This window comes from Bradyrhizobium sp. I1.14.4, from assembly GCF_050435825.1.
GTDB lineage: Bacteria > Pseudomonadota > Alphaproteobacteria > Rhizobiales > Xanthobacteraceae > Bradyrhizobium.
In genome coordinates this window covers 228,822-453,581 of the sequence record NZ_JBNDLA010000004.1, presented here as the reverse complement: position 1 = coordinate 453,581, position 224,760 = coordinate 228,822, and the positions used below count along the sequence as shown (strand labels likewise).

223 protein-coding genes, 1 tRNA gene and 1 riboswitch (2 of these 225 running past the window's edge) are annotated in these 224,760 nt (G+C 64.3%); of the genes, 103 read left to right on the top strand and 121 right to left on the bottom strand.

Annotation, left to right across the window (positions count from 1 at the left end; genetic code table 11):
* The 4 genes from ABIB78_RS12000 to ABIB78_RS11985 all read left to right on the top strand — a co-directional run.
* Positions 1 to 937: the 3' portion of an AI-2E family transporter gene (locus ABIB78_RS12000; RefSeq protein WP_429024456.1), read on the top strand. It extends 176 nt beyond the left edge of the window; the window shows 937 of its 1,113 coding nt (coding positions 177–1,113); its start codon lies beyond the left edge, outside the window; the stop codon is at positions 935 to 937.
* A 136-nt stretch (positions 938 to 1,073) separates the two neighbouring features.
* Positions 1,074 to 1,445, top strand: coding sequence for a DUF883 family protein (locus tag ABIB78_RS11995; protein ID WP_429024454.1), 372 nt, complete (start codon positions 1,074 to 1,076; stop codon positions 1,443 to 1,445).
* A 32-nt stretch (positions 1,446 to 1,477) separates the two neighbouring features.
* A complete protein-coding gene (locus ABIB78_RS11990) occupies positions 1,478 to 1,609 on the top strand; it encodes a hypothetical protein (protein ID WP_429024453.1) in 132 nt (43 codons plus the stop codon).
* On the top strand, positions 1,587 to 2,024 hold the full coding sequence (locus ABIB78_RS11985; protein WP_429024451.1) for a hypothetical protein: 438 nt from the start codon (positions 1,587 to 1,589) through the stop codon (positions 2,022 to 2,024). The genes ABIB78_RS11990 and ABIB78_RS11985 overlap by 23 nt, the downstream gene beginning before the upstream one ends.
* A gap of 137 nt (positions 2,025 to 2,161) precedes the next feature.
* Here the strand turns inward: ABIB78_RS11985 and ABIB78_RS11980 are convergent, their stop codons facing one another.
* From ABIB78_RS11980 to ABIB78_RS11955, 6 genes are all read right to left on the bottom strand, one after another.
* Entirely contained in the window at positions 2,162 to 2,554 is a 393-nt protein-coding gene (locus tag ABIB78_RS11980; protein WP_429024450.1) for a hypothetical protein, read from the bottom strand.
* 336 nt (positions 2,555 to 2,890) lie between these two features.
* Complete coding sequence (locus tag ABIB78_RS11975) at positions 2,891 to 3,076, bottom strand: hypothetical protein (RefSeq protein ID WP_429024449.1); 186 nt, start codon at positions 3,074 to 3,076, stop codon at positions 2,891 to 2,893.
* A 139-nt stretch (positions 3,077 to 3,215) separates the two neighbouring features.
* Positions 3,216 to 3,401 carry a hypothetical protein gene (locus ABIB78_RS11970; RefSeq protein WP_429024447.1) on the bottom strand — a complete coding sequence of 62 codons (186 nt, stop codon included), beginning with the start codon at positions 3,399 to 3,401 and terminating at the stop codon, positions 3,216 to 3,218.
* A 130-nt stretch (positions 3,402 to 3,531) separates the two neighbouring features.
* A complete protein-coding gene (locus ABIB78_RS11965; RefSeq protein ID WP_429024445.1) occupies positions 3,532 to 4,458 on the bottom strand; it encodes a DMT family transporter in 927 nt (308 codons plus the stop codon).
* A gap of 70 nt (positions 4,459 to 4,528) precedes the next feature.
* Entirely contained in the window at positions 4,529 to 5,209 is a 681-nt protein-coding gene (locus ABIB78_RS11960) for a transglutaminase-like domain-containing protein (protein WP_429024443.1), read from the bottom strand.
* Positions 5,210 to 5,284: 75 nt separating this feature from the next.
* Positions 5,285 to 5,506 carry a hypothetical protein gene (locus ABIB78_RS11955; protein ID WP_076860857.1) on the bottom strand — a complete coding sequence of 74 codons (222 nt, stop codon included), beginning with the start codon at positions 5,504 to 5,506 and terminating at the stop codon, positions 5,285 to 5,287.
* A gap of 181 nt (positions 5,507 to 5,687) precedes the next feature.
* Between ABIB78_RS11955 and ABIB78_RS11950 the strand changes: the two genes are divergently transcribed.
* Positions 5,688 to 5,942, top strand: coding sequence for a hypothetical protein (locus ABIB78_RS11950; RefSeq protein ID WP_429024442.1), 255 nt, complete (start codon positions 5,688 to 5,690; stop codon positions 5,940 to 5,942).
* Between the two features lie 402 nt (positions 5,943 to 6,344).
* Here the strand turns inward: ABIB78_RS11950 and ABIB78_RS11945 are convergent, their stop codons facing one another.
* Both ABIB78_RS11945 and ABIB78_RS11940 read right to left on the bottom strand, forming a co-directional pair.
* Positions 6,345 to 6,539, bottom strand: a complete 195-nt coding sequence (locus ABIB78_RS11945; RefSeq protein ID WP_429024440.1) for a hypothetical protein — start codon at positions 6,537 to 6,539, stop codon at positions 6,345 to 6,347.
* Positions 6,505 to 6,681 (bottom strand): hypothetical protein, encoded by a 177-nt coding sequence (locus ABIB78_RS11940; RefSeq protein ID WP_429024439.1) that lies wholly within the window; start codon positions 6,679 to 6,681, stop codon positions 6,505 to 6,507. The genes ABIB78_RS11945 and ABIB78_RS11940 overlap by 35 nt, the downstream gene beginning before the upstream one ends.
* A gap of 178 nt (positions 6,682 to 6,859) precedes the next feature.
* Between ABIB78_RS11940 and ABIB78_RS11935 the strand changes: the two genes are divergently transcribed.
* Entirely contained in the window at positions 6,860 to 7,102 is a 243-nt protein-coding gene (locus ABIB78_RS11935) for a hypothetical protein (protein WP_429024437.1), read from the top strand.
* 26 nt (positions 7,103 to 7,128) lie between these two features.
* Here ABIB78_RS11935 and ABIB78_RS11930 read toward each other — a convergent pair whose 3' ends face one another.
* From ABIB78_RS11930 to ABIB78_RS11920, 3 genes are all read right to left on the bottom strand, one after another.
* The gene (locus ABIB78_RS11930; protein ID WP_429024435.1) at positions 7,129 to 7,269 is read right to left on the bottom strand and encodes a hypothetical protein; all 141 of its coding nucleotides are present in this window, start codon (positions 7,267 to 7,269) and stop codon (positions 7,129 to 7,131) included.
* Positions 7,270 to 7,326: 57 nt separating this feature from the next.
* Positions 7,327 to 7,689: a DMT family transporter gene (locus ABIB78_RS11925; protein WP_429024433.1), complete on the bottom strand. Its 363-nt coding sequence runs from the start codon at positions 7,687 to 7,689 to the stop codon at positions 7,327 to 7,329.
* Between the two features lie 287 nt (positions 7,690 to 7,976).
* The gene (locus ABIB78_RS11920) at positions 7,977 to 8,702 is read right to left on the bottom strand and encodes a TetR/AcrR family transcriptional regulator (protein WP_429024431.1); all 726 of its coding nucleotides are present in this window, start codon (positions 8,700 to 8,702) and stop codon (positions 7,977 to 7,979) included.
* Positions 8,703 to 8,812: 110 nt separating this feature from the next.
* Between ABIB78_RS11920 and ABIB78_RS11915 the strand changes: the two genes are divergently transcribed.
* Positions 8,813 to 10,024: a cytochrome P450 gene (locus ABIB78_RS11915; protein WP_429024430.1), complete on the top strand. Its 1,212-nt coding sequence runs from the start codon at positions 8,813 to 8,815 to the stop codon at positions 10,022 to 10,024.
* 81 nt (positions 10,025 to 10,105) lie between these two features.
* On the opposite strand, the gene ABIB78_RS11910 is transcribed toward ABIB78_RS11915, so the two are convergent.
* Entirely contained in the window at positions 10,106 to 10,918 is an 813-nt protein-coding gene (locus ABIB78_RS11910) for a response regulator (RefSeq protein WP_016847263.1), read from the bottom strand.
* 282 nt (positions 10,919 to 11,200) lie between these two features.
* On the opposite strand from ABIB78_RS11910, the gene ABIB78_RS11905 reads away from it, so the two are divergent.
* Positions 11,201 to 11,404 (top strand): NepR family anti-sigma factor, encoded by a 204-nt coding sequence (locus ABIB78_RS11905; RefSeq protein ID WP_018269610.1) that lies wholly within the window; start codon positions 11,201 to 11,203, stop codon positions 11,402 to 11,404.
* Positions 11,404 to 11,952, top strand: coding sequence for a sigma-70 family RNA polymerase sigma factor (locus ABIB78_RS11900; RefSeq protein WP_016847265.1), 549 nt, complete (start codon positions 11,404 to 11,406; stop codon positions 11,950 to 11,952). Before ABIB78_RS11905 ends, ABIB78_RS11900 begins: the two co-directional genes overlap by 1 nt.
* Positions 11,953 to 12,060: 108 nt before the next feature.
* Here ABIB78_RS11900 and ABIB78_RS11895 read toward each other — a convergent pair whose 3' ends face one another.
* Entirely contained in the window at positions 12,061 to 14,970 is a 2,910-nt protein-coding gene (locus ABIB78_RS11895; RefSeq protein WP_429024428.1) for an EAL domain-containing protein, read from the bottom strand.
* 218 nt (positions 14,971 to 15,188) lie between these two features.
* Here ABIB78_RS11895 and ABIB78_RS11890 point away from each other — a divergent pair, with 218 nt between their 5' ends.
* Entirely contained in the window at positions 15,189 to 15,554 is a 366-nt protein-coding gene (locus ABIB78_RS11890) for a methylamine utilization protein (protein ID WP_429024426.1), read from the top strand.
* 21 nt (positions 15,555 to 15,575) lie between these two features.
* Here the strand turns inward: ABIB78_RS11890 and ABIB78_RS11885 are convergent, their stop codons facing one another.
* Positions 15,576 to 16,559 carry a hypothetical protein gene (locus tag ABIB78_RS11885; protein ID WP_429024424.1) on the bottom strand — a complete coding sequence of 328 codons (984 nt, stop codon included), beginning with the start codon at positions 16,557 to 16,559 and terminating at the stop codon, positions 15,576 to 15,578.
* Positions 16,560 to 16,869: 310 nt separating this feature from the next.
* Here ABIB78_RS11885 and ABIB78_RS11880 point away from each other — a divergent pair, with 310 nt between their 5' ends.
* The gene (locus tag ABIB78_RS11880; RefSeq protein ID WP_429024423.1) at positions 16,870 to 17,031 is read left to right on the top strand and encodes a hypothetical protein; all 162 of its coding nucleotides are present in this window, start codon (positions 16,870 to 16,872) and stop codon (positions 17,029 to 17,031) included.
* Positions 17,032 to 17,063: 32 nt separating this feature from the next.
* On the opposite strand, the gene ABIB78_RS11875 is transcribed toward ABIB78_RS11880, so the two are convergent.
* The 18 genes from ABIB78_RS11875 to urtA all read right to left on the bottom strand — a co-directional run bounded on the left by ABIB78_RS11875 (position 17,064) and on the right by urtA (position 33,445).
* Positions 17,064 to 18,092: a cytochrome-c peroxidase gene (locus ABIB78_RS11875; protein ID WP_429024421.1), complete on the bottom strand. Its 1,029-nt coding sequence runs from the start codon at positions 18,090 to 18,092 to the stop codon at positions 17,064 to 17,066.
* A 201-nt stretch (positions 18,093 to 18,293) separates the two neighbouring features.
* A complete protein-coding gene (locus ABIB78_RS11870) occupies positions 18,294 to 19,955 on the bottom strand; it encodes a CHASE domain-containing protein (RefSeq protein ID WP_429024420.1) in 1,662 nt (553 codons plus the stop codon).
* A 319-nt stretch (positions 19,956 to 20,274) separates the two neighbouring features.
* A complete protein-coding gene (gene ureG, locus ABIB78_RS11865) occupies positions 20,275 to 20,922 on the bottom strand; it encodes an urease accessory protein UreG (protein ID WP_429024419.1) in 648 nt (215 codons plus the stop codon).
* A gap of 155 nt (positions 20,923 to 21,077) precedes the next feature.
* Positions 21,078 to 21,815: an urease accessory protein UreF gene (locus tag ABIB78_RS11860; RefSeq protein WP_429024520.1), complete on the bottom strand. Its 738-nt coding sequence runs from the start codon at positions 21,813 to 21,815 to the stop codon at positions 21,078 to 21,080.
* Positions 21,796 to 22,437, bottom strand: a complete 642-nt coding sequence (locus ABIB78_RS11855; protein ID WP_429024417.1) for an urease accessory protein UreE — start codon at positions 22,435 to 22,437, stop codon at positions 21,796 to 21,798. The genes ABIB78_RS11860 and ABIB78_RS11855 overlap by 20 nt, the downstream gene beginning before the upstream one ends.
* Before the next feature lie 21 nt (positions 22,438 to 22,458).
* On the bottom strand, positions 22,459 to 22,758 hold the full coding sequence (locus tag ABIB78_RS11850; RefSeq protein WP_429024416.1) for a putative quinol monooxygenase: 300 nt from the start codon (positions 22,756 to 22,758) through the stop codon (positions 22,459 to 22,461).
* A 24-nt stretch (positions 22,759 to 22,782) separates the two neighbouring features.
* Positions 22,783 to 23,082 carry a putative quinol monooxygenase gene (locus ABIB78_RS11845; RefSeq protein WP_024581875.1) on the bottom strand — a complete coding sequence of 100 codons (300 nt, stop codon included), beginning with the start codon at positions 23,080 to 23,082 and terminating at the stop codon, positions 22,783 to 22,785.
* A gap of 105 nt (positions 23,083 to 23,187) precedes the next feature.
* Entirely contained in the window at positions 23,188 to 24,903 is a 1,716-nt protein-coding gene (ureC, locus tag ABIB78_RS11840) for an urease subunit alpha (protein ID WP_429024415.1), read from the bottom strand.
* Position 24,904: 1 nt separating this feature from the next.
* Positions 24,905 to 25,459, bottom strand: a complete 555-nt coding sequence (locus ABIB78_RS11835) for an HD domain-containing protein (RefSeq protein ID WP_429024413.1) — start codon at positions 25,457 to 25,459, stop codon at positions 24,905 to 24,907.
* A 166-nt stretch (positions 25,460 to 25,625) separates the two neighbouring features.
* Positions 25,626 to 26,081 carry an endonuclease domain-containing protein gene (locus ABIB78_RS11830; protein ID WP_429024411.1) on the bottom strand — a complete coding sequence of 152 codons (456 nt, stop codon included), beginning with the start codon at positions 26,079 to 26,081 and terminating at the stop codon, positions 25,626 to 25,628.
* Between the two features lie 100 nt (positions 26,082 to 26,181).
* The gene (locus ABIB78_RS11825) at positions 26,182 to 26,487 is read right to left on the bottom strand and encodes an urease subunit beta (protein ID WP_016847280.1); all 306 of its coding nucleotides are present in this window, start codon (positions 26,485 to 26,487) and stop codon (positions 26,182 to 26,184) included.
* Positions 26,488 to 26,496: 9 nt separating this feature from the next.
* On the bottom strand, positions 26,497 to 26,799 hold the full coding sequence (locus ABIB78_RS11820; RefSeq protein ID WP_028334687.1) for an urease subunit gamma: 303 nt from the start codon (positions 26,797 to 26,799) through the stop codon (positions 26,497 to 26,499).
* A 27-nt stretch (positions 26,800 to 26,826) separates the two neighbouring features.
* Positions 26,827 to 27,663: an urease accessory protein UreD gene (locus ABIB78_RS11815; protein ID WP_429024409.1), complete on the bottom strand. Its 837-nt coding sequence runs from the start codon at positions 27,661 to 27,663 to the stop codon at positions 26,827 to 26,829.
* 49 nt (positions 27,664 to 27,712) lie between these two features.
* Complete coding sequence (gene urtE, locus ABIB78_RS11810; RefSeq protein WP_429024408.1) at positions 27,713 to 28,408, bottom strand: urea ABC transporter ATP-binding subunit UrtE; 696 nt, start codon at positions 28,406 to 28,408, stop codon at positions 27,713 to 27,715.
* Positions 28,409 to 28,412: 4 nt separating this feature from the next.
* Positions 28,413 to 29,174 carry an urea ABC transporter ATP-binding protein UrtD gene (gene urtD, locus ABIB78_RS11805; RefSeq protein ID WP_429024407.1) on the bottom strand — a complete coding sequence of 254 codons (762 nt, stop codon included), beginning with the start codon at positions 29,172 to 29,174 and terminating at the stop codon, positions 28,413 to 28,415.
* Between the two features lie 4 nt (positions 29,175 to 29,178).
* Entirely contained in the window at positions 29,179 to 30,348 is a 1,170-nt protein-coding gene (gene urtC, locus ABIB78_RS11800) for an urea ABC transporter permease subunit UrtC (protein ID WP_429024406.1), read from the bottom strand.
* Positions 30,345 to 31,943 (bottom strand): urea ABC transporter permease subunit UrtB, encoded by a 1,599-nt coding sequence (urtB, locus tag ABIB78_RS11795; protein WP_429024518.1) that lies wholly within the window; start codon positions 31,941 to 31,943, stop codon positions 30,345 to 30,347. Before urtB ends, urtC begins: the two co-directional genes overlap by 4 nt.
* A 173-nt stretch (positions 31,944 to 32,116) precedes the next feature.
* Positions 32,117 to 33,445 (bottom strand): urea ABC transporter substrate-binding protein, encoded by a 1,329-nt coding sequence (gene urtA, locus ABIB78_RS11790; protein ID WP_429024405.1) that lies wholly within the window; start codon positions 33,443 to 33,445, stop codon positions 32,117 to 32,119.
* Between the two features lie 531 nt (positions 33,446 to 33,976).
* Here urtA and ABIB78_RS11785 point away from each other — a divergent pair.
* The 3 genes from ABIB78_RS11785 to ABIB78_RS11775 all read left to right on the top strand — a co-directional run bounded on the left by ABIB78_RS11785 (position 33,977) and on the right by ABIB78_RS11775 (position 36,193).
* A complete protein-coding gene (locus ABIB78_RS11785) occupies positions 33,977 to 35,395 on the top strand; it encodes a DEAD/DEAH box helicase (protein WP_429024404.1) in 1,419 nt (472 codons plus the stop codon).
* 24 nt (positions 35,396 to 35,419) lie between these two features.
* Entirely contained in the window at positions 35,420 to 35,713 is a 294-nt protein-coding gene (gene infA, locus ABIB78_RS11780; RefSeq protein ID WP_016842649.1) for a translation initiation factor IF-1, read from the top strand.
* Positions 35,714 to 35,980: 267 nt separating this feature from the next.
* A complete protein-coding gene (locus ABIB78_RS11775) occupies positions 35,981 to 36,193 on the top strand; it encodes a cold-shock protein (protein WP_016842648.1) in 213 nt (70 codons plus the stop codon).
* A gap of 122 nt (positions 36,194 to 36,315) precedes the next feature.
* Here ABIB78_RS11775 and ABIB78_RS11770 read toward each other — a convergent pair whose 3' ends face one another.
* The 3 genes from ABIB78_RS11770 to ABIB78_RS11760 all read right to left on the bottom strand — a co-directional run bounded on the left by ABIB78_RS11770 (position 36,316) and on the right by ABIB78_RS11760 (position 38,180).
* A complete protein-coding gene (locus tag ABIB78_RS11770; RefSeq protein WP_429024403.1) occupies positions 36,316 to 36,945 on the bottom strand; it encodes a TadE/TadG family type IV pilus assembly protein in 630 nt (209 codons plus the stop codon).
* 8 nt (positions 36,946 to 36,953) lie between these two features.
* On the bottom strand, positions 36,954 to 37,502 hold the full coding sequence (locus tag ABIB78_RS11765) for a TadE/TadG family type IV pilus assembly protein (RefSeq protein WP_429024402.1): 549 nt from the start codon (positions 37,500 to 37,502) through the stop codon (positions 36,954 to 36,956).
* 171 nt (positions 37,503 to 37,673) lie between these two features.
* Positions 37,674 to 38,180, bottom strand: coding sequence for a pilus assembly protein N-terminal domain-containing protein (locus ABIB78_RS11760; protein WP_429024401.1), 507 nt, complete (start codon positions 38,178 to 38,180; stop codon positions 37,674 to 37,676).
* 16 nt (positions 38,181 to 38,196) lie between these two features.
* Between ABIB78_RS11760 and ABIB78_RS11755 the strand changes: the two genes are divergently transcribed.
* Entirely contained in the window at positions 38,197 to 39,522 is a 1,326-nt protein-coding gene (locus ABIB78_RS11755) for a phosphatase PAP2 family protein (RefSeq protein ID WP_429024400.1), read from the top strand.
* Positions 39,523 to 39,622: 100 nt separating this feature from the next.
* Here the strand turns inward: ABIB78_RS11755 and ABIB78_RS11750 are convergent, their stop codons facing one another.
* Entirely contained in the window at positions 39,623 to 41,068 is a 1,446-nt protein-coding gene (locus tag ABIB78_RS11750; RefSeq protein WP_429024399.1) for a hypothetical protein, read from the bottom strand.
* A gap of 24 nt (positions 41,069 to 41,092) precedes the next feature.
* A complete protein-coding gene (locus tag ABIB78_RS11745) occupies positions 41,093 to 41,920 on the bottom strand; it encodes a sterol desaturase family protein (protein WP_429024398.1) in 828 nt (275 codons plus the stop codon).
* A gap of 278 nt (positions 41,921 to 42,198) precedes the next feature.
* On the opposite strand from ABIB78_RS11745, the gene ABIB78_RS11740 reads away from it, so the two are divergent.
* The 9 genes from ABIB78_RS11740 (at position 42,199) to ABIB78_RS11700 (ending at position 50,953) form a co-directional block, all read left to right on the top strand.
* The gene (locus tag ABIB78_RS11740) at positions 42,199 to 42,363 is read left to right on the top strand and encodes a Flp family type IVb pilin (RefSeq protein WP_021076848.1); all 165 of its coding nucleotides are present in this window, start codon (positions 42,199 to 42,201) and stop codon (positions 42,361 to 42,363) included.
* Between the two features lie 170 nt (positions 42,364 to 42,533).
* Positions 42,534 to 43,058, top strand: a complete 525-nt coding sequence (locus ABIB78_RS11735) for an A24 family peptidase (protein ID WP_429024397.1) — start codon at positions 42,534 to 42,536, stop codon at positions 43,056 to 43,058.
* A gap of 127 nt (positions 43,059 to 43,185) precedes the next feature.
* Positions 43,186 to 43,980 (top strand): Flp pilus assembly protein CpaB, encoded by a 795-nt coding sequence (cpaB, locus tag ABIB78_RS11730; RefSeq protein ID WP_429024396.1) that lies wholly within the window; start codon positions 43,186 to 43,188, stop codon positions 43,978 to 43,980.
* Positions 43,981 to 43,982: 2 nt separating this feature from the next.
* The gene (locus ABIB78_RS11725; RefSeq protein ID WP_429024395.1) at positions 43,983 to 45,467 is read left to right on the top strand and encodes a type II and III secretion system protein family protein; all 1,485 of its coding nucleotides are present in this window, start codon (positions 43,983 to 43,985) and stop codon (positions 45,465 to 45,467) included.
* Between the two features lie 8 nt (positions 45,468 to 45,475).
* Positions 45,476 to 46,228, top strand: coding sequence for a CpaD family pilus assembly protein (locus tag ABIB78_RS11720; RefSeq protein WP_429024394.1), 753 nt, complete (start codon positions 45,476 to 45,478; stop codon positions 46,226 to 46,228).
* Positions 46,225 to 47,493 (top strand): AAA family ATPase, encoded by a 1,269-nt coding sequence (locus ABIB78_RS11715; protein WP_018269598.1) that lies wholly within the window; start codon positions 46,225 to 46,227, stop codon positions 47,491 to 47,493. The genes ABIB78_RS11720 and ABIB78_RS11715 overlap by 4 nt, the downstream gene beginning before the upstream one ends.
* 24 nt (positions 47,494 to 47,517) lie before the next feature.
* Entirely contained in the window at positions 47,518 to 48,981 is a 1,464-nt protein-coding gene (locus ABIB78_RS11710; protein ID WP_429024393.1) for a CpaF family protein, read from the top strand.
* A gap of 10 nt (positions 48,982 to 48,991) precedes the next feature.
* Positions 48,992 to 49,969 (top strand): type II secretion system F family protein, encoded by a 978-nt coding sequence (locus tag ABIB78_RS11705; RefSeq protein ID WP_429024392.1) that lies wholly within the window; start codon positions 48,992 to 48,994, stop codon positions 49,967 to 49,969.
* 9 nt (positions 49,970 to 49,978) lie between these two features.
* Positions 49,979 to 50,953, top strand: a complete 975-nt coding sequence (locus ABIB78_RS11700) for a type II secretion system F family protein (RefSeq protein WP_429024391.1) — start codon at positions 49,979 to 49,981, stop codon at positions 50,951 to 50,953.
* A gap of 181 nt (positions 50,954 to 51,134) precedes the next feature.
* On the opposite strand, the gene ABIB78_RS11695 is transcribed toward ABIB78_RS11700, so the two are convergent.
* On the bottom strand, positions 51,135 to 51,932 hold the full coding sequence (locus ABIB78_RS11695; protein ID WP_429024390.1) for a tetratricopeptide repeat protein: 798 nt from the start codon (positions 51,930 to 51,932) through the stop codon (positions 51,135 to 51,137).
* A gap of 207 nt (positions 51,933 to 52,139) precedes the next feature.
* On the opposite strand from ABIB78_RS11695, the gene ABIB78_RS11690 reads away from it, so the two are divergent.
* Positions 52,140 to 53,519, top strand: coding sequence for a leucyl aminopeptidase family protein (locus ABIB78_RS11690; RefSeq protein WP_429024389.1), 1,380 nt, complete (start codon positions 52,140 to 52,142; stop codon positions 53,517 to 53,519).
* On the top strand, positions 53,512 to 54,354 hold the full coding sequence (locus ABIB78_RS11685) for an NlpC/P60 family protein (RefSeq protein ID WP_429024388.1): 843 nt from the start codon (positions 53,512 to 53,514) through the stop codon (positions 54,352 to 54,354). Before ABIB78_RS11690 ends, ABIB78_RS11685 begins: the two co-directional genes overlap by 8 nt.
* Before the next feature lie 136 nt (positions 54,355 to 54,490).
* Here ABIB78_RS11685 and ABIB78_RS11680 read toward each other — a convergent pair whose 3' ends face one another.
* From ABIB78_RS11680 to ABIB78_RS11655, 6 genes are all read right to left on the bottom strand, one after another.
* Positions 54,491 to 56,116, bottom strand: a complete 1,626-nt coding sequence (locus ABIB78_RS11680; RefSeq protein WP_429024387.1) for an ABC transporter ATP-binding protein — start codon at positions 56,114 to 56,116, stop codon at positions 54,491 to 54,493.
* A 3-nt stretch (positions 56,117 to 56,119) separates the two neighbouring features.
* The gene (locus tag ABIB78_RS11675) at positions 56,120 to 57,304 is read right to left on the bottom strand and encodes an ABC transporter permease (protein ID WP_429024386.1); all 1,185 of its coding nucleotides are present in this window, start codon (positions 57,302 to 57,304) and stop codon (positions 56,120 to 56,122) included.
* Complete coding sequence (locus ABIB78_RS11670) at positions 57,304 to 58,413, bottom strand: microcin C ABC transporter permease YejB (RefSeq protein WP_429024385.1); 1,110 nt, start codon at positions 58,411 to 58,413, stop codon at positions 57,304 to 57,306. Before ABIB78_RS11670 ends, ABIB78_RS11675 begins: the two co-directional genes overlap by 1 nt.
* A gap of 3 nt (positions 58,414 to 58,416) precedes the next feature.
* Positions 58,417 to 60,285 carry an extracellular solute-binding protein gene (locus ABIB78_RS11665; protein WP_429024384.1) on the bottom strand — a complete coding sequence of 623 codons (1,869 nt, stop codon included), beginning with the start codon at positions 60,283 to 60,285 and terminating at the stop codon, positions 58,417 to 58,419.
* A 16-nt stretch (positions 60,286 to 60,301) separates the two neighbouring features.
* On the bottom strand, positions 60,302 to 62,203 hold the full coding sequence (locus ABIB78_RS11660) for an extracellular solute-binding protein (protein WP_429024383.1): 1,902 nt from the start codon (positions 62,201 to 62,203) through the stop codon (positions 60,302 to 60,304).
* A gap of 213 nt (positions 62,204 to 62,416) precedes the next feature.
* Complete coding sequence (locus tag ABIB78_RS11655) at positions 62,417 to 62,965, bottom strand: c-type cytochrome (RefSeq protein ID WP_429024382.1); 549 nt, start codon at positions 62,963 to 62,965, stop codon at positions 62,417 to 62,419.
* A gap of 199 nt (positions 62,966 to 63,164) precedes the next feature.
* Here ABIB78_RS11655 and ABIB78_RS11650 point away from each other — a divergent pair, with 199 nt between their 5' ends.
* Positions 63,165 to 63,905: a 3-deoxy-manno-octulosonate cytidylyltransferase gene (locus ABIB78_RS11650; protein ID WP_429024381.1), complete on the top strand. Its 741-nt coding sequence runs from the start codon at positions 63,165 to 63,167 to the stop codon at positions 63,903 to 63,905.
* Between the two features lie 21 nt (positions 63,906 to 63,926).
* The gene (locus ABIB78_RS11645; protein ID WP_429024380.1) at positions 63,927 to 64,787 is read left to right on the top strand and encodes a prephenate dehydratase; all 861 of its coding nucleotides are present in this window, start codon (positions 63,927 to 63,929) and stop codon (positions 64,785 to 64,787) included.
* An 86-nt stretch (positions 64,788 to 64,873) separates the two neighbouring features.
* Here ABIB78_RS11645 and ABIB78_RS11640 read toward each other — a convergent pair whose 3' ends face one another.
* On the bottom strand, positions 64,874 to 65,893 hold the full coding sequence (locus tag ABIB78_RS11640) for an LLM class flavin-dependent oxidoreductase (RefSeq protein ID WP_429024379.1): 1,020 nt from the start codon (positions 65,891 to 65,893) through the stop codon (positions 64,874 to 64,876).
* 388 nt (positions 65,894 to 66,281) lie between these two features.
* Here ABIB78_RS11640 and metF point away from each other — a divergent pair, with 388 nt between their 5' ends.
* From metF to maiA, 3 genes are all read left to right on the top strand, one after another.
* Positions 66,282 to 67,196 (top strand): methylenetetrahydrofolate reductase [NAD(P)H], encoded by a 915-nt coding sequence (gene metF, locus ABIB78_RS11635; RefSeq protein ID WP_429024378.1) that lies wholly within the window; start codon positions 66,282 to 66,284, stop codon positions 67,194 to 67,196.
* A 3-nt stretch (positions 67,197 to 67,199) separates the two neighbouring features.
* On the top strand, positions 67,200 to 71,054 hold the full coding sequence (gene metH / locus ABIB78_RS11630; RefSeq protein ID WP_429024377.1) for a methionine synthase: 3,855 nt from the start codon (positions 67,200 to 67,202) through the stop codon (positions 71,052 to 71,054).
* 114 nt (positions 71,055 to 71,168) lie between these two features.
* A complete protein-coding gene (maiA, locus tag ABIB78_RS11625; RefSeq protein WP_429024376.1) occupies positions 71,169 to 71,828 on the top strand; it encodes a maleylacetoacetate isomerase in 660 nt (219 codons plus the stop codon).
* Between the two features lie 160 nt (positions 71,829 to 71,988).
* On the opposite strand, the gene ABIB78_RS11620 is transcribed toward maiA, so the two are convergent.
* The 4 genes from ABIB78_RS11620 to ABIB78_RS11605 all read right to left on the bottom strand — a co-directional run bounded on the left by ABIB78_RS11620 (position 71,989) and on the right by ABIB78_RS11605 (position 75,155).
* The gene (locus ABIB78_RS11620; protein WP_429024375.1) at positions 71,989 to 73,062 is read right to left on the bottom strand and encodes a Cj0069 family protein; all 1,074 of its coding nucleotides are present in this window, start codon (positions 73,060 to 73,062) and stop codon (positions 71,989 to 71,991) included.
* A 168-nt stretch (positions 73,063 to 73,230) separates the two neighbouring features.
* The gene (locus ABIB78_RS11615) at positions 73,231 to 74,313 is read right to left on the bottom strand and encodes a nickel/cobalt efflux transporter (RefSeq protein WP_429024374.1); all 1,083 of its coding nucleotides are present in this window, start codon (positions 74,311 to 74,313) and stop codon (positions 73,231 to 73,233) included.
* Between the two features lie 5 nt (positions 74,314 to 74,318).
* Positions 74,319 to 74,597: a metal/formaldehyde-sensitive transcriptional repressor gene (locus tag ABIB78_RS11610; RefSeq protein ID WP_016847064.1), complete on the bottom strand. Its 279-nt coding sequence runs from the start codon at positions 74,595 to 74,597 to the stop codon at positions 74,319 to 74,321.
* A gap of 303 nt (positions 74,598 to 74,900) precedes the next feature.
* On the bottom strand, positions 74,901 to 75,155 hold the full coding sequence (locus tag ABIB78_RS11605; protein WP_429024373.1) for a hypothetical protein: 255 nt from the start codon (positions 75,153 to 75,155) through the stop codon (positions 74,901 to 74,903).
* A gap of 464 nt (positions 75,156 to 75,619) precedes the next feature.
* On the opposite strand from ABIB78_RS11605, the gene ABIB78_RS11600 reads away from it, so the two are divergent.
* The 7 genes from ABIB78_RS11600 to ABIB78_RS11570 all read left to right on the top strand — a co-directional run bounded on the left by ABIB78_RS11600 (position 75,620) and on the right by ABIB78_RS11570 (position 81,686).
* Positions 75,620 to 76,438, top strand: a complete 819-nt coding sequence (locus tag ABIB78_RS11600) for a chromate resistance protein ChrB domain-containing protein (protein WP_429024372.1) — start codon at positions 75,620 to 75,622, stop codon at positions 76,436 to 76,438.
* Positions 76,435 to 77,826, top strand: a complete 1,392-nt coding sequence (gene chrA, locus ABIB78_RS11595) for a chromate efflux transporter (RefSeq protein ID WP_429024371.1) — start codon at positions 76,435 to 76,437, stop codon at positions 77,824 to 77,826. The genes ABIB78_RS11600 and chrA overlap by 4 nt, the downstream gene beginning before the upstream one ends.
* 58 nt (positions 77,827 to 77,884) lie before the next feature.
* Positions 77,885 to 78,118 carry a hypothetical protein gene (locus ABIB78_RS11590; protein ID WP_429024370.1) on the top strand — a complete coding sequence of 78 codons (234 nt, stop codon included), beginning with the start codon at positions 77,885 to 77,887 and terminating at the stop codon, positions 78,116 to 78,118.
* 64 nt (positions 78,119 to 78,182) lie between these two features.
* Positions 78,183 to 78,500: a hypothetical protein gene (locus tag ABIB78_RS11585; protein ID WP_429024369.1), complete on the top strand. Its 318-nt coding sequence runs from the start codon at positions 78,183 to 78,185 to the stop codon at positions 78,498 to 78,500.
* A gap of 46 nt (positions 78,501 to 78,546) precedes the next feature.
* The gene (locus tag ABIB78_RS11580; RefSeq protein WP_429024368.1) at positions 78,547 to 79,491 is read left to right on the top strand and encodes a DUF1259 domain-containing protein; all 945 of its coding nucleotides are present in this window, start codon (positions 78,547 to 78,549) and stop codon (positions 79,489 to 79,491) included.
* A gap of 354 nt (positions 79,492 to 79,845) precedes the next feature.
* Entirely contained in the window at positions 79,846 to 80,847 is a 1,002-nt protein-coding gene (locus ABIB78_RS11575) for a YncE family protein (RefSeq protein WP_429024367.1), read from the top strand.
* Positions 80,848 to 80,870: 23 nt separating this feature from the next.
* The gene (locus ABIB78_RS11570; RefSeq protein WP_429024366.1) at positions 80,871 to 81,686 is read left to right on the top strand and encodes a hypothetical protein; all 816 of its coding nucleotides are present in this window, start codon (positions 80,871 to 80,873) and stop codon (positions 81,684 to 81,686) included.
* Here the strand turns inward: ABIB78_RS11570 and ABIB78_RS11565 are convergent, their stop codons facing one another.
* Positions 81,687 to 81,989, bottom strand: a complete 303-nt coding sequence (locus ABIB78_RS11565; RefSeq protein WP_429024365.1) for a hypothetical protein — start codon at positions 81,987 to 81,989, stop codon at positions 81,687 to 81,689.
* Positions 81,990 to 82,174: 185 nt separating this feature from the next.
* Between ABIB78_RS11565 and ABIB78_RS11560 the strand changes: the two genes are divergently transcribed.
* Positions 82,175 to 83,149 carry a magnesium transporter CorA family protein gene (locus ABIB78_RS11560; RefSeq protein ID WP_429024364.1) on the top strand — a complete coding sequence of 325 codons (975 nt, stop codon included), beginning with the start codon at positions 82,175 to 82,177 and terminating at the stop codon, positions 83,147 to 83,149.
* Positions 83,150 to 83,274: 125 nt separating this feature from the next.
* Complete coding sequence (locus tag ABIB78_RS11555) at positions 83,275 to 83,991, top strand: dihydrofolate reductase family protein (protein WP_429024363.1); 717 nt, start codon at positions 83,275 to 83,277, stop codon at positions 83,989 to 83,991.
* Positions 83,992 to 83,996: 5 nt separating this feature from the next.
* On the opposite strand, the gene ABIB78_RS11550 is transcribed toward ABIB78_RS11555, so the two are convergent.
* Positions 83,997 to 84,725, bottom strand: coding sequence for a TetR/AcrR family transcriptional regulator (locus tag ABIB78_RS11550; protein WP_429024362.1), 729 nt, complete (start codon positions 84,723 to 84,725; stop codon positions 83,997 to 83,999).
* A 205-nt stretch (positions 84,726 to 84,930) separates the two neighbouring features.
* Between ABIB78_RS11550 and ABIB78_RS11545 the strand changes: the two genes are divergently transcribed.
* Both ABIB78_RS11545 and ABIB78_RS11540 read left to right on the top strand, forming a co-directional pair.
* Positions 84,931 to 86,229, top strand: a complete 1,299-nt coding sequence (locus tag ABIB78_RS11545) for an HlyD family secretion protein (RefSeq protein ID WP_429024361.1) — start codon at positions 84,931 to 84,933, stop codon at positions 86,227 to 86,229.
* Positions 86,229 to 87,827: a DHA2 family efflux MFS transporter permease subunit gene (locus ABIB78_RS11540; protein WP_429024360.1), complete on the top strand. Its 1,599-nt coding sequence runs from the start codon at positions 86,229 to 86,231 to the stop codon at positions 87,825 to 87,827. Before ABIB78_RS11545 ends, ABIB78_RS11540 begins: the two co-directional genes overlap by 1 nt.
* Positions 87,828 to 87,907: 80 nt before the next feature.
* On the opposite strand, the gene ABIB78_RS11535 is transcribed toward ABIB78_RS11540, so the two are convergent.
* On the bottom strand, positions 87,908 to 88,807 hold the full coding sequence (locus tag ABIB78_RS11535) for a LysR family transcriptional regulator (protein WP_429024359.1): 900 nt from the start codon (positions 88,805 to 88,807) through the stop codon (positions 87,908 to 87,910).
* A gap of 80 nt (positions 88,808 to 88,887) precedes the next feature.
* Here ABIB78_RS11535 and ABIB78_RS11530 point away from each other — a divergent pair, with 80 nt between their 5' ends.
* The 3 genes from ABIB78_RS11530 to ABIB78_RS11520 are packed head-to-tail and all read left to right on the top strand — an operon-like array spanning position 88,888 to position 93,799.
* Complete coding sequence (locus ABIB78_RS11530; RefSeq protein ID WP_429024358.1) at positions 88,888 to 89,484, top strand: hypothetical protein; 597 nt, start codon at positions 88,888 to 88,890, stop codon at positions 89,482 to 89,484.
* Positions 89,481 to 90,680, top strand: coding sequence for an efflux RND transporter periplasmic adaptor subunit (locus tag ABIB78_RS11525; protein WP_429024357.1), 1,200 nt, complete (start codon positions 89,481 to 89,483; stop codon positions 90,678 to 90,680). The genes ABIB78_RS11530 and ABIB78_RS11525 overlap by 4 nt, the downstream gene beginning before the upstream one ends.
* Positions 90,677 to 93,799 (top strand): efflux RND transporter permease subunit, encoded by a 3,123-nt coding sequence (locus ABIB78_RS11520; protein ID WP_429024356.1) that lies wholly within the window; start codon positions 90,677 to 90,679, stop codon positions 93,797 to 93,799. The genes ABIB78_RS11525 and ABIB78_RS11520 overlap by 4 nt, the downstream gene beginning before the upstream one ends.
* Before the next feature lie 33 nt (positions 93,800 to 93,832).
* Here ABIB78_RS11520 and ABIB78_RS11515 read toward each other — a convergent pair whose 3' ends face one another.
* The 8 genes from ABIB78_RS11515 to coxB all read right to left on the bottom strand — a co-directional run bounded on the left by ABIB78_RS11515 (position 93,833) and on the right by coxB (position 100,467).
* Positions 93,833 to 94,690: an SURF1 family protein gene (locus ABIB78_RS11515; protein ID WP_429024355.1), complete on the bottom strand. Its 858-nt coding sequence runs from the start codon at positions 94,688 to 94,690 to the stop codon at positions 93,833 to 93,835.
* Positions 94,687 to 95,073: a DUF983 domain-containing protein gene (locus tag ABIB78_RS11510; protein ID WP_429024354.1), complete on the bottom strand. Its 387-nt coding sequence runs from the start codon at positions 95,071 to 95,073 to the stop codon at positions 94,687 to 94,689. Before ABIB78_RS11510 ends, ABIB78_RS11515 begins: the two co-directional genes overlap by 4 nt.
* 63 nt (positions 95,074 to 95,136) lie before the next feature.
* Positions 95,137 to 96,033: a cytochrome c oxidase subunit 3 gene (locus tag ABIB78_RS11505; RefSeq protein ID WP_429024353.1), complete on the bottom strand. Its 897-nt coding sequence runs from the start codon at positions 96,031 to 96,033 to the stop codon at positions 95,137 to 95,139.
* Positions 96,034 to 96,087: 54 nt separating this feature from the next.
* Positions 96,088 to 96,720 (bottom strand): cytochrome c oxidase assembly protein, encoded by a 633-nt coding sequence (locus tag ABIB78_RS11500; protein WP_429024516.1) that lies wholly within the window; start codon positions 96,718 to 96,720, stop codon positions 96,088 to 96,090.
* Positions 96,721 to 96,725: 5 nt separating this feature from the next.
* Positions 96,726 to 96,890 carry a CoxF protein gene (locus tag ABIB78_RS11495; RefSeq protein ID WP_076867057.1) on the bottom strand — a complete coding sequence of 55 codons (165 nt, stop codon included), beginning with the start codon at positions 96,888 to 96,890 and terminating at the stop codon, positions 96,726 to 96,728.
* Positions 96,891 to 96,928: 38 nt separating this feature from the next.
* Complete coding sequence (locus ABIB78_RS11490; RefSeq protein WP_429024352.1) at positions 96,929 to 97,867, bottom strand: heme o synthase; 939 nt, start codon at positions 97,865 to 97,867, stop codon at positions 96,929 to 96,931.
* Positions 97,868 to 97,929: 62 nt separating this feature from the next.
* On the bottom strand, positions 97,930 to 99,546 hold the full coding sequence (gene ctaD / locus ABIB78_RS11485; RefSeq protein ID WP_429024351.1) for a cytochrome c oxidase subunit I: 1,617 nt from the start codon (positions 99,544 to 99,546) through the stop codon (positions 97,930 to 97,932).
* 81 nt (positions 99,547 to 99,627) lie between these two features.
* Complete coding sequence (gene coxB, locus ABIB78_RS11480) at positions 99,628 to 100,467, bottom strand: cytochrome c oxidase subunit II (RefSeq protein WP_429024350.1); 840 nt, start codon at positions 100,465 to 100,467, stop codon at positions 99,628 to 99,630.
* A 581-nt stretch (positions 100,468 to 101,048) separates the two neighbouring features.
* On the opposite strand from coxB, the gene ABIB78_RS11475 reads away from it, so the two are divergent.
* Entirely contained in the window at positions 101,049 to 101,603 is a 555-nt protein-coding gene (locus ABIB78_RS11475; protein ID WP_429024349.1) for an invasion associated locus B family protein, read from the top strand.
* 18 nt (positions 101,604 to 101,621) lie between these two features.
* Here ABIB78_RS11475 and ABIB78_RS11470 read toward each other — a convergent pair whose 3' ends face one another.
* From ABIB78_RS11470 to ABIB78_RS11460, 3 genes are read right to left on the bottom strand one after another with little or no spacing between them, the layout of a single operon-like run.
* Positions 101,622 to 102,215, bottom strand: coding sequence for a TlpA family protein disulfide reductase (locus tag ABIB78_RS11470; RefSeq protein WP_429024348.1), 594 nt, complete (start codon positions 102,213 to 102,215; stop codon positions 101,622 to 101,624).
* Between the two features lie 35 nt (positions 102,216 to 102,250).
* The gene (locus ABIB78_RS11465) at positions 102,251 to 102,754 is read right to left on the bottom strand and encodes a hypothetical protein (RefSeq protein ID WP_429024347.1); all 504 of its coding nucleotides are present in this window, start codon (positions 102,752 to 102,754) and stop codon (positions 102,251 to 102,253) included.
* Between the two features lie 10 nt (positions 102,755 to 102,764).
* Positions 102,765 to 103,157, bottom strand: coding sequence for a DoxX family protein (locus tag ABIB78_RS11460; protein WP_429024346.1), 393 nt, complete (start codon positions 103,155 to 103,157; stop codon positions 102,765 to 102,767).
* A gap of 136 nt (positions 103,158 to 103,293) precedes the next feature.
* Here ABIB78_RS11460 and ABIB78_RS11455 point away from each other — a divergent pair, with 136 nt between their 5' ends.
* From ABIB78_RS11455 to ABIB78_RS11435, 5 genes are all read left to right on the top strand, one after another.
* Positions 103,294 to 103,770, top strand: coding sequence for a winged helix-turn-helix transcriptional regulator (locus ABIB78_RS11455; protein ID WP_429024345.1), 477 nt, complete (start codon positions 103,294 to 103,296; stop codon positions 103,768 to 103,770).
* Between the two features lie 272 nt (positions 103,771 to 104,042).
* Positions 104,043 to 105,467 (top strand): metalloprotease TldD, encoded by a 1,425-nt coding sequence (tldD, locus tag ABIB78_RS11450; RefSeq protein WP_429024344.1) that lies wholly within the window; start codon positions 104,043 to 104,045, stop codon positions 105,465 to 105,467.
* Positions 105,467 to 106,237: a signal peptidase I gene (lepB, locus tag ABIB78_RS11445; RefSeq protein ID WP_429024343.1), complete on the top strand. Its 771-nt coding sequence runs from the start codon at positions 105,467 to 105,469 to the stop codon at positions 106,235 to 106,237. Before tldD ends, lepB begins: the two co-directional genes overlap by 1 nt.
* Before the next feature lie 118 nt (positions 106,238 to 106,355).
* On the top strand, positions 106,356 to 106,703 hold the full coding sequence (locus ABIB78_RS11440; RefSeq protein ID WP_429024514.1) for an MmcQ/YjbR family DNA-binding protein: 348 nt from the start codon (positions 106,356 to 106,358) through the stop codon (positions 106,701 to 106,703).
* Complete coding sequence (locus ABIB78_RS11435; protein ID WP_429024342.1) at positions 106,700 to 107,266, top strand: nucleotidyltransferase family protein; 567 nt, start codon at positions 106,700 to 106,702, stop codon at positions 107,264 to 107,266. Before ABIB78_RS11440 ends, ABIB78_RS11435 begins: the two co-directional genes overlap by 4 nt.
* A 48-nt stretch (positions 107,267 to 107,314) precedes the next feature.
* On the opposite strand, the gene ABIB78_RS11430 is transcribed toward ABIB78_RS11435, so the two are convergent.
* The 3 genes from ABIB78_RS11430 to ABIB78_RS11420 form a co-directional block, all read right to left on the bottom strand.
* Positions 107,315 to 107,869 carry a PAN domain-containing protein gene (locus tag ABIB78_RS11430; RefSeq protein WP_429024341.1) on the bottom strand — a complete coding sequence of 185 codons (555 nt, stop codon included), beginning with the start codon at positions 107,867 to 107,869 and terminating at the stop codon, positions 107,315 to 107,317.
* A gap of 155 nt (positions 107,870 to 108,024) precedes the next feature.
* Positions 108,025 to 109,395, bottom strand: coding sequence for a glutamate--cysteine ligase (locus ABIB78_RS11425; protein WP_429024340.1), 1,371 nt, complete (start codon positions 109,393 to 109,395; stop codon positions 108,025 to 108,027).
* Between the two features lie 93 nt (positions 109,396 to 109,488).
* Positions 109,489 to 110,013, bottom strand: a complete 525-nt coding sequence (locus ABIB78_RS11420) for a MarR family winged helix-turn-helix transcriptional regulator (RefSeq protein ID WP_429024339.1) — start codon at positions 110,011 to 110,013, stop codon at positions 109,489 to 109,491.
* Positions 110,014 to 110,143: 130 nt separating this feature from the next.
* Between ABIB78_RS11420 and gstA the strand changes: the two genes are divergently transcribed.
* Entirely contained in the window at positions 110,144 to 110,761 is a 618-nt protein-coding gene (gstA, locus tag ABIB78_RS11415) for a glutathione transferase GstA (RefSeq protein WP_429024338.1), read from the top strand.
* A gap of 297 nt (positions 110,762 to 111,058) precedes the next feature.
* Positions 111,059 to 111,286, top strand: coding sequence for a hypothetical protein (locus ABIB78_RS11410; RefSeq protein WP_429024337.1), 228 nt, complete (start codon positions 111,059 to 111,061; stop codon positions 111,284 to 111,286).
* Between the two features lie 321 nt (positions 111,287 to 111,607).
* Here ABIB78_RS11410 and ABIB78_RS11405 read toward each other — a convergent pair whose 3' ends face one another.
* From ABIB78_RS11405 to ABIB78_RS11390, 4 genes are all read right to left on the bottom strand, one after another.
* Positions 111,608 to 113,821, bottom strand: coding sequence for a 3-hydroxyacyl-CoA dehydrogenase NAD-binding domain-containing protein (locus ABIB78_RS11405; RefSeq protein ID WP_429024336.1), 2,214 nt, complete (start codon positions 113,819 to 113,821; stop codon positions 111,608 to 111,610).
* A gap of 145 nt (positions 113,822 to 113,966) precedes the next feature.
* The gene (locus tag ABIB78_RS11400) at positions 113,967 to 115,175 is read right to left on the bottom strand and encodes an acetyl-CoA C-acetyltransferase (protein WP_429024335.1); all 1,209 of its coding nucleotides are present in this window, start codon (positions 115,173 to 115,175) and stop codon (positions 113,967 to 113,969) included.
* Positions 115,176 to 115,249: 74 nt separating this feature from the next.
* The gene (locus tag ABIB78_RS11395; protein WP_429024334.1) at positions 115,250 to 117,037 is read right to left on the bottom strand and encodes an acyl-CoA dehydrogenase C-terminal domain-containing protein; all 1,788 of its coding nucleotides are present in this window, start codon (positions 117,035 to 117,037) and stop codon (positions 115,250 to 115,252) included.
* Positions 117,038 to 117,222: 185 nt separating this feature from the next.
* Entirely contained in the window at positions 117,223 to 117,630 is a 408-nt protein-coding gene (locus ABIB78_RS11390) for a nuclear transport factor 2 family protein (RefSeq protein ID WP_429024333.1), read from the bottom strand.
* A 160-nt stretch (positions 117,631 to 117,790) separates the two neighbouring features.
* On the opposite strand from ABIB78_RS11390, the gene ABIB78_RS11385 reads away from it, so the two are divergent.
* The 5 genes from ABIB78_RS11385 to ABIB78_RS11365 all read left to right on the top strand — a co-directional run bounded on the left by ABIB78_RS11385 (position 117,791) and on the right by ABIB78_RS11365 (position 125,263).
* The gene (locus ABIB78_RS11385) at positions 117,791 to 118,378 is read left to right on the top strand and encodes a PadR family transcriptional regulator (RefSeq protein WP_429024332.1); all 588 of its coding nucleotides are present in this window, start codon (positions 117,791 to 117,793) and stop codon (positions 118,376 to 118,378) included.
* Between the two features lie 277 nt (positions 118,379 to 118,655).
* A complete protein-coding gene (locus ABIB78_RS11380) occupies positions 118,656 to 122,192 on the top strand; it encodes a hypothetical protein (RefSeq protein WP_429024331.1) in 3,537 nt (1,178 codons plus the stop codon).
* A gap of 258 nt (positions 122,193 to 122,450) precedes the next feature.
* The gene (locus tag ABIB78_RS11375) at positions 122,451 to 123,287 is read left to right on the top strand and encodes a hypothetical protein (protein WP_429024330.1); all 837 of its coding nucleotides are present in this window, start codon (positions 122,451 to 122,453) and stop codon (positions 123,285 to 123,287) included.
* Between the two features lie 267 nt (positions 123,288 to 123,554).
* Positions 123,555 to 124,484 carry a sulfite exporter TauE/SafE family protein gene (locus tag ABIB78_RS11370; protein ID WP_429024329.1) on the top strand — a complete coding sequence of 310 codons (930 nt, stop codon included), beginning with the start codon at positions 123,555 to 123,557 and terminating at the stop codon, positions 124,482 to 124,484.
* Complete coding sequence (locus ABIB78_RS11365; protein ID WP_429024328.1) at positions 124,481 to 125,263, top strand: TIGR02186 family protein; 783 nt, start codon at positions 124,481 to 124,483, stop codon at positions 125,261 to 125,263. The genes ABIB78_RS11370 and ABIB78_RS11365 overlap by 4 nt, the downstream gene beginning before the upstream one ends.
* A gap of 1 nt (position 125,264) precedes the next feature.
* Here ABIB78_RS11365 and ABIB78_RS11360 read toward each other — a convergent pair whose 3' ends face one another.
* Positions 125,265 to 126,563, bottom strand: a complete 1,299-nt coding sequence (locus ABIB78_RS11360; protein ID WP_429024327.1) for an aspartate aminotransferase family protein — start codon at positions 126,561 to 126,563, stop codon at positions 125,265 to 125,267.
* A gap of 159 nt (positions 126,564 to 126,722) precedes the next feature.
* On the opposite strand from ABIB78_RS11360, the gene ABIB78_RS11355 reads away from it, so the two are divergent.
* Complete coding sequence (locus tag ABIB78_RS11355) at positions 126,723 to 127,190, top strand: Lrp/AsnC family transcriptional regulator (protein ID WP_429024326.1); 468 nt, start codon at positions 126,723 to 126,725, stop codon at positions 127,188 to 127,190.
* Positions 127,191 to 127,221: 31 nt separating this feature from the next.
* Here ABIB78_RS11355 and ABIB78_RS11350 read toward each other — a convergent pair whose 3' ends face one another.
* The 3 genes from ABIB78_RS11350 to ABIB78_RS11340 all read right to left on the bottom strand — a co-directional run bounded on the left by ABIB78_RS11350 (position 127,222) and on the right by ABIB78_RS11340 (position 130,348).
* A complete protein-coding gene (locus tag ABIB78_RS11350; protein ID WP_429024325.1) occupies positions 127,222 to 128,562 on the bottom strand; it encodes an NRAMP family divalent metal transporter in 1,341 nt (446 codons plus the stop codon).
* An 86-nt stretch (positions 128,563 to 128,648) separates the two neighbouring features.
* Complete coding sequence (locus ABIB78_RS11345) at positions 128,649 to 129,425, bottom strand: MBL fold metallo-hydrolase (RefSeq protein ID WP_429024324.1); 777 nt, start codon at positions 129,423 to 129,425, stop codon at positions 128,649 to 128,651.
* Positions 129,422 to 130,348 carry a DMT family transporter gene (locus tag ABIB78_RS11340; RefSeq protein ID WP_429024323.1) on the bottom strand — a complete coding sequence of 309 codons (927 nt, stop codon included), beginning with the start codon at positions 130,346 to 130,348 and terminating at the stop codon, positions 129,422 to 129,424. The genes ABIB78_RS11345 and ABIB78_RS11340 overlap by 4 nt, the downstream gene beginning before the upstream one ends.
* 110 nt (positions 130,349 to 130,458) lie before the next feature.
* Here ABIB78_RS11340 and ABIB78_RS11335 point away from each other — a divergent pair, with 110 nt between their 5' ends.
* Positions 130,459 to 131,322, top strand: coding sequence for a LysR family transcriptional regulator (locus tag ABIB78_RS11335; protein WP_429024513.1), 864 nt, complete (start codon positions 130,459 to 130,461; stop codon positions 131,320 to 131,322).
* Positions 131,323 to 131,532: 210 nt separating this feature from the next.
* On the opposite strand, the gene pdeM is transcribed toward ABIB78_RS11335, so the two are convergent.
* The 4 genes from pdeM to ABIB78_RS11315 all read right to left on the bottom strand — a co-directional run bounded on the left by pdeM (position 131,533) and on the right by ABIB78_RS11315 (position 137,582).
* Positions 131,533 to 132,204 (bottom strand): ligase-associated DNA damage response endonuclease PdeM, encoded by a 672-nt coding sequence (pdeM, locus tag ABIB78_RS11330; RefSeq protein ID WP_429024322.1) that lies wholly within the window; start codon positions 132,202 to 132,204, stop codon positions 131,533 to 131,535.
* A 53-nt stretch (positions 132,205 to 132,257) separates the two neighbouring features.
* A complete protein-coding gene (locus tag ABIB78_RS11325) occupies positions 132,258 to 135,020 on the bottom strand; it encodes a ligase-associated DNA damage response DEXH box helicase (protein WP_429024321.1) in 2,763 nt (920 codons plus the stop codon).
* 266 nt (positions 135,021 to 135,286) lie between these two features.
* Entirely contained in the window at positions 135,287 to 136,513 is a 1,227-nt protein-coding gene (locus ABIB78_RS11320) for an ABC transporter substrate-binding protein (RefSeq protein WP_429024320.1), read from the bottom strand.
* A gap of 142 nt (positions 136,514 to 136,655) precedes the next feature.
* Complete coding sequence (locus ABIB78_RS11315; protein ID WP_429024319.1) at positions 136,656 to 137,582, bottom strand: methyltransferase domain-containing protein; 927 nt, start codon at positions 137,580 to 137,582, stop codon at positions 136,656 to 136,658.
* Between the two features lie 138 nt (positions 137,583 to 137,720).
* Between ABIB78_RS11315 and ABIB78_RS11310 the strand changes: the two genes are divergently transcribed.
* The 5 genes from ABIB78_RS11310 (at position 137,721) to ABIB78_RS11290 (ending at position 143,245) form a co-directional block, all read left to right on the top strand.
* The gene (locus ABIB78_RS11310) at positions 137,721 to 138,761 is read left to right on the top strand and encodes a ligase-associated DNA damage response exonuclease (protein ID WP_429024318.1); all 1,041 of its coding nucleotides are present in this window, start codon (positions 137,721 to 137,723) and stop codon (positions 138,759 to 138,761) included.
* The gene (locus ABIB78_RS11305; RefSeq protein ID WP_429024317.1) at positions 138,758 to 140,641 is read left to right on the top strand and encodes a cisplatin damage response ATP-dependent DNA ligase; all 1,884 of its coding nucleotides are present in this window, start codon (positions 138,758 to 138,760) and stop codon (positions 140,639 to 140,641) included. The genes ABIB78_RS11310 and ABIB78_RS11305 overlap by 4 nt, the downstream gene beginning before the upstream one ends.
* 97 nt (positions 140,642 to 140,738) lie before the next feature.
* A complete protein-coding gene (locus ABIB78_RS11300) occupies positions 140,739 to 141,047 on the top strand; it encodes a DUF6460 domain-containing protein (RefSeq protein ID WP_429024316.1) in 309 nt (102 codons plus the stop codon).
* Between the two features lie 22 nt (positions 141,048 to 141,069).
* Positions 141,070 to 141,804: an MBL fold metallo-hydrolase gene (locus ABIB78_RS11295; RefSeq protein ID WP_429024315.1), complete on the top strand. Its 735-nt coding sequence runs from the start codon at positions 141,070 to 141,072 to the stop codon at positions 141,802 to 141,804.
* A 115-nt stretch (positions 141,805 to 141,919) separates the two neighbouring features.
* On the top strand, positions 141,920 to 143,245 hold the full coding sequence (locus tag ABIB78_RS11290) for an MATE family efflux transporter (protein ID WP_429024314.1): 1,326 nt from the start codon (positions 141,920 to 141,922) through the stop codon (positions 143,243 to 143,245).
* 133 nt (positions 143,246 to 143,378) lie between these two features.
* Here the strand turns inward: ABIB78_RS11290 and ABIB78_RS11285 are convergent, their stop codons facing one another.
* Positions 143,379 to 144,476: a quinone-dependent dihydroorotate dehydrogenase gene (locus ABIB78_RS11285; protein WP_429024313.1), complete on the bottom strand. Its 1,098-nt coding sequence runs from the start codon at positions 144,474 to 144,476 to the stop codon at positions 143,379 to 143,381.
* On the bottom strand, positions 144,473 to 144,817 hold the full coding sequence (locus tag ABIB78_RS11280) for a DUF952 domain-containing protein (protein WP_429024312.1): 345 nt from the start codon (positions 144,815 to 144,817) through the stop codon (positions 144,473 to 144,475). Before ABIB78_RS11280 ends, ABIB78_RS11285 begins: the two co-directional genes overlap by 4 nt.
* Before the next feature lie 199 nt (positions 144,818 to 145,016).
* Here ABIB78_RS11280 and ABIB78_RS11275 point away from each other — a divergent pair, with 199 nt between their 5' ends.
* Positions 145,017 to 145,670: a S24 family peptidase gene (locus ABIB78_RS11275; RefSeq protein ID WP_429024311.1), complete on the top strand. Its 654-nt coding sequence runs from the start codon at positions 145,017 to 145,019 to the stop codon at positions 145,668 to 145,670.
* Positions 145,671 to 145,893: 223 nt separating this feature from the next.
* On the opposite strand, the gene ABIB78_RS11270 is transcribed toward ABIB78_RS11275, so the two are convergent.
* Positions 145,894 to 146,679, bottom strand: coding sequence for a class II aldolase/adducin family protein (locus tag ABIB78_RS11270; RefSeq protein ID WP_429024310.1), 786 nt, complete (start codon positions 146,677 to 146,679; stop codon positions 145,894 to 145,896).
* A gap of 230 nt (positions 146,680 to 146,909) precedes the next feature.
* Here ABIB78_RS11270 and ABIB78_RS11265 point away from each other — a divergent pair, with 230 nt between their 5' ends.
* Positions 146,910 to 147,842: a 2-dehydropantoate 2-reductase gene (locus tag ABIB78_RS11265; protein WP_429024309.1), complete on the top strand. Its 933-nt coding sequence runs from the start codon at positions 146,910 to 146,912 to the stop codon at positions 147,840 to 147,842.
* Between the two features lie 23 nt (positions 147,843 to 147,865).
* On the opposite strand, the gene ABIB78_RS11260 is transcribed toward ABIB78_RS11265, so the two are convergent.
* The 5 genes from ABIB78_RS11260 to ABIB78_RS11240 all read right to left on the bottom strand — a co-directional run bounded on the left by ABIB78_RS11260 (position 147,866) and on the right by ABIB78_RS11240 (position 152,279).
* Positions 147,866 to 149,506, bottom strand: a complete 1,641-nt coding sequence (locus ABIB78_RS11260; protein WP_429024308.1) for a lysine--tRNA ligase — start codon at positions 149,504 to 149,506, stop codon at positions 147,866 to 147,868.
* A gap of 224 nt (positions 149,507 to 149,730) precedes the next feature.
* Complete coding sequence (locus tag ABIB78_RS11255; RefSeq protein WP_429024307.1) at positions 149,731 to 150,747, bottom strand: transporter substrate-binding domain-containing protein; 1,017 nt, start codon at positions 150,745 to 150,747, stop codon at positions 149,731 to 149,733.
* Positions 150,748 to 150,838: 91 nt separating this feature from the next.
* Positions 150,839 to 151,429, bottom strand: a complete 591-nt coding sequence (locus ABIB78_RS11250) for an SCO family protein (RefSeq protein ID WP_429024306.1) — start codon at positions 151,427 to 151,429, stop codon at positions 150,839 to 150,841.
* Between the two features lie 17 nt (positions 151,430 to 151,446).
* Positions 151,447 to 151,581: a hypothetical protein gene (locus tag ABIB78_RS11245; RefSeq protein WP_263009965.1), complete on the bottom strand. Its 135-nt coding sequence runs from the start codon at positions 151,579 to 151,581 to the stop codon at positions 151,447 to 151,449.
* Positions 151,582 to 151,811: 230 nt separating this feature from the next.
* Entirely contained in the window at positions 151,812 to 152,279 is a 468-nt protein-coding gene (locus ABIB78_RS11240) for a hypothetical protein (protein ID WP_429024305.1), read from the bottom strand.
* A gap of 275 nt (positions 152,280 to 152,554) precedes the next feature.
* Here ABIB78_RS11240 and ABIB78_RS11235 point away from each other — a divergent pair, with 275 nt between their 5' ends.
* Entirely contained in the window at positions 152,555 to 154,213 is a 1,659-nt protein-coding gene (locus ABIB78_RS11235; protein ID WP_429024304.1) for an FAD-binding dehydrogenase, read from the top strand.
* A gap of 156 nt (positions 154,214 to 154,369) precedes the next feature.
* Here ABIB78_RS11235 and ABIB78_RS11230 read toward each other — a convergent pair whose 3' ends face one another.
* Both ABIB78_RS11230 and ABIB78_RS11225 read right to left on the bottom strand, forming a co-directional pair.
* Entirely contained in the window at positions 154,370 to 154,723 is a 354-nt protein-coding gene (locus ABIB78_RS11230) for a hypothetical protein (protein ID WP_429024303.1), read from the bottom strand.
* A gap of 356 nt (positions 154,724 to 155,079) precedes the next feature.
* Positions 155,080 to 155,427 (bottom strand): winged helix-turn-helix transcriptional regulator, encoded by a 348-nt coding sequence (locus tag ABIB78_RS11225; protein ID WP_429024302.1) that lies wholly within the window; start codon positions 155,425 to 155,427, stop codon positions 155,080 to 155,082.
* 105 nt (positions 155,428 to 155,532) lie between these two features.
* Here ABIB78_RS11225 and ABIB78_RS11220 point away from each other — a divergent pair, with 105 nt between their 5' ends.
* Both ABIB78_RS11220 and ABIB78_RS11215 read left to right on the top strand, forming a co-directional pair.
* Positions 155,533 to 156,984 (top strand): CDGSH iron-sulfur domain-containing protein, encoded by a 1,452-nt coding sequence (locus ABIB78_RS11220; RefSeq protein WP_429024301.1) that lies wholly within the window; start codon positions 155,533 to 155,535, stop codon positions 156,982 to 156,984.
* A gap of 310 nt (positions 156,985 to 157,294) precedes the next feature.
* Positions 157,295 to 157,645, top strand: a complete 351-nt coding sequence (locus tag ABIB78_RS11215; protein ID WP_429024300.1) for a RidA family protein — start codon at positions 157,295 to 157,297, stop codon at positions 157,643 to 157,645.
* Between the two features lie 78 nt (positions 157,646 to 157,723).
* Here the strand turns inward: ABIB78_RS11215 and ABIB78_RS11210 are convergent, their stop codons facing one another.
* Together ABIB78_RS11210 and ABIB78_RS11205 are read right to left on the bottom strand one after the other, a co-directional pair.
* Complete coding sequence (locus ABIB78_RS11210) at positions 157,724 to 158,725, bottom strand: alpha/beta fold hydrolase (RefSeq protein WP_429024512.1); 1,002 nt, start codon at positions 158,723 to 158,725, stop codon at positions 157,724 to 157,726.
* 349 nt (positions 158,726 to 159,074) lie between these two features.
* Entirely contained in the window at positions 159,075 to 160,154 is a 1,080-nt protein-coding gene (locus ABIB78_RS11205) for a Rieske 2Fe-2S domain-containing protein (protein WP_429024299.1), read from the bottom strand.
* Positions 160,155 to 160,260: 106 nt separating this feature from the next.
* On the opposite strand from ABIB78_RS11205, the gene ABIB78_RS11200 reads away from it, so the two are divergent.
* The 7 genes from ABIB78_RS11200 to ABIB78_RS11170 all read left to right on the top strand — a co-directional run bounded on the left by ABIB78_RS11200 (position 160,261) and on the right by ABIB78_RS11170 (position 165,594).
* The gene (locus tag ABIB78_RS11200) at positions 160,261 to 161,169 is read left to right on the top strand and encodes a LysR family transcriptional regulator (protein WP_429024298.1); all 909 of its coding nucleotides are present in this window, start codon (positions 160,261 to 160,263) and stop codon (positions 161,167 to 161,169) included.
* A gap of 103 nt (positions 161,170 to 161,272) precedes the next feature.
* Complete coding sequence (locus ABIB78_RS11195; RefSeq protein ID WP_429024297.1) at positions 161,273 to 161,962, top strand: RNA polymerase sigma factor; 690 nt, start codon at positions 161,273 to 161,275, stop codon at positions 161,960 to 161,962.
* A 94-nt stretch (positions 161,963 to 162,056) separates the two neighbouring features.
* Positions 162,057 to 162,578 carry a DUF4142 domain-containing protein gene (locus tag ABIB78_RS11190; RefSeq protein WP_429024296.1) on the top strand — a complete coding sequence of 174 codons (522 nt, stop codon included), beginning with the start codon at positions 162,057 to 162,059 and terminating at the stop codon, positions 162,576 to 162,578.
* A gap of 11 nt (positions 162,579 to 162,589) precedes the next feature.
* Entirely contained in the window at positions 162,590 to 162,910 is a 321-nt protein-coding gene (locus ABIB78_RS11185; protein WP_429024295.1) for a cupredoxin domain-containing protein, read from the top strand.
* 95 nt (positions 162,911 to 163,005) lie between these two features.
* Positions 163,006 to 163,368: a nuclear transport factor 2 family protein gene (locus tag ABIB78_RS11180; protein ID WP_429024294.1), complete on the top strand. Its 363-nt coding sequence runs from the start codon at positions 163,006 to 163,008 to the stop codon at positions 163,366 to 163,368.
* A 162-nt stretch (positions 163,369 to 163,530) separates the two neighbouring features.
* Positions 163,531 to 164,328 carry a helix-turn-helix transcriptional regulator gene (locus ABIB78_RS11175; RefSeq protein ID WP_429024293.1) on the top strand — a complete coding sequence of 266 codons (798 nt, stop codon included), beginning with the start codon at positions 163,531 to 163,533 and terminating at the stop codon, positions 164,326 to 164,328.
* Positions 164,329 to 164,424: 96 nt separating this feature from the next.
* Complete coding sequence (locus ABIB78_RS11170; protein ID WP_429024292.1) at positions 164,425 to 165,594, top strand: cytochrome P450; 1,170 nt, start codon at positions 164,425 to 164,427, stop codon at positions 165,592 to 165,594.
* A 6-nt stretch (positions 165,595 to 165,600) separates the two neighbouring features.
* Here the strand turns inward: ABIB78_RS11170 and ABIB78_RS11165 are convergent, their stop codons facing one another.
* Positions 165,601 to 166,530 carry a dihydrodipicolinate synthase family protein gene (locus tag ABIB78_RS11165; protein ID WP_429024291.1) on the bottom strand — a complete coding sequence of 310 codons (930 nt, stop codon included), beginning with the start codon at positions 166,528 to 166,530 and terminating at the stop codon, positions 165,601 to 165,603.
* Positions 166,531 to 166,564: 34 nt separating this feature from the next.
* Entirely contained in the window at positions 166,565 to 167,731 is a 1,167-nt protein-coding gene (locus tag ABIB78_RS11160) for an NADH:flavin oxidoreductase/NADH oxidase (RefSeq protein WP_429024290.1), read from the bottom strand.
* A gap of 247 nt (positions 167,732 to 167,978) precedes the next feature.
* On the opposite strand from ABIB78_RS11160, the gene ABIB78_RS11155 reads away from it, so the two are divergent.
* A complete protein-coding gene (locus ABIB78_RS11155; RefSeq protein ID WP_429024289.1) occupies positions 167,979 to 168,998 on the top strand; it encodes an LLM class flavin-dependent oxidoreductase in 1,020 nt (339 codons plus the stop codon).
* Between the two features lie 460 nt (positions 168,999 to 169,458).
* On the opposite strand, the gene ABIB78_RS11150 is transcribed toward ABIB78_RS11155, so the two are convergent.
* The 4 genes from ABIB78_RS11150 to ABIB78_RS11135 form a co-directional block, all read right to left on the bottom strand.
* On the bottom strand, positions 169,459 to 169,629 hold the full coding sequence (locus tag ABIB78_RS11150; protein ID WP_429024288.1) for a hypothetical protein: 171 nt from the start codon (positions 169,627 to 169,629) through the stop codon (positions 169,459 to 169,461).
* A 43-nt stretch (positions 169,630 to 169,672) separates the two neighbouring features.
* Entirely contained in the window at positions 169,673 to 169,924 is a 252-nt protein-coding gene (locus ABIB78_RS11145; protein WP_429024287.1) for a DUF3551 domain-containing protein, read from the bottom strand.
* A gap of 44 nt (positions 169,925 to 169,968) precedes the next feature.
* Positions 169,969 to 170,042, bottom strand: a tRNA-Gly gene (locus ABIB78_RS11140).
* A gap of 108 nt (positions 170,043 to 170,150) precedes the next feature.
* Positions 170,151 to 171,668, bottom strand: a complete 1,518-nt coding sequence (locus ABIB78_RS11135) for a 4-amino-4-deoxy-L-arabinose transferase (RefSeq protein WP_429024286.1) — start codon at positions 171,666 to 171,668, stop codon at positions 170,151 to 170,153.
* Between the two features lie 235 nt (positions 171,669 to 171,903).
* Between ABIB78_RS11135 and ABIB78_RS11130 the strand changes: the two genes are divergently transcribed.
* From ABIB78_RS11130 to ABIB78_RS11120, 3 genes are read left to right on the top strand one after another with little or no spacing between them, the layout of a single operon-like run.
* Positions 171,904 to 172,743, top strand: coding sequence for a helix-turn-helix transcriptional regulator (locus tag ABIB78_RS11130; RefSeq protein ID WP_429024285.1), 840 nt, complete (start codon positions 171,904 to 171,906; stop codon positions 172,741 to 172,743).
* 56 nt (positions 172,744 to 172,799) lie between these two features.
* Positions 172,800 to 173,159 carry a VOC family protein gene (locus ABIB78_RS11125; RefSeq protein WP_429024284.1) on the top strand — a complete coding sequence of 120 codons (360 nt, stop codon included), beginning with the start codon at positions 172,800 to 172,802 and terminating at the stop codon, positions 173,157 to 173,159.
* A 36-nt stretch (positions 173,160 to 173,195) separates the two neighbouring features.
* Positions 173,196 to 173,612 (top strand): SRPBCC family protein, encoded by a 417-nt coding sequence (locus tag ABIB78_RS11120; protein WP_429024283.1) that lies wholly within the window; start codon positions 173,196 to 173,198, stop codon positions 173,610 to 173,612.
* Positions 173,613 to 173,771: 159 nt separating this feature from the next.
* Here ABIB78_RS11120 and ABIB78_RS11115 read toward each other — a convergent pair whose 3' ends face one another.
* The 3 genes from ABIB78_RS11115 to ABIB78_RS11105 form a co-directional block, all read right to left on the bottom strand.
* Positions 173,772 to 175,214 carry an MATE family efflux transporter gene (locus tag ABIB78_RS11115; protein ID WP_429024282.1) on the bottom strand — a complete coding sequence of 481 codons (1,443 nt, stop codon included), beginning with the start codon at positions 175,212 to 175,214 and terminating at the stop codon, positions 173,772 to 173,774.
* Positions 175,215 to 175,342: 128 nt separating this feature from the next.
* Positions 175,343 to 176,398, bottom strand: a complete 1,056-nt coding sequence (locus ABIB78_RS11110; protein ID WP_429024281.1) for a hypothetical protein — start codon at positions 176,396 to 176,398, stop codon at positions 175,343 to 175,345.
* A gap of 296 nt (positions 176,399 to 176,694) precedes the next feature.
* The gene (locus ABIB78_RS11105; RefSeq protein ID WP_429024280.1) at positions 176,695 to 177,858 is read right to left on the bottom strand and encodes a 2'-deoxycytidine 5'-triphosphate deaminase; all 1,164 of its coding nucleotides are present in this window, start codon (positions 177,856 to 177,858) and stop codon (positions 176,695 to 176,697) included.
* Between the two features lie 76 nt (positions 177,859 to 177,934).
* Positions 177,935 to 178,014: riboswitch (SAM riboswitch) on the top strand.
* A gap of 74 nt (positions 178,015 to 178,088) precedes the next feature.
* Between ABIB78_RS11105 and ABIB78_RS11100 the strand changes: the two genes are divergently transcribed.
* Positions 178,089 to 179,297, top strand: a complete 1,209-nt coding sequence (locus ABIB78_RS11100) for an O-succinylhomoserine sulfhydrylase (RefSeq protein WP_429024279.1) — start codon at positions 178,089 to 178,091, stop codon at positions 179,295 to 179,297.
* Positions 179,298 to 179,465: 168 nt separating this feature from the next.
* Here the strand turns inward: ABIB78_RS11100 and ABIB78_RS11095 are convergent, their stop codons facing one another.
* The 5 genes from ABIB78_RS11095 to ABIB78_RS11075 all read right to left on the bottom strand — a co-directional run bounded on the left by ABIB78_RS11095 (position 179,466) and on the right by ABIB78_RS11075 (position 186,941).
* The gene (locus ABIB78_RS11095; protein ID WP_429024278.1) at positions 179,466 to 180,239 is read right to left on the bottom strand and encodes an SDR family NAD(P)-dependent oxidoreductase; all 774 of its coding nucleotides are present in this window, start codon (positions 180,237 to 180,239) and stop codon (positions 179,466 to 179,468) included.
* 152 nt (positions 180,240 to 180,391) lie between these two features.
* Positions 180,392 to 181,537 carry a pimeloyl-CoA dehydrogenase small subunit gene (gene pimD / locus ABIB78_RS11090; protein ID WP_429024277.1) on the bottom strand — a complete coding sequence of 382 codons (1,146 nt, stop codon included), beginning with the start codon at positions 181,535 to 181,537 and terminating at the stop codon, positions 180,392 to 180,394.
* Between the two features lie 161 nt (positions 181,538 to 181,698).
* Positions 181,699 to 182,889: a pimeloyl-CoA dehydrogenase large subunit gene (pimC, locus tag ABIB78_RS11085; RefSeq protein WP_429024276.1), complete on the bottom strand. Its 1,191-nt coding sequence runs from the start codon at positions 182,887 to 182,889 to the stop codon at positions 181,699 to 181,701.
* A gap of 91 nt (positions 182,890 to 182,980) precedes the next feature.
* Positions 182,981 to 184,669 (bottom strand): dicarboxylate--CoA ligase PimA, encoded by a 1,689-nt coding sequence (pimA, locus tag ABIB78_RS11080; RefSeq protein ID WP_429024275.1) that lies wholly within the window; start codon positions 184,667 to 184,669, stop codon positions 182,981 to 182,983.
* A gap of 175 nt (positions 184,670 to 184,844) precedes the next feature.
* The gene (locus ABIB78_RS11075) at positions 184,845 to 186,941 is read right to left on the bottom strand and encodes a 3-hydroxyacyl-CoA dehydrogenase NAD-binding domain-containing protein (RefSeq protein WP_429024274.1); all 2,097 of its coding nucleotides are present in this window, start codon (positions 186,939 to 186,941) and stop codon (positions 184,845 to 184,847) included.
* 163 nt (positions 186,942 to 187,104) lie between these two features.
* Between ABIB78_RS11075 and ABIB78_RS11070 the strand changes: the two genes are divergently transcribed.
* From ABIB78_RS11070 to ABIB78_RS11020, 11 genes are all read left to right on the top strand, one after another.
* Positions 187,105 to 187,971: an IclR family transcriptional regulator gene (locus tag ABIB78_RS11070; RefSeq protein ID WP_429024273.1), complete on the top strand. Its 867-nt coding sequence runs from the start codon at positions 187,105 to 187,107 to the stop codon at positions 187,969 to 187,971.
* 69 nt (positions 187,972 to 188,040) lie between these two features.
* Positions 188,041 to 188,838, top strand: a complete 798-nt coding sequence (locus ABIB78_RS11065) for an ABC transporter ATP-binding protein (protein WP_429024272.1) — start codon at positions 188,041 to 188,043, stop codon at positions 188,836 to 188,838.
* Positions 188,835 to 189,548, top strand: coding sequence for an ABC transporter ATP-binding protein (locus tag ABIB78_RS11060; protein ID WP_429024271.1), 714 nt, complete (start codon positions 188,835 to 188,837; stop codon positions 189,546 to 189,548). The genes ABIB78_RS11065 and ABIB78_RS11060 overlap by 4 nt, the downstream gene beginning before the upstream one ends.
* Before the next feature lie 12 nt (positions 189,549 to 189,560).
* Positions 189,561 to 190,439: a branched-chain amino acid ABC transporter permease gene (locus tag ABIB78_RS11055; RefSeq protein WP_429024270.1), complete on the top strand. Its 879-nt coding sequence runs from the start codon at positions 189,561 to 189,563 to the stop codon at positions 190,437 to 190,439.
* A 2-nt stretch (positions 190,440 to 190,441) separates the two neighbouring features.
* Positions 190,442 to 191,458 (top strand): branched-chain amino acid ABC transporter permease, encoded by a 1,017-nt coding sequence (locus ABIB78_RS11050; RefSeq protein WP_429024269.1) that lies wholly within the window; start codon positions 190,442 to 190,444, stop codon positions 191,456 to 191,458.
* A gap of 131 nt (positions 191,459 to 191,589) precedes the next feature.
* Positions 191,590 to 192,819, top strand: coding sequence for an ABC transporter substrate-binding protein (locus ABIB78_RS11045; protein ID WP_429024268.1), 1,230 nt, complete (start codon positions 191,590 to 191,592; stop codon positions 192,817 to 192,819).
* A gap of 118 nt (positions 192,820 to 192,937) precedes the next feature.
* Positions 192,938 to 194,164: an ABC transporter substrate-binding protein gene (locus ABIB78_RS11040; protein ID WP_429024267.1), complete on the top strand. Its 1,227-nt coding sequence runs from the start codon at positions 192,938 to 192,940 to the stop codon at positions 194,162 to 194,164.
* Between the two features lie 227 nt (positions 194,165 to 194,391).
* Complete coding sequence (locus ABIB78_RS11035; RefSeq protein ID WP_429024266.1) at positions 194,392 to 195,621, top strand: ABC transporter substrate-binding protein; 1,230 nt, start codon at positions 194,392 to 194,394, stop codon at positions 195,619 to 195,621.
* A gap of 160 nt (positions 195,622 to 195,781) precedes the next feature.
* Entirely contained in the window at positions 195,782 to 197,008 is a 1,227-nt protein-coding gene (locus ABIB78_RS11030) for an ABC transporter substrate-binding protein (protein WP_429024265.1), read from the top strand.
* Between the two features lie 200 nt (positions 197,009 to 197,208).
* Positions 197,209 to 198,441: an ABC transporter substrate-binding protein gene (locus ABIB78_RS11025; protein WP_429024264.1), complete on the top strand. Its 1,233-nt coding sequence runs from the start codon at positions 197,209 to 197,211 to the stop codon at positions 198,439 to 198,441.
* Positions 198,442 to 198,463: 22 nt separating this feature from the next.
* Positions 198,464 to 199,747, top strand: a complete 1,284-nt coding sequence (locus ABIB78_RS11020) for a glycerate kinase type-2 family protein (RefSeq protein WP_429024263.1) — start codon at positions 198,464 to 198,466, stop codon at positions 199,745 to 199,747.
* 129 nt (positions 199,748 to 199,876) lie between these two features.
* Here the strand turns inward: ABIB78_RS11020 and ABIB78_RS11015 are convergent, their stop codons facing one another.
* On the bottom strand, positions 199,877 to 200,395 hold the full coding sequence (locus tag ABIB78_RS11015; RefSeq protein WP_429024262.1) for a MarR family winged helix-turn-helix transcriptional regulator: 519 nt from the start codon (positions 200,393 to 200,395) through the stop codon (positions 199,877 to 199,879).
* Between the two features lie 178 nt (positions 200,396 to 200,573).
* Here ABIB78_RS11015 and ABIB78_RS11010 point away from each other — a divergent pair, with 178 nt between their 5' ends.
* From ABIB78_RS11010 to ABIB78_RS11000, 3 genes are read left to right on the top strand one after another with little or no spacing between them, the layout of a single operon-like run.
* Entirely contained in the window at positions 200,574 to 201,614 is a 1,041-nt protein-coding gene (locus ABIB78_RS11010) for a branched-chain amino acid ABC transporter permease (protein WP_429024261.1), read from the top strand.
* Positions 201,615 to 201,619: 5 nt separating this feature from the next.
* Positions 201,620 to 203,389, top strand: coding sequence for an ABC transporter permease subunit (locus ABIB78_RS11005; protein ID WP_429024260.1), 1,770 nt, complete (start codon positions 201,620 to 201,622; stop codon positions 203,387 to 203,389).
* Entirely contained in the window at positions 203,386 to 204,117 is a 732-nt protein-coding gene (locus ABIB78_RS11000) for an ABC transporter ATP-binding protein (protein ID WP_429024259.1), read from the top strand. The genes ABIB78_RS11005 and ABIB78_RS11000 overlap by 4 nt, the downstream gene beginning before the upstream one ends.
* Before the next feature lie 88 nt (positions 204,118 to 204,205).
* Here the strand turns inward: ABIB78_RS11000 and ABIB78_RS10995 are convergent, their stop codons facing one another.
* From ABIB78_RS10995 to ABIB78_RS10955, 9 genes are all read right to left on the bottom strand, one after another.
* Positions 204,206 to 205,357 (bottom strand): ABC transporter substrate-binding protein, encoded by a 1,152-nt coding sequence (locus tag ABIB78_RS10995; protein WP_429024258.1) that lies wholly within the window; start codon positions 205,355 to 205,357, stop codon positions 204,206 to 204,208.
* Positions 205,358 to 205,464: 107 nt separating this feature from the next.
* Positions 205,465 to 205,884, bottom strand: coding sequence for an acyl-CoA thioesterase (locus ABIB78_RS10990; RefSeq protein ID WP_429024257.1), 420 nt, complete (start codon positions 205,882 to 205,884; stop codon positions 205,465 to 205,467).
* 62 nt (positions 205,885 to 205,946) lie between these two features.
* Entirely contained in the window at positions 205,947 to 206,708 is a 762-nt protein-coding gene (locus ABIB78_RS10985; RefSeq protein ID WP_429024256.1) for an SDR family NAD(P)-dependent oxidoreductase, read from the bottom strand.
* A gap of 21 nt (positions 206,709 to 206,729) precedes the next feature.
* Positions 206,730 to 208,601 carry a feruloyl-CoA synthase gene (locus ABIB78_RS10980; RefSeq protein WP_429024255.1) on the bottom strand — a complete coding sequence of 624 codons (1,872 nt, stop codon included), beginning with the start codon at positions 208,599 to 208,601 and terminating at the stop codon, positions 206,730 to 206,732.
* Complete coding sequence (locus ABIB78_RS10975) at positions 208,598 to 209,392, bottom strand: crotonase/enoyl-CoA hydratase family protein (protein WP_429024254.1); 795 nt, start codon at positions 209,390 to 209,392, stop codon at positions 208,598 to 208,600. The genes ABIB78_RS10980 and ABIB78_RS10975 overlap by 4 nt, the downstream gene beginning before the upstream one ends.
* Before the next feature lie 571 nt (positions 209,393 to 209,963).
* On the bottom strand, positions 209,964 to 210,425 hold the full coding sequence (locus ABIB78_RS10970) for a DUF3237 domain-containing protein (protein WP_429024253.1): 462 nt from the start codon (positions 210,423 to 210,425) through the stop codon (positions 209,964 to 209,966).
* Positions 210,426 to 210,429: 4 nt separating this feature from the next.
* Complete coding sequence (locus ABIB78_RS10965; protein ID WP_429024510.1) at positions 210,430 to 211,734, bottom strand: TRAP transporter large permease; 1,305 nt, start codon at positions 211,732 to 211,734, stop codon at positions 210,430 to 210,432.
* An 18-nt stretch (positions 211,735 to 211,752) separates the two neighbouring features.
* Positions 211,753 to 212,262, bottom strand: a complete 510-nt coding sequence (locus tag ABIB78_RS10960; RefSeq protein ID WP_429024508.1) for a TRAP transporter small permease — start codon at positions 212,260 to 212,262, stop codon at positions 211,753 to 211,755.
* Positions 212,263 to 212,449: 187 nt separating this feature from the next.
* On the bottom strand, positions 212,450 to 213,475 hold the full coding sequence (locus ABIB78_RS10955) for a TRAP transporter substrate-binding protein (RefSeq protein ID WP_429024252.1): 1,026 nt from the start codon (positions 213,473 to 213,475) through the stop codon (positions 212,450 to 212,452).
* Positions 213,476 to 213,740: 265 nt separating this feature from the next.
* Between ABIB78_RS10955 and pobA the strand changes: the two genes are divergently transcribed.
* Together pobA and ABIB78_RS10945 are read left to right on the top strand one after the other, a co-directional pair.
* Complete coding sequence (gene pobA, locus ABIB78_RS10950; RefSeq protein ID WP_429024251.1) at positions 213,741 to 214,910, top strand: 4-hydroxybenzoate 3-monooxygenase; 1,170 nt, start codon at positions 213,741 to 213,743, stop codon at positions 214,908 to 214,910.
* A gap of 265 nt (positions 214,911 to 215,175) precedes the next feature.
* On the top strand, positions 215,176 to 215,634 hold the full coding sequence (locus tag ABIB78_RS10945; protein ID WP_429024250.1) for a PaaI family thioesterase: 459 nt from the start codon (positions 215,176 to 215,178) through the stop codon (positions 215,632 to 215,634).
* A gap of 1 nt (position 215,635) precedes the next feature.
* On the opposite strand, the gene ABIB78_RS10940 is transcribed toward ABIB78_RS10945, so the two are convergent.
* Positions 215,636 to 216,529, bottom strand: coding sequence for a LysR family transcriptional regulator (locus tag ABIB78_RS10940; protein ID WP_429024249.1), 894 nt, complete (start codon positions 216,527 to 216,529; stop codon positions 215,636 to 215,638).
* Between the two features lie 106 nt (positions 216,530 to 216,635).
* Between ABIB78_RS10940 and ABIB78_RS10935 the strand changes: the two genes are divergently transcribed.
* The gene (locus ABIB78_RS10935) at positions 216,636 to 217,271 is read left to right on the top strand and encodes a pyridoxamine 5'-phosphate oxidase family protein (RefSeq protein WP_429024506.1); all 636 of its coding nucleotides are present in this window, start codon (positions 216,636 to 216,638) and stop codon (positions 217,269 to 217,271) included.
* Between the two features lie 98 nt (positions 217,272 to 217,369).
* Here ABIB78_RS10935 and ABIB78_RS10930 read toward each other — a convergent pair whose 3' ends face one another.
* Both ABIB78_RS10930 and ABIB78_RS10925 read right to left on the bottom strand, forming a co-directional pair.
* On the bottom strand, positions 217,370 to 218,098 hold the full coding sequence (locus ABIB78_RS10930; RefSeq protein ID WP_429024248.1) for a glutathione S-transferase family protein: 729 nt from the start codon (positions 218,096 to 218,098) through the stop codon (positions 217,370 to 217,372).
* 64 nt (positions 218,099 to 218,162) lie between these two features.
* Positions 218,163 to 218,396 carry a hypothetical protein gene (locus ABIB78_RS10925; protein WP_429024247.1) on the bottom strand — a complete coding sequence of 78 codons (234 nt, stop codon included), beginning with the start codon at positions 218,394 to 218,396 and terminating at the stop codon, positions 218,163 to 218,165.
* A 204-nt stretch (positions 218,397 to 218,600) separates the two neighbouring features.
* Between ABIB78_RS10925 and ABIB78_RS10920 the strand changes: the two genes are divergently transcribed.
* Both ABIB78_RS10920 and ABIB78_RS10915 read left to right on the top strand, forming a co-directional pair.
* Positions 218,601 to 219,299, top strand: coding sequence for a helix-turn-helix transcriptional regulator (locus tag ABIB78_RS10920; protein ID WP_429024246.1), 699 nt, complete (start codon positions 218,601 to 218,603; stop codon positions 219,297 to 219,299).
* A gap of 9 nt (positions 219,300 to 219,308) precedes the next feature.
* Positions 219,309 to 219,644 (top strand): YkgJ family cysteine cluster protein, encoded by a 336-nt coding sequence (locus tag ABIB78_RS10915; protein WP_429024245.1) that lies wholly within the window; start codon positions 219,309 to 219,311, stop codon positions 219,642 to 219,644.
* A gap of 6 nt (positions 219,645 to 219,650) precedes the next feature.
* Here the strand turns inward: ABIB78_RS10915 and ABIB78_RS10910 are convergent, their stop codons facing one another.
* Both ABIB78_RS10910 and ABIB78_RS10905 read right to left on the bottom strand, forming a co-directional pair.
* Entirely contained in the window at positions 219,651 to 220,052 is a 402-nt protein-coding gene (locus ABIB78_RS10910) for a hypothetical protein (protein WP_429024244.1), read from the bottom strand.
* Positions 220,053 to 220,220: 168 nt separating this feature from the next.
* The gene (locus tag ABIB78_RS10905; protein WP_429024243.1) at positions 220,221 to 220,574 is read right to left on the bottom strand and encodes a DUF3307 domain-containing protein; all 354 of its coding nucleotides are present in this window, start codon (positions 220,572 to 220,574) and stop codon (positions 220,221 to 220,223) included.
* Positions 220,575 to 220,986: 412 nt separating this feature from the next.
* Here ABIB78_RS10905 and ABIB78_RS10900 point away from each other — a divergent pair, with 412 nt between their 5' ends.
* Positions 220,987 to 222,387 (top strand): TAXI family TRAP transporter solute-binding subunit, encoded by a 1,401-nt coding sequence (locus ABIB78_RS10900; RefSeq protein ID WP_429024242.1) that lies wholly within the window; start codon positions 220,987 to 220,989, stop codon positions 222,385 to 222,387.
* An 856-nt stretch (positions 222,388 to 223,243) separates the two neighbouring features.
* A complete protein-coding gene (locus ABIB78_RS10895; RefSeq protein WP_429024241.1) occupies positions 223,244 to 223,432 on the top strand; it encodes a hypothetical protein in 189 nt (62 codons plus the stop codon).
* 159 nt (positions 223,433 to 223,591) lie between these two features.
* Here the strand turns inward: ABIB78_RS10895 and ABIB78_RS10890 are convergent, their stop codons facing one another.
* Positions 223,592 to 224,353 (bottom strand): Crp/Fnr family transcriptional regulator, encoded by a 762-nt coding sequence (locus tag ABIB78_RS10890; protein ID WP_429024505.1) that lies wholly within the window; start codon positions 224,351 to 224,353, stop codon positions 223,592 to 223,594.
* A 199-nt stretch (positions 224,354 to 224,552) separates the two neighbouring features.
* Positions 224,553 to 224,760 carry the 3' portion of a PRC-barrel domain-containing protein gene (locus ABIB78_RS10885; RefSeq protein ID WP_429024240.1) on the bottom strand. The gene runs 155 nt beyond the window's last position, so the window shows 208 of its 363 coding nt (coding positions 156–363); the start codon falls outside the window, past its right edge; it ends in the stop codon at positions 224,553 to 224,555.

Below are 224,760 nucleotides of genomic sequence, written 5' to 3'. Positions count from 1 at the left end.
CCTGCCGATCACCATGGCCTTCATTGTCGGCACCATGCTGTCGCCGGCGGCGAGCCTGCTCGAGCGCTACCGGATCCCGCGCGCGCTCGGCGCCGTAGTGATCGTGATCGCGGTCGGCGCCGCCGTTACCTTCATGGTCGGACTGATTGCCTCGCCTGTGATGGAATGGAGCGCGCGGCTCCCCGAGCTTGGCGCGATCCTGAAGGAGAAGCTGCACGTGTTCGACCGGCTGCTTGCACTGTGGCAGGAGCTGCAGAGCATGGTCGGCGGCTCCGACCCGCTGGCCACTTTCCAGCTGCCGAAATTCGAATGGGTGCAGCCGACGCTGGAATTCCTGTCGCCGACCTTCGCCGAATTCCTGCTGTTCATCGTCACCCTGATCCTGTTCATTGCGAGCTGGAAGGATCTGCGCCGGGCGCTGGTGATGACCTTCAGCGAACGCGAGGCGCGGCTGCGCACGCTGCGCATCCTCAACGAGATCGAGATCCATCTCGGCAACTATCTGCTGACAGTGACCATCATCAACGTCGGCGTCGGTATCGTGACTGGCGCGATCTGCGCGGCGACAGGCATGCCCAACCCGGCCGGGCTCGGCGCGCTCGCCGCGACGCTGAACTTCATTCCGATCATCGGCCCGGTCGCGATGTTCGTGGTGCTGGTCGTGGTCGGCATCATCGCCTCGCCGACCATCGGCGCCGGGCTGATCGCGCCGGCCTGCTTTACCGTCGTGACCTTCATGGAAGGACATTTCGTGACGCCGACGATCGTCGGCCGCAGGCTGTCGCTGAATGCGCTTGCGGTCTTTCTCGCGCTCGCGTTCTGGACCTGGCTGTGGGGCCCGATGGGCGCGTTTCTGTCGTCGCCGCTGCTGATCGTTGGATTGATCGTCAAGGAGCATTTGATGCCGGTCAATTCGCCGCAGCTGCCGGAGGATTAGAAAGCGTTTTCAAGCGAAGTGGGCACCGGTTCGCGTGAAGAAAACGCGTCAAATAACAAGGCCCGGTTTCGCATCTGGAACTTTGCCTGATGCGAGGCGTTTTTCCCGCAACACGCGAATTATCCGGGGGCTTTCGATGTCGAGCACGGACAGCGCATTTGGGATCAAGCACATGACGGACAAAGCGACCTACGAACGCCTCGAGAAGGATGTCACCGCCGTGAAGAACGATATCGCAGCCCTTACCGAACAGATCACCGACGCGCTCAACTCGTTTGCGAACAACGCAAGCAAGCAGGCGCGCCGCCGCTACAAGGATGCGCGCGCCAACGCGGAATCGACCTTTGACGACATGTCGGAGCGCGGCAGCGCGATGATTGGCGCGGCGCAGGAGGCGGCGTCCTCGATCGAGGAATCGCTGGAAGAGGTGATCACGCAGCGGCCGCTGGCGACCGTCGGCCTTGCGCTCGGCCTCGGCTTTCTGATCGGCGTCACCTGGCGCCGCTAGGCGCCGTCCAACTCCGGCAGAGGAGGCCCGCGATGACGGTCATCCGTAAACCACTGTTCTGGACGAGATGGCAGCGCTGGCGTGCCACCGCCTCGTTTGTCGATACGCTCTTCAAGGCAAGGTTCAAGGCAAGGCCGGTCGATGCTTCAGCGGCTGATCGATGACGTCAAGGAATCCACCGGCAGCGCGCTGCGGCTGACGTCGCTTGCCGCTGCCGCCGCGGTCGCGCTGTTCATCACCATTGGCTTCCTGTGCGCGGCCGCCTTCGTCTACGTGCTGCAGAACTACGGGCCGGTGGCAGCGTGCCTCTCCGGCGCAGCATTGTTCCTCGTCGTCACGCTGATCGCCGCCGGCGTCTACACGGTGCGCAAGCGCGAGATGCGCCGGCGCGCCGAGAAAGCGGCCAAGGCCGCCGCGGCCAATGTGTTCGCCGATCCTGTGGTGGTGGCCACCGGTCTGCAGATCGTCCGGGCCATCGGCGTGAAGCGGCTGATCCCGATCCTGGCGGTCGGCGGCCTCGCGCTCGGCCTGATGGCAAGCCGCAGCACCGCCGGCAACAACGAGCCGGACGAGGAATGACGCCTTCGCTTGGGGTGTTGCGACGACCGGTTGAAGCCGCCCAGTATTCGAGAGACAGCTATTGTTGAGCGGAGGGGCCGCGGCGTACTGGATTGCCCGCTTTCGCGGACGATGACACCGGTGGATGAATGACCGGCTCAGGTCACGCAGCGACCGGGCTGCAGCAGCTTGGCCACTTCGGTCAGGACGCTGACCACCGGCTCGCAGGCGACCTTGCGGGTATCGCCAGGCCGGGCCCGTGCAGGTGCTGCAGGGTGATTGCGGGCCTCTTCCCGCGCCACGGGGACGCGGACCAAGAGCGACGTATCGGGAAGCCGATCGACCTTCAGCGCGACGGTCCGGCTCGGCAGGCCGGTCGCTGGAACCGTGGCACGGTCGGTCTTGGCGGCGCGATTGACGGCGCTCTCCGGCGCCACGGCGGTGGTGACCTGCTGACCGCCAATGAGATCGTGGCCGGATGCGAGCTGGACGGCGCCAAGCGTCAATCCGGCCGCCAACGCAGCGAAAATTCCTTTTTGAATCTTTGACATGATGATGTCCCTCGCCCCATGGAAATTCCCTTGGCGATCACGGACACAACGCGAACGAAACCTGTGGAGTTCTCACGTCAGGCCATCACTTAACCGTGTACGAAATTATTTTCAGGCGCACGGAACGAGTCAGGGGGGATGCGAGTCATTGGAAGAGCCGGTTATTCCCCCTGCCCCATTGACCGGCGACGTAGGGCGCGACCGTGGTGATGCCGGTCGCGCCCTGCTCTTTTTCGGGGCGCGCCGCGAACGATGCGTCAGCCGCCCTGTCACGCACCCGTTGCATTGGATGTCAGGCAGCGGAGCACCGGTCCTCTCGCCAGAGGCGCGTCTGTCTCACGCATCGTCGCTTGATTGCATGTCGGATTGCTTGTCCTGGGATCGGACAACCGTCGCTTCACGGCAGGACGGGCACCGACCGACGTTAAACTTGATTCCGATCGTCTGGTCGTCGACGAGCATCAGATCGCTCAAGGGCTCGCCGCATTTGCACGTCACCGTTTTCTTATCGGCAAAATACATCTGACGTTCTCCATAAGCCTGGAGATTGCTTCTCGTCATTGGGGCGAGCCCGATTGCGCCGTGCTCGCCGCCTCGCTTCCGCTCCTTCTCCGTCGGTCAGATCCGGGCAATCCGGACGGTGAGTGTGGTTCTCCGGCTATTACTTCGAGGCGGATTGCGGCTGCGTCCGATCCTGCGAGGCCTCGCGCGCCTGCCGCTCGGCCTTGAGGCGCTGGAAATTGTCGTAGAAGGCCTTCTCGTTGGCGCGATGCTCCTTCATCGCCTGCGACGCCTCTTGCTGACGCTGCTCGTCACGGACCTTGCGCTGCTGGGGAGTCAAGTTCATACGACACTCCGATTAAGCTATTGAATCGACGATGGATTCAACGCACATGCCGGCGAAAAGTTGCATCCGGGCGGAGGTTTCGGTCGGCGAGTGATCCCGCGCATGATCCTGGCAGGAAAGCGCGCCCGGCCTATTTGCGCAGGCTCGCCCAGACGCCGCCGAGGATCAGCAGGCCGCCAGCCAGGTGGATCAGCTTCGGTGGCTCGCCAAGGATGATCCAGGACAGCAGCGCGCTCGCGATCGGCGCGACATAGAGCACCAGCGACGTGCGCACAGAGCCGAACCTTGCGCCGAGCCAGGCGAAGCCGGCATAGGCGATCAGGCCGGGCACGAGGCCGGCGAAGACATAGGTCTCGAACGCCCGGGCGTTGAAGACCGCAGCCGGCGTGGCCCACATCTCCTGGAGCGCGGGCGGCAGCGAGCACAGCGCGCCGGCCGCCGAGAACAGGCTGACCCGCGCCAGCAGCGAGGCGCGCGGCGCGACGCGCGATTGCACCAGCGTGTAGCCGGACCAGCCGAGCATCGCGCACACCACCAGGAGATCGCCCCAGGCCGCGCTCGATTGCGTCAGCGTTTCCAGATGGCCGCCCGAGACGATCAGGAGTGCGCCGGCGAGCGCGAGCGCGGTCCCGAGCCATTGCAGCGGACCGATATGCTCGATGCCGAGCGCCGCCGAGATCAGCAGCACCATGATCGGCGACAGCGCGAAGATCAGCGCGATATGGATCGCCGTGGTGGTGATGCCCGCGATGTAGACCGGGCCGCCGCACAGGAACATGCCAAGGAAGCCCGCGGCGAGGATCGGCCAGAGATTCTGCGCCAGCGGGATCTTTCCGTCCCGGATCGCCGCGATCGCAAACGGCGCAAGGCCGATGGCGATGATGCTCCAGCGGAAGAAGGCCAGCGAGAACGGCGGCACCGAGCCGGCAAGGCCGCGCGCCAGGACCTGGTTGGAGGCCTGCCCGACCGCGACCAGGATGAAGCCGGTCAGCGCGACCGCGTCCTCCCAGCCTGTGGCCGGGCGGCTGACCTGCGCTTTCGGCAGCTCCGTATCCATGACACCGCCCCCTCAGCCGGTGCGCAATTGACCAGGACGGCTTCCGCCGGCGCTTCGCGGCACGCGCCCGCTACTGCGCCGCCGCCTCCTGCTCCATGTCGCGGCCGGACATGTCCTCGCCCTGCATGTTGGCGTATTCGCGCGCCATCTCGCGCATCAGGAATTTGGCGGGGACGTCGTGATAGGCTCCGTGGTCGTTGACATACTGCATGTAGGCGCGCCCTTCGCCGTCGAAGGGATGCAGCAGCGCATCTGAATGGCCGTCGAAGTCGAGCGGCTTGACGCCGAGCTTGGCGCACAGCGTGTCGTTGAAGGTCGGGGTCGCCTTGCGCCAGGCGCCGTCGACGAACACTTCGGTAAAGCCGTGCCAGGTGAACAGGTCCGACCCCATGCTCTGGCGCAGCTTTTCGGTGGTGAGATGGTTGCGGACATCGGCGAAGCCGACGCGGGCCGGGATGCCGTGGACCCGGCAGGCGGCGGCATAGAGCGCCGCCTTGCCGACGCAGTAGCCATTGCCGGCGGCGAGCACGCTTGAGGCCCGGTAGCTCTCGGGCGAGCGCATGCTGACATAGGGGTTGTAGCGGATGCCGTCACGCACTGCGGTGTAGAGCCGGCTCGCTCTGTCGCGCGCGCTGGCGTCGGCCGGGACGGCGGCACGGGCGAACGCCTCGACGGCGGGATGGTCGCTGTCGACATATTCGCCGGGATCGGTGTAGAGGCGGCTGATCGTATCGGGGAGATGCTCGGTCATGCCGCGAGCTTAGCAAGCCATGACCACAGTTCAATGGGCGCAGTTCGATGCGGCGCTATTCGCTGCCCTGCCCGCTCAATTCCTGAAGCGTTCGTCCCATTGCGGCGGCTGGTAGCTGCGCCGCTTCGCCTTGAAATATTCGCGTGCGAAATGGATGCCGATCCCGATCAGGAATGGCGGGGCAAGCGCGGCAGCGATCATCAGCGCGGTGATCGACTTCGGCGTCAGGATGTCCAGCACCATCGACGCCAGCAGCCACAGCGTGGCAGCAATCACCGCGACGTCGACGTGCTTCATTCCCAGGTCTTTCCCTTGGACCCCATCATCCGGGTTCCATCCTACCGGCTGGTCCCGCATGCGCCAAGGATTCCGGGCGGCAGACGATACCTCCGGCCCTTCACTTTTTTGGAACGCGCTTCCTTGGAACGACGCCCGCGCGGGCAACGTTGGTCCGGATCGACCGAACGTGGAGGCCGCGATGGGCAATTCCAGTGACATCCACAGCGGCGTCGACCGTCCCGCCAGCCAAAACGGCGTCAACGACCCGGTCGGCGGGGTCGATGTGAAGCGGACGTTCGACGATAACCAGACAGCCCACGAACGCGCGCAATGGGCCGCTGACGTGCGCGCCGACGCCTCGCCCAGACGCAGTGAGGCGTTCCTGCCCGAGGCGCTGCGACGGCCGCCGACCGCGCCGTTGAACCCGCGCACCGGCCGCCATCCCACTGATTAGCGCCCTAGCAAGGCGACGACACCGACGAGCCAGATCGACCCGACCACGGCGCCAAGCGCCAATCAGTGCCGACGGTCCTTAGGCGCCAGTCAGTACCGGCGCCGGACCACGCCTGTATCGTCAAAGTTGGCGTATCGCTTGATCGCACGGGTGAACTCGTGTCGAGCTGGCTTGCCGAGAGGAGCGCTTTCCTGAACTCGATGCGGAAGCACTGGCGATTGTCAAACGCGCCCAGCCGTTCCCACCGCCTCCTGTGGACACGGCAGGTCAGGACTTCCGGCTGATCTTGCCCATCACCTTTAATAATCCTGTCCCGCCATCGAACGATGCTGTCCTTAAGGCAAAGCTGAATTCAGTCTGCCGCGGATGCTGAGCGACCCGTACGCCGTGGCCGGTGTCGGCTTACTCGCTCATCGACAGCATCGCGTTCAGCTCGACGGCTGTGCGCAGCTGCTCGATGCGTGCGGCAATCTGTTCGCGTTCGGCGCCGCGCGGCAGCTGTGCGAGTCGGCTCTCGAGCCGTATCCGGTGCTCCTCCAGCCGCTGCTCAAACGTATGAGGTTCAGAACGCTTCCGCTTTCGAATCGTCTTCTGCATCGTTGACCTTTGGCGGTTGCAGGCCGGGACTGTTGGCCCAGCGGTCCAGTTGATCGATAACCCGCGCGTGGCTCGGGCGCCGTGGTTCCGGCGCTTTCGGCTCCTCGGATAGCTTGCGGGGAAGCTTGACATCGTCGGTCATGGCATCACTCCCGCAAAATAACGAAACAGCCGCCGGCCCGTTCCTTTATTTTCCACTCAAGACATTGATATTGTTGACAAATAATACTCAATCGACGTTTTTGTATGAGCTTGAGGAACCCGCCGCGATTTGGTTCGTTTAGCAGATCACTCAACGAGCTAAGTCTGGGTGTATTGCGATGAATGAGTTACGCGCCGAGCGACTCCAGGTCATGCTCACACCAGAGGAATTGGCTGCCCTCGACGATTTCCGGTTCAGACACCGCATGCCGACCCGCGCCGCCGCGGTGCGCGAGCTGCTCAAGCTCGGTCTGACCAGCAACGGCACCGATGCCGAGACTGGGGTGAAGTCCAGCGAATACGGGGTGCTCAACCGAGGGCCCGACGGGCACACTCAAGGAGACGGGGCAGGCGACAAGTGACGGCGCGTTGGCGCTGATGCGACGGTTCAGCCGGCAACGAACAGATCCACGATTGCCTTCAGTGTGGAGACCACGAGCGCCGACGTGAACATCGCCGTGCCGAGATCTGCGAGATAAAGCAGCTGCGCCTTCTGCTCCGCATCAAGCCGCGCGATCGCCTTACGCATGGCCAAGCTCCCTTTTCAAGAGAACGCGATGCGCCGACGTCCGTTCCAGCGCGGCCCTCAGGCCCGCTGCAGCGCCAGCGTCACGCCGCCCAGCGTCAGCGCCATGGCGCCGATCTCGCGCAGCCCCAGCGGCTCGCCGAGGATGATCGCGGCCGACACCACGCCGATTACCGGCACCAGCAGCATGCCCGTTGACGCGGACGTCGGCGGCAGGCGGCGCAACGTCTCGAACCAGGTAAGATAGCAGATGCCCATCGGCATCAGCGTCATGTAGGCGAAGCAGCCGAGGCCGAGCGGCGTGATCGCGGCATAGTTCGGGTGCTCGAAGAAAATGCCGAGCAGGAGCATCACAAGACAGCCGATGCCGACCTGCCAGGCGACCACCGCGAGCGGCGGCATCGGCAGCGGCTTGCGGTTCAATACATTGCCGAGCGCGAAGCGCCAGCGCGCCCAGGATCACCGCCGCGCACCCGGCAAGTCCGCGGGTGAACAGCGGCGGCCATTGCTGCAGCGACAGCTTGATCAGCGGCCAGTTCAGGGCCAGCCGAACGCCGTCGCCACCAGGCAGAGAAAGCCGACCGTTCTGTCGCGTTGAGTCGTATCCATGGCCGCGCTTAGCAGGCGGAGGCGTGCTATTCACAGCGCATCGCGCATGCAGGGGCGCGTGGCGCGCGCATGATCCGGGATGTAGCTTCGGCTACCGCCCGTCAGGCAAAAGTGCCGATCGATATCCGCGGCCAGCCCTCGCTTTTCCGCGCGGCGGCAAGCCTGGTCGTCCAGGCATCGATCAGGCTCGCGATCAGCAAGCGGCCGGTGCCGCGCATGTCCGGAAGTTTCATGGTCGGCGTGCCGAGCGTCAGCGCGACCACGCCGTGCGTTGCCGCAAGCAGCGCGGTCGCGAGCCGCTGCGGCAGGCCCGGCCCCGGCTCGGCGCCATGCGCCGCCAGAAATTCCCGCACCGACATCACGAACAGCTCGTAGCTGCGGAGCGCGATCTCGGTCTCGCCGAAGTAGACGCCGTCGGGAAATCGGCGGTCCTCGACCGTGCCGGACATCGAGAACAGCGAACGGAAGTGATCGGGATTGTCGGCCCAGTAATCGAGATAGGTTTCCATCACGCGCCGCAGCCGCAGATCGCTGTCGGCCGTCTGCGCGCGAACCCGCTCGAGCTGACCGGCAACCGCCTCGAGATTCTGCTGCTTCACCGCGAGCAGCAGCAGCAGCTTGGTCGGATAGTATTTGAGGACGGTGCCCTTGGAATAGCCGATCGCGTCGGCGATCTTCTGGATCGAAACGGTCTCGAGCGTGCCGGCGGCGAACTCCTTGCGCGCGGTCTCGAGGATCAGCGCCTTCAGCGCCTCCTTGTCGGCCTCCTGGCGCGCCCTGCGCTGAAACCGCCGCGCCCCCTTGCTGGATCGCTCCTTGATCGACATTGCCGTCTCCTGGAGCCTTTTCCGTTCCGATGGAATCGAAACGAGGCTCTCCCTTGCCATATCCTAGTTAATTGACTATGGTCAATTAACTAGGAAGCGGGAGGATCCGAATGAGCAGCCCTGTGAGCCCCCTTGCCGGTGCGGTCGTCCGCAGCGATTTCGATCCATTCAGCCCGGCGACGCGGGCCGATCCCTACGTCACCTATGCGGCGCTACGTGCCGCGGCACCTCTCATTCGCCTGACCAGATATGACATCTGGGCGGTGCCGCGCTTTGCCGAGGTCAAGACGATCTTCGGAGACCACGTCAATTTCAGCAACGCCGGCGGCGCGGGGCTTGCCAACCACTTCAAGGAAAAGCCATGGCGACCGCCGAGCATCGTGCTGGAAGCCGATCCGCCCCTACACACCCGGACTCGCGCGGTGCTGGCGCGAATTCTCTCGCCCGGTGCGATGCGACGGCTCGCGGATGATTTCAAGGCAATGGCGACCCGGCTGATCGACGGGCTGGTCGAGCGCGGATCGTTCGACGCGATCAAGGACATCGCGGAGGTGTTTCCGGTCAGCGTGTTTCCCGACGCGCTCGGCATCGACCAGGAGGGCCGCGAGAACTTCCTGACCTATGGCGCGATGGTGTTCGCCGGCTTCGGGCCCGAGAACGACTATTTTCGCGATCTGATGCAGCAGGCGCCACACGTGCTGCCCTGGGTCGCTGCGCGCTGTCAGCGGGAGGCGCTGCGCCCGGGCAGCTTTGGCGCGCAGGTCTACGAGGCGTCCGACGCCGGCGAGATCAGCACGGAGGAAGCTCCGCTGCTGGTGCGCTCACTGCTCTCGGCCGGGCTCGACACCACGATCAGCGCGATCGGCATGGCGCTGTACACGCTCGCGCGCCATCCCGAGCAATGGTCATTGCTTGCAGCCGATCCGTCGCTGTCGCGCGCGGCGTTCGACGAGACGCTGCGCTTCGATTCACCGGCACCGTTCGTGTTTCGCACCACGCCGCATGACACCGAGATCGCCGGCGTGAAGATCGGCAAGCACGAGAAAGTGCTTCTGCTGCTCGCTTCCGCCAATCGCGACGAGACGCGCTGGGAGCATGCCGACCAGTTCGATGTCAGGCGGCGGCTGTCCGGACACATGGGTTTCGGAGTCGGCATCCATGGCTGCGTCGGGCAGATGGTGGCGCGGCTGGAGGCGGAGGCCGTGATCGCAGCGCTCGCCAGCCGCGTGAGGCAGTTCGACATTGCAGGCCCCGTCGCCTTCCGCGACAGCTCGGGCCTGCGGGCGCTCAGCACGATGCCGGTCCGCGTCACACGCAGGTAACTTCGATATCGAAGCCGTCCGCAAGAAAAAGCCGGCGCACCTTTCGGTACGCCGGGATTTTGCCCGCTTATGTAGTTCAGGTCATGCCGATGCCGCGCGCGGCGTGCGGTTGCGCGAGTTGCGCTGGAAGAACAGCGCCTGGCTCGCCACCGCCGACACCATCGCCGGCTGGAACGGCTTTGAGATCAGGAACGCCGGCTCCGGCCGCTCGCCGGTCAGGAAGCGTTCGGGATAGGCCGTGATGAACACCACCGGCACCTCGAAGGTCCGCAGCAGTTCGTTCACCGCATCGAGGCCTGATGATCCGTCGGCGAGCTGGATGTCGGCGAGGATCAGGCCCGGCTTCTTGTTCTTGGCGAGCGCCACCGCATCGGAATGGGTGCGCGCAACACCGATGACGTTGTGGCCGAGATTCTTCACCAGGCTCTCGAGGTCCATGGCGATGAAGGTCTCGTCCTCGATGATCAAGACGTCGGTCGCGATCTCGGCGGCCATCTCGCGGCCGGCGGCATCCGTGAGCTTGCGCGTCTCGGCAATATCGGTGCCGAGAATGTAGCCGACCTCTTCCTCCGAAAAGCCTTCCAGCGAAAGCAGCAGGAACGCCTGGCGCGGCAGCGGCGTGATGTTGGAGAGCCGGCGCTCCGGCGGCAGCGACAGCGTCGCCACGTCGGCATTGTCGTTGTTGTTCACCGACACCGAATTCCAGATCTGGGTGAACAGTCGAAACAGGCCCGCGCGCGGCCCGTGTGTCTGATCCAGCAACGATCCGTCCTGCAACAGGGCCTCGAGCATGGCCCCGACATAGGCGTCCCCCGACGCCTGGTTTCCGGTCAGTGCGCGAGCGTAACGGCGCAACAGCGGAAGGTGTTCGGCAACGATCTGCGATCGGGACATTCCCACTCCATCCTTGTTCTTAGGCCTCGCGACCTGAAACCCGTGATCTGGGGGCGGCAGAATCCAGCGTACAGAATCCAGTTCTGGGGCGACCCCGGTTCCCCTGCAGCCCGATTACGCGCGAAAGCCGGAAAAGTTCCACGAAATAGTTCCAGCCTCTCGGAACTTTCTGCGCAACTTTGCATTAGCTCGTGACCGACGAGGCAACGCGGCCAGCCTCTTTTTTCGAGGAAACGACTTGAAAATCAGAGACTTAACTCCCGGGGAAGCGTGGATCACATCATGAAGGAAGTAAAGAAGCAGGGCGGTCTCAACGCCGAGATTCAATCCAGAATCGGCCACCAGCTTCGCGCCATGTACGATGACGTGGTGCGACAAGGTGTACCCGACCGCTTTGCGGAGCTGATCCGCAAACTCGACGGGCCGGAGGCTGCGGCGGCGGCCGTCGCCGGGGGCGATACCGACAAGAACAATGGAGGGGACTAATGCCTCTCACGAATGAACTTCGCGACGATATCCTTGCGTCGGTCCCGAGCCTGCGCGCGTTCGCGATCTCGCTGTCCGGCAATGGTGACCGCGCCGACGATCTGGTGCAGGAGACCCTGCTGCGCGCGATCGCCAACATCGATTCGTTCCAGCCCGGCTCGAACCTGCCCGCGTGGCTGTTCACCATCCTGCGCAACCTGTTTCGCTCCGATTACCGGAAGCGGCGGCGCGAGGTGGAGGACGCCGAGGGCAACTATGCCAAGACGCTGAAGAGCCAGCCGTCGCAGGCGGCGCATCTGGAGTTCGAGGAATTCCGCGCCGCCCTCGAAAAGCTGCCGCAGGACCAGCGCGAGGCGTTGATCCTGGTCGGTGCCTCCGGCTTCTCCTACGAGGATGCTGCGGCGATCTGCGGCTGTGCCGTCGGCACCATCAAGAGCCGCGTCAACCGCGCGCGATCGAAGCTCTCCGCGCTGCTTTATGTCGACAGCGCCGAGGATTTCGGTCCCGACAACACCGTGCGCGCCGTGATCGGCGGCAATGGCGGCTAGACAAGCGCAATGCCCAAATGAAAAGGCGGCCCGATCGGGCCGCCTTTTTTTATTGAAAGAACAGGTCAGGTTGACGCGAACTACGCTCCCGCCGCTTTGTGCTGGGGCTTAGCTGGCCATCGCCTTTTTGACAGCGGGCGGCTTGAAGCCGTTTCTCAATTCGAGAATCTTGGCCGCGATTTCGGTGACCGGGACCGGATGACTGAACAGGAAACCCTGGGCCTCGTTGCAGCCCTCGGCCCGCATGTGATTCAGCTGCTCAACGGTCTCGATGCCCTCTGCGATCGTGGTCATGCCAAGGCTTCTGCCGAGGCTGATGACGGCACGCACGATCGATTTCGATCCATGCGTCGCGGTCGCGTCGCGCACGAAGGACTTGTCGATCTTGAGCTTGTCGAACGGGAAGCTGCGCAGATAGCTCAGCGAGGAATAGCCGGTACCGAAATCGTCCAGTGCGATGTGCAGTCCCTGCGCTTTCAGTTTGTGCAGCGTTGCAAGCGTCTCGTTGCTGTTCGCCAGGAAGACGGACTCGGTGATTTCGAGTTCCAGCCGGTGCGGCGACAATTTTGACGCCACGAGCGCGCCGGCAACGACGTCGATGAAGTCTGGATCACGAAACTGGACCGCGGAAACGTTGACCGCGAGCTTCATCTCGCTGGGCCAGGTGACGGCTTGCTCGCAGGCACGATTGAGCACCCATTCTCCCAGCGGACAAATCAGACCGATCTCTTCGGCGATCGAGATGAACTGGTCCGGCGGCACCAGTCCGCGCTTGGGATGATGCCAGCGCAGCAGCGCCTCGAAGCCGCAGATGCGGTCGAGATGGAGATCGTAGAGCGGCTGGTAGAACAGCGAGAACTCGTCCTTGGCCATCGCCTCGCGAAGGTCGAGCTCGATTGCCCGGCGGCGCTGCAGGCTGGCGTCCATCGCAGGCTCGAAGAACCGCCAGGTGCCCCGGCCTTCCATCTTGGCGCGGTACAAGGCGACGTCGGCGTTCTTCAGGAGCTTCTCGCCCGTGGTGCCATCGCCCGGCGACATTGAGATGCCGACGCTGCATCCGACGACGACGCGATGCCCGTTCAGCTCGTATGGAGCGCCGACGCATTCCACGATGCGGCGAGCGAGGCGTTCGGCCTCGTCTGCGCTGTGGACGCCGCATTGGATGACCGCAAACTCATCGCCCCCCAAACGCGCGACGGTGTCGATCTCACGGACGCAGGCATTGAGCCGATCCGCAACCGCGCACAGCAGCTCGTCGCCCACCGGATGCCCGAGCGTGTCGTTGACCTGCTTGAAATTATCGAGGTCGAGGCAGAACACGGCGAAGCCAAGTCCGCGACCGACCTGTGCAACCGCCAGCTCGATCCGCTCGGCCAGCAACGTCCGGTTCGGCAGCTTGGTCAAGGCGTCGTGCCGAGCCATGAACGCGATCTGCGATTCGGCCCGCTGTTGTTCAGTGACATCCTCGCAGGTGACGAGCCAGCCGCCGTCGGAAGTCGGCCGTTGCGCGATGGCAATGATCCGTCCATCGCTGAGATGCTGCAGATAGTTGCCGTCGTGCTGGGCCATCGATCGCTCGCGTTCCGCCAGCAGATCGGCGACGGTCCGGTCGTCATGATTGCCGGCAGCGACGCTCAGGTCGAGCACGTCCTCCATGGTCATTCCGGGAACGACGAGCTCCGGCGAAATATCGAAGATCTCGCAGAACCGGCGGTTGGCGACCTGCAGCCGCGCCTCGCTGTTGTAGAGGCACAGCCCTTGCGACATGTGCGTGAGCGCCGCATCGAGCCGCAGATTGGTCTCATGCAGCTGCGCCTTCTGCTGCTTCAGCGCGGAGATGTCGCTGTAGACGAGGACGACGCCGCCCTCCTGCGTCTCGCTCCGGCTGACGCGCAGCCAGCGCCCGTCGGACAGCTGCGCCTCGCTCGCGAACCCATCGAAGTCACCTTCGGCGGGCGAGAGCCTGGCGGCATCGAGCCGATCCGACTGCAGCAGCTGCGGCGAGAGCCGGATGAATTCACTTGCGCGCGAGTTGGCCAGCGCGACCTGGCCGTCCGCATCGAGCAGCACGACGCCTTCACGCGACGTTTCAAGCGCATCTGAAAGCCGCGCCTGCGCGGAGCGACGTTGCGACACCTCCTGATTGACCATCCGCCTGATGTTGTCGCGCATGGTCTCCATGGCGGTCAGCAGCGTGCCAAGCTCGTCGGTGCCGCCCTTGGGGACGGTTGCGTCGAGGTCGCCGCCGGCGATACTGCGCGCGGCCCTCGACGCGATGGCGACCGGCCCGATAATCCGGCGCGCCAACAACCACGAAAACAGCGCCGACAGGAACAGCGCGATGGTCAGCCCGGCCACGTTGAGCTGCAGGTCCCGCTTGATCGTCGAGAGTGCCTTTTGGCGGAACAGAAAGCCGTCGCCGGCCGTATAGTTGACCAGCAGCTCAACCTGCTGGCTGACGATCCTGGAGTAGCGATCGACGTCGCCGACCGTGGTGCCCGATGCATGCGGATCGGCCGCCGAGTTTCCCTCGAGCGAAGATCCGATCGCACGGCGATGCAGCGTCATCCAGGCGTCGGCGGCTTCCTGAACCTTCGCGACAGCTTGCGCGGCCCGCGAGGACTGCGACCGATCGGCTGCGATCGCCAGATCTTCCGAGAGTGTCTTCGCAAGCTTTTCGATCTGGCTGTCGAGGCCGGCACGGATCTCCGGATCCGTGGTCAGCAGGCGCTGCGACGAGGCGACCCGCATCGAGGCAAAGTCTGCGCCGGCCGCACGGGCGTAATTGATCGACATCAGGGATTCGTCGAACGTCTTGGCCACCAGATCGCCGGCGTGGCGGATGCCAAGGATGGAGTATCCGCCGAGGGCGACGGCAACGGCGCTCATCGCAAGGCAAAAAATCAGTATCTGGGTGCGGATCGAGCCCGTCGTCAGGGCAAGACGCGACAGGCGGCCGGTTGCGAACCGAAAGGCCGCACCGCTTTTCACCTTGAGGTTGCCAAATAGGCTGTCCATGCCCGCGTTTCGCCGTAGTGCTCGATACTCAAGCTACGCACAAACGCGCAGCGCTGCGGTAAATTACTGTCTGCTCAAAATTGCATTAGTAGTGACTGGAACTCATGCTGAAATCGTTAAGATCAGCCGGCGATAATCACCGTTACAGGCAATCCGGGAGGCACCACTTGCCCCTGGGATAGCCGATGTTGGGTGTTCGAGGTTCAAGCGGGGTTCTCATGCAGTCAGGCTTGTTGCGCGCCTTGCGCCTGGGGCAGTTCGGCCATGTGCCATTTGCAGCGGCGATTGTCACGGGAGCATTTGCCGGGGCCGCTCTGGGTGCCAGTCCCTACGTCATTTCGCAGCAGGATCGTGAATTCAAACCCGCTGAAATCTCGATCAAGCGCGGCGAGGTTTTACGGTTCATTAACGATGATGGCGAGCTGCTGCATCACGCTTATTTGAGCACCGATACGTTCAGTTTCGATTCGGGTGACCAGCAGCCGGGCAGCAAGTTCGACGTCACCTTTTCCGTGCCCGGCGACTACACCGTGTTGTGCGGCATTCATCCGAAGATGAAGCTCGCCGTCCGCGTCGCCAAATAGCGCCGCGCAGGCGGCGACGATCTACAGGACCGACGTCTTGAAGATCGCAGCGTGACCGAAATAGTAGACGAACAACGTCAGCGACAGCGCGGCACAGAGCGCGACCGGGGCAAGCCATGCCGCGCGACGATCGCGCGGCAAGACCTTGTTGTCGGCGGCAATCGCAAGCAGGACGGCGATGATCGCCGAATGTCCGATCGTGTCGATCTTGCCGAATTCGAAACAGGCGCTGATGAACATCCCCGTCAGCACCGCAGCGGCGCAGCGCCGGATCAAAGGCGTCCAGATCAAGGCAAAGGCCAGCGTGAATTCGACCATGCCGGCGGCGCGCATGAAGAACTCACTGTCGAAGCCGAGCGTCATCGAGGCATGCTCGATCAGGAGCGGGAAGCTCCATTCCGGATAGGCCCATTTTTCAATCGAGGCCCACATCAACGTCACCGCAGCGGCATACCGCATCACATCGATCGGCCGGATTCCGAACAGATCCTTGTTCAGCCCGATGAGCGCAAAATAGGCGGCCACGCCGAGAAAAATCGGGTAGTCCGCGAGATGGAAGATGCCGTAGCCGCGGACACCGATCCCGAACAGGATCACCATCCCCGCGGCCGACAGCGGCAGCGTACGCCGCGACAGCATCCCGGCAGCGATGGCAAGTTGCAACGCGCCGACCAGCGGCGATGACGTCTTCAACTCCGGCGTCAGCAGGATCCCGCCGACGGCCCAGACCGAGATGAAGAAGAACGCGCAGACGGCGCGCATCATCAATTCGGTGCGCAGCCGCAGTCCCGCGGTAATGCGGTCCAGCACCCGGATCGTGGCATCGCCGAGCGACGTGGGCTCGATCAGGCAGCCCGCAAACAGCCAGAAGACGGCGACGCCGAGCAGCAGCTCAAAGTCGAGGCAAAGGACATTCCCGAGCCCGCGCGGCTGGCCGGCGACGTCGTAGGCGCAGAACCATTTGACATGCGCCTCGGCACTGCGCGCGGCTACGATGCAAAACAACACCGCTGCAAGGCACGTGGCAAAAAAGGAGCGCACAGCCGAGCCGGCATCTCGCGCCCGTCCAGTAAACATTGAACCAACCGCCCACACACACTTAAGGACTTGTTTAACTTATATCAAATTTTACGCTTTACGCCTGCCCGTGACATCTCTTGGTTGCATCGTGGTTAATCGTGGCAGGCGCGCCCCAGGCTGTCTCTTAGTGCAGTCTTTCCAGCTGGTTCCATCGAATTTTAGCTAATTCCGGCATCGGAGCTCAATTCAACTGTCGTAGTGAAACCCGGACAAATCGGATCGGGAGGCCGGTTAAATGTTCGGAGCGTTGAGCATCATAAGTATTGGGGTGGGGTCGGCCCTCGCCTACGTCACGAAATCATCTCCGTCGCGCACGGCGACCCTCGAGACTTGCGCCGGCGCGTTCCTGATCGTCGGGCTTGGCCTCCTGGGCGCCGCGCTGCCGCATCTCGCCTGACGAGCCTTGTCCGAAACAGCCTTCGGCCGTGCTCAGCGCGGCAGTTTGGGCACCCCCGCCACCGGCGGGGCCGTGGCGGTCAGGGTTTGCAGGAAGGCGATCAGGTCCTCCTTCTCGCCTGCCGTCAGAGACAACGGCTTGATGTCGGGCGACCGGCTCGGCCGTTCGATCCCGCCCCTGTTGTAGAGCTCGATGACATCTTCCAGCGTTGCAACCGATCCGTCGTGCATATAGGGCGCACGGCGGGCAACGTCGCGCAATGTCGGGGTCTTGAAGGCATATTTCAGCTTCGCCGAGGTCGGAAAGAAACGGCCGCGCCCCACGTCATGGCCCTTGGCGGTGCCGATATCCTGGAAGGATCCGTCGGAGAGGGACGGGCCACTGTGGCAGGACGAACAACGTCCCTTGCCGTTGAAAAGCTCAAAGCCGTGCCGGGCCGATGCGCTGATCGCGGTATCGTCGCCCTTGACCCAGCGGTCGAACGGCGCCTCGCCTGCAATGATGGAGCGCTCGAAGGTCGCCAGCGACGCCTCGATCCTCGGGCGCGTGATCGCGCCGTCTCCGAAGGCTTGAGCGAACGCATCGACATAGCCGGGGATCGCCGAGAGACGCGCGATCAATTCCGGCTCGGTCATGTTCAGGTTCGCCGGACTGAGGATCGGCCCGAACGCGACGGATTCGAGATCCCTGAACTTGCCGTCCCATCCCAGCGGCTCGAAGAAGGCCACATCGATCAGCGTCGGCGAGCGGATCGGCAGGCCTTTCGGATCCTCTCCGATGGCGCGCGGAAGCCCGTCGGCCCATGAAAGGCTTGGCCTGTGGCAGCTCGCGCAGGCGTGCGTCTTGGACCTCGACAGCAGCGGATCGAAGAACAGCATCTGCCCAAGCGTGGATTTTGCCTTCGAATAGGGATTGCTGCTCGGGAAGGGAACGACATCCGGCCGGCGGTAGCTGGCACGAATTGTCGCAGGGTCGCCGGGCGCCGTCGCCGGGGTCAAGGCAAGCGACAGCCCTACCGGCAAAACTGCCGCGAGCAAGGTCAGGCTGACCCAAAGCCTCATCGGGGTCCTCGAACGGTATCCTGCTCACGGTATGCCTAAGCATGATCAACGAAGTTTTAACGGTCGGTTGCGGGTTATTACGGATGCCGGGGTCGGTCACACATTCGGTCACACATAATGCCAGCATGCCAGCGCGCGTTCGCGCGAGCTTGATTTCGATCAATCCGCGCAGCAAGAGGGTCGCACAACCTGAGGCAGCCGCTATTTCTTCCCCGGGCGCACCGGCGCTGAGAACTGCTCGGTGCGGTCGCGCTCGCTCATGTCGACCACGGTGTCCATCGGCGCGGTCAGTTCGTAGACATAGGAGACATCGGTGAAGTAGCGCTTCGCGGTGCCACCGAGCGCCTCGGGCGCGACCCGGTCGAGCAGGATCAGGCCGAAATCACTGTCGGCCCGCCGCGTCGCCTGGCTGGTGTTGAACTCCTCCCAGCGGAAATGGAAAACCGTGTCCGCATTGTCGCCGACGACCTCCCAATTGGCGACGATGTGCGGATGCTTGCCGACCAGCGACAGCCCTTCGTCGGAGTGCGAGGCGAGCTCGAAGAACAGCAGCGACAGCGATTGCGCGGCGCGGGCGCTGACGGTGATATCGGGACCGTTCACCGCGATCCGGTCGGCATGCGGGATCGAACGGGACTCGAACAGGCCCTTCAATTTGACGCCCTGCCACTGGCTCTCGCTGAGCAACGTGACGACGTTCGACATCGCGTGGATGCGCCCGATCAAGAGCTCGCGTGCGACGTCGATGTCGGCGCCGTGCCGCAGCGTGCGGGTCACGATCGACTGGATCACCGCCAGGATGTTCTTGACCCGATGGTTGAGCTCGTCGATCACCGCGGTCAGCCGGCGCTCGAAGCCGATCCGGACCTCGATCTCGCGGCTGAGGCGCAGATTGTTGTACGCGACATAGCCGAACAGTCCGCAGACGATGCCGGTCAGCGCGAGGCCAATCGCCGCGACGATGGTCGCGGTCTGCTGCGCACGCACGGTGGCGTTGCTCTTGGCGTAATAGTCGAGCGACCAATCACGGCCACCGAAGGTCACCGTCCGGACCATCGACGGAAGCGGGCCGTCCTGGCGCACCGCGCGCGAGGTGACGATGCCCTGCTCGTTGGCGGTGAACTCGTCGTTGGAATCGCGCGGATCCTTCAATGCCACTGCGAACAGCGAGGAATCGTCGTTGGTCAGCATCAGCGACGACAGCTCGTAGGAGAACGTGATGAAGCCGGCCGGCTCGGACGCGCCCTCCTGGAACACCGGCGCGGCGAGCACGACCCCGACCGGACCGTTCTGCCGCAACAGCGGCACCGGGTCCGAGGCCACCGGCTTGGCGTTTGCCATCGCCCGCGCCAGCATCGGACCAACCACCGAGTGGCGGTCGAAGGCGCGGCCCGGGATGCTCAGGGTCTCCGGATTACGCGGCTCGACGTCCATCAGCACGTTGATCGGCTTGTCGAGCGCCTTGAGGTCGAGCGCCTGGTCGTCGAAATCCCGGATGGTCGGATTGGTGAAGCCGTTGGCCTTCAGCTCGGCCTCCGCCGCGGTGAGCTCGTTCGGCCTGAGCCGTGCGATCCAGGCGGCGACGACGAAGTCGGTCTTGAAGGCGTAGATCGCCGAGCGCAGCGGCTGCAGCATGTTGGCCTTCACCATCGACGGCGCCCGGAACAAGCCGGAGGCGACCCGTGCCAGCAGCTCGCGCTCGGTCAGGCGGTCCTGCACCAGACTGGCATGGACGTCGATCGCTCGCGCCAGCGCGATGCCGTCGATCGCGAGCTCCTGATCGTGCACCCGATAGGCGGCGAGACCGGAGAGCAGAACTCCGATCAGCGCAATCAACGCAACGATGAAGCCCAGTCGAACCACACGCTTACTCGGCAATCAGGGGGTGGCGAAAGGGGACGGTAGGCATCTGGCTTCTGCGGGGCGGCGACAAATCAGGATGCGATGAACGCCAGGCGCAAAGGAATATGGAATAGCGATCATCGGTACGCAACAGGAGCCGGTCGGCAACATTAACGACGACGCCACCCGGCGGTCTTTGGCGGCGCCAAAGGTTGCTAATCGTCAAAGTTGGAAATTGTTCCGGCGATTGCGCAGCTTTTTTGCGGCGGGGTGCCATGCGCACGTAAAGCTGGCGCGGCCTCCCCAACAGCGGAAGGCCGGGCGCCACAATGATTAACGGCTAGCCCGCTTTGGCCGTCTTGCTTGCGGCCTGCGACCGAAGACCGCCCTTGGTCTCGATGAAGCTGATGATGCGGTCGAGGCCGTCGCTCTTCTTCAGATTGGTCATCACAAAGGGCCGCTCGCCGCGCATCCGCCTGGCGTCGGTGTCCATCTTCTCGAGCGACGCACCGACATGAGGCGCGAGGTCGATCTTGTTGATCACCAGAAGGTCGGATCGCGTGATGCCGGGGCCGCCCTTGGAGGGGATCTTGTCGCCGGCGGCGACGTCGATGACGTAGATCGTCAGGTCGGCCAATTCCGGCGAGAAGGTCGCCGCCAGATTGTCGCCGCCGGATTCGATCAGGACCAGATCGAGATCAGGAAATTTCGCCCGCATGTCGGCGACGGCGGCGAGGTTCATCGAAGCATCCTCGCGGATCGCGGTGTGCGGGCAGCCGCCGGTCTCGACGCCGGCGATGCGGTCCGGCGTCAGCGAGCCGGAGCGCACCAGAAACTCGGCATCCCATTTGGTGTAGATGTCGTTGGTGATCGCGGCGATGTCGTAGCGTTCACGCATCGCCTTGCAGAGCAGGTCCATCAACGCGGTCTTGCCGGAGCCGACCGGACCGCCGACGCCGACCCGCAACGGGCCATGAGAAGTGGGCATGAGGCGATCTCTCCGTTATCGTCGTCCCGGCGCATGCCGGGACCCATTACCACCGAATTGAGTCGTTGCGCGAAGCTGGAGCCGCAGACTTGCATAACCACGAAGGCCGGTGGCCATGGGTCCCGGCTTTCGCCGGGACGACAGCGGAGAGTGCCTCATGACCGAAACAGCCTCGTGTACTGTGTCTCGTGACGCAGGCTTGCGAGATCGGCCCGAAAGGTCGCGCTGCCGAGATCGTCGAGCGAGGCCGCATTGGCCCGCGCTGCGATCGCGGCAACGACCGGCTCGAGATCGGCCAGCACGCGCTGGCTGTCGGTCTGCCCGAGCGGGATCAGCCGGCTGCCCGCGGAAATCCAGTTGGAGAGCACCGCATGCAGGAAGGCATGCAGCGATGGCGCAAGCCGAATGCCATGCGCAGCGCCGACCATGCCGACCGCGACCGGATAGACGATCGGGCCGTTGCAAGCCGTAACCATCGCGTCGAGACCGGGTGCACTCCAGGCGGCACGGGCAATCTCGATGAAGGCGCGCCCCTGCGTCGTGGTCTCGAGCTGCCGCTCGCGCGACGGCACGAAGGCCGCAGCAAGCTCGGCGATCTCCCTCAGCCCGGCGTGGTCGGGCTCCGACGCCGCGCGATGGGTCTGCGCGAGAAACACGGCGTCGCAGAATCCGCTGCCGTCGGTGAGCATCGCGCCGAGCCAGCTGCGCAGCGTCGCGGCGTCCGCGATGTCGCCGGCCTCGACCGCCCATTCGATGCCGCTGGAATAGGCGAACGCCCCGACCGGAAAGGACGGCGACAGCCACGTCATCAGCCGGTACAGCGCGGCCGCCTCGTCCTCCGCCATCCCGCCGCGCACCGCGGCGGGGTCAGGCTCATTTGGGGTCATGAGCATGGGAGTGGTCGTGGTGATGATGAGCATGCTCGCAATGTTCATCATGATGGTGGTGATCGTGGTCATGCCCGTGATCATGGTGATGACCATCACCGTGGTGATGACCATCACCGTGGTGACCATGATCGTGCGCACGGCTATGGGCATGATCGTGCCCGGTATGAGCATGCGCGTGCTCGTCGGCGTGCGCATGCTCAGCATAGGCACCGCCCTCGGGATCGAACGGGGCCTCGATCTCGATGACGCGGGCGCCGAGCCCCTTCACCATCGCCTCGATCACGTGATCGCGGCGGATGCGCAAACCCTTCGGCATGATCTGCGTCGGCAGGTGGCGATTGCCAAGATGCCAGGCTACCCGGATCAGATGATGCGGATCGCTGCCGCGGATCTCTGCGAGCGGCTCTGGAGCAGCGACCACCTCGACGAGGCGGCCGTCCGCCAGCACCAGCGCATCGCCGCCACGCAACGCGACGGCGTTTTCGAGATCAAGCAGGAATTCGAGCCCGCGCGTCCCTGATATCACCATCCGCCGCCGGTGCCGGTCGTCGAAATCGAGCACGACGGTGTCGGCGGCCGCTTCCTTCCAGCGGTGCTGTCCCAGAACGTTGGTTGCGCGGATCATCGAACCCTTCATGTTGACGCGTTAGAGCTTCTGGACCTTGGCGTCGCTGATGATCTCGATCACCGTCGGCCCCGTCTTCATCTCGGCGGAATATTCGCGCCACGCCTTCATGTGCGGCGCCTTGCTATGCGCGGTAAGGTCGTCGCGGGTTTCCCAGCGCTCGACGACCACATACAGATTGGGATCGTTGACACTGACATGGCCCTCGTAGGAGAGGCAGCCCTTCTCCTTGTGGGTCTCGGCGATACATGCCTTGTGCCCCTTGATGAAGTCGTCCTTGTTCTCCGGCTTCATCGGCGTGGTGGCAATGACATAGATCATGGAGTTCTCCCGTTCTTGTTCTTATTAGCGAACGTCGACCTTCTCGGGCGTGATCACCTCGATCTTTGGCGGCGCGGCCATGCACTTCACCGCGACCCGGCCGAACGTCTTCATGTGCTCGGCGGTGCGATGCGGCACCAATGCCTCGGCGTTCTCCCATTGCTCGACGAACACCATCTTGCTGTGGTCGGTGACGCTCTCATGGAGGTCGTAGGCGATGTTGCCGGGCTCCTTGCGGGTCTCCTTGATGCAGGCCGTCGCCGCAGCGATGAATTCGGCGCGGGTTTCGGGCTTGATGGTCAGCGTGGCAACGACGTAAATCACGGAAATTCCTCCCGGTTTTCTCTTTTGGCTTCAGATGCCTGGATGACCTTATAGAGAAGCGCGATCGGACGCAAAACCGGATTCCACTTTTGCTGATCGCGCTCGTTAGAACATAAAATAGCGCTGTGCCATGGGCAGCACCTCGGCCGGCGCGCAGGTCAGGAGTTCGCCGTCTGCGCGTACCTCATAGGTCTCGGGATCGACCTCGATCTCGGGCGTCGCGTCGTTGTGGATCATACTCTTCTTGGAGATTTTTCCACGGGTGTTCTGCACCGCGTAGAGTTTTTTGCTGATCCCGAGCTTGCGGGCGAGGCCGCCGGTGACCGCAGCCTTCGAGGTGAACACCACCGAGGACGCGGTGAGCGATTTGCCGAAGGCGGCAAACATCGGCTGGTAATGCACCGGCTGTGGCGTCGGGATCGAGGCGTTGGGATCGCCCATCGGCGCCGCCACGATCGAGCCGCCCTTGATGATGCAGTCGGGCTTGACGCCGAAGAATGCCGGCGACCACAGCACGAGATCGGCGAGTTTGCCCTTCTCGACCGAGCCGATCAGCTTCGACACGCCATGCGCGATCGCCGGGTTGATGGTGTATTTGGCGATATAGCGCTTGACGCGGAAATTGTCGTTGTCGTTGCCCTTGTCCTGCGGCAGGGCTCCGCGCTGCTTCTTCATCTTGTCGGCAGTCTGCCAGGTGCGAATGATCACCTCGCCGAGCCGGCCCATCGCCTGCGAATCCGACGACATCATCGAGAGTGCACCGAGGTCGTGCAGGATGTCCTCGGCGGCGATGGTCTCCTTGCGGATCCGGCTCTCGGCGAAAGCGAGGTCCTCGGCGATCGATGGATCGAGGTGATGGCATACCATCAGCATGTCGAGATGCTCGTCGATGGTGTTGCGGGTGAACGGACGGGTCGGATTGGTCGAGGACGGCAGCACGTTCTTCAGGCCGGCAATCTTGATGATATCGGGCGCGTGGCCGCCGCCGGCGCCCTCGGTGTGGAAGGCATGAATGGTGCGGCCCTTGAACGCCTTCACCGTATCCTCGACGAAGCCGGATTCGTTCAGCGTATCCGAATGCAACATCACCTGGACGTCGTAATCGTCAGCCACCGACAGACAGGTGTCGATCGCAGACGGCGTGGTGCCCCAATCCTCATGCAGCTTCAGCGCGCAGGCGCCGCCCTTGATCATCTCAACCAATGCCGCCGGGCGCGACGCATTGCCCTTGCCCGAAATGCCGAGATTGACCGGGAAGGCGTCGAACGACTGGATCATCCGCCCCATGTGCCACGGGCCGGGCGTGCAGGTGGTGGCGAATGTGCCGTGCGACGGACCGGTGCCGCCCCCTAACATCGAGGTGACGCCAGCCATCAGCGCGTGCTCGATCTGCTGCGGGCAGATGAAATGGATGTGGCTGTCGAATCCGCCCGCTGTGAGTATCTTGCCCTCGCCCGCGATCACGTCGGTGCCGGGGCCGATGATGATGGTGACGTTGGGCTGGATGTCCGGATTGCCTGCCTTGCCGATCGCGGCGATCATCCCCTCCTTGATCGCGACGTCGGCCTTTACGATGCCCCAATGATCGACGATCAGCGCGTTGGTGATGACGGTATCGGCGGCGCCTTGGGCGTTCGTCACCTGCGACTGCCCCATGCCGTCGCGGATCACCTTGCCGCCGCCGAACTTCACCTCCTCGCCATAGGTGGTGAGATCCTTCTCGACCTCGATGATCAGGTCGGTGTCCGCGAGCCGCACCTTGTCGCCGGTGGTCGGCCCGAACATGTCGGCATAGACGGATCGCTTGATCTTCACGGACATATCAGCCCCCAGTTTCAGCCAGCGCGGCCCTGGCGCGCGCAATGGTGTCGTCGAAAATGCGGTCGAGCCGCGGATTGATACCGCGGCAACCGGCAACGACCTTGTCGGCCCAGGCCGCATAGTCGGCGAGATCGTCGCGCTCGTCCTTGCCTGGATGCGGCACGATCCGGGCGCCGATATTGCTGACCTTGTCGGCGGTCTTGATCAGCTTTGCATCGGGCGATTTGTGCGGAGCGTCATCGATCTGCTTCTGCCGGCGTACGGGCTTCGAGAGGCTCATGTCGTCCGTGCATTCGACCACCAGCGAGGCAACGCGCTCGCTGAACTTTTGCGCGAGCTCTTCGCGCGTGGTCTCGGTGTCCTCGATGGTGTCGTGCAGCCAGCCGGCAGCTACCAGCTCCGCATCGGCGCCGTCAGTCACCTGCGCGAGCAGGTTCGCGACCTCGGCGAGATGGTTGATGTAGGGCTCACTCCCCCGCCCCTTGCGCGCCATCCCTTTGTGACGGCGCGCGGCAAGCTCGGCAGCTTCGGAGATCAGGCGGATCGCGGGAAGCATGGTTACGGCGCTCCCCTTTGATCGCGGTTGCAATTGGCGCGGGATCGCAAAATGACTTCGGTCAGCGCCCGAGGCTTACCCCTCTCCCCACCCCTCCCCCGCAAGGGGGGAGGGAGCCTGAGGAGCGTGCTCACCTCACGTCCCGTTGAAATTTCTCCATCTTGCGTCACGGCTTCTCCGCTCCATCGATGTCAGATGTGAGGGAGCCATTAGCGGAAGGGTTCCCTCCCCCCTTGCGGGGGAGGGTTAGGGAGAGGGGTGCCGCTTGCTCAGCCGCTTCCGCGATGCTGAGAACGACGCCCTCCAGATTTTTCATCACGTCATCATTAGTGAAACGAAGGACACGATAACCGCGGGACTTGAACCAACCATCCCGCCGTTTGTCGTGCCGGATGCGTTCCTCGAAATCATGGCTCTCGCCGTCGACTTCGACGATGAGCTTGCAAGAATGCGCGACGAAATCGGCGATGTAATTGCCAATCGGACTTTGTCGGCGAAAATTGAGGCCGGCGACGCGATCGGCCTTGAGATAACGCCACAGCAGTGTCTCCGCCCGCGTCATCGTGCGGCGGAGCTGCTTGGCGCGATCGCGCGCTACGTCGCTCACATGAGTATGCGGCATACCCCTCTCCCCACCCTCCCCCGCAAGGGGGGAGGGAGCCTGACGAAAGTGCTCACCTCACAATCGATCACAACCAAGGCCGCATCCGCGTCACGTAAGGTCACAGCTTCCCCTTCACCTCGGCACGGAAGCCGTGGATCACGCGCTTGCCGGCGAGTGCCACGAGCTGGACGTCGCGGGTCTGGCCGGGCTCGAAGCGAACGGCGGTGCCGGCGGCGATGTCGAGGCGCATGCCGCGGGCCTTCTTGCGGTCGAATTTCAGCGCCGGGTTGGTCTCGAAGAAGTGGTAGTGCGAGCCGACCTGGATCGGGCGGTCGCCGGTGTTGGCAACCGAGAGCGTCACGGTCTTGCGGCCGGCATTGAGCTCGATCTCGCCGTCCTTGATGAAGAGTTCGCCGGGGATCATGTCGCGCTCCTATCGGATCGGCTCGTGCACGGTGACGAGCTTGGTGCCGTCGGGGAATGTCGCCTCGACCTGGATGTCGTGGATCATCTCGGGAATGCCGTCCATCACCTGCGCGCGAGTCAGGACCTTCGCTCCCGCCTGCATCAGCTCGGCGACGGTGCGCCCGTCGCGTGCACCCTCGACGATGAAATCCGTGATCAACGCCACTGCTTCGGGATGGTTCAGCTTGACACCGCGCTCCAGCCTGCGGCGCGCCACCATGGCCGCCATCGAAACCAGCAGCTTGTCCTTTTCGCGGGGAGACAGATTCATGCGAGCACTCTGATCGTTTGGAAATGTCTAGTTGAGCCACAGCCGCGGCAGCGGGACAGCGGAGGCGCGGCGGAGCACAGTCGTCATGTCGGCGCGCAGCCGGGCGGCATCTTGGGCACAGAAGCGTGCCATTGCAAAGCCATTCCAGGCGGACAGGCCGACTTCGCCGCCGAAGCTATCGGACGCCTCGCGGATGCGTTCGACCAGCGCCTCATCGCCCGGCACGATCAGCGCAGTGCCGATCGCGCCTCCTCCATTAGCGATCGCAGGCCTGGCAAGCTTCTCGCCGATCTCGCCGTCGAGCCTGATCGTCTCGGCAAACACCAGCCGGCCGCCGCGCCGCATCCGCCAGCGATCGACGAATTCGCCGTGACGCATGGTCTCGCCCATCGCGGCGCGGCCGAACACCACGATCTCGCACAGCAAAAGCGAAGCGCCCTCGGCAAGGTCGATGTCGAAGCGGCGATGAATACGGGCACGGTCAAACAGGATGGTCTCCTGTGGCAGCCAGGAGAAATGCGCTCCGTCAGCGACCTTCAGCTCGATGTCGAGCCGCGCCGCGGCGCCGGGGGCACGATAGACCTTTTCCGCCGCCGCCGTGGTCAACGTCAGGCGGGCGCCCTCGCCGGCCGCGATCGCAATGTCGAAGCGATCCCCGCCGGCAATACCGCCGGCGGTGTTGACGAACATGGCCGACAGGCCGTTGTCCTCCGGCGACGGGAAACGGACGCGCAGCGAGCCTGACTCATGCAGGTCACCGCGGCGAGTGGCGCCATCCCTGAGATGCACGCCGAACCGAACCGAACCCTGGGCGCGGTTTGCCGCAAACGTCGCCGCTGCCGCGCCTGCGGTCCCGGTCCGCATTCCCCGACGCTCCCTTACGCACGCCGCGCGCAACGGCGTGGCATCCTGTTCACAGCGCCATCTGGCGGCTGATCTCGGCGGGATCGAGGCTTGCGCGGTCGCAAGCATATTTCACCGCACCCCGGTCCATCACGGCAAAACTGTCGCCGAGTTCGCAGGCAAAGTCGAGATATTGTTCGACCAGCACGATTGCGATGTTGCCGAGGTTGCGCAAATAGGAAATGGCGCGGCCGATATCCTTGATGATCGAGGGCTGGATGCCTTCGGTTGGCTCATCGAGCAGCAGGAGTTTTGGCCGCATCACCAGCGCGCGGCCGATCGCTAGCTGCTGCTGCTGGCCGCCGGAGAGGTCGCCGCCGCGGCGGCCCAGCATGGTCTGAAGCACCGGAAACAGCGAGAACACATCATCGGGGATGTTGCGGTCCTCGCGCTTCAGCGGGCCGAAGCCAGTCTTGAGGTTTTCCTCCACGGTCAGCAGCGGGAAAATCTCGCGGCCCTGCGGCACGAAGCCGATGCCGCACCGCGCCCGCTCATAGGGCCTCAGCGCGGTGATGTCCTTGCCGTCGAAATTGATCGCGCCAGACGCGATCGGATACTGGCCGACCATGGCGCGCAGCAGCGAGGTCTTGCCGACGCCGTTGCGGCCGAGCACGCAGGTGACTTTGCCCGGCTCGGCGGTCAGCGAGACGCCACGCAGCGCCTGCGCCGCACCGTAATAGAGATTGATGTTGTCGATCTTCAGCATCGCCCTAGCGCCCCAGATACACTTCGACCACCCGCTCGTTCGACGACACCTGATCGATCGAACCTTCGGCGAGCACCGAGCCCTCGTGCAGGCAGGTCACCTTGACGCCGAGCTCGCGCACGAAGGTCATGTCGTGCTCGACCACCATGATGGTGTGGTTCCGGTTGATCTCCTTCAGGAGCTCCGCAGTCAGATGGGTCTCGACGTCGGTCATGCCGGCGACCGGCTCGTCGACCAGCAGCACCTTCGGGTCCTGCGCCAGCAGCATGCCGATCTCGAGCCACTGCTTCTGGCCGTGCGACAGACTGCCGGCAAGGCGGTTGCGCGCATCGGTCAGGCGGATGGTCTCCAGCACCTTGTCGATGCCCTCGGACTCGGCCTTGCTGCCGCGCCAGAACAGCGTGCCGCGCACGGAATGATCGACATTGAGCGCGAGCAGCAGGTTGTCGTGCACGGTCTGGCTCTCGAACACCGTCGGCTTCTGGAATTTGCGGCCGATGCCGAGTTCGGCGATGCGGGTCTCGTCGAGCCGGGTCAGGTCGACGGTGCCGTCGAACAGCACGGTGCCCTCGTCCGGCTTGGTCTTGCCGGTGATGATGTCCATCATCGTGGTCTTGCCGGCGCCGTTCGGGCCGATGATGGCGCGCATCTCGCCGGGCTCGAGCGCCAGCGACAGGTTGTTGATGGCGTGGAAGCCATCGAACGAGACGTGCACGCCGTCGAGATAGAGCATGGCCGAAGTGGCGCGGGTATCCATGACGTTCATCTGCCTACTCCGCCGGATTCGGTGCGCCAACGCCGTCTTCGCGCGCGGCGCTTGCCCTGTCGACCGCAAGGGCCGCGTTACGCCGCGTCTCCCACCAGCTGTTGAAGGTGCCGACGATGCCCTTGGGCAACAGCAGCGTGACCAGGATGAACATCGCGCCCAGCATGAACAGCCAGTACGGCGCGAGCGGCCCCGAGGTGAAGAACGTCTTGGCGTAGTTGACGACGACGGCACCGAGCGCGGCACCGATCAGCGTGCCGCGACCACCGACCGCGACCCAGATCACCGCCTCGATCGAGTTGGCGGGCGCGAACTCGCTCGGATTGATGATGCCGACCTGCGGCACATAGAGCGCGCCGGCGACGCCGGCCATGCAGGCCGACAGCGTGAACACGAACAGCTTGTAGGATTCGACGCGATAGCCGAGGAAGCGGGTGCGGCTTTCGGCATCGCGCACTGCGATCAGGACCTTGCCGAGCTTCGAGGTCACGATCGCGCGGCAGATCAGGAAAGCGATGATCAGCGCGAGGCAACTCAGCAGGAACAGCGCGGCGCGGGTTCCTTCGGCCTGCACGTTGAAGCCAAGGATGTCCTTGAAGTCGGTCAGGCCGTTGTTGCCGCCGAAGCCGAAATCGTTGCGGAAGAACGCCAGCAGCAGCGCATAGGTCATGGCCTGCGTGATGATCGACAGATACACGCCGGTGACACGCGAGCGGAAGGCGAGCCAGCCGAAACAGAAGGCGAGCAGGCCCGGCACCAGCAGCACCATCAATGCGGCGAAGGCGAACTTGTCGAAGCCGTACCAGTACCAGGGCAGCTTGTCCCAGTTCAGGAACACCATGAAGTCGGGCAGGATCGAGTTGCCATAGACGCCGCGGCTGCCGATCTGCCGCATCAGGTACATGCCCATCGCGTAGCCGCCGAGCGCGAAGAATGCGCCATGGCCAAGCGAGAGGATGCCGCAATAGCCCCAGATCAGGTCGATCGAGAGCGCGAGGATGGCGTAGCAGACATACTTGCCCCACAGCGCCACCAGATAGGTCGGCACCTGGAACATCGAGCCCTGCGGCAACAGCAGGTTCGACAACGGGATCAGCACGCCGACCGCGGCGACGATCAGCACGAACGCGGTCGCGGCGCGGTCGAGCGAACGGGTGAGGAGGTGCGGCGTCATGCTTCCACCGCCCGACCCTTGAGCGCGAACAGACCGCGCGGCCGCTTCTGGATGAACAGGATGATCAGGACCAGGATCGCGATCTTGCCGAGCACCGCGCCCGCCATCGGCTCGAGGAACTTGTTGGCGATGCCGAGCGTGAAGGCGCCGACCAGCGTGCCCCAGAGATTGCCGACGCCGCCGAACACCACGACCATGAAAGAGTCGATGATGTAGCTCTGGCCGAGGTTCGGGCTGACATTGTCGATCTGTGATAACGCCACTCCGGCAATGCCGGCGATCCCCGAGCCGAGGCCGAAGGTCAGCGCATCGACGCGCGAGGTGGCGATCCCCATCGAGGCCGCCATGCGGCGGTTCTGCGTCACCGCACGCATCTCGAGCCCGAGTGCTGTGTAGCGTAGCATCGCGAGCAGGATGGCGAACACCGCGAGCGTAAAGCAGAGGATCCAGAGCCGGTTATAGGTGATTGTGATCTGGCCGAGCTCGAAAGCGCCGCTCATCCAGGAGGGGTTGCCGACCTCGCGGTTAGTCGGGCCGAACGCGGTGCGCACCGCCTGCTGCAACACCAGCGACAGGCCCCAGGTCGCGAGCAGCGTCTCCAGCGGACGGCCGTAGAGGAAGCGGATGATGGTGCGCTCGATCACGACGCCGATCAGGCCCGCGACCAGGAAGGCGAGCGGCACCGCAATCAGCAGCGAATAGTCGAACAGCGCGGGATAGCGCGTGCGGATCACCTCCTGCACCACGAAGGTGGTGTAGGCGCCTAGCATCACCATCTCGCCATGCGCCATGTTGATGACGCCCATCACGCCGAAGGTGATGGCAAGCCCGATCGCGGCGAGCAGCAGCACCGAGCCGAGCGACAGGCCGTACCAGGCATTCTGCACCATCGACCACATCGCAAGATTGCTCTGGATCGAGGTGACCGCGGTTGCCGCCGCTTTGGCAACCAGCGGCGGCTGGTCGCCGAGCCCGGTGAGCAGCGCCAGCGCCTCTTGGTCGCCGCGGGCCTTGAGCACGGCGACGGCGTCGAGCTTGTCGCTGTCAGATGCATCCGGCTTGAACAGGATGATGGCGGCGCGTCCCTCGGCGAAAGCCTGCTTGATCGATTTGACACTCTCCTTGGCGAGCGCGCCCTCCACGGTCGGCAGCAGATTCTCCTCGTGGCTCTTGAACACCGATTGCGCAGCCGCGAGCCGCTTGGCCGGGTCCGGCGACAGCAGCGTGAGGCCGCCGAGCGCGGCGTCCACGGTGCGGCGCAGGCGATTGTTGAGGCGAACGGCGGCGGCATTGTCGGGCAGCTTGTCGACGGCAGCGCCGGTCGTGGCGTCGATGATCTTGCCGTCGGCCTGCGTGATGAAGACCTTCTTGCTGTCCGGATCCGCCGACAGCCGGCCATCCTGCAGCGCGGCGATGATGGGCGAGGCGAGCGCATTGCCCGATGTGGCAACCTCGCCGATCGCAGCCTCGGTGTCGGAGAACTCGTCATTGGCGAATTTGGCGACCGAATCCTCGAACGGGCCGGCCAGCGCCGGCACAGCAAGGCAGCTCAGCAGCAGGATCGAGAGAAGAAACAGAGTGCGAAAGCGATCAATACAATTGGCGAACACGTGAATAACCCCGGCAGGAGTGTGGGGAGAAGGCGGCGAACGGTGCCGCCTTCTCCGGTTTTGGAAGGTTGTGTTGTGTCGTTGTTGAAGTCAGGTGTCTTGTTTGAGCGTGATCTTTTCGGAAAACCGCTTCGCACTTTTCCGGATCAAGCTCAGTATCAGGAGCCCTGGCCGCCGCACTTGTTGGTCTTGGTGTTGTAGTTGCCGCATTTCTTGCCGACCCAATCGCCGATCAGGTCCTTGGAGCCCTCGAGCTCCTTCGACCAGGCGTCGCCGGCCACCAGGCCCGGGGTCTTCCAGACCACGTCGAACTGGCCGTTGCCCTTGATCTCGCCGATGAACACCGGCTTGGTGATGTGGTGGTTCGGCAGCATCTTCGACACGCCGCCGGTCAGGTTCGGCGCCTCGGTGCCGGGAAGCGCGTCGATCACCTTGTCCGGATCGGTCGACTTCACCTTCTCGACCGCCTTCACCCACATGTTGAAGCCAATGTAGTGCGCTTCCATCGGATCGTTGGTCACGCGCTTCGGATTCTTGGTGTAGGCCTGCCACTCCTTGATGAACTTCTCGTTCGCCGGGGTCTTGATCGACTCGAAGTAGTTCCAGGCGGCGAGATGGCCGAGCAGCGGCTTGGTGTCGATGCCGGCGAGCTCTTCTTCACCGACCGAGAACGCGACCACCGGAATGTCGGTCGCCTTGATGCCCTGGTTACCCAGCTCCTTGTAGAACGGGACGTTGGCGTCGCCGTTGATGGTGGAGACCACGGCGGTCTTCTTGCCGGCCGAGCCGAACTTCTTGATGTCGGCCACGATCGTCTGCCAGTCGGAATGACCGAACGGCGTGTAGTTGATCATGATGTCTTCCGGGGCAACGCCCTTCGACTTCAGATACGCCTCCAGGATCTTGTTGGTGGTGCGCGGATAGACGTAGTCGGTGCCGGCCAGCACCCAGCGCTTCACCTTCTCGTCCTTCATCAGATAGTCGACGGCGGGGATCGCCTGCTGGTTCGGCGCAGCACCCGTGTAGAACACGTTGCGCTCGGATTCCTCGCCCTCATACTGCACCGGATAGAACAGGATGTTGTTCAGCTCCTTGAACACCGGCAGCACGGACTTGCGCGACACCGAGGTCCAGCAGCCGAACACGACCGCAACCTTGTCCTTGGTGATCAGCTCGCGGGCCTTTTCGGCAAACAGCGGCCAGTTCGATGCGGGGTCGACCACGACGGCCTCGAGCTTCTTGCCGAGTACGCCGCCCTTCTTGTTCTGCTCGTCGATCAGGAAAAGGATCGTGTCCTTCAGCGTGGTTTCGCTGATGGCCATGGTGCCCGACAGCGAGTGAAGAATACCAATCTTGATGGTGTCGTCGGCCGCTTGGGCGGGCGCGAACGGCGAGGACGCAGCCAGACCCAAAACCAGGCCGGCGGTCGCCGCGAGCGCGCGGCGGCGGGTCATCGTCGTTATTTTGTGAGTAAGCTGAGTAAGCATGAAATGTCGTCTCCCTGACGCAGGCGTGGAACGCTTGCGAACGGCCGCTTGGCCGCCTGCGGTTAAGGGAATCGCAAGAACTGTGCCACGGTGCATTGGCACCGTAAGCTGATGAACCAGCTGGATAATTTCGCGAGTTCCGGGCAAATACGGAGAGCGACTGCCCAATCATTGAGCCGTCAATTTGACTGCCGAAAGAGCAATCAGGTTATTTTGTAGGCAAAATCGCCGTCTTGGCTAAATTTCCGGCACCGATTTGTGACAATTTGCGCGAGCGTTCGGCGAAGTTCGGGCGCCGATCCAGCAATCTTACCTTGAAACCGCCCTGTTCCTGGTCCATATCCTCGCCATGCCCGCGACATCGCGGTGCCTTCGCGAGCTGCGTGTTCAAGCTGCCCCAAGCGGCTTCTGGCTCGCCTTTCAGCTAACCCAGCTTGACGCCCCAGACACGCGGGTGTCCCCGAATGCCTCCATGCGATTCCGGCCGATACTGGCCGGGACGATGACGGCTTTTATGGAAAGAACCACCTTTTGACCTCCTTTCAGGATTTCGGCCTCGCCGATCCCATCGCCCGCGCGCTTCGAGAAGAAAACTATCTCACGCCGACCCCCATTCAAGCCCAGACCATCCCGCTCGCACTTGCCGGCCGCGACGTCGTCGGCATCGCCCAGACCGGAACCGGCAAGACCGCGTCCTTCGCGCTGCCGATCCTGCACCGGCTGCTCGAGAACCGCATCCGCCCGCAGCCCAAGAGCTGCCGCGTGCTGGTGCTCTCGCCGACCCGCGAACTGTCCGGACAGATCCTCGACAGCTTCAACACCTATGGCCGCCACGTCCGGCTGTCCTCGACGCTCGCCATCGGCGGCGTGCCGATGGGCCGCCAGGTCCGTTCCCTGATGCAGGGCGTCGAGGTGCTGGTCGCCACCCCCGGCCGCCTGCTCGATCTCGTGCAGAGCAACGGGCTGAAGCTCAACCAGGTCGAGTTCCTGGTGCTCGATGAAGCCGACCGCATGCTCGACATGGGCTTCATCAACGACATCCGCAAAATCGTCGCCAAGCTGCCGATCCGGCGGCAGACGCTGTTCTTCTCGGCCACCATGCCCAAGGACATCGCCGAGCTCGCCGAGGCGATGCTGCGCGACCCCGCCCGCGTGGCGGTGACGCCGGTGGCCTCTACGGTGGATCGCATCGCACAGCGCGCGATCCAGGTCGATTTCGCGGCCAAGCCGGCGGTTCTCGCCCAGCTTCTGAAGCAGGAGGCGGTCAATCGTGCCCTGGTGTTTACCCGCACCAAGCACGGCGCCGACAAGGTGGTGAAGAGCCTTGCCAAGGCCGGCATCGAGGCCAATGCGATCCACGGCAACAAGTCGCAGAACCACCGCGAGCGCACGCTGGCGGCGTTCCGTACCGGCGAGATCCGTACGCTGGTGGCGACCGACATCGCCGCCCGCGGCATCGACGTCGACGGCATCAGCCACGTCGTGAACTTCGACCTGCCCAACATTCCGGAAACCTACGTCCACCGCATCGGCCGCACGGCGCGCGCCGGCGCCGATGGGGTCGCGATCTCGCTGATCGCCGGCGCCGAGGAGATGGGCTATTTGCGCGATATCGAGCGGCTGATCCGCATTACCGTGCCGCGGGAAGACCGCCGCACGCAGGGTAGCCGCGAAGCTGCAGCGCCCGCGCAGGCCCCCCATCCGCACCGAGGCGGCCGCTCTGCGCCGCGCGCGCATAATGTCCGTGGGAATGAGGCCGCTCCGAGTGCAAAAGGGCCTCGCCGCCGCCGCCGTCCAGGTGGTAATAATGGCGCGCCGCAGACGAGCCGGGGCGAGTCGCCACGTCCGTCGCAGGCCGGCAACAGCGAAGGCATCCAGGGCGTCGCCTTCTTGCATCGCGAGAGCCGGCCGAATCCGCAACACAACCGCAACAACCGACCGAAGCACTAGCCGTCGCTCGATCTGGAGAAACATATGGCTAAGGAAGAGCTGATCCAGTTCGAAGGACTGGTGACCGAAATCCTCCCCGACGCTCGCTACCGGGTGCAACTCGACGCCGGACACGAGATCGTCGCCTACACCGCCGGCAAGATGAAGAAAAACCGCATCAAGACGCTGGCCGGCGACCGCGTGACGATCGAAATGTCGCCCTACGATCTCGAAAAGGGCCGCCTGATCTTCCGTCACAAGGACGAACGTCCGAGCGGCGCTCCCGGCGGCCCGCCGCGGGGCGGAGCGCAGCGCGGCGGCCAGTTCCGCCGGCGATAGCGCGGCATTGCAACTGTTGCGCGCACGACGTCCTGATGTCCTGCGCAGCACTTGGCCGGCGGCTGCGCCGGCCAAAAAATCGCGCACGTCAGGATTGTTTTGAGCCCTTCTATCGAATAATATCCTACCCATCGATTTTCGGCCGGACGACATTAGCCAATACCGGTACAGCCGGTTCAGACGCTGACGACCCTTCCAAAAATTCGATCTCACCACCCCGCCGATCAGCGGGTCTTGAACTTGTATATCTGAGAAGGGACTACCCACGTGAGCATGGGAACCGTGAAGTGGTTTAACGCGACCAAGGGCTACGGCTTCATCCAGCCGGATGAAGGCGGGAACGACGTGTTCGTGCACATCAGTGCAGTCGAGCGCGCCGGCCTTGGCACTCTGCGTGAAGGCCAGAAGATCTCCTACGAGATCGTGGCTGACCGCCGTTCCGGCAAATCCTCGGCCGACAATCTGCGCGCCGCCGGATAAGCCGATTTCCCGGGAGCGCAGCTCCAGGAAATTGTCGTTAAAGCATCAAGGGCCGCACCTTCGGGTGCGGCCCTTTTTGTCTGGATCGCGAGTTGTCAGGATCCCGAGTTCTGCGCAATGGCCTAGTAGGTCGAGCAACTCGTAGGCATGGTGGCCGTCGTCGGGGCGTAGTACACACAAAGCGACTGCCGCGGCCTCGTAAACGCGACATCGCCGAGATTAATGCCGCCCTTGGCCATCACATAGCCGACCGTCGGAACGTATTTGTAGCTGACTTCGCTGAAGATCAGATAGGTGCCCGCAACCAGCAGCGCCGGCGGAACGACGCTTGTCACGATGTCGCCCTGACTACGGGTCGACGCCGTCAGCGTCGCCTGCGTGGCGCCCGAGGCGATCACCCCCGCCTTGCTCCACTGTATCTTGGCGATGTTCGAGGCATTGACGTAGATCTCCGACAACGTGACTTTGGTCGGTGTAGGATCGTAGGGCGTCATGATGCCGACGCTGGCACTGAAGAAGTTCTGGAGGTCGGCGTCCACCACCTGGGTCGCCTGCGAGGTCAGATCTGATGCGGCGCGCGCCATCAGCGTGACCTTGCGGTCGACCGCGACGCCGGATGAAAACTCGACGGTGCCGAAGAACATCACCAGCATCAGCGGCAGGATGAAAGCGAACTCGACGGCGGCAAGGCCCCGACGGTCCTGCCCGAGGGTCGCAACGGATCGCAGCAAAAACGCGGGCATGGTTTTCATGACTTTGCTCATGAGCATGTTGTGCCGGCGGTTCCGGAGGGCTCGTTCTTGAACGTCGCGGTCGCGATCAGGAGCCGCTTGCCGTTGGTGAGGTAGGTGGAGCTGAAAAGCTTGGTGACAAACAGCGGCCACTGATAGAACAGCCGCACCACCACAACGTCGCTGTCCTTGCCGGGACACCATTTCACCTGGCTGGGATCAGTTATCGGCAGGAGGTTAACGTTGGCAAAACCCGTCGCGGGATAGCTGCGGACGTCGACGTATATGCCGTTGGTGCAATCAAACAGCGCGTTGACCCGGCCGCAGACGTATTTCTTGAAGTCGTCCTGGGTATAACTTGCCCCCTGGGCCTGACCGGTCATGACCATGCGCGAGGAATCCTGCGTCACCGTCTCGAGCACCTGGCTGGCAAAGAAGATCATTGCCACCTCAATGATCGCAAACAGCAGTCCGAAAAACAGCGGCGCGACCATCGCGAATTCGACCGCGGTCGCGCCACGGCGGTTTCGGTGAAAGCGACGGAGGAGACTCGCGAAAGAATGAGCGGGCAGCGGCATCAACGACCCCGGATCAACATGGCGGCAACAACTACCCAAGACTCATTGTCGAAGTATTTCGCCGGATCGAGACAGAGCGACCCGATCCGTTAGGTCCTTCTTAACCATGTCGGGTGAACGGCCCGCGGTCAGCGGCGGCCCCGGCGTGCGAAATGCCGGAGCGGACACGCGTTAGTTCTGCGGCTTCCCGGCCGCGCCCGAGCCGGAAGCCTGGCTGTTGAGCGAACCGGCCTGGCCCATCGTCGCGTTGAAGTAGCTCTCGCCGTCACCGAGAGTGACACGGCGCTGACAGACCGGCATGCAGCTGTAGGTCTCGCGATCGATGCCGCGATAGACGGTGACAAGCTGGTCGGTCGGACCTTCAACCTGGATTTGGCGATCCACCAGCACCTGGCCGGTGCGGTCGAGCGCAATGAAGTTGGTCGCGCCATAGCCCTTGCCGGTCACGACGACAACCCCGCCGTTCTGCAGGGTGACGTCGGCGATCAGGGGATTGCCGACCACGATCGTGGCGATGCCGCCGGGCAGCTTGACGAGCTTGGCCTGATCGACATTGACCGCGATCCTGTCGGGATCCGGCGCAGCCGTTGCGAGCGCGGGCCCCAGCAGCATGGCTGCGGCCAGCGAGATGATTCCAATGCGCGTAACGGCGCGAACACGTTGGGACTGAAATGACATACTCTACCCCGGGACGTTGACGAGCCGGCAAAGGCGATACGCAGCGGACCGGCGCCCGACGCAGGCAAATCTGACGGCAATTCATTTAAGAAGAGCAAAAATCGACGGCCGAATTGCGCGGATGTCTCGACTTCCCGATCGGACAAGCCAGACGGTCCTGACGGCCGAGCACATCGGCGGCGTTCCATCGCGCCGCCCAATCCGCGATTATAGCAATCTTAAGAGTCTCCAAGCAGTTTCTGCGCCAGCCACAACCGCGGGGCAGCACGTGTCGTCGATATCAAGAATCGAGAGGCGCGCCGTCAATTCCGGCGTGCGCGACCTGATTGTCGACCCGATTCGGATCCGTGACGCTGCGGCGCGCTGGTTGATGTTCAGCGACTTTGGTGACGCCGCGCAGCGTCACATGGCGATCGTCTGGTCCTGCATCTTCGCATGCACCCTTGCCGACATGATCTGGCTGCCGAACTCCGGCCTTTCGTTCGCGCCCTCGAACTGGATCACCATCCTACAGTGCGTCGCATATTACGGTCTTGCGGTAGCATTCATCGCCATTGCCTCCAATCGGCTTGGGGCCGACCTGCGACGCCCGGCCGTCATGTTGCGGCGGGGCCTGTTTGCGACCGAGTTGTTCTGGCGCGCGTTCCTGCCGATCAGCGCGCTTCTGACCGCGGGCAGCACCCTCAGCTACCTGATCGCAGCATCGAAGCTGCCGCTCAGAGACGACGTTCTGGCGGGCGTCGATCATCTGATCGGCTTCGACTGGCCGAGCTTCCTGGCTGCGACAAATTCGAACTCGCTCGTCGCGACGCTGCTGACGACGGCCTACCAAAGCACCGGTCTGCTGTCCCAGGTGGTCCTGGTGTGGCTCATCCTGCAACGCCGTGGCGACAGGCTCGCGGAATTCATCGCGGTGCTCAGCCTGAGCGCGGTCGCGCTGTGCATCGGCATGTGGTTGATCCTGGCCGCGGGGGCGTTCGCCTATTTCAATCCCGCCCGGCACAGCTACGAGAACTTTGCAGCGTTCGGCGAAATGTGGACGTTTGGTCGAACCTTCTCGATGTTGCGAGACGGATCGCTCTCGGTGGTCGACCTGTCAGCAGTCGATGGCATCGTCAGCTTTCCCTCGTTTCACACGATGCTCGGCGTCATGACGACCTATGCAGCGCGTGACACGCGCTGGCTCGTCATTCCGGCGTTCGTCGTGAATGCGACGATGATCGTGGCGACGATGCCCGTGGGAGGTCATCACCTCGCCGACGTGCTGGCCGGCGGCGGTCTGACCATTGCAGCCATCCTGGTGGTTCGTCGCTCTGCCAGGCCCTCCGTCCGTACGACCTAGGGCCACAATCGCGGTATCCCGTCCCGGCTGACGGCACGGACGGCCCGCCGCCGAACCAGGCGCTCGCCGCGGCGATCGGCGTTACGTGGCCGCAACGACTTCAGCTGTCGGCGCGGACGTGAACCACCACGCGCTCGTCGGCATAGAGACGCTGCCATCCTCCGATGTGATCCAGCAATTTGGAGGCCGGCGTGGTCGGATCAAGCATCACCGCATCGATGTCGTTGGTCTTGAGAAGATTGAGAAAGCCGTTGACGTCCTTGAGCTGAAGCGCGCGGGAAAAGGTCACCCCGAACGTCTCACCGTAGAGCTCGGCGCGCCCGTCGATGAACACCGGCATCTGGCGCCAGATCAGATAGCCGCCGAACTGCAGGTCGTTGAGCACGCGCTTGACGTTATGCGCCTTCATCGCGTCAACGGCGGAAGCCGGTGAATAGATCGGCGGAGGCGATATGACCTGGCGCGCCGCAACGACCGAGGTCCACGCGCAAAGCCCGGCGATAAGGATCGCTGCCGGAGCGACCTTCAAGCGGATGGCGCCAGTGGCCTGCAACCCGAACTGGGTTGCGACCGGCGTGAGCACCGCTAAAGGCAACAGCAGGGCGAAGAGCTCGACATTTCTGGCATGGGACAGCGCCATGTGCAGCAAACCGAGCACCAGGACGATCCGCGGCAGTGGCAGTTTCACCCTGTAATGGAGCGTTGCACCAATCAGGCCGAGGATGGATAGCCCGAACGCATCGACCTGACCGAAATTCGCCGGCATCCACTCCGAGATGAGATGCAGCAATTCACCGAGGCCGAGAATCCTGAGCGAGGCCAGGATCGAGCCCCATCCATAGGGGGTCACGCAGCACGCTGCCAACGCGCCGATACCGAACGCCACCCAGTGCAGCGCCAGCGACAGCCTCTGGGCCGGCAGAGCATTCCACATCGCATCGAGCGCAAATGCGCCAACCAGCACCAGGCCGAATAGGAAGCCACCGTGTAGATTGGCCCACAGCGCGATCAGCGGCAGCAGCCAGAACGAGGGTGCCTCGCGTCGTTCACTGGCGGTCATCAGGCCGTTCGCCCAAATGATCATGACGGGCATCACCAGCACATGCGGGCGGGCCAGAAGGTGTCCGCAGGTCAGAACCAGCGCCGCAAGGGCGATCAGGCTCGCGTAGATCGCCGGCAGCGCGCGGCTGAGGATGGCGGTGAGCAGCGCGAAGGTCGCCGCGCTGCAGGCCGCGGCCAGCGCCGCAGGCCCGGTCCATCCGGCAAGATCATAGGCCTTCGCGAACAGGACCTGCGCCAGCCAGGACGACGACACCCACGGCTCGCCAGCCTTGGTGAACGAATAGATGTCGGCCGACGGCAGCGCATAGTGGTCGAGGATCCAGCGGCCGACGGCAATCTGCCAGTAGGTGTCGGGATCGGCGAGCAGCCTGCCGCCGACAGTCAGCAGCAGCGCATAGACGCCGCACGCCATCCAGAACCAGGCCGGGATCTCGGCGAAGGCAAAGGCTTTCGCCCGCGGGAAGGTCGCGGTCTCAGTACTCATGATTGCACCGGCCGGCCAACGGGGTCATTGCCGGAACGGATAGGCCAACTGTCCGCCGATCTCGGTCGGCACGCCCTGCTCGGCGTCGACACCGTAATCTTCCGGAAGCTTGCCTTCGGGCATGCGGAACGTCCCGAACAGGATGTCCCAGAGCGGAAAGGTGCCCGCGAAATTGGTGTCGCCACCCTCCTCGAGCCCGGTGTGATGCCAGCGGTGAAACACCGGCGTCGCGATCACGTATTTGAACGGACCGAGCGTCCAGTTCAGGTTGGCGTGCACGAAGGCCGAGTGGAATGTGGTGAACGGCCCGACCCACAGCATGATGTTCGGCGAGATGCCCGCCATCAGCAGGATGACATCGACAGAGATCGTGCCGACCAGAAGATTGACCGGATGGAAACGCGCCGCCGAGATCCACTCGAGATCCTCGGACGAGTGATGAATGGCGTGATACTTCCAGAAGCCGCCGCCGTGGAACATCCGATGCAGCCAGTACAGCATGAAATCGGAGCCGACCAGGAAGATGATCGACTGCAGCCAGAGCGGAAGCTGCGCCAGAGGGCCATGTCCGTTCTCGTAGAACGCGATCAGATCGTCGGCGCCGTGAACGTTGAACACCACGCCTGCGCCCACCACCAGCAGCCCGATGCGCAGCACGCGGGCGAACACCGGCACGAAGAACCAGTAGCAGATGTCGGTGACCAACTCACGCTTCTGCCACCACGGCTTGGCGGGATTGCAGGCCCAGAAGTGGGTGAGCACCGCGAAGAACAGCGCCAGCGCGATCGTGATCGGCAGCACCTTCATCATCGTCTGGCCGATCATCTCGATGACTTCAATGGAAAGGGACATGACGGCCTCACTTGACGGAAGCCCATGGGTACAGATGTGCGCTTAAGGAGCCATGAACAGGCGTTGATTGCGGGCCGCGGCAACAATCTGCAATTTTGGTAAGCCGCTTAATGCCAAATTTACTGTGCGCAACAACTGCGGGTTCCCGCTGTGTTTATACGATCAAATTAACTGCGCCGAAATTGTCGCACCTTAGGGTGCCGCAATGGTCACGGTGCTGAGAACGCCGGCAAGACCAAATCAAGTTCGACCAGCCACGTGTACACAGGAGTGATTTTATGAAGAACCTCGTTTCGCGCTTCGTGAAGGACGAATCGGGCGCGACCGCCATCGAATACGGCCTGATCGCCACCGGCATCGCCATCGCGATCATCGCTGCGGTCAACGGCGTCGGCAAGAACCTCTCTGGCACCTTCAGCACGATCGCCGGTTCGCTGAAGTAAGCCGCTCCGACGAATTCGCATCAAAGGTCCCGGCAACCCCGGGACCTTTGCTATTTGGCGGACAGGCCATCGGCGCTTCGATTGCGGCCATGGCGGCCCTTTCCCGATTGTTCACCATTGGCCGCTAGCGTCGGGTCTCGACCGCAGTTCCAGCTTGACGGCATGAATCCATGATCCTCGATATCGCGCGCTTGATGCTGTTTCCGGCCCTGATGGCCTTCGCGGCGGCGAGCGATCTGCTGACCATGACGATCCCGAACCGGATCTCACTGGCGCTGGCGGCCGGCTTCTTCATCCTCGCGCCGCTGACCGGGATGGGCGTCCACGAGATCCTCAGCCATTCCGGCGCAGGCGCGCTGGTTCTGGTGGTGGCGTTCGGCATGTTTGCGATGGGCTGGGTTGGTGGCGGAGACGCCAAGGTCGCGGCCGCAGCCGGTCTGTGGTTCGGGTTCGAGCATCTGCTTCCCTATCTGGTGTTCGCATCGCTGTTCGGCGGCGCGCTGACCGTGCTGCTGCTGCAGCTCCGGCAGTGGCCCCTGCCCTACCCGCTTGCGTCCCAGGCCTGGTTGAGCCGCCTGCACGACAAGCAGACCGGAATCCCCTACGGCATCGCACTCGCCCTCGGCGCCCTCTTGATCTATCCCGAGACGGACTGGATCAAGACGATCGATCTCGCGCACTTCACTATGCGCTGAGAAAGCAGCGGTAACCGCGCGTTAAGGCGATTTAGATACGCCTCATTAACCATGCTTTGACGAATAGCTGGTCAACTCCCATCACGGCGGCGTCAGCGTCGCGGCGTCATGTGGAAAGTGAAGCGTAATGGATAAGGCCCGCATTCTGGTCCTGGCTATCGCAGGCTGCGCCGGCCTTGCCGCGCTCTATTTGGCGAGCGGAAGCGACGACAAGCCGGCGCCTGCTCCGCCCGTCGCACAGCTGCCCACCGTCGACATCCTGGTCGCACGCACCGACATCGGCCTCGGCCAGGCCGTGAAGCCCGACGACGTGCAATGGCAGACATGGCCGGCGGCAACCGCCAGTGCCAGCTTCATGCGCAAGGACAGCAGCGCCGACGCCATCAGGGACGTCACCGGCTCGATCGCGCGGGCCCCGTTCATCCAGGGCGAGCCGATTCGCGAGCAGAAGCTCGTCAAGGCTGACGGAAGCGGCTTCATGGCTGCGATCCTGCCGACCGGCATGCGGGCGGTATCGACCGAAATCTCGCCCGAGACCGGCGCCGGCGGCTTCATCCTGCCGAATGACCGGGTCGATGTCCTGCTGTCAAAGCGGGACAAGAATCCGGAACGCAACGGCGCCGACATCGTCAACTCCGAAGTCATCCTGACCAATGTCCGCGTGCTCGCGATCGACCAGGCGCCGAAGGAGAAGGACGGCACCAACGCACTGATCGGCAAGACGGTGACGTTGGAGTTGAAGCCCGAACAGACCGAGACGCTGGCGCGCGCACGCCAGAGCGGCGTCCTGTCACTGGCGCTGCGCAGCATCGCCGACAACAACGCGCCCGAGGGCAGGACCGACGACAACCACCAGAAGCGCGGTGAGACGATCAACGTCATCCGGTTTGGCGTTGCCAACCAGGCAACGATGCAGAAGTGACCATGAGGACACACGTGATGAAGGGCGGGGCAACTCAACGGACGATGCGAGCCTTCACGGTCCGCGCATTGTCGTTCTCGGCCGTCGCGGCGCTCACGCTCAACCCGGCGCTGACGCCGGTGATGGCGAGCGACTACCGTGCCGCGCCGGCTCCTGCCTCGGCCGACGGCCAGCTGAACGCTCGTTTTCTCGCACTCGGCGTCGGTAAGTCGGTCGTGATCGATCTGCCCCGGGATATCAAGGACGTGCTGGTCGCCGATCCCAAGATCGCCAACGCCGTGGTTCGGTCGGCGCAACGCGCCTACATCATCGGCGCGACGGTCGGCCAGACCAACATCGTGTTCTTCGATGCCGCCGGCCAGCAGATCGCGGCCTATGACATCGCCGTCAAGCGCGACCTCAACGGCGTGCGGGCCGCGCTGCGCGCGGCGATGCCGAATTCCGATATCCAGATCGAGGGCGTCGGCGATGGCGTCGTGCTGACCGGAAGTGCGGCGACCCCGGTCGAGGCGCAGCAGGCCGGCGAGATCGCCACGCGGCTGGTCGGCGGCCCCGACAAGGTCGTGAACTCCATCGCGGTTCGCGGCCGCGACCAGGTGATGCTGAAGGTCACGGTTGCCGAAGTCTCCCGCAGCCTGGTCAAGCAGCTCGGCATCGACCTTACCGCAAACCTCAATTACGGCACGGCCGTGGTGAAGTTCACCAACACCAACCCGTTCACGGCGAACAGCGCGGCGTTGGTGCCCACCAACGCCCTCACGACATCGTTCGGTGCGGCTCCATCGGTGTCGGCGACGCTACGCGCCATGGAAAGCGCCGGCGTCGTGCGGACGCTCGCCGAACCGAACCTGACCGCGATCTCCGGCGAATCGGCGACCTTCATCTCGGGCGGCGAGTTTCCAATTCCGACCGGCGTAACCTGTCAGACCTCGACGTCGGGCGCGATCGGAAATTGCGTCCAGACCGTTAGCTTCAAGAAATTCGGCATTTCGCTCAATTTCACGCCGGTGGTGCTGACCGAGGGACGGATCAGCCTGCGGGTGATGACGGAAGTGTCGGAAGTCTCGACCGAGAACGCGCTGACAGGCGGCGCAGGTGGGACGACGATCCCTTCGATCAAGACCCGCCGCGCTGAGACCACGCTGGAAATTCCCTCGGGCGGCTCGATGGCCATGGCCGGCCTGATCCAGGACCAGACCAAGCAGGCGATCAATGGCCTTCCAGGGCTGGCGTCGCTGCCGGTGCTCGGCACCCTGTTCCGCAGCCGCGACTTCGTCAACAACCAGACGGAAATGATGGTGCTGGTTACGCCCTATGTCGTTCGCGCGGTGGCGCAGAAGGACCTGTCGCGTCCGGATGACGGTTTCGCCAACGCGTCCGATCCGCAGGCCGACCTGCTGGGCAGCATCAATCGCGTCTACGGCGTGCCTGGCCGCATCGAGCCGGCGCGGAATTACCGCGGCACTTACGGCTTCATTACCGACTGAGGCGGACGATGACACAGACCACATCCAGGACACCCGCCGAATACAAGCGCGCCTTCGGTCTTGCCGGAGCGCTCGTCGGCCTTGCCGTGACGCTGGGCGCCTGCCAGCACGCCGCCGACAACAGTTTCGCGATGGTGAACGCGCCGGCCGACTATCGCCAGCGCCATCCGATCGCGGTCACCGAGGCTGATCGTTCGATCGTGGTCTTCGTCGGCCGCAGCCGCGGCGGCCTGACTGCGGAGCAGCGCGCCGAGGTGATAGGCATGGCGCAGGACTGGATGCGCGAGGGAACCGGCGCCGTCACCATCGACGTCCCTGCCGACACGCCGAACGCACGGCCCGCGCAGGAATCGTTGCGCGAGATCCAGGCGACCTTCACCGCCGCCGGCGTGCCGCCGCGCGGGATTCTTGTTCGTAAATACCACCCCGAGGATCCGCGGCAGATGGCTGCGATCCGCGTGAACTATCCAAAGATGAAAGCGGTCGCCGGGCCGTGCGGCCTCTGGCCGGAAGATCTCGGCCCGTCGATCCACAACGAGTCCTACATCGAGAACAAGCAGTATTACAATTTCGGCTGCGCCAATCAGCGCAACCTCGCCGCCATGGTTGAAGACCCGACCGACCTCGTGCAGCCGCGCGCGGAAACCCCTGCCTACACGTCGCGTCGTAATATCGCCTTCGAGAAGTATCGCAAGGGCACGACCACCGCCACGACTTATCCCGAGTCCGACAGGGCCAAGCTAAGCGACACAGGAAAATGATCACCTACGCGCAGCAAAACTCCGAAGAGCAGACGGACGCCCCGCCGCAGGCCGTGGACGACCATATTGCTCCGGCGCCGCGGGTTTCGGTCCAGGCGTTCTGCGAAACGGTCGAGACCGCCGCCGCCGTGCAGTCGGCCGGCGAGGATCGCCGGCTGGCCAAGGCACACCTCAAGATCCAGATGGGCGGCATGGCAGCGGCCATCGAGGCCTATCGCTCGGCGCCGACGCCCAACGTCATCATCCTCGAAACCGAAGGTCGCGGCGACATCCTGGCCGGCCTCGATCAGCTTGCCACGGTGTGCGACGCCGGCACCCGGGTGGTCGTGATCGGCCGGGTCAACGACGTCACGCTGTATCGCGAGCTGGTGCGGCGCGGCGTCAGCGACTACGTGATTGCGCCGGCGCATGCGATCGACGTGGTGCGCGCGGTCTGCAATCTGTTCTCGGCGCCGGAAGCCAAGGCGGTCGGCCGCATCGTCGCCGTCGTCGGCGCGAAGGGCGGCGTCGGCGCCTCGACGATCGCCCACAATGTCGCCTGGGCGATCGCCCGCGATCTGGCGCTTGATTCCGTGGTCGCCGACCTCGACCTCGCGTTCGGTACCGCCGGCCTCAACTACAACCAGGATCCGGCGCAAGGCATCGCGGATGCCGTGTTCTCGCCGGACCGCGTCGATACCGCCTTCGTCGACCGCCTGCTGTCGAAATGCACCGACCATCTGAGCCTGCTGGCGGCGCCGGCGACGCTCGACAAGGTCTACGATTTCGGCGCCGAAGCGTTCGATGCGATCTTCGATACGCTGCGCACCACGATGCCCTGCATCGTGCTCGACGTGCCGCACCAATGGTCCGGCTGGACCAAGCGCGCGTTGATCGCGGCCGACGACATCCTGATCGTGGCGGCACCCGACCTCGCCAATCTGCGCAACGCCAAGAACATGTTCGACCTCCTGAAGGCGTCCCGGCCCAACGACCGCGCGCCCTTGTATTGCCTGAACCAGGTCGGCGTGCCGAAGCGACCGGAGATCGCGGCGGGCGAATTCGCCAAGGCGATCGAAAGCCAGCCGATCGCCGCGATCCCGTTCGATCCGCAGATATTCGGTTCGGCCGCCAACAACGGCCAGATGATCGCGGAAATTTCCGCCAATCATCGCGCGGTCGAGATGTTCCTGCAGATGGCGCAGCGGCTGACAGGCCGCGGCGAGACCAAGAAGCCGAGGGGGTCCTTCCTGTCGCCCCTGCTCGAAAAGCTGCGGTCCAAATAGTGGTCCGCGTGGAGTCAAGACGTCGTGTTTGGTAAGCGTAGCGGAAACGATGCGGACGTGCGGGCACCCAAGCCCGCTTTTCAGACGCCGGAGCCTGCCGGCTCGTCGACCATGTCGCGCGAGTCCGTCGCCCCGACGATCTCGTCGCCGCCGCTGGCACCGGCCAAGCCACCGCCTGCTCCCGCCGTCGAAGCCCGCCGCTCGGACAATTACTACCAGGTCAAGGCGACGATCTTCGGCGCCCTGATCGAGGCGATCGACCTCGCCCAGCTCGCCAAGCTGGACAGCGAGTCGGCGCGTGAGGAAATCCGCGACATCGTCAACGAGATCATCGCGATCAAGAACATCGTGATGTCGATCGCCGAGCAGGAAGAGCTGCTCGACGACATCTGCAACGACGTGCTCGGCTACGGTCCGCTCGAGCCCTTGCTGTCGCGCGACGACATCGCCGACATCATGGTCAACGGCGCCGGCACCGTGTTCATCGAAGTCGCCGGCAAGATCCAGCGCACCGGCATCCGCTTTCGCGACAACCAGCAGCTGCTCAACATCTGCCAGCGCATCGTCAGCCAGGTCGGCCGGCGCGTCGACGAATCCTCGCCGATCTGCGACGCCCGCCTCGCCGACGGCTCGCGCGTCAACGCCATCGTGCCGCCGCTGGCGATCGACGGGCCCGCACTCACCATCCGCAAATTCAAGAAGGACAAGCTGACGCTGGATCAGCTCGTCAAGTTCGGCGCGATCACACCCGAAGGAGCGACCATCCTGCAGATCATCGGCCGCGTCCGCTGCAACGTGATCATCTCGGGCGGTACCGGCTCGGGCAAGACCACGCTGCTGAACTGCCTGACCAACTATATCGAGCACGACGAACGCATCATCACCTGCGAAGACGCCGCCGAACTTCAGCTGCAGCAGCCGCATGTGGTGCGGCTGGAAACCCGGCCGCCGAACATCGAGGGCGAGGGCCAGGTCACGATGCGCGAACTGGTCCGTAACTGCCTGCGTATGCGCCCTGAACGAATCATCGTCGGCGAAGTCCGCGGACCCGAAGCCTTCGACCTGTTGCAGGCAATGAACACCGGCCATGACGGCTCTATGGGCACACTGCACGCCAACAATCCGCGCGAAGCGCTGTCGCGCTGCGAATCCATGATCACCATGGGTGGATTTTCCCTTCCGTCCCGGACCATCCGCGAGATGATCTGCGCCTCGGTCGACATCATCGTGCAGGCCGCGCGCCTGCGCGACGGTTCGCGCCGCATCACGCACATCACCGAGGTGATGGGCATGGAAGGCGACACCATCATCACCCAGGATGTCTTCCTGTACGACGTGGTCGGGGAAGACGCCAACGGCAAGATCGTCGGCAAGCACCGCTCGACCGGCATCGGCCGGCCGCGCTTCTGGGAGCGTGCGCGCTACTACAATGAAGAGAAGCGGCTTGCGGCGGCGCTGGACGCCTCCGACGCGCCGGCGCCGGTCTAGGGGACGCAGGATGCAGACGCAAACCCTGGCTCTGGCCTTCCTCGCCGCCACAACCGTGGGCGGCATCGCATGGGTCTTTCTGTATCCCTATCTGTCGGGGGAGAAGAAGGCCGAGTCCCGTCGCGCATCCGTGGCGCGCAGCGAACCTACGCCGACACGAGGTGCCGACCGCACGCAACGCTCCCGCCGCGAACAGGTCGAAGGATCGCTGAAGGAGCTCGAGGCGCGGCGGCAGAAGGACAAGAAAGTCCCCCTCGGCATGCGCATCTCGCAGGCGGGACTGGAGTGGTCCGAGCAGAAATTCTGGATGATCTCCGGCGCCCTCGGCCTGTTCGGGTTCGGCGCGGCATTCCTGGCAGGCGGAGGCCTGCTCGGCGCGGCCGGCATCGGCTTCGCCATGGGGCTCGGCGCACCACGCTGGCTCCTCAACTTCCTGAAGAAGCGACGGGAAAAGGCCTTTCTGAAGGCGCTGCCCGACGCCGTCGACGTCATCGTGCGCGGCATCAAGGCCGGCCTGCCGCTGTTCGAATCGCTCAAGGCGGTCGTCAACGACGCGCCGGAGCCCCTGCGCAGCGAGTTCCTTGCGATCATCGAGACCCAGGCGATCGGCATGCCGCTCGGCGAGGCCTGTTCCCGGCTCTTCGAACGCATGCCGCTGCCGGAAGCGAACTTCTTCGGCATCGTGATCGCGATCCAGCAGAAGTCCGGCGGCAACCTGTCGGAAGCGCTCGGCAACCTGTCGCGGGTGCTGCGTGATCGCAAGAAGATGGCCGAGAAGATCCAGGCGATGTCGATGGAAGCGAAGGCCTCCGCCGCCATCATCGGCTCGCTGCCGCCGATCGTGATGATCCTCGTGTTCCTCACGACGCCGGACTACATCGCCCTGCTGTGGACCAACTCGATGGGCCAGCTCATGCTTGTTGGCTGCGCCCTCTGGATGACATGCGGCATCCTGGTGATGAAGAAGATGATCAACTTCGATTTCTGACGGTGAAGCATGATTGATATTCTGATCGCCAAGCTCCACGACGTCAGGTTCATGACGATGCTGCTTGCCTTCTTCGCGGCAAGCGCGACGGTGTACACGCTGGTGATGCCGCTGCTCGCCGGCGGCGATCTCAACAAGCGCATGAAGGCCGTCGCCAGCGAGCGCGAACGCCTCCGGCAGCGCGAACGCGAGCGTCTCTCCAAGACGGAGAAGGTGGCGCTGCGGCAGACGCCGAAGCAAGTCGTCTCAAGGGTGGTGGACGATCTCAACCTGACGAAATGGCTCGCCCAGGAGGCGGCGATCGAGAAGCTCGTGATGGCAGGCTATCGCGGCCACGCCCCCTACGTCACCTTCCTGTTCGCCCGCGCGGTGACGCCGATCGTGATGCTGATCGGCGCAATCCTCTACACCTTCGTGATCGCGGGCGCGAACTGGTCGCTCACGCTCAAGATCGGCATTTGCGTCGGCGCGGCCTATGCCGGCCTCCAGGCGCCGATGCTGTTCCTGAAGAATGCGATCTCCAAGCGCCAGCTCCAGATCAAGCGCGCCTTCCCTGATTCGCTGGACCTGCTGCTGATCTGCATCGAGTCGGGCATGTCGGTCGAAGTCGCGTTCCGGAAGGTGGCCAACGAGATCGTCGGACAGTCGATCGCGCTGTCGGAGGAGTTCGCGCTGACGACCGCGGAATTGTCCTACCTGCAGGACCGCAAGTCCGCCTACGAGAACCTGGCACGCCGCACCGGGCTCGAAGGCGTGAGGTCGGTATGCATGGCCTTGCAGCAATCCGAACGCTACGGCACGCCGCTCGGCCAGAGCCTGCGCGTGATGGCGCAGGAAAACCGTGACATGCGCATGAACGAGGCCGAGAAGAAGGCCGCGGCGCTGCCGCCCAAGCTGACCGTGCCGATGATCCTGTTCTTCCTGCCCTGCCTGTTCATCGTGATCCTCGGGCCGTCCTACATCAAGATCGCCGCGATGCATTGAGCTGCGCCGCCACGCACTGCGCCGACCGCTTTCTCCTTCTCCCTGAAAGGGGGAAGGCCGGGATGGGGGTCAGCCGCAAACGCAGCTGCTCGTGGAGAGAGATGATCCACGCCCGCCTTGCTCTGGCGAGCAAAGCGGCCTCCCCTTTTGAAGGGGAGGTTTGGATCTGCCGTGTTTTGGCTTAGTCGTCCTTGGCGACGACAGGTGCGGCGCGCGATGAAATGCGCGGACCGTCCTTGCGGTTCAGCATCTCGCGGAGGTAAGCGACATTGGCCGCGGCCTCGTCCGGCGGCAGGTCGGCCTTGACGATCGTTTCGGCCTCCGCGAAGCGGCCCTGCAGGCCGACGACGAGCGCAAGGTTCTGCCGGATCCGGGTGTCGGCACGGGCGCTGGCATAGGCCTGGCGCAGCGTCTCTTCCGCTTTCGGCAACTCCTTGGTCAGCATGTAGGACAGGCCGAGATTGGACAGCACCGACGGCTCGTCGGGCGCCAGTCGCAACGCGCTGGCGTAATAGCGCCGCGCCTCCTCGTGCCGGTTCATCTTGTCGAGCGTGGTTCCCTGCACCGACAAGATCCGCCAGTCCGGATTGTCCGGGCTGTGCGCGCGGCTCAGCACGTCGAACGCGGTCTGCGAATTGCCGTTGTCGGCCAGCGCGCGGCCATAGGCGGCGAGTAGCGCCTTGTTGCCGGGGTTGGCGATCGTGGCCTGCTCCAGCACGGCGCAGGCCTGCGAACGCTGCCCGGACACGCGCAGGGCCTGGCCATAGGCGATCGCCGCCTCTGTATCTTTGGGGTTCTTGCGATAGCGCTCGCCATAGACCTCGGCGGCACGGCGCGGATCGTCGAGCGCCGGATCGGACCGGGACGCAATTGATCCCGTCACGTCGGACATGGTCTGGCAACCGCCAAGCCCTGCGGCCAGAACCGTCACGAGGGCTGCGGAAGCGAGATGCCGGGTCAGATTGGACAGTCGACGCATGGCACTGTGACTCATGAAATCGGGCGAATGGTTCCAGCCGAGCGTGACAGCAATAGACCGTTAACCCTAACGTCCGGTTAACTGGCGCAGCCAGCAACCGGCGCGCCGGTTCCAATCCCGCAAGGTCGCGTGAACCGCGGGCCCGCTACCATCCGCCACGAAAGGCGTGTAGTAGCCATCCACGACGCCAGAACAGCCGAGAGCCGCATGCCATCCGTGTTCGAGACCGCCCCCACGACCGCTGTTACCCCGATCACCTTCGTGACCAAGGCGACATGGGATGCAATCCGCGGCGAGCTGCCGGGGCCGGCGCGCCAGTTCGCGGAGGCCAATGGCTTCGAGGCCAAGCCCGGCAAATTGCTCGTTCTGCCGGCGGCTGATGGTGGCATCGCGCAAGTGCTGTTCGGCCTCGAGGACGCCGACCACAAGGCGCGCGATCCGTTCCGGCCCGGCGCCCTGCCGGGCCTGCTGCCGCCGGGCGTCTACCGCTTTGCCAATGCGCCGCATGACACAAGGCTCGCCGCGCTCGCCTTCACGCTCGGCTGCTACCGTTTCGGCCGCTATCGCAAGAACAAGGCCCCCGAGGTCCGCCTGGTGCCACCCGACGGCGTCGACACCGCCGAGATCATCCGGATGGCGGATGCGGCGGCGCTGGCGCGCGACCTCATCAACACGCCATCCAACGACATGGGTCCGGCCGAGCTCGCCGAGGTGGCACGCGATCTCGCAACGCGGTTCGGCGCCGCCTTCAATTGCATCAGCGGCGACGAGCTCGCGCAAAACTTCCCGCTGATCCACGCCGTCGGCATGGCGTCGACGCGCTCGCCGGTTCTGATCGATCTGAGCTGGGGCGATCCGGCCCATCCCAAGGTGACGCTGGTCGGCAAGGGCGTCTGCTTCGACACCGGCGGGCTCGACCTCAAGCCGTCGAGCGGCATGCTGTTGATGAAGAAGGATATGGGCGGCGCCGCCAACGCGCTGGCGCTGGCGCAGATGGTGATGGACGCCAAGCTGAAAGTGCGGCTGCGCGTGCTGATTCCTGCGGTCGAGAACGCGGTTGCCGGCAATGCGTTTCGCCCGCTCGACATCATCAAGTCGCGCAAGGGCATCACCGTGGAGATCGGCAACACCGACGCCGAGGGGCGGCTGGTGCTCGCCGACGCGCTGGCGCTGGCCGACGAGGAGACGCCGGATCTCTTGGTCGATCTGGGCACGCTGACCGGCGCGGCGCGCGTGGCGCTGGGCCCGGATTTGCCGCCGTTCTACACCAATGACGAGGCGCTCGCCGGCGACGTCGCAGCTCAAGCGAAGAGCGAGAACGACCCGTTGTGGCGGCTGCCGCTGTGGCCGGCCTACGATGCCTGGCTCGACTCCAAGACCGCCGACATCACCAACGCGCCGTCAGGTGGTTTTGCGGGCTCGATCACCTGCGCGCTGTTCCTGCAGCGCTTCGTCGAGCACGCCAGGAGTTGGCTGCATGTCGACATCTATGGCTGGACGCCATCAGCGAAGCCCGGCCGCCCCGAAGGCGGCGAGTGTCAGGCTGCGCGCGCGATCTACAAATTGTTGAGCCAGCGCTATGCATGATGTCAGACTGACGCCGGCCCGCGGCGATATCGCCGCGAAATATCTCGAGGGCAAGATCAAGGCCGCGCGCTTCGTCGACGGCGAGGCCTTCGAGGTCCGCGACGCCATTGCCCCGCTGCGCCAGGCGCCGGCCGCCGACGCCGAACAGATGACGCAGGTGCTCAGGGGCGAGCGTGTCACGGTGTACGATCGCAACGGCGAAGGCTGGGCCTGGGGCCAGCTCGTCGACGATGGTTATGTCGGCTGGATCCCCGAGGCCGCGCTGACGACGCTTGGCGCCGCACCGACGCACAAGGTGACGACGCTGCACACGCTGGCATTTCCGGGACCGTCGATCAAGCTGCCGCCGGTCGAGGCGCTGGCGATGGGGACGAAGCTTGCGATCCTCCGCGAGGACGGTCCCTTCGCCGTGACCCGAGAGGGTTGGCATCTGCCACGCCAGCATCTCGCGCCTCTCGACGCGATGGCGCAGGATTTCGTCGCGGTCGCCGAGCAATTCGTCGGCACGCCCTATCTCTGGGGCGGAAAGTCGAGCCTCGGTATCGATTGCTCCGGCCTGGTCCAGATTGCATTGACCGCTGCCGGCACCGGCTGCCCGCGCGACAGCGACATGCAGCAGGACGGGCTCGGCCGCGAATTGACGGCCGCCGAATCGAAGTATCTGCAGCGCGGCGATCTGATCTTCTGGAAGGGCCATGTCGCTCTTGTGCGCGATGCGACGACAATCGTGCACGCCAATGCGCATCATATGGCAACAGTCGTGGAGAATACGCACGCCGCGATCGCGAGGATCAAGGCCGCCGGCAGCGACGTGACGGCGATCAAGCGGCTTTAGCCCTGCCCCGTCATTCCGGGGCATGCGCGAAGCGCGTGAACCTCAGATGCGCAATTGCGCATCGGGAAATCTCGAGATTTTGCGGAAGGAGATTCCGGGTTCTCGCTTCGCGAGCTCCGGAATGACAAGGCGGCTGTTACGTCGCCACTGTCCCCTCGCCCGCCGCTTCGATGCGGAACGCGGCGGCGAACAGCGCGCGGGTGTAGTCGCTCTTCGGGTTCTTGAAGAGCTCGGAGGCTGGCCCCTCCTCCTCGATCTTACCGGATTTCATCACGATCAAATGGCTCGCGAGGGAGGCGACCACACGCAGATCGTGCGAGATGAACATGTAGGTGAGGTCGCGCTTGCGTTGCAGGTCGCGCAACAGATCGACCATCTGGGCCTGCAACAGCATGTCGAGCGCACTGGTCGGCTCGTCCAGCACGACGAAGTTCGGCTCCAGCACGACCGCCCGCGCGATCGAGATGCGCTGGCGCTGGCCGCCGGAGAATTCGTGCGGATAGCGGAAGCGCCAGTCGGGATCGAGGCCGACATCCCCGAGTGCCTTGATCACCCGCACCTCGCGTTCCTCGCGCGACAGCTGCTTCTGGTGCACCTCGAGCCCCTCGGCGATGATGTCGGCCACCGACATGCGCGGGCTGAGCGAGCCGAACGGGTCCTGGAATACGATCTGCATGTCGCGGCGGAACGGCAGCATTTGCTTGAAGCGCAGGCCCTGGATGTCCTTGCCGAGGAACACGATCGGGCCATCGGAGGAAATCAGCCTGAGCAGCGCGAGCCCGAGCGTGGTCTTGCCGGAGCCGGACTCGCCGACCACGCCGAGCGTCTCGCCCTTGCGCACCGCGAGGCTGACGCCATCGACCGCCTTGATGTGGCCGACGGTCGAACGCAACAGCCCGCGCTTGATCGGAAACCAGACCTTGAGATTGTCCGCCGACATCACGACCGGCGCGCCCGGCTGCGGCGGCGCCGGATCGGGCTTCGGCTCGGCCGCCAGCAGCGCCCGGGTATAAGCGTGCTTCGGTGCGGTGAAGACCTGCTCGACCGGGCCCTGCTCGACGATCTTGCCGTTGTTCATCACACAGACGGTGTCGGCGATACGGCGCACGATGCCGAGGTCGTGGGTGATGAACAACATGCTCATGCTGAGCCGCGCGCGGATCTCGGCAAGCAAGGCGAGAATCTGCGCCTGCACGGTGACGTCGAGCGCGGTGGTCGGCTCGTCCGCAATCAACAGGTCGGGCTCGTTGGCAAGCGCCATCGCGATCATCACGCGCTGGCGCTGGCCGCCGGACAGTTGATGCGGATAGCTCTTGAGCCTCGTCTCGGGCTCGGGGATGCCGACCTGGCCCAGCAACTCCAGCGTCCGCCCCCGCGCCGCCGCACCGCTAATGCCGCTGTGCAGCGACAGGATCTCGCCGATCTGGGATTCGATGGTGTGGAGCGGATTGAGCGAGGTCATCGGCTCCTGGAAGATGATCGAGATGTCGTTGCCACGAATCCCGCGCATCTCGCGTTCCGACGATCCCAGCAGATCGCGGCCCTTGAAACGGATCGCCCCGGAGGGATGTGACGCCGCCGGATAGGGCAGCAGCCTCAATACCGACAGCGCGCTGACCGATTTTCCCGAGCCGGACTCGCCGACCAGCGCCGTGCATTCGCCGCGCTTGATCGAGAACGAGACGCGATCGACCGCAAGCGAGTGGCCGAAGGCAACCGAGAGGTCGCTGACGTCGAGCAGAGGCTGGTTGGTCGCGTCCATGCGTCAGCCCCTCGAGAACGTCTTGCGCGGATCAAAGGCGTCGCGCGCGGCTTCGCCGATGAAGATCAGCAGCGACAGCATGATCGCGACCGAAAAGAAGCCGGTGAGGCCGAGCCACGGCGCCTGCACATTGGCCTTGCCCTGCGACAGCAATTCACCGAGCGAGGGCGAACCGGGCGGCAGGCCGAAGCCGAGGAAGTCCAGCGCCGTCAGTGTCATCACCGAGGACGAGACGATGAAGGGCAGGAAGGTCATGGTCGCGACCATCGCGTTCGGCAGCAGATGGCGGAACATGATCACGCCGTTGGAGACGCCGAGCGCGCGCGCCGCCTGGATGTATTCGAAGTTGCGGCCGCGCAGGAACTCGGCGCGCACCAGGCCGACCAGCGAAACCCATGAGAACAACAGGAGGATGCCGAGCAGGATGAAGAAGCCCGGCGGCAGCACCGCCGAGATGATCAGCAGCAGATAGAGCGAAGGGATCGCAGTCCATATCTCGATGAATCGCTGGAAGCCGAGATCGATCCAGCCGCCGAAATAGCCCTGCACGCCGCCGGCGGCGATGCCGATGATCGACGACAGGATGGTCAGCGTCAGGCCAAACAAAACCGAGATGCGGAAGCCGTAGATCAGCCGCGCGACGACGTCGCGGCCCTGATCGTCGGTGCCGAGCCAGTTGTATTCGAGGTCGCGGCAGCCGGTCAGTCCCTTGCGCTTCACCACGTCCTTGCACTGCGCTTCGGTCAGGAGCCAGGTCGGTTTCGACGGCACCGCCGTCGGCGGGTCGAGGTTGCGGCTGTCGTATGAGTAACGGATCGGCGGCCATATCATGCTGCCGCCCTTGTCCGCGATCTGTTTCTGCAGGTAGGGATCGCGATAGTCGGCCGCGGTCTCGAAGTCACCGCCGAAGGTGGTCTCGGCATAGGTGAACACCACCGGCCAATAGAGACGGCCGTCATATTTGACGACCAGCGGCTTGTCGTTGGCGATGAAATTGGCGAACAGCGACGCCACGAACAGGACGAGGAAGATCCAGAACGACCAGTAGCCGCGCCGGTTCGCCTTGAAGTTCTGCCAGCGCCGCTTGTTCAGCGGCGACGGTGCAAAGCCGTGACTCGTGGCGGGCACCGCCTCGCCGAGCGGCGATTGCGTCGAGGTTTCGACCGGCTGGGGCGCGAGCATCGTCATCAGACCTCCCGCGCCTCGAAGTCGATCCGCGGATCGATCCACATATAGGCAAGGTCGGAGAGAAGATTGACCACCAGTCCGACCAGCGAGAAGATGAACAGTGTCCCGAACACCACCGGATAGTCGCGGTTCAACACGCTCTCGAACCCGAGCAGGCCGAGCCCGTCGAGCGAGAAGATGGTTTCGATCAAAAGCGAGCCCGAGAAGAACGCGTGGATGAACGCGCCCGGAAAGCCCGCGATCACGATCAGCATGGCGTTGCGGAAGATGTGACCGTACAGCACCTGACGCTCGCTGCAGCCCTTGGCACGCGCGGTCATCACATATTGCTTGCGGATCTCATCGAGGAACGAGTTCTTGGTGAGCAGCGTCATGGTGGCGAAGGCGCCGAGCGCCATCGACACCAGCGGCAGCGTCAGGTGCCAGAAATAGTCGATGATCTTCCAGTACCAGGGGAATTGCGACCAGCCGTCCGAGGTAAGACCGCGCAGCGGGAAGATGTTGAGGAACGAGCCGCCGGCGAACAGCACGATCAACAGGATCGCGAACAGGAAGCCCGGTATCGCAAAGCCGACGATGATCGCGGCCGAGGTCCAGGTGTCGAACCTGGAACCGTCCTTCACCGCCTTGCGGATGCCGAGCGGGATCGAGATCAGATAGGTCAAGAGCGTCATCCAGATGCCGAGCGACATCGAGACCGGCAGCTTCTCCTTGATCAGTTGCAGCACGCTGACACTGCGGAAATAACTGTTGCCGAAGTCGAACCGCGCGAAATTCCACACCATCAGCGCGAACCGCTCCGGCGCCGGCTTGTCGAAGCCGAACTGCACCTCGAGTTTTTTGATGAAATCCGGATCGAGTCCCTGCGCGCCACGGTACTTCGAATTGACGGCGCCAGCTGCGCCTGCGCCCTGGCCGCGCTGCGCCCCGAAATCGCCGCCGCCACCCGACACGCGCGAGGTGCCGCCGGTGTCGGCACCGTTGATCTGCGCGATGACGCGCTCGACCGGACCGCCGGGCGCAAACTGCACGACCACGAAGGAGACGAACAGGATGCCGAGCAGCGTCGGCAGCATCAGAAAGATACGTCGGGCGATATAGGCGCTCATTGGCTACTTCGCCTGCTCGAGCTTCGCGGCCTTGGCCGCATCATACCACCAGTTCTCCGGCGCACCGACGCCTGCATATTTCGCCGGCCTTTCCGGATGCGCGAACTGATCCCAATAAGCGACGCGATGCTTGCTCGAATACCATTGCGGCACCCAGTAGCGAGCGGCGCGGAACACGCGATCGAGCGCGCGGCAGGCAAAGGTCAAGTCCGCCCGCGTTTCGGCCGCAATCGCCTTTTCAACCAGCGCGTCGATCGCCGGATTGCTCACACCCGCCAGATTGTAAGAGCCTTTCGTAGCTGCGGCTTGAGACGAGAAGTAAGGCCGCAGGCTGTCGCCCGGCGTCGCCGACATGGATATGCGCTGGGTCGTCACCTCGAAATCGAAAGCCTCGACGCGCGCGCGATACTGCACAGCGTCGATCTGGCGGATGTCGGCATCGATGCCAAGCGGTTTGAGATTCTTGATAAAGCTGGCATGATGCGGCTGGAACGTCGGTTCATCGAGCAGAAACTCGATCGTAAGCGGCTCGCCGTTGGGCGATCGCCGCTTGCCGTCCTTGATGACGCATCCCGCCTCGTTGAGCAACTGCGTGGCCTTGCGCAGGAGCGCACGGTCCTGTCCCGATCCATCGGACACCGGCGGCACGAAGGGCTGGCCGAATACCTCATCCGGCACTTGGCCGCGGAACGGTTCGAGCAGCTTCAGTTCCTCTGGCGAAGGCAGCCCGTTCGCCACCATGTCCGAGTTCTGGAACGGCGAGACGCTCCGCGCATAGGCGTCATACATGATGGTCTTGTTGGTCCATTCGAAGTCGAAGGCATAGATCAACGCCTCGCGGACACGCGGGTCCTTGAACTTGTCGAGACGGGTGTTGATAAACCAGCCCTGCCCACCGGACGGCGTTTCGTCCGGCAACGTTTCGCGCTTGACCCGTCCGTCCTTGATAGCGGGGAAATCATACCGCGTCGCCCACACGCGAGCCGTGAACTCCTCGCGAAACAGATAATTCTTGCCGGTGAAGCCTTCGAACGCGACATCGCGATCGCGATAGAATTCGTAGCGCACGGTGTCGAAATTGTAGCTACCGCGATTGACCGGCAGGTCGGCGGCCCACCAATTCTTGACACGGTCGTATTCGACGTAACGATTAACCTCGAACTTGCCGACTGTGTACGGCCCGGAGCCCAGCGGTATTTCGAGCGTAGACTCTTCGAATTGCCGAGTCGCATAGAAGGCTTTCGAGAAGATCGGCAAGCCTGCAACATAAAGCGGCACATCGCGCGCGCGGTTGGGCGCGAAGGTCACGATCACGGTGGCGTCGTCAGGTGCATCGGCCTTCACGAAATCGCGCAATTGCACCATGATTAACGGATGGCCCTTCTCCTTCAGCGTGTTGAGCGAGAAGGCGACGTCCTGCGCAGTCAGCTTGGTGCCGTCATGAAAACGCGCCTCGGGCCGCATCGTGAACCGGTAGGTAAGCTTGTCGGGTGAAATCGAAACCGATTTTGCCGCCAGGCCATACATCGCGTCAGGCTCGTCGGCCGCGCGCGCCATGAGCGAATCGAAGGTCATCTCCATGCCCTTCGCGCCCTCGCCCTTGAGGATGAAGGCGTTGAACGAACTGAATGTAAAGAAGGACTGATTGTAGGCACGGGTCGAAGGGATCATCGAGAACACCCCGCCCTTAGGCGCTTTCGGATTGACGTAGTCGAAGATCTGAAAATCCGCCGGGTATTTCAGATCGCCGAACACCGACATGCCGTGCATCTCGGTTCCGTTGTCGGCTGCCGCCGGTGCAACACGCAGGCCTGCAGCACTCAACGCACCGATGCCGAGACCCAGTGCGTGCCGACGGGAGAATAGCGCCATGCGCGGATCCTTGAGCTTATGAACGCTTGAGCTTGGCCGCCTTGTCGGCGTCGTACCACCAGATCGCCGGGAATCCCGATTGGCCATATTTGGGCAATTCTGCCGGACGACCGAGGCGATCCCAGCGCGCCGTACGCACCTTCGGATAATTCCACTGCGGAACCACGTAATGGTTCCATAATAACACGCGATCGAGCGCCTTCGTCGCCGCAACGAGATCTTCGCGATCCATCGCAAAGATCACCCGCTCGATCAGCTTGTCGATCACTGGGCTCTTGATGCCGGCGATGTTGCGCGATCCGGTGTTGTCTGCAGCTTTCGACCCCCAGTATTCCCGCTGCTCGTTCCCGGGTGACAGGGATTCCCCCCAAGACGCGACGACGATGTCGAAATCCCAACTGCGAAGCCGGTTCTCGTATTGGATTGGATCAATCGTGCGCACGGTGATCGAAAACCCGAGCCGCTCGAGTGCCGGCTTATATGCCAGCATGATCCTTTCGAAATTCGGATCCTCACTCAACAGTTCGATGGAGAACGGCTCTCCACTCTTGGAATCCACAAGCTTCCGGTCTCGTATGTCGTAGCCGGCCTCCTTGAGCAGGCGTGATGCTTCGCGCAGATTTTCGCGGACGGCTTCGGGATTGCCACCGACCGGGTTCGCATAGACTGTTGTGAATACTTCGGCTGGCACCTGATCACGGATAGATTCAAGGATGGCAAGCTCCTTGCCTTGCGGCAGCCCGGTCGCCATCAACTCCTCGGCGCCATCAAAGTAGCTAACGATGCGCTTGTACTGGCCGAAGAACAGCAGCTTGTTGACCTCCTCGAAGTCGAACGCGTAGTTTAGAGCGCGGCGAACCCGCGGATCCTTGAATTTTGCACGCCGTTGATTCGGGACAAAGGCCTGCATGATGCCCGAACTGCGGTTTGGAAACTCTTCCAGCACCACACGCTTGTCAGTGACTGCCGGAAAATTGTAGGCGGTCGCCCACGCCTTCGCGCTGTTTTCCGTACGCCAATCGATCTGATCGCCCTTGAAGGCCTCGATCGCCACCGTGGGATCCCTGAAATACTCGTAACGAAGTTCGTCGAAGTTGTTGCGTCCGACGTTTATCGCGAGGTCGCGCGCCCAATGGTCCTTGACGCGCTCCAGAGTCACGGTCCGTCCTGCGACGAACTCCTTGATCCGATACGGTCCCGACCCAAGCGGCTGCTCCAGCGTTGTCGCGGAGATATCGCGCTTGCGGCCTTGGCCATCGGTGCCTTCCCACCAGTGCTTGGGTAAGACCGTAAGTTGTCCCACGATCTGCGGTAATTCGCGGTTGCCAGGCATGTCGAAGACGAACTTCACTTCGCGATCGCCAAGCTTCTCCGCTCTCACCACATGGCTGTAATAAGCGGAAAACATCGGGTGATGCGTCTTGAAGGCGTCGAGCGAGAAGATCACGTCTTCCGGAGTAACCGATGCTCCGTCATGCCACTTTGCCTGAGGGCGCAGACGGTAAACGACATAGGAGAAGTCGTCGGGGTAACTCGCCGCCTCCGCCAGCGATCCGTACTCCGTTGAGACTTCGTCCAGTGAAGGTGTCGTCAGTGATTCATAAATGAGGGCGACACCGCCCGCGATGGACCCTTTCACGCCCGAGACGACAAGGTTGAAATTATCGAAAGTGCCGATTGCGATTTGCCGGACAAGGCCCCCCTTCGGTGCATCCGGATTGACGTAATCAAACAGCTTGAAGTCGGCCGGGTATTTGACGTTGCCGAAAAGCGACAAGGCGTGCCGCCATTTCAGCCCGTTGGAGGCGTCGTCGGCGAATGCCGGCGTGATCGCCGATAGGCCGGAGTTGAGTCCGAGCGCCGGAGCGATCGCCGCCAGTGCGCTGCCTTGAAGGAGGTGTCGTCGGGTAATCGCCAAATTCGGTTTCCTGCTTGCGGCCCCGGTTACATGGGACCCAATATAAGGCAACGGTTCGACAAATTACGTTGCTTTTTCCTCATGATAATCGCCCGGGAACAATACCGGTGCGGCGAAACGTCCCGATAACAACCCCGCGACAGCGGATTCCCCATGCGAAAACGGCCAGGCATTGCCTGGCCGTTTCATCCGCGTGCTCGAGCGAAGCAATTTCTACTTCGAAGCGGTCGGAAGCGGAGCGGGATGCTCCGAGTTCGAATTCAGATAGGCGATGATATCGGCGCGCTCGCTGTCCTTCGGCACGCCGGCGAAGCCCATCGCGGTGCCGGGGATGAAGGCCTTCGGGTTGGTCAGGAACTTGTTGAGATCGTCGAAGGACCAATCGCCGCCCTTGCCCTTCATCGCAGCCGAGAAATTGAAACCACGGCCCTCGCCCTTCTTCTCGCCGACGACACCGAACAGGTTCGGACCGACGCGGTTGGGGCCACCCTTTTCGAAGGTGTGGCAGGCCTGGCACTTCTTGGCAGCTGCCGCGCCCTTCTCGGCGGAAGCGGACTGCAGCAATTTCTCGATTGGCTCGGACTTGGCGGCGGCAGCCTCACCGCCGCCACCATGGGACTCTTCCTTCACCGCGATCTCAAAACCCGGCTTCTCCGGCAGCTTGGCGGAGAACACCGATCCGGCGGCAAAGCTCATCACCAGGACGACGATGCAGGTGCCGAGAACCGCACCGAGGATTTTGTTGAGTTCGAAGGAGTCCATTTGGCTCAGGCTCCGGGCCTTGAATGTCGACTTCAGGCCGGGAATACGGCCGCGGGGAAAGACCCGGGAATCGGCCTTATCGCACCGCCCCAAGCAGGGTTGAGATATCGGTTTGCCCGCGCTCTGGCAACCCGTATAAACGCGCCGAATTCAACCTCCTCCCCGGCAATTTCCGCAGGCCGGACGGGCCCCGATACGAATGACCGATCCCCGAACCTTGGTGCTGATTCCGGCCCGCATGGCCGCCACCCGACTGCCCGGAAAACCGCTGCTCGAGATCGCAGGCTTGCCCATGATCGTTCATGTGCTCCGGCGGGCCGAGGCGGCCGGAATCGGCCGGGTTGCGGTCGCCACCGACGCGGCGGAGATCGCGGATGCGGTGAAGGCTGCAGGCGGCGAGGTCGTGATGACCCGCCCCGACCATCCGTCCGGCTCGGACCGGATCTATGAAGCGATGACGACCCTCGACCCGGGCGGCCGTGCCGAGATCGTGGTCAATCTGCAGGGCGATTTCCCCACCATTACGCCCGAGACCATCCGCAGAGTGATGCCGGCGCTCGATGATCCCGCCGTCGACATTTCGACCCTGGCTTCGCGCATCGATAGCGAGGAGGAGGATCAGGCCCCCAGCGTCGTCAAGGCGGTCGGGTCCCCGATCGGCCCGAATCGGTTGCGCGCACTCTATTTCACCCGCGCCACGGCGCCCCATGGCGACGGACCGCGCTACCACCATATCGGCCTCTACGCCTACCGCCGCGGCGCGCTGGAGCGGTTCGTGCGGCTTCCGCCCTCGCCGCTGGAGCAGCAGGAAAAGCTCGAGCAGCTGCGCGCCCTGGAGGCCGGAATGCGGATCGACATCACCATCGTCGACACCGTTCCCCGCGGCGTCGACACCCCGGCCGACCTCGAAACCGCCCGTCGGATACTGGCAAAAGCCTGAGCCGCTGGTAAAAGGCCACGCATGACCAAGAAGCTGAAAATCGCGTTCCAGGGCGAGCCCGGCGCCAATTCCCACATCGCGATCGCCGAGGCCTATCCCGACGCCGAGCCGATGCCGTGCCCGACCTTCGAGGACGCGCTGGCCGCGATCGCCTCGGGCGAGGCCGATCTAGGCATGATCCCGATCGAGAATTCGGTCGCCGGCCGCGTCGCCGACATCCATCATCTGCTGCCCGCCTCGGGCCTGTTCATCGTCGGTGAATGGTTTTTGCCGATCCGCCACCAGCTGATGGCGGTCAAGGGCACCAAGCTCGCCGACATCAAGAGCGTGGAAAGCCACGTCCATGCGCTCGGCCAGTGCCGGCGCGTCATCCGCAAGCTCGGCATCAAGCCGATCGTCGCCGCCGACACCGCCGGCAGCGCCCGCGATATCTCCGAACGCGGCGACAAGAGCGTGGCGGCGATCGCCTCCCGCCTAGCCGCCGATATCTATGGCCTCGACATTCTCGCCGAGGACATCGAGGACGAGGCCCACAACACCACCCGCTTCGTGGTGCTGGCGCGTGAGGCCAAATGGGCCGAGCAGGGCTCGGGGCCGCTGGTCACCACTTTTGTGTTCCGGGTGCGCAACCTACCCGCCGCGCTCTACAAGGCACTCGGCGGCTTTGCCACCAACGGCGTCAACATGACCAAGCTCGAAAGCTACATGGTCGACGGCAATTTCTTCGCCACGCAGTTCTATGCCGATGTCGACGGTCATCCTGACGACCGTGGACTCGCCTTCGCGCTCGAGGAACTGAAATTCTTCTCGCGCGAATTCCGCATCGTCGGCGTCTATCCCGGTCATCCGTTCCGCGCGACCTTCAGCGAGACGCAGGATTGATCCCGTCATTCCGGGGCGATGCGCAGCATCGAACCCGGAATCTCGAGGTTCCGGGTTCACGCTTCGCGTGCCCCGGAACGACAACGTTATGCCGCCCGCCTCTTGCCTAGTCCGAATGCCTCGGCAAGCAGGCTGTAGGACTTCTTCCGCGCCTCGTGGTCGTAGACCGCGGTGATCATCATCAGCTCATCCGCCTGGCTTGCCGCGATCAGCGGCTGCAACTTCGTCATCACGGTTGCGGGGCTGCCGACGAAGAGCCGGGCGCGGTTGCGTGCGATCGAGGCACGCTCGGCGTCGGTGTACGGATAGGCCTGGGCCTCCTCCACGCTTGGTAGCGGCAGATACTGGCCGCGGTCGCGGCGCAGCCGGTTCAGGTCCATCGACAGCGCAAGCTGCTCGGCTTCCGCATCGGTCTCCGCCGCGACGACGGCGACCGCGAGGATCGATTGCGGCGTCGCGCGCCAGCCCGACGGCTTGAAATGCGCGCGATAATTCGTCATCGCCGCGATCGCGTCATGGGTCGCGAAATGGTGCGCGAACGCAAAGCCCATCCCGACCTGCGCCGCAAGCTCGGCAGAATAGTCGCTCGAGCCGAGCAGCCAGATCGGCGGCAGCGGCGAATCGTCCGGCATCGCCACCACATTGTTGTAGGGATGGCCGGACGGGAAATCGCGCGTCTCCCACAAGGTCAGCTCATGCAGCCGCTCGAGGAAGTCGTCGCCCTCGCGGCGATCGAGCCTGCTGCGCAACGCGTAAGCCGTCGCGCCGTCGGTGCCGGGCGCACGGCCGAGGCCAAGGTCGATGCGGCCGGGAAACAGCGCCTCCAGCATCTTGAAGCGCTCGGCCACCACGAGCGGCGCGTGGTTGGGCAGCATCACGCCGCCGGAGCCGACGCGGATATGCTGCGTCACCGCCGCGATCTGCCCGATCATCAGATCCGGCGCCGGGCTCGCGACGGAGGCGAGGTTATGGTGCTCGGCGAGCCAGTAGCGGACATAGCCGAGACCATCGACATGGCGCGCCAGGTCGATGCTGTTGCGAAGCGCAGCCGCTGGCTTGGTGCCTGTGGTGACGACGGACAGGTCGAGGACGGAGAGCGGGATCATGGCCGTCAACCTAGTGTGGCCCCACGAAGTGACAAAGGCGCCGGCCGCGCAGACCAGTCCCGCACCGGAAGACCCGTGCAGGCAGCAGCGGGTTTTGGGATGAAACAGGGCGATTCATTGACACGTCACTCTGCCCACATTTGTTTTGAATACCTATCCACCGATAATCGTACAATTATTATATACAAATCAATACATTATGGACTATTACGACGAACCAAGCATCACCCATCGGGTGTGCCCCGCGGTCAATTTTTATCAATTATTGGCTGGCAGTGGGCCATTTCCCATATCCGATGGGCTGTTTGATCCGCCCCGTTTCGCCTATCTTAGGGGCTTCATATCCAGGCCGGACGTCTACCCTCCAGTTGCGGAGCCCTTGCGTATCATGACCCAGACCATTTCCTCCGTGCCAAACGGCCAGCGTGCGCCAAAGACGCCGAAAATCTCGTTCGAGTTCTTCCCGCCGAAGACCGAGGAGATGGAACGCAATCTCTGGGAGACCATCAATCGCCTGGCGCCGCTGACGCCGAATTTCGTCTCGGTCACCTACGGCGCAGGAGGCTCGACCCGCGAGCGCACCCACTCCACCATTACCCGCATTCTCCGCGAGACCGATCTGCTGCCGGCCGCGCATTTGACCTGCGTCAGCGCCTCGCGCGGCGAGATCGACGACATCGTCGACCGCTACCACGAGGTCGGCGTCCGCCACATCGTGGCGCTGCGCGGCGATCCGCCCGGCGGCATCGGCACGCCCTACTTCACCCATCCCGACGGCTACCAGAGCTCGGCCGAGCTCGTCGCCGGGATCAAGAAGCGCCACGCCGACATCGAGATCTCGGTGTCCGCCTATCCCGAGAAGCATCCGGAGGCCGCCGATTTCGATGCCGACATCGACACGCTGAAGGCCAAGGTCGACGCCGGCGCGACGCGCGCGATCACCCAGGTGTTCTTCGACAACGACCTCTACCACCGCTATGTCGACAAGGTGCGGACGCGCGGCATCGAGATTCCGATCGTGCCGGGCATCATGCCGATGCACAATTTCAAGCAGGCCCGCAATTTCGTGACGCGCGCCGGCACCAGCGTGCCGGACTGGCTCGCCGAGAAATTCGACGGCCTCGACAACGACGCCGAGACCCGCAAGCTGGTCGCCGCCACCGTCGCCGCCGGCCAGGTGCAGAAGCTGTTCAAGCACGGCGTCGACACCTTCCACTTCTACACCATGAACCGCGCGGACCTCGTGTTCGCGATCAGCCATCTGCTCGGCATCCGGCCGAACGGTGCCCAGAAAGCTGCCTGACACATGTCCGTTCCCGTTTCTCCCAAGCGTAACGCTTTGCTCGCGGCTGCCCGCGAGCGCATCCTGGTGCTCGACGGCGCCATGGGCACGATGATCCAGGGCCTGCAGTTCGACGAAGCGGCCTTCCGCGGCGCGCGCTTTGCGGACTTCCATCGCGACATCAAGGGCAACAACGATCTCCTGATCCTCACCCAAGCTGATGCGATCACGGACATCCACGCCGCTTACCTGCGTGCCGGCGCCGACATCGTCGCGACCAACACCTTCTCCTCGACCTCGATCGCGCAGGCCGACTACGACATGTCGGACCTCGCCTATGAGCTGAACCTGCAAGGCGCGCGGCTGGCGCGCACTGCGGCCGAGCGGGTGAGCGCCGAAGACGGCAAGCAGCGCTTTGTCGCCGGTGCGCTCGGCCCGACCAACCGCACCGCCTCGATCTCGCCCGACGTCTCCAATCCCGGCTATCGCGCGGTGACCTTCGACGATCTGCGCAAGGCCTATGGCGAACAGGCCAAGGGCCTGCTCGACGGCGGCGCCGACCTGCTGCTGGTCGAGACCATCTTCGACACGCTGAACGCAAAGGCGGCGCTGTATGCGATCGCCGAGATCATCGAGGAGCGCCGCATCGACGTGCCCGTGATGATTTCCGGCACCATCACCGACAAGTCCGGCCGCCTGCTCTCCGGGCAATTGCCGGAGGCGTTCTGGCATTCGGTGCGGCACGCCAAGCCGATCACGATCGGCTTCAACTGCGCGCTCGGCGCCGAGGATCTGCGCGCGCACATCGCCGATATCGGCCGCGTCGCCGACACGCTTGTGTGTGCATACCCGAATGCCGGCCTGCCCAATGAATTCGGTCAGTATGACGAGACGCCGGAATACATGGCGCGGCTGATCGGCGAGTTCGCCGCCGCCGGCCTCGTCAACATCGTCGGCGGCTGCTGCGGTACCACGCCCGACCATATCGCGGCGATCGCCAAGGCCGTCGCTCCGCACAAGCCGCGCGTGGTGCCTGAAATCGAGCAGCGGCTGAAGCTCTCGGGTCTCGAGCCGTTCACGCTGACCGACGCCATTCCGTTCGTGAACGTCGGCGAGCGCACCAACGTCACCGGCTCCGCACGCTTCCGCAAGCTGATCACGGCTGGCGACTACACCGCGGCACTTCAGGTCGCACGCGACCAGGTCGAGAACGGCGCCCAGGTCATCGACGTCAACATGGACGAGGGCCTCCTCGACTCCGAGGCGGCGATGGTGACGTTCCTCAACCTCGTCGCCGCCGAGCCCGACATCGCGCGCGTGCCCGTGATGGTCGACTCCTCGAAATTCCACGTCATCGAGGCCGGCCTGAAATGCATCCAGGGCAAGCCGATCGTGAACTCGATCTCGATGAAAGAGGGCGAGGAGAAATTCCTGCACGAGGCGACGATCGCGAAGCGCCACGGCGCCGCCGTGGTGGTGATGGCATTCGACGAGACCGGTCAGGCCGACACGTTCGCGCGCAAGACCGAGATCTGCAAGCGCGCCTACGACATCCTGGTCAACCGGCTCGACTTCCCGCCCGAGGACATCATCTTCGATCCGAACATCTTCGCAATCGCGACCGGCCTCGAGGAGCACAACAATTACGGCGTCGACTTCATCGAGGCGACGCGCTGGATCCGCCAGAACCTGCCCGGCGCCCACATCTCCGGCGGCGTCTCCAACCTGTCGTTCTCGTTCCGCGGCAACGAGCCGGTGCGCGAGGCGATGCACTCGGTGTTCCTGTATCACGCGATCCATGCCGGCATGGACATGGGTATCGTCAATGCCGGACAGATGATCGTCTATGACGACATCGACCCCGGGCTGCGCCAGACCTGCGAGGACGTTATCCTCAACCGCGATCCGGGCGCGTCCGAGCGGCTGCTGGCGCTTGCCGAGAAATTCCGCGGCAAAGAGAAGCAGACCAGGGAGCAAGATCTCGCCTGGCGCGAATGGCCGGTCGAGAAGCGGCTGTCCCACGCCTTGGTGCACGGCATCACCGAGTTCATCGAGCAGGACACCGAGGCCGCCCGCCAGAACGCATCCCGTCCGCTCGACGTCATCGAGGGGCCGCTGATGGCCGGCATGAACGTGGTCGGCGACCTCTTCGGCGACGGCAAGATGTTCCTGCCGCAGGTCGTGAAGTCGGCGCGCGTGATGAAGCAGGCGGTCGCCTATCTGATGCCGTTCATGGAGGAGGAGAAGGCGCGCAACCTCGCCAACGGCATCACCGGCGGCCGCAACGCCGCGGGCAAGATCGTGCTCGCGACCGTGAAGGGCGACGTCCACGATATCGGCAAGAACATCGTCGGCATCGTGCTCCAGTGCAACAATTTCGAGGTGATCGACCTCGGCGTCATGGTGCCCGCCAACAAGATCATCGAGACCGCCAAGGCCGAGGGCGCCGACATCATCGGCCTGTCCGGCCTGATCACGCCCTCGCTCGACGAGATGAGCTTCCTCGCCGGCGAATTGGAACGGCAGGGCATGAACGTGCCGCTGCTGATCGGCGGCGCCACCACGAGCCGCGTGCATACCGCCGTGAAGATCGACCCGAACTATCCGGGCGGCCCGGTCGTGCATGTCAACGACGCGAGCCGCGCCGTCGGCGTCGCCTCCTCGCTGCTGTCGGCCGAGAAAAAGCAGGCCTATGCCGCCGAGGTGCGCGCCGAATACGCCAAGATCTCGACCGCGCATTTCCGCGCCCAGGCCGACAAGAAGCGGCTGAAGCTCGCGGTCGCCCGCGCCAACAAGGTCGCGATCGACTTCGCGGCGGTGCCGCCGAAAAAGCCGGCGTTCTTCGGGCTGAAGAGCTTCGACGCCTACGATCTCGCGGAGCTCGCGGACTACATCGACTGGACGCCGTTCTTCCAGACCTGGGAATTGACCGGCCGCTTCCCGGCGATCCTCGACGATCCCAAGGTCGGCGAAGTCGCGCGCTCGCTCTATGCCGACGCGCGCAAGATGCTCGACACGATCATCAAGGAGAAGTGGTTCACCGCCCGCGCCACCATCGGCTTCTGGCCGGCGAATGCCGTCGGCGACGACATCGAAGTCTATGCCGACGAGAGCCGAGCCAAGAAGATCGCGACCTTCCATACGCTGCGCCAGCAGCTCGAGAAGCGCGAGGGCCGCTTCAACGCCGCGCTGTCCGACTTCGTCGCGCCGAAGGAAGCGGGAGTGCCCGACTATATCGGCGGCTTCGTCGTCACGGCCGGGATCGGCGAGGATGCGGTCGCCGACCGCTTCAAGAACGCCAATGACGACTACTCCTCGATCCTGTGCAAGGCGCTGGCCGATCGTCTGGCCGAGGCCTTTGCCGAGCGCATGCACCAGCGCGTGCGCAAGGAGTTCTGGGGCTATGCGCCCGACGAGGCGTGGTCGGCGGACGAATTGATCCTCGAGAAATATGACGGCATCCGCCCCGCGCCCGGCTATCCGGCGCAGCCCGACCACACCGAGAAGCGCACGCTGTTCGCACTGCTCGACGCCGAGAACACCGCCGGCGTGAAGCTGACGGAGAGCTTTGCGATGTGGCCGGGCTCGTCGGTCTCCGGGCTGTATTTCTCGCATCCCGAAAGCTTCTATTTCGGCGTCGGCAAGATCGAGCGCGACCAGGTCGAGGACTATGCCGCGCGCAAAGCCATGACGGTCGCCGAGATCGAGCGCTGGCTCGCGCCGGTGCTGAACTACATTCCGTCGCAGGACGGCGCCAAGGACCAGGCGATCGCGCCTGCCGCGACGCCGGCCAACGATGCGGAGCTGGCCTCGCATCCGCAAGGCTGCACCTGCGCGGTGCATTTGGCCTGGCGGAAGAAGAAGGTGGGTGCGGGGTAAACCTCGCCAAGACGTGTCATCGCCGGGCTTGACCCGGCGATCCATCTTCAGGGACATTTCTCAAGTCGATGGATGCCCGGGTCGAGCCCGGGCATGACGTGAGGAGTTCGCCTGATGCAATTCTTCTCCTTCTGGCGGTCGCTGGCAAGCTTTCGGGTGCGGATCGCGCTCAACCTCAAGGGCGTTCCGGCCGACATCGTGTTCGTCGACATCGATGCGGACGCGCATCGCGCCGACGCCTATCGCAAGATCAATCCGCAGATGGCGCTGCCGGCGCTGGTGACCGACGACGGCACGGTGCTGTTCCAGTCGCTCGCGATCATCGACTACCTCGACGAGACTTTTCCGACCCCGCCGCTGCTGCCATCAGATACGCTCGGCCGCGCCCGGGTGCGCGGGCTGGCGCTGATCGTCGCCTGCGAGGGCCATCCGCTGCTGACGCCGCGGGTGCGCCGCTATCTCGATCGCGAACTCGATCTGCGCGACAGCCAGCAGAACGCCTGGCGGCGGCACTGGACGGTCGAGACGCTGGCGGCGCTCGAAGGTCATCTCGCCGGCCACAAGGCCACAGGCCCGTTCTGCCACGGCGATACGCCCACCCTCGCCGACATCTGCCTGGTCGGCCACGTCACGGCGGCGATCAACCAGCAGATCAGCCTGTCGCCGTGGCCGACCGTGAAGCGCATCCACGAGACCGCGATGGCGCTGCCGGCGTTCGCCACGGCGCATCCGTCTGCGCAACCGGATACGCCGGAAGCGATGCGGGCGAAGTAGTCGGATTCGAATGTCAAACGGCGTACTCGGTGTCATCACCCGCATGCGCGGGCGATGACAGGTGTGGGTGAGGACGCAGCTTCGCGTTCTCGCGACATGAATTGTCCGAGCTGTTTGCCGGCCAACTCGCCGTCCGGCGCTTTCGCGTGCCTCCTCTGCGCTATCGGCCTGCATCGGCCCTCCGGCGAATGCGATCGCTGACCGTCCGCGCGATCGCCGCCGGCGCCTCCTCGGGGATCGCGAAGCACGAGCTCGCATTGATCTCGCAGAGCACATATGTGTCGGCGCCGGCCGCATCGCGCGGACCATAGAGGAAATCCGCATCCCAGATCACGGGCAGCGACGCTGCATCGATTGTCAGCGCCGCCATCAATTGCGGAATCCATTCGTCCTCCATCAAGCTTCGCAGCGTCTGGAATTGCGGGGCATCGGGGCCGTGCATGATGCGAGGGCCGGGTTGAGCCTCCGGTGAATCCGGGCCTTCCGGAGGCGGCGGGATCAACGCCTTGATCAGCTGGTGCCCGAAGCCCGCGACCTTCGATCCGCTCACATAGCAACGGATCATGCCCTCGGGCAGGCGAGGCTGGAAAACCTGATCGATGATGCAGCCGCCCCATCCGAAATAGGGCTCGCAACGCGCCATGAAAACTTCCAGTGGCAGCTCCTCGGGCTGGCTGCCGCGCAACGCGTGGAGCACGCATACGGTCGCGTCTGCATTCGGCACGGCTTCCACCTTCCAGACGCCCTGCCCCCCATTGCCGCGGTTCTGCTTGAGGACGCGCGGACCGGCGGCGCGGAGGCGCGACGGGAATTCGGCGCGGAATGCATCGGCGGTGGCGTATTGATGCGTGTCGGCGCCCCAGCCCAGATGACGCGTGCGGCAGAGCACCTCCTTGACGCCCATCTTGAGGATGACATCGGGATGTGCGCTGACCCACGGCCCCTTTGTCGCGACCTCGCGCAGCAGCGGATCGAGAGCCGCCCGCGTCTTGCCTTGATGGATCGGATCGACCCAGACGAGAATACCGTCCACTGTCAGCAATTGGTCGCGGACGGTATCGGCGAATGTCTCATCATAGACGACGGGAAATGCCTCGATGCCCGAAGCGGCGAGCGCTTCGAAGACGCGGACGAAACGATTGTTCTGCGGAGTCGCCTCCCGACGCGACGCGGTATCTCCACGCCACAGGATAGCGATTTTGGAACGGCGAGTTGTGTGCTGTTCGGTGTCCATATGAAGCTCCACGACGGGGTTGAGTGTCGCGCAGAGCTTGGACCGAAGTCTCACGGGGAGTCTGCCGATCCCCGTGGGAACGACTCTAGTCAACCTCGCGCAGGTTTCAAGATGGAAGTGGGATGAAGTCGATCAGGCCATGATCCCGGATCACGCCATGATCCCGGATCACGCGGTGATCCCGTGCCACCCCAACCAGCCCGTGTAGAGACCGACGAGCACGATCAGCGCGGCCGACACGTAGGGGGCGCGATGGGCGAAGCGGCTGAAGCCGCCCCAATGACGCTCGACATGGCGAAGACTGAGCGCTGCCGCGACGCCGGCGGAGACCATGGTGATCGCAAGCCCGATGCCGAAGCAGAGCACCAGCGCGAAGCCGAGCCTGAACTGCTTGAGCTGGAGACAGAGCAGAAGCACGGTGATCGCGGCCGGACACGGAATGAGCCCGCCGGTCAGGCCGAACAGAATGATTTGCCACGTCGTAACGGCTCGTCCGGAAAAACGCTTGCGGATGTCGGCCGCATGCTCGCGCGCATGTGCATCGTCCGCGTCGCCGAGGTCCATATGTGCGTGGTCATGCTCCTCGAACAGGACTTCTGCCGTCTCCGCCCGCACCGACACCCGCGCCTTGAATGCATGCGGCTCGGGGATTTCATCGATGCTTTCCAGATAGCCGCTCCGTTCGGCGAAGCGAAAATGTTGCTCACTGCCGTCCGGCCGGATCGTCACGACGTCCACCTCGCCGGCCGCCGGAAGCGCCCCGGCTTCGCTTCGCAACCGCCAGCGCGGCGGCACGCCGTCCTCGAAGACCTCGAGCGACAGCGCATGCCCGGCCAAAGCCAATTGGCGGGTTTCGTCGTGATGATGGTGATCATGGCGATGATCGTGATGGTCGTATTCGAAATTCTGCTCGCGCCAGGTGCGCCAGGCCATCCAGGCTGCGACCGCGACGATGATCGCCGCCGACACCAGTTGCAGATAGGCTTCACTGCGTTCGCCGGACCATTGCTGGCCGAAATGAAGCCCCGCCAGCGCGACGATCCAGACGATGGCCGTATGCGAGATCGTGGCCGACAGACCGAGCAGCGCCGCCTGCAGCACCGTGCCGCGGATCGCGATGATGAAGGCCGCCATCATCGTCTTGGAGTGGCCGGGCTCGAGACCATGCAGTGCGCCGAGCAGGATCGCGCTGGGGATGAACAGCCATGCATGCGCGCTGCTCTGCTGGAGCAGTTGAGACAGATCGGTCATAGCTTTCACTTCAAGTAGGTACGAACCACGTCGATCAAGTCCGCCGCGCCCTGCGCTTTCTCGGGATCCTTTTCCCGGGCAGGATCCACGACATGATGGCGGATGTGATCCTCGAGCAGTTCCGCGGTCAGTCCGTTGATGGCACCGCGAACCGAGGCCACCAGCATTAGCACGTCGGCACAGCCGATCTCGGACTCCAGCGCGCGCTCGACGGCCTCCAACTGACCCTTGATGCGCCGAACCCGGCCGACGAGCTTGGACTTGTGCTTGATCGTGTGCGACATGCGCGTAATATAGGGGGGTACCCTATATTGGTCAACGGTGCTGTCGACCCGTCTTGGGCGGCACCCGGATATGGCGGGATTGAGATGTCAGCGTCGGGCGTTAGTTTTACTGCGTCACAGGCGCTTTTTTCCGCTGATCCTGAGAGGCTGTGAACGAGTCCACCGTCGTTGCGAGCGAAGCCATCCATCTGCCCGCAAACGCGGTTGGATGGATTGCTTCGTCGCTTCAGCGCAAAATTGCTCTGCAATTTTGTCGCGAGCTTCTTGCAATGACGATGAAAGCACAATCGTGACGCAGTAAGATCAGCCCATGCTTCCGGGCATGAAGCAGCGCGCCTTCGGATGACCATCTATGTAGTAGGGCCACACCATAGATCGGCCGGACAGGTTCGGACCGGACACGACGGCTTCGTTCGGAACATCGACCCACTCTCCATCGATGCGCACGCGATAATGGCCGTTCCTGGTTTCCCAATCGACGTCATCGACGTGCTGCGCCTCTGTGCCGTCGCAGCAGGGGCCCTTGGCGCTGTGCAAGCCCTCATACCAACCGTTCAATTCGGGGTGCTGATGATCGTGGGCGAGAGCGCCGCCGGTTGTTGTGGTGAATAGTGCAACAAGAGCAACAAGCGTTGCATGCCAACAATGACTATCCATCGATCGGCACAGCTCCCGTAGGATGCAGGCGGGAACGCGACACGTTTTCAGTATCGGCGTCTACCTGGGTTGATCCCTGTCACCGCGCAACTCGGGAACGAATTGTATGTTCCTATTCGCAAGTTCCCCGACGTGGAGAGGCGACCTATCGGCTTCGGCCAACTTGGGTTGGCGATTGAAGGGGCCAGCCCTGTTCCACGCTGCGCGATGAAGTTTTCGTGACTGTCGATCGGTGATTGCTGCGGGATTTGGCAAAGTTCGGTTGACAGCCGCGAGATCAGGGCTTTTGATGTGGCTACGGGGATGTGCGATCTCCCCGCGAGGCGACATGCCCAAGAATCGCGTCCTGTCACCAAGGGCGCATCATGTCATCATACACCTCGATCTCATCCGAAAAACTGTCTCGTCTCATCGGCACGGCCAAGGCGCCGACCCTCGTCGACGTTCGCCTCGATGAGGATTTCGCCGCCGATCCGCGCCTGATCCCGGGCGCTATCAGGCACTCCCATCTCGACATTCAGGACTGGGCTTCCCGCCTCACCGGCCAGTCCGTGGTCGTGATCTGCCAAAAGGGGCAGAAGCTCGCTGAAGGCACTGCTGCCTGGCTCCGCTGCGGCAACATTGCAGCCGAAGTTCTCGAAGGTGGGCACCTCGGTTGGAGGGAAGCGGAGCTTCCGACTGTTCCCGCCGACAGAATCCCGAAACGTGACGGGCGCGGCCGCACCGTCTGGGTGACGCGATCACGGCCGAAGATCGACCGTATCGCCTGTCCATGGCTGATCCGCCGCTTTGTCGATCCCGCGGCCGTCTTCCTGTTCGTCACCCCCGCGGAAGTCGAGGCCGTCGCCGAACGGTTCGATGCCACGGCGTTCGACATCGAGAACATATTCTGGAGCCATCGCGGCGAGCTCTGCACCTTCGACGTGATGGTCGAGGAATTTGGCCTCTCGACGCCGGCGCTGGAGCGACTCGCGACAATGGTGCGGGCCGCCGATACCGCGCGGCTCGAGCTTTCGCCGGAGGCGCCCGGTCTGCTCGCCGCCTCGCTCGGCCTGTCGCGCATGTTCGACGATGACCTCGAACAGTTGAGCGCCGGGCTTCTACTCTACGATGCCTTCTATCGATGGTGCCGCGATGCGACCAAGGAGACGCACAACTGGCCCACCAGCAAGGTGAAGCCATGACCGATGTCGCAACGACAGCAAAGGCGCGCGGACTGGAGCACGCGCACGGCATCTCGTTCAACGAGGCGCTGCTCGTCTGGATGCGCGTCGCAATCCTGAGCTTTGGCGGACCGGCCGGCCAGATCGCGGTGATGCACCGCATTCTGGTCGAGGAGAAGAACTGGATATCGGAGGGGCGTTTCCTCCACGCCCTCAACTACTGCATGCTGCTGCCGGGGCCGGAAGCGCAGCAGCTGGCGACCTATATCGGCTGGCTGCTGCATCGGACGCTCGGGGGCATCGTGGCGGGTGGGCTGTTCATCCTGCCCGGCATCTTCGCCATCATGGGCCTCAGCTACATCTACGCTTCCTATGGCAATGTCGGATTTTTCGAGGCGCTGTTCTTCGGCCTGAAGGCTGCGGTGCTGGCCATCGTCATCCAGGCTGTGGTGCGGGTCGGCAAGCGTGCGCTGCGCAACCGGGTGATGATCGCGCTCGCGGCCATTGCCTTTGTCGCGATCTTCTTCTTCGCCGTGCCGTTTCCGCTGATCATCGGAGCCGCCGCAATCGTCGGTTTCGTCGGCGCGCGCCTGGGCCGGCCGGAATTTGCGGCCATCGAGCATGGCGGGAAGAACTCCGCCGCGATCGACAGCATGCTCGGCGACGGGGTTCCGGATCACATCCGTCCCAACGCATCGCGCACCTTGCGGGTCGGCGCCCTCTGGCTCGCGCTTTGGCTGATTCCGGTGTTTGGACTTCTTGTCACCCTCGGCAGCAACGACGTGTTCAGCCAGATTGCGATCTTCTTCAGCAAGATGGCGATGGTGACGTTCGGCGGGGCCTACGCCGTGCTCGCCTATGTGGCGCAGCAGGCTGCGGAGTACTATCACTGGGTCAGTCCGCGCGAGATGCTGGACGGGCTCGGCATGGCCGAGACCACGCCCGGACCGCTCATCATGGTGGTTCAGTTCGTGGGCTTCATGGCTGCGTTCCGCGAGGCCAGTGGCCTGCCGCCGATGCTCGCTGCCGCGCTTGGCGGGCTGCTCGCGACGTGGGTGACCTTCACGCCGTGCTTCCTGTGGATCTTCGTCGGCGCGCCCTACATCGAAGCGCTGCGGGGCAACAAGGCGCTCGCCGGCGCGCTGTCGGCGATCACGGCCGCCGTGGTCGGCGTGATTCTCAATCTGTCGATCTGGTTCGCGCTGCACACGCTGTTCCGGCAAACCTTCCCGGTGCACGGGTTTGGCCTGTCGTTCGACGCACCGGTGCCGGCCAGCATCGATTGGCCGGCGCTTGCGCTGTCCATAGCCGCGGCTACCGCGATCTTCCGCTTCCATGCGGGGATGCTCGGCGTCCTCGCCGCGTCCTGCATCACGGGCGTGCTGCTGCGCCTGGCGGGCATCATCTGAGCGGAGCGGCGCGCGTCACGAGAACCTGGGGCAGCACAACACGACCAGGAGAACAACCATGCAGAAACGACGTCTCTCTCACCTGATGCTTGCGTTCGCAATCGCGGGCAGCGCGATGCCCGCTTATGCCCTGACGCAGGACGAGCTTGTCGCGAAACTTCAGGCCGCCGGCTACGCTGGCATCAGCGACGTCAAGTCGACGGCCGAAGGCATCACGGCAAAGGCCATGAAGAACGGCAAGCCTGTGAGACTCGTGATCGACAGCAGCGGTCAAGTCAAGGAGCGGGACTGAGGCCCCGTTTCCCGCCAGGCGGCCAAACCGAAGCAATGGAGTGACAATCATGATGAGAGCAACCGTGGCGCTGTGGATGGCCATATTGTGGCCAGGCGCAAGTCTCGCGGCACCAACCGGCCTCGTTGAGGAGCAGGAAACGGCTGTCGCAGTGCAGGCGGCGATCGTCCATGCGCCGGCGACCGAGACGCTGCGCGGCGTCGTCGACAGCGTCGATGAAGGCAGCGACACGCTTCTGATACGCCTGTCCCCGGGCGGGACCGAACCGTTCAAGGTTCAGGACGGCTTGATATTCAATGCCGTCCGCTTCGGCGATCCCGTTGAAATCTCGGTGCAGAACATCTCGGGATTCCGAACCATCGTCGGGCTCACGAAGGAATAGAGCCAAGGTTCTGACGTATCCAAATCAGCTACAAGGGAGCAATCCAATGCGAAACACGATTTCGGCGCTGATCGGCATCGGCGCCTGCCTCTTCGCGACCGGCGGACGCGCGCAAAGGATCGACTGGCAGGTGTTCACCGAGCCGTTCGTCTCGTCGGCTCATGCGCAGAGCGTCGACTGGCAAAAGGTCGATGACACGCTGGGCAGAAAGGCGGCCGTGTCAGGCGACGTACACCGCTACGGCTTTCCGCGGAGCGATCTCACGGTGACGCTTGACGGCGTCACCATCAAGCCGGCGCTGGCGCTCGGCGGATGGGTGGCCTTCAAGCCCATGCACGACGGCGTCATGGCGATGGGCGACCTGGTGCTGCTTGAATCCGAGATCAACCCGGTCATGCTCAAGATGATCGGAAATGGTCTGCAGATCACGGCAGTGCACAACCATCTGCTCGGCGCGAGCCCGGCCACCTTCTACATGCACGTCGCCGGGCACGGCGACCCGGTCAAGATCGCCACCGCGATCCGGGATGGGCTTGCCGAAAGCAAGACCCCACTCAAGGCCGCAGCGTCGACAACGCCGCCGCCGGCAATCGATCTCGATACCGCCCAGCTTGACCAGATCATCGGCGTCAAGGGCCAGGCCAATGGCGGTGTCTATCAGTTCAACGTGCCCCGGCGCGATCCGATCACCGAAGCGGGAATGGCGTTGAGCCCGGTCGGCCCGATGGGCGTCGCCATCGGCATCAATTTCCAGCCGACCGGCGGCGGCAAGGCAGCCATTACCGGCGATTTCGTGCTCACCAATGACGAGGTTAACCCGGTGATCATGGCGCTGCGAACGCACGGCATCGACGTCACCGCTCTCCACAGCCACATGCTGGACGAGCAGCCGCGGCTGTTCTTCATGCATTTCTGGGCCAATGACGATGCCATCAAGCTGGCCAAGGGTTTGCGCGCCGCGCTTGATAAGACTGCGAGCACAAAAAGCTGACGTGCAAGGAACGGGGCACAAGATGACGCGAATCTTCGCAATTGTACTTGTTGCGCTGATTGGGCTCTGTGGCTCCTACGTTGCGCTACATGCGGAGCAGCCAAATTGCAAGGTGTGTGCCGAGCAACGAGTTGCCTGCATGAAGAACTATGCGGGACCAGCGTGCAGGACCGAATACCAGATGTGCGTTAAATCCTGCAAAAAGTAGGGAGCGCCAATTGAGCGATCTACGCATGAAGCGCCTGATCGCGGCACTCGCCGTCGGCATCGGGGGCGCGGGGAAACAATTCTCGACTGTTCGGAATATCTCGTAGCGCGCGGCAATATGGCGAGTCGACCGGAAAGGAGACGGACATGCCACGTCAGCTTCGGATAGCAGCGGTATTGACGAGCCTCCTGATCCTGGCCGACACCGCGGCTCTCGCGCAATCGGCCGAGAATCGTCCCCTGCAACTCGAAGCCAAGATCTTGCTTGGCGACGTGCGGGGCCGCATCGATCACATGGCGATCGACTTGAAGCGGCAACGCCTGTTCGTTGCCGAGCTTGGTAACGATAGTTTAGGCGTTGTTGATCTCGCCAGTCGCAGCCTGATTCGCACAATCACCGGTCTCAATGAGCCGCAGGGCGTCGGCTACGAGCCGTCGACCGACACGCTCTATGTTGCCAATGCCCGCGATGGTTCGGTCAAGCTGTTCGACGGAAACGCTTACAAGGCAACGGGGACAATCGACCTTGGCAGTGATGCCGACAACGTCCGGGTTGATGCAGTGGCCGGCCGCGTCGTCATCGGCTATGGGGAAGGTGGACTGGCAATGGTCGATCCTTCAAGCCGCAACAGAACCCAGAATGTGGCGCTGAAAGCGCATCCGGAAAGTTTCCAGATCGACGCGAACACGGGTCGAATCTTTGTCAACCTGCCTGATGCTCATGCGGTGGCGATCGTTGACGAGAGATCGGGAAACGCTATTGCGAGTTGGCCGATGGACAAGAGCGGCAATTTTGCGATGGCACTGGATCACGACCGAGGTCGAGTGCTCGTCGCGTTCCGCAACCCGCCCGAGCTAGCCATTTTTTCCATGGCGGACGGAAAATCTCTCTGGAAGGCTGAAACGTGCGGCGACGTCGACGACATCTTTGTCGACCCCAAGCGTGCGCGAGCGTACGTCAGTTGTGGAGCGGGCTTCATCGACGTGTTCGAGGCAGCCGGAACGGATTATCGCCACTTGGCGCGCGTCCCGACGTCAGCAGGCGCGCGCACCTCGTTCTACGTGCCGGAATTGGATCGTCTACTGGTGGCCGTCCGGGCTGGCCTCGCCAGGCCTGCGGCCATCTGGGTGTTCAAGCCGACGCCTTGAGGATCGATTGTCGGGAGGTGCACATGCGTGCAAAATGCCGACGTTTGCGAAATCCGCCACAGCTGCTCGTTATGATCCCAGCAATCGCGGCAAATCTGCTCACGTGGATTGACCCCGCGCAAGCTTATCGTCCCTTCGACGGCACCGATGCCGCCGTCGCAAAAAAGGGCGAAATGGAGATCGAATTGCAACCAGCTGGACGTTTGCACGACGCGAGCGGAACAAGTCTTGTCGCGCCAGCCACTGTCATCAACTACGGCCTGACTGACGATTGGGAGGCCGTGCTCGAAGGTCAAGGGCAGACGCCGCTTTCGCCGCCAGGCCCTACGAGCCTGACGGCAGCGGGAGCGTTTCTGAAGCATGTGCTTGTACCCGGCAGCCTGCAGGACAAAACCGGCCCAAGCATCGCAACCGAATTTGGCGTCCTTGTTCCGGATAGCACTGGCAATTCCGGTGTCGGTGCGAGCCTGGCTGGCATCGTCTCACAGCGCTGGGATTGGGGTACGATTCACCTCAACGCGGAGACTGCTCTCACGCGAGACCATCATGGCGATCTCTTCCTCAGCGCCATCGTCGAAGGACCGTCAAAATGGACCGTTCGCCCGGTCGCCGAGATTTTCTACGAAAACGAGTTCGGAAAGCAGGAGACGTTCTCGGGCCTGGTAGGGCTGATTTACCGCGTGAGCGACGATATCAGCTTCGATGTTGCGGTTCGTCACGCACTCACGGGCGGGCACCCGGTCAACGAAATTCGCGCGGGCGTAACCTTCGGATTTCCGCTTTCTCTTTTCGAAGATCACGCTACGCAACACCAGGCCTCGCAAATTTTGCCTCGATAGCTAGTGATCCGGATTGGCGGGGTGCGCGCGCCAGTCCTGGCCGACAGTTTCGTGATCCTTGTTCACTTCGGCGCGGCCGGGTTTATTGTCCTCACCTCCCTGAGCCTTCCAATCGCGCCCGATCTTCACGTCTTCTGCGCGGCTGCGATCCCGTCCACGGGCCTGGTCGGCTTGCTGCGGCGTTTGTGCCTGTTCGATGGGAGCGGATTGCGCCTGCGCGGCGCTCACGATTCCGTCTGTCGCGAACGCGAGAACCAGTACCGAGATAGTCAACAATAATGACGGAGAGACAAAGCTTCTCATAGGTTCCTCCTTCGCTCTCGAACTAAGTGCCAACTCTTGGTTAGGACCTTTGTTCGGAAAACAAGCCTGCTTCTGTATCCGCAAAGCTGTTGGAACCAAGAAGTCGCATGGAACAGCATTCCCGCGCCGCGCTTGTCGTCTGGCGTTGTCCTGGGCCGCAAGCCCCCATGCATGGAGTCCAATAGGTGCTGAAGCTGTACAGGTCGACGACCTCTGATTGGCGGAGCATCGGCGCCGAATTGCCGTCCGACATCATCTGGATCGATCTGCTCGATCCCGCCGAAGACGAAAAGCGGTTCGTCGAGCGTGTGCTCGACATCCGCGTCCCCACTGAACGATCTCTGGGCGAGATCGAGGCGTCCAGCCGGCTGATCACCGATCATGACCGGCTCTATCTGAGCTCGCCGGCGGTGCGGCTCGACGACAACAACGAAGCCGAGATCACCAATATCGGCTTCGTGATCGGCCCAAAGGTGCTGGTGACGGTGCGGTTTGCGCAGCTGACCACGTTCGACGACGTCATGAAGCGGATCGACACCGACAAGAGCCTGCAGAACGGCACGTGCGTGTTCACCGCACTGCTCGAGGCCATGGTCGATCGCGGCGCCGACGTGCTGGAGCACCTTGGCGCCAAGACCGACCAGCTGTCGCGGAGCGTCTTCAAGGGCGGCCTGGTGCGGAGCAAGCGTCCGGTGCGTTCCAGCCGCAGGCTTCGTGAAGCGCTCGAGAATGTCGGCGAGCTGGCCGATCGCCTGGCGAAAGCGCGCGACGTCCTGCTCGGCGTCGGCCGGGTCGCGAGCTTCGCCGACGATGTCGGAAATGAATGGATCACGTCGGCATCGAAGCGGCGGCTCGAGGCGGTGTCCAAGGATGTCGCCTCGCTCGGCGATTACGAGACCCGGCTGTCGGACAAGATCCAGCTGCTGCTCGACGCCGTGCTCGGCTTCATCAACATTCAGCAGAACGACCTGTTCAAGATCCTGACCATCGTATCGGTCGTCGGCGTTCCCCCGACCATCCTGGTCGGGGTCTGGGGCATGAATTTCAAGGTGATGCCGGAGCTCGGCTGGACGTTTGGGTATCCTTTGGCCTGGGCCGCGATCATCGCCAGCGGCATCCTGCCGGTGCTCTGGTTCAAGCGGCACGGCTGGTTCGATTAGGTGGACAGGCGAAGTTGAAACACCGCCGCGTGATCGGCGTTGAGAGCTTGCCTGCGGCTCTCTAAATCAGGACCTGCTCCACCCGCCCTGCGGCGCTGTCATTCCCCCACCGAAGAGTTCAGCCTATGCGACCCCACATCATCTGCCACATGGGCACGTCGATCGACGGCCGGCTTCATCCCAGCCGCTTCACCAAGGCCGCCGCCGGCATCCCGGCCGACGTGCTGCGCTCCCACTATGAAAGGATCCATGACGCCTTTGATGCTGATGGATGGATTATCGGCCGGGTGACCATGAACGAGATGGCGAAGGGATCGGAGCGGCATATCGCCAATGCGCCGAGGCTGCCGCGCGAGGCGCATCTCGGCAACCGTAACGGCCGCAAGCTCGCTGTCGGCATCGATCCGTCGGGCCGCGTGCATTTCGGCAAGGACAATGTCGGCGGCGATCACGCCGTCGCAGTGCTCGGCGAACAGGTCTCCGATAGCCATCTCGCCGAACTGCGCGAGGACGACGCATCCTATATCTTTGCCGGCGCGAAGGGCGACGATCTGGCGGGTGCGATGGCACAGCTTGCGTCGCTGTTCGGCGCCAGGACGCTGCTGCTCGAAGGCGGCGGCGGAATCAACGGCGCCTTCCTCAAGCATGGGCTGATCGACGAATTCAGCACATTGATCTTTCCTGCGGTCGACGGCATCGCGGGATCGCAAAGCATCGTCGACTACCACGGCCCGGAGGGCGACCGCCCCGGCGCCGGACAATCGCTGCGGCTCACGCATTGCGAGACCCTGGAAGGCGGTATGGTCTGGCTGCGTCACGCGGTCGAGCGCGCGCCGGATTGAGTCGCCTACGGCTGGGGACTCTCGACCCAGCCGCTCCTGCACGCGGCGACGAAGAACGCGACGCCGCGGGCCACATGCGCATCGATCTCGGGGTCGAGCGCCTTCAGGTCGACCTCGAACAATGCCCGGAACAGCATCGGCACGGCGATGATGTCGAGGAACAGGCGCGCCGTGGTCGCAAGATGCTCCGGTGCAAAGGCCGGCAGCTTGCCGAGCTCGTCGGATTGCGTCAGGTCGCGCAGCAGGTGAATCCCGAGCTCGGTGCTGAGCGCACGCGCCCTGCGGTTGACGGTGGCGGCGAGATCCGGGAAGCGGTGCGCCTCCGCGATGGCGAGCCGCATCAGGCCGATCCGGTCGGCGTCAAAACCCCAATGCAGCAGGGTCGAAGCAACGCTGGTGAGGCGCTCCTCCACCGTCGCGCCCACCGGCGCGTCCGCCTTGAACTCCGCGATCCGTGACAGGATGTCCCGCGTCACCACCTCGGTGAACAGCGCCCGCTTGTCGCGGAAGCGCGCATAGATCGTGCGCTTGCCGGAGCGCGCTACTTCGGCGATCTCGTCGATGCTCGCACCCTCGAACCCGCGCTGCAGGAAGATCCTGCGCGCCGCATCGAGAATGCGCGCATCGACCTCACCGGCCAATTCCTTCGGCGGCCGGCCGGCGCGCACCTCGACCGGCCTGGTCGCAGGCTTGGTCCTGGGCGCCCGCGGCGTCTTCAGGGTACTAGTGGTCATCGCCTTGACCCGGGTTCCATGGGCCGGTCGGGCCGGCAACATCAGGCAATATAGCCCTATCACATCTAGTTGTAAATAGAACGATACAGTTCCGTTCCTATTGACGCGGCGCGCAGCCGGGACTATTTGCCGCACAGAACGGAACGGTATCGTTCCCTTTTGCGACGGCCATGCAGACCTCGCTCAACTGCAGGAGCAGCTATCAATGTTCGAAGACACTGTTTTGGAGCGCGACCAGCCAGGGCACGAGCGCATCGAGGACTCGCCCGCAGATCCGGCCTCCCATGAGCCCACCATCAAGTCCGACAAACCTGAGGTCACCGCAAAGGGTCCTGCGCCGGAGCGTCCCGTCGGCAAGGAGCCCGCCCCGCCGCAACTCGTCCCGCCGGAGGTCGCCGGCAAGGCACAAAGGCACGGCTTCCTGCGCCGCCGTCCGGTCGTCTCCGCGATCGGCGCCGTGCTGCTCGCCGCCGCGATCGGTGGCGGCTACCTCTATATGGACTACGCGGAGCACTTCGAATCCACCGACGACGCCTTCATCGCGGCGCGGCAGTCCGCGCTGGCACCCAAGATCTCCGGCTACATCACCGCGGTTCCGGTCACCGACAACCAGCATGTCTCCACCGGCGACGTGATCGCCCGTCTCGACGACCGCGACTATCGCGTCGCGCTGGCGCAGGCCGAGGCGCAGGTCGCGGCGGCGCGCGCCAGCATCGAGAACGTCGATGCACAGCTCGACGTGCAGCAGGCGCAGATTGCCGCCAACCAGGCCCAGGTGGATCAGGCGCAGGCGGCGCTGACGTTCGCCCAGCAGCAAGCGACGCGCTACCAGCATCTGGAGCAAACCGGCTACGGCACGGTGCAGAATTCCGAGCAGTACACCTCGCAACTGCATCAGCAGCAGGCGTCTCTCCTGAGCGCGCAGGCGACGCTGAACCTCGCGCAGCGCCAGATCGAGTCGCTGAAGGCGCAGCGCAAGAGCGCGGTCGCGAACCTCGCCCAGGCCGAGGCGCAGCGCGACCAGGCGCAACTCAATCTGTCCTACACAACGGTCACCGCCGCCCAACCGGGCCGCGTCGTCAACCTGTCGGCCGCGGTCGGCCAGTTCGCGCAAGCCGGCACCAATCTGACGATGTTCGTGCCTGACCAGATCTGGGTCACCGCGAACTTCAAGGAGATCCAGCTCGACCGGATGCGGCCGGGCGAGGAGGTGACGCTGAAGATCGACGCCTATCCCGGCCGCACGATCCAGGGCCATGTCGAGAGCGTGCAGCCCGGCTCCGGCACCGCGTTCTCTCTGTTGCCGGCGCAGAACGCCACCGGCAACTACGTCAAGATCGTGCAGCGCGTGCCGGTGAAGATCGTGATGGACAACCCGCCGGCCGACGTCGCGCTCGGACCGGGCATGTCCGTGGTGCCGACGGTGCGGATCAATGCCGCACCCTCGCTGCTCGAGCGCCTTGAGAAGCTGAGTGTTGGAAAGCTGGATCTCGGGAGGCTGTGATGAGTGCGGCAGCGACCGACGCCAAAGGTATCCCGGCTCCGAGCATCACCGTCAATCCCTGGCTGATCGCCATCGTGGTTGCGCTCGCAAGCTTCATGGAGGTGCTCGACACCACCATCGCCAACGTGGCACTGCCCTATATCGCCGGTGGCATGGGGGTGAGCGAGGATGAGGCCTCCTGGGTGGTCACCAGCTATCTGGTGTCCAACGCCATTATCCTGACCGCCTCCAGCTTTCTCGCCAGAATGCTGGGGCGCAAGCGGTTCTTCCTGATCTGCCTCGGCATCTTCACCGTCAGCTCGATCCTGTGCGGCTTCGCCCCTAATCTGAACGCGCTGCTGCTGTTTCGAATCCTGCAGGGTCTCGGCGGCGGTGGCATGGTCCCGGTCGCACAGTCGATCCTCGCGGACGCATTCCCGCCGGCCAAGCGCGGCCAGGCCTTTGCGGTGTTCGGCATCGCCGTGGTGGTGGCGCCGGTGGTCGGGCCGACGCTCGGCGGCTGGCTGTCCGACAATCTCTCCTGGCACTGGTGCTTCCTGATCAACGCCCCGGTCGGCGCGTTTGCGACCGCCTTGATCGCCGCGGTGCTGAAGGAGCCTGCGACCACGCAAGCCAAGAGCGAGCCGCAGCAGCCCAACGGGTTCGACTTCATCGGCTTCGCGCTGGTGGCGACCTTCCTCGGCGCGCTCGAGGTGATGCTTGACCGCGGCCTGGAAGACGACTGGTTCGCCTCGCCCTTCATCGTCACCTTTGCGGTGATCTGCGGTGCGGCATTTGTGCTGATGATCCCGTGGGAGATGACCCGCCGCAATCCCATGATCGACCTGCGCATGGTGGCGACGCGGCAATTCGGCGCCTGCTTCCTGGTGATGCTTGCGACCGGCGCGATCTTGCTCGCGACCACCCAATTCCTGCCGCAGCTGGTGCAGCAGGATTTCGGCTACACCGCGACCTGGGCCGGCCTCGTGCTCTCGCCCGGCGGCGTGGTCACCATGCTGATGATGTTCGTGGTCGGCCGCCTCGCCGCCAAGGTGCAGCCCAAATACCTGATCGTCGCCGGCGCGCTGGTGATTGCCGCCTCGATGTACAGCATGACCAACGTGTATGGCGATCTCGGCTTCTGGTTCATGGCGCGCTCGCGCATGCTGATCGGCGTCGGCCTGCCCTTGATCTTTGTGCCGATCATGGCGGCGTCCTATGATGGCATTCCGCCTGACAGGACCGACCAGGCCTCCGCGCTGATCAACGCGGCGCGCAACACCGGCGGCTCGATCGGGGTCTCGATCGTCTCCAACGTGCTGACGCATCGCCAGCAATTTCATCAGAGCCGGTTGGTCGAGCAGCTGACGCCATCAAGCCCGCAATATCAGGACACGCTGCACCAGATCACCGACTTCTTCGTCGCCCAGGGCAATTCACTGGCGCAGGCGCATCAACAGGCGATCCAGTGGATCGGACAGCAGGTGCAGACCCAGGCCTCCTTCCTGTCCTACATGGATGCGTTCTGGGTCTTGATGCTGATCTCGCTGTCGGCGATCCCGCTGGCGCTGACCTTGCGCAAGGTCAAGCTTGGCGGACCCGCACCTGTCGGTCATTGACGGGATGCGGAGGTCAACTGCGATACGCCCGCGCCACGGATCGGCGCGGGCGTATTGACTCGGGATCGTCTCGTTGCCGATCAAATGCCGCGCGTGGCGGCAACGATCGTGTCTCTCAGCCAGCGATGTGCCGGCAGATCGTCAAAGCGGCGGTGCCAGCTCATGACGCTCTGCAGCTTCGATGCATCGAACGGCAGCTCCCGCATCTCGATCGGATAGGCGCGGCGGAATTCGAGCGCGAGCTTGCGCCCCAGGATCGCGACCATATTCGACTGCACCAGGACCGCGCCGGCGGACAGATACGGGACATCGGACGCAATGGTACGGCTCGCCTTGCGCGCCCGCAGCCAGGCGTCGATGAAATCCAGATTTTCGCCGCTGGAGGTGATCGCAAGGTGCGGCAGTTCGACCAGCGTCTCGCCGGTCAGCTTCTTGCGCAAGGCCGGATGACCGGTCCTCAGCACCGCGACAAAGCGGTCCTCGATCAACCGGCCGGAGGCGAAGCGCTCGCCCTCCAGCGCTCGGGCGGAGATCGCGAGATCGAGTTCGCCGCGATCGATCCTGTCGGGGAGATTCAACGTCCCGCTCGGCAGCAGCGTCAGCCGCACCCTGGGCGCCTGCGCGCGCACCGCCGCGATGATCGAGCCGGCCGCAACCACCGCGGCATAATTGTTGACGGCAATGGTGAAGCGCCGTTCCGCCTGCACCGGATCGAAGCGATCCCCCTCGACCGCGAGTTGCAACTCGTTGAGCGCCTTGCGGACCGGCAGCGCCAGCGCTTCCGCCCGCGGCGTCGGCAGCATGCCGGACGGCGTACGGACGAACAGCTTGTCTTTCAGCGCATGACGCAGCCGGTTCAGCGCATGGCTCACGGCAGGCTGGCTGATGGCAAGCGCGCCGGCCGCGCGCACCACACTGCGCTCGCGCATGACGGCGTCGAACACCAGCAGGAGGTTGAGATCGAGATTGCGCATCCGCATGCCGTCATCATGCACAATATGAATTAGTGGATAAAGACAATTCATTTGAATAATATAGCGCCGAGGCCCAGCTTCCGGGCATGCCTGAAAGCCCGCACAGCGCAATCGCAGCCCGGCCCCTTCGCGCCGCCGCGCGCGTGCTGGTCGGCGTCCTGAGCGCCCCCGATACCGCATCGATCGCCGTGCCGGAAACCTTCGCGCGCTGGCGACGGCTCACGCCGCTGGCGACGTGGCTGCCGATCGAGCTTCGCGAAACGGACTATGCCGGCATCCTGAGCGGCGTTGCGGCCGCGCTCGAACGCGCCGGCATGACCTCGCGGCAGCTGATCCTGCTGGGCGAAGGAACCGTCGCGCGGCGCATGGTCGAACTGGCGTTGCGTGACGAGTTGCCCTGCGGCGGCATTGTCGCGATCGACGTCGCCGCCGACGCATTGCCGTTTCGCATCGTGCCGACGGTGACCGCGATCCGGCTTGTCGTTCATCACACCGACGATGGACCGCAAGGCAATTTGATCGGCAGTTTGCGCGCCGCCGATCTCGACGCACGCATCATCAATCTCGAGCTGGCTGCCGGCCGCGGGGCGGAAGCGGCCGCGGCGAGCGCAACTGAAACCTTTGTCCTGGAGCTGGTCGCAACCATCGGCCGCCGGACAACCGATGGAGTCGGTAATCCATGACATCGAAGACCTTCAAGATCGCTTGCGCGTGGCTGGTGGCCGCCGCCGCAATCGGCGCCGGCGCCTATGCCATGCGTGGGCCGGACGGCGCAGCGGACAAGACCGCGGCAGCGGCCCAATCGAAGACGACCCCGCCCGCCGTTCCGGTGACGGCGGCGAAGGTGCTGCAGCATGACGTGCCGATCGTACTCGAAGGACTGGGCACGGTGACGCCGATCAACACGGCCACCGTACGCACCCAGGTGCAGGGCACGCTCGACAGTGTCGATTTTGTCGAGGGCAAGCAGGTGAAGCGCGGCGATGTGCTCGCCAAGATCGACCCGCGGGTCTACGAGGCCCAGGTCGACCAGGCCGAGGCCGCGCTGGCGCGCGACCAAGCGAGCCTGAAGAACGCCAGGACCAACCTGGCGCGAACCCAGCCGCTCGCCAATCGCGGCTTTGCGACCCAGCAACTGCTCGACACCCAGGATTCGCAGGTCGCGCAGGGCGAAGGCACGGTCGCGCTTGACAAGGCGGCGCTGGAAGCCGCGCAGACCCAGCTGAGCTTCGCCACGATCACAGCGCCGTTCGACGGCGTCACCGGGATCCGCCGCATCGATCCAGGCAACATCGTGCACCCGACCGACGCCAACGGGCTCGTGGTCCTCACCCAGCTGCAACCGATCGCGGTGATCTTCACGCTGCCGTCCGGCGAGATCCCTGGCGTGCGGCAGGCGCTGGCATCCGGAGACGCCTCAGTCGACGTCTACGACGCACAGAACACGCACAAGCTCGACCACGGCAGCCTGATGCTGATCAACAACCAGGTCGACAGCTCGAGCGGCACGGTGCAACTGAAGGCATCCTTTCCCAATGCCGGCAACACGCTGTGGCCCGGCACTTTCGTCAACGTCCATCTGACGATCGCGGTTCGTCACGACGCGCTCACCGTGCCGCTGACGGCGGTGCGCCAGGGACCGGACGGCAGCTTCGCCTATGTGGTCGGCCCGAACAATGTCGTCAACATCCGCAACGTCACGACCGGGCAGTCGCGCGACGGGCAGGTCCTGATCGAGCAAGGCCTCGCAGCGAACGAGACCGTCGTCACCGCGGGTCAGTACCGGCTCAATCCGGGGACGACGGTCGAGATCGTGCCCGATGACAAGAAAGATCAGGTCCAGGACGCAACCACCGCAAGCGCAGGCATGCTGCCATGAACGTCTCCGCAGGTTTTATCCGCAAGCCCGTCGCCACCGCCTTTCTGGCTGTTGCCATCGTGCTGGTCGGCATGATCGCCTTCGTGCGCCTGCCGGTCTCGGCGCTGCCGACGGTGGATACGCCGACCATCCAGGTCACCGCGCAATTGCCCGGCGCCGACCCGCAGACCATGGCCTCCTCGGTCGCGACGCCGCTGGAGCGGCAATTCGGGCAGATCGCAGGCTTGACCGGCATGAGCTCAAGCAGTGGGCTCGGCAACACCCAGATCACGCTGCAATTCGCGCTGAACCGCAGCGTCGATGCGGCCGCGCAGGACGTGCAGACGGCGATCGATGCGGCATCGGGGCAATTGCCGAAGACCATGCCCTCGCCGCCGACCTTCCACAAGGTCAATCCGGCCGACGTGCCGGTGCTGCTGATCGCGCTGATGTCGGACACCGAGCCGCTGACCAAGGTCGACGACTATGCCGACAGCATCCTGGCGCAGAAATTGTCGCAGGTGCCGGGCGTCTCGCTCGTCACCATCGGCGGCATGCAAAAGCCGTCGATCCGGGTACAGGTCAATCCGGCCAAGCTTGCCGCCGCGGGGCTCGATCTCGAGCAATTGCGCACCACGCTCGGCAACATCACCGTGAACCAGCCCAAGGGCGTGCTTTACGGCAGTCAGCAGGCCTATACGCTCGCCACCAACGACCAGGTGCTGACTGCGAGCAAGTATGACGACCTGATCATCGCCTATCGCAACGGCGCGCCGGTCCGCTTGCGTGATATCGGGCATGCCGTCGTGGCGGCCGAGGACATCACGCTGCATGGCTGGTACAACGACAAGCCCGCCATCATCCTCGCGATCCAGCGCCAGCCCGGCGCCAACGTGATCAGCACGGTGGACGGCATCAAGAAGCTGCTGCCGCAGCTGGTGTCGAGCCTGCCGTCCGACATAAAGGTCCAGATCGCCTCCGACCGCACCCAGACCATCCGCGCCAGCGTCGCCGACGTTCAGCTCACTTTGGTGCTGACCATCGCGCTGGTGGTCGGCGTGATCTTCCTGTTCCTGCGCAATCTGTGGGCGACCATCATCCCCGCGGTCTCGGTCCCGATCTCGCTGATCGGCACCTTCGGCGTGATGTATCTGCTCAATTACAGCCTCGACAATCTGTCGCTGATGGGTCTGTCGATCGCGGTCGGCTTCGTCGTCGACGACGCCATCGTGATGATCGAGAACATCTCGCGGCATATCGAGGAAGGTCTCTCCCCAATGCAGGCCGCGCTGAAGGGCGCCGGCGAGATCGGCTTCACGATCATCTCGATCTCGGTCTCGCTGATCGCGGTGTTCATTCCGCTGCTGCTGATGGGCGGAGTGATCGGCCGCATGTTCCAGGAATTCGCCGTCACGGTGTGCGTTGCCATCGTGGTGTCGGTGATCGTTTCAGTGACCCTGACGCCGATGATGTGCGCCTATCTGCTGTCGCCGCACCAGGCCAATGCTGGCGCGGTGTCGCGCGCGCTGGAACGCGGCTTCGTTGCGATCCAGGCCGCCTACGAGGCGGTGCTTGCCAGGGCGCTGCGCTACAAGGCGACGACCATGTCGATCATGCTGGCAAGCGTCGTGGTGACCGGCCTGCTGTTCGTGGGCATCCCCAAGGGCTTCTTCCCGCAGCAGGACACCGGCATGATCACCGGCATCACCGAGGCTTCGGCGGACATCTCGCCGGTGCAGATGGCGACGCTGCAGCGCAGCGTGATCGACGTCATCGCCAACAACCCCTCTGTCGCCAATGCGACCGGCTATATCGGACCGGGCGGCCCGACCGTGACCGAGAACAATGGCCGCCTGTTCGTGCTGCTGAAGCCGCGAGCCGAGCGCAGTTCGTCCGCCGATCAGGTGATCCGGCAGCTCGACACCGCGCTGCAGAAGATCAAGGGGATGTCGGTGTTCATGCAGGCGACGCAGGACATCAATCTCGCCAGCCGCCTGTCCAAGACGCAGTATCAGTTCACGCTCACCGACGTGAACCAGGACGAGCTCAATCTGTGGGCCGGCAAGCTGTATCAGAAGCTGAGAACTTTGCCGGAACTGGCCGACGTCGCGACCGACCAGGCCAACGCCGCACGTCAGCTCAAGCTGCAGATCGACCGCGACGCGGCCTCCCGCCTCGGCATCGATCCGGCCGCGGTGGACAACACGCTTTATGATTCATTCGGCCAGCGTCACGTCGCCCAGCTGTTCACGACGCTCAACACCTACTATGTGATCCTGGAAGTCGATCCGTCGTTCCAGCTCGGCCCCTATGCGCTCAACCGCATCTATGTCCGCTCGTCCGCGGGGACGATGGTGCCCTTGAGCCAGATCGCGAGCATCGATTATGGCACCGCGCCGCTCGCCGTGAACCACCAGAGCCAATTTCCGTCGGTCACGCTGAGCTTCAACCTGGCGCCTGGCACGGCGGTGGGGACCGCGGTCGCGGCGGTCCAGAAGGCGACCGCCGACCTGCACGTGCCTTCGACCGTGATCACCAGTTTCCAGGGCAATGCGCAAGCGTTCCAGGCAGCGCTCGCCAGCACGCCGATCCTGATCCTCGCCGCGGTGGTCGCCGTCTATCTTATCCTCGGCATGCTCTATGAGAGCACGATCCATCCAATCACGATTCTCTCGACCCTGCCGTCCGCCGGACTCGGCGCGCTGCTCGCGCTGTGGGCCTTCGGCTTCGGGCTCGACGTGATCGGGCTCGTCGGCATCATCCTGCTGATCGGCATCGTGCAGAAGAACGGCATCATGCTGATCGATTTCGCGCTGGAAGCCGAGCGCCACCAGCATCTCCCCGCCGAGCAGTCGGTCTACATGGCCTGCCGGGCGCGCTTCCGCCCGATCCTGATGACGACGATGTGCGCGATGCTCGGCGGCGTTCCACTGATGATCGGCACCGGCACCGGGTCGGAACTGCGTCAGCCGCTCGGCTTTGCCATCGTCGGAGGACTGATCGTCTCGCAACTGATGACGCTGTTCACCACGCCGGTCGTGTACATCTATCTCGACGGGATGACCCGATGGTTCGCCAAGCTGCGCACAGGCGCGCAGAAGACCGCACCACACGGACCCAAGGCGGGGCTTACGACCTGACCTATGCCGTGGACTTTGTGCGGTGAAATCGCCTCAAGCGCCCCGGCGGCGCTGGCCGCGCCACCACAGGCCGAAGGCGATCGTGACGGCGGCGGCCAGCGAGAACCAGGTGATGGCGTACTGCATGTGGTCGTCCTTGAGACGCACCTTGAGCGGTCCGGGCTTCGGCGTGCCGCTATCGGGCACCGGCGCCTCGAGGTCGAGATAGAACGGCGCGACCTGCCCCCAACCGACCGCCTGCGCCATCGCGCGATGATCGCGCACGAACCACAGCCGCTTCGCCAGATCCTCCTTCGGCGTCAGCCGGCCCGGCGGCTCGGGAAAGCGGATGTAGCCGGTCAGCTCAACCGCCGCGCCGGTGACGAGGCGGCCAACGACGCGATCCTCGAAGGCGCGGTCCTGCATCGTGTTCTGGACAAAGCCGGCGTTGACCACGACGGTCTCGCCGCTGGCAAGCTTCGCCGGCAGGAACGCCCAGGTGCCGGGTCCCGCGACGTCGTCGCGCACCGCGGAGCCGGAGCTGAACACCATCACGTCCGGCTGCTGCGCATAGGTCGCGGTCAGGGTGACGCGGCGGAATTCATCCTTGGCCGAGGTCAGCGTGGGCCATGCCGCTGGTGGCGGCAACGCCTCCGTCGGCGCGGCCAGCCGTGCGTCGAGTGCGGCGATCAGCGCATGCTTCTCGACCCGGCGCTGCAATTGCCAGACGCCAAGCGCGATAAACACCGCGATCAGGATCAGCGTGAAAATGCCGAAGCCGGCCGCGCTCGGTCGGCCAGAGCCTTTTCCGTTCCGATCGAACGGGGCTCTCGCTTTTTGTTTTGACGCGTTTTCTTCGCGCGAACCGGTGTCCACTTCGCCGGAAAACGCTTTGTTCGCCGTGTCATTCATTTCGGATCGCGCTCGATCAACTGGCCTTCGGCGGCCTTGTGGTGGAATTGCAGCGCGATCAGAAGCGCCTTCATCGACCGCAGCGGCAGGATCGTGGTCACCACGATCAACGGCAGCCACAGCGCGGCATGCACCCAGAACGGCGGCTGGTACTTCACCTCGACGATCAGCGCCGCCGCGACCACGATGGCGCCGGCCAGCATGATGACGAAGATCGCCGGCCCGTCACCGGCATCGATGAAGGCGAAGTCGAGGTCGCAAGCCTGGCAGCGCGGCGCCAGCGTCAGGAAGCCGGAATAGAGCTTGCCCTTGCCGCAGCGCGGACAGCGGCAGGCGATGCCGCGGATCGCGCTTTCGGTCACAGTGGGCGGTGTATCGGTCATCGGTTCTCTTCAAAACAAAGGGGCGGCCATCCGGCCGCCCCTCTTAGCACGTCGGCTCGCGCTTTAGTGTGCGCCGTGGGCCATCGTCTCGGCGCCGTGGCCCCAGACGTAGATGCAGATGAACAGGAACAGCCAGACCACGTCGACGAAGTGCCAGTACCAGGCGGCAAACTCGAAGCCGAGGTGCTGCTTCGGCGTGAAGTGGCCGGCATAGGCACGGATCAGGCAGACCAGCAGAAAGATGGTGCCGACCAGCACGTGGAAGCCGTGGAACCCGGTCGCCATGAAGAAGGTCGAGCCGTAGACGTTGCCGCCGAACGAGAACGTCGCATGCGCGTACTCATAGGCCTGCACGCAGGTGAAGCAGGCGCCGAGGATCACGGTGAGGATCAGGCCCTGCTTGAGGCCCTGGCGGTCGTTCTCCAGCAGCGCATGGTGCGCCCAGGTGACCGTGGTGCCCGAAGTCAGCAGCAGCAGCGTGTTGAGCAGCGGCAGATGCCAGGGGTCGAAGGTCTCTATGCCGTGCGGCGGCCAGGTGCCGGGGACGGAGCAGGCGCCCATCGCCGTGCCGGCGCCGCAGCCGAACACCGCGTCGCGGGTGGCGTGCACCGCATCGGCCGGGAACAGCGCCGAATTGAAGAAGGCCCAGAACCAGGCGACGAAGAACATCACCTCGGAGGCAATGAACAGGATCATGCCGTAGCGGTGGCTGATCTGCACAACGCGGGTGTGGTCGCCCATGTACTGGGCTTCCTTGATCACGTCGCCCCACCAGCTCGCCATCGTGTAGAGCACGCCGATGCTGCCGATGCCGAATACGATCGGAGCGGCCGCGTACATGTGATGCATCCAGCCGATCGCGCCGACCGCCATGATGAAGGCCGAGATCGAGCCGACCACCGGCCACGGGCTCGGGTCGACGAGATGATAGTCGTGATGCTTGACTTGCGCCTCAGCCATTGCCGTCTCTCCATTCGCGTGCCGTAAGGCACGTCTTAATCTTGAATTCCAGAACTAGCCGCCGTTGCGCTGCTCCGCCTCGCCGGCCGCCACGGGCTTCGGCGCAGCGTCTCGCACGGGGAAGAAGGTGTAGGACAACGTGATCGTCTTCAGCGTGTCGTTCTCGCTGTCCTTGGCCAGCGCGGGGTCGACATAGAACACCACAGCCATCTCGCGCTTTTCGCCCGGCGCCATGGTCTGTTCGGTGAAGCAGAAGCAGTTGATCTTCTGGAAATAGGCGCCGACCGTCAGCGGCGCGACATTGTAGGAAGCCTGGCCGGTCGTGGTGCGCGCCGACTGGTTGGTCACGGTGTAATAGACCGTGACGACCTGGCCGATCTTGACGTCGATATTGTTCTGCTCCGGCTGGAACTTCCAGGGCAGGCCCGGCGCGACGTTGGAATCGAAGCTGACGGTGATGGTGCGCTCGAGCGGTGCACCTGTCGGCACCGAGGTCGCGACCTGGGTGGTGCCGTTGAAGCCGGTGGTGCGGCAGAACCAGTTGTAGAACGGAACGGCCGCGTAGGACGCGCCGACCATCAGCACCACGACGAAGCCGCAGATCGACGCGACGACGGCGTCGCGCGTCAGCATGCGGCGCGTGACCCTGGCGCGCTGCGATCCCTCGGTGCTGCGCTGGTTCGCCATCTCACTCACAGCGGCCGCACCAGCACGGCCGGCCCCTTGACGAGGGTGACGGCGAAGAACAGCAGGACCATGACGCCGAGCGCGAGCGCAATCGCGATCGAGCGCTGGCGGCGGCTCTTGAGCTGCGCCTCGGTGAGGACGATGCCTTCTGGTTCGTTTTTGTCGTCCATTGGTATCCCATGCGCCCCCATCTCGGCCCCCGGCGTCCCTATCCGATGAAGACAGGCGCAATCGCGCGGATCACGACCTCGGCGAGGAGGACGGCGAACAGCGCGAACAGATAAAGGATCGAGAAGGCGAACAGCCGGCGCGTCGCACGATTGGCCGCCACACCCTCGCGGCGGCGATAGACCTCGATGGCGAGCCACAGCATGCCGGCGCCTAGTACCAGCGAGGTGATGCCGTAGATCGCGTCGAAATAGCCGAGCGGCCACGGCGCCAGCGCAATCGCGACCAGCACGATGGTGTAGAGCAGGATCTGCAGGCGGGTCGCGTCGGGTCCGGCGACGACCGGCAGCATCGGGATGCCGGCGCGCGCATAGTCGTCGCTGCGGAACAGCGCCAGCGCCCAGAAGTGCGGCGGGGTCCAGAAGAAGATGATCAGGAACAGCAGGATCGGCTCGACCGAGAGCGAGCCGGTCGCGGCGGCCCATGCCACCACCGGCGGCAGCGCACCGGCGGCGCCGCCGATCACGATGTTCTGCGCGGTCCAGCGCTTCAGCCACATCGTGTAGATCACGGCATAGAAGAAGATGGTGAAGGCAAGCAGCGCGCCCGCCACCCAGTTGACGAGGATGCCGAGCGTCATCACCGAGAAGAAGGCGAGCGTGATGCCGAACGCGGCCGCCTCGGTCGGCGTGATCCGGCCACGCGGGATCGGCCGGTTGGCGGTGCGCGACATCAACGCGTCGACATCGCTCTCATAGGCCATGTTGAGCGCGCCCGAGGCACCGGCGCCGACCGCGATGCACAGGATCGAGGTGAACGCCAGCACCGGATGGACATGCACCGGCGCAATCATCAGGCCGACCAGCGCGGTGAAGATCACCAGCGACATCACGCGCGGCTTCAGCAGCGCGATGTAGTCGCTCACTTCGGCCTCGGAGATCCGGGGCAGCTCGATGGCGTTGTGATCGACAACCGACAAGATCAGGTCTCGCTTCTCTCAAAAGGCGCGGCGCACCCAGGGTGCGCCGCGTTGTCCTGGACTTACTGCACGCGGGGCAGCACTTCGAACTGGTGGAACGGCGGCGGCGAGGTCAGCGTCCACTCCAGCGTGGTCGCGCCCGCACCCCACGGATTGTTCGCGGCCTGCTCCTTGCGGACGAAGGCATCGATCACGCCGTAGATGAAGATCAGCACGCCGATGCCGGAGATGTAGGAGCCGTACGACGAGATCAGGTTCCAGCCGGCGAACGCATCCGGATAGTCGACGTAACGGCGCGGCATGCCCGACAGGCCGAGGAAGTGCTGCGGGAAGAACACCAGGTTGACGCCGATGAAGGTGAACCAGAAGTGCGCCTTGGCGATGGTCTCGGAGTACATGTAGCCGAACATCTTCGGGAACCAGTAGTACCAGCCCGCGAAGATGCCGAACACGGCGCCGAGCGACAGCACGTAGTGGAAGTGCGCCACCACGTAATAGGTGTCCTGCAGCACGCGGTCGACGCCGGCGTTCGCCAGCACGACGCCGGTGACGCCACCGACCGTGAACAGGAAGATGAAGCCGATCGCCCAGATCATCGGCGCCTTGAACTCGATCGAGCCGCCCCACATGGTGGCGATCCAGGAGAAGATCTTCACGCCGGTCGGCACCGCGATCACCATCGTGGCGGCGACGAAATAGGCCTGCGTCGCCGACGACATGCCGACGGTGTACATGTGGTGCGCCCACACCACGAAGCCGATGCCGCCGATCGCGACCATGGCGTAGGCCATGCCGAGATAGCCGAACACCGGCTTGCGCGAGAAGGTCGAGACGATCTGGCTGACCATGCCGAAGGCCGGCAGGATCAGGATGTACACTTCGGGGTGGCCGAAGAACCAGAACAGATGCTGGAACAGCACGGGGTCGCCGCCGCCGTCAGCCGCAAAGAAGGCGGTGCCGAAATTGCGGTCGGTCAGCAGCATGGTGATCGCACCGGCAAGCACCGGCAGCGACAGCAGCAGCAGGAACACCGTCACCAGGATCGACCACACGAACAGCGGCATCTTGTGCAGGGTCATGCCCGGCGCGCGCATGTTGAAGATCGTGGTGATGAAGTTGATGGCGCCGAGGATCGACGATGCACCCGCGAGATGGAGCGAGAGAATCGCGAAATCGACTGCCGGACCGGGATGGCCCGAGGTCGACAGCGGCGCGTACATGGTCCAGCCCGCACCGACGCCGTTGGCGCCCGGTTCACCCTCGACGAAGGTGGACAGCAGGAGCAGCGCGAACGAGGCCGGCAGCAGCCAGAACGAGATGTTGTTCATGCGCGGGAACGCCATGTCGGGCGCGCCGATCATCAGCGGCACCATCCAGTTGCCGAACCCGCCGATCATCGCCGGCATGACCATGAAGAAGATCATGATCAGACCGTGCGAGGTCACGAACACGTTATAGGTGTGCGTCTCGTGGAATATCTGGACACCCGGGTACATCAACTCGGCACGGATCGCGATCGACATCGCAGCGCCGATGATGCCCGCGATCACCGCAAAGACCAGGTACATCGTACCGATGTCCTTGTGGTTCGTGGAGTAGAGATAACGCCGCCATCCGGTCGGATGGTGGGCGTGATCATCATGGGCGTGATCGTCGTGTGTCGCTGCGCCTGTCGCCATGTTCAAAATCCTGCCTTGCAGTCCCTCTCGGACCTTGCGGTCCCGTCGCCCTTATTCCATCCGCGCCGCAAGCCGTCAGGCTTACTGCGCCGCCTGACCAGCCGACGCGTAGGAATTCGCCGGGTTGGTCGCAAACTTCTTCTTCGCCCCTTCAACCCAGGTCGCGAATTCCTGGTCGCTGACGACCCGCACCGCGATCGGCATAAAGGCGTGGTCCTTGCCGCACAGTTCCGAGCACTGGCCGTAGAACACGCCGGTTTTGGTGGCCTTGAACCAGCTCTCGTTGAGGCGGCCGGGGACCGAGTCGATCTTCACGCCGAAGGCCGGCACCGCGAAGGAGTGGATGACATCGGCGCCGGTGGTCTGGATCCGCACCACCTTGTTGACCGGGACCACCATCTCGTTGTCGACGCCGAGCAGACGGGGCTGCTTGTCCTTGTCGAGCAGCGAGTCGAACTCGAACTTGCCGTTATCCGGGTAGGCGTAGGACCAATACCACTGCTTGCCGGTGACCTTCACCGTGAGGTCCGGCTTCGGCACGTCGAGCTCCAGGAACAGGAGGCGGAACGACGGCACCGCGATGCCGACCAGGATCAGGACCGGGATCAGCGTCCAGGCCACTTCGATCAGCGTGTTGTGGGTGGTCCTGGAGGGGACCGGATTGGCCTTGGCGTTGAACTTCACCACCACGATGATGAGCAGCGCCAGCACGAACAGGGTGATGACGGTGATCAGCACCAGCAAGAAATTGTGAAACCAGATGATGTTTTCCATCACCGGGGTCGCGCCTTCCTGCAGCGTGTGCTCCCACGGGGCCGGCTGCCCCATTTCGGCGGACGCCGGTCCCGCGGCGACAAACGCCATGCCCGCCACCACCAACCCCAGCAACTGCCTGCCCAACCGGCCAATCGACATCTTCATGCCGTTCGCGCTCCCTTGATAATTCCCCAAAGCACCTCCGGCACATGGCCAAAAATGCAGCACGATCCGCCCTGACAAATGGCCTTCCGGACATACCCGTCTCTGAGTCAAGGTGGGTACGGGAGCCAGATCGCTAGAACGCGTCGAAATCCAGCCTCTCAAACCATAATTCGCAGGCGCTCGCAATGCAGTAGTGGGGCCGAAAGCCATGCGCGCGCGATGAACCTGCCGCTTGCTATTTTTCCCGCAAAATCAAGCGAAAGTCGCCGAAACACTGCCGCACGCAGTTGACAGGCGGATTACCGGATGTAGGCACAGACGGGCTGGCCCACAGGAACCTGATTCGCTGCGGGCCGCCCCAATCCGGCGCGGGAATGGCTTCAAGATCGCCTTCAAGGCGCCGTCATTGCGGTATCAGTCGGCTAACGAGCACGATCCGGAACAGGGACAGCCGGTTTCCGAAAAGATCATGCTCAAACAAAGAGATGAGATCACGATGCCATTTTGAAGGCGCATCATGATCGCGCGTGCTACCGGCGGCCGGACGGCCGGACCGACCGAACATCAAAGGATCGACCCGGATGGGCGCTTCGGACATTCAGGCAAGAGGTTTGCAGGCAAGTGGTTTGCGTTTAACGGTGGCGGGCTGGCTCGGCGGCCTTGTGATTCTGGCTCTCGCTCTCGGCCTAACCCAGCCGGCGAACGCGCAGGGCGCGGTGCGCTCGGTCCATGGCGACTGGCAAATCCGCTGCGACACCCCGCCCGGCGCCCAGGCCGAGCAATGCGCGCTGATCCAGAGCGTGGTAGCGGAGGACCGCTCCAATGCCGGCCTGACCGTGATCGTGCTGAAGACCGCCGACCAGAAGAGTCGCCTGATGCGCGTGGTCGCCCCGCTCGGCGTGCTGCTGCCCTCCGGCCTCGGCCTGAAGCTCGACAATCAGGACGTCGGCCGCGCCGGTTTTGTCAGATGCCTGCCGAATGGCTGCGTCGCCGAGGTCGTGATGGACGACAAGCTGCTCGGCCAGCTCAAGAACGCCAAGACCGCGACGTTCATTATCTTCGAAACGCCTGAAGAGGGCATTGGCTTCCCGCTCAGCCTGAATGGGCTGGCGGAGGGCTATGACAAATTGCCCTAGGCCGACTGCTGCGCGCCGTTACCGCGCAGCACCGCCCGCATAGTAGTCGAACAACCCGCTCGCATCGGCGGACAGCCAGTCCGCTTCACCCGTCATGTAACCCTCGGCCTGCCCGGTGACGCCGATCAGGAACGAGATCGGCATGCCGTAGAGCGCGAACGGCGTATCGATCTCGGCGGCGTCGACGCGCGACACCAGACCGCCCGGATCGAAACCGATCGTGAGGTGGCGAAGCTTGAGCTGCTTGACGTAGGACGGCACTAACGCACGGTTGCGATCGGTGCTGATCGCGACGACCGCAAGGTCGCTACGGCCGCTGGCCGCGAGGCGATCCAGCATCGGCAGCTCGGTCCGGCACGCCGCACACCATGTGGCCCAGAAGTTCACCAGCACCATCTTGCCTCTGAATGAGGTGAGATCGAGCGCGCCGCCGGCGAGCGCCGGTATGGCAACCGGCGGCACCGGGCGGGCGCCCGGAACCAGCGTGAACTGGTGCCGGATCGTGCCGAATGGCGGCGGTCCCGACGCTGCGGCCGGCATCGCGAGCGCGGCGCCTGTGCCGATCATGCCGGCGACGACGGCGCGGCGCGTGGGTGCTCGGGCTGACGTCATGACGGATTCTCCGCTTGGCTTGAGGGCTGCATCGCTCAGGACCGGATGTAGGACCAGCCGGCTTCCTGCAATTCGATGATGTGTCCGGGCCCATTCGGCACCAGGTCGACATCGTCGAGCAGGACGAGCGGATGTCCCTCGGCGCGCTCCATGCCGAGCTTGGTGGCTTCGCAGACCACGAAGCGGATGTCCGGCGTGAGCCCCCTCACCACCCGCAACAGGTCCTTCACCGGCGAGGTATCGGCGCGCAGCATGTGGACGCCGGCATTGTAGGCGACGACCTCGATCTCGAAGGGCTCGTTGCGCTCCCGATAATATTTCGGAAGGTTGAGCGCGGTCGAGATCAGCGCCCGCATCGTGGTCGGGTCGTCTGAGTTGATCGGCAGCACCACATGGTGCGCGCGCGGCTCGGGCTTCTTCGCCTCCGGCCTGGAGATCGCCGAGACCGAACCGGTGAGCAGCAATGTCACGACGAACGGCACCGCGAATGCCAGCGCCAACCCCGCGGCTAGCGTCAGTATACGGCGGGAGGCGCGCATCCCGTCCGCCTCAAGGCAAGCTTGCGACCAGAGCGAACTGGCTGCGCTTGGCGTAGGCGACGATCGCGCTCAATGTCAGCAGCACGAGCGCGGGCACTGGCGAGCCGCCGATCACGAACAGATGGGTGATGGTCGCGCCGACCATGATGCAACTCAGCAGCACGCCGCCAAAGGCTGCGACCGGGGGCACGAGAATCAGTATGGCGCCGAGCAGTTCCAGCGATCCCGTGAAATAGCGGAACCATTGGCCGAGCCCGATGTGCTCGAACTCCTCGACCAGCATCGGCACGCCATAGAGCTTGGCGGCGCCCGCGGCGGCAAAGGCCAGGGCGAGCAGTCCCCTGACGACCCAAAGGGTGACGGATTTCCAGCGCGACGGCGCCACGGCAACAGCAACGGACATGGATGACTCCCCATTTGTTCGAATCGACCCGACCGCACAGCCACCCGACCGATCGGTGGCAGGGCCCGCGGATTTCGATGGACTAAATTCGGAAGTAAGATGAAAATAACAAGTAGGATGCTTTTTGTGAGGTAGTATGAAAAAGATGACTATTGAGCCCACCGAGCCTCCGACGGCGGCGTCCGAACCGTGCAACGGCGACCTGTCGGCGCAATTTCATCGCGCGCTTTCGGTGCTGGCCGGGAAATGGAAGGGCGACATCCTCTGGCAACTGGTCGAGCGCAAGCGCCGGTTCGGCGAACTGCGCCAGTCGATTCCCGGTGTGACCCAGCACATGCTGACCACGCAGCTTCGCGATCTCGAGGCCAACGGCCTGGTGAAGCGCACGGTCTATCCCGAGGTGCCGCCGCGGGTTGAGTACGAGATGACGCCATCGGCCAAGGCGCTCAAACCGGTATTCGACGAGCTATACCGGTGGGCGCAGGAGCATGGTTTTCCGACCTCGACGCAGGGCGCGGCCGGCACCAGCTCGCAATCACAGCCGACGCCGCAGTCGAGCGATGAGCGTGCGCCGGAAAGCCAACCGCGGAAGGCAGGTCGGCGCACCGGCTGATGACGACAAGGTGAGAACCGCGACGGGCCGCCGTGACCGACGTCACTGTCGCAGGCACTCCCGGTTTGCCACTCCAAACACTATCTCTAGCAATCGCCGTCCGGGCCTGAACCGGGGACCGGCACAGGTTTCCGGGTTGTAAGATGAGTTTTCCGCTCGTCTCTGCTTCAATCCCCCGAAATTCCTGCTGCGGGTTCCCCACTGGCAATCAGTTGCGCTTCAGGCAAGGATGACAAGGAATCGCCAAGCAATCGCATTGCGTCGGAGTGACCATGACCAATCCCGCCACGACCTCCCTGCTCGACCGCGCCAATCTGGACCGCGATGCCGTCCGCCGAGAGGTGGCGCGCGGGCTTGAGGGGGCCGATGACGGCGAGCTGTTCCTGGAATTCGGACAGACCGAGGCGCTGGTGTTCGACAATGGCCGGCTGAAGCAGGCGACCTATGACACCTCGCAGGGCTTCGGCCTGCGCGCGGTCAAGGACGACGCAGTCGGCTATGCGCATTCCTCCGACGTCTCGATCCCCGCGCTGATCCGTGCGGCGGATGCGGTAGCGGCGGTGCGCGGCGGCTATGCCGGCAGCTTTGCCGCGGCGCCGGCCCACACGAATGTAAGGCTCTATGGCGACGAGAACCCGCTGGATGGCCCGGCGTTCGAGGCAAAGGTAAAGCTGCTCGGCGAGATCGACGCCTATGTCCGGGACAAGGACCCGCGGGTGCGGCAGGTCTCGGCCAGCCTCACCGCGACCTGGCAGGTGGTCGAGATCCTGCGACCCGACGGCGAGAGCTATCGCGACATCCGCCCGCTGGTGCGCGTCAACATCTCCGTGGTTGCCGGCCAGGGCGACCGGCAGGAGAGTGGCAGCAAGGGCTATGGCGGCCGCGAAGGCTATGCGCGCTTCATCGAAACCAAGGCCTGGCGCGACGCCGCCGACGGCGCGCTGCGCGAGGCTCTCGTCAATCTCGAATCGGTGCCGGCGCCCGCCGGCGAAATGGACGTGGTGCTTGGGGCCGGCTGGCCCGGTGTGATGCTGCATGAGGCCGTCGGCCATGGGCTCGAGGGCGATTTCAACCGCAAGCAGACCTCCGCCTTCGCCGGCCTGATGGGCCGGCAGGTCGCGGCCAAGGGCGTCACTGTGGTCGACGACGGCACCATGGCGTCACGCCGCGGCTCGCTCTCGATCGACGACGAAGGCACACCGACCAACCGTACCGTCCTGATCGAGGACGGCATTTTGGTCGGCTACATGCAGGACCGCCAGAATGCCCGGCTGATGGGCATGAAGCCGACCGGCAACGGAAGGCGGCAGAGCTATGCCCATGTGCCGATGCCGCGCATGACCAACACCTACATGCTGCCGGGCGACCGCGACCCGGCGGAGATCATCGCCTCGGTCAAGAACGGCATGTATGCCGCCAATTTCGGCGGCGGACAGGTCGACATCACCTCGGGCAAGTACGTGTTCCAGTGCACCGAGGCCTACAAGATCGAGAACGGGAAGCTCGGCGCACCGCTGAAGGGCGCCATGCTGATCGGCAATGGACCGACCGATCTCCATAGGATCACCATGATCGGCAACGATCTTGCGCTGGACACGGGAATCGGCACCTGCGGCAAGAACGGCCAGGGTGTGCCGGTCGGCGTCGGCCAGCCGACGTTGCGGATGGAACGGATTACGGTCGGAGGAACGGGCTAGTGAGCAGCGGAAACGAAGTCGTGGCGGCCAAGCCGACCAGTTGGCGCGGGCAGGCCGTGCAACTGGCCGCGATCGTGGCCGTCGTGTTCCTCGCCAAGGGCGCGATCGCGGAGCCGTTCTATGTGCCGTCGGGCTCGATGGAACCGACGCTCCTGATCGGCGACGCGCTGGTCGCCTCGAAATTCCCCTATGGCTACGGCGCGGCCTCGCTGCCGATCCAGATCACGCTGCCGGAGACCGGCCGCGTGTTCGGCGAGACACCGAAGCGCGGCGACGTCGTCGTGTTCCGCTGGCCGGGCGACCGCTCGCAGGCCTGGGTCAAGCGCGTGGTCGGGCTGCCCGGCGATCGCATCCAGATGCGGCAGGGCCAGCTCTTCATCAACGATCATCCAGCGGCGCTGAAGCCCGACGGCACCGGCTTTGCCGAGGACGATCGCGGCGGCGGCGAGGACGCCTACCGTTATATCGAGACGCTGCCGAACGGCGTCAGCCACGCGATCTTCAAGATCCGCGACAACGGCCGGCTCGACAACACGCAAGAGGTGACGGTGCCGCCGGGCCAACTGTTCGTGCTCGGCGACAACAGGGACAATTCCGCCGACAGCCGCGTGCCGGTGCGCGACGGCGGCGTCGGCCTGTTGCCGATCGACAATCTGATCGGCCGCGCCGACGCAGTGGTCGGCTCCTGGGACATGGGCATCCGCAGCCAGCCGGTCTGGACTTGGCTCTCCGGCTTCCGCCTCGCGCGCTTCTTCACCTCGGTGCAATGATCTCTCCCGTCATGGTGAGGAGGCGCGAAGCGCCATCTCGAACCACGAGGCCTGTGGTCCATCCCTCAAGACGCCGCTTTTGCGGCTCCTCGGGATGAAGACGAGAATGAGGCTGGCCGTGACCTTCGACGACATCAGGCACATTGCGCTGGCGTGGCCGGAAGTCGAGGACGGATTTTCCTACGGTACGCCGGCGCTGAAGGTGCGCAAGAAGATGCTGGTGCGGCTCAAGGAGGACGGCGACAGCCTGGTGATGCCGGGCGTGCCGCCGGATGAGCGCGACATGCTGGTCGAGCGCGAGCCCAAAGTGTTCTACTTCACCGATCACTACCGCGATTATCCGATCGTGCTGATCCGCCTGTCGAAGGCCAGGCGCGCCACCGTCGAGCCGCTACTGCGCCGGCACTGGCGAACGCTGGCATCGAAAAAAACGGTCCGGGATTACGACGCAACCGCTTCCTCGTGACGCAAGACGAATTCCTCACCGCCGTGCTGCGCAACCCCGCCAATCAGGCGATAACAGACGAGTTGTACCGCCTCGCTTTGCCCGATGCCTGGCTGGTGGCCGGCTGTCTGGTGCAGACCGTGTGGAACGTGCAGACCAACCGGCCGCTCGATCACGGCATCAACGACTACGACATCTTCTATTTCGATCCGGAGACGTCGTGGCAAGCCGAAGACGCTGTAATCCGCGACCTCAGGGCGCGGCTCGACCATCTCGATGTCGCGATCGAGGCCCGCAACCAGGCCCGCGTCCATCTCTGGTACCCCGACAAGCACGGCCTGCCCTATCCGCCGCTGTCGCGCTCTACCGACGGCATTGATCGCTTCCTCACCGAGAACACGCGGATCGGCATCCGCCGCGTCATGAACGGCTACGACGTCTATGCGCCGAACGGTTTCGATGATGTCGCCGGCATGATCGTGCGGCCGAACCGGACCGCGAATTTTTCGGCGGCGAACTATGCGAGGAAGGCGGCGCGGTGGAAGGCATTGTGGCCGGAGATCACGGTGCTGGCGGCGGAGTAGCCTGTCGTCCCTGCGGAAAGCCGGGACCCATAAATGCATATGCGGCCCCTAGCGCACCACGCCAGACGTGAATCCCGCCTTGCGGCGCGGCGGCTTGATCTCCTTCTTCAGGAAGCAATGAGCGTCGCGGCCGGCATAGCCAGGCCGGGCGTAGGTCCAGGCGCGGCACTTGTTGTCGGCGGTGCAGGCGGCCTGGCAGGCCTCGTCGCCGTCGTGGCTCTTCAGTTCGAAGTTCTTGTAGTCACCGCCGAGGCGGTCGATCGAGGTTTCGATGGCGCCGTTGCGCGGCTCGACCACGCCCGCGCCGCGCACCCCGGAAACGCAGCAATCGTTCTGCACCCGCAGCGGCACGGTGTTCTTCAGCCAGCACACCGCGCCGTTGTTGGCGTCGGTCGGATAGTTGAAGCTCCAGGCGCGGCAGCGGCGGTCGCGCTCGCAGGTGAGCGCGCAATCGGCGGGATCGCCTGTCGTCACCGGCGCGTTCAGATAGTCGCCGCCGGGACGGTCGAAATTGGTCTGCGCCAATGCCGGGCGCGCGACGACAGCGGCCGTAAAGACCGCAAACATCACCACACACGCCCTAAAGAGGCGGCCTATCCCCATGAGATTGCTTTCAAATTCGCGCAGCCCCGCGCATTTCGCGGGGTGTCATTTGAACGCCATGAACCTGTACGGCCGATGAACGGCGCCGCAACGGCAGGTACGACAACACCGCCGTCCGCGTGTGCCTCAGAACCCGAATTGGGGCCGAGCGAGGCTTAGAAGGCGTACTCCTGATAGGCCGGTTCCACCGAGCCCCTCCAGGGACCGTTGAACTTCTCCAGCATCTCTTCCGCCGGCGAGCGGCCAGTCTCGATGATGCGCTCGAGCGGTTCGAGGAAGCGGCTTTCGTCGCGTCCGAGATGGTCGATCCGGCCGCGCCGCCGCAATCCGGCATGCGACAGGACCAGGCACTCCTTGGCGATCTCGAACAGATAGCGGTCCTTGATCCGCGCCTTGAAGCCGAAGCGCGGCACGTCGTCGCGCAGCGCCTGCCGCTCCGGCGCCGTCCAGTGGCGGACGATGTCCCACGCGGCATCGAGGCTGTCATGGTCATAAAGCAGCCCGACCCAGAATGCCGGCAGTGCCGGCAGCCGACCCCACGGCACGCCGTCGGCGCCGCGCATTTCAAGGTAACGCTTCAGCCGCACCTCGGGGAAGATCGTCGAGAGATGATTGGCCCAGTCCGACAAGGTCGGGCGCTCGCCGGGGAGAATCCGGTTCTTGCCGGCGAAGAAATCGCGGAACGAGGAGCCGGAGACGTCGATATATTCTTCGCCGCGCTTGACGAAATACATGGGAACGTCGAGCGCATAATCGACATAGCGCTCGAAGCCCATGCCGTCCTCGAACGCGAACGGGATCATGCCAGAGCGCGCATTGTCGGTGTCGCGCCAGATCTCGGAGCGGAACGACAGGAAGCCGTTGGGCTTGCCTTCGGTGAACGGCGAGTTGGCGAACAGGGCGGTCGCGATCGGCTGCAGCGCCAGCGACACCCGCAGCTTCTTCACCATGTCGGCTTCGGAGGAGAAGTCGAGATTGGTCTGCACCGTGCAGGTCCGGTACATCATGTCGAGGCCGTATTTGCCGACCTTCGGCATGTAGTTGGACATGATCTTGTAGCGGCCCTTGGGCATCGCCGGGATCTGCGCCCGCGACCAGGATGGCGTCATGCCGAGACCGAGGAAGCCTATGCCGAGCGGGGTCGCGATTTCGCGCACCTGCGCCAGATGCGCCATCAATTCCGACTGCGTCTGATGCACGGTTTCGACCGGCGCGCCCGACAATTCGAACTGCCCGCCCGGCTCGAGCGAGATCGCGCCGCCGCCGGTGACGTCATAAAGGCCGATGATGTTGCCGCACTCCATGATCGGCTCCCAGCCGAGCAGCAGCTTCATGCCCTCGAGCAGCGCGCCGATGCCCTTCGCGCCTTCATACGGCACAGGCTGATGGCCTTCGAGCGTGAACGGAGTCTTCTCGTGCTCGGTGCCGATCCGGAATTCGGACTCAGGCTTCACGCCGGCTTCAAGCCACGCCACGAGTTCGTCGCGCGACTGCAGCGGCGTCATGTCGATCTGGTCACGCGCCATAGATAATCCAACTCAAGGGCGCTTCGATCGAAGGCGCGCGGTGGCAGGGGCATCCGTGGGCCACAACGGCCGCGGATGATGGGATCAGGAATATCATCGGGCAGGCACGCCGTCTCGCGCCGGCGCGGCCTTGGTATCGCTCTTCGTATCGACCTTGGCGTCGCTTTTTGCGTCGCCGCAGGAGCAGCCCAAACGGTCGAGCAGACCGCACAGCCTGGCCGCGTCGGCATCGGACAATTTCGAGCCGACATGCTTGTCGATCGCCGAGGAATAGGCGCTCCACATCTTCTTCTGGAGCTCGCGACCTGCCTCGGTGATCTCGACGAACTGGCCGCGCTTGTCGATCTTGCATTCGCGCCGGGCGGCGAGCCCCTCGTCGACCAGCTTGTCGATCAGCCGCGAGGTCGAATATTGCGGGATCAGCATCTGCCGCTCGAGCTCGACCGGGCGCAGCTCGCCCGACGGCGCGCGCGACAGCTCGAGCAAGGCGTCATACCAGGCGAGCGGCGGAAAGCCGGCCTTCTTCAAATCCTGCTCGACGCAGTCAAGCACCCGGCTCGGCACCCGCATCAGGCGGATCCAGGCGGCCGTCGCCTCACTCGATAGCTTGCGTTTCATGGTCTAGCTCATAGGGTCCCGGAACCGACTGTACCGCACTGAATGCATCTGCATCAATCTTGACTATTTCATGCAGGTGCATGTAGGCAATCCCTCTCCGGACGCCAAGAACAAGGGAAGGAATACCCCCATGAAGCTTTATTACACCCCCGGTGCCTGCTCCCTCTCCCCCCACATCGCCCTGCTCGAGGCAGGCCTGCCCTACGACCTCGTCAAGGTCGATTTGCGCGCCAAGAAGCTCGAAAACGGCGACGATTTCCTGCAAGTGAACCCCAAGGGTCAGGTGCCCGCGCTGGCGCTGGACACCGGCGAGATGGTCACCGAGGGGCCGATCATCATCCAGATGATCGCAGACAAGGCCGCCGACAAGAAGCTGGCGCCGGCCCGGGATTCCAACGAGCGCTACAAGCTGCTCGAATGGCTGAACTACATCACGACCGAGCTGCACAAGAATCTCGGCCCGATGTTCTCGCCGGTGCTCGCCGACGACGCCAAGGCCTTCTTCAAGGACCGCGCCATGGGCAAGTTCAAATACGTCGAGAGCCAGCTTGCCGGACGCGAATACCTGATGGGCAACCAGTTCACGGTCGCCGACGGCTACCTCTTCACCATGATCATGTGGGCGAGCGACCGGCTCGGCTTCGATCTCTCGAGCCTGCCGAATCTAACGGCCTACAAGGCCCGCGTCGCGGCGCGCCCGAAGGTGCAGGAAGCGCTGAAGAAGGAAGGCCTGCTCAAGGCTGCCTGAGCTCTCTCGCTACGATAGCGAAAGAGCCGGATCGATGGATCCGGCTCTTTCTAATTGGCCCTTTTCTCGGCAACCGGAGGTGGAACTAATCAATTTGACCTGCATTCTACCGGTTAAGACTAAGTCGGTGTACTTCCGGCAGAGGGCGTTGCTGTCCTTATCCAACTGACCGACTATGACCTGCGGCGCGCCCTCCGCTCCAACTGGTCTAAAAATGTGACGATTGCCTTTACCCTTTTGTTGACCAGCACCCTCGTTGGGCTGGCAACCAGTTTGTACTTTCGAGTTTGGACATTGATGCTGGTGTCGCCGCTGATCGCGGTGCTCGCGGCGATCGTGCTCCAATCCGACGGCTTTGCGTTTGCCACCGGCGCTCCGATCGTCGTCGCCTGCCTTGCATTCAACCAGTTCGCCTATCTTGCCGGCGCTTTGCTGTCGCCGGAGAATGACGGCTCAATGGCGGAAGAAATCGACGGCATTCCAGGCCGCGGCCGCGAGCACAAGATCCACGGCCAGAACGAGTAGCACCAGGCCGGTCCAAGAAGGACCCTTGCCTCGCAAGCGCAGCGGTTTCAGGCGTCGTGGCGATGACAGCGAGACGGAATGCTTGCCCGCGGCCTCGGCGGCACCTCCCTTGAGTACAGCACGCATTGCACGACACCCCCCTGCTCGTCATCTTGGTGATCGTCTCGACGATCAACCAGCAAGAGTGATGCCAGCAGCGCGTGGTGCCAGTGCAGAGCAAGCGTGGCGGGAGTTTTACCGGCGCGACCGTCACGCAACAGGATCAAGTCGGATCGATGACCGGCTTGATCCTGCGCGATTTGGGCCAGAGCGCGACGACGCTTACGCCGCCTGTTTCTTCGGCGGAAAGCGGCCGTAGAAGGTTTCGCCCTTGGCAGCCATCTCCTCGAGCAGCTTCGGCGGAGTGAAGCGCGAGCCGTACTTCTTCTCGAAGGTGTGGCAGAGCGCGACGAAATTCTTCGTGCCCATGAAGTCGATGTAGGACAGTGCGCCGCCGGTGAACGGCGCGAAGCCAAAGCCGAGGATCGAGCCGACATCCGCCTCGCGCACGTCCGTGATGACGTGATCCTCGACGGTGCGCGCGGCTTCCACCGCCTGCACCACCAGGAAGCGTTGCTTCAATTCCTCGACGCTGAGCGTGTCGGGATCGAGCTGCTTTGGCTGCAGATTGGCGAGCCCGGGCCACAGGCTCTTCTGGCCCTTGCCCTTCTCGGGATAGTCGTAGAAGCCCTTGCTGTTCTTGCGGCCGAAGCGGCCCTGCTTCTCGACCATCTCGACCATCAGCTTCTTCTGCGCCTGATCGACCGCGTTGGGGCCGAGATCGGCCTCGGTCGCCTTGGTGATCTTCAGGCCGAGGTCGAGCGCGACCTCGTCCTGCAGCGACAGCGGTCCGACCGGCATGCCCGCCATCTTGGCGGTGTTCTCGATCATCGCCGGCGGCACGCCTTCCAGCAGCATCTCATTGCCCTCGGAGATGTAGCGCATCACGCAGCGGTTGGCGAAGAAGCCACGGGAATCGTTCACAACAATGGGCGTCTTGCCGATCGCGCGGACATAGTCGAGCGCGGTCGCGAGCGCGACGTCGCCGGTGTTCTTGCCCATGATGATCTCGACCAGCATCATCTTCTCGACCGGCGAGAAGAAGTGGATGCCGATGAACTTGCCCTGGTCCTTGAATTCCTCAGCCAGCGAGTTGATCGGCAGGGTCGAGGTGTTGGAGGCGAAGATCGCGCCCGACTTCAGGAGCGACTGCGCCTTGGCATAGGTGTCGGCCTTCACCTTCCGGTCTTCGAACACCGCCTCGATGACGAGGTCGCAGTCCGAGATCACGTTGTAGTCGGCCGTCGCCGAGATGCGCGCCAAGATGGCGTCGCCGGCCTCCTGCTTCATGCGTCCTTTCGCGATCAGCCCGTCGACCACGGTCTTGGCGTGGCCCTTGCCCTTGTCGGCACTGTCCTGGTCGCGATCGACCAGCACGACGTCGATGCCGGCCTGCGCCGAGACATAGCCGACGCTGGCACCCATGAAGCCGGCGCCGATCACGGCAAGCTTCTTGACCTTGGTCGGCGGCACGCCCGCCGGACGGCGTGCGCCCTTGTTCAATTCCTGCATCGACAGGAACAGCGAGCGGATCATCGCAGCCGCTTCCTTCGAGCGCAGGACCTTCGTGAAGTAGCGCGACTCGACCCGCAGCGCGGCATCGATCGGCAGCTGCAGGCCTTCATAGACGCAGCTCATGATGGCGCGCGCGGCCGGATAATTGTCGTAGGTCTCGCGGCGATAGATCGCATTGCCGGCCGGGAACATCTGCATGCCCATCTTGGAGAAGACGGGACCGCCGGGCAGCTTGAATCCCTTCTCGTCCCACGGCGCGACTGCCTTGCCGCCGCCCTTGATCCAGTCCTTCGCGGCCTTGATCAAATCGGCCGCGGGCACGACGGCGTGGATCAGATTGAGCGCCTTCGCGCGCGTGAGATTGACCGCCTCGCCCTTGAGCAGCAATTGCATCGCGTCCTGCGGCGACACGAGGCGCGGCACGCGCTGGGTGCCGCCGGCGCCCGGGAACAGGCCGACCTTGATCTCGGGCAGGCCGAGCCGGGTCTTCGGGTTGTCGGCCGCGACACGGTAGTGGCAGGCCAGCGTGATCTCGAAGCCGCCGCCGAGCGCAAGCCCATTGATCGCGGCGACCCACGGCTTGCCCGAGGTCTCGATCGCGCGGAACGACTGCGACATGCGGCGGCTCTGCTCGAACAGCATCTGGTTCGCGGCTTCCTCGCCCTTCTCCTTCAGGAGCTGCGCATAGCTGCGGTTCATGCCCTCGAGCATCGAGAGGTCGGCGCCGGCGCAGAATGCCTCCTTGGCCGAGGTGATCACGACGCCCTTGATCGCGGCATCGTTGGTCGTCTGCTTGATGATCTCGTCGATCTCCTGGGTCGAGATCTCGTCGAACACGTTCATCGAACGATCAGGGATGTCCCAGGTGACGAGCGCAATGCCGTCGGCGTCGGTCTCGAACTTGAAATTCTTGTAGGCCATGTGGTGCTCCCTCGCTGCCGGCAGCCGATCTCAGGCGCGGCGGTTGTATCTGGATCACGTAGGGTGGGTTAGCGAAGCGTAACCCACCGCCTTTGTTCGGGGTGACGTGGTGGGTTACGCCGTCGGCTAACCCACCCTACGGTCGTCACACGCGCTCGATGATGGTGGCGGTGCCCATGCCGCCGCCGATGCACAGCGTCACCAGCGCCGTTTCCTTGTTGGTGCGCTCGAGCTCGTCGAGCACGGTGCCGAGGATCATCGCGCCGGTCGCGCCAAGCGGATGACCGAGCGCGATCGCGCCGCCGTTGACGTTGATCTTGGCGTTGTCGATGTCGAAGGCCTGGATGTAGCGCAATACCACCGAGGCGAAGGCCTCGTTGAGCTCGAACAGGTCGATGTCCGACTTCTTCATACCGGAGCGCTCGAACAGCTTCTCGGTGACGTCGACCGGGCCGGTCAGCATCATCGCGGGCTCCGATCCGATATTGGCGAACGCGCGGATCCTCGCACGCGGCTTCAAGCCGTGTTTCGCGCCCGCCTCCTTGCTGCCGAGCAGCACCGCGCCGGCGCCGTCGACGATGCCGGAAGAGTTGCCGGCATGATGCACGTAATTGACCTTCTCGACCTCGGGGTGCGACTGGATCGCCACCGCATCGAAGCCGGCCATCGCCGCCATCGCCGCGAACGACGGCTGCAGCTGCGCCAGCGACTGCATCGTCGTGGTCGGGCGCATGTGCTCGTCCTTGGCGAGGATGGTGAGGCCGTTGATGTCCTTGACCGGCACCACCGACTTGTTGAAGCGGCCCTCATCCCAGGCCTTGGCCGCGCGCTGCTGGCTCTGCACCGCGTAGGCGTCGACGTCGTCGCGCGAGAAGCCGTATTTGGTCGCGATCAGATCGGCCGAGATGCCCTGCGGCATGAAATAGGCCGGCACCGCCATCGAGGGATCCATCGGCCAGGCGCCGCCGGAGGCGCCGATACCGACGCGGCTCATCGATTCCGCGCCGCCGCCGATCACGAGTTCATGCTGGCCGCTCATGATCTGGGCTGCGGCAAAGTTCACGGCATCGAGGCCGGAGGCACAGAAGCGGCTGATCTGGACGCCCGGCACCTTGTCGCCGAGACCGGCGTTGAGCGCGGCGAAACGGGCGATGTCGGACCCGGCCTCGCCGACCGGATCGACCACGCCGAGCACGACGTCATCGACGCAATCCTCGGGAAGATTGTTGCGCTGCTTGAGCGCCTTCAGCGGCGCCGTGGCGAGCGCCAGCGCCGTGACCTCGTGGAGCGCGCCATCGGCCTTGCCGCGGCCGCGCGGGGTACGAACGTGATCGTAGATGTATGCCTCAGGCATGACGCCCTCCTTGATATGAGGATCATAATATAGACGAAAGGAAGCGCCGCCGCAGGGTGTGCGACGGCAATTTTTCAGAACGCTTCCGCGGCCAATTCCATCGTGGTGGCGCTGCCGCTCTGGATCCGGGCCAGATGCACGGCGGTCTCCGGCAACAGCTTCTCCATGAAGAAGCGGCCGGTCACGAGCTTGGTGTTCAAATAGGGCGTCGTGCCGGCGGCGGCCTTGTCCTGCGCCACCTTGGCCATCTTCGCCCACATATAGCCGAGCGCGACGAGGCCAAACAATTTCATGTAGTCGGTCGCGGCGGCGCCGGCGTTGTCCGGCTTGGTCAGCGCGTTCTGCATCAGCCAGCCGGTGGCCTGCTGCAAATGGCCGAGCGCGGCCGAGAGCGGGGTGATGAACGGCTTCATCGCCTCGTCGCCGCCATGCTCCTTGGCGAAGGCCGTGACCTCGCCGAAGAACGCCATTACGGCGCGGCCGCCGTCGCGTGGCAGCTTGCGGCCGACCAGGTCGAGCGCCTGGATGCCGTTGGCGCCCTCATAGATCATCGCGATGCGCGCATCGCGCACGAACTGCTCCATGCCGTGCTCGGCGATATAGCCGTGGCCGCCGAACATCTGCTGGGCCGAGACGGTGTTGGCGAACCCGGTGTCGGTCAAGACGCCCTTCAGCACCGGCGTCATCAGGCCCATGTGATCGTCGGCGGCCTGGCGATCCCCAGCGTCGTTGGAGCGGTGTGCGACGTCGCTCTTCAGCGCGGTCCACACCACCATGGCGCGCGCCGCCTCGTTGAAGGCGCGGATGGTGAGCAGCGTGCGGCGAACGTCGGGATGCACGATGATCGGGTCGGCCGGCTTGTCCGGCGCCTTGACGCCGGTCAGCGAGCGGCCCTGCAGGCGCTCGCGCGCATAGGCGACTGCGTTCTGATAGGCGACCTCGGACTGCGCGAGGCCCTGCACGGCGACGCCGAGGCGAGCCTCGTTCATCATCACGAACATGCCCTGCATGCCCTTGTTCTCTTCGCCGATCAGCCAGCCGGTGGCGTTATCGTAGTTCATCACACAGGTGGAATTGCCATGGATGCCCATCTTGTGCTCGATCGAGCCGCAGCTGACGCCGTTGCGCTGCCCGAGCGAGCCGTCGGAATTGACCAGCACCTTGGGAACGACAAACAGCGAGACGCCCTTGATGCCGGCCGGCGCGCCTTCGATGCGTGCGAGCACGAGATGGATGATGTTGTCGGCGAGATCGTGCTCGCCGGCGGAGATGAATATCTTGGTGCCCGTGATCTTGAAGCTGTCGTCGGCCTGGCGAACCGCCTTGGTGCGGAGCAGGCCGAGATCGGTGCCGCAATGCGGCTCGGTCAGGTTCATGGTGCCGGTCCACTCGCCGGCGACCATCTTCGGCACATAGGTCTTCTTCTGCTCGGGGGTGCCGTGTACCAGCAGCGCCGCGGTCGCGCCCATGGTCAGCCCGCCATACATCGCGAACGCCATGTTGGCGGAGATCTGGAATTCGCTGACCGCCTGCGAGAGCGTCACCGGCAGGCCCTGACCGCCATATTCGGTCGGCGCCGACAGGCCGAGCCAGCCGCCTTCGGCGACCCGCCTGAAGGCATCCTTGAAGCCCTTCGGCGTGGTGACGCTGCCGTCGTCATTGCGCTTGCAGCCTTCGAGATCGCCCGTGCGATTGAGCGGCTGCAACACCTCCTCGCTGAGCTTGGCGGCCTCGCCAAGGATCGCCTCGCGCACATCGGCCGACGCATCGGTGAAGCCGGGAAGATTGCCGTAGCGGTCGATCTGGAAAACGTCGTTCAACAGAAAGCTGACGTCTTCGACGGGGGCTTTGTAGGTTGGCATGCTGATCTCCCGGCTGGCTCGCGGTCGCACGCGCGACCGATGCTGCGCAGCTTGTCCTTGGGGTTGTTGCAGCGGACCTTATCCGGTTCGGGAGGTCCGCGGCAGGTGCTATCGAGACTAAGACGCGATGTTGTTTGAGCTTGATCGTTTCGGAAAAACCGCTGCACGCTTTTCCGGATCATGCTCTAGGATTGCGACGTTGCGCCGCCCTGCTTCATCAACTCCTCGCCCATCATCCGATGCAGCAGGTTGATCGCCTTGAGCGGACGCACCATCACCTTGAAATGCGTGATCCGGCCGTCACCGTCGAACGTGACGATGTCGACGCCGTTGAGCTTGATGCCGTCGATCTCGTTCTCGAATTCGAGCACCGCGCCGGTGTCGTTGCGCCACTCGCCCAGATAATTGAAGGTCGGGCCGCCGAGCACGTTGGCGGCGCTGGTCAGATATTTGAAAGTGATGTCGCGGCCGCGCTGCGGCGTGTGCACGACCGGACTTTCGAACACCGCGTCGGGATGCAGCAGATCCCACAGAGCGGCGGTGTCGTGGGACTTCATGTAGGCGTACCACTTGTCGAGGCCCGGCTTGCTCATTCGGACGTCTCCTGCGGCGGGGTTTAAGAAGCCTGAAACATCGGCGCGCGACAAGGCGGCACACCGATCATCATATGCATATTGACGCATATGCATAGTAACGCATAATGTCAAGCGAACTTCAGAATGGTCTTCCTGGGAACTGAGATGGAGGTGGGCGTTGGCACTCGGTGACGCAATCCTCGCATGCCTCACGGAACGTCCGATGACGGGCTATGAGCTCGCCAAGACGTTCGACGCCTCGATCGGCTTCTTCTGGAAGGCCGACCATCAGCAGATCTACCGCGAGCTCTCCCGCCTGCGCGACAAGGGCCACGTCCAGGGCCGCGAAGTGGTGCAATCCGGCAAGCCCAACAAGCTGGTTTACACGCTGACGGCCGAGGGCCGCGCGGCGCTGAAGCACTGGGCGGCGCGGCCGAGCGTTCCGCCCTCGATCAAGGACGATCTTCTGGTCCGGCTCTACGCGCTCGACTGCGTCGACATCGAACCGCTGCGCAACGACCTGATGGCGCGGCTGGAGCATCACCGCGACCGCTATGAGCGCTACGAGCGCCTGCTCAACAAGCGCTTTCCCGATGGCGCCGCGCCGCCTGCCGATGTCGGCAAGATGCTCAGTCTGCGCCTTGGAATGCGCCACGAGCACGTAGTGGTGGAGTGGTGTGAGGAGGCGCTCGACGCGCTTTCGGCCATGTCCAGTCGCGGCAATGTGGTGCCGCTCGACGACGGCAAGCGCGAAGGCAACGGCTAGAAACAATCGCAAGCCTGCTCTTGTGCATGTCGTCACGCAAAGCGGAATCCGCTCTGCCTGAAAACGAGAGGCCTGTCCTGATCCGGCGCAACGGGTTCCCGAATTCCCTAACTTTAAGGCCCGCTGACCGCGTTCCTTAACCCGTTATTTACCGTGACGGGAAAAAGTCAGCAGCTGAAGCAGACGACCAGCGCAGAATTCGATTGTCTCTTAACGGGAATGCGCGGGGAGGCTGCGGGCGCAGGGTGTAGCGCCGGAGTCGGGACCGGACGGAATCATGAATTCGCGCGTATCGTGGAGTGTTGACGGCATCGATCCCTCCGTCCGCGAAAGGGCCGAGGCGGCGGCGCGCCGCGCCGGCATGTCGCTGAACGACTGGCTCAACTCCACCGTCGGCGAACCCAGCCCGCCGGATTGGCGGATGACGCCCGAGCAACGGCAGCCGATGCCGAGCCGGGAAAGCCGCGAGGTCGCCGACATCCATCAGCGGCTCGACGCGATCACCCGCCAGATCGAACAGATTGCAAAACCAATGTCGCGCGCCGAAGCCGTGCGCGCCGAAGTGCCGCGCGGCCAGCCCGCCGTCGCACGGCAGCTCAACGACGCGATTTCGCGCCTCGACGCGCGGCTGTCGCAAATTTCGCGACCGCAGCCGGCCCGCGAGGCTCAGCCCCAGCCGATGCGTGAGGCGCAGATACAGCGCGAGCCGCAGATGCAGGACCGGCAACTGGAGGCGAGGCTGCGCCAGGCCGAGGCGGTCGAGCGCGCCGCAGCCGAGGTCTACCGCCCCTCGCCGCCGCTGAGCCCGGCGTCGTTCGATTCCGCGATCGCGGAAATCGCCGCACGCCAGAACGAGCTCGACGCATCAGCAGCACGGCAGATGCCGCCGCGCACCGCGCCGCCGATGCCGCAATCGGCGCCGCCGATGGCCGCCTACGCGCCGCCGCCGGCTGCGCCGGCCGGGCCCGACTTCTCCTCGCTCGAGCGGCACCTGATCAAGATCACGAGCCAGATCGAGGCGCTGCAGCGGCCCGACCATGTCGAGCAATCGATCGCGGCCTTCCGTGGCGAGCTTGCGGAAATCCGCCAGGCCATCACCGAGGCGATGCCGCGCCGCGCGATCGAATCGATCGAGAACGAAATCCGCTCGTTGCATCACCGGATCGACGAGATCCGCCACGAAGGCAGCAACGGCCAGGGCCAGGCGATCACCGGCATCGAACGCGCATTGTCGGAAATCCGCGAGGCGCTGCGCACGCTCACGCCCGCCGAGCAGCTCACCGGCTACGACGAGGCGATCCGCAATCTCGGCGCCAAGCTCGACATGATCCTGCGCGCCAACGACGATCCGTCGACGGTGCATCAGCTCGAGAGCGCGATCGCAGCACTGCGTGCCATCGTCTCCAATGTCGCCTCCAACGATGCGCTGCTGCGGCTCTCCGAAGACGTGCATGCGCTGTCGACGAAGGTCGACCAGCTGTCGCAGATGTCGCGCGCCGAGACGCATGGCGATGCTTTCGCCGTGATCGAGCAGCGCATTGCCGCGCTGGCCTCATCGCTGGAAGGCCGTGAGCGGCCGGCCGGCTACGACAATACCGACGCCATCGAAAGCGCGGTGCGCACCCTGTCGGAGCGGATCGATCGCCTGCAGGTCGGCAACGACAGCACGTCGGCATTCACCCATCTCGAGCAGCGCGTCTCGTATCTGCTCGAGCGCCTGGAGTCCGCCGACCAGCGTTCCGGCAATCTCGGCCGGGTCGAGGAAGGGCTGCATGACATCATGCGGCACCTCGAGGCGCAGCACGCCCATATCGCCTCGCTCGCCGACGCCACCCGCAACAACACCAGCACCTCGTCGCCGCAGCCGATGATGGACAGCGGCATCGTCGACCTGGTGAAACGCGAGCTGTCCGACATCCGCTTCAGCCAGTCGGAGACCGATCGCCGCACCCAGGATTCGCTGGAGACCGTTCACAACACGCTCGGCCATGTCGTCGATCGGCTGGCGATGATCGAGAACGATCTGCGCACGGTCCGCACCGCGCCGCTGCCGGCTCCGCCCGCCCCCGCGCCGGCCGAATCGCGGATGGAAGCGCCGCGGATGGAGATGCCGCGCGCGGCGATGCCGCAGCCGATCGCGCAGCCCAAACCCGAATCGTACAGGCCCGAACTGCCCAATCCTGCGCTGGCGCAGGAGCACTTCATATCCGCGCCGCGCGAATTCCATGCCGCGCAGCCGGTCGAGGCCGCTCCGCCGCCGCTGCCGCCGCGCGCGATCAGCGAGATCCTCGAACCGCATGCGGCGTCCGCACGCGCTGCGATCGCCCCGGAACTGCCGCCGGATCATCCGCTCGAACCGGGCACGCGCCCCTCGGGCCGCGTGTCGTCGCCGTCGGAGCGGATCGCAGATTCCGAACGTGCGATCAGCGACCTTCCTGCGGGCAAGAAAGAGCCGGTCTCGACATCGAGCTTCATCGCCGCCGCGCGCCGCGCCGCCCAGGCCGCCGCCGCACAACCCGTCAACGAGAAGGCGACGCGCGCAGCGAGCAAGGCCGCCAAGGCCAAGGAGAAGGCCGACAAGGCCGCGAAGGCCGCTGCCGCCAAGGCTGGCACGCCCGCGGCCGGCGCGACCGAAGCGCAGCCTTCGACCATCACCTCCAAGATCCGCTCGCTGCTGGTCGGCGCCAGCGTGGTCGTGATCCTGCTTAGCACCGCCAAGATGGCGATGAACCTGCTCGACACCAGCTCCGCACCGCAGATGCCGGCGATCGAGCACAGCGAACCGGCGGCCCCGCCCGTGCAGCCGCCTGCCGAGAATTCGGCAGCCCCCGCTCCGGCCGGGCCTTCCGGCGTGCCCGGGCCGTCAGTGCCCGGGCCGTCGATGACCTCGCCGACCCCGCTCGGCCGCCAGTCCAACAACACCGCGACGCCGAACACGCTCGACAGCGCGCAGATAACGATCCCGCCGGCGGCCGCACCCGCTGCCGCGCCGGAGCAGGCCGCAGCGACACCGGCCGCCGCCAATGACGTCACCGGCGCAATTCCAACCGCGCCGCCGCTGGGCGGCAAGCTTGCCACGATCCAGATTCCGGCGGGTGAGAAGCTGCCCGACGCGATCGGCGGTCTGACGCTGCGCACGGCCGCGATCAGGGGCGATGCGGCCGCGGCCTACGAGGTCGGCATCCGCTTTGCCGAAGGCAAGGGCGTCACCGCCAATCCCGACGAAGCCGCCAAATGGTATGGCCGCGCGGCGCAGGCCGGCGTGGTGCCGGCGATGTTCCGGCTCGGCACCTTCTACGAGAAGGGCCTCAGCGTGAAGCGCGACTTCGATATGGCGCGGCGTTACTATGTGCAGGCCGCCGAGCGCGGCAACGCCAAGGCGATGCATAACCTCGCCGTGCTCGACGCCGATGGCGGCGGCAAGGGCGCCGACTACAAGAGCGCAGCGCAATGGTTCCGCAAGGCGGCCGATCGCGGCGTTGCCGACAGCCAGGTCAACCTCGGCATCCTCTATGCCCGCGGCATCGGTGTCGAACAGAACCTCGCCGAGTCCTTCAAGTGGTTCAGCCTGGCGGCCGCGCAGGGCGACGCCGACGCCGGCCACAAGCGCGACGACATCGCCAAGCGGCTCGACCCGCAGTCGCTGGCCGCCGCGAAGCTCGCGATCCAGACCTTCACCGCCGAGCCGCAGCCGAGCGATGCGGTCAACGTCCCGACCCCGGCCGGCGGCTGGGACGGCGCGCCCGCGCGGCCCGCGGCGGCGAAGCCCACCAAGCAACCGTCGAAGCGGACCGCGGCGCTGGCCGCACACTAAGTTCGATTATTAGAAACTGAAGATGGCTCTTTTCGTCATGGCCGGGCTTGTCCCGGCCATCCACGTCTTTCTTGCGTGATTGAAGCAAAGACGTGGATGCCCGGCACAAGGCCGGGCATGACGGAGCCCGATGAAAGTACTGGTTTCATTGATGGCCTTCGAGCCAGACTCTAAGAGCGCCGCTGTCCTATACCTCCGCCCTTCCGCCGTGTAGACAGGCGCAGTCGCGCGCCAATGGTGCGCTCCGGAGGGTCAGGCTTGTCTGTCGACGATCGCCAGGATGATGGAACGGGCCACCGTTCGTCGCCGACCGGTCCGCGCGTCACGCCACCGCGCCAGGCTCCATCTCCATTTGCCAATCGCCGCAAAGCCCCTCCGCCGCCGCAGGGGAATGTGGCATCGCCGCCCCGCACCTTCCGGTTCTCGTTCTGGTCCGTCATCATCTTTGTGCTGTTGTTGTCGAGCGTCGCCATTCAGGCCTACCGCGACCTGTCGAGGCCGGGTGCCTGGGATTTCTGGCGCGAGACCTATATCGCGGCGAGCATGACGTCGGCGGTGATTCCCGATGTCGACATCGACGGATCGGGCCATGGTCGGCGTGCGCTTGCGATCAGCGGCAAGATCGGCTCGGCGAGCGCGAGCTGGTTCCGCGACCGGCTCAGCGAGGCGCGTCTCGCGCCCGGCGACGCCGTACTGCTGTCGTCGCAGGGCGGCGCGCTGAACCAGGCCGCCATCATGGGTGAGGTCATCCGCACACATGGGCTCGTCACGGCCGTCGCCACCGCCGACACCTCGGGCAAGCTCCGCCCCGCTGCTTGCGCCAGCGCCTGCGTCCTGGTGTATGCCGGCGGGCAGACCCGCTACGGCATCGCGGGCTCGCGGCTCGGCGTGCATCGCTTCACCACGAGCGCACCGGTCAGCGATCCTCTCGCCGAGGCCCAGCGCATCCAGGGCATGGTGCTCGGCTACATGACCAAGATGGGCGTCTCGTCGGGGATCGTCGAGGCGATGTCGCAGACCTCGGACATCCGCTGGTTGAGCCCGAAGGAAGCGCTCGCGCTGAACCTGATCACCAAGCCGGTCGACCGGCCCTGAGGCGACACCGGCGTCATTAATCTGAATTGTCAACCACGTCCGCAGCACAGCGGCCACGTGCGGCGAAAAATGCCACTGAGAGCGGATTCTTTAGTCCCTCCGCTCGCCGATTTCGGTTATGCAAGAGCGCGGCAATCGACCCGCGTTCGCCTGCTTCTTGCGCGCCGACCGGATTCGTTCAGCCGGAGAATGCCCGACCCGAACGACATCACGCCGTGATGTGGCCTTGCGCCCCAGCATGCGGCGAACCGACAAGAAGCGACGCGCGTGCAGCTCTACCTCCCGATCGCCGACATTCCGGTCAATGTCTTCCTCATCCTGGCGATGGGCGCGGCGGTTGGATTCGTCTCCGGCATGTTCGGCATCGGCGGCGGCTTCCTGATGACGCCGCTGCTGATCTTTGTCGGCATCGCGCCCGCGGTCGCGGTTGCTTCGGTCGCCAGTCACATCGCGGCCTCCTCGTTCTCCGGCGCGATCTCCTATTGGCGCAGACGCGCGATCGACCCGCTGCTGGCGGCGGTCTTGCTGGTGGGAGGCACGCTCGGCACCGCGCTCGGAGTGTGGACCTTCACCTACCTGCGCTCGCTCGGCCAGCTCGACCTGATGATCGCGCTGTCCTACGTCATCCTGCTGACGACGGTCGGCGGACTGATGTTCTGGGAAGGCCTTCGCGCGATGCTGCGTGTCCGCGGCGGCGGCCCCGTCGCGCTGCGCAAGCCCGGCAGCCATGGCTGGATCCACGGCCTGCCGCTGAAGCTGCGCTTCAAGCGCTCCAAGATCTACCTCTCCGTCATCCCGGTCGTGGTGGTCGGCCTCGTGATCGGCTTCATCGGCGCGGTGATGGGCATCGGCGGCGGCTTCATCCTGGTGCCGCTGATGATCTACGTGCTGCGGGTGCCGACCTCGACCGTAATCGGCACCTCGATGGTGCTCACCCTCGTCACGATGGTGTTCGCCACCATGCTGCACGCGGTGACCAACCACCTGGTCGACGCCGTGCTGGCCCTGATCCTGATGATCGGCGGCGTCACCGGCGCGCAGTTCGGTGCCCGCGCCGGCCAGAAGATCCGCGGCGAGCATCTGCGCCTGCTGCTCGGCCTGCTCGTGCTCGCGGTCGGCATCCGCTTTGCGGTCGAGCTCGTGATCCGGCCGCAGGACCTCTACAGCATCCGCGAAACCGGCGGAGCCCCGCCATGAGGCTGCGCGCGCCGCTTGCAATCATGGGCCTCGTCGCCGCCAGCCTGACGGTCGCGCCTGCGCATGCCGAACGGCTGATCGTGTCGGTCTCCAACCACCGCGTCACGGTGACGCCGAACTATTCCGGCGGCGAGCTCGTGCTGTTCGGCTCGGTGGAGAAGGACGACAAGACGCAGCCGAACCGCGGCAATTACGATCTCCTCGTCACGGTGTCCGGCCCGCGCGCCGACATGGTCACGCGGCGCAAGGAGCGCAAATTCGGGATATGGATCAACACCGACTCGCGGCAGTTCCTGCAGGTACCGGGCTATCTCGCGCTGTTCTCGAATCGTCCGTTCGACCAGATCGCCTCACCAGAGGTGCAGCGGCGGCAGCAACTCGGGCTCAACAACGTGCTGCTGATGCAGCGGGTCGGGCCCGACTATGCCGACGTGGTGCCGAACGACCCCTTCCGCAGCGCCTTCGTCCGGCTGCGTTCCGAGCACGGGCTCTACCGTGAGGCGACCTCGGCGGTGACATTCCTGACCCCGACCCTGTTCCGCACCGGCATTCCGCTGCCGGCGGAGGTGCCGATTGGCACCTACAATGTCGAGATCAAGCTGTTTTCAGAAGGCGCGCTGGTGACCAAGACCGAGACCGCGTTCGAGATCGTCAAGGTCGGCTTCGAGCAATTCGTCGCCACCACCGCGCGGCAGAATGGCCTTGTCTACGGCCTCGTCACCGCGTTCATGGCGCTGATGACCGGTTGGATGGCCTCGATCGTGTTCCGGAAGGATTGATTTAGCCGTCTGCGCTTTCGAATGCGTCGCTCAGGATCGAGAGGCCGAGATCGATCTCGTCGTCGCTGATCGTCAGCGGCGGAGCAATGCGGAATACGCTGCCCATGCCGGGCAACTGCACGATGTTGGTGCTCAAGCCGAGCTCCATGCAGCGCTGCGACACCCGCGTTCCGAGCGCTTCGTCAGGCTCCTTGCTGGTGCGGTCGCGCACGATCTCGATGCCCTGCATCAGTCCCCTGCCGCGGACATCGCCGATGCATTCGAACCGGTTCTGAAGTGCGAGAATCCCATCCCTCAACCGCGCGCCCGCGATCCTGGCGCGCTCGACCAGTCTGTCACGCAGGATGATCTCGATGACCTTCAGCCCGACCGCGGCCGGCATCGGGTCCGACACATGCGTCGTGTAGAACAGGAAACCCCGTTCGTGACAGCGCTCCTCGATCTCGGCGGAGGTGACGACCGCAGCCAAAGGCAGGCCGGCACCGAGCGTCTTCGACAAGGTCAGAATGTCAGGCACGACGCCGTCGCGCTCGAAAGCGAACATGGCGCCGGTTCTGCCAAGGCCGGTCTGTGCCTCGTCGACGATCAGCAGCATGCCGCGCACACGACACAGCTCCTTCAGCGCGGCGAGGTAGCCCTCCGGCAGATCGATCAGCCCGCCGGAGCTGAGGATCGGCTCGGCGATCATGCACGCCAGCGAGCCGGTCGATTGGCGGTCGATGAGATCGAAGGCGTAGGCCAACTCGGCGCGCCAATCGGCCGCATGACCGAAGCGAGGCCGATAGAGGTTCGGCGTCGGGATCGCGAGCGAGCCGACCGGCGCAGGACCATAGCCCTTGCGGCCAGCCGAATAGGTCGTCCCGGCCGCGCCGGATGTCATGCCGTGCCAGGACTGCGCGAACGCAACGGTCTCGAAGCCGCCGGTGGCGAGCTTGGCCATCTTGATTGCAGCCTCGTTTGACTCGCCGCCCGTGCTCAGCAGCATGACGCGATCAAGCCCCGGCGGCAGAACGTCCGCGAGCTTTTCGGCGAGCGAGACGACCGGGCGTGTCAGCATGCCACTGAAGAGATGGTCGAGCCGTTCGGCATGCTCGCTGATGGTCTGGACGATCTCCGGGTGACCGTGACCGAGCACGGCGCTCATCTGTCCGGACGTGAAGTCCAATATGGCCCGGCCATCGGCGTCATAGACGAAGGATCCGGAGGCGCGCTCGATGATGACGGGAGCGAACGTCCCACCATACCGAATGAGGTAACGCCGGGCGCGATCCCAAAAGGACTTGTCGTCATTTCCGACCATTGCCCGCTCCCTGCTCAGTCGCCGCGATCAAGAATTCCCGCAGCGCATCCTATGCGCGCGCGGCAGCAATGACATTGCGATTTGAGATGCATTTCGCCCCTTCTTATGCAATCAATTGCGCAGAAACTGAAGAATACGAAATAAGCGGGAACCGCGATCGTGATTGACGAGATGGACCGGAAAATCCTCGACCTGCTGCAGGTCGAGGGGCGCATCACGAATCTCGAGCTGGCCGAACGGATCGGCCTCTCGTCCGCCCCCTGCATGAGACGCGTCCGCACCCTCGAAGAGGCCGGCGTCATCAATTCCTATGTGGCGCTGGTGGACCCTGCGCGAGTAGGACTCGGGTTCGACGTGATCGTCGAGGTCCGCCTCAAGCAGCAGAACAGGGAATCCTTCGAGCGCTTCGAGAAGAAGGTGATCGGCCTTCCGGAAGTCGTCGAATGCTGCATGATTGCCGGCGATTGGGATTACTCCCTGCGCGTCGTTTCGTCCGACCTCGCAAGCTATCAATCGTTCATCCTCGACCGCCTGATGCATCCGGACACCGATATCGCGAGCTACCGCACGACCATCATCCTGCGAAAGATCAAATCGACGACAAAGATCGATAGCTCGTTGTTCTGAGCGACGACGACGGCGCGATAACCTCCGCTGACTAAATCAGCAACCCCACGCCCATCGCGATCACGCTGAGCGCCATGGCGCCGGTCGAGAGCCAGCCGAGCCAGTACAGCCAGCCGTCGATGACAAAACGGTCCATTACATCCTTGCGGTGGGCCAGGAACATCAGCAGCACCATCACGGGCACGGCAAGCACGCCGTTGACGACCGCGCTCCAGTACAGTGCCGCGATCGGATCGATCGGAGTGAAGTTGAGCGCGATGCCGATGCCGCCCGACAGCGCCAAAACCGAATAGAATGCGATCGCCTCCATCGGCTTGCGTGCCAGCCCAACTGGCCATCGCCATCCTTCGCCGACCGCGTAGGCGGTCGCGCCCGCCAACACCGGGATCGCCAAAAGACCGGTCCCGACAATGCCGAGTGCGAAGATCACTTCCGCGAATGGCCCTGCAATCGGCCGCAACGCCTCGGCGGCCTGTGCCGAGGTCTGGATATCGGTCTTGCCGGCCGCATGCAGCGTGGCGGCGGCCGTGATGATGATCGACAGCGCGATCAAATTGGAGAACGCCATGCCGATGACGGTGTCGGCGCGGATACGTGAAAACTCCCTCCGAGCGCCGTAATGCTTCTCGATCAAGGGATGCTTGGTAACGTCCACCCGCTGCTCCTCCGCCTCCTGCGAGGCTTGCCAGAAGAACAGATAGGGCGAGATAGTCGTGCCGAAGATCGCCACGATGGTGGTAAAATAATCGGCGCTCCAGGTCAGGCGCGGAACCAGCACGCCAGCCAGCGCCTCGGTCCATGAGACCTTGGCGAACGCCAGCGCGGCCACGTAGGCGAACAGCGAGAGCGTCAGCCATTTCAGGGCGGCGACATAGTGCCGGTAGTTCATGAATATCTGGGCGGCGACCGAGGCCACGCCGAACAGCACGACGTAGAGGATGGCCGGACCGCCGATCAGGAGCTTGGTCGCGTCCGCCATGGCCGACAGGTCGGCGGCAATGTTCACCGTGTTGGCGATGAACAACAGCGTCACCACGATGACCAGCAGCCACCCCGGATAATGCCGGCTGACATTGCCTGAAATGCCGTGCCCGGTGACGCGGCCGACCCGCGCCGAAATCTCCTGGATCGCCGCCATCAACGGGAAGGTCAGCAGCATGGTCCAGCCGATACCGTAGCCGAGTTGCGCGCCGGCCTGGCTGTAAGTGCCGATGCCGGACGGATCGTCGTCCGATGCGCCGGTGATCAACCCAGGACCCAGCGACTTCAGAAGCCCCGCAAGGCCGAACCGCTTTTGGCCGTCGGCCTTGCTCGCCGGCCTGTTGCCCGGCTTGCCGTGATGCTTTCGCGGTATCTGCCGATGCTGCGTCATGCCGGTTCCATCGCGACAACGAACCGGGCCCGGTGCGGTTCCAACGCTGAAACTCACATGGCCCGAACGATACGCAATGAGCCGGATCAAGCTTCCGATGACGGTTCGATGACCGTGGCAACGCCGGGCTCGAGGATGCGCAGGCGGCGGCCGAAGCCGAGCGTATCGAAGCTCGCGCGCAGGTCGCTGGCGCTCTGCCGGAAATGCGCCCAGCCGTCGGTATGGACAGGCACGATTACCGCATCCGCGAAGGCCCGCGCGGTCTCGATCGTGTCATTGGTGTCCATGGTGAGATGGAACGGGCCGCGGGTCTGCGCCGCACCGGCGAATGGCAGCACCACGCCGCACTCAAAGCGCCGCGCGACCTCGGCAACGCCGTCGAACCAGGTGGTGTCGCCGCTGATATAGACCGGACGGACGGGCTTCGCGGGCTCGACCACGAAGCCGATCACGTCGCCGGACAACGGCTCGATTCCCGCCGGCCCGTGCCGCGCCGGCGTCGCGGTGATGGTCAGCGAACGGCCGGCTTTCTTCAGTGCGGTCGAGGCCCATGGCACAAAGCCCTCGGCGTTGCCGCCGAGTCGCTTGGCGCCGGCCTCCGTCGTCAGCACGCGCTTCGCCTGTTTGAGGAAATCCCGGCCGGAATTGTCGAGATTGTCGGAATGCTGGTCGTGGCTCAACAGGACTGCATCGATCTCGCCGACATCGTGCGCGCCGAGCGCGGGGCCTGTCAGCTTCTCCAGTCTCGCATGCGGCAGTTGATAGTCGCCGGGTGCATCGAAGGTCGGATCGGTGAGCAGGCGGAACCCGTCGATCTCGATCACGGCGGTTGGGCCTCCGATCAGGGTGATGGTGATGCTCACGTCACACTCCTCTTGGGCACAGCGGCCGCGGGGCGGGTCACCAGGTAAATGCCGAGCGCGACCGGAACGATCCCGAGCAGGTCGCGAAATTCGACATGCTCACCGAGCACGAGGTAGGCGAACAGTATGCCGAGCGGCGGCATCAGGAAGTGATAGGTGCTGGCGGCGGTCGCGCCACACACTTTCAGGAGATGAAACCAGAGCAGATAGGCGAGGATCGAGCCGCCGAGCACGAGGAAGGCAAAGGCGCCGGCAAGCCGCATACTCGGCACGATGTCACTGAGACTGGAGAGCGTGAGGGCGAACGGCATCACCACAAGGCCGCCGGCGATGTTCTGGATGCCGTTGCCGATCCACAGGCTGCCCTTCGGCGCCAGCAGCTTGAACAGGACGGTGCCGGCGACGATCGAGGCGAGCGAGGCCAGCGTGAAGAGGATGCCGTGCGGGCTATCGGTACCGACCTTCATGCGATGCCAGACAATGAAGGCGACGCCGACGATGCCGAGCAGGAGACCAACCACCTTGCGCAAGGTCATCGTCTCGCCAAGGAACAACGCCGCAAGCATGGCCGTGAATACCGGATTGGCCGAAACGATCAGCGCGCCGAGCCCGGCGGAGACCGTCTTCAGACCGGTATAGCCAAGCCCGAGATAGAGCGCGTTGTTGGCGACGCCGAGCACGGCGAAAACAGCCGCGTCACGCCAGGTGAGGTCCCATTGATCCCTGCGCAGCCAGGAGATGCCGAGGATCAGGACGCCGGCGAACGAAAATCGCGCGGCGAGCAGGATCAGCGGCGGGCAATCGGTGACGCCGATCTTGCCGGCCACGAAGGCGTAGCTCCAGAGCAGGCAGAACAGGGCGATCAGCAGCGGCAGGGTGTTGAAGCGGGCGCGGGGGACTGACATCGAGGTTGCAGCGGACATTGTGGTTTTTCCTGGCGGTTTCACCTTCGCCCATGGTCTAGGCCCGCGCCTTGATATTTGAAAATTAAATGATAGACTGACTTGCAGTGGATATGTGAATGGAGGCTGCGATGCTCGACCTGGAGCTGTTGCGCAGTTTCGTCTCGGTGGTGGACGCCGGTGGCTTCACCCGTGCCGGAGAGCGCGTCCACCGCACGCAATCGACGGTGAGCCAGCAGATCAAGCGTCTGGAGGAGGACGTCGGCCAGCCGCTGCTGATCCGCAGCGGCAAGGACGTTACCCCGACCGAAGCCGGCGAGCGGCTGCTGACCTATGCGCGGCGGCTATTGTCACTCGCCGAAGAGGCCCGTGACGTGCTCTCGCGCCCCGGCAGCGAAGGCGCGATCCGGATCGGCATCACCGAGGATTTCGCCGCCTACCGGCTGACCAAACTGCTCGCGACCTTCGCGCGCAGTCATCCGAATTTGCGGCTCGACGTGCGCTCCGGCCAGAGCCTGTTCCTGTACCGCGATCTGGAGCGCGGCGATCTCGATCTCGCGCTGATCAAGCGCGCCGCCGATGAGAAGGGCGGCATCGCGGTGTGGCCGGAACGCGTGCACTGGGTCACCAGCAAGAGCCATCCGCGCGACACGACGACCGGCTCGGTGCCGCTGATCGGTTTCGCTTCGGGCTGCCTCTACCGCGCCCGCGCCATCCATGCACTGGAGAGTGCCGGCCGCAACTGGCACATGGCCTACACCTCCTCCAGCCTCGCCGGCATCCAGGCCGCGGTCGCCGCGGGTCTCGGGCTCAGCATCCTGTCGGAGATGTCGATCCAGGCCGAGCACCGCGTGCTGACGGCGAAAGACGGTTTTGCGCCGATCGACCGGACCGAGGTCGCCCTGGTTGCCGCTCCCGACGCCAGCCCCGCGACGCTGCGGCTGGCGGATCGGCTCGCGGAGTATTGCGAGAGCGTGCAGGCGAAGGCGGCGTGAGGCCCGCGGCCCTCGCCCCTACTCCGCTGTCCTCCCTGCGAAAGCAGGGCCCATAACCACAGGGCTCTGTTGTGCGAAGGCTGTGGCTCCAGCGTCGTAAAACGACTCGCATTTGTGGTCATTGGTCCCGGGTCGCGCAGCGCTTGCCCGGGACGACGCCGCGTGTGTGGCACGGCATATGAATGATGGCAGGTTGGAGCCGGCCGATCGTCAATAACACTGCGACGCCACGAACGCGTGGACGCGGTTGTCGCCGAGCACGTGGGCCATGAAGCCGGTCGATCCGAAAATCCGCGCGAATGCCGTGTCGCGGATGCTCAGGCCGCCGGTGTAGGCGCCGAAGGCCGGCATCACCGCGCGTTCGCCGTCACTGGCAAAACAGCGGCGCTCGATCGAGCGGCCGCGGGTCGGCACCCGCGCCTTGGGGTGAAGGTGCCCGGCGATCTCGCCGGCAGCTCCGGTTGGCTCATGGCGGAACACGATCGGGCCGATCGCAACCTCGGTCGCGACCACGCCGCCGAGACTGGACGGCAGCGCCGGATCATGGTTGCCCGCGATCCAGATCCAGTTGCGCCGCACCTGCAAGGCCGCGAGCGCCTCGCGGTCCACGCCCGACAGGCGCGCATGTGCATCGCGATCGTGAAAGCTGTCGCCGAGCGCGATCACCTGCCGCGGATCGTGGCGCGAGATGACAGCGGCGAGCCGGCTCAACGTCGCCACCGTGTCGTAAGGCGGCAACAGCACGCCGCGGCTGGCAAAGCTCGAACCTTTTTCCAGATGCAGGTCGGACACCACGAGCAGGCTTTGCTGTTCCCAGAACAGCGCGCCGGAGAAATCCGCCACGAAGCCGACATCCGCCACCGTGACCCTCGAAACGCGCATGTCGTCACCGTCTCGCAAAACCTGCGCGCTTGCCGTCACGTCAGTCCCCAGCGTTATGTCGTCGCCTCCCGTACGAGTTCCTCGGCCGCCTCGGCCAGAAGCTCGTCGGATGCTTCGCCATAAACTGACTCGCGTCCGATTTCCAGCAGTGCGGGGACGGCGAGCGGGGAAACGTGATCGAGCGCCTTGTGGGTGATTCGGCCGTGGATGCGCGAAAGCATGTCGCTGAGGCGGCGCAGATCGAGCAACCCTGTGGCGGCATCGCCGCGGGCGGCGCGCAGCAGCACGTGGTCGGCCTGGTGTTTGCGCAGCACGTCGTAGATCAGATCGGTCGAGAACAGCACCTGGCGGCGCGACTTCTCCTCGTCGGTGAAGCGGCGTGCGATCAGGCCGGAGATGATGGCGCAGTTGCGGAAGGTGCGCTTCATCAGCGCGGATTCCGCGAGCCATGCCTCGAGATCGTCGCCGAGCATGTCGGGATCGAACAGCGCGTTGAGATCGAGCTTGCCTTGCCGGATCATGAAGGAAAGATCGCCGACGCCCCAGACCGCGAGCGCGTATTCGTTGGCGACGAAGCCGAGCGGACGGGCACGGGCGCGCTCCAGCCGGCGCGTCAGCAGCATGCCGAGCGTCTGATGCGCGAGCCGCCCCTCGAAGGGATAGCAGACCAGGTAATGGCTGCCGCCGCGCGGAAAGGTTTCCACCAGAAGCTCGCGCACTGCCGGGACGCGTGAGAATTTGCGCTGCAAAGACAGCCAGTCGTGCACCTGGTCCGGCAAGGCGTTCCAGGCTCGGCTGTTGTCGAGCAACTTGCGGACGCGTTCGGCGAGATAGGTCGAGAGCGGGAACTTGCCGCCCATATAGGACGGCACTTTTGCATCCTTGTCGTTGGCGCGCGAGACATAGACCTGGTCCTCGACCAGCGCCTCGTAGCGCACCACCTCGCCGCCGAACACGAAGGTATCGCCGGAAACGAGGCCCTCGATGAACACCTCCTCGATCTCGCCCAGCATGCGGCCGCCGCGGGCGATCGCGCCGGTCGACCCGTTGCTTTTTCCTTGGCCGCCCGCGCGCGAACGCACCAGCCGCACCTTGAGCATGGTCTCCTCGACGATGGTGCCGACATTGAGGCGATAGCTCTGCCGCACCTTCGGATTGGTGACGCGCCAGCGGCCCTGCTTGTCCTTCTTGATCCGCGCAAAGCGCTCATAGGTCTTCAGCGCGTAACCGCCGGTCGCGACGAAGTCGACGACATCGTCGAAATCCGTCCGCAATAGCGACGCATAGGGCGCCGCGGTCCTGACTTCATCGTAGAGTTCGTCGGACAGGAACGGCTTGCCGCAGGCGCAGCCGAGCACGTGCTGGGCCAGCACGTCGAGTGCGCCCGAGCGTAAGGGCGGCGTGTCCTGCGCATTCTCGGCGATGGCGTCGATCGCGACGCGGCATTCCAGTACCTCGAACCGGTTGGCCGGCACCAGCACGGCGCGCGAGGCCTCATCGAAGCGGTGGTTGGCGCGGCCGATTCGTTGCATCAGCCGCGACGATCCTTTTGGCGCGCCGATATTGATGACGAGGTCGACATCGCCCCAGTCGACCCCGAGATCGAGCGAGGAGGTGCAAACCACGCCGCGCAGCTTTCCGGCGGCCATCGCGTCCTCGACCTTGCGGCGCTGCGCGACGTCGAGCGAGCCGTGATGCAGCGCGATCGCAAGCCCGTCGTCGTTCATGCGCCAGAGATCCTGAAACAGCATCTCGGCCTGGCTGCGGGTGTTGACGAACACCAGTGTGGTCTTGTTGCGCTTGATCAGCTCGTAGACCTCGGGCAGCGCGTGGCGCGCACCGTGGCCCGACCACGGCAGCCGTTCCCGCGTGTCGAGCATCTCGACCTCCGGCGGCGCTGCGCCGCCGGCGGTGACGACGTCGGCGGATACACTCTCGCCGCCCGGCTGCGGCACCAGGAAACGCGCGAGCTGCTCCGGTTCGGCCACTGTCGCCGAGAGGCCGATGGCGCGCATCTGCGGCGCGATTGTCCAGAGCCGCGCAAGGCCGAGCGACAGCAGATCGCCGCGCTTGGAGGTGACCAGCGCATGCAGCTCGTCGAGCACAATGCGCTTCAACGAAGAGAACAGATAGGGCGCGTCGTCGGAGGCCAGCAGCAGCGCCAGCTGTTCCGGCGTAGTGAGCAGAATATCCGGCGGATAGCGCCGCTGCCGCTGCCGCCGCGACACCGGCGTGTCGCCGGTGCGAGTCTCGATCCTGATCGGCAGCCCCATCTCGGCAACCGGTGTCTCCAGGTTGCGCGCGATGTCGACCGCGAGCGCCTTGAGCGGCGAGATGTAAAGCGTATGCAGCCCGCCGCTGCGGCGTACGCCGCGGCCGGTGGAGATGAGATTTCTTCTTGGCTCAGCGGCGTTCGCTGGCAGGGCTCGCTCCCTCCTTGCGGGGTCCGAGGCGGGCGAAGCTCGCTCTCGAGGTTGGGGTGCGGGGTAAGCCGTATCGTTCGGAGCAAGCGGCGTACCCCTCTCCCGCAAGGGGGGAGGTGGCGATGGAGTATGCGGCGAAAGTTTTCCGTCTCTCCCGTCGCCGTCCCCGCTCAACTCCGCCAGCGTCGGCAGGAAGCCCGCCAGCGTCTTGCCGGCGCCGGTGGGCGCGATCAGCAGCGCCGAGCGCCGCCCGTGCGCCTTCGCCAGCAGCGCAAGCTGATGCTCGCGCGGCGACCAGCCGCGTGAGGCAAACCAGTCGCGAAACCGGCGCGGCAGCAGGTCGGCCGTTTCCGACGGCGTGACGGAATGGAGATCGAGCGTCGACACGCCCATGAGGTAAGCGGTTCAAGCGGTTTCGTCGAGGGCAGAGCGGAAATGGCGGCAGGCGGCAGGGGGCATCTCGTCGCCGCCGGCACCCTCTGCAGGGCGATCACATATGGCAGCGAAAAGCTTCGCGCTGCCATTTCCACTTCCGTCATGGCCGGGCTCGTCCCGGCCATCCACGTCTTTCTTCCGCGGAAACAAAGACGTGGATGCCCGGCACGAGGCCGGGCATGACGAGTTTGCGGAGGTATCGAGCGGATATGCGATTGCCCGCTCTACTCCGTCATCGGCTCGCCGGAGAGGTCCCAGTCCTTGCCGTTGAAGATCGAGACATAGAGCGTCTTCATCGGCGTGTAGTCGTCGGGCGTATAGCTGTAATTGATGCCATCAAGGAAATAGGGCGAGTGGAAGCCGGCGAGCGCGGTGGCGTGCTTCAGCACGTTGGCGCGGGTCAGATCGTCGCCGCAGCGGCGCAGGATTTCTCCCATCGTCGCCGCCTGACCGTAGCCGGCAAAGGCGATCGTGTTGTCGGGGTCGATGTTCGGCAGGTACTTCTTGCGCAGCTCCTCGAACGCGACCACATCCGCATCCTTCTCGTAGCGGGGCACGCCGACTTCCTTGTTGTAGCGGATCGCGACGATGTCCTTGGCATTCTCCAGTCCCGCTGCGCTCAGGATCGAGCGGCCGGTCGAGCCCGCCGACAACAGCTGCAGCGGCTTCCAGCCGAGCTCGGCCACCTTGCGGATCGACTGCGACGTCGCCTTGCCGGTGGTGATGTTGTAGAACACGTCGGCGCCCGACTTCGAGAGATTGATGAGCTGAGAATCGACCGTCGGATCGGTGAGATCGTAGGTCTGCTCCAGGATCACCTGCGCGGTGCCGCCGGCATCGGCCAGCACCTTCTTGAACGGACCCAGGAAGTCGCGGCCAAAATCGTCATTCTGGTAGAGGATCCCGACCTTGGCGTTCGGCTTTACGCTGACGACGTGCTTGGCGAGGATGCGCGCTTCGGTCGGATAGAGCGGCAGGCCCGCCATGGTCCATTTGAAGTTCTTCGGGTCGTTCCACTTCGAGGCGCCGGTATTCAGCAACAATTGAGGCACGCCCTTGGAATTGAGATATTTGTGCACGGAGGTCTGCGGCGCAGTGCCGAGCGAGCCATACAGCGCCAGCACCTCCTCCTGCTCGACCAGGCGACGCGTCGCCTCGACGCATTTCGGCGCGCTGTAGGCATCGTCCATGGTGAGAAATTTCACTTTGCGGCCGTTGATACCGCCCTTGTCGTTCAGCATCTGGAAATAGGCTTCGCCGACGCGGCCCAGTACGCCATAGAGCGAGCCCGGGCCGGAATGCGGCACGGTCTGACCGAGCTTGATCTCGGTGTCGCTCGCACCCGGATCGTACTTCTTGTCCGCGGCCCGGACGAACGGCGCAGGCAGCACGGACGCTGCGACAACAGACAATGCGGTGGCGCCGAACTCGCGCCGCGTTTGTTTCTTCATTGGTTCTCTCCCTGAGGCGAAAAGCTCTCGCATTCCGCCTTGCGCCCGGCAAGCGCGAAGTCGCGGCTTTGCGGCGCAATGCCGCGTCACGGCAAATGCGTAGCGTGTAGACCCAAGTTTTTCTTCTTGGAGAGACGGGACATCACGGCTTGACGGCGACGGCGACAAGTCCGGGGACCGGAGTATTATCTTCATTGCGCGCCGAGAGATCGTCGAGCAGAGCCAGCGTCAGCCCCGCGGCAGCGACCGCGGCGCGCACGTAAGTCGCGCTGTGGGCATAACGCAGCCCCTCGCCGAGGATGACGCTCTCGCCGTCATGGGTCTCGGCCGTGAACGCGAGCACGCCGTCTCCGACCAGGACGCGCGCGGCCTCGGCGAGCACGGGCGCGAGATCGGCGACATAGACCATCGCATCCGCGGCGAGAATCAATTCGGCGCTGGCGTCTGGCTTGCCCGAAATGCCCTTCAGCATGTCGTCGACCTCGAGCTCGGCATAGAGCGCGGTGGCACGCGCCTTGTCGATCATGCGCGGCGACAGGTCGATGCCGATGAATCGATCGACATGCCCCCTGAACGCACCGGCGGCCAGGCCGGTGCCGCAGCCGAGATCGATCGCACGCTTGAAGAAGGCCGGCTGCTTCGCAGACGCGCGCACCGACAGCACGGCCTTGAACAGCAGCGCCGGACCGCGATAGTCGAGATCGCCGACCAGCGCGGCCTCGAAGCGCGGCGCATATTGATCGAACAATGTCTGCACATAGCAAGGCGGCATTGAGCTAACGGCCTCGACGCGGAGCTGCATGAGATGCAGGCCTGCGCCATGACGGTCTTCGGGATCGGCATCGCGCGCGGCGCGGAAGGCTGCGATCGCGGCCTCGCGCAGGCCGAGTTCCAGGCGGACCTTGCCCAGCGTGTACCAGGCAGACGGGAATTTCGGCACGAGCTCGATCGCCTGTTCGAGCAGCTCGGCAGCAGCCGGCAAATCGCCCTTCAATTGCAGGTCGCGCGCGAACTCGTAGCGGCGGTCGGCCACGAGGTCGCCGGAGGACAGAAACAGGCGGGGGGCCATGCTCTCTTTAAGGAACCGATCTTGCCATGGCCGCATCCGGCCATCGATTGAAGCACGGACTCTTTCCGGAGATGGAGGTGCGGGTCAAGCCCGCGCATGACGGCTAAACATCGCGGAAGGAGCGCCTATATACGGACAATGCGCCCGCAAGACATCCTGATGCCCGTCCCGGCCGGGCTTTGCTGCAAGCCAGGCGGCTTTCACATCGATCCTGTCAGGCCGGTCGAGCGGGCACTGATCACGCATGGCCATTCCGACCATGCGCGGGCGGGCCACGGCGCTGTTCTCGCGACCCAGGAAACGCTCGACATGATGCGGTTGCGCTATGGCGAGGATTTCGCCGGTGCGACGCAGGCAGTTGCCTATGGCGAGGAGATCAGGCTCGGCGACGTCAGGGTGACATTTCATCCCGCCGGCCACGTGCTCGGGTCGGCCCAGATATCAGTCACCTGCAACGGCACCCGCATCGTCGCCTCCGGTGACTACAAGGACGCGCGCGACCCGACCTGCGCGCCGTTCGAGCTCGTGCCGTGCGACGTCTTCATCACTGAGGCGACTTTTGGATTGCCGGTGTTCCGCCACGGCGACGCCGCCGATGAGGTGAAGAAGCTGCTGGCGTCGGTCAAGCTGTTTCCGGAGCGCGCGCATCTGGTTGGCGCCTATTCGCTCGGCAAGGCACAACGCGTGATCGCGCTGCTGCGCGAGGCCGGTTACGACGCCCCGATCTATCTGCATGGGGCGATGGAGAAGATCACCTATTATTATCAAGAGCGCGGCATTCATCTCGGCGAGCTCAGACCCGCGCGGGGCATGAAGAAGGCCGAGCTTGCCGGCACCATCACGCTGGCGCCGCCGAGTGCGACATCAGATGTCTGGACGCGCCGCTTCCCTGATCCGGTCACGGCCTTTGCCTCAGGCTGGATGCGCGTGCGCGCCCGGGCCCGGCAAGGCGGCGTCGAGCTGCCGCTGGTGATCTCCGATCATGCCGATTGGGACGGGCTGACGGCGACGATTGCCGCCACTGGCGCCGGCGAAATCTGGGTTACCCACGGCCAGGAAGACGCGCTGGTGCACTGGTGCAAAACCAGGGGCCTTGCCGCGCGGCCGCTCGACCTGGTCGGCTATGGCGATGAGGACGACGGCCAGACGGCTGTGATCGCCGGCGAGGCCACGCCATGAATCGCTTTGCCGAGCTGCTCGACCGCCTCGCCTACGAGCCCGGTCGCAACAACAAGATCAAGCTGCTGGTCGCCTATTTCCGCGAGACCGAGGATCCCGACCGCGGCTACGCGCTGGCGGCGCTGACCGGCGCGCTGTCGTTCAAGCACGCCAAGCCGGGGCTGATCCGCGATCTGATCACCGAACGCGCCGACCCGGTGCTGTTCGGCTACTCCTATGATTACGTCGGCGACCTCTCCGAAACCGTCGCGCTGATGTGGCCGAAAGCGGCCAGTGCATCTTACAACGAGTCTTTCCTGGGCCACCCCTCTCCCCAACCCTCCCCCGCAAGGGGGGAGGGAGCCCAACCGTCGCGCTCACCTCACCGCGATATCGAGGTGATTGACGTGGGTGAGGGACGCACCGATAGATGGGTTCCCTCCCCCCTTGCGGGGTCCGAGACGAGCGAAGCTCGCTCTCGAGGGCAGGGAGAGGGATACGGCGGGCGAGATAGCAGTGAGATTCTCCGCGCGCACAACAACCCGCCCCCTCCCACCCTCACCGAGGTCGTCGTCACGCTGCGCACGCTCGGCAAGGCCGAGCTGCCGGCGCAGCTGGCGCGCTGGCTGGACGAGCTCGACGAGACCGGGCGCTGGGCGCTGCTGAAGCTCGTCACCGGCGCGATGCGGATCGGGATTTCGGCGCGGCTGGCGAAGACCGCGGCGGCGGCGCTCGGCGACAAGGACCCGCACGAGATCGAGCTGATGTGGCCTGGGCTGTCACCGCCCTATCTCGACCTGTTCGCCTGGCTCGAGAGCCGTGGCGACAAGCCGGTCAACAGCGATCCGACCCCGTTCCGCCCGGTGATGCTGGCGCATGCGATCGAGGATAGCGATTTCGCCAATCTCGACGCCGCCGATTTCAGCGCGGAATGGAAGTGGGACGGCATCCGCGTGCAGGCGGTGTCCGGCCGCGACGCGCGCGGCCACATCCAGGCACGGCTCTACTCGCGCACCGGCGAGGATATCACCGGCAGCTTCCCCGATCTCGTGCCGTCGCTGCATCTGCCCGGCGCGATCGACGGCGAATTGCTGGTGCTGCGCGACGGCCGCGTACAGACTTTCAACGTGCTGCAGCAGCGGCTGAACCGGAAGGTGGTTTCGCCGAAGCTGATCAAGGAGTTTCCGATCCATCTGCGCGCCTACGACCTGCTCGGCGACGACGAGAATGATCTGCGCGAGCTGCCCTTCACCGAACGGCGCGCGCATCTCGAAGCCTTTGTTGCCAAGCTGAACGATCCGCGCATTGATCTTTCGCCGACCGTCCCGTTCGCGAGCTGGGAAGAACTGGCCGCAGCACGCGCCGGTCCCAAGAGCGCGGGCGCCGGCGACGATGCCGACGCGGTCGAGGGCGTGATGCTAAAGCGGCGCGACGCGCCGTATCTGCCAGGACGGCCGAAGGGCCCGTGGTGGAAGTGGAAGCGAGATCCGCACATCATCGACGCGGTGCTGATGTATGCCCAGCGCGGCCACGGCAAGCGCTCGTCCTATTACTCAGACTACACGTTCGGGGTCTGGACCCGTGGCGACGATGGCGACGAGCTCGTGCCGGTCGGCAAGGCCTATTTCGGTTTCACCGACGAGGAGCTGTTGCAGATCGACCGCTTCGTCCGCCGCAACACCACCGAGAAGTTCGGTCCCGTCCGCCACATCGTGCACGAGCCGGATCAGGGTCTGGTGCTGGAAGTCGCCTTCGAGGGCTTGCAGCGCTCGCCGCGTCACAAATCCGGCGTCGCGATGCGTTTCCCCCGGATCAGCCGCCTGCGCTGGGACAAGCCGCCGCGTGAAGCCGACCGGCTGGAGACACTTGAACGGCTGTTAATGACCATGACAGGAAGTTAAACCCGAAGCGCGCATGGCAGCCATTGATCGCGGCTCGCGGGTTTCCCATGTGCAGCGCCGTGACCTATAATGCGGGCGATTCCGCCAGGAGAGAACGATGCCGAACGACGTCAGGGACTTGCCGGCCGGCGGCCAGAGTGACGGCCTGTACCGCTTTCTCGGCGGATCGCCGCTTTCGGTGGCGTTCCGGCTGATCCTGCTCTCGATCCTGGTCGGCGTCGTGCTCGCCGCGATCGGGCTCGATCCCTGGAATATCCTCTACAGCATCCGCAGGCTGTTCCAGAGCATCTGGGATTTCGGCTTCGACGCGATCAACTGGGCCTGGCGCTACTTCCTGCTCGGCGCCGTGATCGTGGTCCCGATCTGGCTGTTGTCGCGGCTGTTCGGCGCGCCACGCGGCCGTTGATCCAGAAGAAAGGCCGCAGCCGATGCAATTGCAATTTGTCGGCTGCGGCGATGCGTTCGGCTCCGGTGGCCGCTTCAACACCTGCTTCCACGTCACCGGCGAGCGCTTCAATTTCCTGATCGATTGCGGCGCCTCGTCGCTGCCGGCGATGAAGCGGCTCGAGATCGACCGCGACGCAATCGACCTGATCCTGATCACGCATTTCCACGGCGATCATTTTGCCGGCCTGCCGTTCTTCCTGCTCGATGCGCAGTTCGCCCGCCGCACCCGGCCGCTTGTGATCGCCGGGCCGCAGGGGATCGAAACGAAATTGCCTGAGGTGATGGAGGTGATGTTCGAGCATTCCTCCAAGACCAGGCAGCGCTTCGATCTGTCCGTCGTCGCGCTCGTACCGCAGAAGCGGCGCAGCTTCGGCGAGGTGACCGTGACGCCCTATCCTGTCGTGCATGGCGAATCCGGCGGGCCATTTCTCGCCTATCGTGTCGAGGCAGAAGGCCGCGTCGTCAGCTACAGTGCCGATACCGAGTGGACCGACGCGCTGATCCCGGCCGCGCAGGACGCCGACCTCTTCATCGCCGAAGCCTATACCTACGACAAGATAGTCAAGAACCATCTCAGCCTGAAAACGCTGGAAGCGCACTTGCCCGCCATCAACGCCAAGCGCGTGGTGCTGACCCATATGAGCGACGACATGCTCGGCCGCGTCGACGACCTGTCCTGCACGGCGGCAAACGACGGCATGGTCGTGGCGTTCTGACCATGCAATTGCGTTGTCGGCTGCCCCTCCGCCACCGCATTGCTCTGAGTACAATTCCAGCATGGTCGCGCGACGAATGTCGCGATAGAAACGTAGATTCCTTGCAACTGTAGCTATGCACGCACCGACCCACCCGAAGATCACGACACGCCAGGTGTTCGCCATCGCCGGCCCCGCGATGGTCGCCAACCTGACGACGCCGCTGATCGGCATCGTCTCGACCACGGCGATCGGCCGCCTCGACGATGCCGCACTGCTCGGCGGCGTGGCGATGGCCTCGGTGGTCTTCGATTGCCTGTTCTGGCTGTTCGCCTTCCTGCGCATGAGCACGCTTGCCTTCACCGCGCAGGCGCAGGGCGCGGGCGAGGCGCAGGAATATGCCGCGATCCTGGTGCGCGGCTTCATCGTTGCCGGGCTGATCGGCGCGGCGCTGATCGCGCTGCAGGTGCCGCTGGCTGCAGTCACGTTCCAGCTGATGGGCGGCAGCGAGGGCGTCACGCGCGCGGCCAAGAGCTATTTCATGATCCGGATCTGGTCGGCGCCGCTGACGCTCGCCAATTACGTGATCCTGGGCTGGCTGGTCGGCCAGACGCGTGCCAATCTGGCGCTGGTCCTGCAGATCGTGATCAACCTGATCAACATGGCCGCAACCGTGCTGCTGGTGCAGGTCTACGGCGCCGGCATCGCCGGTGCCGCGATCGCCGCCGTGCTCGCCGAGACGACCGGTTTCGCCGGCGGCGTCGTGGTGGCATGGCGTATCTCGCAGAGCGGCTTCGCCGTTCCCGCGGCCACTTTGTTCGACCGCGCCAAGCTGATGCGCATGCTGGCCGTCAATCGCGACATCATGGTCCGCACCGCGGCGCTGATCGTCGTGTTCCTGTTCTTCACCGCCAAGGGCGCACGCGAAGGCGACGTGACACTGGCGGCGAATTCAGTGCTGAACAATTTCCTGCTGGTGAGCGCCTTCTTCCTCGACGGCCTTGCCAACGCCGCCCAGCAGCTGTGCGGCCGCGCGTTCGGCGCGCGCGATGCGCGCGGCTTCGCCGATTCGACCCGGCTGGTGCTGCTGTGGGGCATCGGCTTTGCGCTGGTGGTGTCGGTGCTATTTGCGCTGTTCGGGCCGGCATTGATCAACTCGATGACGACCAGCGACGAGGTGCGCCGCTATGCGCGCGATTTCCTGCTGTTCGTGATCCTGGCGCCCTTGCCCGGCGTGTTCGCCTTCGGCTTCGACGGCATCTATGTCGGAGCGACCTGGGCGCGCGAGATGCGCAACCTGATGCTGGCCTCGCTCGCGATCTTCCTCGCCACCTGGTGGGCGCTCAGCGGCTTCGGCAACACCGGACTGTGGATCGCGCTGCTCGGCTCCTACGTCGCGCGCGGCGGCCTGCAGGGCCTGCGCTATCCGGCGCTGTTGAGGAAGACGTTCAAGACTGCGTAGCATTCGTAGCCCGGATGCAGCCAACGGGTCGCGCGAACGCGCGCCCGATGACAGGCTCCGCGAAATCCGGGGCAGGTGCATGTGGCAAAACCTGATCCCGGATTGCGCTTGGCTGCATCCAGGCTACCGGCAATTATCGCACCGGCCAGTCCTCGGCCGTGATCGTCGCAGCATCGGCGCCGACGATTTCCGACAGCGAGTCGCGGCCGGTGCGCAGCAAGGTCGAGGACAGGTCGCGCTTGATGTCGTCGACCAGACCGATTCCCTTGTAGACCAGCGAGGAATAGATCTGGATCAGGCTGGCGCCGGCCCGAATTTTCGTCAGCGCGGCGCCGCCGGAATCGACACCGCCGACGCCGACCAATGGAAATGCACCTTCGACGCGGACATAGGTCTCGGCCACCATTCGCGTCGAGAGGCGGAACAGCGGACGGCCCGACAGACCGCCCTGCTCCTTGGCTCGGGTCTCCTCGCGCAAGGTCGAGGGACGCGCCAGCGTCGTGTTGGCGACGATCATACCGTCGACGCGCCGCGAGCGGGCGATGTGCACGACGTCGTCGAGCTCGGCGAGGCTCAGATCCGGCGCGATCTTCAGCAGGACCGGCGAATCGCCGGCGTTCTTGCGGACGCGCTCGCGGGTGTCGATGACCCGCGCGAGCAAATCGTCGAGCGCCGCCGATTGCTGCAGATTGCGCAGGCCCGGCGTATTCGGCGACGAGACATTGACGGTGAAATAGCTCGCGACCGGGGCAAAGGTCTCGATCAGCTTCACATAATCGGCGACGCGGTCGGGCGAATCCTTGTTGGCCCCGACATTGACCCCGATGATGCCGCCGCCGCTGGCGCGCGCGGCGAGCCGCCGCAGCACGGCCTCGGCGCCGTCATTGTTGAAGCCCATGCGGTTGATGACGGCCTCGTCGCGCTCCAGGCGGAACAGCCGCGGCCGCGGATTGCCGGCTTGCGGCTTCGGTGTCACGGAGCCGATCTCGACAAAGCCGAAGCCGAGCCGCAGCAGCGCGTCGGGCACTTCGGCGCTCTTGTCGAAACCTGCCGCCATGCCGATCGGGTTCGGAAAGTTGAGTCCAAAGGCGCGCACCGCGAGCTTCGGATCATCCGGCCGCTGCCGGAGCGGCGGCAGCAGCTTCAAGCCCTGGATCGCCATGCGATGCGCATCTTCGGGATCGAACCAGCGCAGCAGCGGCAGCGAGAAGGCGTCGAAGGCACGGATCACGGCTTGAGCTCCGGAACATCGTGGCCGCCGTCGGAGCGTGCGCGCAGGTCGAGGATTTCGGTGACTGCGCCGAGGTCGAGTTCGCCATAGAGATGCGGGAACAGTTCGTCATTGCGCGACCGTTCCCAGCGCAGGGCTTCGCCAAGCGCATCGGCATCGACCGCGACCAGGAACAGGCCGGTCTGCCCGTGGTAGTGCTTGCGCGCGGTCTCGGCCACCTGGGAGGCGGTGGAAAAGTGGATGAAGCCGTCGCGCTTGTCGTCCGCACTGCCCCGGTACACGCCCTGCCGCTCGGCCTCGCGCCAGGCCGAAGCGGGGGTGATTTTGTAGATCATAGGCACGGCCCGGCCTTCCCTTTTGTCCTTGAGTCTCTTGGGGTTTTATCCGGATTGAGGGGAAATGCCCCAGACGCCATTTGGCGAGCGAGGGACCGTATCGGCGGCGGCGGCGCAACTCAAGCGGTGCCAGGACACATCCGGCGGCAGATTTGCGAAAACTCCGAGTTTCAGGCAATAATTCCTACCATCCGGGATATCCTCGATGGCCAAACAGTCCAAAGCCGCCCGACCGCTGACCCACGCTCAGGTCTGGGCCGCGCTCGACCGGCTCGCTGAACGCGCCGGCCTGTCGCCCTCCGGCCTTGCAAAGCAATCCGGGCTCGATCCCACCACCTTCAACAAGTCCAAGCGCGTGACCGGCGGCGGGCGCGAGCGCTGGCCGTCGACCGAATCGCTCTCCAAGGCGCTGGCCGCGAGCAATGCCAGCATGGAAACCTTCGTACAGCTGCTCGGCGACGGCCCGCGTGGCGGCCAGTCGGTGCCGTTGATCGGCTTCGCGCAGGCCGGCGCCGGCGGCTATTTCGACGACAGCGGCTTTCCCGCCGGGAAGGGCTGGGACGAAGTGGCGCTGCCGGCGACCACCGACGAACACGCTTATGCACTGGAGATCGAGGGCGACTCGATGAAGCCGGCCTATCGCGAAGGTGGCATCATCGTGGTGTCACCCGCGACCGCGATCCGCCGCGGCGACCGCGTGGTGGTACGCACGACCGGCGGCGAGGTGATGGTGAAGGAGCTGAAGCGACGCACCGGCAAGGTGCTGGAACTCGCGTCGCTCAATCCGGAACACCCCGACCGCACGCTCGATGCCGAAGAGGTTGCGTGGATCGCGCGCGTCGTGTGGGCGAGCCAGTAGCCGGCCGAACTGGCAACCATAAAAACCAGTGTCGTCCCGGGCAAGCCACCGGGTCGCGCGAATGCGCGCCCGATGACAGGCTCCGCGCGACCCGGGACCCATAACCGCCGCTCGTTGTGCTTGAGCAAGCTGGGGCCACAGCCTGCTCTAACAACTCAACCCTGTGGTTATGGATCCCTGCTTTCGCAGGGACGACGGCGGAGGTTGCGGCACTGCCGGCGCGCTACGTCGCGTAGTCCGGCTCCTTGCGGTCCAGCATCCGCTTCAGCGCGTCGAAATGCCGCTGCGCCGGGCTCGGGCCGTTATAGAGATGATCGTCGCGGAAATCGCGCTTGGTCTTCTCCACCACATGCTGCGGCAATTGCTTCAGCGGCTGCTGGGTCCACATCGCGTAAATCTGCACCTGCGCGGCGCGCTCGATGTAATAGAGCCGATCATAGGCATCGGCGACGGTCTCGCCGACGGTCGAGATGCCATGGTTGGCCATGAACAGGATGGTCTTGTTGCCGATCACTTTGGCGAGCCGTGCGCCTTCCTCTGGATCGAGCGCGGGACCGGTGTAGAGATCATCATAGGCAATCGCCTCCGACAGTCCCACCTCAGTCTGGCCGATCTCCTTGATGCGCGGATCCTCGAGCCGCGTCAGTGCGCTCGCATACGGCATGTGGGTGTGGAACACCGCCTTGGCCTGCGGCAGCGCCTTGTGGATCGGCGCGTGAATACAGAAGCAGGAGCGCTCGACCTCGCCCTCGCCGCGCTTCACCTCCGCATCGTCGATGCCGACCTCCATGAAGGACGACGCGGTGACCTCCGACCAGTGCATGCCGAACGGGATCTGGTAGTAGCGATCGCTGCGGCCGGGCACCACAAAGGTGAGATGGTTGAAGATGCCTTCCGAAAAGCCGTGGATGTAGGCGAGCCGATGCGCCGCCGCGAGATCGACCCGCGCCTGCCATTCCTCGGCGCTCGAACTGTCCTGCAGCGATGTGGGCGAAACCCTGAACTGCATACGCATGCTCCCGTGTGTGCCGGCCTCTCCGCGGAGGTCGTGCTGATTTTGTGGGCCCGATTGTAGCGCAATCCGGCGGCCGACTCCGGTGAAATTGCCGATGCCTGCCATCCGAATTTTGCAGGCTCGGCGCCATTATGTGATGATGCGCTGCGAACGTAGCTGCGGCGTCGCGCTACATAAGCGACCTGCACTTCCAGCCCGTACTTCGCCAACCCCAGAGTCACGCCATGACAGGACGCCCCAATCGCAAGACCATCGCTGTGGTCGGCCTCGGCAGCATCGGCGGCATCATCGCCGGCCTGCTGCGGGCTGCCGACCATCATGATGTGGTCGCCTGTGTCCGGCGGCCGCTCGACCACCTTACGGTCGAGCGGGCGGAAGGCACGGTGGAGGTACCGCTGCGTGCTCTCACCGATCCGGCGCAGGCTGCGCCGGTCGACTGGGTATTGCTGTCGACCAAGGCACAGGACACGGCGTCGAGCGCGCCCTGGCTGGAAAGGCTGTGCGGCCCGCGGACGCTTGTCGCGGTGCTGCAAAACGGCATCGGCCACACCGAGCGGCTGGCGCCGTTGGTCGGCGCCGCCACCGTCGTTCCGACCATCGTCTACTACAATGGCGAGCGACTGGCGCCGGATCGCGTGCGTTTCCGCCGCGCCGGTGAGCACGAATTTGCGGTTGCCGATGACGCGGACGGGCGCGCGTTCGAAGCCCTCCTGGACGGCACCGCGATGCGCGTGCGGCGCTCCACCGATTTCATCACGCTCGCGTGGCGCAAGCTGCTGCTCAATGCCGTCGCCAACCCGATCACCGCGCTCACCTTGCAGCGTCAGGCGGTATTCCGACGCGAGGACGTCAAGGCGCTGTGTCTTGCCATCCTCGAGGAGGCCGCGAATGTCGGCCACGCCGACGGCGCACAACTCGCGCCCGACGAGGCCGAGTTGATGCTGACGACTTTATTGACCTATCCGCCCGACGCCGGCACTTCGATGTATTTCGATCGTCTCGCGGGACGCCCGTTCGAGGCCGACGCTCTCACGGGCGCGATCGTCGCGGCCGGCAAACGCCATGGCGTGCCGACGCCGCTCAATGGCCTGCTGCTGACGCTGTTGCGTGCCATCAGCGACGGCCTGCGCGACACGGCGCAGGCCGATCGCCAATAAGCAATTCCTTCCCGTACGACCCGCTACGAGGACCGCGCCAGCGCGCCGTCGATCATGTTGACCGCGTTCTGCACGCCATAGACCGCGACGAAGGAGCCGAAGCGCGGGCCTTTCTCCTGGCCGAGCAGCACCTGGTAGAGCATGTTGAACCAGTCGAGCGAGACGCCGGGGCGGCCGTCCTTGCCCTTTTTGACGGCATCGAGAAACGGCTCGCGGCGGCCGATCTCGTAGACCACGTTCTGGATGTCTTCCGCCGTCGCGTCAGCCGGCATGTTGGCGAGCGCATCGCGCAAGTCTTGCAGCGCGGCGCGTTCGCCGGCGGTCGGCTCGCGAAACTGCTTGGTCGGCGCCACGAAGTCGCGATAATAGTTGATGGCGTAGCCGACCATCGCATCGAGCTTCGGATGGGTCTGCGGCGTCACGCCCGGACGATAGCGGCCGATGAAACCCCACAGCGTCTCGGCGTTCTCCGCGTTCGACGACGACACCAGGGTCAGCAGGAGCTGGAAGGTGACCGGCATGTCGGCCTGCGGCGGCTTGCCGGAGTGGATGTGCCAGACCGGATTCTGCAGCTGCTGCCGCGCCTCCTGCCGCGTGAAGCCGTCGAGGAATTGCTGGTAGTCGTCGACATTGCGCGGGATGACGTCGAAATAGAGCCGCTTCGCCGCTTTGGGCTCGCGGTACATGAACAGCGACAGCGATTCCGGCGAGGCGTAGCGCAGCCATTCGTCGATCGTCAGCCCGTTGCCCTTCGACTTCGAGATCTTCTGGCCCTTCTCGTCGAGGAACAGTTCGTAGTTGAAGCCTTCGGGCGGCGTGCCACCGAGCGCCGAGCAGATCTTGGCCGACAGCTTCACTGAATCGATCAGGTCCTTGCCGGCCATTTCATAGTCGACGCCGAGCGCGTACCAGCGCATCGCCCAGTCCGGCTTCCATTGCAGCTTGCAGCGGCCGCCGGTAACGGGAACGGTGACGGTCTCCTTGGTATCGGGGTCCTCGTAGGAGATCGTGCCGGCCTTGGCGTCGTGTGCCGTCACGGGCACGTAGAGCACGAGGCCCGTGCGCTGACAGATCGGCAGGAACGGCGAGTAGCTCGCCGCCCGCTCCTCGCGGAGTGACGGCAGCATGATCGCCATCACCTTCTCGATCCGCTCCAGCATGCGGAGCAGCGCGGCATCGAACCGGCCGGAAGTGTAATACTCGGTCGAGCTCGCGAATTCGTAGTCGAAGCCGAACTGGTCGAGGAAGGCGCGCAGCCGCGCATTGTTGTGCTCGCCGAAGCTCGGATGGGTGCCGAACGGATCGGGGACCTTGGTCAGCGGTTTGCCGAGATGCTGTTCCAGCATCTCCTTGTTCGGCACGTTGTCCGGCACCTTGCGCAGGCCGTCCATGTCGTCGGAGAAGGCGAGCAGGCGCGTCTTGATCTTGTCCTCGGTGAGCACCCGGAAGGCGTGGCGCACCATCGTGGTGCGCGCGACCTCGCCGAAGGTGCCGATATGCGGCAGGCCCGACGGGCCGTAGCCGGTCTCGAACAGCACCTCGTCCTTTGGATTTTTCTTCAGCCGCGCCACAATCGCTTTCGCCTGCTCGAACGGCCAGGCGTTGGATTGTTCGGCGAGCGCCCTCAGGTCGCTCGGGCTGGCAGCAAGATCAATCACGGACATTCTTCAGGTTCTCTCCGAAAAGGCCGCGAAAACTAACGCTTTTGCGGCAAAATGCAAAACGGCGCTCCCTCGCCCCGCTCTTGCGGGGAGAGGGTTGGGGTGAGGGGCTCGATCCGCGTAACCGGCAAGAGAGGAATTCGCGGAAGCTCACCCTCACCCGGAATTCAAGCTGCGCTTGAATTCCGACCTCTCCCCGCAAGCGGGGCGAGGTGAAGACCTCCGCGTCAGAACGGGCTGATCGAGAAATAGCGCAGCCACAGATCGGTGAAGCGGCCTTTTTCCCAGATCCGGAACAGCGCCCAGTTCAGCGACTGCCGGAGCAGATCGTTGCCTTTGCGCACGGCGATGCCGACGCCCTCGCCGAAATAGCGGCTCTCGACAAAGGGGCCGCCGGAAAACGCGCAGCATTCGGCGGAATCGGTGCCGTTGATCCAGAACGCGAGCGAGATCGCATCGCCAAAGATGAAATCGACCTCGCCGCGGCGCAGCGCCGCGCGCAGCGCGTCGTTATCCGGATAGGAATGGATCTCGGCGTCGGTGAACATCGCCTTGAGGTAGGCCTCGTGCGAAGTGCCGGCGATGACGCCGACCTTCTTGCCCTCGAGATATTCCGGGCGGATTTCCGGCATCACGTTGTCGCGGCGCGACACGAAGCGCGCCGGCGCACGATAATAGGGATCGGTGAAATCGACCTTGGCGCGCAGCTGCGGCGTCACGGCCATCGACGCGATGATGGCGTCGCCGCGGTTGGTGGCGAGCGCATCGATCAGGGTCTCGAAGCGCCGCATCTGGATGGTGCAGGTGACCTTGATCTCGTCGCAGAGCGAACGCGCCAGGTCGACGTTGAAACCGGCCGGATTGCCGTCCGGACCGGTGAAGTTGAACGGCGGATAGTCGGTCTCGGTCAGGAAACGGATCACGGTGAGACGGGACAGATCCGGGCGGTCCGGCCGGCGCCGCGGGTCCCAGAAGCCCGGCACCGCCTGCGGCGCGGCCTCGGTAGCCTTGAGCGGCTGGGTCGCGGCCGATGGGGCGGCGGCAGCCGGGGGCGTGGCGGGCACGGCTTGTGCTGGGGCCGGCCTGGTGGGGGCCGGTACAGGGGCCGTCTTGGCCGCTGGCGCCTGAGGTGTCTGCGCGGCCGCCGACACTGCCGTAGCCAGACAGATGGCCGCCATCATTCCCGCGGCCAGGCGAAGCTGGCGCGACCGGACGGCAAAAGGCTGGGCAGACGGATTTGGCATAACCGGCAATATTAGGAAATTGAACGGCTTATAGACCATCCGGTGCGTGATGCGAGCGCCGATTGGGTGAATTCTGAACCGGAAATGGCGATCAGAGGTACCGCTTGAGATCGGTCGCCGCCTCTTCCGGCGTCCGTTTCAGATTGAACGGCGCGACGAAATGACCGTCGCGGTCCATCAAATAGATCAGCGCGGTGTGGTCCATCGTGTAGTCGCCATCCTTCAGCGGCACCTTCTTGGCGTAGACACGATAGCTCGACAGCACCTTGGCCATCGCGGCGGGATCGCCGGTCAGGCCCTTGAGATGCGGATCGAAGCTCGAAAGGTAATCCTTCATCGCCGTGGCGGTGTCGCGTTCCGGATCGACCGAGACGAAATAGGCATTCACGCGGTCGGCGTCCTTGCCCATGGCCTTCAAGACTTCCGAGATCTCGAACAGCGAGGTCGGGCAGATGTCCGGGCAATGGGTGAAGCCGAAGAAGATCAGCGTCGGCTTGCCCTGGAGGCTCCTGTCGGTGACGGTCTGGCCGGACTGGTCGGTGAGCTGGAACGGCCCGCCGATCGCGGCTGGCGCGGCGACGGTGCGCAAGCCGCCGACCGCCCACAGCATTAGGAACAGGCCGACCGCCAGACTGCCGGCGAAGGCAGCGAAGATCACCAATGGGCGAGTGGTCCGGGGCATATGCTAGGGCGTCCTTGTCAGAAGCAGGCGGCAATGCCGGCCGTGATCATTTCGAAAAACACCGCGGTCCCGTAGTGGAACCAGAGCGCGGCAGCGGCAAGCAGGGCCAATCCGCCGATCCCGGCAGCGCCCCACAGGATCGCAGACGCCACCCTGCCCTGCGGAGCCGCCACGAGTTCGGATCGGGTGGAGATCGGCTGAACCATGAGATTGAGATAAGCCTGGTTCCGGCGAGCAGCAAGCGCGATGGCGGTCGCAAGCCGTCAAATGATAGCGAGGCGATTTCCGGCGCTAACCTCGTCATGCCCCCGGCTTGCCGGCCATGACGAGAGTGGACGCTAAACCAGACCAACAGCCCGGTGTGCGGGCTCAGTGCATGGGCTTAATGCATGGGTTTGGGCGCCGAGGCCTGGGCGTTGAGGTAGCACGGCTTGTACAGCGCCTGCAGTTGTTTGCCGCGCAGGAAGATCATGCGCCGGGTCAGGCCACCGCGCTCCGTGATCCATCTGCGCACCGCCGGCGGGTACATCAGGTACAGCATATGCGTGGCTTCGGGATTGGGGACCGGGCGGCCGTTGTCGCCGTAATCCCAGGCTGCATGGAAGCCGAGCGCAGCGTGTGAGGTCACGCAGATCCGGTCGTGAGGAACCTTGCCGAGCACGATGGTGCAGGCCGAGGCGCACAACCCATCGATGATCACGGTCTCACCCGATGTCCGCAGGTCCTGATACCTGTCGACATAGATGCCGATCTTGCCGCCGCGATCGTCGGCGATCCTGACCACTGCCTGAGACGCCCCCATTCCCGCCAGCAGGAGAACCGCAGCGAGCAACCCCGTCATCAACTTCATTTTGGCCAGCCCCAGTCGAAACCGAATCTGTTCGGTCTGTGATGCAGACAAAGGTGAGCGTGTTGTGCGCGCGGAGTTTTGTCCAGACAAGCGAAGCCAGTCAAAACAAATTCAAATTGGGTGTTGCGCGCACGCTGCAGTGGAGCGTGGAAAGGTCCCAAACTGGAACAAGTTGCCGCAGTGCTTGGTGCCTTGCCGCCACAGGCCAGGTCCATTTGGCGTTGACCGCGCGCAACAACGCGGTCTTGAATCTGAGCGGGACGGGGGCTTAAGGCATGGCTGACGATGCAGATGTAATCGTGATTGGCGCCGGGCTTGCCGGTCTTGTCGCCGCAACCGAGATTGCCGACGCTGGCAAGCGCGTCATCGTGCTCGACCAGGAAGGGGAACAGAGCATCGGCGGCCAGGCCTTCTGGTCGTTTGGCGGATTGTTCCTGGTCGATTCACCGGAACAACGCCGGCTCGGCATCAAGGATTCGGTCGAACTCGCGCTGCAGGACTGGATGGGCACCGCGGGTTTCGATCGCGAGGAGGATCACTGGCCGCGCAAATGGGCTGAAGCCTATGTCGCGTTCGCGGCAGGCGAGAAACGCGACTGGCTGCGCGGGATGGGCCATCGCATCTTCCCGGTCGTCGGCTGGGCCGAGCGCGGCGGTTACGACGCGATGGGCCACGGCAATTCGGTGCCGCGCTTCCACGTCACCTGGGGCACCGGCCCCGGCATCGTCGAGCCGTTCGAGCGCCGCGCGCGCGAGGCCGCGAAGAGCGGACGGCTGGTGTTCAAGTTCCGCCATCGCGTTGATGCGCTCAGCGTCACCAGCGGCACGGTCGGCGGCGTGAGCGGCGCGATCCTGGAACCATCAGGCGTCGAGCGCGGCAGGAGTTCCTCGCGCAACGTGGTCGGCGAGTTTTCCTTGCGCGCGCAGGCGGTGATCGTCGCCGCCGGCGGCATCGGCGGCAATCATGATCTGGTGCGGCAGAACTGGCCGAAGCGGCTCGGCGAGCCGCCAAAGTTCATGATCTCCGGCGTGCCCGAACATGTCGACGGCCGCATGATCGGCATCACCGAGGAAGCGGGCGGCCGGCTGATCAACCGCGACCGCATGTGGCACTACGTCGAGGGCATCCAGAACTGGAACCCGATCTGGCCGCGTCACGGCATTCGAATCCTGCCGGGGCCGTCTTCGCTGTGGTTCGACGCCACGGGCAAGCGGCTGCCGGCACCTCTGTTCCCGGGTTCTGATACGCTCGGGCAACTGCACTACATCATGGGTACCGGCTACGATTATTCGTGGTTCATCCTGACCCAGAGCATCATCAAGAAGGAGTTCGCGCTGTCGGGCTCGGAGCAGAACCCCGACCTCACCGGCAAGAGCTGGCGCATGACGATCAAGCGCGCGACCAACAAGGGCGCGCCGGCGCCGGTCGAAGCCTTCAAGCAGCACGGCGCCGACTTCATCGTGCGCGACAACCTCGCCGACCTCGTCGGTGCCATGAACAAGCTCGCGGGCAACGACCTGTTGCAGCTCGACGCCATCACGGCGCAGATCGAGGCGCGCGACCGCGAGATCACCAACCCCTACGTCAAGGATGCGCAGGTGATGAACCTGCACAATGCGCGGCGCTATATCGGCGACAGGCTGATCCGCACCGCGAAACCGCACCGGATCCTCGATCCCGCGCACGGCCCGCTGATCGCGGTGAAGCTCAACATCCTCACCCGCAAGACGCTCGGCGGCTTCGAGACCGACCTGGATTCGCGCGTGTTCGGCAATGATCACCAGATCATCCGCGGACTCTATGCGGCCGGTGAGGCCGCCGGCTTCGGCGGCGGTGGCGTGCACGGCTATCGCTCGCTGGAAGGCACGTTCCTCGGCGGCTGCCTGTTCTCGGGCCGCAACGCGGGGCGCGCGGCGGCGAAGGCGGTGGGCTAAAGCGTTTTCAAGCGAAGTGGACCCGGTTCGCGTGAAGAAAACGCGTCAAAACAAGAATCTAGAGCTTCGGTTCTGATTCAATCAGAACCGAAAATGCTCTAGTCGAGACCCGCCGGGGCGTGAACCGGCGGGTCTTCTTGTTGAGTCCGAATTTCTTCAGGCCGTCTTGGTGAAAAGCGTCAGGACGCCGTTGGTGAGATTGACCGCAACAACTTGTGCCGAGCTCATGCCCTTCGCCTTGAGCGCGGATACCGCTTCCTTGGATGCGTCGATGGAACCCCGCAGGTTCCGCAGATCGTCCTCGCTTGCCTTTGCGACGACAGCCTCGACCTTTGACCGGACCTCGGGCTGCAGTTCCTTGACGTCCACGACCTGTATGCTCCGGATGACGGTGGTCTCGTCAGACTGAGCCTGCGGCGGCGTCTTCGGTTGCGTTCCCTGCACTTGCGCCCAAGCAGGTGTTCCAAGCGAGAGCGCCGCAGCGATGACGGATGCCGTAGAGATGCGCATGAGCTTTCCTTGTGTTGATTGCCCCCAACACCCCGCGAGAACGCGCTTTCCTTGCTTATGGTTCCGGCCGGAAATCCGCTCCCTAGACTGGTGCAGTATGGGACCGTCGCAGGCGGCGCTGCCAAAATATCGAAAACAACCCCATGCAAAGTAGCCGGCGGTGGCCGGGGCGTTCAATCAAACAACTTGACACGTCGGGCAACTCGGGGGCATTCTTCCAATATTCCGAAATTGTGCAAGTGTCCCTCGCCCAAGGCTGGGGCTTATTTGGGGGCTTCTGCAACCGACGTTTCCACGTTGCAGGCGGGAGAAGGAACGCGCCTTAATTCGCGGCCACAGCCTAATCTCATCTTGCTCTAGTCCGCCTCCGCACTGAGAAACCGGACGCCGAACGAGTCGGCGTTGGCCTCGCCCCAATCGTAGAGTGCCTGCAGCATCGGCTTCAGCATCTCGCCGCGTCTGGTCAGGCAATAGCGAGAGGAGCCGCCGCCGCGCTCCTGCTTGACGAAGCCTGAATTGCAGAGATCGCGCAGGCGCTCGGTCAACACCTTGTCGCTGAGCTGCGGGATGTCGTGGCGCAATTCGCCATAGCGCATCGGCCGGACCTTCAGCCGGCTCAGGATCACCGTCTTCCATTTGCCGCTGAGCTGATCGATCGAGAACTCGACCGGGCAACCATATTTGCGCTTGGTCTTGCGGATCATCGCAACTCTCCCGCGGCACTTTCCATCTGGTTCGTTGAGAGCCGCCATCGATCCATCTAAGCACGCTTTGCACGGGTTGGGCGAGTTCAGGGATCATTGCAAGGCATGACAGACGACAATTCCGCCCAAGCCTCGAGAGGTCAGCAAGCGGCGCGCAAGCGCATCATCGTCAGACGCAACGGGCCGTACGAACCCGAGCCCGGCATTCCGATCGTCGATCATCTCGGGGTGCCGATCGCAGCCGAAGCGCCGGTGCGGCTGTGCCGCTGCGGACAATCGCAGACCAAGCCGTTCTGCGACGACAGCCACGTTACGCGGGGCGTCACCGATGCCAAGGATTCGCGGCGCGTGCCCGACAAGCTCGACGTCTATGCCGGGCAGCAGGCGTTCGTGTTCGACAATCGCGGCACCTGCGCGCATTCCGGTTTCTGCACCGACCGGCTCAACTCGGTGTTTCATCTCGGCGATGAGCCGTTCATCGCGCCGAGCGGCGCGCGTTTCGACGACCTCGTCAATGCGGTGCGCAGATGCCCATCGGGGGCACTTGGCATCGGCATTGGCCCCGCGCGTGACGCCAACCTGTCCGATGTCGGCCGGCCGCCGCAGATCGAGGTCTCGAAGGATGGCCCCTATCGCATCACCGGCCATGTCGAGCTGATCGATGAGGATGGCACGCCGATCGCACGGAATGCGGGCGCGTCGCAGGAACATGCCAGCCTGTGCCGCTGCGGCTCGTCGCTGAACAAGCCGTTCTGCAGCGGCATGCACTGGAACGTCGCGTTTCACGATCCGGTCCCCGATCCAATGCGCGAGCCGACGTTGTTCGAATGGGCCGGCGGCTATCCGGCGCTGCTCGACATGACACGCATCTTCTACAGCCGTTACGTGCCGGAAGATCCGTTGCTCGGGCCGCTGTTCGCCGAGATGTCGCCCGATCATCCCGAACGGGTGGCGGCGTGGCTCAGCGAGGTGTTCGGCGGCCCACGCTTCTACACCGAGCGCTATGGCGGCTATCGGCGGATGGTGTCGCAGCACATCGGCAAGGAGATCAGGCCGGAACAGCGCGCGCTGTGGGCCACCTACATGGTGCAGAGCGCCGACGATGCCGGGCTGCCGTCCGATCCGGAATTCCGTGCCGCGTTCGTTGCCTACATCGAGTGGGGCTCGCGGATCGCGTTGGAGAATTCCGGCGCCGGGGCAAAGCCGCCGCCGAACATGCCGGTGCCGCGATGGTGGTGGGTCTGCAACGCCACGCCGGCGGCGCGGCCGTCCGCAATCGCAGCCGATGTGCAGGCCACGAACGAGGCGAGCGTAGCGCTGCCTGGTCCCGACGCGGCCGTACAATTCGAACAGCACATCCGGCCGTTGTTCCGGCCGATGGATCGCAACTCTATGCTGTTCGCCTTCGACTTCTGGAAGGAGGAGGACGTCGCCAGGCACGGTCAGCAGATCCTGGCCCGCCTGGAGGCCGGGACCATGCCATGCGACGGCGCCTGGCCGGCCGAACGGGTAGCGCTGTTCGCACGCTGGGCGAATGCGCTGAATCCGTCAGCCTGATGGCAAAACGAAATGCCGCCTGCAGCGACGGCGCCGTCTGCAGGCTTGGCGCAAATCTTGCCGTTCGGACCGGATTTTTGGAAATGCGATTGCGCTGAGCCGATCTCGGAGCAATTGCGATCGATTTCCGTGAACAGTGCTGCAAATTGTGCAGTGGCGGCGCTCGCCCTGGCAGGCTAGAGGTTTGGTTCTGATCAAATCAGAACCAACCTCTCGATCTCTTGTTTTGACGCGTTTTCTTCACGCGAACCGGTAGCCACTTCGCTTGAAAACGCTATAGACAGTGCCCGCCATTCAAGTGGAGACCCAAATGAGCATTCAGCGTTTCGAAACCGGCCCGCGCATGAGCCAGGCCGTCGTGCACGGCAACACCGTCTATCTCGCCGGCGTCGTCGCCGGCAAGGCCGCTGGCGGCAGCATCACCGACCAGACCAAGGACATCCTGTCGATCATCGACGGCCACCTCGCCAAGGCCGGCACCGACAAGTCGAAGCTGCTCACCGCGACCATCTACATCACCGACATGAAGACGTTCCCGGAGATGAATGCAGTGTGGGACGGCTGGGTCTCCCAGGGCAACACCCCGGCCCGCGCCACCGTCGAGGCCAAGCTCGCGGCGCCGCAGTACAATGTCGAGATCATGGTTGTCGCAGCCAAGTAGGCGCGGCCTACGTCATCGCGACGGATGTCCGATGCCCCGAATTGCAAAGCGCAGTTCGGGGCATTTTCATTTTGCACCTCATGCGCTCATCCGCGATCCCTCGCCCGCGGCCTCACCGAGGTCGGTCTGAAGCCAGCAGGCAATCCGGCGCCACGAATCGGCCAGAGCCCTGCGGCCCATGAACAGGCCGAGATGTCCACAGGGCTCGGGTTCGAGCTCCCTTTGCAGCCACGCAGGCGGCGTGCCCAAGAGCCGCATTGTCGCAAATGCCTGATCGGGCGGAACAACGATGTCGTTCTGCGCGGCAAGCAGGAAGACAGGCAGCTTCACCGCAGCGAGATCGATCTTGCAGCCGAGCGCGACGAAGTCTCCGGCCGCGATCCGGTTCTGGCGAAAGATCCAGTCGGTCACTTCGAGGTAGTAGCTGCCCGGCAGATCGAGCGTCTCGCTGTTCCAGCGTGTGAAGTGATCGAGCAACGCACGCGCATCCTCCGACTTGCCGTTGAGCGGCCGCTGCAGCGCCGCTTCCACGTCAAGCATGTTGAACGGGATGCTCCAGACCTGCAGCATGTGCTTGCCACTGACGATGCCATCTCCCTGACGTACCATAGCCTCGAAGCCTCGCTGCGGAAGCGAGGCGACCATCCGCGAAAGCTCCGACGGCACCGAGACGTCGACCGGGCTTCCTGCAAGCACGAGCCGCCGCACCTTGCCGGGAAAGCGCGCCGCATAGAGCAACGACAGCCAGCCGCCTTGACAGAGACCGGCAAGGTCGACCGGCGGCCCGATCGTGTCGACGGCCACATTGAGATCGGACAGATAGGTGTCGATCGAGAAATATCGCATCTCCGGTGCGGCCGAGCGCCAATCCGTGAGATAGAGAGGTGCAACACCCGCCTTCTGCAACGCCTCCATCAGGCTGTGGCCTGGTGCAAGATCCGCTATCTTCGCACCGTGCAGCGCATGGGGCGCGCAGACCAGCAGCGGCCGGCCTTCGACAGCTCTCGAGAAATCCAGCAGGCGCATCGACGGCAGTTGCAGCGCGACCGAGTTGGCCGTCGTCCAGGGCAGCGCCGCCACTTCAACCGGCGCATCTGTGGGCTCAGGCGCACGATTGGGATACCACTGCGAGTAGATGTCCAGCGCCATTCGCGTGGCTTCAAACGGCCATAGCCAAGCGTCCAGCACCCAGCTGGCGCTCGCACTTCGTTCCGATTGGTCCGCCTTTTCGGGCAAGCTCATTCACCGATTGATCGCCACCGGCGATAGTCTGACCGACGCGTGTCGAAACCTTGATCCTGATCAAGAACCGACGAATTCAGCCTGATCAGCTTACGCCAAACGGGTTGGAGCGGCCACGCCGGGACGTCACGATCTCGCGATCCCGGCACTGCCAGCGATCAGGCGGTAACGGCCATCGCTTCAGCAACTATGCGGCGCGTGCCGTGCCCTTCTCCGCTTCGAGCTTGCGCGCGAACAGCCAGCGGAAATAGGTCAGCGGCGCATCGGCGCCGATCGCGAGCAGCTGATAGTCCGGATCGACGTCGAGCACCTTCTGCTGCGCCTCGATGAAATCCTTGTCCTCGTTGAAGGCCTCCTCGAGGGAATGCCGCAGCGACAGCGAAATATTCGGATTGTCGATGTCGAAATCGTGCAGATAATTCCAGAAGAAGTGCGTGGACGAGCGCGTCTCCGGCGTCATGAACTGCGCGTTGCGATATTGCCGCGTGCCCGGAACCTGAACGCCCTTCTCCACGCCCTGCCCGGCCGGCGCAAACGTGGTATCAAGCGTGAAAATACCCGGAACGATCATGCGACCGATATTGCGACGATCGACCTTGTCGGTTCGGTTGGAGATCACCTTCTTGTGGTACGGCGGCGCATCGGCGCCCATGTGCCAGCGCTCGACGCGGAACCCGTCGTCCAGCTTCTCGATCGCGACCGGCTTGGTTTTGTAGGCGTATTCCTCGGAACCGCCGAGCGTATTGGTATGCACGAAGGCAAGGTGCGCGAAGTCGCTGAGGTTATCGACGATCAGGAGCCAGTTGGCCTTGTAGTGCATGTAGCCCGGCAGTCCCCGCCACTTCGGATCTTCGAGCGGCGGATAGTCGAGGATCAGCTTCGGATCGGCTTTCGCGGGATCGCCGGTCCAGATGAAGATCATGTTGTAGCGTTCGACCACCGGATAGCTGCGCACGCCGAGCTTGGCCGGGATCGCGTCCTGGCCCGGGATCTGGATGCACTTGCCGTCGGCCGCGAACTTCATGCCGTGATACATGCACCTGATGTCGTCGCCCTCGACGCGCCCCATCGAGAGCGGCGCGGCGCGATGGCAGCAACGGTCATCGAGTGCGACCACTTTTCCGCTGGCGCCGCGATAGAGCACGATCGGCCGCTCCAGGATGGTGCGCGCCAGCTTCTTGCCGTCGATCAGCTCGTGATTCAGCGCCGCCACATACCAGGCGTTGCGCAGGAAAATTCCGTTGTCGTCGGCCAAGTCAACTGCCATGTCACCCTCCCGGTGCAATGTTGCTTGCAACGAGGTTAGGTGATCCCAGTCATCGCGATAATCCGATTTGGCTGGACACACTGTACCGGTGGATGGACAATTAGCCATGGAGTGGCGCGATTGGGAGCTGTTTTGCGAGGTTGTCGAGCATGGCGGCTTCACTGCGGCCGCGCGCGTGCTCGGACATCCCAAATCGAGCCTCAGTGCTGCGGTGCAGCGTCTCGAGGCCAATCTCGGGCTGCGGCTGATCGAGCGGACCACGCGACACCTGCGGCTGACCGATTCCGGCGAGACCATCTATCGCAAGGTTCGCCCGCTGTTCACCGCGCTGCACGATACCCATAGCGAAGCGCTGGCGATGAGCAGCGCGGTGGCCGGAACGCTGCGAATCAAGGCGCCCTACGAATTCGGCGCCCATCACGCAGGGCCGGTCGCCTGTGCCGTGATGGGCCGCTATCCGGAGCTTTCGATCCGGATCGACGTCGAGCATGACATCGTCAGCCCGATCGCCGAGAACTACGACATCGTGTTCGCGATGCTGGAGGCGCCGCTGCCGTCGGCCGGCATCGTGATCCGTCGCGTCTTCACCCTCGAACGCGGCCTGTTCGCGGCACCGGCGCTGCTGGAGAAGTTCGGCGAGCCGCGCACGCTGGACGAACTGAGGAAGCTGCCGCTGTTGACCGGTCCGAACGATCCGCCATGGGCGATCAACGCACCCGGTGGCGCGGTCGAGCATCTCGCTGTGGACCACGCGCGCCTCACCAGCTCGAATGCCCATGTCCGCCTGCAGGCCGCGCTCGCCGGTCATGGAGTGCTGCGGGTGACCGCGAGCTACACCCGCGCCGCGGTCGCGGCCGGCGAATTGCGGCGGCTGCTGCCGGATCATGCCTGCGAGCCGCTGAACGTGCACGCCCTGCTGCCCGCGCGGCAATTTGTCCCGGCGAAGGTTCGCTGCTTCCTCGATGCGATGGAGGCGCACGCGCGGGGCGATCCGGAGGCTTACATCAAGCCGTAACCACCGATCGGGTCTTTTCAGACGACCACCATTTTCTCGGGAACCTGTCCGGCCCACTGGCATCCAATGGTAATATACCGCCGACAGTGAGGGTGATCCCGCCATGCGCCAGGTCCATGTAACGTCGCTGCCGCCGATCAGCTCAGGCGATGCCGAGCTCGTGCAGCGCGCGCTCGCCCGCGACGAGGCCGCGATCCGTGCCATCATGCAGGCGAACAACCGCCGGCTGTTCCGGCTGGCGCGCGGCATTCTCCGCAACGACAACGAGGCCGAGGATGTGGTTCAGGACGCCTATGTGCGCGCGTTTACCCATCTGGACCAATTCCGCGGCGACTCCAGCCTCTCGACCTGGCTGTCGCGGATCGCGATGAACGAAGCGTTCGGCCGCCTGCGGCGCAAGCATTCCAGCGTGGAGTGGTCCGAGCTGCCGAGAGGCGCCCTTGAAGCCCAGATCATCCAGTTCCCCTTGTCGTCAGCGGACGATCCGGAAAAATCCATGGCCCAGCGCGAAATCCAGCATGTCGTCGAGCATGCGATCGACGAACTGCCCGAGGCGTTCCGCCTCGTCTTCATCACCCGTGTGATCGAGGGCATGAATGTCGAGGAGACCGCTGAAATCCTCGGCCTGAAGCCGGAAACCGTGAAGACCCGCCTGCACCGCGCCAGGACCATGCTGCGCGACAATGTCGAGCGAAAGATCGGCCCCGTCGTGATGGAGGCCTTTCCCTTCGCGGGCCGGCGCTGCGAGCGATTGACCGACGCGGTCCTGAAACGGCTCGGCATCACAGCCTAAATTTTCGGGAACCTCTGCCCGTCTGCACCATCCAACTCCTGTGCAAGCAACGACGTGCCGTGCGCTACGCCCGGCTCAACAGGAGTGTCAAACCATGTTCGTTCGATTGAGCATCGCGGTCGCCGCGCTCAGCGTTCTCAGTGGAGCAGCGCTGGCGCAGGGCGCAAAGCTGACCGATCCGCAAATCGCGCACATCGCCTATACGGCCGGCGTGATCGATATCAAAGCCGCCAAGCAGGCGGAAGCGAAGGCCTCCAACAAGGAAGTCAAGGCGTTCGCCAAGGACATGGCGCGCGACCACGAGGCGGTGAACAAGCAGGCGCTCGACCTCGTCAAGAAGCTGAAAGTGACGCCGGAGGACAACGACACCAGCAAGGCGCTGTCGAAGCAGGCAGCCGACGAGTTCGCCGAGCTCGGCAAGCTGAAGGGCGCCGCCTATGACAAGGCCTATATCGACAACGAGGTCGCCTACCACAAGACCGTCAACACCGCGCTGGAGACGCAGCTGATCCCCTCGGCGAGCAATCCCGAGCTGAAGGGCCTGCTGCAAACCGGCCTGAAGATCTTCCAGGGCCACCAGCAGCACGCCGAACACGTCGCGGCCAGCCTGAAGTAAGGAGCTGCGCGATGTTGCCAGGACGCTGTCTCGCAACGCTCGCTTTGCTCGCGCTCGGCGCGATGGTCGTCCCGGCGCATGCGGCCACCATTCAGATCGTGATGGAGAATCTGGTGATCTCGCCGGCCGAGGTATCTGCCAAGGTCGGCGACACCATCGAATGGGTCAACAAGGACGTATTGGCCCACACTGCTACCGCGAAGAATGGGGATTTCGACGTGACGATTGCGCCGAAGAAGACAATCAGGTCGGTTCTGACCAAGGCCGGCACGGTCGACTATTACTGCCGCTACCATCCCAACATGAAGGCCGTGCTGACGATCGCGCCGTAGCCCGCGCGATGACCTCCGAGGTAATCGATCGGCGCGAGCGAACCTCCGATAGTCCGGACAGCCGCATAGTCCGGCACATCAGAAGGAGAACCATCATGACCGATCACGCCACCATCGCCCGCCGCTATATCGATCTCTGGAACGAGCGGACGCCGAGCCGGCGCCGCGAGATGCTAAGCGAGAACTGGACCGCCGATGCGCACTATGTCGATCCGCTGATGAGCGGCAGCGGCCATGAGGGCGTCGATGCGCTGATCGCGGGCGTGCAGCAGAAGTTTCCGGACTTCACCTTCACGCTGATCGGCGAGCCGAACGGATTCGGTGACAACGTCCGTTTCTCCTGGGGTCTCGGCCCTGATGGCGTCGACAGCCCGATCAAGGGCACCGACTTCGCCATGCTGAAGGACGGCCGGATCAGGAGCATCACCGGCTTCCTCGACCAGGTGCCGGGCGCCTGAGGCGCCGCTTCCACGCCGGCGATGTCGCTGCCAGACACGTTTTCGAGCGAAGTGGATACCGGTTCACGTCAAGAAACGCGTCGAAACGACAATCTAGAGCCCCGTTCCGATTCCATCGGAACGGAAAAGGCTCTAGTCTTCCCGAAACACAGGGAGGACACCATGAAGGCAGATTTCGCCTTCAAGACTTCAGTTGTCAGCGACATCACGCCGGCGCTGCTGGCGATCGGCCGTGACAATTTTCCGCAGGCTTTGATCGGCGCGCTGCGCCGCGTCGCCGGTGTCGGTCATTGCATGGTGTTCTCGTTCACAGGCCCGCGGTCCGCCGCGTGCCTGCTCGACGTCGGCAACATCCCAACCGGGCGCGATCTCGGGATCGCCTATTCCGAACATTTCCACCAGGCCGACCCGAACCGGGATGCAGTGTTCGAGGGCCAGGCGCAGGCCGCGCCGATCGTGCTGCCGAACTTCGCCCGCCGCATGTACAGCGACGGCTACCGCAAGATCTTCTTCGACGATTCCGACATCGTCGACAAGTTCGCCTCCGCGATCTGGACTGGCGGCACCTGCTTCTACGTCAATTTCTACCAGATCACCGCACAGGGCCGCTTCAGCCGCGGGCAGACCGCGCGCCTGGCCGCGGTCGCGCCCGCATTGACGGCAGCCGTGGCGCGGCACTTCCAGCGCGAGCAGGCTCCGGACGTTGATCCGATCGAGCGGCTGAAGGCGCTGTTTGCGACCGCCGAACCGCTCGCCCGGCTGACCGGGCGCGAGAAGGAGGTCTGCCTGCGCATCCTTTCGGGGTTCAGCTCGGAAGCGATCGCCGCCGAGCTCGGCATCGGGCTGCACTCCGCCCTCACCTATCGCAAGCGCGCCTACGACAAGCTCGGCATCTCCTCGCAGAACGAGTTGTTCGCCATCGCGCTGCGCCTGATGGCGTCGGCGCGCCGGCTGAATTGAGAGAGCCTTGAGCGTGCCATCGCTCTGTCCCCAACGGTGGGGACAGACCGGCGGTGCCTGCCGGCCTATGCTCGGCTCGAAACCTGAGGCACTGCCGTGAGCACCGCTCCCCATTTCGACATCGACGTCCCCGCCTTCTGGCAGGACCCCTATCCGACGCTGGCGCGCATGCGCAAGGAGGCGCCGATCGCCTTCGTGCCGCAGCTCGGCAGCACACTGCTGTGCAACCGCGACGACATCTTCATCTCCGAGAAGCAGATTGATGTGTTTTCGTCGCACCAGCCCGAGGGGCTGATGAACAGACTGATGGGCCACAACATGATGCGCAAGGACGGCGATGCGCACATGAACGAGCGCAAGGCGATCTTCCCGGCGATCTCGCCGAAGACCGTCAGATCGCACTGGACCGCGCAATTCGCAGGACACGCAACGCGCATCCTCGACGAGCTGAAGCCGGATGGCGCTGTCGATTTCGTGCAGTCCTTCGCGCTGCCGTTCTCGGCCGAATGCCTGAAATCGATCACCGGTCTCACCAACATGCGCTTCCAGGACATGAACGCGTGGTCGCAGGGCATGATCGACGGCATCGCGAATTACGTCGGCGATCCCGCGATCGAGGCGCGCTGCCACGCAGCGACCTCGGGCATCGATGCCGCGATCGACGACATGGTACCGGTGCTGCGCAAGACGCCCGACCTCAGCCTGCTCGGCGTGCTGCTGCAAACCGACATGCCGATGGAGAGTGTGCGTGCCAACATCAAGCTGGCGATCTCGGGCGGCCAGAACGAGCCGCGCGATGCGATCGCCGGCACGGTGTGGGCGCTGCTGACCCATCCGGACCAGCTTGCGCTGGCTGCGAGCGGAGCGATCCCGTGGTTACAGGTGTTCGAGGAATATGCCCGCTGGATCTCCCCGATCGGCATGTCGCCGCGGCGGATCGCAAAGCCCTGGACGATCAGGGACGTCGCCTTCGAGACCAATGAGCGCGTGTTCCTGATGTTCGGCTCGGCGAACCGCGATGAGAAGCATTTCGACAGGCCTGACGCGTTCGACGTGCGCCGCGACGCCGGCAAGAGCATCGCGTTCGGCGCCGGTCCGCATTTTTGCGCCGGCGCCTGGGCCTCGCGCGCCATGGTCGCCGACGTCGCGCTGCCGGCGATTTTCGGCAGGCTCAGGAACATGCGCCTGATCGAGGACAAGCCGCCGCGGATCGGCGGCTGGGCGTTCCGCGGCCTCTTGGATTTGCCGGTGACGTGGGACGCGTAAACGCTGTTACCGTCCCCAGCGCAGCACGACCGGATCGAGCATCCGCGCGATTTCGATCAGTCCCGCGCGGGTCGCGGGATGCAACGGTTGCAGCGGATGGCGCACGGTGTCCGACTTGATGACGCCGCCCTCGCGCATCAGCACCTTGCAGGCCTGCAGCCCGCATTGGCGGTTCTCGTAGTTGATCAGCGGCAGCCAGCGCGCATAGGCCTGCATGGCCTCGTCGCGGCGGCCGCCGAAGAACGGATCCATGATCTGGCGGATGCCGTCGGGATAGCCGCCGCCGGTCATCGCGCCGGTGGCGCCGGCATCGAGGTCGGCCATCAGCGTGATCGCCTCCTCGCCGTCCCACGGCCCCTCGATCACGCTGCCGCCCTTCTCGATCAGGCCGCGCAACTTGTTGGCGGCCATCGGCACCTCGATCTTGAAATACCTGACATTGGCGAGCTCCCTCGCCATCCGCGCCAGGAAATCGACCGATAGCGGCGTGCCGGCGACCGGCGCGTCCTGGATCATGATCGGAATGCTGATCGCGTCGGAGATCACGCGATAGAATTCATAGATGCCCGGCTCGCCCACGCGGAAGGTCGCGCCGTGATAGGGCGGCATGATCATCACCATCGCGGCGCCGGCGGCCTCCGCCTCGCGGCTGCGCGCGGCGCACACCGCTGAGGAGAAATGCGTCGTGGTGACGATCACGGGAATTCGGCCCGCGACGTGCTCGAGCACTGCATGCATCACGGTCTCGCGCTCGGCATCGGTCAGCACGAACTGCTCGGAGAAGTTGGCGAGGATGCAGATGCCGTGCGAGCCGGCATCGATCATGAAATCGACGCAGCGCCGTTGCCCGTCGAGATCGAGGTTACCGCTGGCGTCGAAGATGGTCGGCGCGACCGGGAAGACGCCGCGATAGGGACGCTGGGCCGAAATCGTCATGTCAAATCCTCCCTCGTGATCTGTCGCAGCTCTGTCACGCATTACGGAACGGCAGCGCCGGGCCGCCGAGCTTGCGCAGGCCTGGCTCACGGCGCTCCAGCCACCAACCATACTGCTTCGGCCAGGACGCGAACACCTCGCCGCTTCCGCCGCCAAGCGCAAGCTCGGCATGCAGCGGCCAGTTCGGATCGAACAGCGCCTCGCGGCCGATCGCGACCAGATCGGCCTGCCCATTGGCCAGAACGTCTTCCGCCTGCTGCGGATGCAGGATGAGGCCGACCGCGATGGTGGCCACCTCGGCAGCGCGGCGGATTTCGTCGGCATAGGGCACCTGGAAGCCGTAACCGCGCGGAATCCGCGCCGCGGTCGCCGAGCCGAGCAGACCGCCCGACGAGCAATCGATCAAATCGGCGCCGCGTGCCTTGGCTGCCTTGGCAAACGCGATCTGATCCTGAAGCGTCAAGCCGCCATCGACACCATCGACCGAGGAGATCCGCACCGCCAGCGGCCGCTCCGCGGGCCAGGCGGCGCGTACGGTCTCGACGATCTCCAGCGGAAAGCGCATCCGCCCGGCGCGGTCGCCGCCATAGGTATCGTTGCGGCGGTTCGACAATGGCGACAGGAATTCGTGCAGGAGATAACCATGCGCGCAATGCACCTCGACAAATTCGAAACCAGCCTCCACCGCGCGTAGCGTGGCGCGCCGCCATTGCTCGCGCAGCGCGGCAAGCTCCGCCACATCGAGCGCGTGCGGCATCAGCCAGCCCTCCTCCATCGGGATCGCGCTCGGCGCCACCGTCCGCCACGGCAGATCACCGCGGGCGCGGTCGGCCCCGTCGAGTGCGGCATTGCCGTACCACGGTCGCTGCATGCTGGCCTTGCGGCCGGCATGCGCGAGCTGGATCGCGGGCACGGCGCCGTTGTCCTTCAGGAACGCGGCAATGCGCTCGAGCGGCGCGATCTGCTCGTCGTTCCAGATCCCGACGTCGCCGTGGGTGATGCGGCCCTCGGCCGTGACCGCTGCGGCCTCGACCATCACGAGCCCCGCGCCGCCCTGGGCAAATTTACCAAGGTGCACAAGGTGCCAGTCATTTGCGACACCGTCGGTCGCCGAATACTGGCACATCGGCGAGATCAGGATGCGGTTTCGGGAGGTCACGCCGCGAAGCGTGATCGGCTGAAACAAAAGCGGCTGCGACATCGGGACCTGCGGGAGCGTGCTGGCGGGAGAAATGGTGGCGGAAAGCTAGGCGGCGCGTCCCAAGATCGCAAGTCACGCCGCGGCGCAGGCGGCAAGACCTGCGCGCATGCAGCGCGTCCACAGCAGCGCGATCCGCAAAACCCGCAACACCTGCTGCACAAATTTTTCCCGATTGGTAAACATTTTCTGTCATAGCCAGGTCACGCGACCGATCGCAATTCGTGCAGGGCATCCCTACATTGCCGAAATGAAAAAAATCGGATTCCTCTCGTTCGGGCACTGGACGCCCTCGCCGCAATCCCAGGCCCGCTCGGCCGCGGACGTGCTGCTGCAATCCATCGACCTCGCCGTTGCCGCCGAGGAGCTGGGCGCGGACGGCGCGTATTTTCGCGTCCACCATTTCGCCCGCCAGCTGGCCTCGCCCTTTCCGCTGCTGGCGGCGGTTGGCGCAAAGACCAGCCGGATCGAAATCGGCACCGCCGTGATCGATATGCGTTACGAAAATCCGTTCTACATGATCGAGGACGCCGGCGCGGCCGATCTGATCGCCGGCGGACGCCTGCAACTCGGGATCAGCCGCGGCTCGCCCGAGCAGGTGATCGATGGCTGGCGCTATTTCGGCTATCAGCCGGGCGAGGGCCAGACTGACGCCGACATGGGCCGGCGTCGTGCCGAGATTTTTCTCGACCTGCTGCGCGGACAAGGTTTTGCGCAGCCGAATCCACGGCCGATGTTTCCCAATCCGCCCGGCCTGCTGCGGCTCGAACCGCTCTCGGAAGGCCTGCGCGAACGCATCTGGTGGGGCGCCGGATCGAACGCCACCGCGGTTTGGGCGGCGAAGCTCGGGATGAACCTGCAGAGCTCGACACTGAAGAGCGACGAGACCGGTGAAGCCTTCCACATCCAGCAGGTCGCGCAGATCCGAGCCTATCGTGCCGCCTGGAAGGAGGCCGGTCACACGCACGAGCCGCGGGTCTCGGTGAGCCGCAGCATCTTCGCGCTGGTCGACGATCGCGATCGCGCCTACTTCGGCAACGGGCAGGAGGAAGACCAGATCGGCTTCATCGACGAGCAGACGCGCGCGATCTTCGGCCGCGGCTATGCCGCCGAGCCGGACAGGCTGATCGAGCAGCTCAAGACAGACGAGGCCATCGCGGAGGCCGACACCCTGCTCCTGACCGTCCCCAATCAACTCGGCGTCGCCTACAACGCGCATGTGATCGAGACCATCCTGACCCAGATCGCGCCAGCACTCGGCTGGCGCTGACCGCCGGCACTGTGATGAAGCGGCATTCACAGCACGCGTGACTGATCATCCGCGATGGCTCGCGCAACTCGACAGCGAGCGTCCGTTGGCCAGAGCAAATGAATTGTCCGGCGAGAAAATGACCGCGGCTCGCAGTCGGCGGCCTCTCGCACAAAGCAGGAACCACTTCAAGGACCCGCGCCGGCCGCCCTTCGGGGGTGTGGTTGGGGGCGGACGACCGGCCGCGGGCTTGAACCGACCGTTCTCTACCGGAGGCCGGCCGGCTCTAGTTGGGCAATGCCGGAACCCGCGAGATCGTTCCGGAGGAACTTCGTTCTCAAACGCGGAGAACTACGGAAACATAACTGCGCGTTGTGAGAAGAACAGGTTGAGTACGGTCCGTTAGGCGCGCACGTTGCGTGAACAGATCGCCGTAATATCCCGGGACAATCGCGGGCAGCCCGCCTGTGCATGTGCCAGGTCAGGAATCCTTGTCGCGATTGCGACGGGTGAGATCGAGGCGATCGACGCGCTCATCGATCCGCCGGTTCAATTCCTGATCCTCGTTCGAATTCCTGCCGCGACGGGCGCGAACGACAAGTGCGCATCCGATCACAACGATCGCAAAGAGCGCGTAGTACCACCATTCCATGCGCTGATCTCAAATGGACGCTCGCGAGTACGAGCGGAAAGAGTCATCGTTCAAGCCCGTAACGGCGCGCCGACCTTGGCACGTAGTAGGGATTTACCAGACAGGTTGCCGGAAGCCCCGCAGCACCAGCCTGGCACTGGTCCAGCGACGTGAAGACGCAGTCCATTCGCTCGCCGATCAACACACCATAAACATGCATGCAGACCGGGTAGCGAGGATCGTACATTTGTGCCGATGCCGGCCTTGCCATCCAAAGCACGCTCAGCGCAAGCAGCAGCGCTCCAAGCAACTTCACGTCAGGTCTCCTGCGATTGCCCGTAAAACACTGCGCCCAAAGGCTGGAGCGGGCGAAGGGAATCGAACCCTCGTATGCAGCTTGGGAAGCTGCCGTTCTACCATTGAACTACGCCCGCGGTCTCAATTGCTTGATGTCGACCCTATCGGGCGCGACCTGCCGGACCATAGCCCGGGGGGAGCCGGCGGATCAAGCGTGCATTCAAGCCCACCGTCTGGCGATGCCGCTACTGGCCCATTCTCACGAGCACGTCATTGATGACAAAGGGCGCGGCGACAGATGCGTCGCAGGTACCGCTCCGCGCGTAGATGCAGGCGGCGGTAATGCCGACATAGGCACAGCTTTGCCGTGAAAAATCTTCCGGCAAGTCGCCGGCCGCTTCGGGCCGCGCAAGGATGCGGTTGAAGGCCGGCTTGGTCGCCTGCAACAGCGGCGGCAGGATGAGCGCGGCGAGCGGATCGGCCGGTTGAAGCGCGTAGAGCGGCACCGGGCCAACCAATCGTTCCCGTTCCGGCAACAGCTGGAAACGAACGTTGTAAAGCGCGAGGCCACACATCTGCGGATCGTTGCGCAGTTTGGCGGCAAGCTCCGCCGCGCCGACGCCACGCGTCCAATAGTCGCGCATCTCTTTGCTGGCGCCGGCGAGCGCCACCGACAGCAGCGCCCAAGCGCAGAGGACGATCGGCAATGCCCGGCGGCGCCACGTGTCTTTCGCGCGCAGCCATTGCACCCAGTCGGCTGATCCCAGCGCCGCGACGATGATGAACAGCACCACCGACAGAAAGACGAAGCGGTATTCCTTGTGCGCGATCAGGCTGTGGAAGACGAGGTTGACCAGCGCCACGGTCAGCAGCAGCGGCGCGTGCCGCCAGCCACGCCAGATCGCAGCGAGCGGAAGCGCGATCGCCACCGACCACACGGTCAGCAAGTCGATGAGATACGCCGACGGCGGCGACAAGCCGAATTCGACGGCGCGATCGTGTACCAGGTTTTCCCTGATGTTCGCGATCAGCCAGCCGAACGGCACGGTGCCGTGCGCAAGGTCGATCGCGGCGGCGAGCAACAGCGCAACGAGCCCGCCGGCGACCAGCGGAATCAGGTGTCGCCAGCGTGTCCAGCACGCGCCGAGGGCCAGCACAGCGATGGCCGGCGCATATTGGAAACGGCAGACAAAGGCAAAAGCAAGCAAGACACCCGCGATCGCAAGACGCCGCTGTGACGGATGATTTGTCATCAGCAATGCCGCCGGCACGATCAATGCTGTCGCCAACGGCTCGCCCAACGTGTGTGGCGCAAGCAGAGGCAATTCGAACCAGACCGCGGCAGCAAAGGCCGCGACAACGGCATGGGTGCGCGAGATCCGCGCGCCAAGGAACCAGGCGCTGACCACGATCGACAGCGACGCAGATGCGGCGACCAGACGCGGCACCAGGAAGGCGCCCGTGCCGCCGGGCGCAAGGGCGTCGCCGAAGGCGACCGGCCCGACCATCAGTGTCGGCAGGAACCAGGCACGAATGCCCTCGCGCCATTCCCACGTCAAAATGCCGTCATGGCCGAGCATTCGCCACGCCGGCTCGAGATACTGAAAGATCTCGTCGGGATACATGACGTTGGGCCAGACTGCGACCGCAAGGCGTACGACCAGCGCCAGCAACAGCAATGCGAAGAGCGGGTGAAAATGCCCGGTCGCTCGCTCGGTCGCGCGTGTGCTGCCGGGCGCCGCTTCGACGCTCGTACTCGTCATCGTTCCGTCGATCGTCTTTTGGAGCAGCATGCCGGCGACCAGATAGCGGGCAAAGCCTTTAAGATGCGTGACTGGGAGCTCGTCGGGCCGCGCAGACCGGCCGCAACATGCTTAACCGAATGTCAAGGTTCCGGATGCGCGCGATGGCGAGGATGTTATGATCGCGCGCGGCAGGACCCTTTCTGATGTGCTGCTGTCGGTTGCGCCGCCGCGGCGGCACCCTTAAATCTGGGATATGAACCGGACCACACTGTTGCAGCGCGATCGCATCACGGTAAATGAGTTTCGCTGCACGGCGGAACCCGGCGACAAACCGTTCGCCGAGCAATTCGCCTGCCATTCCGTGTCCTATGTGCGCAGCGGCAGCTTCGGCTGCCATTGCCGCGGCCGCTTCCATGAGCTGGTGGCAGGCGCGATCCTGGTCGGACATCCCGGCGACGAATACACCTGCACGCACGACCATGTGGTCGGCGACGAGTGCCTGTCCTTCTTCCTGGACCCGGAGCTGGTCGAGACGATCGGCGACCACACGTCGGTCTGGCAGGTCGGCTCGGTGCCGCCGCTGCCAGAATTGATGGTGATCGGAGAGCTCGCCCAAACGGCGGCAGATGGCAACAGCGACGTCGGTCTCGACGAGATCGGTCACCTCCTCGCCAGCCGCCTTGTCGAGCTGGTGTCCGACCGCAAGGCTAGGTCCCTCACCGCCAGCCTGCGCGATCGCCGCCGCGCCGTGGAGGCCGCGCTGTGGATCGACGCCAATTCGCACCGCACGATCGACCTCGACGACACCGCGGAACAAGCCGGGCTGAGCACGTTCCATTTCCTGCGGCTGTTCTCCGCGGTGCTCGGTGTGACCCCGCATCAATATCTCGTGCGCTCGCGGCTGCGCCATGCGGCGCGACGGCTCGTCGACGACGACAGCCCGATCACCGACATCGCCTATGACGTCGGCTTCGGCGATCTCTCCAATTTCGTGCGTAGCTTCCACCGCGCCGCCGGCGCCTCGCCGCTGAAATTCCGTCAGGCTTCCCGCGGCGACCGCAAGATTCTCCAAGAACACCTTGCGCTGCAATAGCTAGGGTTGCTCCAGGCCGCGCGTCACCGACGCGCCCATCAGCTGGAGACCCCATCATGTACGACCATATCGGATTGCGCGTTGCCGATCTCGACGCCAGCGTGCGCTTCTACACCGCCGTGCTGGCGCCACTCGGCTTCGTGCTCTGCTCGCGCGACGACAGCGGCGCCGGCTTCGGCCCGAAGGGCGAGCCCGCGCTCTGGCTGCATCTGCACAAGGGCAAGGCCCAAGGCGGTGCGCACATCGCGTTCCGCGCACCGAGCCATGACGCGATCAAGACATTCCATGCCGAAGGCCTGAAGGCGGGCGGCAAGGACAACGGCGCGGCGGGCGATCGCAAGGATTACAGCCCGACCTACTACGCGGCATTCCTGCTCGACCCCGACGGCAACAACGTCGAGGCGGTGTCTACCTAAACCGTAATCGTCATCCTGATTAAAGGACCACATTCCATGGCTTCGATTCACAAAGACATTCCGATCGACGCGCCGGCCGACCATGTCTGGGACGCGCTGCGCGATTTCGGCGCGCTGCATACGCGGCTGGTGCCGGGCTTCGTGACCGACACCAAGCTCGAGGGCGACGTCCGCACCGTCAGCTTCGCCAACGGCACCGTGGCGCGCGAGACGCTGGTCGATTGCGACGACAAACGGCAACGGCTGGTCTATGCGATCACCAGCGAACGGCTGAAGCAGCATTCCGCCTCGGTGCAGGTGTTCGCCGAGGGCGCCGCGCGTTGCCGGGTGGTGTGGATCGCCGATGTGCTGCCGCACGAGGTCGCGCCCTATATGTCTGCACAGATGGATCTCGGCGCAGCGGCGATGCAGGCCGCACAGGCCAAATCGGCCAGGGAGAAGAACGTGGCGTGACGCATCTCTCACCGTCACCCTGAGGTGCTCGCGCAGCGAGCCTCGACGGGCGACGGCCCGACTCTCTCCACGAGAGTAGCGCCCAAGTGCCGAAGCGTTGGGGCCGCACATCCTTCGAGGCTCGCTTCGCTCGCACCTCAGGATGACGGGTCGAGTGCGCTACGACAGCGCAGGCTGCGCTGCGGCGGCCGGTGCGGATTTGCCCCAGCGCGTCAGGATCACGCTGAGGCAGGAAAGCACACCGAGCACCCCCATCGAGGCGGCGGCGAGTGCGAAGAAGTCTCGCGCACTCGCCTCATGTGTCGACAACCACCAGCCGCCGGCGCCGATGAAGATCAGCCGCGCGGTCTGCGCCAGCACCGGACCCAGCACCTTCGCGGCCCCCTGCGAGGAGAAATACATCGACATCGCCAGGCCGATGAAGGCGTACATCGGCGCGGCGGTCGAGAGATACTGATGGCTGGTCGCCCGAACATGCGGATCATTGGTGAACAGATTGACCCAGAGGTCGGGGAAAACGGCGATGAAGCTGCCGACCACACCGACCGAAAGGAACGACACCGTGCCCGCGGTCCAGGCGATGCGCCGGGCACGTGCGACGCGCTCCGCCCCAACGGCCATGCCGATCATCGGCACCGAGGCGATGCCGACCGCGAACGCGACCGAAGTCAGCATGAATTCGAGCCGCGCGCCGATGCCATAGCCGGCGAGCACCGCGGTGCCGAATTGCGCCAGCATGTGAGTGAAGATCGAGATCGTCAGAACCGATTGCAGCGGCGAGAAGCAGGAAACCGCGCCGACCTTGAGGATGTCGATGAACATCGCCCACTGCACGCGCAGCCCCCTGAGTTTCGGCTTCACGCGCGCGCGGCCCGAGAACAGATACCAGCCCATCACGCTGATGCTGATCGAATAGGCGATCAGCGAACCCGCGGCGACGCCGCGCATGCCGAACTGCGGCACCGGCCCGAGGCCGAGCCCGAGCGTGCCGCCCAGAATAATCTGCCAAACCGCGGACGACAGGATCATGGTTGACGGCAGCTTCATGTTGCCGGTGCCGCGCAGGATGCCGGCCATTGTGTTCATCAGCCAGGGCAGGATCGCGCCGCCGAAGAAAACCTGCGAATAGGCGATCGCCTGTGCCAGCACGTTGCCGCGGCCGCCGAGCAGCTCGAGCACGCGCGGACCGAAGATCAGCATGCCCAGCATGAAGGTGGCACCAAACGTCAGTCCGATCAGCAGCGCATGCATCGCGAGCGTCGAGGCGCGCTCGATCTCGCCGGCGCCGAGCGCGCGCGCGATCGCGGATGCGACGCCGCCGCCCATCGCGCCGCCGGACATCGTCATGGTCAGGATCACGCAGGGAAACACCAGCGCCATCGCCGCGAGCGACTCGACGCCGAGCCGGCCGATATAGGAGGTTTCCGCGATGACGACGCAGGTGCCTGCAGAGAGCGCGATCACGTTCGGCCAGGCAAGCCACAACAGCGTGCGCAGAATCGGCCCGTCGAGCAGCGCGTTGCGCGCCGGCCTGGTCACCGGCGGCGGCAGCGGCCGCTCTTGTTCGTCGACAGGTATTTCGGCGAGGCCGAGATCGGACATTTCCACTCCCGCGCGATCTTCGGGAGCCGCGCCATGGTGTTTCCCTACCATGGCAACAACGGAATCCACGTGCGCGGGACGCAAGGGGGGCCTGCGTGATTGCAGGTGAAACCTGGTGAACCTCTGATCTAGCCGATCGACCAGACGAACGGCGCGCCGGCAGCGCGGTTCGGCTTCAGATGCACCGGAATATTCCGCCCGCAGCCGGCCGCCAGCCCTTCGAACAGGCCCGTCAGCACGCTGGCGCAGGCCGGGTGATAATCGGCGACGTCGGCCATCAGCTTCCAGCCCTGCTGGCGGATCTCGAACTGGCCCTCGGACTGGTTGATGTCAGCGACGTCATCCTGCGACTCGAAGAGCACGCGCAGGAAGGCGGCAAATTCCGTGGCACGGCCACGGCTGCCGCCGAGCGCCTGCGCGACCTCATCAAAATACTGCATGCCAATGAGCTTGCCGGTGAGATGCAGCAGATAGCTTGCATCCTCGGGGCCGAACACCTGGACGAGGACCGGCGCGGCCGTCTTCACATATTCCATCGCGTAGTTGCGATAGGCCTTCTCCAACCGCGGCTTCGGCCAGCTGTCGACCGGCAGTGCCGGCGCGGTCTTCGGATCGAACGACGGCGCCTCGAGATGGCGCGCAAACACCAGGCGCTGGTCGAGCTCGAGCGGATGATCGTACTCGCAGTAATAGCCCTCGAGCCCATCCTGGCCGTCGACGCTCTGCTTGGTGCAGACGAAGCCGAGTCTGGTATCGCCGAGCGCGACTCCGTTGTTGGCGTGCCAGCCGCGCAGCATCGCGCGCGAGACCTCGCCGGGCACGCCGCAGATCGCCGTGCCCTTCCAGATCCAGCGCGGCGGCGGATAGCGGATCCAGGCCTTGCGATCGTTTTCGTACATGTATTCGACGTGCACGCCGCCGATCCAGTTGGAGAGATAGTGATACTGCGCGGCCGCGACCGCGGGCGGCAGGCCGTCGAGGCCGAGCTTCTTCAACCCGGGCAGGAAGCGCTCCTGCTGCTGGCGGCGAAACACGCGGAAGACGAATTCCGCAGCGTCGACCGTGCCGCGACGCGTGACGACGGTGAGGATCAGCCCAGTGAAGAAGGCGTGATAGAGGTCGGCGACGCTGCGCCACTTCCGCCACTGCGCCTCTTGCTGCGCTGAATTTGTTGCGGCGCTCATGTTCACTCCCGGCTTGTTGTTTGCGGGAATGTGTCACCGCCGACGAGACGGTGCAACCAACACACAGCCGGCGTCATCGCCCGACCTGCCGCCTCCGCTGAAGCTCCGGCGTGCCTGAGACTGTGGGCCCCGTCGAAGCCTTGGCGTAGACGGGATCGGGCGATCCAGTATTCCAGAGACGGTCATTGTCGATCGAAAGGCCGCGGCGTACTGGATTCCCCGCTTTCGCGGGGAATGACGGCGAAAAATGATTGCGAGATGGCCTTGCCGCGCGACGCGAAATCCGGGCTGCGGAATTACACGCGAAAATGCTTTGAGAGCTTCAGGCCTTGCGCCTGGTAGTTCGAGCCGATGCGCTGGCCATAGAGCGCGTCGGGGCGCTCGAGCATGCGTTCATAGACGAGACGGCCGACGATCTGGCCATGCTCGAGGATGAACGGCACCTCGCGCGAGCGCACTTCCAGCACGGCGCGTGAGCCCTTGCCGCCGGCGCCGGCATAACCGAAACCGGGATCGAAGAAGCCGGCATAGTGGACACGGAATTCGCCGACCAGCGGATCGAACGGCACCATCTCTGCGGCATAATCCGGCGGCACCTGCACGGCCTCTTTCGAAGCCAGGATATAGAACTCGCCGGGATCCAGAATGAGGCTGCCGTCAGAGCGCGCCTTGATCGGCTCCCAGAACTCGTCGACCGAGTAGCCGCCCCGGCGATCAACATCGACCACGCCGGTGTGCCGCTTGGCGCGATAGCCGACGAAGCCACCGGAGCTCTCGCCGGAGAGATCGACCGAGAGCGCGACGCCCTGAACGAGGTCGGCATCCTCGGCGTCGACCAGCCGCTCAGTGGCATGCAGCGCATCGAGTTCGTCGGCGGTCAAGGTCGCCTCGCCGATCCGGAAGCGGACCTGGCTGAGCCGCGAGCCCTCGCGCAGCAGCACGGGAAACGTCTTCGGACTGATCTCGGCATAGAGCGGGCCGTGATAGCCGGCGCCGATCATGTCGAAGCGGCGGGTGCCGTCGGCGATCACGCGGGTGAAGACGTCCAGCCGTCCGGTCGAGCTCTTCGGGTTGGCCGCGGCCACGATCTCCGGCGGCAGCGCCAGGCTTTCCAGCAGCGGGACGATGTAGACGCAATTGGTCTCCAGCACCGCGCCGTCGGAGAGATCGATCTCGTGCAGCTTGAGCTGGTCGATCCGCTCGGCGACGGTGGCATCGGGCCCCGGCAGGAAGCTGGCGCGGACGCGGTAGGCGATGTCGCCGAGGCGGAGATCGAGGCTCGCCGGCTGGATCTGGCTTTCGACGAAGTCGTAGGCCGGCAGAATGAGACCGGCCTCCGCCATCTCCGCGATCATGCGGTCGGGCAGGATTCCGTTGGATTCATCTTCCAGCGTGAACGACACGATGCGGTCCCTCGGCGATCCCTCGAGATGGCCCAAAATCATACTCTGAACGGCCATCAAGCCCCAAAATATGGGCTTTTACGGGTTATCCGATGACCGTCTTGACGGAAAGGGCGCGAGGGAATATCAGCTGCACTTATCCCGTGGTGATTTGAGCCGGCCGGCTTGCAGCCACGTTAAATAAGTCGCTAAACAGGCCGGGGACAGTGTGATCCCGGCTTGTGGAGGTTGCTCCAGGCCGGTTTTTTTGTGGCCATTTTTTAGTGAATGGCCACCTCGGAGGTCACATGTCTGAATCCAAGTCTTCTGAAGCCAAGGCTACCGCTCGCTTTCGTCCCGAAACCCGTCTCGTCCATGGCGGCACGCTGCGCTCGCAATTCGGGGAGACGTCGGAAGGGCTGTTTCTCACCCAGGGCTACGTCTACGACAGCGCGGAGCAATGCGAGGCGCGCTTCAAGGGCCAGGACCCGGGGTTCATCTATTCGCGCTATTCCAATCCGACCATTGCGATGTTCGAGCGCCGCATGATCGAGCTCGAGGGCGCGGAAGCCGCGCGCTCGACCGCGACCGGCATGGCCGCAGTGACCACCGCGATTCTCGCGCCGCTGAAGGCCGGCGATCACGTGGTGGCGTCGAAGGCGCTGTTCGGCTCTTGCCTTTACGTCGTGCAGGACCTGTTGCCGCGCTACGGCATCGAGACGACGCTGGTCGACGGGCTCGATCTCGACCAGTGGCAGCGCGCATTGCGGCCGAACACCAAGACCTTCTTCCTGGAGAGCCCGACCAATCCGACGCTCGACGTGCTCGATATCGCTGAAATCGCCAAGATCGCGCACAGCGGCGGCGCGCGGCTGATCGTCGACAATGTGTTCGCAACCCCGATCTGGCAGAGCCCGCTGTCGCTCGGCGCCGATGTCGTGGTCTATTCCGCGACCAAGCATATCGACGGCCAGGGCCGCTGCCTCGGCGGCGTCATCCTGTCGTCGGAAGCCTTCATCGCCGAGCACATCCATAATTTCACGCGCCAGACCGGCCCGTCGCTGTCGCCGTTCAACGCCTGGGTGCTGCTAAAGGGTCTCGAGACGCTCGCCGTCCGCGTCCGCGCGCAGACCGAAAACGCGGCGAAGATCGCCGAGGCGCTGGCGAAGCATCCGAAGATCACGCGACTGGTCTATCCCGGCCGTCCCGATCATCCGCAGGCCGAGACGGTGAAGAAGCAGATGGGCGCCGGTTCGACCCTGGTCGGGTTCGAGGTGAAGGACGCCAAGGCCGGCGCCTTCCGCTGCCTCAACGCGCTGAAGATCTCGCGCATCTCCAACAATCTCGGCGACTCCAAGAGCCTGGTCACGCATCCGGCGACCACGACGCATCAGCGCCTGGCGCCGGAGGCTCGCGCCGAACTCGGCATCAGCGAAGGCTTCATCCGCTTCTCGGCTGGGCTCGAGCACCCCGACGACCTGATCGAGGATTTTCAGCGGGCGCTGGAGCAGGTCTGAGGCTGACGCTTTCCGAACGAAAGTGTCTTAGCGCTTCGTCATGGCCGGGCTTGTCCCGGCCATCCACGCCTTGCTCGCAACAACCACCAAAGACGTGGATACCCGGCACGAGGCCGGGCATGACGAGATTGTGGAGCAATCGAGCGTTATCTTTAAAGCGACTGAACCTTACGTCGCCGCCGTCGTCACGCCGCCGTCGACCACAATCGTCTGGCCGGTCATGAAGGTCGAGGCATCGGAGGCGAGATAGGCCACCGCGCCCGCGATCTCGTCGGGCTCGCCGATGCGGCGGAGCGGCGTCGACGCGGTGCGGCGCTTCAGATTGTCCGGGTCCTCCCACAGCGCGCGGGCGAAATCGGTCTTCACCAGACCCGGCGCCACGCAATTGACGCGCACGCCCTTCGGCCCCCATTCGCCGGCGAGGCTGCGGCACAGCGCGAAGTCCGCCGCCTTGGAGATGCCGTAGGCGCCGATCACGGTCGAGCCGCGCAGGCCGCCGATCGAGGAGATGATCACGACCGAGCCCTTGCCGCGTTCGGCCATCTGCGGGATGGTCTGCGAGCAGAGCCAGATGTTGCTCTTGACGTTCGCGCCCATGATCTTGTCGAACGCCTCATCCGTGATGTCGAGCAGCGGGCCGTAATAGGGGTTCACCGCGGCATTGCAGACCAGGATGTCGATCTTGCCGTAATGCTTGATCGTACCCGAGACCAGCGCCTCGACCTCGTTGCGGCGTGAGATGTTGCAGGGGATCACGAGCGCATCTCCGCCCGCCTTCTTGATGCCGTCGGCGACGTCCTGGCAGGCATCCGCCTTGCGCGAGGAGATCACGACCTTGGCGCCGAGTTTTGCCAAGAGTTCGGCCGAGGAGCGGCCGATGCCGCGGCTCGAGCCGGTGACGACCGCGACCTGGCCGGTGAGATCGAACGGGGTGTTTTTCATTGCGAGTACTCCCTCATTTTTCTTCGCTTGTCCGCTTTCTCCGTCATGGCCGGGCTCGTCCCGGCCATCCACGTCTTACTTTGCCGCCAAGACGTGGATGCCCGGCACAGGGCCGGGCATGACGATCTTGATGCGGATATGTCCCGCGCGACCTACGCCAGCAGCCCGCCGCCCTCGCTGACGCGACGGAGATGGTAGTCGGTATCGCCGAGCGTGTTCTCGATCATGGTCAGCCGCTTGAAGTAGTGGCCGATCTTGGCTTCCATGGTCATGCCGATGCCGCCATGAAGCTGGATCGACTGCTGGCCGACGAACTTCAGGGACTTGCCGACCTGCACCTTGGCGGCCGCGACCGCCGACGAACGCTCCTTGGCATCGTCGAAGTCCGACGCCATGGTCGCGAACATCGACATGCTGCGGGCCTGTTCCAGCGCCACGAACATGTCGGCGGCGCGGTGCTGCAGGCTCTGGAACGAGCCGATCGCCACGCCGAACTGCTTGCGGGTCTTGATGTACTCGACGGTCTCCTTCAGCGACTCGTCCATCGCGCCGACGGCTTCCGCGCACAGCGCAATGCGGGCTTCGTCCGCGACGCGCTCGATCAGGGGCAGGCCGTTTTCGGGATCGCCGATCGCAGCGTCCGCACCGACCTCGACATTGGTGAAGGTGATGTCGGCCGCATGCAGGCCGTCCTGGGTGGGATAGCCCTTCCGGGTCACGCCCTTGGCGTCAGCCGGAATCAGGAACACGCCGATGCCGGCCTTGTCGCGCTGACCGCCCTTGGTGCGGGCGGTCACGATCAGCGTGTCGGCGTTCTCGCCGTTCAGCACGACGAACTTCTCGCCATCGATCACCCAGCCGTCGCCCTTCTTCTTGGCCGTGGTCACGACGTCGTGCAGGTCGTAGCGCGAGTTCTTCTCGAGCTGCGCAAAACCGAAAGTCTTGCTGCCGTCGATGATGCCGGGAATGTGCCTGGCCTTCTGCTCGGCCGAGCCGCCATGGCGCAGGAAACCGCCGGCGACCACGACAGTGGCGAGATAGGGCTCGACCACCAGCGCCTTGCCGAGCGCTTCCATCACGATCATGGTCTCGACCGCGCCGGCGCCAAAGCCGCCGTCGGCCTCCGCGAACGGCAGACCAAGCAGGCCCTGCTCGGCGAGCTTGCCCCAGAGGGCTTTGCTCCAGCCGCCCTTCTCCTTCATGTACTTCTTGCGCGCATCGAAGTCGTAGGCATCTGCCAGCAATCCGTCGACGCTTTCCTTGAGAAGGCGCTGCTCCTCGGACAGATCAAAATCCATTTTACCATTTCTCCAAAATCACGCGGGCATCCGCCCCGATCTCCACTCGTCATCCCCGCGAATGCGGGGATCCAGCAATCAGCGGCGTTCATTGGGAATTATTGCCGCCGCGGCGTACTGGGTCCCCCGCATGCGCGGAGGACGACACTTGAATGTGCGGCCTACAGTCCCAGCACCGCCTTGCTGATGATGTTGCGCTGGATCTCGTTGGAGCCGCCGTAGATCGAAACCTTGCGGTTGTTGAAGTAGCTCGGCGCGATCTGCGCGGTCCAATCCATGCTCTCGTTCGAACCGGCATCGCCATGCTCGTCGTAGGGCGCGGCGAACGGACCGATGATCTCCATCAGGAGCTCGGTGGTGGTCTGCTGGATTTCCGAGCCCTTGATCTTGAGCACCGAGGAAGCCGGATTGGGCTTACCCTTGCCGTGTTTGCCCTCATCGGCGACGACGCGGAGCTGGGTGAGCTCGAGCGCCTTCAGCTCGATCTCGCAGGCCGTGAGCTTCTCGCGGAACGCCGGATCCTCGATCACCGGGCGGCCGCCGGCCTCGACCTTGGAGGCCAGCGCGCGGATGCGGCGCAGCCGCTCCTTCGACACGCCGACCCGGGCGATGCCGGTGCGCTCATTGCCGAGCAGGAATTTTGCGTAATCCCAGCCCTTGTTCTCCTCGCCGATCAGGTTCTCGTAGGGCACCTCGACGTCGTCGAAGAACACCTCGTTGACCTCGTGGCCGCCGTCGATGGTCTGGATCGGGCGCACGGTGACGCCCTTCGACTTCATGCTGAACACGATGAAGGAGATGCCCATCTGCTTCTTCGCGTTGTTGTCGGTGCGGCAGAGGCAGAAGATCATGTCGGCGTGCTGGGCGAGCGTGGTCCAGGTCTTCTGGCCGTTGATGATCCACTTGTCGCCACGGCGCTCGGCCTTGGTCTTCAGCGACGCAAGGTCCGAACCCGAGCCCGGCTCCGAGAAGCCCTGGCACCACCAGTCGTCGACACTGGCGATGCGCGGCAAATACTGCTTCTTCTGCGCCTCGTTGCCGAACGTGTAGATGACCGGGCCGACCATGCTGACGCCGAAGGCGAGCGGCTGCGGCGCCGGATAGGACTGCAGCTCCTCGTTGAAGATGTAGTGCTGCACGGTGGTCCAGCCGGTGCCGCCATATTCCTTCGGCCAATGGGTGACGCCCCAGCCCTTCTTGTTGAGGATGCGCCACCAGGTGACCATCTCGTCCTTCGACAGATGGCGGCCCTCCTGCAGCTTGCGCCGCGTCTCCGGCGGCACATTGTTCTTGAAGAACTCCCGTACCTCCTCGCGAAACGCTATCTCTTCCTTGGTGAAAGCGAGATCCATCGGATCCTCCTTTGAAAGTTCAATGCCTCGTCACTCTCGATGTCGTCCCGGCGAAAGCCGGGACGACGGATTCATTGCACCATATCGTCCATCATGAGCGGGATCCTGCTGCAGACTGTTGTGGTTTGGACGGGGATGTCTTCGGCTGCTGCTGGCGCAATTCGTGACGCGACAGCTTGCCGACCGGCGTGCGCGGTAGCTCGGCGACGAACTCGACCGCAGCCGGCAACTCATGCTTGCCGAGCTTGCCGGTCAGAAATCCGCGCAGCTCCTCGGCCGAGAACTGCTGTTGTCCCTCGCGCAGCTTGATGAAGGCTTTTGCCGCCTCACCGCGGTAATCGTCGGGAATGCCGATCACGATCACCTCCTGCACGGCAGGATGCGTGTAGATCGCCTGCTCGATCATCTGCGGATAGACGTTGAAGCCGCCGGAGATGATCATGTCCTTCTTGCGGTCGACAAGATAGAAATAGCCGTCGGCGTCCATGTAGCCGATGTCGCCGGTCAGGAAGCGGTCGCCGACGAAGGCTTCCGCGGTCTCTGCGGGCCTGTTCCAGTAGCCTTTGGTGACATTCGGGCCGCGGATGCGGATTTCGCCGACCTCGCTAACCGGCATCACCCTGGTGGGATCTTCCAGCGACACCACGTCCATCTCGATGCCGGGCAGCATCAGCCCGATCGAGCCCGGCTTCTCCGGCCCTTCCTTCGGATGGCCGGTGCCGGGCGAGCAGGTCTCGGTCATGCCCCAGCCGCTCTTCAGCTTCATGCCGACGCGGCGCTCGAAGATCTTGGCGACCTCGACCGGCAGCGGCGCGCCGCCGGAGCCGGCGACCACCAGCGAGGAGAGATCGCGCTTGTCGAGGTCGGGAAGCGAGGCGATCGCGATCCACATCGTCGGCACGCCCGGAAACACTGTGGCGCGCTTGACCTCGATGTCGCGCATCACAGCCTCGACGTCGAAGCGCTGGTGCAGCGAGATCAGATGGCCGCGCCGGATTGCAGACAGCAGCACCACGGTCAATGCATAGATGTGAAACAGCGGCAGCACGCAGATCACGCGCTCGACCGCATTGCGTTCGAGCCGCCCCGGCTTGCCCCAGACGTCGTAGATCGACACCGCCGCGCTGAGATTGCCGTGGCTGAGCATGGCGCCCTTGGGCAGGCCCGTCGTGCCGCCGGTATATTGCAGCAGCGCGACGTCCTCGACATCGACCGCGGGCCATTGCGACGGCCTGGTCGCGCCGTCGATGAACTGCCGGTGCGTGATAACAGCGGGATTGTCGGGCACCGCGGCCTGGGGCGTACCGGCCTTGCCCCAATTGTCATCCTCGCAAACGATCAGACGGTCAAGCAGGCCCTTGGCGAGGAATTTCAGCGCAGTCGGCAACAGCGCCGAGAGATTGCTGGTGACCAGCACCCGCGCGCCGGAATCGGACAGCTTGTGCGACAGCGCGATCTCGCCGTCGAGCGGCGACAGGTGCACGACGCGGGCACCTGCCTTCAGCGCGCCGAAGAAATTGATCGGATGGTCAGGCGAATTGCCGAGAAACAACGCGACCGACGCGCCCTTGCCGTAACCGGCCCGCATGAAGGCGGCTGCTGCGGTCTCGACCAGGGCCTCGAGCTCGCTGTAGCTGATCTGCCGGTCGCGGAATTCGAGCACCGGGCGCGCACCGAACTCGGCAGCCGCGTTCGCGAGCAGGTCCGGCAGCGTGCCGCGCGTGATCTCGTCGCTCCACTGCACGCCCTTGGGATAATATTGTTCGCCGGGATAGGTCATTGACGTTTTGCATTCTGTGAGGTGAGCGCCAGCGTGTGGGCTCCCCTCCCCCTTGCGGGGAGGGGTTGGGGAAGGGGGTCCACTCGGGCGGTCCCGATGCGGCCACCCCTCTCCCTAACCCTCTCCCGCAAGGGGAGAGGGAACCCTGTCACTGCCGTTGTGTCGCCGAAGGTGGTCACGCCGCCTTCGAAGCTGCGGCGAGCGAGGCGAAGGTCTTGCCCTCATCGGCGAGCTTCTTGAGCAGCGGCGCCGGCTCGAGCGAGGGATCGTTGGTCTCCTTGGCATAGAAGGCCAGACGATCGGCGATGTGCTTGAGGCCGACGGTGTCGGCCCAGAACATCGGCCCGCCGCGATAGATCGGCCAGCCATAGCCATAGAGCCAGACCACGTCGATGTCCGACGGCCGCGCCGCGATGCCCTCGGCGAGGATCTTCGCGCCTTCGTTGATCATCGGGTACATCATGCGCTCGAGGATCTCGTCGTCGCTGACGACGCGCTTCTTGCGGCCAAGGCGCAACAGCGTCTCGTCGATCAGCTTCTCGACCTCCGGATCGGGCAGCGCCGCGCGCGAGCCCGGCTCATACTTGTAATAGCCCTTGCCGGTCTTCTGGCCGAAACGGCCTGCTTCGCACAGCGCGTCCGCGATCTCCGACTTGATGCCGCGGTCCTTGCGCGAGCGCCAGCCGATATCGAGACCGGCGAGATCGCCCATTGCGAACGGACCCATCGGCATGCCGAACTTGGTGACGACCGCGTCGACCTGCTGGGGCAGGGCGCCTTCGAACAGCAGCTTCTCGGACTGCTTGCCGCGCTGCGCCAGCATGCGATTGCCGACGAAGCCGTCGCAGACGCCGACCACCGCCGGCACCTTGGCGATCTTGCGCGCGATCGAGACGGCGGTGACCAGCGCATCCGGCGCGGTCTTGTCGGCGCGCACGATCTCGCACAGCTTCATGACGTTGGCCGGCGAGAAGAAGTGCATGCCGAGCACGTCCTGCGGACGCCTGGTCGCCTTCGCGATCTCGTCGATGTTGAGATAGGAGGTGTTGGAGGCCAGCACCGCGCCCGGCTTGGCGTACTGATCGAGCTTGCCGAACACTTCCTTCTTGACCGCCATGGTCTCGAACACCGCCTCGATCACGAGATCGGCGTCACCTACGTTCTCGATGCCGACGACGCCGTTGATCAGCGCCATGCGCTTGGCGGGCGCATCCGCCGGGATGCCACCGCGCGCGGCGGTCGCCTCGTAGTTCTTCTGCATGATGCCCATGCCGCGCTTGAGCTGCTCCTCGCCGGTCTCGATCAGGGTGACCGGGATGCCGGCATTGGCGAACGACATCGCGATGCCGCCGCCCATGGTGCCGGCGCCGAGGATGGCGACGCGCGCCACGTTGCGGCCCTTGGTGCCCTCGGGGACACCGGAGATCTTGGCGGCTTCTCGCTCGGCGAAGAAGGCGTAGCGCTGCGCCTTGGACTGGTCGCTCGAGACCAGCTTCAGGAAGCCCTCACGCTCCTTCTTCAGGCCTTCGTCGAACGGCAGGTCGATCGCGGCGCCGACGGCGTCGGCGGCGGCGAACGGCGCCTCGAGGCCGCGTGACTTCTTGGTCATCGCAGCGACCGCATTGGTGAAGATCGAACGGTCGGCCTTGGCCGCGGCGAGCTTGCTGTCGTCATCGCGCAGCTTGCGCAGCGGACGCTTCTCGGCGACCACCTTGCGCGCAAATGCCTCGCCGCCCGATGCCGGACCTTCGACTATCTCCTCGATCAGGCCGGCCTTCAACGCCGCGTCGGCACCGATCGGATCGCCGCCGACGATCATCTTGACCGCGAGTTCGGGACCGACCGCACGCGGCAGGCGCTGGGTGCCGCCGGCGCCCGGCAGCAGGCCAAGCTTCACCTCGGGCAGACCGAGCTTGGCGTCCTTGGTGGCGACGCGGTAGTGACAGGCGAGTGCAACCTCGAGACCACCGCCGAGCGCGGTGCCATGGATCGCGGCAACGATTGGCTTCGGCGAGCTTTCCATCAGGCTCAGCACGTCGGCGAGCCCGGGCGGCTTCGGCGGCTTGCCGAATTCGGTGATGTCGGCGCCGGCGATGAAGGTGCGGCCGGCGCAGGTCAGCACGATGCCCTGAACCTGAGCGTCATCGATCGCGCTCTTGATGCAATCGAAGATGCCGCCGCGCACGGCAGCGCTCAGCGCATTCACGGGCGGACTGTTAACCGTAACGACGGCAATGTTGTCATGACGTTCGAGCTTGACGACTTCACTCACCGGGACTCTCCCTGGATGCTTGTTTTGTGTTGAGTAGCTGCACGACTTGCGTTGAGCCGCTACGTTTGGACCAATTTCGCACTGCGAAATTTAATTCCACATCTTGACACGGAGGGTTATTTTGAAGCACGAGCCTTGTCAACGAGCATGACAAGGTCAGGGAATGAAGCGCGCCAGCAAGAAAGCAGCGACCGATCGCAATTTCGTCGTCGCGCTTTCCCGCGGACTGGACGTCCTGCGTGCATTTCAGCCCAATGACGGGCTGCTCGGCAATCAGGAGATTGCCGCCCGCACCAAACTACCGAAGCCGACCATTTCCCGGCTGACCTACACGCTGACCAAGCTGGGATACCTTACACCCGTACCGAAGTTCGAGAAGTACCAGCTTGCGCCATCCGCCATGGCACTCGGCTATGCCGCGCTCGCCAATCTCGGCGTTCGGCATTTGTCCGAACCTTATCGAGAAGAAGTGATGCGCGCGACCGGCGGGGCCGTTGCCGTCGGTGGCCGCGACCGCATCAGCATGATTTACTTCGGCCAGAGCCGGAACGGCCTGACGCTTGGCGTGCAACTCGACGTTGGCTCACGGATACCGATCGCAACTACGGCGATGGGACGTGCCTATATTTGGGCATTGCCACCTGAAGACCGAGCCGCATTGTTGCGCGAGCTGCGAGATCACTATGGCAGCCGCTGGGCCAAGATCCGCGACGGCATCGAGCGCTCCGGCGAGACGGTGGCGAAGCACGGCTTCGCCATGTCTGCCGGCGACTGGCAGAATGACGTCGCCGCGGTCGGCGTTGCATTGAGATTGAACGACGGGACCGGTCCCTATGCCTTCAATTGCGGCGCGCCGGCATTCCGTTTCACGGAAGATCGATTACTCAACGACATTGGACCTCGTCTTGTGGCGATGGTAAGAAACATCGAGCAGGCGCTCGGTGGAATGGCGCCGCAATCCAAAAAAGAACAAAGCAAAAAGACCAGAGTAGGAGGGAAATTTGCACGTTTGGCCGAGGGGATCAGATAGCCTCCGTCGCGTCCGGCGAAGCACATCGCAGGGCCGCTCGCACCGCTCGAAGACGGCGGGCGAGACGAGATGACGCAGGCACAGCTCGCGCAGGGGAATGATCCCTTGCTCGCGGTTCGCGACGTCAGCGTCGTGTTCGGCGGCATCATCGCACTGAATGGCGTGTCGTTCGACATGCGCCATGGACAGATTCTCGGACTGATCGGGCCGAACGGCGCCGGCAAGACGACGCTGTTCAATTGCCTGTCGCGGCTCTATCAGCCGTCGTCCGGCGACATCCTGATGGAAGGCAAGAGCATCCTGTCGCGGCCGCCGCACCGGATCGCCGAGATCGGCATCGGCCGCACCTTCCAGAACGTCGCGCTGTTTCCCAATCTGTCCGTGATCGACAATGTGCGCGTCGGCGCGCATGCGCGCACCTCGAGCGACATCGTCAGCGACTCGCTGCGCCTCGCCTGGGTCCGCCGCGGCGAGAACGACATGAACAAGAAGGTGCACGACATCCTCGGCTATCTCGATCTCGAGGACGTCGCCCACACCGTGGTCTCCGGGCTTCCCTTCGGCACCCAGAAGCGCGTCGAACTGGCGCGCGCTTTGGCCGCGGATCCGAAGATCCTGCTGCTCGACGAGCCGGCCGGCGGCCTCAATCACGAGGAAGTCCACGTGCTCGGCGACCTGATCCGCAAAATCCGCGACGACCGTAAAATTACGGTTCTGCTGGTCGAGCATCACATGGGTCTCGTGATGTCGATCGCCGACCACGTCGTCGCGCTCAATTTCGGCCGCAAGCTGGCCGAAGGCACGCCGGCCCAGGTCCAGGCCGACCCTGATGTCATCAAGGCCTATCTGGGGAGCAAGGACCAATGACAACGATGCTCAACGTCAAGGACCTGCGCGCCTATTATGGCCAGGTCCAGGCCCTGCACGGACTCTCCTTCCAGCTCAACGAAGGCTCGCTGACCACCCTGCTCGGCGCCAACGGCGCCGGCAAGACCACCACGCTGCGGGCGATCTGCAACATGGTGCGCTCGACCGGCGCAATCGAGTTCGAGGGCAAGCCGATCGGCACGCGCTCGACCGAAAACGTGGTCCGCCTCGGCATCGCCCATGTGCCGCAGGGCCGCGGCACCTTCACCACCATGACGGTGGAAGAGAACCTGCAGCTCGGTGCCATCAGCCGCTCCGACAAGAAGGCGATCGGCTCCGACATCGAGCGGATGTACGATCATTTCCCGGTGCTCAAGCAGCGCTACACCCAGCAGGCCGGCACGCTATCCGGCGGCGAGCAGCAGATGCTCGCGGTGGCGCGCGCGCTGATGCTGCGGCCGCGCCTGATGCTGCTCGACGAACCGTCATTCGGCCTCGCGCCGCTGATCGTGCGCGACCTGTTCCGCATCCTCGGCAAGATCAATCGCGAGGAAAAAGTGACCATCCTGGTGGTCGAGCAGAACGCGCAGCTCGCGCTCGAGCTCGCCGACCAGGCCTATGTGATCGAAACCGGACGGATCGTGATGTCGGGCAATGCCAAGGACATCGCGAACAATGAAGACGTCCGCAAATCCTATCTCGGCTACTGAGGAGCTGGCACGATGGAGCTTTTTGCCAACCAGGTCCTGGCCGGCATCGCCACCGGCGCGATCTATGCCTGCATGGCGCTCGCGGTGGTCATGATCTACCAGGCCATCGACCATCTGAATTTCGCCCAGGGCGAAATGGCGATGTTCTCGACCTTCATCTCCTGGCAGCTGATGCAGTGGGGCGTCCCGTATTGGGGCGCGTTCGTGCTGACGCTGGCGTTCTCGTTCGCCGCCGGCATTCTGATCGAGCGGCTGTTGTTCAAGCCGCTGGCCAAGGCACCGATCCTGACCAATGTCGCCGGCTTCATCGCACTCTACGCGATCATCAACTCGGTCGCCGGCCTGATCTGGGACTTCACCATCAAGCAATATCCGACGCCGTTCGGCTCCTCACCGTTCCTCGGCAGCCAGCTGATCTCGACCCACCAGGCCGGCATGATCGGGGTCACCATCCTGCTCCTAATCCTGCTGTTCTTTTTCTTCCGCTACACGCGGGTGGGCCTGGCGATGCGGGCCGCGGCCTCGCTGCCTGAATCGGCGCGGCTGGTCGGCATCAACACCTCCTGGATGATCGCGCTGGGCTGGGGCATGGCGTCTGCGATCGGCGCGATCGCCGGCATGCTGATCGCACCGGTGGTGTTCCTCGAACCCAACATGATGCTGGGCGTGCTGATCTACGGATTCGCGTCGGCGGTGCTCGGGGGGCTCACCAGCCCGTTCGGCGCCGTGGTCGGCGGCTTCCTGGTCGGCATCTTCGAGAACCTCGTCGGCACCTACATCCCCGGTGTCGGCAACGAATTGAAACTTCCGATCGCGCTTGCGCTGATCATCGTCGTCCTGGTCGTCAAACCGGCAGGCCTGTTCGGCCGGCCCATCGTGAAGCGAGTTTGATCATGAGCGCCGTTGAAGACATCGTCACTGAAGCCCCCGCCGTCGAGGCCGTTCCCAAGCGTGCCATGACGCTGGGCTACGGCACCTCGCTGGTCGTGCTCGCCGCGCTCATCATCATCCCGCTGTTCGTGAAGAACTTCATCATCTTCCAGATGACGATGGTTCTGATCTACGCCCTTGCGGTGCTGGCGCTCAACATCCTGACCGGCGGCTCGGGACAATTCTCGCTCGGCCAGAGCGCGTTTTACGCCGTCGGCGCCTATACCTCGGCGATCCTGATGGAGCATGCGGGCATGAACTATGCCCTGACGCTGCCGATCGCCGGCATCGTCTGCTTCGGCTTCGGCTTCCTGTTCGGCCAGCCGGCACTGCGGCTAAGCGGCGTCTATCTGGCGCTCGCGACCTTCGCGCTCGCCACCGCCATGCCACAGCTGTTGAAGCTCGGCTATTTCGAGCACTGGACCGGCGGCGTGCAGGGCCTCGTGGTGACGAAGCCGGACGCGCCGTTCGGCCTGCCGCTGTCGCAGGACATGTGGCTGTATTACTTCACCCTGGCGGTCGGGATCGCGATCTACGTCGCCTCGGTCAACCTGCTGCGCTCGCGGTCCGGCCGCGCCTTCATGGCGATCCGGGACAACGAGATCGCGGCCTCCGCGATGGGCGTCGACGTCGCGCTGTACAAGACGCTGGCGTTCGGCGTCTCGGCCGGCATCACCGGCGTTGCCGGCGGCCTCGGCGCCATCGCGGTGCAGTTCGTCGCGCCCGACGGCTACACGATCCAGCTTGCGATCTCGCTGTTCCTCGGCATGGTGGTCGGCGGCGTCGGCTGGCTGCCCGGCTCGATCGTGGGAAGCGCCTTCATCATCTTCGTGCCCAACATCGCGGAGGGCATTTCGAAGGGCCTCTCCGGCGCGGTGTTCGGCGTGCTGCTGTTCCTCGTCATCTTCCTCGTGCCGCACGGCGCCAGGCAGGTTGCGATCATTGCCCAGCAACTGGCCGCAAAGCTCAAGAACAACTAGGAGCATGATCCGGAAAAGTGCGAAGCGGTTTTCCGAAAAGATCATGCTCAAACAAGAAACCAAAGCGCGATGACAATTCAGTCAGATTTGATCGCGCTTTGGGAACCTATAGAAGCAAACCAGGAGATATTATGCTTTCTACGTTAAGGATCGCCGCGATTTCCGCGGCGATCGTCGCTGTTGCTGCGACGTCCACTGCCGCATTCGCCCAAAAGAAATACGACACCGGCGCAAGCGATACAGAGATCAAGGTCGGCAACATCATCCCCTATTCGGGACCGGCCTCCGCCTATGGCGTGATCGGCAAGACTGAAGAAGCCTACTTCAAGATGATCAACGATCGCGGCGGCATCAACGGCCGCAAGGTCAATTTCGTCAGCTATGACGACGCCTATTCGCCGCCGAAGGCGGTCGAGCAGGTGCGCAAGCTGGTCGAGAGCGACGAGGTGCTGCTCGTCTTTAACCCGCTCGGCACGCCGTCCAACACCGCGATCCAGAAATACTTGAACTCCAAGAAGATCCCGCAGCTGTTCGTCGCGACCGGCGCCACCAAGTGGAACGACCCGAAGAACTTCCCGTGGACCATGGGCTGGCAGCCGAGCTACCAGAGCGAAGCGCAGATCTACGCCAAGTGGCTGATGAAGGAGAAGCCCGACGCCAAGGTCGCGATCCTCTATCAGAACGACGACTTCGGCAAAGACTACCTCAAGGGCACCAAGGACGGTTTTGGCGCCAAGGCAGGCTCCAGCATCATCATGGAGGAGAGCTATGAGGTGTCCGAGCCGTCGATCGACGGCCACATCGTCAAGGTCAAGGCCGCCAATCCGGATGTGCTGCTGATCTACACCACGCCGAAGTTCGGCGCGCAGACCATCAAGAAGACCGCCGAACTCGGCTGGAAGCCGCTGCAGATCATCACCAACGTGTCGGCCTCGGTCGGCAGCGTGATGCAGCCGGCCGGCTTCGACAACGCGCAGGGCGTGCTGTCGGCGGCCTATGCCAAGGACGGTGCCGACTCGCAGTGGAACAACGACCCCGGCATGAAGAAGTGGGCCGAGTTTCTCGACAAGTACATGCCGGGCGCCGACAAGACCGACGGCGGCTACGTCTACGGCTATGGTGCCGCTCAGACGCTCGCCAAGGTGCTGGAAATGTGCGGCGACGATCTTACCCGCGCCAACATCATGAAGCAGGCGGCGAGCCTGAAGGACTTTACGCCGGATACCCTGTTGCCCGGTGTCAAGATCAACACCTCGGCCACCGACTTCGCCCCGATCGCCCAGCTGCAGATGCAGCGCTTCAAGGGGCAGAAATGGGAACAGTTCGGTGAGATCATTTCCGGCGACGTCCCGTCCGAGTAACGTTGCACTGCAGAAATAAAACAACACGCCTCCGCGACATCAGTCGCGGGGGCTTTTTGTTGACGCCCTGCGCCGATGGTATTGAATACTCCAAATTAAGAACCCGAGTGGGGGAACCATGACTGCCGTACGCCCGTCCCTGACGGCGCTCTTGTCCGCATTCGCTCTGATCCTGACGAGCTGCAATGCCGCGCTGGCGCAGAAGAAATACGACACCGGGGCCAGCGACACCGAGATCAAGATCGGCAACATCATGCCCTACAGCGGTCCCGCCTCGGCCTATGGGGTGATCGGCAGGACCGAGGCGGCCTACTTCAAGATGATCAACCAGTCCGGCGGCATCAACGGCCGCAAGATCACGTTCATCTCCTACGATGACGGCTACTCGCCGCCCAAGACGGTGGAGCAGGCACGCAAGCTGGTCGAGGACGACGAGGTGCTGCTGCTGTTCGGCTCGGTCGGCACCGCAGGCAACGCGGCGATCCGGAAATACATGAACGAGAAGCAGGTGCCGCAGCTGTTCATCGCCTCCGGCGCCTCCAAGTGGAACGACCCCAGGAACTATCCATGGACCATGGGCTGGCAGCCGTCCTACCAGGACGAGGCGCGGGTCTATGCAAAATACATCATGAAGCACAAGCCCGATGCCAAGGTTGCCGTGCTCTACCAGAATGACGATTTCGGCAAGGACTACCTCAAGGGCCTGAAGGACGCCTTCGGCGACAAGGCTTCGATGATCGTCGCCGAGGAGACTTACGAAACCTCCGAACCCACGATCGACAATCACATCGTCAAGCTGAAAGCCGCCGGTGCCGACACCTTCATCAGCATCACGTCGCCGAAATTCGCGGCGCAGGCGATCAAGAAGGCCGCCGAGATCGCGTGGACGCCCTTGCAATTCGTCGCCAACGTCTCGGCCTCGGTCGGCGGCGTGATGCAGCCGGCGGGCTTCGAAAATTCGCAGGGCATCCTGTCGGCGTCCTACCTCAAGGACGGCGCCGATCCGCAATGGGACAAGGATCCCGGCATGGAGAGATTCCTTGCCTTCCTCAAGAAGGATTATCCCGACGCCAACAAGCTCGACGGTGCCACCTCCTACGGTTACGCCGCCGCACAGACCATGGCGCGGGTGCTGGAGATGTGCGGCGACGATCTCACCCGTGCCAACATCATGAAGCAGGCCGCGAGCCTGAAGGATTATGTCCCCGGCACGCTGCTGCCGGGCATCAGCATCAACACCTCGGCCACCGACTTCGCGCCGATCAAGCAACTGCGCTTGATGCGGTTCAAGGGCGAGAAGTGGGAGCTGTTCGGCGATATCATTTCGAGCAATCTGAGCAACTAGGACTGCACACGACCTCGACGCCAAACGCTTGGCGTGTATCGCGAGGCGCTTCCGCGGCGCGGGCTTCGGTCGCAATCCGTTCGACTAAATAACGCCCCCCGGCGGTGTCGCCGGGGGGGCTCTCTGTTGCTGCCACCTAACGAAAGGTATTCAATGCCGCAAGGAGCCGCGAAGTGCTCTCATTCCAAAAATCGTGACACATTCACCGTGATCCAAGGGAGATCAAAATGCCTGCTATCCATTTGCGATTGGGGGCCCTTTCGGCTGCCCTCGCATTGCTCGCGGCGACCGCGAGCCCCTCCGTTGCGCAGAAGAAATATGACACCGGCGCCAGCGACACCGAGATCAAGATCGGCAACATCATGCCCTACAGCGGGGCGGCTTCCGCCTATGGCGTGATCGGCAAGACCGAGGAGGCCTATTTCCGCAAGATCAACGCCGAGGGCGGCATCAACGGTCGCAAGATCACCTTCATCAGCTACGACGACGGCTACACGCCTCCGAAGACCGTCGAGCAGGCGCGCAAGCTGGTCGAGAGCGACGAGGTGCTGCTCATCTTCAATTCGCTCGGCACGCCACCGAACTCGGCGATCCAGAAATACATGAACCAGAAGAAGGTGCCGCAGCTGTTCGTCGCCACCGGCGCCACCAAATGGAACGACCCGAGGGAATTCCCCTGGACCATGGGCTGGCAGCCCAACTACCAGAGCGAGTCGATCATCTATGCGAAGTACATCCTGAAGAACAAGCCGGACGCCAAGATCGCGGTGCTCTACCAGAACGACGACTACGGCAAGGACTATCTGAAGGGCTTCAAGGACGGGCTCGGCTCCAAGGCTGCGTCCATGATCGTCGCCGAGGACAGCTACGAGGTGACGGAGCCGACCATCGATTCCCACATCGTCAGGCTCAAGTCCTCCGGCGCCGACGTGTTCTTCAACATCACGACGCCGAAATTTGCGGCGCAGGCAATCAAGAAGAACAACGAACTCGGCTGGAAGCCGCTGCATTTCCTCAACAACGTCTCCTCGTCGATCGGCAGCGTGATCAAGCCGGCAGGATTCGAGAACGCCCAGGACATCATCTCGTCGCAGTATCTGAAGGATCCGACCGATCCGCAGTGGAAGACCGACAAGGCAATGATCGCCTGGAACGAATTCCTGGACAAGTACTATCCGGAAGCCAACCGCGCCGACGCGTCCGTGATGTACGCTTACATCGTCAGCCAGGGCCTTGTGCACGTGCTGAAGGCCTGCGGCGACAATCTGACGCGCGAGAACGTCATGAAGCAGGCGGCCAGCATTCGCGATTACGAGCCCGGCGGTCTGTTGCCCGGCGTCAAGGTCAACACCTCGGCGACCGATTTCGCGCCGCTTTCGCAACTGCAACTGATGCGGTTCAAGGGCGAGACTTGGGAGCGCTTCGGCGAAGTCTTGAGCGCCGACGTCGGCGGCTAGCCCGAAATTGCCGACTAAAGAGGCGGCCCCTGCGGTGTTTTCGCAGGGGCTTTTCATTGAGACCGACCGCCTGAAATGATAAGCACTGCAGCCAACCAGAAGAGCCCTCGAAACAAGGGGGCCGTGACACATCAGTCTGATAACAGGGAGAGAGACAACAATGTCCGCTACCACCAAACTTGCGGTCCTCGGGGCCGCGGTCGCGCTTGTCGCCGCATCCGGCAGCGCCGCACTTGCCCAGAAGAAATACGATACCGGCGCCAGCGATACCGAGATCAAGATCGGCAACATCATGCCCTATAGCGGACCGGCATCCGCCTACGGCATCATCGGCCGCACCGAGGCCGCCTATTTCAAGAAGATCAACGACGCCGGCGGCATCAACGGCCGCAAGATCAACTTCATCTCCTACGATGACGCCTACTCGCCGCCGAAGGCCGTGGAGCAGGCCCGCAAGCTGGTCGAAAGCGACGAGGTGCTGCTGATCTTCAACTCGCTGGGCACGCCGTCGAACTCGGCGATCCAGAAATACATGAACTCCAAGAAGGTGCCGCAGCTGTTCGTCGCCACCGGCGCCACCAAGTGGAACGACCCCAAGGACTTTCCCTGGACCATGGGCTGGCAGCCCAACTACCAGAGCGAGACCCAGATCTACGCAAAGTACATCCTGAAGAACATGCCGAATGCCAAGATCGCGGTGCTGTTCCAGAATGACGATTACGGCAAGGACTATCTGAAGGGCCTGAAGGACGGTCTCGGCCAGAAGGCCGCCAGCATGATCGTCGCCGAAGAGAGCTTCGAGACCTCCGAGCCCACCATCGACAACCACATCGTCAAGCTGAAGGCCACCAACGCCGACGTCTTCATCGACATCGCGACGCCGAAATTCGCGGCGCAGGCGATCAAGAAGGTCGCCGAGGTCGGCTGGAAGCCGACGCACTTCCTCAACAACGTGTCGGCCTCGGTCGGCAGCGTGATCAGGCCGGCCGGCTACGACAACGCCCAGGGCATCATCTCCGCCGCCTATCTGAAGGACGCTTCCGACAAGCAGTGGGACAACGATCCCGGCATGAAGGAGTTCTACGCCTTCATGGCCAAGGACTTCCCCGAAGGCGACAAGCTCGACGGCGGCACCGTAACCGGCTACGGCGTGGCCCAGACCCTGGTTCAGGTGCTCAAGCAGTGCGGCGACAACCTCACGCGTGAGAACATCATGAAGCAGGCCGCGAACCTGAAGGACTTCCGCACCGAAGTGCTGCTGCCCGGCATCAAGATCAACACCGCCCCGAACGATTTCGCGCCAATCAGCCAGTTGCAGCTGATGAAGTTCAAGGGCGAGAAATGGGAACTGTTCGGTGACATCATCAGCGCCGACGTCGGCGGCTGATTTCCCGCCAGCGGTCGACCGGCAATGGCCCCCTGCGCTACCGTCGCAGGGGGCTTTTCATTAGCCATGGTGCCTGCTCGCAGGCCGGCCTGGACGATGCCTGCTTACACTTTGTCCGGCAATGCGCTAGGAAAACCGGCAAGAAACCGAAGAGAAACCGGCGCCCCTGCGCGCCGGCAACAACAAGGAGTTTTCCGGAAATGCCGATGCCGATCCGTCACCGTGTCGCAACCGCTCTGCTTGGCCTCGCCGTCGCTGCCGCGACCGGCAACGCGGCATGGGCGCAGAAAAAATACGACACTGGCGCAAGCGATACCGAGATCAAGATCGGCAACATCGTGCCCTACAGCGGCCCGGCGTCGGCCTATGGCGTGGTCGGCAAGGCAATGGCTGCGGTGTTCAAAAAGGTCAACGACGACGGCGGCATCAACGGCCGCAAGATCGCCTTCGTCTCCTATGACGATGCCTATTCGCCGCCGAAGGCCGTTGAGCAGGCCCGCAAGCTGGTCGAGAGCGACGAGGTGCTGTTCCTGTTCGGCACGCTCGGCACCGCCTCCAACACCGCGATCCAGAAATACCTCAACGCCAAGAAGGTGCCGCAGCTGTTCGTCGCCACCGGCGCGACCAAGTGGAACGATCCGAAGGCCTTCCCCTGGACCATGGGCTGGCTGCCGAGCTACCAGAGCGAGTCACGCATCTACGCGAAATATCTGCTCAAGGAGAAGCCCGGAGCCAAGGTCGCGGTGCTCTATCAGAACGACGATATGGGCAAGGATTACCTCAAGGGCTTGGAGGACGGCTTGGCCAGCGATCCCGCGCGGATCGCCGCCAAGGAGAGCTACGAAGTCGCCGAGCCCACCATCGATTCCCATGTGGTGCGGCTGAAATCCTCTAACCCCGACGTCATCATCTTCTTCACCACGCCGAAGTTCGGCGCTCAGGCGATCAAGAAGCTCGGCGAGATGAACTGGAAGCCGGTGACGATCGTTTCCAACGTCTCGGCCTCGACCGCAACGGTGATGCGTCCGGCCGGGCTCGACAATGCGCAGGGCGTGATCTCGGCGGCCTACGCCAAGGACGCAAGCGATCCGCAGTGGAAGGACGACGTCGGCATGAAGGCGTTCGACGAACTGCTCGCCAAGTACATGCCCGACACCAACCGGGTCGATGCCTCGGCGATGACGGGTTACAACATGGCGACCACCATGGTCGAAGTGCTGCGCCGCTGCGGCGACGACCTCACCCGCGCCAATGTGATGAAGCAGGCGGCGAGCCTGAAGCAGTTCGCGCAGGGTGGCCTGTTGCCCGGCGTGACGCTGTCGACCGGCCCCGACGATTTCCAGCCGATCGAGCAATTGCAGCTGATGCAGTTCAAGGGCGAGCGCTGGCAATTGTTCGGCGACGTCATCAGCGGCGAGATCGCCGGAAACTGACCGCGTTACGTAAGGTACAGCCATGACCGACCGTCGTCCCTTCCTGCGTTCGATCTTCGATGCCGCGGTGGCGGCTGCGCATCCCGATGTCGTGCTGGCATCGCGGTTGCGGCCGGCACCGAAGGGGCGCGTGATCTGCCTCGCCGCCGGCAAGGGCGCCGGCGCCATGGCCGCGGCGGCGGAGCGGCACTATCTCGACACGCTCGGCCTCGAGCCGTCGCGGCTGGTCGGCATCGCCACCACCCGCCACGGCCATGGCGTGCCGACCCGCCGCATAAAGATGGTCGAGGCCGGCCACCCGGTGCCCGATGAAGCCGGCCTGCGGGCCGCCGACGATACGCTGCGGCTCGCGGCAGAGGCTACGCCCGACGACCTCATGCTGGTGCTGCTGACGGGCGGCGGCTCCGCGAACTGGATCGCCCCCGTCGAGGGTGTGAGCTTTGCCCAGAAGCAGCAGGTCAACCGCGCGCTGCTGCGCTCCGGCGCGCCGATCGGCGAGGTGAACACCGTCCGCAAGCATCTGTCGCGGATCAAGGGCGGCCGGCTGGCGCGCGCCGGCGAGCATGCCGCCGAGATCGTCACACTGGCGATTTCCGACGTGCCGCATGACGATCCCTCTGCGATCGCCTCGGGACCGACGGTGCCGGACCCGACCACCCTGGCGGATGCCCGCGCGCTGGTCGCCAAATACAATCTCTCCGTCGATGACGCTGTGCGCCGCGCACTCGACGATTTCAGGAACGAGAGCTGCAAGCCCGGCGATCCCGCGTTTGCGCGAGCCACATTCGAACTGCTGGCGAAGCCGAAAGCCTCGATCGACGCCGCGGTGCAGGTCGCGCAGGCCGCAGGCTACGAGACCATCGCGCTCGGCGCCGATCTCGAAGGCGAGGCCCGCGAGGTCGCGGCCGGGCACGCGCGGCTTGCGCTCAAGGCGCGCAGCGAGGGCAAGCGCGTTGCGATCATCTCCGGCGGCGAGCTCACGGTGACCGTGCGCGGCAACGGCCGCGGCGGCCCCAACCAGGAATACGCGCTGGCGCTGGCCGGCTTGCTCAAGGATACGCCCAACATCTCGGCGCTGGCCGCCGACACCGACGGTGCCGACGGCGGCGCCGGCAGCGCGACCGACCCCGCCGGGGCCGTGATCGATCAGGCAACCTTCGCGAAGATGAAATCGATCGGCCTCGATCCGAGGGCCTATCTCGAGAACAACGATGCCACCGGCTTCTTTGCGCAGACCGGGGATTTGCTGCTGACCGGCCCGACGCTGACCAATGTGAACGACGTCAGGGTCATCCTGGTAGACTAGCCAGTTCACCGTCATTCCGGGGCGATGCGCAGCATCGAACCCGGAATCCCGATGTGTGACGCGAGATTCCACAATTCGCAATTGCGAATTGGGGTTCGTCGCTGCGCGACGCCCCGGAATGACGTCGTGTCAAAACTCCTGCGCGAGCTTCGCCAGCATCTCCAGGAGCGCGGCGTGGTTTGCCGGCCCGAGCACCTCGATCAGCCGCGCCTCGTGCTTGTTGGCGACCAGCTTCTTGGCGCGCGCCAGCACGGCGCGGCCCCTGTCGGTCAGGACGAGGATGTGGGAGCGGCGATCGTTGGTCGAGCGCATCCGCGCGCAAAGGTCGCGGCTCTCGAGCGCGTCGAGCATCGCGACGAAATTCGGCCTGAGGATGCCGAGCGTATTGGCGATCTCGGTCTGGTTGCGGCCCGGATTCTTCTCGAGCAGCAGCAGCACCGAGAACTGCGCCGGCGTCAGCTGCAGCGGCGCGACGCAGCGCAGGAAGTCCTCGAATACCTTGAGCTGGGCACGCTTCAACGAATAGCCGAGCAATCCGGACAGTTCGCCCAGTTGCAGCATGCTGTCATCCCCGGCAGGATCGACCGGTTCCCTGCGCAGGGCACGCGACGATCGGAGGGCATCGGAGGCGGTCTTGGAAACAGTCATCGCTCCAGGCTCGCAATCCCGGTACAAAAACCCCGCGGGACGCTCGGGGACCTTGAGATTATATCCAATAATCGTTATGCACTATATCAAATATCGGCAGCTATCAACAGCCGATATCGGCGGACCCGGCCGGCACAGCCGGCTGCGGCGGTCCGACGCTTGAGGGGAGCGCTCGGCCTTGAACACAACGATCATGCTGTTCCTGCTGCAGGACGGCATCACCAATGGCGCGATCTACGCGCTGCTCGGGCTGGCCCTGGTGCTGGTGTTCGCGGTCACGCGCGTGATCCTGATCCCGCAGGGCGAATTCGTGACCTATGGCGCGCTGAGCTACGCCATGCTGGCGACCGGGCAGGTGCCCGGCACCGCACGCCTTGCCGTCGCGATGGGCCTCGTCGCCTTCGCCCTCGATCTGTTCTTCGCCCGCAAGGCGCTGCATGCCCGGCTGGTGGTGCGCTCGGTCGCGCTCAACATCGTCTTTCCCGTCGCGCTGCTCGGCCTCATTTATGCGCTGGTCGGGCCCAACACGCCGATTGCCGTCAACATCGCGCTCGCGCTCCTGATCGTGGCGGCGATCGGGCTGTTCCTCTATCGCATCGCGTTCCAGCCGATCGCGCACACCTCCGTGCTGGTGCTGCTGATCGCTTCGGTCGGTTGCCATCTGGCGCTGCAAGGCCTTGGCCTCGTGTTCTTCGGCGCCGAAGGCTTGCGCGGCCCGGCGCTGTCGAATGCCGCAGTGACCGCGGGTCCGCTGCGCTTCACCGGCCAGAGCCTTGCCGTCTACGGCCTGACGGTCGGCTTCATCGTCGCCCTGTGGCTGTTCTTCGGCTACACCAAGACCGGCAAGGCGCTGCGCGCCACCGCGGTCAATCGGCTCGGCGCCCGCCTGGTCGGCATCCGCACCACACTGTCGGGCCAGATCGCATTCCTGCTCGCCTCCGTCATCGGTGCGATTTCCGGCATCCTGATCGTGCCGATCACCACGCTCTATTACGACACCGGCTTTCTGATCGGCCTGAAGGGTTTCATCGCCGCCATCATCGGCGGCCTGGTCAGCTATCCCCTGACCGCGGTCGCGGCCATCGTGGTCGGCATCGTCGAGGCCTTCTCATCGTTCTATGCCAGCAATTTCAAGGAAGTCATCGTGTTCACGCTGATCCTTCCCGTCCTGGTGCTGCGCTCGCTCGCAGCGCCCCAGGTCGAAGAAGAGAAGGATTGAGCGCGATGACGCAGCGGCTCCCTCTCATCATCTTCGCGCTCGTGATGGCGGTGATCCCGCTTCTGCCGGGCATCCCGCCGTTCTGGATCGTGCTGCTCGACAATATCGGCCTCGCCGCGCTGGTCGCGATGGGGCTGGTGCTGCTCACCGGCGTCGGCGGCCTCACCTCGTTCGGACAGGCCGCGTTCTGCGGCTTCGGCGCCTACACCACGGCGGTGCTGACCACTGCATACGGCGTCTCGCCGTGGCTGACGCTGCCGGCCTCGCTCTTGGTCAGCGGCATTGCGGCCGTGCTGCTCGGCCTCGTCACGGTGCGGCTGTCCGGCCATTATCTGCCGCTCGGCACCATCGCCTGGGGCATCGGCCTGTTCTATCTGTTCAGCAAGCTGGAATTCCTCGGCCGCAATGACGGCATTTCGGGCATTCCGCCGCTTTCGATCGGCTCGTTCAAGATGCTGAGCCCGGATGCGATCTATTACGCGATCTGGGTCGCGGTGCTGCTCTCCGCGCTGTTGACCATGAACCTCCTGGATTCCCGCACCGGACGCGCCATCCGAGCCTTGCGGCGCGGTCATATCGCCGCCGAAGCATTCGGCGTGCAGACGCCGCGTGCAAAGCTCCTGGTGTTCATCTATGCGGCGGTGCTCGCCGGCCTGTCCGGCTGGCTCTATGCGCATTTCCAGCGTGCCGCCAACCCGACGCCGTTCGGCGCGCAAGCCGGCATCGAGTATCTGTTCATCGCCGTCGTCGGCGGCGCCGGTTACGTCTGGGGCGGCGTGCTCGGCGCCGGCATCGTCGTGATCCTCAAGGAGGTGCTGCAGAGCTACCTGCCCTACATCTTCGGCGGCCAGAGCCAGCTCGAAACCATCGTGTTCGGCATCATGCTGGTGCTGCTGTTGCAGCTCGCACCGCAGGGCGTCTGGCCCTGGCTGATGTCAAAGCTGCCGCTCAAGGCTAGCCGCAGGGCGCCGGACACATCGGTGAAGCTGGAGCATCGCGAGCGCGCGCCGGGATCGTCACCCGTGCTGCTGCACATCGAGAAAGCACGAAAACAGTTCGGCGGCGTGCTTGCGGTGAACGACGTTTCGTTCGACGTCAATGCCCGCGAGATCGTCGCGCTGATCGGGCCGAACGGAGCCGGCAAGAGCACGACCTTCAACCTGATCACCGGCGTGCTGACCGCAACCGGCGGCAAGATCTCCGTGCTCGGCAAGGAGGTCGAGAACGCGCCTCCCCAGGAAGTGGTCAAGCTCGGCGTTTCCAGAACCTTCCAGCACGTCAAGCTGGTGCCCGACATGACCGTGCTCGAGAACGTCGCGATCGGCGCGCATCTGCGCGGCTCATCGGGGGCGATCTCCAGCATGCTGCGGCTCGACCGCGCCGATGAGGCGAAGCTGCTGGCGGAAGCCGCGCGGCAGATCGCGCGTGTCGGGCTGTCCGACCAGACCGACCAGCTCGCAGGCTCGCTGTCGCTCGGGCAGCAGCGCATCGTCGAGATTGCCCGCGCGCTGTGCGTCGATCCGATGCTGCTGTTGCTCGACGAACCGGCCGCCGGCCTGCGCCACATGGAGAAGCAGCGGCTGGCTGCGCTGCTCCGGCAGTTGCGCGACGGCGGCATGTCGGTGTTGCTGGTCGAGCACGACATGGGGTTTGTGATGGATCTCGCCGACCGCATCGTAGTGCTTGATTTCGGCACCAAAATCGCCGAAGGCACGCCGGCCGCGATCAAGCGCAATCCCGACGTGATCAAGGCCTATCTCGGAGCCGCCGCATGAGCGCGCTGCTATCGGTCACCGACGTCCACATCTCCTACGGCAAGGTCGAGGCCGTACGCGGCGTCTCGCTCGATGTCGCTGATAATGAGATCGTCACCATCATCGGCGCCAACGGCGCCGGCAAGTCCACCCTGCTCAACGCCATCATGGGCGTGCTGCCGCTGAAGGGCCGCACCACCTTTGCCGGCGTCGACATGGCACCGCTGGACATCGAGGACCGCGTCGCCACCGGCCTGAGCCTGGTGCCCGAGCATCGCGAATTGTTCGGCACCATGAATGTCGAGGACAATCTCGAGCTCGGCGCCTTCCGGATCGCGAAGGCGACCGCGGCGACCTCGCTGGAGCGGGTCTACGCGCTGTTTCCGCGGCTCAAGGAGCGGCGCAAGCAGTTCGCCGGCACGCTGTCCGGCGGCGAGCAGCAGATGCTGGCGATGGGGCGTGCGCTGATGGGCGCGCCGAAACTCCTGATGCTGGACGAGCCGAGCCTTGGCCTCGCCCCGATCATCGTCGCCGACATCTTCCGCATCGTCGGCGAGCTCCGCTCAGCCGGCGTCTCGGTGCTGCTGGTCGAGCAGAACGCCCAGGCCGCGCTACAGATCGCCGACCGCGCCTACGTGATGGAACTCGGCGAATTCGTGCTGTCGGGCACGGCCAGGGAAATCGCCGCCAACAAGGGCGTCGCCGCGAGCTATCTCGGCTTCCAGCACGAAGGCGAGAGTGCGATTTAGGCGTTGACGAGATCACTCCCTCCAGGAGAGCGTAAGAAGCCGGCCCCTCATCAGGACCGGCTTCTTCGTTTCGTGGACTGCGACCCGCTCACATCGCCGGGATGTATTTGCCGTCCTTGACCGTCAGCAGGATACGCGAGCGGTCGTCGAGGCCGTAGCGGTCCTTTTCGGTCCAGTTGTAGACGCCCTGGCTCGCCACAATCTCCTTCTCGGAGATGAACGCCTGACGGATCGCCTCGCGGAATTCCGGCGTGCCGGGCTTGGCGGTCTTCAGCGCCGTCGGGATGATGCGCTTCAGCACCTCGAAGGCGTCGTAGGAATGGCCGGCGAACTGGCTGCGGCTGTTGGCGCCGTATTTGGCTTCATAGGCAGCATTCAACGCAAGGCCCGGCTTCTTGGTCGGCGCGCTGTCGGCTTGCGTTTCCGGCGACATGATCGGGCCGGCCGACATGATGACACCTTCCGCGGATGCGCCCGCGATGCGGATGAAGTCCATGGTGGCGGCACCGTGGGTCTGGTAGATCAGGCCCTTGTAGCCGCGCTCGCGCAGCGCGGTCTGCGGCAGCGCCGCGGCGGTGCCGGACGCGCCGACCAGGATGGCGTCGGGATTGGCGGCGACGAGCTTCAGCACCTGGCCCGCGACCGAAGTATCCGGACGCGCGAAGCGCTCCTCATCGGCCATGGTCAAGCCCATCGGCACGGCCTGCGCCTTGAAGTCGTTGACCCAGAGATCGCCATAGGAATCCGAATAGCCGATGTAGCCGACGGTCTTGATGTTGTGCGCCTTCATGTGCGCGTAGAGCACCTTGCCCATGATCGGGATCGACTGCGGCAGGTCGACCGACCATTTTGCGCGGGCCTCATTGATCGGGAACGGCGCGAGACCGAGATGCGGGATGCCGGCCTCGTTGGCGACCGTCGACACCGCGATCGTCGTCGGCGTGATGCAGGAGCCCATGATGATGTCGGCCTTGGACTCGGTGACGAAGCGCCGCGTATTGGTGGTCGCGGCCGTCGGATCGCCGCCGTCGTCGAGCACGATCAGCTTCAGCGGCACGCCGCCGATCTCCTTCGGCACGAAATCGAGCGCGTTGCGCTCGGGGATGCCGAGCGCGGCGGCGGGACCCGTGGTCGAGATCGAGATGCCGATGGTGATCTCATTGGTCTGCGCCTGCGCGGGCGCGCCCTGCAGCGCGATAACAGCTGCGAGCACTGCTGCGGCGAGAGTGGCCTTCCTCATTCATTCCTCCCTGCGGATAAGTTTTTTGGGTTTAAACCAGTTTTGCGGGCCAATTCAGCCCCTTCTTTAGGTCATGAGGGGCTGCAAGTCAGCCCTTCACGAACAGGTCAGCCCTTCATGAAGCGGTCGATGACCTCCTGCGGAAATGGCGCCGATTTCAGCTTGGCGGGATCGTCCGGATGGCGACCGACCAGCACCCGGGTCTCGAACGCCTCGATGGCCAGCCGCTCGCCCTTGAACACGCGGTGCACCACCTCGAAGCTCGAGCGCTTGATGCCCTCGATCCGGCTCTCGATGGTAATCCAGTCGCCATGGGTCGACGGGATGTGGAATTTCGCCCGCGTATCGACCATGGGAATGCCGACCAAGCCGTATTTGTGGATGATGTCCTGCTTCGAGAAGCCGGCCGCTTCGAACATGATCGAGGTCGAGTCGTCGAACATCGCGAAGTAACGCGGGTAGTAGACGATGTTGGCGGGGTCGCAATCGCCCCACTGGATCTGGACGTCACGCCGATGAACGAACATGGTTTACCCTCGATTGAGCATGAGCGATCCGGAAGAGCGTTTCATGCTCTTCCGGATCATGCTCAGCGCGGCGCCATCCGGAGCGCGGCATCGAGCCGCACCACTTCGCCGTTCAGATAGGGGTTGTCGATCATGTGCAGCGCCAGCGAGGCGAACTCGTCGGCCTGGCCCAATCGGCGCGGGAACGGGATCGCGGCGGCGAGCGAGTCCTGTGCTTCCTGCGGCAGGCCGGCAAGCAAGGGCGTCATGAACAGGCCGGGCGCGATGGTCAGCACGCGGATGCCGAACTGCGCGAGCTCGCGCGCGATCGGCAGCGTCATCGCGACGATGCCGCCCTTCGAGGCAGAATAGGCCGCCTGCCCGATCTGGCCGTCATAGGCCGCGACCGAGGCCGTCGAGATCACGACGCCGCGCTCGCCGGTCGCGAGCGGCTCCAGCTTCGACATGCCGTCAGTGGCAAGCCGCAGCATGTTGAAGGAGCCGATCAGATTGACCTTGATCACCTTGTCGAAGTCGGCCAGTGCCATCGGCCCATCGCGGCCGATCACCCGCTTGGCGACGCCGATGCCGGCGCAGTTCACCAGCACGCGCGCCGGGCCATGCGCCTTGGCGGCCGCAGCGACCGCGGCTTCGGCTGCCGCCGCATCGGCCACGTCGCAGACGATCGGAATGCCACCGATCTCGGCCGCGACGCTCTCGGCGAGCTTTGCGTTGAGGTCGCAGACCGCGACCCTGGCGCCCTGCGCGGCCAGAAGGCGCGCGGTCGCCGCGCCCAATCCCGATGCGCCGCCGGTGACGATGGCGGCCTGATCCTTCAACTGCATGGCATTCTCCTCTTCGAAAAGTCAGACGAGTGTGATTACCGATGCCGTCGGCACCGGCGCATAAAGCGCTTCGATGATGTCAGTGCGATGCTCCAGCACCGCGCGCTGGTTGATCGAGCCCTTGTCGGTGACCTCGCCGCGATCGATCGACAGCGGCGTATCTAGCAGGATCGCCCGCGCGATCCGGGTCGACGAGCCGGTGGCGCCGGCATGGACGCGCGCGAAGCGTTCGCGAAAGGCTTCACGCACCAGCTGATCATTGGCCGCGGCCGCGATGTCGCCAGCGGCAAGTGCTGGATTGATCAGGCGGCAGCCATCGAGATCGAGGATCACGATCGCCGCCAGTTCGTCGCGGTTGAGCCCGGCGATCACGACGTCGCGCACCAGCGGCGCGCAGGCGCCGACGAAGCGCGCCCGCAAGGGACCGACGCTGACCCAGGTGCCGCTTGCCAGCTTGAAATCCTCGGCGATGCGGCCGTCGAAATCGAAACCGGCATCGAGATCATCAGCGTTGGCGGGCTTCAGCGCATCGCCGAACTTGTAAAAGCCTTCCTCGTCGAACGCCTTGGCGGTCAGTTCGGGCTGCCGCCAGTAGCCCGGCGTCACGTTCGGGCCTTTGGCGCGTACCTCGAGCTTGCCGTTATTCGGGACCAGCTTCGCATCATTGCCCGACACCGGAAGCCCGACATGGCCGGAGCGGCTGGTATCGGGCCGCACCGACATGAAGAACGGCGAGGTCTCGGTGGCGCCGAGGCCGGTCAGCATGGGCACGCGATAACCCTTCTCCTGTACGGCGAGCGCATCGAGGCTGTTCCAGATGAACGGCGACAGCGCAGCGCCGGAGAAGAACATCGCATGCAGCCGGTGGAAGAATTTTGCCCGCAGGCCGGCATCGTCGCGCAGATAGGGCAGCAGCGATTCGTAGCCCTTGGGCACGTTGAAATAGACCGTCGGCGAGATCTCGCGCAGGTTTCGCACCGTCTCCTCGATGCCGCCGGGCATCGGCTTGCCCTCGTCGAGATACATCGAGCCGCCGTTATAGAGCGTCAGCCCGACATTGTGGTTGCCGCCAAAAGTGTGATTCCACGGCAGCCAGTCGACGATCACCGGCGGCTCGTCCTTCAGGAACGCCAGCGTCTCGCGCAGCATCACCTGGTTGGCGCAGATCATGCGCTGGGTATTGATGACGGCCTTGGGATTGCCGGTCGAGCCCGACGTAAGCAGGAATTTCGCGATCGTGTCCGGACCGATTCTCCCATTGATCGCGTCGAGCCGCGGGTCCTCCGGCGTTGCCACGAGATCGGCGAGCCGCGTCACCCCGCGGCCGGGCACGGTGCCCCGGCTTGCGGCGATCTCGACATCCGGCGCGACATTGGCGCGGAGCGCATCGCCAAACTTGTCGGCATCGTCGACAAAGGCCAGACCGGGCGTCAGCAGCTTGATGACGAAGCTGAGCTTGCCATAGTCGCGTGACACCAGCGAATAGGCCGGCGACACCGGGCAGAACGGAATCCCGGCATAGAGCGCGCCGAGTGCAATCAGCGCATGGTCGATCGAGTTGCCCGACAGGATCACGATCGGCCGCTCGGCCGACAATCCGCGCGCGATCAGCCCGGAGGCGATGTGCCGCGTGGCCTCGAGCAATTGCGCGTAGGTGATCTGGCGCCAGCCGTCGCCGGCTGCACGCTCGGCCATGAACACGCGGTTCGGCTCGGCCTTCGCCCAGTGATGCAGGCGGTCGGTGAGACGGACCGGATAATCGGTGAGCTCAAGCTTGGGGCGGAGATAGATCGAGCCGTCGTCACGGCGCTCGACGGTGACGTCGGGATTGCCGAACGAGACCGGGCGCAGCGGATGCGCGCTCGCAGCTGATACGGACGGCACAGCGCTCATGTCGGCTTCACCTTGGCGGTCTTGCGATCCAGAAACGCGCGGATGCGCTTCTTGGCTTCCTTGTCGCTCTGCGCCACCGTCGCCATCAGCGATTCCATCAGCAGGCCGGTTTGCGGATTGGCCTCGGCGATCATCGGCAGCGCCTGCAACACGGCGAAGTTGGTCAGCGGCGCGTTGGCGGCGACGCGCTCGGCCAGCTCCAGCGCTTTCGGCAACGCGCCGTCGGCCTCCGTGAGATATTGCGAGAACCCGTAGGCTGCGCCCTCGGTCGCCGAATAGACCCGGCCGGTCAGCATCATGTCCGCCATCCGCGGCACACCGATCAGGCGCGGCAGACGCACCGATCCGCCGCCGCCGACGAAGATGCCACGCTGGCCCTCGGGCAGCGCGAAATAAGCCGACGGCTCGGCAACCCGGATATGCGCAGCGCAGGCAAGCTCCAGCCCCCCGCCGATCACCGCCCCCTTCAGCGCGGCGATGACCGGCACGCGGCAATACTGGATGCGGTCGAACACGCGGTGCCACATCTGGGAATGCACCAGGCCCTCGGTGGCGTCGCGCTCAGTCAGTTCGGAGAGATCGAGGCCGGACGAGAAATGATCGCCGACGCCATGGATCACGACGGCGCCGATCGCATCGGGAATCGCGGAAAAGCAGTCCCGCAGCGCCAGGATGATGCCGTCGTTCAGCGCGTTGCGCTTGGCGGGCCGGTTGAGCCCGACCATCAGCACCGCCCCTCGCGTTTCGATCTTGAGCAGCGAGGCGTCACCCGCATCGGCAGCGTTTCCCATGGCGCTATTGTTTCCTGTTCAGAATAGTTATGTTATATAACTATTTGCGAGAGAGTCAATATCGGCGCGCCGGAGGACGATCGGAATATTCGTCATTGCGCGCACAGCGCAATTCCATTCACGGCGTCATCACCCGCGCATGCGGGTGATCCAGTATTCCAGATACAGCGGTGCTCGAACCGAGAGGCCGGGCGTACTGGATGCCCCGCATGCGCGGGGCATGACAGCGGAGAGGAATGGCCGCCCACGGCTCCCTCCCCACGTCGTCCCTGCGAAACCAGGGACCCATACTCCGCGGCGGATGCGGTGAGCGGGACTCGTCGTTCCACGATCGCGCAACAATGACCGTCTGTGATTATGGGTCCCTGCTTTCGCAGGGACGACAGCGAATTTGTGGCTCGGTCCGCGAGTCATACCTCCGCTATCTCGCGACATGATTTGCCCGAGCCTTGCTTTTCGTGTCGCTTTCTCAGTTAGGCTCCGAGTGAGGCGAGCACGCTGTTCCGGCTCCCTCCGCCGTTGCATTCCTTACACGCGCGAAGCGAGAATTCGCTTCTCGCCGCGCGACCGCTCACAACACCTGATGCACGTCGATCTCGACGCGATCGGCGTGGCGGGCGGCGGAGCCGACGAAGATGTGCTCCATCAACCAGCGGTACTTCTCGGCGCCGGTTTCGAATCTCGGCACGGTGCGGAAATAGATCAGCTTCGGATCGACCGGCTCACCGCGCTTCAGTTTCTCCAACAGATCGACCGGTCCGAACCGGATGCCCTTGTTCTCGACATAGACGATGGCGCCGTCGTCGGTCTCGAAGGCATATTTCGCTTCCAACTCGATCAGCTCGGTGGGCCGGATGATCTGGAAATCGGCGCCGAAGCCGAGCACCTTGCCGTTGACCGTCGCGCCCCTCACCTCTCCGCCGATGATCGGAATGATGCGGCGGACGCCGGTGCCGATATCGCCGGCCGACGTCACCTCCGCGATCCGGGCAGTGATGGTGAAGACGTATCTGGTCTGAAGCTCGGGACTCATAAGTTTAACCTATCATGCGCTGCGGCAGCCAGGTCGCGAGCAGCGGGAACAGGATCAGGATCACCAGCCGGATCAAATCGGTGATCACGAATGGCAGCACGCCGACAAAGATCGTCGACATGTTGACGTCCTTGATCACGCTCTTGATCACGAACACGTTCATGCCGACCGGCGGATGGATCAGGCCGAGCTCCACCGTCATGACGATGATGATGCCGAACCAGATCGGATCGAAGCCGAGCGCGGTCACCACCGGGAACACGATCGGCACGGTGAGGATCACCATGGCCATCGCATCCATCAGGCAGCCGAGCACGAGATACATCAGGAGGATCAGCGCCAGCACGCCATAGGGGCCGATGCCGAGCCCGGTGAGAAATTCAGTGACGTTCTGCGGCGTCTGGGTGATGGTGAGGAAGTAGCCGAAGCAGAGCGCGCCAATCAGCACGGTGAATACCGCCGCCGCGGTGCGGGTCGCCTGCAGCAGCGATTGCAGGATGCCGTCCCTGGTCAGCTTGCCTCTGAGGATGCCGATGATGAACGCGCCCACTGCGCCGACCGCACCCGCTTCGGTCGGGACGAAGAAACCGCCATAGAGGCCGCCGATCACGAACAGGAACAGCAGCAGCGGCGACCAGACGTCGCGCAGCGCCATGAAGCGCTCATGCCACGACGCCTTCTTGCCCGCCGGCAGGAAACCCGGCCGCGTCGCGCCGATAATGCCGATCGTGATCATGTGCATCAGGATCGCGAGCAGGCCCGGCACCACGCCGGCGATGAACAGCTTGCCGATGTCCTGCTGGGTGATGATGCCGTACACCGCGAGCACGGTGGACGGCGGCAGCATCGCGCCGAGCGTGCCGCCGACCGCGATCACGCCGGTGGCAAATGATTGCGGATAGCCGAAGCGGCGCATCTCGGGATAGGCGACCGCGGAGAAGGTCGCGGCGGTCGCGACCGACGAGCCGGAGATCGCGGCAAAGCCGCCGCAGGCCGCGATCGTCGCGATGCCGAGCCCGCCCTTCCAGTGGCCGACGAAGGTGTTGGCAGCGCGGAACAGCTCGCGGCTGATGCCGGAGACGGACACGAAGGCGCCCATCAACAGGAACATCGGGATCACGCCGAAGGAATAGTCCGTCACGGTGCGCATCGTGGTCTGGCCGACCAGCTTCAGCGCCGGCGCAAAGCCGGTGAGGTAGCCGAAGCCGGTGATGCCGACGAGGCCCATGGCCATGCCGACGGGGACGCGCAACAACATCAGCGCGAACAGGCTGACAAAGCCGATGACGGCGACGGCCTCGGGACTCAAATCGAGACTCATGGCCGTCTACTCCGCGGTCTTGATCTTGGCATCGTGAATATCTTCCGGATGGAAGATCAGGCGGTAGGTACGGATCGCGATCAACAGCACCGCGGAGACGTCGCCGATCCACGACACAAGGAAGAACGGCCAGACCGGCACGCCGAGATCCATGGTGACGATGTGGCTGTTCCTGGTGTCGATCACCTTGTCGACCAGCGTATAGGTCTGCATCGTCACCACGAACAGCAGCACCAGCGTCGCGAAGATGTCGATCCAGCGCTGATAGCGCGGCGAGGCATTGGCCCAGACCAGATCCACGGTGATGTGGGTGCCGCGATAGCTCGTCGCGGCGATGCCCCAGAATATCAGGATGCCGAGCAGGAACTGGCCGAAATTGTAGTAGTCGGGGATCGTCACCGAGAAGAACTTTCGCATGAACACCGCAGTGAAGGTGTTGAGCGCAACGACGCCGACGAAGAAGGCCGCCACCCATTCGATCGAATCGATGAAGCGGTCCATGATATTCTTGCGCACCGGCTCGGGAGGGCCGGTGATCGCGCCGTCTTGGGTCACTTCGGAATTGGCGGCCATGCTTCGAGGTCCCACCCTGCGTCATGGCCGGGCTTGACCCGGCCATCCACGTCTTCATTTCCGTTCAGCAGTAAGGCGTGGATGCCCGGGACAAGCCCGGGAATGACGACTCATTTACCTCAGCTGCTCGCTAGATCCCCGCCTCGTACTTCTTCAGCGCGGCCTGCAGATCGGCATCGATCTTTTCCGCATCGCCACCGGCCTTCTTCACGGCCTCAGCCCAGCTGTCGCGCAGCGGCTTGACCGCCTTCTTCCACTCGGCGAGCTGATCTGGGGTCAGCGGATAGACCTCGTGGCCTTGCAGCGCCTTCATCTTGGTGCGGCCATTGGCTTCGAAATCGGTCCAGGGGTCGGTGACCTTGGAAGCCCATTCCGGCGAGCAGTGATCGTCGATCACCTTCTTCTGGGCATCCGACATCGAATTATATTTGGCGAGGTTCATGTTGTAGGTGAACACCGTCGTATAGAGCGGCACGTCCATGTGGTACTTCACCACCTTGTCGATGCCGAACAGGAAGATCGACCCCCAGGGGAAGGTGATCTCGTCGGCGACGCCGCGCTCGATCGCGTCGCGCGATTCCGGCGCCGAGGCCTGCACATTGGTGCCGCCGAACATCTTCACCATCTCGCCGATGGTGCTCTGCGCGGGGCGCACCTTCACGCCGCTAAGGTCGCTCGGCAGCAGAATCTTCTTCTTGCCGTGCAGCGCGCCCGGATCGTGGATGAAGGCGAAGCAGAGCTTGGTGTCCTTCATCTCGGTCGGTGCGTATTTGTGGTACCACTCGTTCAGCGCCAGCGTGCCCTTCTTGCCATCCGAGAACACAAACGGAAGCTGGCCCGCAGCCGCGATCGGGAAGCGGCCGGGCTGATAACCGGGATTGACATAGGTGACGTCGGCAATGCCGTCGCGCGCCATGTCGTAATGGTCGAACGCCTTGCCGAGCTGCTCGGACGGAAACACGGTGACCCTGATGGTGCCGCCCGATGCCTTCTCGATGTCGGCGGCCCAGGCCTGCGTCGCCGGCACCAGCGGATGCGCCGGCGGCACCCATAGCGACACTTTGAGATTGACGGTCTTGTCCTGCGCCTGCGAAGGACCAGCGGCCGGCACGATGGCGGCGGCTGCCATCAGCAGCGCCAACAAACTCTTCCTCATCACGTCTCCTCCTCTCCAGGACGGGCTTCGTGCCCGGTCTCATTACTTAACATGTTATCTAATTCGCGCGAATATTCAAGACGAAATCCGCGGGCCGGACGCCTCGCCGCACCCGACCCTTCCCGCATCTTGCGCTGCGGCGTACGCAGGTCCCGTGCAAATCCGCCTTGCCAAAACTGTTATATGATATAGTTGCCTTGGCAAGTTGATGGCCGTCCGGCGCGAGCGCCCGGCTGAAAGCCTATCCGATCGGGAGGAGCAGGTATTGCGGACAAAAGTAGCAATCATTGGCGCAGGTCCGGCCGGACTGTTGCTTGGGCAACTACTCCATACTTTCGGCGTAGACAACGTCATTCTCGAGCGGCAGACACCGGATTACGTGCTGGGGCGGATCCGCGCCGGCCTGCTCGAGGGAGGCACGGTCTCGTTGCTCGACCAGGTCGGCGCCGGCGCCCGCCTGCATCAGGAGGGCCTGGTCCATCACGGCGTCGAGCTGGCCTTTGGCGGCGCGCGGCACCGCATCGACATGCATGCGGCGACCGGCAAGACCGTGACCATCTACGGTCAGACCGAAGTCACGCTCGATCTGATGAACGCCCGCAAGGCGGCCGGCCTGACCTCGGTCTACTCCGCCGCCGACGTCACACCGCACGATTTCGACACCGACCATCCGCGCGTCAGCTACGTCAAGGACGGCGTCACCCACGAAATCGCCTGCGATTTCATCGCCGGCTGCGACGGCTTCCACGGCGTCAGCCGCGCCAGCGTGCCGGCGTCGGCGATCACCAGCTACGAGCGGGTGTATCCGTTCGGCTGGCTCGGCATCCTTTCGGAGACGCCGCCGGTCTCGCCGGAGCTGATCTACAACAATCACGACCGCGGTTTTGCGCTCTGCACGATGCGCTCGAGCCACCGCAGCCGCTACTATGTGCAGTGCCCGCTCGACGATCACGTCGACCAGTGGTCGGATGAGCGGTTCTGGGACGAGTTGAAGCGCCGTCTCGACCAGAGGGCCGCCGACGAGATCATCACCGGTCCATCTATCGAAAAGAGCATCGCGCCCTTGCGCAGCTTCGTCGCCGAACCGATGCGGTTCGGCCGGATGTTCCTGGCCGGCGACGCCTCGCACATCGTGCCGCCGACCGGCGCCAAGGGGCTGAACCTTGCGGCCAGCGACGTGCACTATCTGTCGCAGGCGCTGCGCGAATATTACGACGAGAAATCCTCTGATGGCATCGACGGCTATTCGGCCAAGGCGTTGGCGCGGGTCTGGAAGGCCGTGCGCTTCTCCTGGTGGATGACCTCGATGCTGCACAAATTCCCCGACGAAGGCGAATTCGCTGCACGCATCCAGATCGCCGAGCTCGACTATCTCGTCAGCTCGAAGGCGGCATCGACCTCGCTGTCGGAGAATTATGTGGGCTTGCCGTTTTAGGCGAGCTCGCGGATGCTTTGGTCGAGCAGCATTCTCTCCGCAATCTCGGTCGTCATACCCCGCGCATGCGGAGTATCCAGTACGCCGAGACTTCTCGAATCCAGCCGAAGTCTCTGGAATACTGGATCACCCGCTTTCGCGGATGATGACGAACTGGGCCGCTTTCAAACACTCGCGCAAATCCCGTTTAAAACTTTGTAGGCGGTGAAACCGTCATCTACATCGCGTTCAATAGCGTCAACCCAACGCCATACGCGAGCTTCAGATGACCACCACCGATACTCAAGTCGTGCCCGATATTCCCCAAGACGTCCCTCAAGGCTTCGAGCCGCTTTTCCGCAAGAGTCCGCTCACCGAGCCCTGGGAGCCGCTTTACCAGAGGAAGACCGACCGGGCCGTCGTTATCGGCCTGCGGCTGGCCAGGCCGCACACCAACGGCCGCGGCCTGATCCATGGCGGGCTGATCGCAGCACTTGCCGACAATGCGATGGGCTATAGCTGCGGCCAGGCGACCGGCTGGACCACCTCGTTCGTGACGATCTCGCTCGCGGTCGATTTTGTCGGGTCAGCCAATATCGGACAATGGCTCGCGATCGAGAGCGACGTGATCAAGACCGGCAGCACGATCTGTTTCGCGCAGAGCCTGATCAAGGCCGACGACGTGACGATCGCGCGCGCCAACGGCACGTTCCGCGTGGTGCCGAAGAAAGTGCCGGCGGGCTAAGCTATCCGAACTGCCAGTCGGTGGTCTCGGTCACGAGGTCGATGAAGGTCCGCACCTTGGCCGACAGCAACCGCGTCGTCGGATAGACGACGTGGATCGGCACCGCCGGCTGCTCGAACGAGCCCAGCACGATCCTGAGCCGCCGCGCCTTCAGCGATTCGGCGGCCTGGTAGGCCATCACCCGGGTCAGTCCGCCGTCCTGCTCGGCGTACTGGATGGCGGCATCCGAACTGTTGCTGGTGAAGCGCGGCGTAGGCGTGATCCTGATCTCCTGCCCGTCCTCCATGAAGCGCCAATCCGGCGTCGCGGTCATGGCACCGAACTGGATCGTGTCATGGGCGGTGAGGTCTGCGGGCCGCTTCGGCTCGCCGCGAAGCTTGAGATAGCCGGCCGATGCCACCACGATGCGGCGCATCTGGCCGACGTGCCGCGCCACCAGCGTCGAATCCGGGAGGTGCCCGATCCGGACCGCGAGATCGACGCCGTCCTCGACCAGGTTGATCCTGCGGTCCGACAGCCGCAAGTCGACGCCGACATCGGGATAGCGCTTCAGGTAGGCGCTCACGACCGGGCTGACATGCAGCCGCCCGAAGCCGAACGGCGCCGAGATCACCAAGCGGCCTTCGGGGCGGGTGCGCTCGCTCTCCACCGCGTCCTCGGCTTCCTCGACGTCGGCGAGGATCCGCCGCGCCCGCTCCAGGTAGCGCGAGCCGGCGTCGGTCAGCGTCACTTGCCGCGTGGTCCGCTGCAAGAGCCGCGCACCGAGCCGCTCCTCCAGCGCCGCAATCAACCGCGTGATGGCGGAGGGCGACAGGCCGAGCTTGCGGGCGGCGGGGGCAAAGCCCTCAAGGTCGGCCACCGCGACAAAGGCTTGCATGGCGTCGATCCGGTCCATGGCATCATTGCATAATCAGCAATAGTGAAGTGTCAATTCACAAGATTGATTACGATCCAGAAACGCCCATTTTAGAAGACGAGGACGCCCGTCATGGGAGGCTCAGCTGTCAGACGTTCACACCTATCCCAGCGATGTCGCATTCAGTCCGGCGGTGAAGGCGATCCAGACCCGCAAGGGATCGCGCGACACCTACGCCGAGGTCGAGTCGCACGGCGGCTGGCGCACCGAGGTCGATGAGAACCTCGCCGGCTTTCTTGGCGAGGTGAACAGCTTCTATTTCGCGACCGCCTCGGCCGACGGCCAGCCCTACATCCAGCATCGCGGCGGGCCGAAGGGTTTCATCAAGGTCCTCGACAAGCACACGATGGCGTTCGCCGACTACAGCGGCAACCGGCAGTTCATCACGCAAGGCAATCTATCGGAGAATGCGAAGGCATCTATCTTCGTGATGGACTATGCGCATCGCCGCCGCGTCAAGCTGTGGGGCGAAGCGCGGGTGGTGGAAGATGATCCGGCGCTGACACGCGCGCTGATGCCGCAAGGCTATCGCGCGCGGCCGGAGCAGGTGATCCTGTTCAAGGTCGCGGCGTGGGATACCAACTGCCCGCAGCATATCCCGCAGAAGTTTGACGCGGCCGATGTGGCCGCAGCCCTCGCCTCACGCGACCAGCGCATCGCCGAACTCGAGGCCGAGCTCGCCGCATTGAAGGGCCAGCCCGCTCCCGCTGCAACGACCTAGAGCCCCTTCCGTTCCGATTGAATCGGAACGGGGCTCTGGACTCTCGTTTTGACGCGTTTTCTTCACGCGAACCGGTATCCATTCCGCTCGAAAGCGCGTTAGGCGGCCTGCTGCAGCGGCGCCCAGGCGAACTCCGGATAGTATTGCTGCATCATCCGGCCGACATAGGCGGCGAGATTGTCGAACTTCTCGGTGCGCTCGCGCAGCGGCGAATCGAAGAAGGGCGTGAGGATACCCGCCAGCGCGCCGAACGCGGTGGCGTCGGTGCCGCACGGCGCGTTGCCCATCAGATAGGGCTTGTCGCCGAGTTGGACCGACAGCGCAAACAGCGAGCGGATCGCAAGATCGACGTCCTCATCGGGTCCGTGACGGCCAAGCCCGCTCAACAGATAGTTCTCGGCAACGCGGAACTGGGCGTCCTCGCGCAACTTGTCGCGCATGTGGTCGGGCGCGCCATCGAAGAAATGCGCGGGCCCCTTGGCGAAATTCGCATCGTCAACCCAGCGCGCGCCGACCAACGCCCAGTAGACGTGATGTTCGATCATGCGCTCGAAGGCCCAGGCCTGCGCGCGCGCCTGCAAGCTCAACGGCGCATCGAAATCGAAGCCGTACTTGCCCTCGATATGGGCGCGGATGAAGGTCGAATCGGCGATCGTCTCGCCGTCATCTGCGATGAAGGGCAGCTGGCCCTTGGGAGAGGCCGGCGGCATCGCCTTTTCCTTGGTGTAGTCGAGCCCGGCCATCTTGAGCTGGACCTCGGTCTTGGTCACGAAGGGGCTGATTTCCGGCAAGCCGAAGCCCGTGCCAAAGCCAAAAAGCGTAATCATATGAAGCTCCCGATCGCCTGTGGTCGTGAATTGAAGCTAGCGGCCCCCTGCTGCCAGCATGGTGTCAGCAGTAGTGGCATTCACTGTCGAGCGGGCCGGCGGGTGCGAGGCGGCGAACCGCCTCGCGAACGCGCTTGACCAGCCGGGCCCGCCCGTAGGACCAGGCTGTACTGATGGACTGTGCGACCAGCGCGACCAGGGCCCAGCGCAGGTCGCCGGAGGTGGAGTAGACCGTGACCAGTTGTTCCAGCGCGAAGCTCTGCGCCTGCCGGAGACCGAGTTCATCAAGATTCGTCATGGACAAATTCCCTTCACTTGAGGTGTTGTCCTGCTATAGCCCCCACCTGCTGCCAACATACTGTCAGCAGCAGCCGGCCGGGACGCAGAAAAGCCGACGCGCCGAGACACCACGAAACCCGTCAAGACACTCGTCAAGACAGCTGCCAGAACTGCCAAGACGACTGCCAGGACGACTGCCAAGAGAGCGATCAAGAGAGTTGCCATGAGACGCGCCGACCGGCTGTTTCAGATCATCCAGGTGCTACGCCGCACCCGTAAGCCTTTGACCGCGGATGCAATCGCAGCCGAGCTCGAGACATCGAAGCGGACGATCTATCGCGACATCGCGAGCCTGATCGAGCAGCGGGTGCCGATCCGGGGCGAGGCCGGCATGGGCTACATCCTGGAGAAGGGCTTCGACCTGCCGCCCTTGATGCTGACACCCGACGAGATCGAGGCCTGTGTGCTCGGCGCGCAATGGGTGGTCGGCCACGCCGATCCGGCCCTGGCGCGCGCGGCCGAGGACCTGATGGCCAAGATCGCCGAGACCGTGCCCGACCGCCTGCGGCCGTTCGTGCTGGAGCCGGCGAGCCGCGCCCGCTCGGCCTGGAACCGGGAGCCCGACCGCATCGACATGGTCAGGACCCGCAGCCAGATCCACGAGGGCAAGAAGATCACGCTGAACTATCGCGACGAGCATGGCCGCGACTCCGAGCGCACGATCTGGCCGATCGCGGTCGGTTATCACGAGGCGGTGCGGCTGCTCGCCGCCTGGTGCGAGCTGCGCAAGGATTTTCGCAGCTTCCGCACCGACCGCGTGGTCACCGCGATCTATCACGACGAGAAATACCCGGAGCGGCGCGACCTGCTCCGGGCGCGCTGGCGGCGCAGCCTGGTCTGGGAAGCGCCCAAGGACACATAGGGACACCTGATGGCCGACAACGCGATCGACACGACAGACGGAAGCCCGTGCCAGTCCTGCGGCGCCTGCTGCAGCTATTCGGAGAACTGGCCGCGCTTCACCGTCGAGGACGACGCGCAGCTCGATCTGATCCCACCGCAATTCGTCAACGCGCGACAGTCAGGGATGCGCTGCGAGGGCGATCGCTGCTCGGCGCTGTCGGGCCGGGTGGGAGAGGCAACGCGCTGCGAGGTCTATGCGGTGCGGCCGGAGGTGTGCCGCACCTGCCTGCCGGGCGACGCGGAATGCGCGATGGCGCGACGCCGGCACGGGCTGCCGCTCATTGCGAGCGCGCAGCCGAACTAACCAAGCTTACACCGTGACCGCGTTGCTGACGTCCTCGTCGTCGATCTCGTCATCGACAACAGGCGCGAAGCTCGACAGCGGCTTGGTCGACAGCGTGATCGGCTTGCGGCCGCCATGCGAAACAGTCGCTGCGCGGGCCGGCTCACGCGACAATGCGTACAGCGTCGACCCGACGCGGCCGCCGGAATTGACCAGCTCCCACTCGCTGCAGCTCGACGCAATCGCAAGTGCGAGTGCGTGCAGGTGGCTGCGGCGATAGCAGAACAGCGCCAGCATCGCCCTGACGTCGGGCGCGACATTGGCAACCAGCAGCGAAAGCCCGTTGGGATTGGCGCGGTACATCTGGCCGAGCAGGTCGTCCGCAACTGGGCAGGCATCGTTCTCGAACGCGTCACGGCTTGAAAACATTTGCAAATCCCCCTCGATCGGGAAGATGCCGCGCAATCCTCTAACGAAAGGTTAACCACGGCCTCCGGTCGCTTCCGGAGGGTCTTGCCCTTGCACGCGAATCACATCCGCCCGCTAGAGGCGGCCGGTTCGTGGTCCGAGATGCGGGAAGAGGTGTCCGCGAGCCGCTCAGTTCGCGGCCATGTAGATCGACAGCGCAAAGCCGGTGAGGTGGTGCAGCGCCTGGTCGACCCCGATCAGGGTCCAGAACCAGGGATGGCCTGATTCCAGCGTCACGCCGAAATGCGACGCGCAGTATCCCTTGGCGCGATCGACGATGATGTGGATCACGAAGTCGATGAAGGCGACGTACCAGAACCGCGGCGCCACCACCAGGATCAGCGCCAGCGCGACCGCGAGATGGATCAGGCAATGCGCGAGCAGCGGCATGGCCCAACCGGTCTTCTGGTCCTTGCCGATCGCCATCCATGCGTTCTGCAGCATGAAGTCGGCGATGATGTGCTTCGCTGTGAGAAGCAACATCCATCCCACCAGGGCACCAACCGACACCGACGATGACATCGCAGGAAACAACAAGCTGACGCCCTTTACTTCGATGAATGTGATGCAGGAAATCCGGGTCAGGCCGTCAGCTCAATTCCGCAAAACCAAGCGTGTCGCATTTATGACATCTCCGGCGGCGGAATGCACCTGCGGCTTGCTCTAAAATCACATCTGGGTACGGGCGTCGATAGTGGCGATGGTCATGTGGCACCGCGGCGCAGGTCTGCCGAGGTTAAGGTTACGGCCGGCGGCCGGTTTGCATTCCCTCCGGGGAGGTATATCGTCCGCAACATAGGAAATTTTCTTTCTTTTATAACCATTTACGGATTCACCGGGCAGCGCCGTGCCAATAGGGTTGCGGCGACGGGCGGTCCCGGACGGGTGATGAGCCATGAGTGCCGAAGCCCCCTCGCCTCCGCCAATGCCGCCGCGACCACGCCCACCGGTCGCCAAGAGCAACCGCGCGCAGGTCATCGTCTTCACCCTGCTGACGCTGCTGTTGAGCGCCGTCACCGTGGTCGGCGGCCGGGTCTGGTTGCGCAATTCGGAAACGCTGGTGTTCGCGGTCGGCGACGCCAATGGCCCGGAGGCGAAGTTCGCCGCCAAGCTCGCAACCGTGCTGAAGAACAATTCGTCGCGGCTGCGGCTCAAGATCGCGCCGAGCCCCGACAACGCCAAGGCTCTGGCGCAGTTCGACCGCCGCGACGCCTCGCTAGCCATCCTGCGCACCGATGCAAAGGTGCCGCCGCGCGCCCGCGCCATCGCGATCCTCGAGCATGACGTGGTGCTGGTGCTCAGCCCCGGCGGCAAGAAGATCAAGTCGCTGACCGAGCTGAAGAGGAAGACGATCGCAGTCGTTGGCGACGGCGAAAACAGCGTCAATTTCGTCCGCAGCGCGCTGGAGATTTCCGATAGCCCGGATGCCGCGCAGCGGGTGCAGCAGGGGGCGCCGAACACACCGTTCGACAAACTGTTCGCTTCCGGCTTTGGCGCCGTGGTCGCGATCGAGCATGCCTCGAAGATCATGAAGGACAAGACCTACGAGCAATATGCCAAGCGCGCCGGCGGATTCACATTGAACGCGATCGACGCGGCCAAGGCGCTGGCGCGCAAATATCCGGCGATCTCGGAGGAGACGGTCTCGACCGGCATGCTGTCGTCCTCGCCGGCGATCCCCGATGACGAGGTCGACACCATCGGGCTGGAATGGCTGCTGGTCGCGCAATCCTGGATGTCCACGACGACGGCGGCCGAGCTCGCGCGCCTCGTCTACGAGAACAAGTCCGAGCTCGCGCTCGACGACGGCTTCGCCTCCAAGATCGAGCCGGCAGCGACCGACAAGGACGCTTTCATCGTCGCCCATCAGGGCGCCGCCGAATACATCAACGACGACACCAAGTCGTTCATGGATCGCTACAGCGACGTGATGTATCTCGGCGCCGCTGCGCTCAGCATCATCGGCTCGATCTTCGCTGGTATCTACACCAAGATCACCCGCGTCGCGCCGGAGACGGCCAGCGAATTGGCAACCCGAATCCTCGATATCGGCGAGCGCGTCGAGCACGCCACCTGCGCCGAACACCTCGACGAATTGCAGGACGAGCTCGAGGCGATCCTGCGCGGCGCGGTGATCGGCCTGCGCGACGGCGCCGTTTCCAGCGACGGCCTCGACACGTTCAAGCTCGGCTACGAGCTGGTCCGCGACGAGATCGCGCTGCGCCGCGATCACCTCAAGCGCCATCCGGCGGCACCGGATGACAATCTCGTGGTGGTGAAGACCGCGAACGGGTGAAGGGCACTGTCGAGCGGCTTGTTCGGTGTCATCATACACGCATGCGGGTGATCCAGTATTCCAGAGACGCAAGTGCTTGAGGCCGAGAGGCCGCGGCGTACTGGATGCCCGCGCGGGCATGACAACTGAGATGACGTGTAGCCGCGTTCTCGCTACCTGAATCGTCCGAGCTTTGCATCTCGTTTCGCCTCTCTCTTGAAGAGGGCGCCGGGAAAGCGGGGTGCCGATCGCACCCGTCCGTCTCGGCAATGGACAGAACTCAATGCCCGGAGCGCGCTTTCTTCCAGCCTCCCTTCAATGCAGTCAGGAAAAGGTAGCAATTTATTGCGACGCGATTCACAGGCGTCATTTCCGGAACCTGAGTTAGCGTCGATCATCTCGTCGCTGGGCAGGATAAATTTTCATTCACATTCTTTTAGACCCAGTAGACCGTTGATTTGCGGCAACCGGCGGTCGGCGACGACATGGAAAGATGACGGCCCCGGCTTGGCCCTCTCGCTGGGGCCGTTCATTCCAGTGCCAGAGAATGAGACCGCCCTGAGCGCGAGGGAGGTGCCGATTTCGATCGGATCCATTTATGCCGTGCGGACCACCGCGCAGCGCCTGAAACATCGTTACAAGCTGCGACATGATCCGGGCCCCTCGCAGCGTTTTCCAGCGAGGTGGGCACCGGTTCGCCTGAAGAAAACGCGTCAGGGCGAAAATCTAGAGCCCCGTTCCGATCCGGTCGGAACCGAAACGGCTCTAGGCCGCGGTTGGAACGAACGGCGGCCCGCCGAGTCGAATAAGAAGCTCCCGGCTACTCCGCTCCAGAGCGCCTCCGATGCCCGCCGATCGAAGATGGACGAGCCTGAAAATGCCAGTCGACGACATCGAGTATGAGGGGCATCGGCTAACCATCGTCGAGCAGCGCGGCGGCGGCTATTTGGTCGAGATCACACCGCTTGACAGCGGACCAACGATCAGAACGCAGACCTACCAGAGCACTCAAGAGGCGATCGCCAAGGCCAAAGCGACCATCGCGAAGCATCCGAGCAAGCGATAAGCCGAGTTCCTGAAATCGTCGCGGAACCATCGACGGCGCGTCATTTCCAGCCGCCGGCGAGGCGGTCCGACTCGGGCGGCATGTGAGCGGCAGCGCATGCCCATCCCGGTTGCGCCGGTGGCGGAAAACCCGTTGTGCTCTCCCGAATTGACGCGCCGGTCATCCGGCCGCCGCATCCGTGGACGTCGCGACGGCATCGAGCTGCCGCCCTTCGTGGTCCATATGCAGGTAGTTCGGGTTGAACAGGCCTGCGCGCATCAGCCGGTCGAGATTGGGAACGGCCAGGGTCTTGCCCTTGAGCACGATCAGGCCGTCGGCACGCAGTTCCTGCAGTATCCGGTTGACGTGGACCTTGGAGAGCCCGGTGGCGTCGGCGAGATCGGCCTGGGTCAGCGGGAAGTCACAGCTGTCGCCCTGGGTCAGTCCGGCGAGACGCAGGCGGAGCCAGATCTCGCAAAGCAGATGGGCCATCCGCTCCAGCGCCGTTCGCTGGCCGAGGCTCATGGTCCATTCACGCTGGATCGCCGCATTGACAAGGGTTTCCCACCAGAACGCGGTGACGATGCGGGGATGTCCGGCTGCGACCTTGTCGAAGAACTCGTGCGAGAGGTCGGCGATCGACACTGCGGTGATGGTCCCGATCGAATGATCCATCTCGCGCAGGATGAAGATGTTCACGTCGCAGATATCGCCGGGGAGGAGGAACGCCACCACCTGACGCCGGCCGTCCTCGAGCTGCTTGTAGCGGTAGGCCCAGCCGGACAAGATCAGGTGGACGTCCTTCGGCTTCTCGCCTTCACTGACGATGTCGACGCGCGGGCCGAAATGCCGAACACGTTCGGTCGACGCGCGATTGAGGATGGCGTGGTCTAGCGGCGAAAGCCGTACGAACTGCTCCAGTTTCCGGACTAGCGACGCCAACGACATTGGTTTCCCCGCAGTTTTAATCGAGTAACCGCCGGGCCGATTTCAATAAATTATGTTACATTGCACAGCTATCGACGTATGTTCACTGTACAGACGCCGGAACACGTGACTGCTACGTTGTCGAGCGCCGTGCAACTCGGCCACCGAAGGCTATCGCCCTTGAAGCGCGGTGCCCTCCGGAGTTCGTCGCCGCTCACACGAACGGTACGCCGTAATAGTCATTCACCGCGCGTGTGGCGCCGATATCGGCCCAATTCCAATCCCGCTCGCTGCCGAATTTCGGCGCGCCGCGCAGCTGGCTCTCGGTCACGCCGGTGACATAGCCGCCCAGCCTTGTGTCGTATTTCAGCGATTGCCAGGGCAGCGGATAGTGGTCGTTGCCAAGACCGAGGATGCCGCCG

Coding starts and splice junctions, on each gene's coding strand:
- ABIB78_RS11995 (WP_429024454.1), top strand. CDS start 1,074: ATGTCGAGCACGGACAGCGCATTTGGGATCAAGCACATGACGGACAAA.
- ABIB78_RS11990 (WP_429024453.1), top strand. CDS start 1,478: ATGACGGTCATCCGTAAACCACTGTTCTGGACGAGATGGCAGCGCTGG.
- ABIB78_RS11985 (WP_429024451.1), top strand. CDS start 1,587: ATGCTTCAGCGGCTGATCGATGACGTCAAGGAATCCACCGGCAGCGCG.
- ABIB78_RS11980 (WP_429024450.1), bottom strand. CDS start 2,554: ATGTCAAAGATTCAAAAAGGAATTTTCGCTGCGTTGGCGGCCGGATTG.
- ABIB78_RS11975 (WP_429024449.1), bottom strand. CDS start 3,076: ATGTATTTTGCCGATAAGAAAACGGTGACGTGCAAATGCGGCGAGCCC.
- ABIB78_RS11970 (WP_429024447.1), bottom strand. CDS start 3,401: ATGAACTTGACTCCCCAGCAGCGCAAGGTCCGTGACGAGCAGCGTCAG.
- ABIB78_RS11965 (WP_429024445.1), bottom strand. CDS start 4,458: ATGGATACGGAGCTGCCGAAAGCGCAGGTCAGCCGCCCGGCCACAGGC.
- ABIB78_RS11960 (WP_429024443.1), bottom strand. CDS start 5,209: ATGACCGAGCATCTCCCCGATACGATCAGCCGCCTCTACACCGATCCC.
- ABIB78_RS11955 (WP_076860857.1), bottom strand. CDS start 5,506: ATGAAGCACGTCGACGTCGCGGTGATTGCTGCCACGCTGTGGCTGCTG.
- ABIB78_RS11950 (WP_429024442.1), top strand. CDS start 5,688: ATGGGCAATTCCAGTGACATCCACAGCGGCGTCGACCGTCCCGCCAGC.
- ABIB78_RS11945 (WP_429024440.1), bottom strand. CDS start 6,539: ATGCAGAAGACGATTCGAAAGCGGAAGCGTTCTGAACCTCATACGTTT.
- ABIB78_RS11940 (WP_429024439.1), bottom strand. CDS start 6,681: ATGACCGACGATGTCAAGCTTCCCCGCAAGCTATCCGAGGAGCCGAAA.
- ABIB78_RS11935 (WP_429024437.1), top strand. CDS start 6,860: ATGAATGAGTTACGCGCCGAGCGACTCCAGGTCATGCTCACACCAGAG.
- ABIB78_RS11930 (WP_429024435.1), bottom strand. CDS start 7,269: ATGCGTAAGGCGATCGCGCGGCTTGATGCGGAGCAGAAGGCGCAGCTG.
- ABIB78_RS11920 (WP_429024431.1), bottom strand. CDS start 8,702: ATGTCGATCAAGGAGCGATCCAGCAAGGGGGCGCGGCGGTTTCAGCGC.
- ABIB78_RS11915 (WP_429024430.1), top strand. CDS start 8,813: ATGAGCAGCCCTGTGAGCCCCCTTGCCGGTGCGGTCGTCCGCAGCGAT.
- ABIB78_RS11910 (WP_016847263.1), bottom strand. CDS start 10,918: ATGTCCCGATCGCAGATCGTTGCCGAACACCTTCCGCTGTTGCGCCGT.
- ABIB78_RS11905 (WP_018269610.1), top strand. CDS start 11,201: ATGAAGGAAGTAAAGAAGCAGGGCGGTCTCAACGCCGAGATTCAATCC.
- ABIB78_RS11900 (WP_016847265.1), top strand. CDS start 11,404: ATGCCTCTCACGAATGAACTTCGCGACGATATCCTTGCGTCGGTCCCG.
- ABIB78_RS11895 (WP_429024428.1), bottom strand. CDS start 14,970: ATGGACAGCCTATTTGGCAACCTCAAGGTGAAAAGCGGTGCGGCCTTT.
- ABIB78_RS11890 (WP_429024426.1), top strand. CDS start 15,189: ATGCAGTCAGGCTTGTTGCGCGCCTTGCGCCTGGGGCAGTTCGGCCAT.
- ABIB78_RS11880 (WP_429024423.1), top strand. CDS start 16,870: ATGTTCGGAGCGTTGAGCATCATAAGTATTGGGGTGGGGTCGGCCCTC.
- ABIB78_RS11875 (WP_429024421.1), bottom strand. CDS start 18,092: ATGAGGCTTTGGGTCAGCCTGACCTTGCTCGCGGCAGTTTTGCCGGTA.
- ureG (WP_429024419.1), bottom strand. CDS start 20,922: ATGCCCACTTCTCATGGCCCGTTGCGGGTCGGCGTCGGCGGTCCGGTC.
- ABIB78_RS11860 (WP_429024520.1), bottom strand. CDS start 21,815: ATGCTCATGACCCCAAATGAGCCTGACCCCGCCGCGGTGCGCGGCGGG.
- ABIB78_RS11855 (WP_429024417.1), bottom strand. CDS start 22,437: ATGATCCGCGCAACCAACGTTCTGGGACAGCACCGCTGGAAGGAAGCG.
- ABIB78_RS11850 (WP_429024416.1), bottom strand. CDS start 22,758: ATGATCTATGTCATTGCCACCACGCCGATGAAGCCGGAGAACAAGGAC.
- ureC (WP_429024415.1), bottom strand. CDS start 24,903: ATGTCCGTGAAGATCAAGCGATCCGTCTATGCCGACATGTTCGGGCCG.
- ABIB78_RS11835 (WP_429024413.1), bottom strand. CDS start 25,459: ATGCTTCCCGCGATCCGCCTGATCTCCGAAGCTGCCGAGCTTGCCGCG.
- ABIB78_RS11830 (WP_429024411.1), bottom strand. CDS start 26,081: ATGCCGCATACTCATGTGAGCGACGTAGCGCGCGATCGCGCCAAGCAG.
- ABIB78_RS11825 (WP_016847280.1), bottom strand. CDS start 26,487: ATGATCCCCGGCGAACTCTTCATCAAGGACGGCGAGATCGAGCTCAAT.
- ABIB78_RS11820 (WP_028334687.1), bottom strand. CDS start 26,799: ATGAATCTGTCTCCCCGCGAAAAGGACAAGCTGCTGGTTTCGATGGCG.
- ABIB78_RS11815 (WP_429024409.1), bottom strand. CDS start 27,663: ATGCGGACCGGGACCGCAGGCGCGGCAGCGGCGACGTTTGCGGCAAAC.
- urtE (WP_429024408.1), bottom strand. CDS start 28,408: ATGCTGAAGATCGACAACATCAATCTCTATTACGGTGCGGCGCAGGCG.
- urtD (WP_429024407.1), bottom strand. CDS start 29,174: ATGAACGTCATGGATACCCGCGCCACTTCGGCCATGCTCTATCTCGAC.
- urtC (WP_429024406.1), bottom strand. CDS start 30,348: ATGACGCCGCACCTCCTCACCCGTTCGCTCGACCGCGCCGCGACCGCG.
- urtA (WP_429024405.1), bottom strand. CDS start 33,445: ATGCTTACTCAGCTTACTCACAAAATAACGACGATGACCCGCCGCCGC.
- infA (WP_016842649.1), top strand. CDS start 35,420: ATGGCTAAGGAAGAGCTGATCCAGTTCGAAGGACTGGTGACCGAAATC.
- ABIB78_RS11770 (WP_429024403.1), bottom strand. CDS start 36,945: ATGAAAACCATGCCCGCGTTTTTGCTGCGATCCGTTGCGACCCTCGGG.
- ABIB78_RS11765 (WP_429024402.1), bottom strand. CDS start 37,502: ATGCCGCTGCCCGCTCATTCTTTCGCGAGTCTCCTCCGTCGCTTTCAC.
- ABIB78_RS11760 (WP_429024401.1), bottom strand. CDS start 38,180: ATGTCATTTCAGTCCCAACGTGTTCGCGCCGTTACGCGCATTGGAATC.
- ABIB78_RS11750 (WP_429024399.1), bottom strand. CDS start 41,068: ATGAGTACTGAGACCGCGACCTTCCCGCGGGCGAAAGCCTTTGCCTTC.
- ABIB78_RS11745 (WP_429024398.1), bottom strand. CDS start 41,920: ATGTCCCTTTCCATTGAAGTCATCGAGATGATCGGCCAGACGATGATG.
- ABIB78_RS11740 (WP_021076848.1), top strand. CDS start 42,199: ATGAAGAACCTCGTTTCGCGCTTCGTGAAGGACGAATCGGGCGCGACC.
- ABIB78_RS11735 (WP_429024397.1), top strand. CDS start 42,534: ATGATCCTCGATATCGCGCGCTTGATGCTGTTTCCGGCCCTGATGGCC.
- cpaB (WP_429024396.1), top strand. CDS start 43,186: ATGGATAAGGCCCGCATTCTGGTCCTGGCTATCGCAGGCTGCGCCGGC.
- ABIB78_RS11725 (WP_429024395.1), top strand. CDS start 43,983: ATGAGGACACACGTGATGAAGGGCGGGGCAACTCAACGGACGATGCGA.
- ABIB78_RS11720 (WP_429024394.1), top strand. CDS start 45,476: ATGACACAGACCACATCCAGGACACCCGCCGAATACAAGCGCGCCTTC.
- ABIB78_RS11715 (WP_018269598.1), top strand. CDS start 46,225: ATGATCACCTACGCGCAGCAAAACTCCGAAGAGCAGACGGACGCCCCG.
- ABIB78_RS11705 (WP_429024392.1), top strand. CDS start 48,992: ATGCAGACGCAAACCCTGGCTCTGGCCTTCCTCGCCGCCACAACCGTG.
- ABIB78_RS11700 (WP_429024391.1), top strand. CDS start 49,979: ATGATTGATATTCTGATCGCCAAGCTCCACGACGTCAGGTTCATGACG.
- ABIB78_RS11695 (WP_429024390.1), bottom strand. CDS start 51,932: ATGCGTCGACTGTCCAATCTGACCCGGCATCTCGCTTCCGCAGCCCTC.
- ABIB78_RS11690 (WP_429024389.1), top strand. CDS start 52,140: ATGCCATCCGTGTTCGAGACCGCCCCCACGACCGCTGTTACCCCGATC.
- ABIB78_RS11685 (WP_429024388.1), top strand. CDS start 53,512: ATGCATGATGTCAGACTGACGCCGGCCCGCGGCGATATCGCCGCGAAA.
- ABIB78_RS11680 (WP_429024387.1), bottom strand. CDS start 56,116: ATGGACGCGACCAACCAGCCTCTGCTCGACGTCAGCGACCTCTCGGTT.
- ABIB78_RS11675 (WP_429024386.1), bottom strand. CDS start 57,304: ATGACGATGCTCGCGCCCCAGCCGGTCGAAACCTCGACGCAATCGCCG.
- ABIB78_RS11670 (WP_429024385.1), bottom strand. CDS start 58,413: ATGAGCGCCTATATCGCCCGACGTATCTTTCTGATGCTGCCGACGCTG.
- ABIB78_RS11665 (WP_429024384.1), bottom strand. CDS start 60,285: ATGGCGCTATTCTCCCGTCGGCACGCACTGGGTCTCGGCATCGGTGCG.
- ABIB78_RS11655 (WP_429024382.1), bottom strand. CDS start 62,965: ATGGACTCCTTCGAACTCAACAAAATCCTCGGTGCGGTTCTCGGCACC.
- ABIB78_RS11650 (WP_429024381.1), top strand. CDS start 63,165: ATGACCGATCCCCGAACCTTGGTGCTGATTCCGGCCCGCATGGCCGCC.
- ABIB78_RS11645 (WP_429024380.1), top strand. CDS start 63,927: ATGACCAAGAAGCTGAAAATCGCGTTCCAGGGCGAGCCCGGCGCCAAT.
- ABIB78_RS11640 (WP_429024379.1), bottom strand. CDS start 65,893: ATGATCCCGCTCTCCGTCCTCGACCTGTCCGTCGTCACCACAGGCACC.
- metF (WP_429024378.1), top strand. CDS start 66,282: ATGACCCAGACCATTTCCTCCGTGCCAAACGGCCAGCGTGCGCCAAAG.
- metH (WP_429024377.1), top strand. CDS start 67,200: ATGTCCGTTCCCGTTTCTCCCAAGCGTAACGCTTTGCTCGCGGCTGCC.
- maiA (WP_429024376.1), top strand. CDS start 71,169: ATGCAATTCTTCTCCTTCTGGCGGTCGCTGGCAAGCTTTCGGGTGCGG.
- ABIB78_RS11620 (WP_429024375.1), bottom strand. CDS start 73,062: ATGGACACCGAACAGCACACAACTCGCCGTTCCAAAATCGCTATCCTG.
- ABIB78_RS11615 (WP_429024374.1), bottom strand. CDS start 74,313: ATGACCGATCTGTCTCAACTGCTCCAGCAGAGCAGCGCGCATGCATGG.
- ABIB78_RS11610 (WP_016847064.1), bottom strand. CDS start 74,597: ATGTCGCACACGATCAAGCACAAGTCCAAGCTCGTCGGCCGGGTTCGG.
- ABIB78_RS11600 (WP_429024372.1), top strand. CDS start 75,620: ATGTCATCATACACCTCGATCTCATCCGAAAAACTGTCTCGTCTCATC.
- chrA (WP_429024371.1), top strand. CDS start 76,435: ATGACCGATGTCGCAACGACAGCAAAGGCGCGCGGACTGGAGCACGCG.
- ABIB78_RS11590 (WP_429024370.1), top strand. CDS start 77,885: ATGCAGAAACGACGTCTCTCTCACCTGATGCTTGCGTTCGCAATCGCG.
- ABIB78_RS11580 (WP_429024368.1), top strand. CDS start 78,547: ATGCGAAACACGATTTCGGCGCTGATCGGCATCGGCGCCTGCCTCTTC.
- ABIB78_RS11575 (WP_429024367.1), top strand. CDS start 79,846: ATGCCACGTCAGCTTCGGATAGCAGCGGTATTGACGAGCCTCCTGATC.
- ABIB78_RS11570 (WP_429024366.1), top strand. CDS start 80,871: ATGCGTGCAAAATGCCGACGTTTGCGAAATCCGCCACAGCTGCTCGTT.
- ABIB78_RS11565 (WP_429024365.1), bottom strand. CDS start 81,989: ATGAGAAGCTTTGTCTCTCCGTCATTATTGTTGACTATCTCGGTACTG.
- ABIB78_RS11555 (WP_429024363.1), top strand. CDS start 83,275: ATGCGACCCCACATCATCTGCCACATGGGCACGTCGATCGACGGCCGG.
- ABIB78_RS11550 (WP_429024362.1), bottom strand. CDS start 84,725: ATGACCACTAGTACCCTGAAGACGCCGCGGGCGCCCAGGACCAAGCCT.
- ABIB78_RS11545 (WP_429024361.1), top strand. CDS start 84,931: ATGTTCGAAGACACTGTTTTGGAGCGCGACCAGCCAGGGCACGAGCGC.
- ABIB78_RS11540 (WP_429024360.1), top strand. CDS start 86,229: ATGAGTGCGGCAGCGACCGACGCCAAAGGTATCCCGGCTCCGAGCATC.
- ABIB78_RS11535 (WP_429024359.1), bottom strand. CDS start 88,807: ATGCGGATGCGCAATCTCGATCTCAACCTCCTGCTGGTGTTCGACGCC.
- ABIB78_RS11530 (WP_429024358.1), top strand. CDS start 88,888: ATGCCTGAAAGCCCGCACAGCGCAATCGCAGCCCGGCCCCTTCGCGCC.
- ABIB78_RS11525 (WP_429024357.1), top strand. CDS start 89,481: ATGACATCGAAGACCTTCAAGATCGCTTGCGCGTGGCTGGTGGCCGCC.
- ABIB78_RS11520 (WP_429024356.1), top strand. CDS start 90,677: ATGAACGTCTCCGCAGGTTTTATCCGCAAGCCCGTCGCCACCGCCTTT.
- ABIB78_RS11515 (WP_429024355.1), bottom strand. CDS start 94,690: ATGAATGACACGGCGAACAAAGCGTTTTCCGGCGAAGTGGACACCGGT.
- ABIB78_RS11510 (WP_429024354.1), bottom strand. CDS start 95,073: ATGACCGATACACCGCCCACTGTGACCGAAAGCGCGATCCGCGGCATC.
- ABIB78_RS11505 (WP_429024353.1), bottom strand. CDS start 96,033: ATGGCTGAGGCGCAAGTCAAGCATCACGACTATCATCTCGTCGACCCG.
- ABIB78_RS11500 (WP_429024516.1), bottom strand. CDS start 96,720: ATGGCGAACCAGCGCAGCACCGAGGGATCGCAGCGCGCCAGGGTCACG.
- ABIB78_RS11495 (WP_076867057.1), bottom strand. CDS start 96,890: ATGGACGACAAAAACGAACCAGAAGGCATCGTCCTCACCGAGGCGCAG.
- ctaD (WP_429024351.1), bottom strand. CDS start 99,546: ATGGCGACAGGCGCAGCGACACACGACGATCACGCCCATGATGATCAC.
- coxB (WP_429024350.1), bottom strand. CDS start 100,467: ATGAAGATGTCGATTGGCCGGTTGGGCAGGCAGTTGCTGGGGTTGGTG.
- ABIB78_RS11475 (WP_429024349.1), top strand. CDS start 101,049: ATGGGCGCTTCGGACATTCAGGCAAGAGGTTTGCAGGCAAGTGGTTTG.
- ABIB78_RS11470 (WP_429024348.1), bottom strand. CDS start 102,215: ATGACGTCAGCCCGAGCACCCACGCGCCGCGCCGTCGTCGCCGGCATG.
- ABIB78_RS11465 (WP_429024347.1), bottom strand. CDS start 102,754: ATGCGCGCCTCCCGCCGTATACTGACGCTAGCCGCGGGGTTGGCGCTG.
- ABIB78_RS11460 (WP_429024346.1), bottom strand. CDS start 103,157: ATGTCCGTTGCTGTTGCCGTGGCGCCGTCGCGCTGGAAATCCGTCACC.
- ABIB78_RS11455 (WP_429024345.1), top strand. CDS start 103,294: ATGAAAAAGATGACTATTGAGCCCACCGAGCCTCCGACGGCGGCGTCC.
- tldD (WP_429024344.1), top strand. CDS start 104,043: ATGACCAATCCCGCCACGACCTCCCTGCTCGACCGCGCCAATCTGGAC.
- ABIB78_RS11430 (WP_429024341.1), bottom strand. CDS start 107,869: ATGGGGATAGGCCGCCTCTTTAGGGCGTGTGTGGTGATGTTTGCGGTC.
- ABIB78_RS11425 (WP_429024340.1), bottom strand. CDS start 109,395: ATGGCGCGTGACCAGATCGACATGACGCCGCTGCAGTCGCGCGACGAA.
- ABIB78_RS11420 (WP_429024339.1), bottom strand. CDS start 110,013: ATGAAACGCAAGCTATCGAGTGAGGCGACGGCCGCCTGGATCCGCCTG.
- gstA (WP_429024338.1), top strand. CDS start 110,144: ATGAAGCTTTATTACACCCCCGGTGCCTGCTCCCTCTCCCCCCACATC.
- ABIB78_RS11410 (WP_429024337.1), top strand. CDS start 111,059: ATGCTGGTGTCGCCGCTGATCGCGGTGCTCGCGGCGATCGTGCTCCAA.
- ABIB78_RS11405 (WP_429024336.1), bottom strand. CDS start 113,821: ATGGCCTACAAGAATTTCAAGTTCGAGACCGACGCCGACGGCATTGCG.
- ABIB78_RS11400 (WP_429024335.1), bottom strand. CDS start 115,175: ATGCCTGAGGCATACATCTACGATCACGTTCGTACCCCGCGCGGCCGC.
- ABIB78_RS11395 (WP_429024334.1), bottom strand. CDS start 117,037: ATGCCAACCTACAAAGCCCCCGTCGAAGACGTCAGCTTTCTGTTGAAC.
- ABIB78_RS11390 (WP_429024333.1), bottom strand. CDS start 117,630: ATGAGCAAGCCGGGCCTCGACAAGTGGTACGCCTACATGAAGTCCCAC.
- ABIB78_RS11380 (WP_429024331.1), top strand. CDS start 118,656: ATGAATTCGCGCGTATCGTGGAGTGTTGACGGCATCGATCCCTCCGTC.
- ABIB78_RS11365 (WP_429024328.1), top strand. CDS start 124,481: ATGAGGCTGCGCGCGCCGCTTGCAATCATGGGCCTCGTCGCCGCCAGC.
- ABIB78_RS11360 (WP_429024327.1), bottom strand. CDS start 126,563: ATGGTCGGAAATGACGACAAGTCCTTTTGGGATCGCGCCCGGCGTTAC.
- ABIB78_RS11350 (WP_429024325.1), bottom strand. CDS start 128,562: ATGACGCAGCATCGGCAGATACCGCGAAAGCATCACGGCAAGCCGGGC.
- ABIB78_RS11340 (WP_429024323.1), bottom strand. CDS start 130,348: ATGTCCGCTGCAACCTCGATGTCAGTCCCCCGCGCCCGCTTCAACACC.
- ABIB78_RS11335 (WP_429024513.1), top strand. CDS start 130,459: ATGCTCGACCTGGAGCTGTTGCGCAGTTTCGTCTCGGTGGTGGACGCC.
- pdeM (WP_429024322.1), bottom strand. CDS start 132,204: ATGCGCGTTTCGAGGGTCACGGTGGCGGATGTCGGCTTCGTGGCGGAT.
- ABIB78_RS11325 (WP_429024321.1), bottom strand. CDS start 135,020: ATGGGCGTGTCGACGCTCGATCTCCATTCCGTCACGCCGTCGGAAACG.
- ABIB78_RS11320 (WP_429024320.1), bottom strand. CDS start 136,513: ATGAAGAAACAAACGCGGCGCGAGTTCGGCGCCACCGCATTGTCTGTT.
- ABIB78_RS11315 (WP_429024319.1), bottom strand. CDS start 137,582: ATGGCCCCCCGCCTGTTTCTGTCCTCCGGCGACCTCGTGGCCGACCGC.
- ABIB78_RS11310 (WP_429024318.1), top strand. CDS start 137,721: ATGCGCCCGCAAGACATCCTGATGCCCGTCCCGGCCGGGCTTTGCTGC.
- ABIB78_RS11305 (WP_429024317.1), top strand. CDS start 138,758: ATGAATCGCTTTGCCGAGCTGCTCGACCGCCTCGCCTACGAGCCCGGT.
- ABIB78_RS11300 (WP_429024316.1), top strand. CDS start 140,739: ATGCCGAACGACGTCAGGGACTTGCCGGCCGGCGGCCAGAGTGACGGC.
- ABIB78_RS11295 (WP_429024315.1), top strand. CDS start 141,070: ATGCAATTGCAATTTGTCGGCTGCGGCGATGCGTTCGGCTCCGGTGGC.
- ABIB78_RS11290 (WP_429024314.1), top strand. CDS start 141,920: ATGCACGCACCGACCCACCCGAAGATCACGACACGCCAGGTGTTCGCC.
- ABIB78_RS11275 (WP_429024311.1), top strand. CDS start 145,017: ATGGCCAAACAGTCCAAAGCCGCCCGACCGCTGACCCACGCTCAGGTC.
- ABIB78_RS11270 (WP_429024310.1), bottom strand. CDS start 146,679: ATGCAGTTCAGGGTTTCGCCCACATCGCTGCAGGACAGTTCGAGCGCC.
- ABIB78_RS11265 (WP_429024309.1), top strand. CDS start 146,910: ATGACAGGACGCCCCAATCGCAAGACCATCGCTGTGGTCGGCCTCGGC.
- ABIB78_RS11260 (WP_429024308.1), bottom strand. CDS start 149,506: ATGTCCGTGATTGATCTTGCTGCCAGCCCGAGCGACCTGAGGGCGCTC.
- ABIB78_RS11255 (WP_429024307.1), bottom strand. CDS start 150,747: ATGCCAAATCCGTCTGCCCAGCCTTTTGCCGTCCGGTCGCGCCAGCTT.
- ABIB78_RS11250 (WP_429024306.1), bottom strand. CDS start 151,429: ATGCCCCGGACCACTCGCCCATTGGTGATCTTCGCTGCCTTCGCCGGC.
- ABIB78_RS11240 (WP_429024305.1), bottom strand. CDS start 152,279: ATGAAGTTGATGACGGGGTTGCTCGCTGCGGTTCTCCTGCTGGCGGGA.
- ABIB78_RS11235 (WP_429024304.1), top strand. CDS start 152,555: ATGGCTGACGATGCAGATGTAATCGTGATTGGCGCCGGGCTTGCCGGT.
- ABIB78_RS11230 (WP_429024303.1), bottom strand. CDS start 154,723: ATGCGCATCTCTACGGCATCCGTCATCGCTGCGGCGCTCTCGCTTGGA.
- ABIB78_RS11225 (WP_429024302.1), bottom strand. CDS start 155,427: ATGATCCGCAAGACCAAGCGCAAATATGGTTGCCCGGTCGAGTTCTCG.
- ABIB78_RS11220 (WP_429024301.1), top strand. CDS start 155,533: ATGACAGACGACAATTCCGCCCAAGCCTCGAGAGGTCAGCAAGCGGCG.
- ABIB78_RS11215 (WP_429024300.1), top strand. CDS start 157,295: ATGAGCATTCAGCGTTTCGAAACCGGCCCGCGCATGAGCCAGGCCGTC.
- ABIB78_RS11205 (WP_429024299.1), bottom strand. CDS start 160,154: ATGGCAGTTGACTTGGCCGACGACAACGGAATTTTCCTGCGCAACGCC.
- ABIB78_RS11200 (WP_429024298.1), top strand. CDS start 160,261: ATGGAGTGGCGCGATTGGGAGCTGTTTTGCGAGGTTGTCGAGCATGGC.
- ABIB78_RS11195 (WP_429024297.1), top strand. CDS start 161,273: ATGCGCCAGGTCCATGTAACGTCGCTGCCGCCGATCAGCTCAGGCGAT.
- ABIB78_RS11190 (WP_429024296.1), top strand. CDS start 162,057: ATGTTCGTTCGATTGAGCATCGCGGTCGCCGCGCTCAGCGTTCTCAGT.
- ABIB78_RS11185 (WP_429024295.1), top strand. CDS start 162,590: ATGTTGCCAGGACGCTGTCTCGCAACGCTCGCTTTGCTCGCGCTCGGC.
- ABIB78_RS11180 (WP_429024294.1), top strand. CDS start 163,006: ATGACCGATCACGCCACCATCGCCCGCCGCTATATCGATCTCTGGAAC.
- ABIB78_RS11175 (WP_429024293.1), top strand. CDS start 163,531: ATGAAGGCAGATTTCGCCTTCAAGACTTCAGTTGTCAGCGACATCACG.
- ABIB78_RS11165 (WP_429024291.1), bottom strand. CDS start 166,530: ATGACGATTTCGGCCCAGCGTCCCTATCGCGGCGTCTTCCCGGTCGCG.
- ABIB78_RS11160 (WP_429024290.1), bottom strand. CDS start 167,731: ATGTCGCAGCCGCTTTTGTTTCAGCCGATCACGCTTCGCGGCGTGACC.
- ABIB78_RS11155 (WP_429024289.1), top strand. CDS start 167,979: ATGAAAAAAATCGGATTCCTCTCGTTCGGGCACTGGACGCCCTCGCCG.
- ABIB78_RS11150 (WP_429024288.1), bottom strand. CDS start 169,629: ATGGAATGGTGGTACTACGCGCTCTTTGCGATCGTTGTGATCGGATGC.
- ABIB78_RS11135 (WP_429024286.1), bottom strand. CDS start 171,668: ATGACGAGTACGAGCGTCGAAGCGGCGCCCGGCAGCACACGCGCGACC.
- ABIB78_RS11130 (WP_429024285.1), top strand. CDS start 171,904: ATGAACCGGACCACACTGTTGCAGCGCGATCGCATCACGGTAAATGAG.
- ABIB78_RS11125 (WP_429024284.1), top strand. CDS start 172,800: ATGTACGACCATATCGGATTGCGCGTTGCCGATCTCGACGCCAGCGTG.
- ABIB78_RS11120 (WP_429024283.1), top strand. CDS start 173,196: ATGGCTTCGATTCACAAAGACATTCCGATCGACGCGCCGGCCGACCAT.
- ABIB78_RS11115 (WP_429024282.1), bottom strand. CDS start 175,214: ATGTCCGATCTCGGCCTCGCCGAAATACCTGTCGACGAACAAGAGCGG.
- ABIB78_RS11110 (WP_429024281.1), bottom strand. CDS start 176,398: ATGAGCGCCGCAACAAATTCAGCGCAGCAAGAGGCGCAGTGGCGGAAG.
- ABIB78_RS11105 (WP_429024280.1), bottom strand. CDS start 177,858: ATGGCCGTTCAGAGTATGATTTTGGGCCATCTCGAGGGATCGCCGAGG.
- ABIB78_RS11100 (WP_429024279.1), top strand. CDS start 178,089: ATGTCTGAATCCAAGTCTTCTGAAGCCAAGGCTACCGCTCGCTTTCGT.
- ABIB78_RS11095 (WP_429024278.1), bottom strand. CDS start 180,239: ATGAAAAACACCCCGTTCGATCTCACCGGCCAGGTCGCGGTCGTCACC.
- pimD (WP_429024277.1), bottom strand. CDS start 181,537: ATGGATTTTGATCTGTCCGAGGAGCAGCGCCTTCTCAAGGAAAGCGTC.
- pimC (WP_429024276.1), bottom strand. CDS start 182,889: ATGGATCTCGCTTTCACCAAGGAAGAGATAGCGTTTCGCGAGGAGGTA.
- pimA (WP_429024275.1), bottom strand. CDS start 184,669: ATGACCTATCCCGGCGAACAATATTATCCCAAGGGCGTGCAGTGGAGC.
- ABIB78_RS11070 (WP_429024273.1), top strand. CDS start 187,105: ATGAAGCGCGCCAGCAAGAAAGCAGCGACCGATCGCAATTTCGTCGTC.
- ABIB78_RS11065 (WP_429024272.1), top strand. CDS start 188,041: ATGACGCAGGCACAGCTCGCGCAGGGGAATGATCCCTTGCTCGCGGTT.
- ABIB78_RS11060 (WP_429024271.1), top strand. CDS start 188,835: ATGACAACGATGCTCAACGTCAAGGACCTGCGCGCCTATTATGGCCAG.
- ABIB78_RS11055 (WP_429024270.1), top strand. CDS start 189,561: ATGGAGCTTTTTGCCAACCAGGTCCTGGCCGGCATCGCCACCGGCGCG.
- ABIB78_RS11050 (WP_429024269.1), top strand. CDS start 190,442: ATGAGCGCCGTTGAAGACATCGTCACTGAAGCCCCCGCCGTCGAGGCC.
- ABIB78_RS11045 (WP_429024268.1), top strand. CDS start 191,590: ATGCTTTCTACGTTAAGGATCGCCGCGATTTCCGCGGCGATCGTCGCT.
- ABIB78_RS11040 (WP_429024267.1), top strand. CDS start 192,938: ATGACTGCCGTACGCCCGTCCCTGACGGCGCTCTTGTCCGCATTCGCT.
- ABIB78_RS11035 (WP_429024266.1), top strand. CDS start 194,392: ATGCCTGCTATCCATTTGCGATTGGGGGCCCTTTCGGCTGCCCTCGCA.
- ABIB78_RS11030 (WP_429024265.1), top strand. CDS start 195,782: ATGTCCGCTACCACCAAACTTGCGGTCCTCGGGGCCGCGGTCGCGCTT.
- ABIB78_RS11025 (WP_429024264.1), top strand. CDS start 197,209: ATGCCGATGCCGATCCGTCACCGTGTCGCAACCGCTCTGCTTGGCCTC.
- ABIB78_RS11020 (WP_429024263.1), top strand. CDS start 198,464: ATGACCGACCGTCGTCCCTTCCTGCGTTCGATCTTCGATGCCGCGGTG.
- ABIB78_RS11015 (WP_429024262.1), bottom strand. CDS start 200,395: ATGACTGTTTCCAAGACCGCCTCCGATGCCCTCCGATCGTCGCGTGCC.
- ABIB78_RS11005 (WP_429024260.1), top strand. CDS start 201,620: ATGACGCAGCGGCTCCCTCTCATCATCTTCGCGCTCGTGATGGCGGTG.
- ABIB78_RS11000 (WP_429024259.1), top strand. CDS start 203,386: ATGAGCGCGCTGCTATCGGTCACCGACGTCCACATCTCCTACGGCAAG.
- ABIB78_RS10995 (WP_429024258.1), bottom strand. CDS start 205,357: ATGAGGAAGGCCACTCTCGCCGCAGCAGTGCTCGCAGCTGTTATCGCG.
- ABIB78_RS10990 (WP_429024257.1), bottom strand. CDS start 205,884: ATGTTCGTTCATCGGCGTGACGTCCAGATCCAGTGGGGCGATTGCGAC.
- ABIB78_RS10985 (WP_429024256.1), bottom strand. CDS start 206,708: ATGCAGTTGAAGGATCAGGCCGCCATCGTCACCGGCGGCGCATCGGGA.
- ABIB78_RS10980 (WP_429024255.1), bottom strand. CDS start 208,601: ATGAGCGCTGTGCCGTCCGTATCAGCTGCGAGCGCGCATCCGCTGCGC.
- ABIB78_RS10975 (WP_429024254.1), bottom strand. CDS start 209,392: ATGGGAAACGCTGCCGATGCGGGTGACGCCTCGCTGCTCAAGATCGAA.
- ABIB78_RS10970 (WP_429024253.1), bottom strand. CDS start 210,425: ATGAGTCCCGAGCTTCAGACCAGATACGTCTTCACCATCACTGCCCGG.
- ABIB78_RS10955 (WP_429024252.1), bottom strand. CDS start 213,475: ATGAGGAAGAGTTTGTTGGCGCTGCTGATGGCAGCCGCCGCCATCGTG.
- ABIB78_RS10945 (WP_429024250.1), top strand. CDS start 215,176: ATGACCACCACCGATACTCAAGTCGTGCCCGATATTCCCCAAGACGTC.
- ABIB78_RS10940 (WP_429024249.1), bottom strand. CDS start 216,529: ATGGACCGGATCGACGCCATGCAAGCCTTTGTCGCGGTGGCCGACCTT.
- ABIB78_RS10930 (WP_429024248.1), bottom strand. CDS start 218,098: ATGATTACGCTTTTTGGCTTTGGCACGGGCTTCGGCTTGCCGGAAATC.
- ABIB78_RS10925 (WP_429024247.1), bottom strand. CDS start 218,396: ATGACGAATCTTGATGAACTCGGTCTCCGGCAGGCGCAGAGCTTCGCG.
- ABIB78_RS10920 (WP_429024246.1), top strand. CDS start 218,601: ATGAGACGCGCCGACCGGCTGTTTCAGATCATCCAGGTGCTACGCCGC.
- ABIB78_RS10915 (WP_429024245.1), top strand. CDS start 219,309: ATGGCCGACAACGCGATCGACACGACAGACGGAAGCCCGTGCCAGTCC.
- ABIB78_RS10910 (WP_429024244.1), bottom strand. CDS start 220,052: ATGTTTTCAAGCCGTGACGCGTTCGAGAACGATGCCTGCCCAGTTGCG.
- ABIB78_RS10905 (WP_429024243.1), bottom strand. CDS start 220,574: ATGTTGCTTCTCACAGCGAAGCACATCATCGCCGACTTCATGCTGCAG.
- ABIB78_RS10900 (WP_429024242.1), top strand. CDS start 220,987: ATGAGTGCCGAAGCCCCCTCGCCTCCGCCAATGCCGCCGCGACCACGC.
- ABIB78_RS10895 (WP_429024241.1), top strand. CDS start 223,244: ATGCCAGTCGACGACATCGAGTATGAGGGGCATCGGCTAACCATCGTC.